This window comes from Pseudomonas resinovorans NBRC 106553 (genome assembly GCF_000412695.1).
GTDB lineage: Bacteria > Pseudomonadota > Gammaproteobacteria > Pseudomonadales > Pseudomonadaceae > Metapseudomonas > Metapseudomonas resinovorans_A.
The window spans coordinates 3,167,657-3,398,342 of record NC_021499.1 but is presented as its reverse complement, the minus strand read 5'-3'; the positions used below and the strand labels follow the sequence as shown (position 1 = coordinate 3,398,342).

Genomic DNA, 230,686 nt, shown 5'->3' with positions numbered 1-230,686 from the left:
ACAGCATCGCCCGACTCGACCGCCGCCAGCCCCTGGCCCAGTCCGCCGCGCAGAACCGCCTCTGGTTCCTCTGGCAGCTGGACCCGCAGAGCGCCGCCTACAACATCCCCGGCGCCCTGCGCCTGCGCGGTAACCTGGACGAGGCGGCGCTCACCCGTACCTTCGAGCAACTGGTGGCCCGCCACGAAGCCCTGCGCACCAGCTTCTTTGAGGTGGATGGCCAGGCGCTGCAGCGCATCCATCTGGCCGGTGCGTTCCAGCTCAGGCTGGTGGACCTGGAAGGCCAGCCGAACGCCGAGGCGCAAGCCCTGGCCCTGCGCGAAGCCGATGCCCTGGCCCCCTTCGACCTGGAACAGGGCCCGCCGCTGCGGGTCAGCCTGGTGCGTATCGCCGAGCGCGACCACCTGCTGCTGGTGACCCTGCACCACATCATCGCCGACGGCTGGTCGCTGAACCTGCTGCTGGACGAGTTCTCCCGCCTCTATGGCGCCCACGGCCTCGGCCAGCCAGCGGAGCTTCCGGCACTGCCGCTGCAATACGCCGACCTCGCCGCCTGGCAGAACCAGTGGCTGGCGGCGGGCGAGGGCGCCCGTCAGCTGGACTGGTGGAAGGCCCAGCTGGGCGACGAGCACCCGCTGCTCCTGCTGCCCACCGACCGACCGCGCACCCCGGACGCGCGCTATCGCGCCGGGCGCTACGGCATCCGCCTGGACAAGGCCCTGGCCGAACGCCTGCAGCAGTTGGCCCGCGACCACGACGCCAGTCTGTTCATGCTCCTGCTGGCCGGCTGGCAAGCCCTGCTGCACCGCTACAGCGGCCAGCGGGACATCCGCCTGGGCGTGCCCGGCGCCAACCGTGCGCGCCTGGAAAGCCACGGGCTGATCGGCTTCTTCATCAATACCCTGGTCCTGCGCGGCGAGCTGGACACGCGCATGCCCTTCGCGGCGCTTCTGGCCCAGGCACGCCAGGCCACCCTGGGCGCCCAGGCACACCAGCAGCTGCCCTTCGAGCAACTGCTCGAGGCCTGCCCCGAGGCCCGCGCCCAGGGCGGCCTGTTCCAGGTCATGTTCAACCACCAGCAACGGGACCAGCGCGCCCTGCAACGCCTGCCCGGGCTGTCGGCCGAGGCGTTGCCCTGGAACAGTCTGGACGCCAAGTTCGAGCTGCAACTGCAAAGCGAGGAAGACGAACGCGGGCGCATCAGCCTGTCCTTCGACTACGCCGTGGAGCTGTTCGACGAAGCCACCATCGCGCGCCTGGCCAGCCACTTCCAGCGCCTGCTCTGGCAAGTGGCCGAGCGGCCGGAACTGGCCATCGGCGATATCCAGCTGCTGGGCGACACCGAGCGCTCGCAGCTCGCCGTCTGGGGCAGCGCCCCCCGCGAGCGCGCCAGGTGCTGGCTGCCGGAGCTGATCGCCGAACAGGTGGCGCTGGGCGCCGAGCGCCCGCTGCTGCTGGGTGCCCAACCCCTGACCCTGGGTGAAGTGGATGCCCGCGCCAACCGCCTGGCCCATCGCCTGCGCGCCCTGGGCGTCGGCCCCGAGGTGCGCGTGGGGATCTGCGCCGAGCGTTCCAGCGAGATGTTGCTGGGCCTGCTGGCCATTCTCAAGGCCGGTGGCGCCTATGTGCCGCTGGACCCGGACTACCCCCGCGAGCGCCTGGCCTACATGGCCGAGGACAGCGGCATTCGCCTGCTGCTGACCCAGAGCTGGCTGGCCGCCCCGGCGCTGCCGGCCGGAGTGCAGCGGCTGGACCTGGACCAGGCGGACGTCGCCGATCTGCCGGCCACCGCGCCGGCACTGGAGCTGCACGGCGAAAGCCTCGCCTATGTCATCTACACCTCCGGCTCCACCGGCAAGCCCAAGGGCGTTGGCGTGACCCACGCGGCCCTGGCCGAGCGCCTGCTGTGGATGCGCGACACCTACGGCTTCGGCGCCGCCGATGTGTTCATGCAGAAGGCCCCGGTGAGCTTCGACGTTTCGGTCTGGGAATGCTTCCTGCCGCTGCTCTGCGGCAGCCGCCTGCTGCTGGCCGCCCCCGGCGAGCACCGGGACCCGGCGCGCCTGGTGGCGCGGGTGCGCGAGCACGGGGTGACCGTGCTGCACTTCGTGCCGGCGCTGCTGCAGCTGTTCGTCGAGGAGCCTGGCCTGGCCGACTGCTCCAGCCTGCGCCTGCTGTTCTCCGGCGGCGAGGCGCTGTCGGCGGAGCTGCGCGAGCGGGTCTTCGAGCGACTGCCGGCGGTGAGCCTGCACAACCGCTACGGCCCCAGCGAAACCACCATCAACGTCAGCCATTGGCATTGCCAGGCGGGCGAGGGCGCCTCGGTGCCCATCGGCCGCCCGCTGGGCAACGTGCAGTGCCAGGTGCTCGACGACAATCTCGAACCCGTGGTGCCCGGTGTGGCCGGGGAACTCTGCATCGGCGGCCTGGGCCTGGCCCGTGGCTACCTCGGGCGCCCCGGGCTGTCGGCCGAACGCTTCGTGCCCAACCCGGACGGCAGCGGCACGCGCCTCTACCGCACCGGCGACCTGGCGCGCTGGCGCGCTGACGGGGTACTGGAGTACCTCGGCCGTGTCGACCAGCAGGTGAAGCTGCGCGGTTTCCGCATCGAGCTGGAAGAAATCGAAGCCTGCCTGCTGGCCCAGGCCGGCGTGCGCCAGGCCGTGGTTGTTCTGCGCGATAGCCAGGCCGGTCCGCAGCTGGTTGGCTACCTGGTGGCCGACGGCGCCGACGAGGAAGCCCTCCTGGCTCGCCTGAAGGACGCCCTGCAGCAAGCCCTGCCGGACTATATGGTGCCGGCGCACCTGCTGCGCCTGGACGCCATGCCGCTGTCGCCGTCCGGCAAGCTGGAGCGCAAGGCCCTGCCCGAACCCCAGTGGCGCCAGCGCGCGCACCGGGCGCCGCAATCGGCAGTGGAACAACGCCTGGCGGCCATCTGGAGCGAGGTGCTGGGCGTGGCCCGGGTCGGTCTGGATGACGACTTCTTCGAACTGGGCGGCCACTCCCTGCTGGCCACCCAGATCGTTTCCCGCAGCCGCCAGGCCTTCGACATCGAACTGCCGTTGCGCGCCTTGTTCGACGCCAGCCGCCTTGCCGCCTTCGCCTCGCGTGTGGAGCAGGCCCTGGCCACGGGGCAGCGCGACAGCCAGGGCGCCATCGCCCGGGTCGACCGCAGCCTGCCGCAAGCCTTGTCCTATTCCCAGCAGCGCATGTGGTTCCTCTGGCAGATGGAGCCGGGCAGCCCGGCCTACAACGTGGGCGGTGTGGCTCGCATAGGCGGCGCGCTGGATGCCGACCGCTTCGAGGCCGCCCTGCAGGCGCTGATCGCTCGTCACGAAACCCTGCGCACCACTTTCCCCAGCGTGGCGGGCGTGCCGCAGCAGCGGGTGTCCGACGACGCCGGCCTGCCTATCCAGCACCATGACTTGTCGCACCTGCCGGCCGAGTCGTTCCAGGCGCGCCTGGAGGCCTTCGCCGATGCCGAGGCGCACCAGCCCTTCGACCTGGAGCGGGGGCCGCTGCTGCGGGCCCACCTGGTCAAGGCCGAGGCCCAGGTGCATTACCTGGTGGTGACCCTGCACCACATCGTCACCGAGGGCTGGGCGATGGACATCTTCGCCCGCGAACTGGCCGAGCTCTACGCCGCCCAGCTTGAAGGCCGTGACGCCGAGCTGGCGCCGCTGCCGGTGCAGTACCTGGACTACAGCCAGTGGCACCGCCAGTGGCTGGAAGGTGGCGAGATGCAACGCCAGCTGGACTACTGGCAGGCCCAGTTGGGCGGCGAGCAGCCGCTGCTGGAACTGCCCGCCGACCGCCCGCGGCCGCCGGTGCAGAGCCACCAGGGCGACCTGCTGCGCTTCGACCTGGACGACGCCCTGGCCGCTCGCGTGCGCGCCTTCAACGCCGAGCATGGCCTGACCATGTTCATGACCATGACCGCCGCCCTCGGCCTGCTGCTGTATCGCTACAGCGGCCAGGACGACCTGCGCATCGGCGCACCGGTGGCCAACCGCATCCGCCCGGAGAGCGAAGGGCTGATCGGTGCCTTCCTCAATACCCAGGTCCTGCGGGTACAACCCCGTGGCCTGATGAGCGTGCGCGAGCTGCTGGAACAGGTGCGCCAGGTGGCCATCGAGGCGCAGTCCCACCAGGACCTGCCCTTCGACCACCTGGTGGAAGCCCTGCAACCCCAGCGCAGCGCCGCCTACAACCCGCTGTTCCAGGTGATGTGCAACGTCCAGCGCTGGGAGTTCCAGCAGACCCGTGACGTCGCCGGCCTGAAGCTCGAGTACATCGCCAACGACGCCCGTGCCACCAAGTTCGATCTGAACCTGGAAGTCACCGACCTGGACGAGCGCCTGGGCTGCTGCCTGACCTACAGCTGCGACCTGTTCGACCGCCCGCGCATCGCGCGCATGGCCGAGCACTGGCAGAACCTGCTGCGGGCCATGCTCGATACGCCGGATGCACGCCTGGCCGAGCTACCGCTGTTCGCCGCCGAGGAAAGTGCCGCGTTGCTGGCCGCCCATCGCCAGGGCACCGATGCCTATCCGCTGGAGGGCACGGTGCAGCAACTGTTCGAGCGCCAGGCCCTGGCCACGCCGGACGCCCCGGCGCTGACCTTCGCCGGGCAGACCCTCGGCTACGCTGAACTCAACGCCCGCGCCAACCAGCTGGCTCGCCGCCTGGTGGAGCTGGGCGTGGGACCGGAAGTGCGGGTCGGCCTGGCCCTGGAGCGCTCCCTGGAAATGGTGGTGGGGCTGCTCGCCATCCTCAAGGCCGGTGGCGCCTATGTGCCCCTGGACCCGGAATACCCGCTGGACCGCTTGCGCTACATGGTGGAGGACAGCGGCATCGCCTTGCTGCTCGGCCATGCCGCGCTGCTGGACGCCCTGGGCGAACTGCCCCTCGGCGTGCAGGGCTGGTGCGTGGAGCGCGACAGCGCGGCCCTGGCCGGCTACGCCCGCGACAACCTGGCTCCGCGTAGCGGCGCCGAGCACCTGGCCTACGTCATCTACACCTCGGGTTCCACCGGCCAGCCCAAGGGCGTCGGCGTGGCCCAGGGCGCCATCGCCATGCACCTGCGGGCGGTGATCGCCGACTTCGGCATGCGCAGCGACGATTGCGAGCTGCACTTCTATTCCATCAACTTCGACGCCGCCAGCGAACGCCTGCTGGCACCCTTGCTGTGCGGTGCGCGGGTAGTGCTGCGGGCCCAGGGACAGTGGGGCGCCGAGGACATCTGCGGGCTGATCCGCGAGCAGGGCGTGACCATCCTCGGCTTCACCCCCAGCTATGGCTGCCAGCTGGCCCAGTGGCTGGGCGGGCGCGGCGAGCAATTGCCGGTGCGCCTGTGCATCACCGGTGGCGAGGCACTCACCCCCGAGTACCTGCAGGGCATCCGCGCGGCCTTCGCGCCGCAGCGTTTCTTCAACGCCTATGGCCCCACCGAAACCGTGGTCATGCCGTTGGCCAGCCTGGCACCGGAACAACTGGATGCGACCGCGAGCAGTGTTCCCATCGGCAAGGTGGTGGGCGCCCGCGCCCTCTACGTGCTGGACGCCGACCTCAACCTGCTGCCGCCGGGTGCCACCGGCGAGCTCTACGTGGGCGGCGAAGGCCTGGCCCGTGGTTACCACCAGCGTCCGAGCCTCACCGCCGAGCGCTTCGTCGCCGATCCCTTCGGCGGCCAGGGTGGTCGCCTGTACCGCACCGGCGACCTGGTGCGCCAGCGCAACGACGGGCTGATCGAGTACGTCGGGCGCATCGACCATCAGGTGAAGATTCGCGGCTTCCGTATCGAACTCGGCGAGATCGAGGCGCGCCTGCAAGCCTTGCCGGGCGTACGCGAGGCCGTGGTACTGGCCCTGGATAGCCCCTCCGGCAAGCAACTGGTGGGCTACCTGCTGGCCGAGGACGCGACCCTGGCCAGCGCCGATGGCGAACGCCAGGCGGCCTTCCGCGAACAACTGAAGACCCAGCTCAAGGCGCTGCTGCCGGATTACATGGTGCCGCCGCACCTGGTGCTGCTGGAGCGCATGCCCCTGACCGCCAACGGCAAGCTGGACCGCAAGGCCCTGCCGGCGCCGGACCTGGAGCAGGGCCGCCAGGCCTATGCCGCGCCGCGCAGCCCGCGTGAGGAACAACTGGCCGCCATCTGGCGCGAGGTGTTGAACCTCGAACAGGTGGGCATCCACGACAACTTCTTCGAACTGGGCGGTGACTCCATCCTCTCCATCCAGGTGGTGAGCCGAGCGCGGGAACTGGGTATCCACTTCACGCCCAAGGACCTGTTCCGCTTCCAGACCGTGCAGAGCCTCGCCGAGGCGGCCCAGGACGGCCCGCGCAAGGAGGCCGCCGCCATCGAGCAGGGCCCGCTGAGCGGCAATGCCGGGCTGACGCCCATCCAGCACTGGTTCTTCGACGGCCGCGTGGCCGGCCTGGACCACTGGAACCAGGCGCTGCTGTTGGAACCCACCCAACCCCTGGAGCCGCACCTGCTGGAGCGCGCCCTCGAACGGCTGCTGGAACAGCACGACGCCCTGCGCCTGGGCTTCAGCGCCAATGCCAGCGGCTGGAGCGCCGCCTACCGCGCGCCTGAAACCGCCCAGGGCCTGCTCTGGCAGCGCCAGGTGAAGGATGCCGACGAGCGCCTGGCGCTCTTCGAAAGCGCCCAGTGCAGCCTCGACATCGGCCAGGGCCCGCTGCTACGCGCCGTGCTGGCCGAAGGGCCGGGGGATCAACGCCGCCTGCTGCTGGCCATCCATCACCTGGTGGTGGATGGGGTGTCCTGGCGCGTACTGCTGGAAGACCTGCAGAGCCTCTACCGGCAACTGGCTGAAGGCCGCGAGCCGAAACTGCCGGCCAAGACCAGTGCCCTCGGCGACTGGAGCGCGCGCCTGGCGGCCTACGCCAGCAGCGAATCCCTGCGCGAGGAGCAGGCCTGGTGGCAAACCCAGCTCGCCGGCCCATCCGCCGAGCCGCCACGCCAGGACGCCAACGGCGACAACAGCGAAGGCCATGCTCGCAGCGTGACCCTGCGCCTGGACGCCAGCCATACCCGCGCATTGCTGCAACAGGCGCCGGCGGCCTACCGCACCCAGGTCAACGACTTGCTGCTGACCGCCCTGGCCCGCGTGCTGTGCCGCTGGATCGGCAGCGACTCGGTGCTGGTCCAGCTGGAGGGCCATGGCCGCGAGGCGCTGTTCGACGAGATCGACCTGACCCGCAGCGTCGGCTGGTTCACCAGTGCCTACCCGCTGCGCCTGACCCCGGCCGCCAGCCTTGGCGAGTCGATCAAGGCGATCAAGGAACAGCTGCGCGCGGTGCCCCACAAGGGCCTCGGCCACGGTGTGCTGCGCTACCTGGCCGACGCCGGGTTGCGCCAGGCCATGGCCGCGCTGCCCCAGGCGCGGATCACCTTCAACTACCTGGGCCAGTTCGACCAGAGCTTCGGCGCTGACGCGCTGTTCCGCCCGCTGGAAGAAGCGGCCGGCGCCCAGCACGACCCGGCCTCGCCGCTGCCCAACTGGCTCAGCGTCGATGGCCAGGTCTACGGCGGCGAGCTGCAACTGCGCTGGACCTTCAGCGAGCGGCTGTTCGCGCCGGCCGCCATCGAACGCCTGGCGGCGGACTACCAGGCCGAGCTGCAGGCGGTCCTGGCCCATTGCCTGGAGGATGCCGCCGGTGGCGTCACGCCGTCGGACTTCCCCCTGGCGCACCTGTCCCAGGCGCAACTGGACAGCGTCGCCCTGGCGCCCCAGGAAATCGCCGACATCTACCCGCTCACCTCCATGCAGGAGGGCCTGCTGCTGCACACCCTGCTGGAGCCGGGCTCGGGCATCTACTTCATGCAGGACCGCTACACCATCAACAGCGCCATCGACTTCCCGCGTTTCGCCGCCGCCTGGCACGCGGTGATCGATCGCCACGAAGCGCTGCGCGCCTCGTTCTGGTGGAACAGCGGCGAGAACATGCAGCAGGTCATCCATCGCCGCAGTACCACAGCCATCGAGTTGCTGGACTGGAGCGCCGAGCCCGAGGAAGGTCACGAGCAACGCCTGCGCGACCTGCTCAAGGCCGAGCGCGAGGCCGGCTTCAACCTGCTGGAGGAAGCGCCGTTCCGCCTGCGCCTGATCCGCCTGAACGATGCCTGCCACTGGTTCATCATGAGCAACCACCACATCCTCATCGATGCCTGGTGCCGTTCGCTGCTGATGGGCGACTTCCTGGAAATCTACGGCGCCCTGGGCGAAGGTCGCGAGGTACGGCTGCCAACGCCGCCGCGCTACCGCGACTACATCGCCTGGCTGCAACAGCAGGACGCCCGCGCCGCCGCCGATTTCTGGCGCGACAACCTGCGGGGCTTCGAGCGCGCCAGCTACATCCCCAGCGACCGGCCCTTCCTGCGGGACAACGGCGCCATGCTGGTGGGCGACCGCATCATCCGGCTCAAGGTGGAGGAGGGCGCACGCCTGCGGGAGCTGGCCCAGCGTCACCAGCTCACCATCAACACCTTCGCCCAGGCGGCCTGGGCCCTGGTGCTGCGCCGCTACGGCGGCGAGCGCGACGTGCTGTTCGGTGTGACCGTGGCCGGACGCCCGGTGGCCATGCCGGAAATGCAGCGCACGGTGGGGCTGTTCATCAACAGCATTCCGCTGCGGGTGCCGATGCCGGCCGTGGGTGAGCGCCGCAGCGTGCGCGACTGGTTGCAGTCGCTGCTGGAGCACAACCTGGCGCTGCGCGAGTACGAATACCTGCCGCTGGTGAAGGTGCAGGAGTGCAGCGAACTGCCCAAGGGCCAGCCGCTGTTCGACAGCCTCTTCGTGTTCGAGAACGCCCCCGTGGAAGTCTCGGTGCTGGACCGCGCCCAGAGCCTGTCGGCCAGTTCGGAGTCGGGCCGTACCCACACCAACTTCCCGCTCACCGTGGTCTGCTACCCGGGCGACGACCTCGGCCTGCACCTGTCCTACGACCGGCGCTTCTTCGAGGAAGCGACCATCGACACGCTGCTGGGCGAGTTCAAGCGCCTGCTGCTGGCCCTGGCCGAGCACATCGGCAGCGATTTCGCCGAATTGCCGTTGCTCGGCGATGAGGAACGCGGCTTCCTGCTGCAGGGCTGCAACAGCACCGAGCGCGCCTATCCCCTGGACCAGGGCTATGTGCGCCTGTTCGAAGCCAAGGTGGCCGAGCACCCGCACAAGCCGGTCGCCACCTGCCAGGGCCAGGCCTGGAACTACGACACGCTGAACCGCCGCGCCAACCGCCTGGGGCACGCCCTGGTGGCGGCCGGGGTGCGCGTCGACCAGCCGGTGGCGCTGCTGGGCGAACGTAGCCTGGACCTGCTGGGCATGATGGTCGGCGCCTTCAAGGCGGGCGGCGGCTACCTGCCGCTGGACCCGGGCCACCCGGCCCAGCGCCTGGTCGACATTCTCGAACGCAGCCGCGCGCCGGCCCTGGTCTGCAGCCGCGCCTGCGAGACTCAGGCCCGCGAGCTGCTGGAAGGCCTCAACTGTGCCAATCGCCCGCGCCTGCTGGTGTGGGAGACGGTGCAGGAGGGCGCGGCCAACGAGGGCGACCTGGGCATCCACAGCGGCCCGCAGAACCTCGCTTACATCATCTTCACCTCGGGCTCCACCGGGCAGCCCAAGGGGGTGATGGTGGAGCAGGCCGGCATGCTCAACAACCAGCTGAGCAAGGTGCCCTACCTCGCCCTCGGCGAAGACGACGTGATCGCCCAGACCGCTTCGCAGAGCTTCGATATCTCGGTCTGGCAGTTCCTCACCGCACCGCTTTGCGGCGGCCAGGTGGACATAGTGCCCAACGCCATCGCCCATGATCCCCTGGCGTTGCTGGCCCATGTGCGTTCCCGTGGCATCACGGTGCTGGAGAGCGTGCCGTCGCTGATCCAGGGCATGCTCGCCGAGGAGGCGCTGGACCTGTCCGGCCTGCGCTGGATGCTGCCCACCGGCGAAGCCATGCCGCCGGAACTGGCGCGCCAGTGGCTTCAGCGTTACCCGGCCATCGGCCTGGTGAACGCCTACGGCCCGGCGGAATGCTCGGACGACGTGGCGCTGTTCCGCGTCGACCTGGCGGCCACCGAAGGCACCTACCTGCCCATCGGCACGCCCACCGACAACAACCGTCTCTACCTGCTGGACGCGGAACTGCAACCGGTGCCCCTGGGCGCGGTGGGCGAACTCTGCGTGACCGGCACCGGGGTGGGCCGTGGCTATGCCGGCGACCCGCTGCGCAGTGCCCAGGTGTTCATGCCCGACCCCTTCGGGGCGCCGGGTGAGCGCCTGTACCGCACCGGCGACCTGGCGCGGCGCCGCCTGGACGGCGTGCTGGAGTACGTCGGGCGCATCGATCACCAGGTGAAGATCCGTGGCTACCGCATCGAGCTGGGCGAGATCGAGGCACGGCTGCACGCCCATCCCGAGGTGCGCGACGGCGCAGTGGCGGTGCAGGACGGCATCACCGGCAAGCAGCTGGTGGGCTATGTGGTGCCGGTGGACCCGCAGGTGGACGCGGCCGGGCTGCGCGAGCGGCTCAAGCAGGCGCTCAAGGCGGTGCTGCCGGACTACATGGTCCCGCTGCACTGGCTGCAACTGCCCGAACTGCCCCACAACGCCAACGGCAAGCTCGACCGCAAGCGCCTGCCGGCCCTGGACATCGGCCAGAGCCAGGGAGCCTTCCAGGCGCCGCGCAACGAGCTGGAAGACAGCCTCGCCGGCATCTGGCGCGAGGTTCTCAAGGTGGAGCGGGTAGGGGTGACCGACAACTTCTTCGAACTGGGCGGGCACTCGCTGCTGGCCACGCAGATCGCCTCGCGGGTGCAGAAGACCCTGCAACGCAACGTGCCGCTGCGGGCCATGTTCGAGTGCGCCACGGTGGAGGAGCTGGCGCGCTACATCGAATCGCTGGAAGACAGCGCCATCAGCGAACAGAAGGCCAGCCGGCTGGACGACCTGATGGCGAGCCTGGAAGCGCTCTGATCACAACCAGCGCCGTCGGGGCCACAAGCACTGGCGGCGCATCAGACAACACGAGTCAAGGGTAAGACCATGCAAGCCACCGCAGAGCAACTGAACATCGAAACCGAAGCCCTCTACAGCTTCGAGGAAAACCCGCTGCTGCAACGTCAGAAGCAGCAGGAGTCCAACGCCCGCAGCTACCCGCGGCGCATTCCCCTGGCGCTGAAACGCGCCCGCGGCATCCATGTCGAGGACGTCGAGGGGCGCACCTTCATCGACTGCCTGGCCGGTGCCGGTACCCTGGCGTTGGGGCACAACCACCCGGTGGTGGTGGAAGCCATCCACAAGGTGCTGGCCGATGAACTGCCGCTTCACACCCTGGACCTGACCACCCCGGTGAAGGACGCCTTCGTCCAGGACCTGTTCGCCGTGCTGCCGCCGGCCTTCGCGCAGAAAGCCAAGATCCAGTTCTGCGGCCCCACCGGCACCGACGCGGTGGAAGCCGCGCTCAAGCTGGTGCGCACCGCCACCGGCCGCAGCAACGTGCTGGCCTTCCAGGGCGGCTACCACGGCATGAGCCAGGGCGCCCTCAGCCTGATGGGCAGCCTGGGGCCGAAGAAGGCCCTCGGCGGCATCCTCGCCAACAACGTGCAGTTCCTGCCGTTCCCCTACGACTTCCGCTGCCCCTTCGGCCTGGGCGGCCAGCAGGGCGTGGAGGTGGGGCTGCGCTACATCGAGAACCTCCTGACCGACCCCGAGGGCGGCGTGCTGCCGCCGGCGGCGATCATAGTCGAGGCGGTGCAGGGGGAGGGCGGCGTGATCCCGGCCCAGGACGCCTGGCTGCGCGGCCTGCGGGAAATCACCGCGCGCCAGGGCATCGCCCTGATCATCGACGAGATCCAGAGCGGCTTCGCCCGCACCGGGCGGATGTTCGCCTTCGAGCACGCCAGCATCGTCCCGGACGTGGTGGTGCTGTCCAAGGCCATCGGCGGCAGCCTGCCGCTGTCGGTGATGGTCTACCAGGACTGGCTCGACCAGTGGCAGCCGGGTGCCCACGCCGGCACCTTCCGGGGCAACCAGATGGCCATGGCCGCCGGCTCGGCGGTGATCCGCTTCCTCGACCAGGAGAATATCCCGGCCCACGCCGCCGCCATGGGCCAGCGCCTGCGCAGCCACCTGCACAGCCTCCAGGCCGATTACCCGCACCTGGGCGACATTCGTGGCCGTGGCTTGATGCTCGGCGTGGAAGTGGTGGACCCCAGCGGCACCCGCGACGTGCTCGGCCATGCCCCGGCGTTCACCAAGCTGGCGTCCTTCATCCAGAACGAGTGCCTCAAGCGTGGCCTGATCCTCGAACTGGGCGGCCGCCATGGCTGCGTGGTGCGCTTCCTGCCGCCGCTGATCATCACCGCCGAGCAGGTGGACGAAGTGGCCGAGCGCTTCGCCGCCGCGCTGAAGGCGGCGGTGCAAAGGCTCTGATCGCAGGCGGGCAGTCCTTTGGTGGATGGAAAAGCGCCATCCACCCTACGGGGATGCTCTCGTAGGATGGGTTGAGGTACGAAACCCATCGGGCTTGGCTGAAGGGGGCGAATTTCCGCTGTGGGTAGCCCGGATGCAATCCGGGGAATGCTCGAAACCGCTCCCGGATTTCATCCGGGCTACGCGTAGCGACCTGAGGGTCCGTTGGTGGATGGAAAAGCGCCATCCACCCTACGGGGCTGCTCTTGTAGGATGGGTTGAGGTACGAAACCCATCGAGCTTGGCTGAAGGGGGCGAAATTCCGCTGTGGGTAGCCCGGATGCAATCCGGGGAGAGCCCTGTTGGTTCTCCCGGATTTCATCCGGGCTACGCGTTCCGGCTAGATGGTGCGCTTGAACTGGTGCCAGCGATGCTGCCAGGAAACTATCCAGTGCGGCGACGCCGAGCCGGTGCCGGCCAGGCGCAGTTGCGGGTGGTGGTTGATCACGCGATCAAGGAGCGGTTCCTGCTCCGGGTCCACGTCGACGAAGAACAGGTGTTCGCCTTCCCGGACCTTCTCCTTGAGGCTGCGGAAGTGGGCGTTGGGCACCTGGATGCCGAAGAAGCCGCCTTCCCAGATGCAGAAGCCCAGCACCACCACGGCAAGAAATATGAACGGTACCCAACCGGCCGGCGTTTCGGTCCAGCCGGCCAACCAGGCACCGAGCAGGACCAGGGCGGCCAGGGGCACGCCGATGGCCGCGCCGATCTCGCCGGAATGGACCACGTCCTGCTTCATGAATGAATTCACATCGTGGAGATGGTGCTGTTCGACATCGGCATCCCTGTCGCTCAACACATGGATCTGCTCGGTGTTGATGCCGCTGGCCTCGAGTTCGCTCTCGAGGTCTTCCAGTTCATCGAGGTTGTCGCTGATGTAGTAGTGCCGATTCATCACACACCTCCGGGCTGTTGTTCGAAGTTGTATGCCGTCTCCCGTAGTCGCTGGTTTTATTCCTGATGGTTGTAATCGAAAGAAGTGTGAAAATTCACGGTTCTTTCAGTGGAAAATTATAGCACCCGGAGTCATTGGTATTGGCTGAAGCCCTTGCCCGGCGCGGCTTTTGGCGATTACTGACGTATTCCTCGGCCAAGCCTTGTCTAAACTGGTGATTGAACATCAGGCGCGCTGACGCCCAAGTCCAGGAGACAGCCAGATGAACACCTTGACGATCAAAAGCTGGTGCAGGCCCGACGGTGCGGAACGTTCCATACCCATGGGCGACGTACATTTCCACGTTCAGGAAGCCGACCATTTGCGTCTCGAGCAGGCCGAGGAACGCCTGCAGCAAACCCACGAGCCGGAGGCCATTGTCGACACCACCACGGAAGGCCTGAGGCTGGTCACCCCCAGCGAGTGCGGCACCCTCTCCGATGTGCAGTTCCGCGTGTTCCTCAGCAAGGGTGACGAGCGCGGCCAGTTCCACCTGGTGGGGCACCGCGAGAGCGACGGCAGCCTGGTTTACACCAATGCGGTGATGATCGACCAACTGGGTTAGGGCCGGCCTCGGCCGGGCCGATCGACGCCTGCCCACTGGCGTCGATGCAAGGCGTGGGTGAAGCGCTTTCACCCACGCCTTTTTTCGTCGCCGAAGGAGATGGCTGGTACGCCGATGCTGATCCGCAGGGCGATGCGTGGCTCGCGCTCGGCGCGGCCTGGCAATGCCGCCCGGCAGGGCTGGAACTGCATCGTGCGGGTGAGGCCGAAGGACCGTCCTTTGGCCGGGCGGGAGCCGCGCGGCGCCAGCTCCAGGCTGATGGCCGTGGGGCGAAGGAAGGTCGGGAGCTGGGTCAGCACCAGGCCGATCAGCGACACATAGGTATCGAGGCCGTAGGCGATCAGCAGCCCGGTCACCAGCATGGCCACGGCGGCCTTGAGCAACTGGCGGGACAGCTTCAGTGCCCGCCCGGGTGAGTCGAAGAAGCTGAACATGATCAGTTCCTCCTCGGAAGTTGCAGCGAATCGATCAAGAACCTGTGCGTCGTTTCTTCAGCGTCGGCGGGACGAGCTTGCGGTGTTCACCACCTGGATTCGTCCGCTATGGGGTGATGGTATTCGTGGCTACTTTCGGGCGCACTTCTACATCGGGTCGATGAACTAGTGCATCAGTCGAGGGGGGCTATACGAAGGTATTTTTCGCGTGCCGGGGGAGCCAGCGGGATGGGCTCAGAGCGGTTGGCCGAGGGCCGTTTCGACGCAGCTCAGCAAGCGCTCGGCTTCGAAGGGTTTCGGCAGGCAGGCGATCAGCCCCTGGGTGTCCGGGGCGGCGCGCGGAAGCTCCCCGGGAAAGGCGGTGATGAAGATGGTGGGAATGTTGAAACCCATGGCGATGAGTCGCTCACGCAGGGTGATGCCGCACATGCCCGGCATCTGGATATCGGAAATCAGGCACTGGGTTTCGGCGGGGCCGGTGGAATTCAGGAACTCCAGGGCGTCGCAATAGGTACGGGCCTGGTAGCCGCTGGACCTCAGCAGGCTCTCCAATGCCATGCGAATGGACTCATCATCATCGACTACTGAAATGACAGCCTTATTGCGCATCTGAGTGTCCTGCATCATGGAGGGCGCGCGAACGGCGCCTGTCTTGATTTCACCATACCCGGTCTTTAAGCACGGAGAACTATACCTACGTATAGCTCCACCTAGACCTAGGTGTGCACGGCGGGCGCCGCAATCAATGGAAACAGCTTCGCGCCGGGGCGGCGGGCCCGAGGCGCAACCCGCGTCGCGCCGGGCTTCGATGGCCGGAAACCAGGGTTGCTTGGCATGGTCGCCGACGGCCGGAGCGCGCTAGCATGCCGGTTTTGGGGGCGTTGCGACGTCAGCGGCCTTTCCGCTAGCTTGGCCGGCCATCGACACCAAACGGGATGCCGGCCCGCGGCCGGAGGCATCGGTGCATTGTTGTGGGCGGTGTCGAGGAGTAGATTTTCTGACTTGCACCCCGTGCGTGGGCTATCGGTCATATCGGTCACCGGAAAGGAGGCGAGATGAGTTCCTGGTCGCATTCAACGTCGACGCAAAACCCGAGCAACCAGAAGGAACCGGTGGTCTATGTGGTCGACGACGACGAGTCGATGCGACTGGCCCTCGACGGCCTGCTGCGGTCCATCGGCCTGCGGGTGGAGACATTCGAATCGACCCAGGACTTCCTGAGCTTTTCCAAGCCCAACGTACCCAGCTGCCTGGTGCTCGATGTCCGGCTGCGCGGTGAAAGCGGCCTGGCCTTCCAGGAGCAGATCGACAAGAGCGGCGTGCACATGCCGATCATCTTCATGACCGGCCACGGCGACATCGCCATGACGGTCAAGGCCATGAAAGCCGGTGCGGTGGATTTCCTCGCCAAGCCGTTTCGCGACCAGGACATGCTCGACGCCGTGGCCAATGCCTTGAGCCGCGATGGCGAGCGCCTGGCGGCCGAGCAATCGATCACCGCGCTGCGCAGCGCCTATGATTCGCTGACCGCCCGCGAACGCGAAGTCATGGGCTTCGTGGTGGCGGGCCTGATGAACAAGCAGATCGCCTCCGAACTGCACCTCAGCGAAGTGACCGTGAAGGTTCACCGTGGCCAGGTCATGAAGAAGCTGGCGGTTCGCTCCGTCGCGGATCTCGTCCGGAAATCGGAATCCTTGGGCGTTCAGCCACAGCCAGGGAAACCGTCCCGATAGCGACGGCGTCACTTCACGTGCGTCCGCTTGCCTGATCGCCGCGTAGGTCCTTGGCCTGATCGCGGCGTGGAACGGCTAAACCACTACCCAGGGGCTCCGACACCGATGGATAACACTTTGCAGATCCTCTGGGACGATGGTGAGCGGGTCTTCAGTCGCGGACAGCGGCCGGAGGAGGGCGGTGGCAACGTCCTGCTGGCGCAGCCCGCCGCCAAGCAGCCGTTGCCGGCCAGCCTCGATCGCCTCGCCCATGAGTTCGGCCTGAAGGACGAACTGGATGGCGCCTGGGCGGTACTGCCCGTGGAGCTGCTGCGCGAGGGCGGCCGCACCCTGCTGGTACTCGAAGACCCGGGCGGCGAACCCCTGGCGGGGCTGCTCGGCGCGCCCATGGAGACGGAAGAGTTCCTGCGTCTGGCGGCGAGCATCGCGGCGGCCCTGGGCAAGCTCCACCAGCGCGGACTCCTGCACAAGGACCTCAAGCCCAGCCACATCCTGGTGAACTGCGCCGACGGCCAGGCGCGACTCACCGGCTTCGGCCTGGCTTCGCGCCTGCCACGGGAACGGCAAGCGCCGGAACCACCGGAAACCATCGCCGGCACGCTGGCCTACATGGCCCCCGAGCAGACCGGGCGGATGAACCGCTCGATCGATTCGCGCAGCGATCTCTACGCCTTCGGCGTCACCCTCTACCAGATGCTCACCGGCGCGCTGCCGTTCACCGCCTCCGAGGCCATGGAGTGGGTGCACTGCCATATCGCCAGGAAGGCGGTCGAGCCGCGCACGCGGGTGGAGACGGTGCCCGCCGTGATCTCACGCATCGTCATGAAGCTGCTGGCCAAGACGGCCGAGGAGCGCTACCAGACCGCCGCCGGTGTCGAGCATGACCTGCGCCGCTGCCTGGCGGACTGGCAGCGCCAGCAGCGCATCGATGACTTCCCCCTGAACGAACAGGACACCCCCGACCGCCTGCTGATACCCGAGAAGCTCTATGGCCGGGAGTACGAGGTGGGCACCCTGGTGGCGGCGTTCGCGCGGGTGGTCCGGAGCAGCTCGCCGGAACTGGTGCTGGTCTCCGGCTACTCCGGTATCGGCAAGTCCTCGGTGGTCAATGAGTTGCACAAGGTGCTGGTGCCGCCACGGGGGCTCTTCGTCTCCGGCAAGTTCGACCAGTACAAGCGCAACATTCCCTATTCGACCCTGGTGCAGGCCTTCCAGGGCCTGGTGCGCACGCTGCTCGGCAAGAGCGACCGGGAACTGACGACCTGGCGCGGTGAGTTGCTGGAGGCCCTGGAGCCCAATGCGCGGCTCATGACCGACCTGATTCCCGAGCTGAAGCTGATCATCGGCGAGCAGCCACCGGTACCGGAGCTGGAGCCGCAACAGGCGCAACGGCGGTTCCTGCTGGTGTTCCGGCGCTTCATCGAGGTATTCGCCCGGGAGGAGCATCCCCTCGCGCTGTTCCTCGACGACCTGCAGTGGCTCGACGCGGCGACCCTCGACCTGCTCGAGGACCTGCTGGTCCGCTCGGAGCTGCGCCACCTGATGCTGATCGGCGCCTACCGCGACAACGAGGTGGACACCACCCATGCGCTGACGGCCAAGCTCCAGGCCATCCGCAGTGCCGGCGTCCGGATCGATGAGATCAAGCTCAAGCCCCTGACCAGTGGGCACATCGAGGACTTGATCGCCGAGGCGCTGCACAGCGAACCGGCGCGCATCCAGCCCCTGGCGCAGCTGGTGCAGGACAAGACCGCCGGCAACCCGTTCTTCGTGATCCAGTTTCTCCAGGCCCTGGCCGAAGAGGACCTGCTGGCCTTCGACCATGACGCCCGGCATTGGCGCTGGGACCCGGATCGCATCCATGCCAAGGGTTACACCGACAACGTCGTGGACCTGATGGTGGGCAAGCTGGCGCGCCTCTCGGACGAAGCGCAGCAGGCGCTGCAGCAGCTGGCCTGCCTTGGCAACGTCGCCGGGATCAAGGTGCTCGCCACCGTGCTGGGGCTTCCCCAGGCCCAGGTCCACGGGGTGTTGTGGGAGGCCATCCGGCAGGAACTGGTGGAACGCAGGGAAGGCACCTACGCCTTCGTCCACGACCGCATCCATGAAGCGGCCTATTCGCTGATCCCCCAGGCTTCCCGCGCCGAGGCCCACCTGCGGATCGGCCGGCTGCTCGCCTCACAGACCCCGGCGCAACGGCACGAAGAGATCATTTTCGAGATAGTCGGGCATCTCAACCGCAGCGCCACGCTCATCACCGACCCGCAGGAACGGGAGCAACTGGCCCGGTTCAACCTGCTCGCCGGCCAGCGCGCCAAGGCGTCGACCGCCTACGCCTCGGCGCTCGCCTACCTGCGCACTGGCGTGGAGCTGCTGAACGAGGATTGCTGGGCGCGTTGCCATGAGCTGATGTTCGCGCTGAAGCTGAACCAGGCCGAATGCGAGTTCCTCACCGGCCGCCTGGCGGTGGCCGACGAGCGCCTGGCGGTCCTCGCCGAGCGCGCCGTGACCACCGTCGAGCGCGGCCAGGTGGCCTGCCTGCAGATGGATGTGTACCTGCTGCTCGACCGCAGCGACCGCGCCGTCGCGGTCTGTCTCGCCTACCTGGACCACGTGGGTATCCAGTGGTCGCCCCATCCGAACGACACGGATGTGCGCAGCGAGTACGACCACATTTGGTCACTGCTCGGGGACCGCAGCATCGAGGAACTCATCGATCTGCCGCTGATGGAGGACGCGGCTTCCCTGGTGACGGTCGCGGCCCTGAGCAAGCTCTTCGCCCCGGCCTTGCAGACCGACGCGAACCTGGCCTGCCTGACGATCTGCAAGGCGGTCAGCCTCAGCCTTGAGCGGGGCAACTGCGACGCATCCTGCGTGCTCTACGCCAACGTCGGCCGGGTCGCCGGGCGGCATTTCGGCGACTATCAGGCCGGCTACCGCTTCGGCAAGCTGGGCTGCGAACTGGTGGACCGACGCGGCCTGAAACGCTTCGAAGCCAGCACCTACCTGTGCTTCTCGATCTTCGTGGTGCGCTGGATGAAACCGGTGAGCGAGTGCCGCCCCTTGCTGCAGCGCGCATTCGCCGCGGCCAACCGCATCGGCGACCTCCCGTATGGCGCCTATGCCGGCAACAGCCAGAACTCGGACTCCCTGTTCGCCGGCGAGCCGCTGCCCGAGGTCCAGGTGGAGGCCGAACGTGGCCTGGCCTACGCCGAGAAGGTGCGCTTCGGGCTGGTCATCGACTTCATCGGCGCGCAGCTGGCGCTGATCCGCATGCTCCGCGGCCTGACCTCGACCTTCGGCTGCTTCGACGACGGCGAGTTCACCGAAGAGCGTGCCGAGGCCCATCTGGCCAGCAGCTCGGACCTGGCGCTCGCCGAGTGCTGGTACTGGATTCGCAAGATGCAGGCGCGCTATACCGCCGACGACTACGACGCGGCCATGGCGGCCAGGGCCAAGGCGCAAGTCCTGCTCTGGACCTCCTATTCGTTCTTCGAGGAAGCCGAGTACCACTTCTATGGCGCCCTGGCCCGCGCCGCCTGGTGCGCGAGCCGGCCGGCCGAGGAGCTGGACCAGCACCTGGAGGCCCTGGCCGAGCACCATCGCCAGCTCGAGGTCTGGGCGCAGCAGAGCCCGGCGACCTTCGCCAACCGGGTGGCGCTGGTGGGGGCGGAGATCGCTCGCCTGCAAGGCCGCGTGCTGGAGGCCCAGATGCTGTACGAGCAGGCCATTCAGGCTGCGCAGGACAGCGGTTTCGTACAGATCGAGGCGCTGGCCAACGAACTCGCGTCGCGCTTCTACGGGGCGCGCGGTTTCGCCCGGATCGCCCGCCTGTACCTGCAGGACGCCCGCTACGGCTACCTGCGCTGGGGCGCCGACGGCAAGGTGCGGCAACTGGAAGCCAAGTACCCGGACCTGCGCACGGAAGAGCCCGTCCCGGGCCCGACCACCACCATCGCCACGCCCGTCGAGCACCTCGACCTGGCGACCGTGCTCAAGGTGTCCCAGGCCGCGTCGGGGGACATCGTCCTGGAAAAACTCATCGACACGGTCATGCGCACGGCCATCGAACAGGCCGGCGCCGAACGCGGCCTGCTGATCCTCTCGGACGCCGGCGCTCAGCGCATCGCCGCCGAGGTGGCCACCGGCGACGACGCCACCCGGTTGCGCGATGTCCCCGCCAGTTCGGCGCTGTTGCCGGAGTCGGTGCTCTATCACGTGCTGCGCACCCGCGAGAGCGTGTTCCTCGACGATGCGGTGGTCGAGCCGGCGTTCGCCGCCGATCCCTACATCCGCCAGCACCGCGCCCGTTCGATCCTCTGCCTGCCGCTGATGAACCAGGCGAAACTCACCGGCGCGCTCTACCTCGAGAACAACCTGACCGCGCGGGCGTTCAGCCCGGCGCGGATCGCCGTATTGAAGCTGGTGACCTCCCAGGCCGCCATCTCCCTGGAGAACGCCCGCCTGTACCGCGACGTGGAGGAGCGCGAAGCGAAGATCCGCCGCCTGGTGGATGCCAACATCATCGGCATCATCGTCTGGAGTACCGACGGCGAGATAGTCGAGGCCAACGACGCCTTCCTGCGCATGGTGGGCTACGAGCGGGACGACCTGGTCTCCGGCCGCGTGCGCTGGGCGGACATGACCGCCCCCGACTCGGTTGAAAGCAGCCGGTTGGCCCTGGCCGAGGCCGTGCAGACCGGGCACACGCTGCCCTTCGAGAAGGAGTACATCCGCAAGGACGGCAGCCGCCTGCCGGTCATCGTCGGCCTGGCCACCTTCGAAGGGAGTCGCAAGGACGGCGTCGCCTTCGTGCTCGACCTGACCGAGCGCAAGCAGGCCGAGGGGAAATTCCGCGACAGCGAGCGACGTTACCGCGAGGTACAGAACGAACTGGCCCACGCCAACCGCGTGGCGACCATGGGCCAGTTGGCGGCCTCCATCGCCCATGAGGTCAACCAGCCGATTGCCGCGACCGTGACCAACGCCCATGCCGCGTTGCGCTGGCTGGGCGCCCAGCCGCCGGAGATCGGCGAGGTCGGGCAGGTGCTCGGGCGCATCATCAAGGATGCCAATCGCGCGGCGGACGTGCTCGGCCGGATCCGCGAGCTGATCCGCAAGGCACCGCCGCAGAAGGCGCCGGTGGACGTCAACGAGGCGATCCGCGAGATGATCGAGTTCACCCACGGCGAAGCCACCAAGAGCGCCGCCACGGTCCAGGCGCAACTGGCCGAAGGCCTGCCGCTGATCCAGGGCGACCGGGTGGAGCTGCAGCAGGTGCTGCTCAACCTGATCATCAATGCCTTCGAAGCCATGAACGGTGTGCGTGACGGCGTGCGGCAGCTGCATATCCGCACCGAGCAGGATGGCGACGGCTGCGTGCTGGTGACGGTGAGCGATACCGGGCCGGGATTCGCCTCCGAGAGCGTCGAGCAGGTGTTCGCGCCGTTCTACACCACCAAGCCCACCGGGCTGGGCATGGGTTTGTCGATCTGCCGTTCGATCATCGAGACCCACGGCGGCCGGCTGTGGGCGAGCGCCAACCGGCCCCGTGGGGCGATCGTCCAGTTCACCGTGCTCGCCCGTCCGGCGGATTGGCCGTAGCTTCGTAGGATGGGTTGAGCCTGCGATACCCATCGGCGGGGCCGCGCGCCATGCTTCCCGGCTAGACCGCGCATCGATGGGTTTCGCTTCGCTCAACCACATCCTACGGGTGCCTTCGGGACGTAGTTCGTAGGATGGGTAGAGCCTGCGAAACCCATCGGTCTGGCGACGCCATGCTTTCCGGCTAGACCGCGTATTGATGGGTTTGGCTATGTCTGCGTTAAGTGTTGTTAGCGAGTCTTGAGCCGAGCTGTTTATCGAGCGGGCTGTGGGTTTCTGTTTCGTCCCCCCGGACGAGTCCCTTTCTCAGTCGCCGAAAGGAACCAAAGGGCTTGCCCCTGCATCCGGCCCGACTTCGTCGGGTCCCCTCGCTCCATCGTTGCTCCGGGGGCACGGCGTGAGGGGCCATCCCTGGCCCCGCACGCCTCTCGCGGCATCCATGCCGCTCGTCCCCCTGCGCAACGATTCCGCTCGGCCTCCTGAAGGGGCGGTCTGCGCGGCGTCATCTCCTCTGCAGGCTTGCAAGCAACGAATGGGCATCAGGCGCGAGTCACCCCTCTCCCCCTGGGAGAGGGGCGGGGGAGAGGGAGGCATCAGGCCGGCGCGGAGGTCCGAAAGAGCCAGCTTCGTAGGATGGGTTGAGCCTGCGATACCCATCGGCGGGGCCTTGCGCCATGCTTCCCTGCTAGACCGCGCATCGATGGGTTTCGCTTCGCTCAACCACATCCTACGGGTGCCTTCAGGACGTAGGATGGGTAGAGCCTGCGAAACCCATCAGGGGACTGGCGTTAAGCTTTCCGGCTGGACCGTGCATTGATCGGTTTCGTTTCGGTCTAGCGGAACGCCGCCCGCCATCCTACAGGTGCCGTATCAGAGGTGGTCGGCATCGACGACCGCCTTGGCAAACGCCTGCGGGTCTTCCTGGGGCAGGTTGTGGCCGATGCCGCCGGTGATCAGCCGGTACTCGTACTTGCCGGTGAAACGCTTGGCATAGTCCTCCGCCTTGGGGTGGGGAGCGCCGTTGGCGTCGCCTTCGAGGGTGATGGTCGGTACGCCGATCGAGGGCGCTGTGGCGAGTTTCTGCTCCAGGGCCTGGTAGCGGCTTTCGCCCTGCACCAGGCCCAGGCGCCAGCGGTAGTTGAAGACGGTGATGGCCACGTGGTCCGGGTTGTCCAGGGCCGCCGCGCTGCGGTTGAAGGTGGCATCGTCGAAGGTCCATTTCGGCGATGCCAGTTTCCAGATCAGCTTGGCGAAGTCGTGGGTGTTCTTTTCGTAGCCGGCGCGGCCGCGCTCGGTGGCGAAGTAGAACTGGTACCACCATTGCAGTTCGGCCTCGGGGGGCAGGGGGTTCTGGCCCGCCGCCTGGTTGCCGATCAGGTAGCCGCTGACCGAGACCAGCGCCTTGACCCGCTCCGGCCAGAGCGCGGAGACGATGTCCGCCGAGCGCGCCCCCCAATCGTAACCACCGAGCACGGCACGCTCGATCTTGAGTGCATCCATGAAGTCGATGACATCGCTGGCCAGGGCGGCGGGTTGGCCGTTGCGCACGGACTGCTCGGAGAGGAAGCGGGTGTCGCCGTAGCCCCGTGCGTAGGGCAGCAGCACGCGATAGCCCTTGGCCGCCAGCATCGGGGCGACCTGGTCATAGCTGTGAATGTCGTAGGGCCAGCCGTGCAGCAGGATGACCACCGGCCCATCGGCCGGGCCGACTTCGGCGTAGGCCACATCGAGCAACCCGGCCCGCACATGCTTGAGCGCGCCGAACGGAGAGGCTTGCTGCGTGGCTGCAGGGGCGGCGGGCTCCGCGCCCGGGGCCGCTTGCGCCTGGTGCGCGCCGAATTGGATCAGCGCGGCGGCGAGGATCGACAGGCCGAGCAGGGGGCGGCGCTTCTTGTCGGTTGCTGAGTTCTGCAGTGCCACATTCATGGGACGTCTCCGTTGCAGGCAATTGGCCGGGGTGGCCGCGTGCCTACAGTTGAACGCCCGGACGTATCTGGCCCATGTCCGCTTTGCGCCTGGATTCAAGCCCATGTATCCGGCGACCACCCGGATACACTCCGATACACACGCGGGCCGGGCCTGCGCCTGGCCCGCGATTCGCTGCCGTCGCTCAGTCGACGGGAATCACCGGCGGCTTGTTCACGTCCTTCAGCAGGAACACCACGAACCTCGCGGGTTTGTCCTGGCTGGCGTTTCGGCCGACCGTGTGCAGGTCCTGCGGTCCTTCATGGAAGCTTTCCCCGACGTTCAGCGTGACCTCCTTGCTGCCGGCCACGCCCATGACCACGGAGCCTTCCAGTACATAGACGAAGCCGTGGGCGTCGTGCCGATGCACCGGGTCGGCGCCACCGGGCGGATACTCCACGGTGAGTATCAGCACTTCCTTGCCCGGGTAATCCGGCAGCTGCTTGACCATCACGCTGTTGACGATCGGCGGCGGCGGGGTGGCGGGCTGTTCCTGGGCCATGACGAATCCGCTGCACAAGAGGGCCAGCAGGGCGGCGCGATAGGGGTTCTGCATGAGTCTTTCCTCCTCTGGCCGCGCTCAACGCGCGGTGGCGCTGGTCCTGAGCCAGGCGTCGAAGTGGGTCGGGCCGAGGATCGGGTCGGCACCCGGGGTCAGCGACTGATCGTCGATGGGCGCACCGAAGTAGGTGGCCTCGGCATCGGCGACCACCTCCCGCTGGTCCCCGTTGTGCTGCAGGTAGGTCTTGACGAAGTAGGCGATTGGCCGCCGCTCGGGCCCGGCCACCTCGCGGGTCTGGTTGCCGGGCGCCTGCAGGGCGACGTCCGCCAGTGCCGCCGCGACGTCGGCACTGGCGATCGGCTGCAGGGCGGCGTCGGGCAGGCGAACGCTGTCGCCCTGGGTGCCGGAGTAGGCGATGGCGCCGATGAACTCGAAGAACTGCGTGGCCCGCAGGATGGAGTAGGGCACGCCCGAGGATTTGATCAGCTTCTCCTGGGCCATCTTGGCCCGGAAGTAACCGCTGCCGAGCATGCGTTCGGTGCCCACCACCGAGAGGGCGACATGGTGCTTCACCCCGGCGGCCTTTTCCGCGACGGCCAGGTTGCGCCCGGATTGTTCGAAGAACTCCAGGACGGCGGCGTCCTCGAACGACGGGGAGTTGGCCACGTCGACCACCACCTGGGCGCCTTGCAGCGCCGCCTGCAGGCCCTCGCCGGTTACGGCGTTGACCCCGGATTTCGGCGAGGCGGCGAGGACCTCATGGCCCTTTTGCCGCAGGTTGTTACACAACTGGCTGCCGATCAGGCCCGTACCGCCAATGACGACGATCTTCATGAGTGTGCCCTCCAGGTGAGCGTGCATCTGCCGATGTGTCACGAGCGCACGACGGCGCAAGACAGCGCTCGCGGAAGAGGGGCTGGAGGAACCACGACGGCCGCATGCGACAGGACGGGCAACGACGCATTGCGAGTGATCCGTATTGAGTTTAAATCTAGGTCCGCAGACCGATTCGTCCACGTGCACTGATCGGCGGAGCGGCACCCGCCTACTGGTTCGGCCGGGGTGCCTGAATCAAGACATACAACGGACTGGGGGAAGAACGTCGATGAACCGGAACGATCTACGCCGTGTGGACATCAACTTGCTGGTGGTCTTCGAGACCCTGATGTTCGAGAAGAACCTGACCCGCGCTTCGGAAAAGCTGTTTCTCGGCCAGCCTGCCGTCAGCGCGGCGCTGGCACGCCTGCGCGACCTGTTCGACGATCCCTTGCTGATCCGCAACGGGCGCAGCTACGAGCCCACCAAGCGCGCCCTGGATATCCTCAGGGAGCTGCAGCCGGCCCTGGACACCATCTCCAGCGCCGTGAGCCGGGCGAAGGATTTCGACCCGGCGACCTTCCGCGACACCTTCCGCATCGGGCTGTCGGACGATGTCGAGTTCGGCCTGTTCCCGCCGCTGCTCAACCAGATCCGCCGGGAGGCGCCCGAGGCCATAGTCGTGGTGCGGCGGGTCAACTACCTGCTGATTTCCTCCATGCTCGGCTCCGGGGAGATATCGGTGGGGGTCAGCTACACCACGGACCTGCCGGCCAACGCCAAGCGCAAGCGGCTGCGTGACCTGCATTGCAAGATCCTGCGGGGCGACGACCGGCCCGGCGCGCTGACCCTGGATGACTACTGCGAGCGTCCCCATGCGCTGGTGTCGTTCTCGGGCGATCTGTGCGGGAACATCGACAACGACCTCGCCCGGCTCGGCCGGTCCCGCCGGGTGGTGCTGGCGGTGCCGCAGTTCAGCGGCCTGCGCTCGATCCTGGCCGGTACGGAAATGCTCGCCACGGTGCCCGACTTCGCCGCCCAGGCGTTGATCGACGGCTGCGGCCTGCGCGCCGATGAGCCGCCGTTCCCCATCGTCGCGTCCGAACTGTCCATGGCCTGGAGCGCCGGGACCGACAACGATCCCGCCGAGCGCTGGCTGCGCGAACGCATCGCCGAGCACATGGCCGCCCCTTCAGCCTGACCTCAGGCGCTGGTGTACAGCGGAAAGGCCTCCCGCAGAAATACCGGGAGGTCGGTTATCGGCGGCCTGGCGGGAATCTCGAAATACATCTGGATCACGCTCCCACGGTGATAGGACGCGTGGTTGACCACATGCATCAGCATTGCGCCGGCGGTCATGACGCCGGGGTCCCCCGAGCAGAAGACGAACTCCACCGGCTGGTTCAGGGATTCGTCGGTCTGCCTGTCGCTCCAGTCCACGAACCATTCATTCATGGCCCGTTGCGCCGGCCAGAGGTCGGCCAGTTCGGGGTAGGGCACTTCCAGTCGCGTCTTGTAGCCATGCTCCCGGTGTTCCAGGTGGGCGCGCCAGATGCAATCGACAACGTGGATGTGATTGAGGGTACCTATGATGCTCTTGCACAGGGACACGCGCTCCTTGCTCACCTCCTCCGGGGGCAGTGCGGCCAGGTCCGCGAAAAGCCGCTGGTCGACCCACTGCTTGTAGTGGGCAAGCATGCTGGCGGTGCGAAGGTTGATCATCAGGGACCTCCTGCAGCGTGGGAGGGCTGCTGGGTGGGGCGGGCGCGCTGACGGCCGCGACCCAATCGATTGTAGGTCAGGGCGAGATGGCCATAGGCAAGGTGCTTCGCGGATTGCCAGGGGAGGTACAGGTTAATGCTGGATGGTTTTTTTGCTCAGCTGATTTTCGTGTGTGCTTTGGGTTTCTGTTTCGCCCTCCCGGGCGACTCCCTTTGGCAGTGACGTAGGATGGGTTGAGCGGAGCGATACCCATGCGGACAAAGCTGATGGGTATCGCAAGCTCAACCCATCCTACGAAACTGCCTGACACCTCCCTCTCCCCCAGCCCCTCTCCCGGGGGGAGAGGGGTGACTCGCGTGAGCGAGTGCTCGACAGTCCTGTTGCCCACACAGGCCTGAAACGAAGCAAGGAAGATGACGCCGCGCAAACCGCCCCTTCAGGAGGCCGAGCGGAATCCTTGTGAAACGGAGCGAAGCGAAGTAACAGCCGCAGGCTGGCCCGAAGGGCGAGCGCAGCGAGCCAGGAGGACGAGCGGCATGGATGCCGCGAGAGCCGCGCAGGGCCATGGATGGCCCTTCGCGGCGGGCCTCCGGAACGACGATGCAGGGAGGGAACCCGGCGCAGCCGGGCCGGATGTCGGGGCAAGCCTTTTGCTTCCTTTGGGTGGTGCGGCATTCCGACGGCTGCCAAAGGAAGTCGCCCGGGAAGGCGAAACAGAAACCCACCGCCAACGCGACAATGAACTGAGCAACGAACCCGCACACCGTATTGCCAATCCAGTGCAGTACGTAGGGTGTATGTCGCTCTTCACATCCACCATCGGCGCTCGGCCGAACCTCGCCTGGTGGACCGATGAAGCGTGGTCCACCCTACATGGCTCTTCCCATAACTCCGCGAATAACCATAAAAAAAGCCCGCCAACAAAACGCTTGGCGGGCCAGGTGGGGTCCGGAGCAGACTCCCTTCAGCAGCTATCGGGCACTCAGGCGCTTGAGCGCCAGCAAACGCAGGACATAGCCGAGCTTGATCGCGGTCGGGCCGAGCATGGTCATCAGGTGGGCCATCAGCAGGGCGAGCATCGACAGATAGTCGTCAACGACATAGGCCAGCAGGATTCCGAGCAACAGCATCACCACCCCACTGGCCAACACCTGGTTCGACAGTTTCAACGCCTGGCACGGGTTCTCGAGAAAATCGAACATCGCCACTTCCCTTGTAGTTTTTCACGAGCGGCCTGTGGCCACGCATCGCCGGATCAGGCCACCGGGATCATCGGGTCGGCCGCTGCCAGGGCGGTGGCGCGGTCGGCCGCCGGCGGATAGATCCAGATGGTGTTGATCTGGGTCTTGAGGTCCTTGGCTTCCTGCTTCACCAGCTTGAGTTGGCGATCCCAGCCTTCGGTGAACACCGCGCCCCAGGCGCCGAGGTCCAGGCAGGTCACGTACTTGGGCTGGCGGTAGGGGGTGGGCTCGACGCCCAGCAGGTCGGCGGCCACGTTGTTGCCGGCGTGGCGACCCAGGGAGATCGCGTGCTGGCAGGACATGGCGGCGAAGTTGCCGAGATCGTCGGTGGCGGCGTAGGCCACATCGCCGGCGGCGAATACGTCGCTCTGGCCGAATACCTTCAGGTTGTTGTCGACGTGCAGTCGGCCCTGGGCGTCGCGTACGCCGGTGAGTTGCTCGGTGAGCGGGTTGGCGCGGAAGCCGACGGTCCAGATCACCGTCTTGGCGTCGATGCGCTTGCCATCGGCCAGGGTTACGCCGTCGGCGTCGACCGAGGCCACGGTGGCGCCCAGCACCCATTCGATGCCCAGGTACTCGGAGGCCTCGGTGATGGCGGGGCGGATGCCATCGCCCAGGGCCGCGGCGATCTTCGGACCCCGGTCCACGACAATCACCCGAACCTCGCTGTCGTCACCCAGGGCGGCGCGCAGGCGGGCCGGCATCTCGGTGGCGGTTTCGATGCCGGTGAAGCCGCCACCGGCCACCACCACGGTATTGCGCGCGGCGCTGTAGGGCTGGTCCTTGAGGGACTTGATATGCCGTTCCAGCTGGGTCGCCTGTTCGATCTGGTCCACATCGAAGGCGTATTGCTGCATGCCCTCGACATTCGGGCGGATCACATTGCTGCCCGCCGCCAGCACCAGTCGGTCGTACTGCAGCTTGGCGGGTTGGCCGGACTCGTCGAGGTAGCCGACGGTCTTTGCCTGTTCGTCGATGCTGTTGGCCGCGCCTTTGACGAAGTGCACGCCAACCGACGCGAACAGGTCGCCCAAGGGCGCGGACATCTTGTGCACGTCGGCTTCGTAGAAGCGCGGGCGAATTCGCAGTTCGGCCTGGGGAGCGAGCACGGTGATGTCCACGTCGTTGCGATCATGCTTGTCCAGAAGGCGGGCAGCACTCAAGGCGCTCCATACTCCACCGAATCCTGCGCCGATAACCAGAATATGCCGTTTCATGGGGTGCTCCTGAAGCTAAGAAAGAATCAAGGGAAGTTGGTAGTAGAACCGCGCGCGACGAACGCCGACTGCTGTGGGGGAAGTTCAGTAAGTTACTTCGTCCGCTGTGGGGAGATGTTATTGGCGGGGCGAGAAGTACGCACTTCTCCATTGGTTCACGGGAAGTACGCTTAGGTCTGATGAATATATACTTTGGTATCGCCCGGGTTCGGTAGTTGCCGGCGGGGAGGTGAGCGGGCTTCGCTGCAGGCCCGCAACGGGGCTGGAGCAGCCAGACCAGGGAGACGGAGGATAGCCAGGGTCGCGACATGGATGTGAACTTCATGACTATTCGAGCGCAATGAGGTTTTTATCGTCGTACAGGTGGTCCCTTCATTAATAGTGGCTGAATTAATAGTGGTGTAACTTGCCGGGGTATCTTGCGTCATGGGTGCTCGTAATAGCGCCTGCCGACGCCGCACAATAACCGGTCTTATTGTGTGAAGTGCCAGGGAAACTCCGAACAAGCCAGGGCCAACCCGGCCATAGCCTATTTGAGGGATAAGGTCGGCTCGTAGAGCGAAATGACCTACGGCACCCGGGCGTGTCGCCCTGGCGCGGGGACTATACTGCCCTGACCCCTCAGGGGGGCCTCCGTCTACGGATCCCAGCTTGCAGCCTGCATAGTTCGCCGTCGCCTCCGCTGCATCCAGTCCGCTTCTCCGGAGGCAGCAATGGCAGCTATGCAAGGAGGAAAAGACGTGATGCCCACCAACCAGCAACAGTTCGCGCATACGACGGCCGACATGGATGCGGTCGAGATCAAGGTCACGATCCGTCCCGATCAGGAACTGCTCGCGCAGCGGGCGATGGCACTCGACGAAGACACTGCGGAAGTTCGAGAACTGTACTTCTACGATACCCCCCAGCTCGATCTGTTCAACGCCGGGGTTGTGTTGCGCACCCGCCTCGTCAAGGGGGACGCCGATGATTCCACCGTCAAGTTCCGGGGGGTGGAGGCCTCGAACATCACCGATTACTGGCGGCAACAGCCGGACTTCAAACTGGAGGCCGATTGTGTCGGCGAGCGGGTGGTCTGCTCGGCATCGCTTACGGTTCAGCAGAAACGTGACGAAATAGATGAAGTCGCGAAGGGCAAGCGGTCGATCGAGAAGCTCTTCTCCAAGGAGCAGGAACGGCTCCTGGGCGAACTCTATGAAGGCACTGTCGACTTCGGTGCGCTGCGCGTTCTCGGTCCGATTCGCGTGTTGCGTTGGAAGCTCAAGCAAAAGGGCTTTGCCTACGAACTGACACTCGAGGAATGGCGGCTCCCGAATGGCGAGGATCTTGTCGAGGTGTCGATCAAGACGCCGCCGGGAGAGGCACTCCAGGCCAGGACGGCCTTCGAGCAGCACTTGCGTGAACTCGGCCTCGATCCGATGGGGGCGCAGGAGACCAAGACGCGCACTGCCCTGAACTACTTTGCCAAGGCGCAGGGCTAGGCGAACCCTCGTGACGAGCCACGCCCGTAGCGACAGGGCCAGGACTTGAGAGCAGGATTTAACAATGACCACGATCGTTCCACGCTGGGAGTGGCGAACCTTCGGTCGCCGGTTCGGCATTGCTGAGAGCCGGTTCGCCGCCCTGCAACCGACGGCTGTCCAGGACAGCGACGAGCTTTATCTGCTCGCCGGCAGCGCCGACAACCTCAAGATCCGGGACGCCTTGATGGACATCAAGGTGCTGCGCGAGGTCTCCCCGGATGGCCTGGAGCGCTGGGAACCGGTGATGAAGCAGGGCTTCCCGCTGGCGGCGGCCGACATGCAAAAGGTGTTCGCCGCACTCAATCTGCCAGCGCCCGCGCTCGCGCGGGATGCCTATACGCTGGAGCAGTTCCTCGCCGAGCTGGTCGTGCCAAGCGGTGCGCTGCGCCCGGTGAACGTCCACAAGCGCCGGGTGCGCTACAAGGTCGGCGGCTGCACTGCGGAAGTCACCGATATCACGGCGGAGGGCAAGGCCACGCGGTCGATTGCAATCGAGTCGGAGGATGCCGCCGCGGTCATCGCGGCGGTCGCATCGGTCGGTCTGGCCGACTACTGCAACATGAGCTATCCCCGTGGCTTGCGGGCCTTGCTGGATGGAGCGCCGGAGCGCTATGCGGTGATCGACGCAGGCACGAATTCGATCAAGTTCCACATCGCCGAGCGTGCTGCCGACGGCAGCCTGCGCGCGGTGGTCGATCGGGCCGAAATGACGCGCCTCGGTGAGGGGCTCGAGGAATCTGGCGAGATAGGGCACGAGGCAATCGAGCGAGCCGTGGCAGCGATTGCGAAGATGGTCGAGGAGGCGAAGCAGAACGGCGTCCTGGCCATCGCAGCAGTGGGCACGGCCGGTTTGCGTATGGCGCGCAACGGGGCCGCTGTGATCGCGACGATCCGCGCGCGCACCGGAGTAGCGATCGAAGTCATCTCCGGTGAGGAGGAAGGTCGCCTGGCCTATCTGGCCGTAAAGGCCGGGCTGGGGCTCCCCGAGGGCTCGCTGGTGGTGTTCGACACCGGCGGTGGCAGTTCGCAGTTCACTTTCGGCCGTGGGGCGCACGTCGACGAGCGCTTCAGCGTCGACGTGGGAGCGGTTCGTTACACCGAACGCTTCGGGCTCGACAACGTCGTCTCCCCCGAGGTGCTCGAAGATGCACTTGCCGCCATCGCCGCGGACCTGACGCGCATCGAGGGGCGGCCGGCGCCCGACCTGCTCGTGGCGATGGGGGGCGCGATCACCAACCTCGCCGCCGTGAAGCACGCGCTGAAGACCTACGATCCTGACATTGTGCAGGGCACCGTCCTCGACCGCGCCGAGATCGATCGCCAGATCGAACTGTACCGCTCCCGCAGTGCGGAGGAGCGTCGTACGATCGTCGGCCTTCAGCCGAAACGCGCGGATGTCATCCTGGCGGGTGCCTGCATCGTCAGGACCGTGATGGAAAAACTCCGCCAGGACGCACTGCGGGTCAGCGATCGCGGCCTGCGGCACGGCCTGGTCGTCGAGCGTTTCGGCGGTTGACCTGTCCCGACTCGGCGTGAATGGCTGGCGGGTTCCGCGAGTCGCGGGCGTGGATCTCGGTGTACGAAAACCCCCGGAGCCGCTGAGGCTTTCGGGGGTTCCCTATAGTGGCCGGCTTACGCCAAGCGCTTGCGCCATGCGCACCAGATCAGCAAAGGAGCGCGCGTTCATTTTTCGCATGGCCTGGCCCCGATGGGTCTTCACGGTGATTTCGCTCAGGCCGATTTCCCCGGCGATCTGCTTGTTCAACAGGCCCGACACGGCCAGTGCCATCACGCTCTGTTCGCGGGCCGTGAGGGTGGCATAGCGGCTGCGCACCGCTGCGAGCCCCCGTTCGGCCTCGCGGCGCGTCCTGTCCCGGTCGAGGGCAACCGTGATGGCATCCAGCAGGTCCTGCTCGCGGAAGGGTTTGGTCAGGAAGTCCACGGCGCCGGCCTTCATGGCGCGCACGGTCATGGCGATGTCGCCGTAGCCGGTGATGAAGACGATCGGCAGGTCGATCCCGGCCGCCGCCAGTTGATTCTGCAAGTCCAGGCCATTGGTGCCCTTGAGCCTCACGTCCAGCACCATGCAGCTGGGCACCTCGGGACGTTTGAACGCCATGAAGTCGGCGGCCGAGCCGAACAGGCCGACCCTGAAGCCGACCGAGCGCAGCAGGCTGCCCAGGGCTTCCCGAAGCGGGGCGTCGTCGTCCACGACGAATACGAAGGGTTCGGTGCTGCCTTCGTGGCTCGAAGGAAATCGTTCAGTCATGCAGGTGGTTCTCGAGCAGGGTTCGATGAGTCCGCTGTAAGGCCGTAGCCCCAGGCGGCGTCATCGTAAAAGCTGTCCGGGCAGACAGGTAGGCCAAAAAACCCCGGATTTACGCCGTCAGGGTCGACGAGACATACCTCAGTACAACCCGACGCACCCAATGCATCTATGGGCCAACCCCAGGTACAACAGACACGCCCATGCCCCGGACCTTAATCTGGCCACACCTCGAAAGCGTCCGTGGTCCAGACGACCAGGCTTTCGACTCCACTTACCTGAGCGGGCGAGCATGATGACCAGAAACGACCTGCGGCGTGCCGACATCAATCTGCTGGTGGTGTTCGAAAGCATGATGCGTGAACGCAACGTCACCCGTGTCAGCGAGAAGCTGTTCCTCGGCCAACCCACCATCAGCAGCGCCCTTGGGCGCTTGCGCGCGATGTTCAACGACCCGCTGTTCATACGCAGCGGCCGGGTGATGGAGCCGACGGCCCGCGCCATGGAGATCTACGCGCGACTGACGCCGGCCCTCGACAGCATCGCTGCCGCCCTGAGCTGCAGCCAGGTCTTCGACCCGTTGACCTGCAACTCGGCGTTCCACATCGGCCTTTCCGACGACGTCGAGTACGCCTTGCTACCGCGCCTGATGCAGCACCTGCGCAAGGAGGCGCCGAACATGACCCTGGTGGTGCGTCGGGCGGATCAATGGCAGCTCCCGCAATTGCTGCTGTCGGGGGATATTTCCCTCGGCATCAGCCACACCCATGACCTGCCGGCCAACTCCCGGCGCAGGGCGCTGCGACTCATGCGGCCCATGCTGCTGCGGGCGGACACGGCGGACGAGAGCCTGGACCTGGATGGGTTCTGCCGGCGCCCCCATGTGGTGGTGTCGTCCATGGGCAATGTGATCGACGATGCCGACCACGCGCTGAGCCTGCTGGGCCGCCAACGCAAGGTGGTGCTGGCGGTGCCGCAGTTCAGCGCCTTGCCTGCGCTGTTGGCCGGCAGCGACATGGTCGCCCTGGTGCCGGACTACGTCGCCCTGGCCATGGCGCAGCGGGAGGGCCTGCGTGCCGAGTTCGCGCCGCTCGACCTGCCGGCGCCGGACCTGTCCATGGTCTGGCGTGGCGCCAGCCATGACGATCCGCGCGAGCGCTGGCTGCGTTCGCGGTTCTGCTTCTACCTCGGCCAGGAGCAGGAGTGGGAGCGGACCCAGGCGGTGGCCTGAGCTGCGGCGATGACGCGGGCCCTCACTGGGTCCGCGAGAAACGATTGCGATAGTCCCGGGGTGACACCGAGAGATTGCGCTGGAAGGTGCAGCGCATCCGTTCTTCGTCGCCGAAGCCGCAGAGCCGGGCAATCTGGTCGATGTTGCGCGGGGAGTTTTCCAGCATCCGCCGCGCCGCCTCCAGGCGGAACATCTCGATGGCCTTGGCCGGGGTGCGGCCGGTCTTCTGCTTGTAGACCCTGGCGAAGTTGCGTTGGCTCATGCGCACCTGCTGGGCCAGGCGTTCCACCGTGAGTCGTTCGTCGCCGAGGTTCTCGGCAATCCACAGGTGCAGGTCGTCGAACACCGCGCCGTCCTGGGACTGCAACTGCAATAGCTCGCTGTACTGCGCCTGGCCACCGGGGCGCTTGAGGTACACCACCAGCTCCCGCGCCACCTGCATGGCGATGTCGCGGCCACAGTCGTCCTCCACCAGCGCCAGCGCCAGGTCGATGCCGGCGCTCACTCCCGCCGAGGTCCAGACCGAGCCCTGCTGGATGAAGATCGCGTCGGCGTCCACCTCGATCGACGGGAAGACTTGCTGGAGTGTGTCGCACATCGCCCAGTGCGTCGCCGCGCGGCGGCCTTCGAGCAGGCCGGCCTTGGCCAGCAGGAAGGCACCGCTGCAGACCGAGGCGACACGCCGGGCCCTGTTCAGGTGGCCGCGTAGCCAGGCGACGAGTTCGTCGTAGTGGTCGAGGGTCTCGCAGATGGCCGGGGCGCCGGGGACGATGAAGGTGTCGATCGGCAGCTCGGCGAGCGGGGCCAGCCGTTCGGTGTTCACCGCCAGGCCTTCGGCGGTCTGGACCAGGCCGCCCTCCAGGCTGGCGTTGTGCAGGTGGTAGCCGGGCAGGCCGCGTTCCTGCAGGCGCTTGGACGCGGCCCAGAACACGGTCTGGGCGCCGGTGAGGTCGAGCAGGCCCATTTGCTGGTAGGCCACGAACACCAGGTGGCGGGCCTTGTCTGCGGGAAGCGGCGGATTTCCAGGGTTGATCGTCATGGCGAAGGCACCTGCAGCACCTTGATTTCGTTCACGCTCACTCAAGCTTGCGGCCCGGAGCTGTCCATTCGCTCAGTCCCAAGCCTGCTAAAAATCACGCCGAACGAAGAGCGCGGTCAATGACTGCCTGTCGGTTTCGACCCGGGGATGTGCGGCTCTCGCTTCCAAGGCCCGAACCCCAGCGCGCCGGGGCGGTCAATGGCTGCGCAACCGGCGGCGCAGCAGGGCGTCGAGGCTGAAGCGACCGGCGCCGTTGAGCAGCAGGGGCAGGGCGGCGATGAGGTAGATCAGCGGCAGCTTGTAGTTGCCGTAGCCCTTGTTGCTGATGGAGTAGCCCTGGGCCAGCTCCGCCAGGCTCGACCAGTGCGCGGGCCAGTGCACGGCGGCGATGGCCACCAGGGTCAGCACCATCAGCACCAGGGTGGCGAAGCGGGTACCCAGCCCGAGCAGCAGGAGAAGCGGGGCGATCAGTTCGGCCCACATCGACAACTGCCAGCTGAAGCCGGCCGGGAGCAGGTCGAAGGGGAAGGGGAAGGCGGACTGGATATCCACGAACCAGTTCTGGCCGTTCCATTTCTCCAGGCCCGACTCGAAGAATTCCCAGGCGAGGAACAGCCGCAGGGGAATGTCGGCGCTCCAGGCGCCAAGGCGGTCGAGCTGGTTGAAGGCGAACGTGATCGGGGTGAGTGCGAGGCTGGGCATGGTCGGGTCCTCCGGCCCGAGTGCGCCGGCGGGATGCCGTCGCTGCTCGGGTGCCCATGGTGGCAAGGCGGATTGTCCCGGATGTGTCTGCCACGGCCTGTCGTGTATCGCTCTGTACGGCGGCGTCAGACACCGCCGCCGAGTTCCAGCCGGGCGCAGAGGCCGCCGCTGGCGCGGTTGCTCAAGGTCAGGCGGGCGCCCAGGGCCTGGCTCAGTTGCTGGGCGATGGCCAGTCCGAGGCCGGTGCCACCGGTGCTGCGGTTGCGCGAACTCTCCACCCGATAGAAGGGCTTGAAGACCTCGCCCAGCTCCTCTTCGGCAATGCCCGGCCCGTCGTCCAGTACGTTCAGACACACACAGCCGTTGGGGTCGCGCTCCACTTCCAGGTGCGCGCTGCCGGCGAACTTCAGGGCATTGTCGATCAGGTTGCTGAGCACCCGGCGCAGGGCGTGGGGGCGGGTTTCCAGCTGCGCGCCGCTACGGCCCTGCAGGTTCACCGCCTGGCCGCTGTCCTGGTAGTCGAACACCAGGCTGTCGAGGAAGGCGTCCAGGTCCACCCGGCATTGCGCTTCGCTCGCGCCATCCATGCTGCGCGCGTAGGCCACGCCCTCGCGCACCAGGTGCTGCATTTCATCGAGGTCGCTCCACAGGCGGTCGCGTTCCAGGGAGGCGTCCATCTGTTCGACCCGCAGCTTCATGCGGGTGATGGGGGTCTGCAGGTCGTGGGAGATGGCCGCGAGCAACTGCATGCGTTCTTTCAGGTAGTCGCCGATGCGGCCCTGCAGCGCATTGACCGCGCGGGCGGCATAGGCCACCTCGCGGGGGCCGTTTTCATCCAGGTGCGGCGTAGGGGCATCCGGGGTGAGCTGGTCGACGGCCCGGGCCAGGCGGGTCAACGGACCTATGGCCATGCGCACCGCCAGCCAGGTGCAGGCCAGCAGCACGGCCAGTTGCAGCAGCAACACCACCGGCAGCCAGCTCGCCACCGGGATGGGGGCGGGGGTCACATCCAGGGTCAGCGGGTTGCCGTCGGACAGGCGCAGGTGAGCCTGGAAATGCGGCCTGGGGCCGGGGAGGGTGACGAAGCTCAGGGGAAAGCGCTCGCCGATGGCGCGCTGGATGGACAGCGCGGCCATGTGCGGATGGGCCATGTCCATGGGCTCGCCCGGCTCGCCTGCATCCAACCGGTAGCGGTAGTTGCGGCGTTCCAGCAGGGGGAGCCAGCTGGCACGCTCGGCCGCCGGCAGCCGGTCGATCAGTGCCACGGCGGTGCCGACGTCGCTCTCCAGGTTGCCGAGCATCACGCTGCGCCCGGTCTGGTAGCGCTCGTAGAACTGTGAGGCGAAGGACAACCCGTAGGCCAGTACCAGGCCGGTGAAGAAGATCAGTGCGAGGCGGGCGGCCAGGGTGCGTGGCCAGAGGGAAAAGGCCATCAGGCGGTGGGCTCGATCAGTTGGATGGGCAGGGAGAAGACGTAGCCTTCGCTGCGTACCGTCTTGATGCAGGCGGGTTCGCGGGCGTCGTCCTGCAGGCGCTGGCGCAGGCGGCTGACCAGCAGGTCGATGGAGCGGTCGAACACATCCGCCTCGCGGCCCTGGGTCAGGTTGAGCAGCTGCTCGCGGCTGAGCACCCGTTGCGGATGATCGAGGAACACCCGCAGCAGGCGATATTCGGCACCGCTGAGGGCCACCAGTGTGTCGTCGCTGTCCAGCAGATGGCGCGCGGTGGTGTCCAGGCGCCATTTGCCGAAACCGATCAGCCGGCTGCTTTCGCTGACCTGCAGGTTCGGCGGCAGCATGCGCGTGCGGCGCAGCACGGCGTTGATCCGCGCCAGCAGTTCGCGTGCCGAGAAGGGCTTGGTCAGGTAGTCGTCGGCGCCCATTTCCAGGCCGATGATGCGGTCGGTCTCGTCGTTGCGGGCGGTGAGCATCAGCACCGGCGTGGCCTTGTGCTTGCCCACCCGCAGCTCGCGGCACAGGCGCAGCCCATCGTCGCCGGGCATCATGATGTCGAGGACGATGAGGTCCACCGAGTTGCCCTCGAGGAAGCTGCGCATCTGCCGGCCATCGGCCGCCAGGCTGACGCGCAGGCCGTTCTTCTTCAGGTAGTTACCCACCAGTTCACGGATTTCCCGGTCGTCGTCGACGACCAGGATGTGATCGACATGGTCCATGGACAGCCCTCCCTCGATTCGGTTTGCGCCCTAGTGTATAGAGCCGCGCGGCGCTTGCCCGCCGACCTTTGTATTGCAGTGTATCCCCGGCGCCCCGCGATACCTGGCGCGGCAATCGCCGTCGCTGCGGGACACACCGGCGATACCTCCCTGCCGTGCAATGCACCCATCGCAAACGACCAACGCTTGCGTCCCTGCACAGCAAAGGAGAACCCCATGAAACTGCTTGAACTCAGCGCCGCCTGCCTGTTCGCCACCCTCAGCCTGGGTGCGATGGCCGACGTCGACGTCCCGCTGGAGCACTACCGCTACGGCACGCAACTCGACGTGCACAAGGTGCTGTCCCACCGCGAAGCACCCGCGCAGCAGTGCCAGGTCGTCGAGGCGCGCATGGATTACCTGGACTCCCGGGGCCAGCGCCACAGCCTGGCCTATCTCAAGTATTCCGACAGCTGCCGCGACACCAACTGACCGCTCGCAGTCCTTGCCCAGCCACCATGCCCAACGAGGTGTCCCATGTTGCTCGTCGCCTTTCTCGGCGGGGTGCTGACCCTGCTCAGCCCCTGCATCCTTCCCGTCCTGCCGCTCTTGTTGTCCCGCGCTGGAGGGCCGGCCTGGTCACCCTGGCTGACCCTGGCGGGCCTGGCCTCCGGCTTCGCCGTGCTGGCCAGCCTGGCGGTGGTCTCCAGTGAATGGGTGATCCAGGCCAGCCAATGGGGGCGCTACCTGGCGCTGGGACTGCTGGCGGCCTCCGCCGCGGCGTTGCTGTCCCATCGTTTCGGCACCTGGGTATCGCGGCCCTGGCTGTGGCTGGGTGATCGCCTGCAGGGCGATGCCCGGCGCCTGCCGCCGGTGTTGTCCACCTGGCTGCTGGGCTTTGCCGCCGGCCTGCTCTGGGCGCCCTGTGCCGGGCCCATCCTCGGCCTGATCCTCTCCGGTGCCATGCTCAACGGGCCAAGCGCCTCCACCAGCCTGCTGCTGCTCAGCTACGGCCTCGGCAGCGCGGTGGCCATGGGCGCGCTGATCTTCCTCGGACGTGGTGTATTGCAACGGGCCAGGCTGTCGCTGCCGACGGTGGAATGGCTGCGTCGTGGCACCGGTGTCCTGGCCCTGCTGGCGGTGGTGGGCATCGCCAGCGGTGCGACTGCGCAGTTGGCCGGCGTGGGCTCCTCGCAGCTGGCATCCAGCCTGGAACGCAAGGTGCTGGACAGCGTGCCGGTGCTGCTGGAACAACTGGTGGGCAGCGCCCGCGCGGACAGCCCGCAAACCCTGCCGGACCTGGGGGCGATGCCCGAGCTGGAGGGCGCCACCCAGTGGCTGAACAGCCCGCCGCTGAGCACCCAGAATCTGCTGGGCAAGGTGGTACTGGTGGACTTCTGGACCTACGACTGCATCAACTGCCAGCACAGCCTGCCCTATGTGAACGAGTGGGCCCGGCGTTACGCCGACCAGGGTCTGGTGGTGATCGGCGTGCACACCCCCGAGTACCCCTACGAGCGGATTCTCGACAACGTGCGCGCGGCCATGGGGAAACTCGATATCCGCTACCCGGTGGCCATCGACAACCAGTACCGGATCTGGAACGCCTTCATCAACCAGTACTGGCCGGCGCACTACTTCATCGACGCCCATGGACGCATCCGACACCTGGCGGTGGGCGAGGGCGGTTACGAGGAGCAGGAAGCGGTGATCAAGCAACTGCTCAAGGAGCGCGCCGAGGAGGCCGCCGCAGGCTGAAAACCTTGGGTTGGGCGGGCAGGGGTGCTAGCTTCTCCGGCCCGTTCGATTTTCGAGGACCATCAGCATGCGCCTGACCGCCAAATTCCTGCTGCTCGCCCTGGCCTGCGGCCACGGCGGCGTCACCCTGGCCGACGACCAGGATGCCGCCGTGCAGCGCGCCGCGCGGGACCTGATGCAGGAATACCGCATCCCGGGCCTGGCCATCGCGATCACCGCCCATGGCGAGCAACGCTTCTACAACTTCGGTGTGGCCTCGAAGGAAAGTGGGCAGCAGGTTACCCAGGACACCCTGTTCGAGGTGGGCTCGGTCAGCAAGACGCTGACCGCGACCCTCGCCGGCTACGCACAGGCCAATGGCCGGCTCGACCTTGGCGCCAACCCCGTCCGGTACCTGCCGGAACTGGCGGGCACCGCGCTGGACAAGGTCTCCCTGATCAACCTGGCCACCCACACGGCCGGCGGCTTCCCGCTGCAATTGCCGGAAACGGTGCGCAACCAGCGGCAACTGATCGACTACTACCGGGCCTGGCGGCCCAGCTCCGCCCCCGGCACCCAGCGCACCTACGCCAACCCCAGCATCGGGCTGCTCGGCGTGGTGGCCGCCAAGAGTCTGGAACTGCCCTACGCCAAGGCGATGGAAACCCTGCTCCTGCCCAAGCTCGGCATGCCCAACACCTATATCGAGGTGCCCGCCAGCGCCATGCCGCGCTATGCCCAGGGCTACGACAAGGCGGATGCGCCGGTACGGGTCAACCCCGCGCCCCTGGCCGCCGAAGCCTACGGGGTCAAGACCAGCAGCAAGGACCTGCTGCGTTTCGTCGAAGCCCAGCTCGGCCAGGGCGGGCTCGACGGGAAAGTCGAGCAGGCCATCGCGGCGACGCGCACCGGCTATTTCAAGGTTGGCGACATGACCCAGGCGCTGATCTGGGAGCAGTACAGCTACCCGGTGGCCCTGGACACCCTGTTGCGGGGCAATGGCAGCCAGATGGTGCTGGAGAGCCATCCGGTCAGCGCCATCGTGCCGCCCTTGGCGCCACAGAAGGAGGTCTGGGTGAACAAGACCGGCTCCACCAACGGCTTCGGCGCCTATGTCGCCTTCGTGCCGTCCCGGGGCGTCGGCATCGTGCTGTTGGCCAACCGCAACTACCCCAACGAAGAACGGGTTCGCCTGGCCTATCGCATCCTTGCCGAGCTGGATTGAGCCAGGGACAGGGCGCAGGTCAGGGCTGGAAGAAATCCCCGGGCGTCACGCCGAAGTGCTGGCGGAACGCGGCAATGAAGGCCGAGGTGGAATCGTAGCCACAGGCGAGGGCGACCTCGGTGACCCGTCGGCCTTGCTCCAGGGCTTCCAGCGAGCCCAGCAGCCGCAGGCGCTGGCGCCAGGCGCGGAAGGTGAGCCCGGTTTCCTTCAGGAACAGGCGCCTCAGGGTCTTCTCCGAGGCGCCCAGGTCCAGGCTCCACTGCACCAGGGTGCGCTGGTCGTCCGGGGTTTCCTGTAGCTGCCGGCACAGGCGGCGCAGGCGCGTATCGCTGGGCAGGGGCAGCGACAGGCCAACACCCCGGGCCACGGCCAACTGGTCGAGCAGGACCTGGGCCAGGCGGCCGTCGGGTCCCTGCTCGTCGTATTCCACCGGCAGCTCGCAGAAGCGCCGGATCAACTCGCGGGTCAGCGCATCGATCTCGATGACCCGGCACTCCTGCGGGCCGCTACCGGTGCTCTCGCAGGACAGGTACAGGCTGCGCATCTCGGTATGGGGGGAGCTGAATACCTCGTGCTCCAGGTCGGCCGGAATCCACACCGCGCGCTGGGGCGGCGCCACGAAGCTGCCGGCCGCCGTGTGCACGTGCAGCACGCCGCGAATGGCGTAGGAGAGCTGGACCCAGGGATGGCTGTGGCGCCGCGTACCGGCGGCACTGGTGAGGGATTCGTTGCGGGCGAACAGCGGCCGGGGCAGGTGGGGCAGTTGGGGGACATGGCGCTCGCGGATCGGCATCTGTCCGTTTGTAGGCATTTTTTGCCCCTATTGCGTTAGTCGGCATCGATAGCCAAGGCTAGAGTAGGCCGGGCCTGTCTGACAACAATCGGATTCCTACAATGGCTCGCTCGCGTTTCCTACCGGACAATTTCACCCTTGCGCTGATCGCCGTCGTCGCGATCGCCAGCCTGCTGCCCGCCCAGGGCCAGGTGGCCACCGTCTTCGACTGGGTCACCAACCTCGCCATCGCCCTGCTGTTCTTCCTCCATGGCGCCAAGCTGTCCCGCGAAGCGGTCATCGCAGGTGCGGGGCACTGGCGCCTGCACCTGCTGGTGTTCCTCTGCACCTTCGGCCTGTTCCCCCTGCTGGGCCTGGCCCTGAAGCCGGTGCTCATGCCCCTGGTGGGCCAGCAGCTCTATGCCGGCTTCCTCTACCTCTGCGTGCTGCCGGCGACCGTGCAATCGGCCATCGCCTTCACCTCCCTGGCGCGCGGCAACATCCCGGCGGCGGTGTGCAGCGCGGCGGCGTCCAGCCTGCTGGGCATCTTCGTGACCCCGGCGCTGGTGGCCTTGCTGATGGGCGTGCACGGGGATGGCGGTTCCACCCTCGATGCCATCGGCAAGATCAGCGCCCAGCTGCTGCTGCCGTTCATCGCGGGGCAGATCGCCCGGCGCTGGATCGGTGGCTGGGTGGCCCGCAACAAGGGCTGGCTGAAGAACGTCGACCAGAGCTCGATCCTGCTGGTGGTGTACACCGCCTTCAGTTCGGCGGTGATTGGTGGCATCTGGACGCAGATCCCGCCCCTCAAACTGGCCGGTGTGGTCCTCGGCTGCTGCCTGTTGCTGGCGCTGGCGCTCATCGTCGTGAACCTGCTGGGCAAATGGCTGGGCTTCAACATCGAGGATCGCATCACGATTCTCTTCTGTGGCTCGAAGAAGAGCCTGGCCACCGGGGTACCCATGGCCCAGGTGCTGTTCGCCGGCGGCAGCATCGGCGTGCTGATCCTGCCGCTGATGCTGTTCCATCAGATACAGCTCATGGTCTGCGCGGTCCTGGCCCAGCGTTACGCCAAGCGCCCGGAACACCCCGTGGAGGCTCCCGCCGGCGAGGCCGCCCGGCCCTGAACCCGTGTATGCCTCTGTATCCCCGCGCCGCTGGGTACAGAGGCTTGCAATAACGCCAGCGGCTGACACACGGAGGGCACCCGGCTTTTGCAGACTGGCCTCGAACAGTCCACCCACCGGGATGCATCCGATGAAGAACCTCAAAAGCCTTCTGACCTCGCTGGCCTTTTCCCTGGCCGGTATCGCCGTTCACACCAACGCTGCCACTGAAAACCATCGGGGCAGCAGTGGCATCTGCTTCCAGTCGACGCCGCTGGGCAGCAGGAAAACCCTGCCGCAGGCCATCGAAAACGCGCCGGACAAGGGCTCGCTCGGCAACTGAACCGAGCGGCCTCAGGGCAGCGCGTAGGCGATCACGTAGTCGCCGCGATCCGGCGATTGGCGCGCGCCGCCGGCGGTGATCACCACGTACTGCTTGCCGGTTTTGGGCGATACATAGGTCATCGGCCCGCCCTGGCTGCCGACCGGCAGGCGGGCCTTCCAGATTTCCTCGCCTGTGGCGGAATCGAAGGCGCGCAGGTAGAAGTCGCCCTGGGCGCCGGCGAAGAACAGCAGGCCGGACTGGGTGGCCAGCGTTGGGCCTAGGGTCGGCATGCCGATGGGGATCGGCATGCGCATCTTGATGCCGAAGGGGCCGGTGTCCTGCACGGTGCCCACGGGCACCTGCCAGGCGATCTGGCGGGTTTTCAGGTCGATGGCGGTCAGGGTGCCGAAGGGTGGCTTCTGGCAGGGGATGCCCAGAGGGGAGAGGAAGCGCTGGCGCATGGCGCCGAATGGCGTGCCCTCCTGCGGCACCGCGCCCATCTCGATGCCGCTGGCGTTCTTCGGCATCTGCTCGCGGGGGATCATGTAGTTGGCCAGGCCCAGGCGCATGTCGTTGACGAACATGTAGTCGGTGGTCGGGTCCACCGACACGCTGCCCCAGTTCATCCCGCCCAATGAACCGGGCATCTGCAACGCGTGGTCGAGGCCCGGCGGCGTGTACACCCCCTCGTGGCGCATGCCGGCGAACTGGATGCGGCAGAGCAACTGGTCGAGCAGGGTGGCGCCCCACATGTCCGCTTCCTTGAGGGTCTCATTGCCGATCTGCGGCATACCCACCGAGTAGGGCTGGGTCGGTGAATAGCGCTCGCCGGGGACATTGCCCTGGGGCACCGGGCGCTCCTCGACTTGCGCCAGGGGCTCGCCGGTTTCGCGATCGAGCATGAAGATCATGCCCTGCTTGGTGACCTGGACCAGCGCGGGCCGGGTACCGCCCTTGCCGTCGGGCACATCGTAGAGCAGCGGCTGCGCCGGCAGGTCGAAGTCCCACAGGTCGTGGTGGGTCATCTGGAAGTGCCAGCGCGGGCGGCCGGTCGCTACCTCGACGGCGACGATGGAGGAGCTGTACTTCTCGCTTTCCTCGGCACGCTGGCCACCGAAGAAGTCCGGCGTCTGGTTGCCCATGGGCAGGTAGATGAGGCCGAGCTTCTCGTCGTAGGCCATGGCCGACCAGACGTTCGGCGAATTGCGGGTATAGGTCTCGCCCGCCGGTGGCAGCCCGGTGATCGCCGGGTTGCCGGCATCCCAGGCCCACACCAGCTCGCCGCTGTGGACGTCGAAGGCGCGCACCACGCCCGAGGGTTCGTCGACGGACCAGTTGTCCGCCACCCGGCCGCCGACCACCACCAGCCTGCCTGCCACCAGCGGTGCGGAGGTCTGCTGGTACCAGCCCGGCGGGATGTCACCCATGCCCATCTTGAGATCCACGGTGCCGTTATCGCCGAAGTCGGCGCAGGGCTCGCCGGTTTCGGCATTCAGCGCGATCAGGCGGGCGTCGATGGTCGGCAGGAAAATGCGCTTGGGGCAGGCCGAGGCGGTGCTGTACACCAGTGGGGTGTCCACGACCGTCGTGATCTTCACCCCAGCCGGGGTCGGGGCACCGGCTTGCGTCGGGGCGGCTTCAGTGGCCGGGGCCGGTTCTTCGATACGGTCCTCGTGGTAGGCCAGGCCCCGGCAGCGCTGCCAACTCGGCGTCTCGGCCTTCGGATCGAAGCGCCAGCGCTGCTCGCCGGTATCGACGTCCAGGGCGAACACCTTGCCGTAGGCGCTGCAGGTGAAGAGGGTGTCGCCGATCTGCAGTGGCGTGATCTGGTCCTCCGCGCCGGCGCCGGTGCTGACCGGGAAGTCGCCGTGGCGGAAGGTCCAGGCCACCTTGAGCTGCTGGATGTTGTCCTTGTTGATCTGCTCCAGCGCGGCGAAGCGCTCACCCCGTGGGGTGGCGCCGCTCCAGGTGGACCAGTCCTTCGGCGCCTGGCCTGGCGCCAGGGGCCTGACCTGGGGCGCCCCGGCCGCCTCGACCAGGGGCCTGTGGCTGAACATGCTGGAGAAGGCCGCCACCGAGCCGACCGCCAGCAGGGCGGCCAGCAGGTAGGCGATGCGACCGCCGCTGCCGCCGGAAGCGTGCACCAGCGTGGGGTAGGCCAGCATCACCACGAAACCGATCACCGCCAGCATGAGCAGCCGCGACAGCAGTGGCCAGAACTCGAAGCCGGCGTCCCACACCGCCCAGACGCAGGAGAGCAGCAGGACGATGGCGTACAACCAGGCGCCCGAGGGCCGTGATCTTGCGATCAGGCCGCCACTGATGACGATGGCGAGGCCCGCGATCAGGTAGTACCAGCTGCCCCCACGGGCCACCAACACGCCGCCGCCTATTACCAGCAGCAGGCCGACGATGGCGATTATCAGCCCCAGTCCCAGCAGGAATGTCCTGGCGGCGCCTTTGCTCCGGTCCATGCGGGTTACCTCCCATGATCGTGCCCCTGCTGGGGCGAATCCGGCCCTGACGGCACGGGGGCGCAACCCTGGTAACGCTAGACCAGTCGGTGGGTGGTCACCATTTCCCCGTTGCCAGCCCAAGGGGCCCGCTTTCGTAGGTTGGTGTAGAGCGAAGCGAAACCCAACGTCGTTGGGGCTTCGGGCTTTGATTACGGCTCATTGTCGAGTGGGCTTCGGGGTCTGTTTCGCCCTCCCGGGCGACTCCCTTTGGCAGTCGCCCCAAAGGAAGCAAAACGCTTGCCCCTGCATCCGGCCCCGGCTGCGCCGGGGTACCCTCGCTACATCGCTGTTCCAGGGGCACGGCGCGAGGGGCCATCCATGGCCCCACGCGCCTCTCGCGACATCCATGTCGCTCAACCCCTTCCACAGCGATTCCACTCGGCCTCCTGAAGGGGCGCTTTGCGCGGCGTCATCTTCCTGCTTCGTATCAGGCCGGTATGGGCAACAGGCTCGTGTGCACTCGCCGGTGCGCGATCGTAGGATGGGTCGGGCGGCGTTCCGCTGAGCGAAGCGATACCCATGCGGAAGGGCTGATGGGTACGTAGGGTGGATGTCGCTCTTCACATCCACCATCGGCGCTCGGCCGAACCTCGCCTGGTGGACCGATGAAGCGTGGTCCACCCTACGGGGCTAGGAGAGGGGTGGGCCGCGTTCGGAATATCTAGGGAGTCGCCATAAAAAAACCGCCCCGAAGGGCGGTTGGAAAGGGCAGGGCCCTAGGCCCTGCACGGTGGATTCACTTGGCTGCCCAGGCGTTGAAGCGCTGCTCCAGTTGTTCGCCGTGGTCAGCCCAGAAGCTGGCGTTCATGGCCACCTGCTGTTGCAGGTTGGCGGCGTCGGTCGGCATGTTCTTGCGGCGCGCAGGGCCCACCAGGTCCACCGCCTGGGTGTTCACCGGGCCGTAGGCGATCTGCTGGGCGTAGGCCTTCTGCTGTTCGGTCTGGAGGGCGAAGGAAATGAACTTCAGGCCTTCCTCCGGGTTCTTCGCGCCCTTGGGAATGGCATAGGCGTCCATGTCGAAGATGCCGCCGTTCCAGACGATCTTGAGGTTGCTCTCGTCCTGCACCGCCGCGATGCGGCCGTTGTAGACCGAGCTCATGACCACGTCGCCCGAGGCCAGGTACTGGGGCGGCTGGGCGCCGGCTTCCCACCACTGGATGTTCGGCTTGATCTGGTCGAGCTTCTTGAAGGCGCGGTCCTGGCCTTCCTTGGTGGCGAGCACGTCGTAGACGTCCTTGGGCGCTACGCCGTCGGCCATCAGGGCGAATTCCAGGGTGTACATCGCGCCCTTGCGCAGCCCGCGCTTGCCGGGGAATTTCTCCAGGTCCCAGAAGTCCGCCCAGCCGGTGGGGGCGGTTTTCAGCTTGTCGCCGTTGTACGCCAGCACCGTGGACCACACGAAGAAGCCTACCCCGCAAGGCTGTACCGCGCCCGGCAGCAGGTTGGCCGCAGCGGAGGCGATGGCCGGGGCGTCGGTGAACTCCTCCAGCATGCCTTCGTCGCAGGCCCGCGCCAGCTCGGGCATCTCCATTTCGACCACGTCCCAGGAGACGCTGTTGGTGTCCACCATCACCTTGACCTTGGCCATCTCGCCATTGAACTCACCGGCGATGATCTGCGTGCCGGTCTGCTGGGTGTAGGGCTCGTAGAAGGCCTTCACCTGGGCGGCCTTGTTGGCGCCGCCATGGGAAACCACGGTGATGTCGGCCAGCGCCGTACCGGCCAGGGTGGTGCCCAGGGCAAGGGCCAGGGAAATACTCAGGGATTTGTACATTGTTGTTTTCTCCATCGAGCGAGAGCGGTGGGGGATGCCAGTCTCTTTGCCGGGCGGCTGCTCGGGCAATCAGACGGAACCAAGAATCGCAGCGGGTCGTTCATACCCGCGTACTAAGGCTTGTATTACCCCACGACAGCGGGATTCGTTGGTGCCATCCTTGCCGTCCACGGGGGAATTTTCCCTGCCAGCCGGACCCACCCATGCCCCTCTGCATCCAGGACATCATCGACATCGCGCCCTTGCGCACCCGCTTGCTCAATGGGCCGGCAGGCCTATCGCGACCGGTCCGCTGGGCCCATGTGTGCGAGCTGGCCGACCCCACCGAGTGGCTGGGGGAGGGCGACCTGCTGATGACCACGGGCATCGGCATTCCCCTTGCCGCCGCCGACCAGCGCCTCTACCTGGAGCGGCTGGCCCAGGCCAAGGTGGCCGGGCTGATGATCGGCGAGAACATGCAGGCGCCAGAGGACATCGACGCCTTGCGCCAGGCGGCCGAGCAGATGGACTTCCCCCTGCTGATGACCCACTACTCAGTGCCATTCTCAGCGGTGACCCGGGCCATCCTGGAGGCCGGCAAGCAAGAAGAGTTCGAGCGCCGCAACGCCATCAGCCAGCTCTACGAAAGCGCCCGCATGGGGCTGCGGGGTATCGGCGTCGGGGCGCTCCTGGCGCGTCTGGCCAAGGACGTGCGAGCCAGCCTCTACCTGTTCGATGCCCGCAGCCTGGAACCCTGGCAGCCGGGGCTGGAGCCCCTGCCGGAGGCCTGGCGCCAGGCGTTGCTGGCACGCCGCCGGGAACTGCGCGGAGCGATGCCGGCGGTGGTGCGCTGCACCCGCGCCGACCTGGATGCCGAGGCCATGGTGATGGCCCTGCCGTCACAGCCCTCCTGCGAAATCCTCGCCTGCGGCGGTGAGCTGCTGGACTACGGCCTGCTGCACCATCTGGCCGGGATTCTCGGCATCGAACTGGAACGCCTGCAGGTGGAGCAGGAGCGGCAGCTGCGCCTGGGCTCGGAACTGCTCGACGACCTGTTCCAGCAACGCCTGGCCGAACGCGCGGCCCGCGAACGCCTGGCGCAGTTGCAGTGTCCGGTGGAGCAGGCGGTGGTGGCGCTGGCCTGTCCCGCCGGCGAGCTACCGGGCGACTGGCAAGCGCGCTTGCGCCGCCACGGCCTGGAGTTCCTGGTGCGCAACCTGGGGCAGGAGCTGATCCTGTTGCTGGCGGAGCCGGAAACGGCGACGCGGCTGCAAGCCGAGCTGGGCTGTCCCCTGGGCCTGAGCAGTGCGCTCGGGCATCCGGCGCGGGCGGCGGAGGCGTTGCGGGAAGCACGGTTGGCCTTGGCCCATGCCTCCGCGCAGCGGCCGCTGGTGGCCTATGGCAGCGCCCAGGCCGAGCAGCCCTGGCTGCCCGGCAGCCTCGACGAAGCGGCGCGGGTCCATCGCAGCGTGCTGGGCCTGCTGGCGGACTACGACCAGCAGCAGAGCGCGCAGTTGGAGCAGACGTTGCGGGTATTCCTGGAGCAGAACCGCTCCTGGCAGAAGGCCGCCCAGTGCCTGAACGTGCACAAGCAGACGCTGGTGTACCGGGTTCGCCGGATCGAGGAAATCACCGGCCGTTCCCTGGACAGCACCGAGGATGTCGCGGTGCTCTGGATCGCCCTGCGGGCCGGTGAAATCGCCGGCGTCAGGGCGTGAGTGAGATGACGTCGGGCCCGTGTCGGGCCCTGGGGATGCCGGGTGGACACCCGGCATCCCGACTGCGGGTTACCAACTGCTCGGCAGTAGCCCCAGCAAGGACGCGATCGCGTAGACGCCGCTGGCGGCGAACATCAGTACGATGGCGCCCTGTACCAGCGGATGGGCGTACCAGCCGCAGCTGAACTCCGGGGTGCGGTCACCACGGCGGCGCGCCGCGTTGAGCAGGAGTATCGGGATGATGCCCATCAGGACGCCGCCGAAGGTCCCGGCGAAGTACAGGGCGTCGACGAAGTTGGCCAGGCCCGAGTAGGCCAGCAGGAAGGGCGGCACGGAGACCACCGCCAGCACCGCCAGGCGCCGGCGGCGGTTGTCGTCGCTGCCCAGGCGGAAGTGGTCGAAGATGTTGCTGAACAGACTGCCACCCAGGCCCCAGTAAGAGGTCAGCATGGCCAGCAGGGCAAAGGTGTTGGCGACGTAGTAGGCCCACGAACCAAGGGACTTGCCCCAGCTCAGGGTGGCCACTTCGCTGAGGTTCTCGGTACCCACGAGGGCAATCACCGAGGCGGGAATCGCCGCCACCAGCACGAAGGTCAGCAGCATGCCGATCACGATCAGCCGCGGCAGTCGCCGGGGCGTGGTCAGGTTGCCACGCACCAGCTCCGGCACCAGGAACTGGGCGCCGAAGACGAATACCGCCAGGTTGAACACCGGCACCACGTATTGCCACTGGCTCTGCCAGAGGTTGGCGATGCGGGTGTCGTCGTGGATCAGGGTGGCGCCGATCAGCAGGCAGACGATGGCCACCATGCCCGCGCTGATGAACTTCTCACCCACGCCCAGGGCCTTGAGGCCGAGGTAGAGCACCAGCGCCGAGGGCACGAAGAAGATCAGGCTGCCCATCTCCCGGCTGAGGCCGTACTGGCCGAAGAAGTCCGACATGATGTTGCCGCTGCCGGTCATGTAGGCAACCAGGGCGCCGTAGCCGTTGGCCGCGATGGCGATGAAGATCAGCCATCCGCCCAGCGGGCCGAGATAGCGGCGGGACAATCCGCTCAGCTGCTTGTTGCCACGGGTCCGCAGGCAGGCTTCGGCCACGTAGAGCATCGTGATGATGCAGAAGAGGCAGGTCAGGGCCAGGCAGGCCAGAAGGGGGATGTAGCCGACTTTCCGTGCTGCGAACGCCATGCTCAGCACACCGGCGCCGATGTTGGTGCCGATGATGATGGCGAGCGACTCGAGGGAGCCCAATGCATGGGCCTTGAGCCCGGACTCTGCCTCGAATTTTTCCGTCATACCCACGTATTGTTTCCTCTCTTGTCTGGGCTTGGGTGAATGTCCTCGGGCTCAGCCGAGGATCAGGTAGGTCTTGCGTACGGCCTGGCGAATGGTCCAGGTGCCCTGGGTGTTGGCGGTGAAGTACAGGGCGTCGCCCGCGCGAAACTCGATGGTTTCCCCGTCATCGGGGGTGAAGCTGCCTTCGCCGCTGACGATGTAGCTGTACTCGGCTTCCATCACCTGCCGGCGGAACTGGCCGGGGCTGCATTCCCAGACACCGGTGCTGCCCTTGCCGTCTGGCACGTTACGGTGTCCGGCAGTGCAGGCATGGGCCACGGGCTGCCCGAGCGGGGCGCCCACCGGGGTCGGGGCGGTAAAGCTGGAGTCGTCGTCCAGGCGGATACGTTCGAGGGGCATGTCGGGTTCCTCAGGATTTGTCTTCGAGTCCGGCGGGCGCGAAGCGCGCGAGCATCCGGTCCAGTGCTGCCGGCGTGGCGCCGGCCAGTTCCGCGCGTTCCTTGCGGATCACCGCGTTGCGCACCATGGAGCCGCCGATGTAGCGCAGCGGTTCCGGGGGGAAGCGCCGGCACTGGCGTTCCACCAGGGGGCAGCGGCTCCACTGGTCGTCGCGGCCCAGGGCGAGGCTGGCGAGGATGCGTCCACCCAGGCGGCTCGGGCCCACGCCGTTGCCGCTCCAGCCGATGCCGTAGTGGATGTTGGCCTGGCCGCCCAGGCGGCCGAAGATAGGCAGGCTGTCGTAGGTCCGGTCGATGGGGCCGGACCAGCGATGGGTCAGGCCCACGTCGCCGAGCATGGGGTAGGTGCGGCGCAGGTCCGCTTCGGTGAGCAGCAGGCTGGCCGGGTCTTCGCTGAATACCTGGCCGATGCGCGAACCGTAGGCGATGGCGCCGGTGCCCTTGCCGAAGGCGATGCGCCCGTCACGGGTAGTGCGGTAGTAGTCCACCATCAGTTGCGAATCGGTGATGGCTTCGCCGCCGCTCCAGCCAGCCTCGGCCAGGCGCTCGGGCACGGCCTCGGTGACCACGATGGAGCTGTTCACCGGCACCATCAGCTGGGCCAGTTCCGGCAGCGCGGCGGCCCAGGCATTGGTGGTCAGTACCAGGTTGGTGGCCTCGACCTGGCCCTGGGCGGTGGTGACCCGGACCGGCTCGCCGGGGCTGATCCCGGTCACGCCGGAGTGCTCGTGGATTTCCACGCCACGGGCCAGCGCAACCCGACGCATGCCCCGCGCCAGCAGTGCCGGCTGTACCGTGGCGTTGCTGCGCTCGAACACACCGGCCAGGTGCACGGACGAGCCGGTGCGCCGTGCCACTTCCGCGGCGTCGAGGCGCTCGAAGGGTTGCACGCCCAGGCGCTCGCAGGCAGCCAGGGTGCCGTTCCAGGTGTCGACATGCTGGGGTGTGGTGGCCGTCCACAGCCAGCCGCTCTGGCGGAAGTGCGCGTCGATGCCGTGCTCGGCGCAGAACTCGCCGAGCTCGTAAATCGCACGCTCGGCGCTGTCGCCGAGGAAGCGTGCCTGGCGCTCGTCGCAGAAGCTGCGCAGGGTGCCGATCTTCGGCCACCAGGACATCACGAAGCCGCCGTTGCGCCCGGAGGCGCCGCCGCCGCAGACATCTTGTTCGAGGAGCATGACGCGGGCGTCCGGCTCCAGCTGTTTCAGGGTCATGGCCGTCCAGAGGCCGACGAAACCGCCGCCGACTATCAGCACATCGACCTGGTGCCTGCCCTTCAGCGGAGGCGAAACGGCGGCTTTGGACGCAGGCGAGTCCATCCAGTAACTGGGTTTCAGGGGAGGGGTGAGCGTTAGTTTCATTGTGAGGCCCCGGTTCATGGAATCTTGGAGCCACAGTGTCGAGGCCCGGGGCGGGTGCCACAATTCAGCGTGATTAGGAAAACAGATGACCTGTTCGTACTTTCGTATGAAGCGTCGCGAAGGCACTGGCGCGGCTAGAGCGCGCCGAGCCGCTGCCCATGGTCCAGCTTGCCGGTGATGCGCTGGATGATCTGCGCTTCGTCCATGCCCCTGCCAAAGTGGTCCAGGTAGCGGCCCTGGCTATCGAGCAGAAAGAGGAAGGTCGAGTGCTCCAGCATGTAGTCGCCGGCATCGCCGAAGGGCACTTTCTTGTAGTAGACGTGGTACAGGTCGGCGAGCTTGGCGATGTTCTCCTGGGGGCCGGTGAGGCCGACGAAATCCTTGCCGTAGTAGGCCATGTAGCCCTTCAGTCGGTCGGGTGTGTCGCGCTGCGGGTCGAGGGTGACGAAGATCGGCCGCAGCTCTATGGCCGTGGATTCGCGCACGGCCTTGGCCAGCTTGGCCATGCGTGCGAGGTCCGTGGGGCAGATGTCGGGGCAGCTGGTGAAGCCGAAGTAGAGCAGGGCGGGTTTGCCCAGGTAGGTCTGCTCGTTAACCGCCTGGCCATCCTGGTCGATCAGGCTGAATGGCCCGCCGATGTCATCGCGGGCCAGGGCCGCCTGGCTGCCGGCGACCGCCAGGCACAGGCTCAGCAATAGAGACCGAAGCATCAGTAACCTCCCGAGTAGGTGATGGCGAGGCCGAGGATGTTGTCGTTCTCTCCATCCTGCTTTTGCGTGCCGGCCGAAACGCCGATGCTGAGCTGGCCGGTCAGGGCGTAGGTGACGCTCAGCTCGTTGAGGTAGTCGTGGGTATCGCCACCGCCGGTGTCGTTGGGGCGGCGCTTGTCGGTGCGGGTCAGGCCGAAGGCCCAGAGCCCGTAGTCGAGGGTCAGCGAGGTGGTCAGGTAGCGCGTGTCGTTGCCCGGAATGGCGCCCTCGTTGTCGACGTCGGCGTACTCGATGAAGGGCACCACATCGAGGTATTGGCCGCTCAAGGTGGTGTCCAGGTCGGTGGAACGGGGCACGGCGTAGATGTAGCGCAGCGATGCCAGGTTGACGACCTCGTCGTCCGCGCTGCCATCCACCCCGTCGAAATCGCCACCCTGGTTGCGCATCTGTCCGGCCTGCAGCTCCAGGAAGGGCAGCGCCGGGATCGCCAGCCAGTTCACAGCCACCGCGTAGGAATTGATCTTGCCGTTGTTGGCCGGGCCGCCGTCGTTGCGGTCCACCTGCTGGCCGGATTGGAAATACGGACGGCTGAGCACGCTGGTGTCCTGGCGGTAGAGCGTGAGGTCGGTCTCGATGACTCCCAGCTGGTCGCCGAAGAAGCGGTAGGCGAAGGTGCCGCCGAGCATGCCGTCCAGGTCGTAGACGGCGACGAAATCACTGGTGTAGAGGCCCGGCGCCGCATCCTGGGCACGGCCGATGGGCACCTGCACCAGGCCCAGACTGAAGCTGTAGCGGCTGCTCTGGTAGTCGTAGGCGAGCTCGTTGACCTGCAAGCCGACATCTTCGAAAAAGCGGTCCTCGCCGTCGTTCGGCGGGTTGATCGGGTTGAGCTCGGTGGTCAGGTGGATCTGTGAATCGGTGCTGAAGCGCAGGTAGAAGGTGGCGTTGATGTCCGGGTAGCCGTCCGTGGTGGTGCGCGAGGTACCCGGTGTCGAATGGTCGGCGCGGGTGAAGTCGTACTGGAAGGTGGCGTCGTAATCCATCCCGACATTGGGGTACTGGCCGCTGTCGGCGCTGGCCGGGCCGGCGTTGAGCAAGGCACCAAGCAACGGCGCCCCCAGGAACAGGGGGGAAGAGCGAAAGAGAGTCATGTCGGTATCTCCGGCGCTAGCGGCTGATCTGATCGGTCGTCTTCGACGCCTCTCGACCCGTGTTGCGCAGGTAGGCGCAGGTTTCGTTGTTGCCGTAGAGCCCCCCAAGTGGGGCGAGCTTGACCGCCTGCTCGTAGTCTTCCGGCTTCACCACCTGGATCGCCTGCATCATGCCGCCGTCCTCGTGTTCGAGGATGTGGCAGTGGTAGACGAACTTGCCGAGCATCACCGGGTCGCGGAAGGGGATGCGGATGGTGATCGAGCCGGTGGCGGGGATGAACACGTTGTCGCGGTAGCCGGTGAAGGGCACCGGCACGCCATTGATCTTGGTGACCTGGAAGTCGGTCTGGTGGATGTGGAACTGATGCAGCTCCTGGGACGGGTTGTTCAGCGTCCACTCTTCCAGGTCACCGAGCTTCACCGTGGTATCGACCCGGTCCAGCTCGAAGCGCGCACCGTTGATGAGGAAGGTGTTGGGTTCGGTGGCCGAGTCCTGGAAGGCGAAGGAGCGCTGGTTGGCCACGGGTTCCTTGGAGAAGTCCTCGGACTGCGGGTAGGTGGCGATGGTCGGCGTCGCCACCGAGGCGCCGGCCGAACGCAGGATCGCCAGCTGCTCGCCCCGGTAGGAGTCGCCCGCTGGGCCAGTGTTGCCGGAGCCCAGCTCGATGGGATGGTCCCCCGGCGCGGGGCCGACCACCAGCACGCTGAAGCGCGCGGACGGGCCGATCAGCAATTCGTCGGTGACCACCTCCTGGTTCACCGTATTGCCGTCACGGGAGAGCACCTGCATGTTCTGGCCGTTGATGCGGATGCGGAAGTACTGGTTGGCGGCGATGTTGAGGAAGTGCCAGAGCTGCATCTCCCCCGGCTTGATGTCGATCACCGGCAGGGCCTGGCCGTTGATGGTGCGGATCGACGGCGCGCTGGTGATGATCTCGCTGGCGACCTTGCCGGTGAGGGTTTTCTGGAAGTTGCGCAGGACCAGCACGCGCTCCTGGATGCCCTTCAGCTCGGGAAAGGGGTCGAGCATGCCGTCCACCAGGATCGGCCCGGCGATGCCCGCCGTCACCTGGCGCTCGGCGCCGCCGTGGAAGTGGCTGTGGTACCAGTACGCGCCAGGATGGTGGGCGGCCGGGATGGCGAAGTGGTACTGGCCTTTCTGGTGGGGCTGGGTTTCGCGGAAGATGCTGTCGCCGCCGTCCAGGGGTGTCACCGTCATGCCGTGGAAGTGCAGGTTGGTGAGCTCGTCCATGCGGTTGTCGAGGGTCAGGTCCAGCGCGCCACCCGCTCGCAGGCGCAACAGGGGCGAGTTGTAGTTGCCGTTGAACACCAGGGAGATATAGCGATCGTTGCCGATCATGACCGACTGCTCGGTGGCGGTCAGGGTCGCCTTGGTCACGCCGCTGGCGTCGTAGCTGAACTCCGGCGGCGCGGCCAGCGTGGGGGAGGGCGTTTGCGCCGCCGCCTGGCCGGAGCAGACCGCAAGGCCTGCAAGGAGCAAAACCGCGAGTCCATGCCTGGAGTCCAGGCGGCCATTGAGCGAGCAGCGCGGGTTGACCATGGGCATAGCTCCTTCGCGAGCATTTGAGTGCGACCTGGGCAACTGCAAACTCGAATGGAGCTTATGCGTCGGTACCGGCTTCGGTAGTAGCGAGGATGTCGTCTGGCGGAGCAGGGCTCAAACACCAGGCGAAGATGAATCCAGCGTAGATGATAACTGTCGCAATGTTACGAATCTTTTCGGGGCGGGAAGCGCATGGACTCGAATGCCGAATGACCGCGACACGAGTGAGCAACGCCGCCACGGACGGCGTACCCAAGGTTTCGGACGTATCGCTCTGTATCCGGCCTTCCCCCTCCCGCCATTCGCTTACAAATGCCACTGCTCACGGATACGCCACGGATACACGCCTGGGGCGAAATAGCCACACCCGAACGAGGTCAGCCCCGGCGCCTCGTTCCAGGGTTCCAGCGCCCCCGTGGCCCACTCGTGCGGCTTGCCGCGCCCCGTATCCGGAGAAGACCCCATGTCCCGTTCCCCCATCCAGAACAAAACCCGTATCGGCCTGCTCGCTGTCGCCCTGGTGGGCGGCATCAACCTGGCCTCCAGCGCCTTCGCGGTAGAAGCCTTGCCCCAGGGCTACCAACTGGCCGCCGCCGACAAGGCCGGCGAGGGCAAGTGTGGCGAAGGCAAGTGCGGCGCCAGCGAAGCCAGCGGCAAGACCACCCAGACCGAAGGCAAGTGCGGTGAGGGCAAATGCGGCGATGCTTCGTTCGCCCGCACCGATACCGACGACGACGCCCGTGTCTCGCTGAAGGAACTGCTGGCCGTGGCACCCCAGGGCGGCGAGGAATTCAAGGCGATGGACAGCAACAGCGATGGCTACCTGTCCGAGGGCGAGGTCTACAGGTTCCGCACCAACCAGTACATCGAAAACGGCAAGAAAGTGCCCACCGAGCTGTTCACCAAGCTGAGCCAGGCGAAGAACTGATCGGACTCCCCCCTCCCTGAGCCAGGGAGGGGGTCATACCCGCTGGAGACTGCCCATGACCGCTGCTTCGTTCCCACAGGGCGCAGGCCTTGGCCTGCGTCGCGCGTTGCTGCCCGAATTGCTGGCGATGGAGGCCGGTGCCGTGGACTTCCTGGAATGCACCCCCGACAACTGGATCAAGGTGGGCGGGCGCCATGGCGAGGGCCTGGCGCAGTTGGCCGAGCGTCATCGGCTGAGCTGCCATGGCCTGTCGCTGTCACTGGGCGGGCCGGCGCCGCTCGACCTTGAGCTGCTGCGGAACACCCGCGAGTTCCTCGACCGGCACAAGGTCGCCTTCTTCAGCGAGCACCTGAGCTACTGCTCCGACGACGGGCAACTCTACGACCTGCTGCCGCTGCCCTTCACCGACGAAGCCGTACGCCATGTCGCCGCGCGCATCCGCCAGGCACAGGACGTCCTGGGGCGGCGCATCGCGGTGGAGAACATTTCCTACTACGCCGCGCCCTACCAGGCATTGCAGGAGATCGACTTTCTTCGTGCGGTGCTCGAAGAGGCCGACTGCGACCTGCTGCTGGACGTCAACAACCTCTTCGTCAACTCGATCAACCACGGCTATGACGCCGCCGCCTACCTCGCCGCGCTGCCGGTGGATCGCGTGGTGTACATGCACGTGGCCGGCCATTACGACGAAGCCCCGGACCTGAAGATCGATACCCACGGCGCCAGGGTGAAGGACGCTGTCTGGTCCTTGCTGGAGCAGGCCTACCAGCGCTTCGGTGCGCTGCCGACCCTGCTGGAGCGCGACTTCAATTTCCCGCCCCTGGCGGAACTGCTGGGTGAGGTCGAGCAGATCCGCGCGCGGCAACTGGCCGCCAGCCCGTGGCCGGAGGTTCGCCATGGATAAGGTCCTGCATGAACAATTGATGAGTCTGGCGCGCCATGTGCGTGATCCGGGCCATAACCCACCGCCGCCCGGCATCGAGGCGCGGCGCCTGGCGGTCTACCGGCAGCTGTTCTTCGGCAATGTGCAGTCGTTGCTGACGGGGGGCTTCCCGGTGATGAGCGCCAGCCTCGGGGCCCGGCAATGGCGGGCGCTGATCGAGGTCTTCTACGCCCGGTACCGTTGCCGGACGCCGCTGTTCACCGAAATCGCCCTGGAGTTCGTCGAGTTTCTCGAAACCGCTGACGCCGCGCCACCGGACCTGCCGCCCTGGGCCGTGGAACTGGCCCATTACGAGTGGGTGGAGACCGCGCTGCTACTCAGCGACCAACAGGAGCCAGCCCATGATCCGGAGGGCGACCTGCTGGGCGGGGTACCCGTGCTGTCCGGTCTGGCGTGGCCGCTGGGCTACCAGTGGCCGGTGAGCGACCTGGGCCCCGGCCACCTGCCAACGCAAGCGCCCACCGAGCCGACCCTGCTGCTGGCGCGCCGCGGCGCGGACAACCAGGTGCACTTCTCGCGCCTGGCACCCCTGGCCCACGGGCTGCTCGCGTCCCTGCAGGCCCACGACCGCACCGGGCGCCAGCACCTGGCGGCACTGGCCGAAGCCATTGGCGTAGACCACCAGGCCATCCTGCCCCAGGGCCTGGCCCTGCTGGAAAACCTGCGCGCCCAGGGCGTGGTGCTGGGCACCCGCCGCTGAGCCGCAAACCCTCGCCGGTACCCACCGGCGCAATCCCTGTTGTCCAAGGAAACCTCGCAATGACCGCAATGCTGGAAAAGACCCTGTACACCGGCAAGACCCGCACCACCGGCGGCCGCGACGGCCAAGGCACATCTTCCGACGGCGAACTGGCGGTGCGCCTGAGCCCACCCGGCTCGGGTCGTCCGGGCAGCAACCCCGAACAATTGCTGGGCGTCGGCTGGTCGGCCTGCTTCATCGGGGCCATGCGTCGCGCCGGCCAGCAACTGGCCATCGACCTGCCGGACGACGTGGCCGTGGCCGCCGAGATCGCCTTGGGCAGTACCGCCGACGGTGGTTTCGCCCTGGCGGCGAAGCTCACCGTGGAACTGCCGGGGCTGGCCGGCGATGACAAGGCCCGGCTGGTGGAGGCGGCGCATCAGCTGTGCCCGTACTCCAAGGCCACTCGCGGGAATATCGAGGTGACCTTCGTTATTCCCTGAGGCTTTGCGAACAGCGTTGAGTGCTGCGGACGAGTCTTCAGCCGAGCTGCTTTGCGCGTGGGCTGCGGGTTTTTGTTTCGCCTTCCCAGGCGAGTCCCTTTTGGCAGTCGCCCCAAAAGGAACCAAAAGGGCTTGCCCCACCATCCGGGTTTGGCTGCGCCAAACTCCCCTCCCTGCATCGTCGCTCCGGGGGCACGGCGCGAAGGGCCATCCATGGCCCTGCGCGCCTCTCGCGGCATCCATGCCGCTCGTCCCCCTCCACAACGATTCCGCTCGGCCTCCTGAAGGGACGGTTTGCGCGGCGTCATCTTCTCTGCCCTATTTCAGACCTGATCAGGCATCAGTAACGTAGGATGGGTTGAGCGAAGCGATACCCATGCGGTTCGTTGGAGCTGGTAGGTGTCACAGGTGCACGCCTGACTATCCAGGGTTGCTGAGCCGTCAGGATTGTCCTGATTCTTTTGTGGGGGCGAATTCATTCGCTAACCGGACCGCAGGTTCGGCCTTCGCTATCGATTGGGGCAACTGCGTTGCCCTTCGCGAATGAATTCGCCCCCACAGATGCAGAACACCGCGCTTCGGCGTCCCGCAATCCGTAGGATGGGTAGAGCCTGCGAAACCCATCGCACCACACCGCATGAGTTTCCCTTCGCTCGCGGCACACCGCTCGGCCGATCCCGCAAGCTGATGCCCAATCATTGCCTGACCCTGTGTAGAAGAAGTGGGGCAGCGACGTAGGATGGGTTGAGCGAAGCGATACCCATGCGGTTCGTTGGAGCTGGTGGGTATCAAAGGCGCACGGAACGCTACCCTGACCATCCGGGGTTGCCGGGGTCTTCAGGATTGTCCCGACTATTTATGGTGTCGTGCTCGCTCCAGCCATGAAAAAGGGAGGCCAGGCCTCCCTTTTTTTCCGCTCAAGCGCTTACCACTTACCGGTACTCATCCCGCCATCCACCGCCAGGACCATGCCCGTGGTGAAACCGGCCTTGGCCAGGTACAGCACCGCATCGGCGATTTCCTCGACTGTTCCGACCCGGCCGGACGGCGCCAGGTTGTTCAGGAACTCACGGGCGGCCGGGTCGTGCATGGGGGTGTCGATGATGCCGGGGGCCACGGCGTTCACCTGGATGTTGTCCCGGGACAGTTCCAGCGCCAGGGCGCGGGTCAGCTGGTTGATGCCGCCCTTGATCAGCACCGGCAGGGCCGCGGGCACATCGATGTTGGGCTGGAGCGCCACCGCCGCCGAGATGTTCACGATATGTCCGCCGCCTTGCTGCTTCATGTGGGCGACCGCCGCCTGGGAGGTGTAGACCACGCCCTTGAGGTTGGTGTCCAGCAGGGATTCCAGGTCCTCCGGGCTGTAGTCGACGAAGGGCTTGGGCAGGAAGAAACCGGCGTTGTTGACCAGCACCTCGACACTGCCGAAGGCTTCGACGGCGGCGGCCAGGAGCTTGCGCGCGCTGGCCGGGTCGGCCACGTCGCCGGCCACGCCGACGAAGTTGTGCGGATTGCCCAGGCTGGCGGCGGCTTCCTGCAACCGCTCGACGGAGCGGGCGCTGCCGACCACGTTGTAGCCGTTGTCGAGGAAGGCCTTGGCCAGGCCCAGGCCGATACCGCTGGATGCGCCGGTGATGATGACGGTTTGCTTGCTCATGATGGGTTCCTCACAGGAAGGGTTGGTGGCTTCTGTCAGCGGGTCGGGGGAGGTTTGCCGCTGGTGAGGAGGACTATATTTGTGCCTATCCTGAGGATAAATCCGAGCTCCGACACATCAATTGATACCCGGTGTAATGAATCATGAAGCGTCACTTTGACGATATCCAACTGGGCAGCATCGAACTCTTCTGCCTGGCCGCGGAAGAGGGCAGCTTCACCGCGGCGGCGCTGTCGGCGGGGGTCACCCCGGCGGCGGTGAGCCGGTCGATCTCACGGCTGGAGGAACGCCTGGGCACCCGCCTGTTCGTGCGCACCACCCGCAGCATCCGCCTCACCGAAGGCGGGCGCTCCTACTTCGAGCAATGCCGCCAGGCGCTGACCCAGTTGGTCGAAGCCGAGCGCGAAGTCATGGGCAAGCAACTCGAACCCAGCGGCGAGCTGCGCATCAGCATTCCGACTACCTATGGCCACTACCGCATCCTGCCGCTGCTGTCGCGCTTCAGGGCGCGTCATCCGGGGGTGCGGATCGATATCCACCTGAGCAACCGCAACATCGATTTCGTCGGTGAAGGCTACGACCTGGCGATCCGCGTGCGTGCCCAACCCGACTCGACCCTGATCGCGCGGCATCTCGAAGATGCGCGGCTGGTGGTGGTGGCCACGCAGGAGTACCTGGCCCGCGCGGGCACGCCGCAGACCCTGGACGATCTCGAACAGCACGACTGCATCCAGTACGAGCTGCCCAGCAGCGGGCGGCGGATTTCCTGGTTGTTCAATGAAGGCGGCAAGGAGCGGGAGATTCTCGCCGCCGGCAACTACTGCTGCTCCGACGACGTGCTGGGTGGGGTGACCCTGGCCAAGCATGGCGCGGGCCTGTTCCAGACCTACCGCTTCATTGTCGAGAAGGAACTGGAGGAGGGCAGCCTGGTGGAAGTGCTGCCGGCATTCGCCGGGCGCTCCCGCCCCTTTACCTTGCTGTACCCCCACGGCCGTCATGTGCCGTTGCGCCTGCGGGCCTTCATCGACTTCCTGATGGAGTGCAAGCGGGAGTGGCGTGTCTGAGCGGCCCTTCAGGCGCGCCGGTCGTTAGGGCGGGGGAGTTTTTTCACGGGTGTCGAATGGCTGCCGCATCGATGTTCGAAAAACCGCTGGTACTCATCGATCGCCGCCAGCTCAACGGCGCAAATACGCTGGAACTCCAGGACCTGATCCGCCGACCAGGGCACCATCGCTCGCTCCAGAAACGCCACCATGGCGATATGGGCCGCCGAGACGTTCAGCGAGAGGCGGCGCAGTTCCGCCCAGAGGAAAGGATTGTTCATTGAACACTCCGGATACGTCATTCGATGGGTCGACGTACATCCAACAGCACTAGCCCAGGCCGTCAGGTCATGCTCGGGAAATCAGCGCAATTACGACCAAAGTCTGATAGGTCGAGCTGTCTGACGCACGCAAAGGTCATGCCTGAATCCCGTGACGGACAGGGCGGAAATCGAGGGGCGCGCCAGGGATTGAAACTTCATGGGAAATAAGCAGATACAACTAAGGCCAGCGTCGGACTAACGGCCATGAACCCCCACTTCTGGTTTAAAAAATACCCAGTTTCGGGGCCACCATGGGGACGCCGAAATGTTCTTCCATTGCGGGTTGATACAGGGGAGTGGGGGAAGTTCGCCCCGTGTTCGGGGATTGCGTGAATTCAATATCGGTAAACTGGATAAGTTTGAATGTCCTTTGTTTTCAATGAGATAAGTTCTTCGTAGTTGTTCCGCTGGAATGTGACAGTCTCTTGACCGTTACAGGCGCCGGTATTTAATGAGCACGACGCCAGCTCCCGGCCACCCAGCAGTCCACCATCAGCCCGTTCGGGAAAGTCAAAGGCGTCAGGGAGGAGCCTTGAAACTGGTCCGTTCGAGCGGGGTGCAAAGGAAGTCGCCGTATGGTCGGCGCCTTTGCCCCCTCACCCATGGTCCACCCCAGTCATTGCCGAGTACTTCGGCGCGCCCGCCCGAGTCACTCACCTAACCACCGTAGACAACGCGCAGTCCGCTGCCTGTGCGAGGACGTCGTCTGCCTGAAAACCTTGATACCTGAGCAATAGGCCATGCGCCCTTGCCGGCGAATGGCCCATAGGGGCGCTTTGCCTCAAGGAAAGCAAAATGATCACCGTGATCAAGCAAGATCTGGCCTTCATCCTCGATCAGATAGTCATCGCCGAGCGCCATGCCGCCGGTGAATCCCTCTACGACCTGGTGGGCAATCCGCTGTTGCCCATGGGGCTGCGCACGGTCAATGGCACCTGGAACAACCTCGTCCCCGGCCAGGAGAACTACGGCTCGGCGGACCAGACCATGCCCCGCCTGCTGGCGCCGGAGTTTCGCGACGCCGAGTTCGGTATCGACGGTCCCGGCGCACCGCCCGGTTTTCCCGGCAGCGGTACGCAAACCTCCTATGAGCAGACCAGCGGCTACGTGGTGGACTCCACCCCGCGCACCATCAGCAACCTGATCTCCGACCAGACCACCGCCAACCCGGCCGCCGTGGCCGCCGCCAATGCCACCGAGGGCAGCTTCGCCTTCGACCACGACGGCAACCCGGACACACCGGACCTGCTGTTCATCCCCAACGTCGCGCCGGACGAGGGTATCTCCGCGCCCTACAACGCCTGGATGGCGATCTTCGGGCAGTTCTTCGACCACGGCCTGGACCTGGTCAACAAGGGCGGCAGCGGCACCGTGTACATCCCGCTGAAGCCGGACGACCCGCTCTACGATCCCACCTCCAACACCAACTTCATGCTGCTCACCCGCGCCACCAACCAGCCCGGTGCGGACGGCATACTGGGCACCGCGGACGACGTGCGCGAGCACGTCAACCAGACCACGCCCTTCATCGACCAGAACCAGACCTACACCTCCCACGCGTCCCACCAGGTGTTCCTGCGCGAATACGAAATGGTGGAAATGCTCGACGCCAACGGTCAGCCGGTGCTGGTCCCGGTGGCCACCGGGCGCATGCTCGACGGCGCCAACGGCGGCCTGGCCACCTGGGCCGACATCAAGCAGCAGGCCCGCGAAAAACTGGGCATCGATCTGACCGACGCCGATGTGACCAACCTGCCGCTGCTGGCCACCGACGAGTACGGCCGCTTCGAGCGCGGGCCGAACGGGTTCGTCCAGATCGTCACCGCCGCCGGCCTGGTGGAAGGCAATCCCGCCGCCCCCCTCAGCACCGCCGGGGCGATCCGCACGGGCCATGCATTCCTCGACGACATCGCCCACGCCGCCGCGCCGCGCAACACCGATGGCAGCATGAAGGTGGCCGACAGCGACGACGCCCTGGGGCTTGGCGGCGCGCCGGTACCCAACCCGAACTTCGACCCCACCCAGCCGATCGGCCCGGGCAACCTGCCGACCCTGGCCAGCTACGACAACGAACTGCTGGACGCCCACTACATCACCGGTGACGGGCGCGGCAACGAGAACATCGGCCTGACCGCCGTGCACCACGTCTTCCACTCCGAGCACAACCGCCTGATCGAGCAGATCAAGACCACCCTGCTGGAAGATGGCGACCTGGCTTTCCTCAACCAGTGGCTGCGCGTCGACGTGGCCACCTGGCCGGCTAGCCAGGCCGAGATGGACGCCCTGGCCTGGGACGGCGAGCGGCTGTTCCAGGCGGCGCGCTTCACCAACGAGATGCAGTACCAGCACCTGGTGTTCGAAGAGTTCGTCCGCAAGATCCAGCCCTTCACCGACGTGTTCCTGGTGCAGCCCAACGTCGAGCTGGACCCGGCCATCGTCGCCGAGTTCGCCCATGTGGTGTACCGCTTCGGCCACTCCATGCTGAACGAGACGGTGGACCGCCTCGACATCAACATGCAGAGCGGCGAGCTGGGCCTGATCCAGGCCTTCCTCAATCCGGTGGAGTTCGGCAGCGCCGGCGACGCCGACGCGGCGGCGGGCGCGCTCATCCGGGGCATGACCCGGCAGGTGGGCAACGAGATCGACGAGTTCATCACCGGCGCGCTGCGCAACAACCTGGTGGGCCTGCCCCTGGACCTGGCCGCCGTGAACATCGCGCGCGGTCGCGACACCGGCGTGCCCTCGCTGAACCACGCGCGGGAACAGTTCTATGAAATGACCAACGACGCCAACCTCAAGCCCTACGTGAGCTGGGTGGACTTCGCCCTGAACATGAAGAACCCGGCGTCGATCATCAACTTCATCGCCGCCTACGGCACCCACGGCAGCATCACCGCGGCGACCACGGCGGCCGACAAGCGCGCGGCGGCCGAAGCCCTGGTGCTGGGCGGCGCCAACGCACCCGCCGACCGGGTGGACTTCCTCAACAGCAGTGGCACCTGGGCCGCCCAGGAATCGGGCCTCAACCTGGTGGACTTCTGGATCGGCGGCCTGGCCGAACGCAAGATGCTCTTCGGCGGCATGCTCGGTTCCACCTTCAACTTCGTCTTCGAAACCCAGATGGAGACGCTGCAGAACGGCGACCGCTTCTACTACCTGTCGCGCCTGCAGGGCCAGCACCTGCTGGGCGAACTGGAGGCCAACTCCTTCGCGTCGCTGGTGATGGCCAACACCGACCTGGGCGCGGCGGGTTCCTCGCACCTGCCGGGGGACCTGTTCGCCGCGGTGGACTACATCCTGGAGATCAACCAGGCACTGCAGATCGGCGCCGATCCCACCTGGAGCAACCCGATACTCCAGGCCCTGACACCCATGGTCGAGCGGGCCCCGGGGGTGCTCAAGTACTTCGGCGACGACCACGTGGTGCTGGGCGGCAGCGAGGGCAACGAGTTGCTGCTGGCCGGGACGGGCGACGACACGCTGTGGGGCGATGGCGGCAACGACACCCTGGAGGGCGGCTATGGCAATGACATCCTCCATGGCGGCGCCGGCGACGATGTGATCACCGATATCGGCGGCGACGACAACATCAAGGGCGAAGACGGCAACGACGTCATCAGCGGCGGCAATGGCATCGACCTGCTGTTCGGCGGCGCCGGCAAGGACTTCATCATCGGTGGCACCGACGGCAAGCAGGTGCTGGCCGGCAGCGGTGACGACTTCGTCTACGGCGGCGACGGCATCGACGCGCTGTTCGGCAATGAAGGCAACGACTGGATCGAGGGCGGCGCCGGCTTCGACTACATCGCCGGCGACAACGGCGACATCTTCTTCGAGAGCCGGGTCATCGGCCATGACGTGATCAATGGCGGCGGCGGTGATACCGACTACGACGCCGAGTCCGGCGACGACATCATGTTCCAGAGCGCCGGCATCCAGAAGAACATCGGCATGTGGGGCTTCGACTGGGCCGTGCACCTGAACAGCCCGGTGGTGGCCGATTCCGACCTCAACCAGACGATCTTCCCGAACATGCCCATCGAGGTGCTGCGCGACCGCTTCAGCGAAGTGGAAGCCTTGTCGGGCTGGAACCTCAACGACACCCTGCGTGGTGACGACCGGGGCAACGATCCCACCGCCGAGCCGGAGTTCATCCTCGACAACAACAACTTCCTCTCCCAGGCGGGGGTGGACCGCATCCACGGCCTGCGCGACCTGCTGGGCGACCTGATTCCCGACTACACGCCGGTGCCCGGCGTCGACCCGGAAAGCCTGATCGCCTTCAACAGCGGCAACATCCTGCTCGGCGGTGGCGGCAGCGACCTGATCGAGGGGCGCGGCGGCGATGACTTCATCGACGGTGACGCCTGGCTCAACGTCCAGCTGCGCCTGCTGGACGCCAACGGTGTGCCCATGGTGGACGCCAGCGGTGGCGAACTGCGCTTCGACAGCCTGGTGCAGTTGCAGACCCGCATGTTCAACCGCGAACTGAATCCGGGCCAGCTGGAAATCGTCCGCGAGATCCGCGTCACCAACAACCTGGGCGACCGCGACGTGGCGCTGTTCTCCGATGCCGCGGCGAACTACGACTGGACCCGCAACGACGATGGCTCCTGGACCGTGGTCCACGCCCGAGGCACCCAGCTGGACGGTACCGATCGCCTGCGCAACATCGAGGTGCTGCGCTTCCTCGACCAGGAAGTGTTCATCGGCAACCAGGCGCCGACGGGCACGGTGACCATCAGCGACACCTCGCCCACCGAAGGCCAGGCGCTGACCGCCACCCGCACCTTCACCGACGTCAACGGCACCAGCAATGCCACCTTCAGCTACCAGTGGCAGGTGTTCAACGGCCTGGCCTTCATCAACATCCTCGGCGCCGTCGCCGCCAGCTTCACGCCCACCCAGGCTGAAGTCGGCAAGGAGCTGCGGGTGATGGTCAGCTACACCGATGACCAGGGCAGCGCCGAGGTGGTCTATTCGGCGCCGACCCAGGTGGTTGGCGACTTCTGGAACGGCGTGGGCGCCACCTCCGATGTGCTGAGCTTCACCGCCGGCGACGATATCGCCCATGGCAACAACGGCAACGACCAGTTGTTCGGCCTGGCCGGCAACGACCTGCTCACGGGCGGCAGCGGCAATGACACCCTTCACGGCGAACTGGGTGACGACACCCTGCAGGGCGGTATCGGCAACGACACCCTGTTGGGCGGCGAGGGCAACGACACGCTCCAGGGCGACGCCGGCAACGACACGCTGGACGGCGGCAGCGGCGCGGACCTGATGCAGGGTGGCGCCGGCAACGACATCTACCTGGTGGATGATGCCGGCGACCAGGTCGTGGAAGAGCTGGCCGGCACGGCGGGCGGCACCGACCGGGTCGATACCAGTCTGTCCAGCTACGCCCTGGGCGCCAACCTGGAGAACCTCAGCTACATCGGCAGCGGCAACTTCACCGGCACCGGCAACGAGCTGGCCAATGTCATCACCGGCGGCGCCGGCAATGACGTGCTCGACGGCGGCGCGGGGGCGGACCGGCTGATCGGGGGTGCCGGCAACGACACCTATTACCTCGATACCACCGGTGATGTGATCGTCGAAGCCCTGGCTGGCGGCCAGGACCTCGCCTACTCACAGCTGCTCAGCTACATGATGGCCGCCAACCTGGAGGACCTGGTCTACACCGGCTCCAGCGCCACCCAGGTGGTGGGCAACAACCTGTCCAACCAGATCACCGGCGGGGCCCAGGCCGACGTACTGCTGGGCAATGGCGGCGACGACATCCTGGTGGGCCTGGACGGCGACGACTCCATGGATGGCGGCACCGGCGACGACCTGTTGCTGGGCGGGCAGGGCAGTGACTCGCTGATCGGCGGTGTCGGCAACGACCAGCTCGAAGGCCACCAGGGTGACGATTCGCTGTCCGGTGGCAGCGGCGATGACCTGTTGCTGGGCGGCGAGGGCGCCGATGTGCTGCGGGGCGAAACCGGCAACGATGTGCTGGTGGGCGGCGCGGGCAACGACCTGATGGATGGAGGGACGGGGAACGATATCTTCCAGTTCGCCGCCGGCTTCGGTGCAGACCAGATCATCGGCTTCGACAGCAACCCGGCCGGAGGCCAGGACCTGCTGGATATCTCCGCCCTGGGCATCAACGCGGCGAACTTCGCCGCCCTGGTCGCCATCAGCGGCACCGTCGCCCAGGCCACCGTGACCATCGGCGCCGACAGCATCACGCTGGTCGGCGTCAACGTGGCCACGGTCAACCAGGCGGACTTCGTCCTGGGCGCCTGAGGCCCGCCGCGCACCCGCCCAGCCCGGCACTGGCTGGGCGGGTCGCATCGCATCAGCGCGCTGGAATGAACGCCACCGAGGTGTCGGCCATGAGCTGGCACAGGTACGCGGCCAGGGTTTCGCGTAGCCAGCGGTGGCTGGCCTGGCCGTCCAGCCGCGCGGGCCAGATCAGGCCGAAGTCGAGCGCGGGAACTTCGAAGGGCAGCGGCACCTGGACCATGTCCTGGTTGGCGCAGAGTTGCGCCGCAATATGGGTCGGCAGGGTCACCAGCAAATCGCTGTCACCGATCAGGCGCAGGGCGCCGTGATACATCGGCACTTCCAGGCGAATGGGCCGGTACAGCCCCTGGGACGCCAGGAGGTCATTGATCAGCTGGCCGCGCTCGGTGCTGCTGACCACATGGGGATAGCTGCAATAGTCCTCCAGGGTGAAGGCATCGCCGGCTTTCGGGTGACGCGCACTCATGACGCAGACCATCTGATCCCGGTAGAGCGGCTGGTGCCGCGAATGGGGCGGCAATTGCTCCAGGGTGGTCAGGCACAGGTCGATGCGGCCGGCAGCCATGCCTTCGGCCATGTGCTCATCCAGATGCAGCAGACGCAGGGAAAGCTTCGGCGCCAGCGCATGCAGGTGGAGGAAAATCTGCGGCAGCAGGTATTGCGACTCGTAGTCGCCGGCCACCAGGGTGAAGCCGTGCTCGCAGGCAGCCGGGTCGAAGGCCGAATGCTGCAGCAGTTGCTCGATGTCCTGCAGCACCGCATCCACCTGCGCGCGCAGGTCCATGGCCAACAGGGTCAGCTGGGTGCTGTTGTCGATCCGCACCAGCAAGGGGTCGTCGATCAACTCCCGCAGCTGCGCCAGGGATTTGCTCATGGCCGACTGGGTCACATGCAGGCGCTGGGCGGCGCGGGTGACGCTGCCTTCGGTGAGCAGGGCCTGCAGGCTGAGCAGCAGGTTCAGGTTGATCTTGGCGAGGTTCATGGGCATCGGTCCGGTATCGCGAGGCAGCCAGGGGGCCGCGCTGTCCGGCACGGCCCCCTTGGGTTTCAGAGCTGATAGTACAGGCCAACGGCCCAGGTATCGTCGTTGCCGGAGTAGCCGACGCCATCGAAGTGATTGCCGTAGTCGTACTGGTACTCCAGCCAGACCAGGGCCTTGTCCTTGATGAAATGGTAGGAAAGGCCGGGAATCACCGTCTTGCGCTCGTAGCCCTGGCTGCGATGCCCGAGGTAGGTCAGGTAGTTGGTGTTGAGGTGCACCCGCCAGCCACTGTCGAAGTGGTAGTGGCCATACACCTGGGTACCCAGGGAGTCGTAGAACTGGCCGTTCTCGGCGATTTCCCAGTTGTCGCCGTGGGCGAGGTTGGTGGCCAGGAACAGCTTGCCGTCCTCGTACTTGGCGCCCAGCAGGGACAGGTGGCCGGTGTCGCCTTCGGCGATGCCGTGTCCGGGCGTCACGTCGGTGTAGCGGTTCTGGTAGTAGGCCGCGCCCAGCTGCACGTTGGGCGCCGCGTCATACACCAGGGAGCCGCCCATGCTCTGGTCCAGCGAGGCGTTGACGCCGTAGCCCAGGTCCTTGTGGGTGCGTTTCGGCTGGGCCTGCAGGGCGTAGCCCAGGCGGTCGCCGTAGCCATTGCGGTAGACCACCGCGTCCTTGGCCCGCGCGGTGCCGCTGGTCACGCCGTAGTCGGCGAAGTTGTAGGCGCCGAACGCCGCGCTGCCGAAGCGCCAGCCCATGTCGGTCCACCAGGCGACGTCGAACAGGGCGCTCCATTGCTGGCCCACGGCGAGGCTGCCGAAGCGGCTGTGGCTGATGCCCGCGTAGCCCAGGCGACGGTCGATGTCGTCGCCTTCATGGCGATCGGCGCCCAGGTCCATGCGGTAGCCCCATTCGCTTTCGCCGAACAGGCTCCAGTCTTCATCCAGCTTGGCCCGGCCCTTGAGTCCGAACCGCGAGGTGCCGCTGTCCCACTGATTGGTGGCGTCGCCGTAGACGGCTTCCAGGCGCAGCTTCATCCGCAGGTCGAAGCGATCGTCCTGGTAGAGGTCGAGGGCGTGGCCAAGGCTCGGCAGCGAGCAGCACAGGCCCAGGGCAAGGCAGATGCGGTGGTGCAGTGTCATTGTTGTTGTTTTCCTGACGTTATCGTTGTGCTGGCGCACGGGCGCCTGCCAGTCCCGTGGGGGCGGCTGGCGACCGCGCGCAACCTGGCGGCCCGCCCAGGAAAGGGCGGGTCGCGAGGATTGGCGTGGGGAAGGGGAGACTCAGTAGCTGAGTCTGATGGTCTCGGTGCTGTTGGCTTCGACGTCGGCCTGCTGCAGCCAGGTGCGCTTCTTGTCGAGATCGCCGTAGAGCTTCAGCTGGTCGTCGAAATGCTTCGAGCGGGCACCGTCCGGGGCGATGAAGCCGGACTGTCCGGGCGCCACCACCTCGTAACCTTCGACACCCTTGGCGGTGAACACCGTCAGGTTGTTCTCGGTGCCACGGTTCATGGCCAGCTTGATGCGCATTTCTTCACTGTTCTCGGCCTGGGGCACGCCGAGGAAGTTCTTCGCTGCGTAGGTGATATGCGCCACGCCGCTACGCCAGGCCTGCATGTCGGCACCTTGCGTCTTGCCCAGGTCATCCAGCCCCTGGCGCAGCGCCTGCAGCATCAGGGCGTCGACATCCTTGCCGCGGAACAGGTCGAACGATCCCGTCTTGCCGGACTCGCGGGCCTGCATGGCCTGGTGCACCACCTTGGTCCCCACCTCGATGTTCTGGCTGCCCGGCGTGCTGGCGCCGGCGTCCAGGTAACCGGTTTCGAGGAACCAGGGCGCTTGCTGTGCAGGCAGGGCATCCCCCTGGGACAGCGCCAGCATCTGCTTCAGCCAGGCACGGAAGATAGGCGTGGCGGGGCTGTCGTAACGCTGGTCGGCGTCGTTGTCACGGTCCTGGTAGTTCCAGTGGGCGAGAATGTCCGCCGCTTCACGCAGGCGTGGGTCGTCGCTGGCCGAGGCGACCTTGACCAGGCGCGGCACGAAGAAGCGCGCGTTGGGGTCCTCGAAGGCGGCATCCATCATCAGGTCCCAGGCCTGCTGCGGGGTAAAGCGTTCGCGGGCCTCGAGGCGGCTGAACAGTGCCTTGACGCGGTCCGCGTCGTTCCACGAGTACCACCATTCATCCGGGCTGGGGAAACCTTCGGCCGGGCGATTGTTCCAGTTGGCGATATAGCCGGTGGACGGGTTGTAGACCTGCGGGTTGCTGGCGAAGGGCATGAAACCCTGCCATTCGTAGTCGCCGTTGCCGGGCACCGGCAAGCGGTGGTCATGGCCCTGCACGCGTACCGGGTAGCGCCCGCCGAGGGCGTAGCCGATGTTGCCGCGCTGGTCGGCGTAGTACCAGTTGACGTTGATCGCCGATTGGCTGACCTGGGCGGCCCATTGCTCATGGTCCCGGGCCTTGCCGACCTTGTTCCAGGCCATCAGCGTGGCCACCTCTTCGCCCTCCCAGCCACGGCGCTTGGCATAGGCGACACCCTGTTCCGGGCGATAGTCCACCACGGCGCCCTGGACGCTCCGGTACAGGGTGACTCGCTCGGGCTTGCCGGCCTTGACCGCGATGGTCTCGGTGCGGGTCTCGAACGGGCGGTAGCGGCCCTGGAACAGATACTCCCTCGGGTTCTGCGGGTTGAGCTGCAGGCGATAGAGGTCCACGTTGTCGCCGGCGCCCCAGGTGCTGCCCCAGCTGATGTCGCGGTTGTAGCCGAACTCCACCATGGGGTAGCCGAACGGGCTGTTGCCCACGGCGTCATAGCCGGCGCCATGCAGGCCGATGGAGTAGGTGTAGGCGGGCTGGTAGAAGCCGAACTGCGGTCCGTTGAGCAGGATGGCCCGGGCGTCGGCGGTCTTCTTCGCGCCGAGCACGATGATGTTGCTGAAGGCCCGCTCCTTCGGTGCGTCCTGCAACTGGAACGGCTCGCTGCTGGCGAGCGCCTGGGTCGAGGCGGCTGCCGGCCTGGCTGCCTGGGCCGCCTTCGCCGGCACATAGGCCCCCGCGCGCAATGCGGGGTTCCATTCGCCCTTGGGCACGGTGGTAGGTGCGTTGGGGTTGTCCACCGACAGCAGCAGGTTGAACAGGGCCTTGCCGTCATGCTCGCCGTTCTTGGCGATCAGGCCATCCTGCAACTGCTGGTTGTCGAGTTCGGTGTTGTAGTCGCCGAAGCGATTGATCATCGAACCGATGAACACCATGGCGACATCGAAGGCGGTCCACTTCTCCGGTTCGAAGCCATTGTCGATGAACTGTTTAGGCATCAGTTGAGCGGGATTGCGGTGTATCTCGTCAATCCAGCCGTTGATGCCTGCGGCGTAGCCATCGAGTATGTCGAGATCGGTCTTCGGCAACTTCGCCAGTTGCAGGCGAATACTTTTCGGCGAGTAGTTCTGGCGAATGCCGATATCGAACTTCAGGTACTCCTGTCCCAGTACTTCGGCCACGCTTCCTTGGGTGCTGCGCCGGGACATTTCCAATTGATAGAGACGGTCCTGGGCAATGGCGTAGCCATACCCATAGAACAGCCCATGGACCTCGTCGGCGTAGACATGGGCCGTGCCGAACGAGTCCCGGCGGATGGTGACCTCGCCGGCGCTGGCAAGGGTTGGAGCCAGCAGGGCGGCACACAGCGCAGTGGCCTGCCAGGCGGTGAGCTTGCGTTGGAAACTGGGGCGCATTGCATCCTCTCTTGTAGTTATGACACGCAATTGCAGATTTATGGCTGAAAAACGGTGTCACAACTAAAGTGCTCCCAACAAATGAATTTAAAGACTACCCGGTAGTAGTTTGAGGAATGCCCTTAGTTGTTCTATCGAGCCCGGTGAAGTTCTCGAGAAAAGCCATGAATCGGGCGTTTATCGAACAACTACTGTTGCCATCGGGCTGTTGACTGGAACAGCATGTTTCGACCCCGGCTTAGTGCTGGTGGCGCTTTGGTAGTACGCTGCAGAAGTCCGTTGTACAACATGAAAATATAGATATGCGACGTTCTCACATTATTTGCTGAGTGCTCGTGAATCATTTGCTTTGTCTTTGGTCGGCAAGGCGCTCTAACAAGAACAAACCCTCATCGGAAGACTTTTCATGAAAATGCATGTCCCACTTTCCCTTGCGCTCATGGGCGCCGTTTCCTCTGCCATGTGCCAGGCCGCCGACACCAGTTGGGTGGACGCGGCGGTGGCTTCGGTCAACCCGCAAGTGATCGACCTGCGTCACACCATCCACCAGAACCCCGAGCTCGGGAACATGGAGGTGAAGACCTCGGCGCTGGTCGCCAAGCACCTCAAGAGCCTGGGCCTGGACGTGCGTACGGGCGTCGGCAAGACCGGCGTAGTGGGTGTGCTCAAGGGCGGCAAGCCGGGCCCCGTGGTCGCGCTGCGAGCGGACATGGACGCTCTGCCCGTGAAGGAAATGACCGGCCTGCCGTTCGCCAGCAAGGCGCAGGGCGTGCGCATGGGCAAGACCGTACCGGTGATGCACGCCTGCGGCCATGACACCCACACCGCCATGCTGCTGGGTGCGGCCAGGGTCCTTTCCGAGCATCGCGATCAGGTCGCCGGCACCGTGGTCTTCCTCTTCCAGCCGGCGGAGGAAGGGGCCGCCGACGTGGACGACTTCGACACCCACAGCGTGATCGGCGCCAAGGCGATGATCCGCGACGGCGCCCTGGATTCGCCGAAGGTCGAGGCGGTGTTCGGTGTCCATGTCATGGCCGGCCAACCCACCGGGCACCTCTACTACAAACCGGGCGCCGCGCTGAACAGCGCCGACGACTTCCGCATCACCGTCACGGGCGTGCAGACCCATGGCTCGGCACCCTGGTCCGGGGCGGACCCCATCGTCGCCAGCGAGAAGATCATCGATGGCCTGCAGACCCTGGTCAGTCGGCGAATCGACCTCACCAAGGGCATGGGGGTGATCAGCGTCGGCACCATCAATGGCGGCACCGCCACCAACATCATCCCGGAGACCGTCAGCCTGTCCGGCACCATACGCACCAACAGCCCGGAGATCCGCGACACCATCCTGACGAAGATGCCGAACCTGGTGGAAGGCATTGCCAGCGCCTACGAGACCAAGGCCAAGCTCGAGCTGGTGCAGTTCGCGCCGGTAACGGTCAACAACGTGGCGCTGACCGAAGCCATGGTGCCCGCGCTGGAGTTGGCCGCCCCCGGCAAGGTCGAGCGCCTGACGTCCTCCCTGTCACCCAGCGAGGATTTCTCCCTGTATGCGGAAAAGGTGCCGGGCCTGTTCGTGTTCCTCGGTGCGACACCCGAGGGAGAAGACATGAGCAAGGTGGCGAACAACCACAGCCCCTACTTCCAGGTGGATGACGCTACCTTGGCCACCGGAGTCAAAGCCCACGTGCAGTTCGTACTCAACTACCCCGGCAAGGCCGCCGGCAAGTCCTGATTGTGCGCCGGGCCTGGCTCGGCAATGTCAGAGGCCCAGGCCTGGAGACGCATCCTTGAACCACAGGCGCGCACCTTGCGCGCCTGCCTGGGCATCGAGGGCCGTGCCGGCCGGCAGGCGCATCCAGCTCAGTGGCCCGAGCTGGAAATCCTTGCCGGCGAGGCCGCCTTCGAGCACCAGCAGTTCCAGGCCGCGCGGGTTGTCCCGCCATACCGGCGAGGCGGGTTGAATGTCTTCCACCCAGACCCGCTCATGTTCGCTCTCGAACAGCAGCTGATGGCCGTGGTCATGCAGGGGCGTCACGGACTGCAGGCGATCCTCGGGGTGAAACTGCCGCAGCCGAACGAAGATCACGCAGCCCGCGTTCGACGCGGGCGTGTGACTGCTGCCGGGCGGATTGCGCACGTAGCTGCCCACCGGGTAGCTGCCATGTTCGTCCTCGAAGACACCCTCCAGCACCAGGAACTCTTCGCCTGCCGAATGCATATGGGCGCTGAAGTGGCTGCCGGGGGCATAGCGCACCAGGGAGGTGGCCCGCGCCTGCTCGCCACCCAGGCGATACAGGGGGCGCCGGTCCACGCCGGCGAGCGGGCTGGCCAGCCAGGGCAGGGTGGAGGCGTGCATGATCGCCGGCTGCGAGAGGTCGGCGTTGAGGCGTTCGGGGATCATGGTTCGGCCCTGTGGTTGCCAGTGATCATGGGGGCTCCTGCAAAGGTACTGCGCAAGGGCTTCGGAGCAGGATTCTACGCCCCATGGGGCGCGTACGCAGCGGTAGGCACGACGCAAGCCACCGCCCATCGCCTGGGCCACTACGGCAGCCGTTGCGCAGGAGCCTTGCCGGGCCTGTGCCCAGGCGTCACAGCTGGTTTGATGGCCTGGCGATTCTCATCACGCAGGCGCTCCCATAGGCTTTCGAGCATCCGACGCCAGGGCGCAAACACCGCGTTCTGCATGTGTGAAAACCGAGAGGCCTGACGATGACTGCTCCCGCCAAACCCGATGAACTAGCGATCCCGTACCAGCTGCCGCAGGTGCCCTTCATGACCCCGGACCTGGTTCTTCCCGGTGTCATGAGCCAATGGCTGGAAGATGATGAACTCTGGGTTCCGGTCACCAAATCGGTGTCGTTCAAGCCGCTCCTGCTCAACACCAGCGGCGGCTACTACATCAACCTGTTGCGGGTACGGCAGTCCGGCGTGCTGTCCCGTCACCGGCACACCGGTGGCGTCCACGCGATCGTGCTCAAGGGGCGCTGGTACTACCTGGAGCACGACTGGGTGGCCGAGGAAGGCTCCTTCGCCTACGAGCCGCCGGGCGAGACCCACACCCTCTACGTGCCCGAGGATGTGGAAGAGATGGTCACCTGGTTCCACGTCCAGGGTGGCTACACTTACGTCGATCCGCAGGGGGTCGCCGTTGGCTACGAGGATGTTTTCACCAAGCTCGAAAATGCCCGTGCCCACTACAAGTCCCTGGGTTTGCCGGACGACTACATCGAGCAGTTCATCCGCTAGCCTGGAGGGTCAAAGAACGCGCTTCGGCGCGTTTTTTAATGGTTGTCAGTGCGCGAGGTTCGGCGATGGATAATTACTCACAAATGCTCGCGTTCATCTGGGCCAACGAGTGCGGCAGCTTCTCGGCCGCCGCACGGGTCCACAACCTCACCCCATCGGCGGTCAGCAAGCTGATTACGCGGCTGGAGAACCGGCTGCGGGTGCGACTCTTCCAGCGGGGCTCACGGGTCCTGACCCTGACCGAGGAAGGGGCCGCCTACCTGCTGAGCGCCAAGGCCGTGGTCGAGGCCATGAACGAGGCCGATTCGGTGGCCGAGGCATTGCCCGCGCGGGTCGGCGGCACGCTCCGCATCCATACCATGACCACCTTCGCCAAACACCAGATCGTGCCCTGGCTGCCGGAATTCCTGGATCTGTATCCGGCGCTGGATGTGGAAATCCAGTTGGGCGCGCAGTTCGTGGATCATTTCGAGCAGGGCCTGGATATCGCCATTCACAGCGGGGTGCTGCCCAGTTCATCACGGGTGGCCAAGCGAATAGGGGAGTGCGAGTGGCTGGTCTGCGCATCCCCGGCCTACCTCGCCGAGAAGGGTGTGCCGGCTGTGCCGGCCGATCTCCTGGAGCACCGTTGCTTCAACTTCAGCTTCGTCAGCCCGTGGAGCAAGTGGTCGTTCGTGCAGGACGGCGAGGGCGTTTCGGTGCCCGTGACGCCCAGCGCCTCCTTCACCCAGGGCGACCTGCTGCGGGACCTGGCCCTGGCGGGAGCCGGCATCGTCAAGCTGGCCGATTTCCATATCGGGCCGGATGTGAAGGCGGGCACCCTGGTGCCCGTGCTGGAGGCCTACAAGTCGGGAATCATCGAACCGATCTACTTGTTGTACTCCGATAGAAAACACCTCAGTCCGCGTATTCGGGTATTCATCGAATTCTTCCAGGAGAAGTGGCGGCAGCATCCCTGGAAAGTTGCCTGATGAATATTCTTCGAATATATCCGCTGATGTACTGAAGTTCGCGTTCGGCGAACTTGATAATTCCCTCCTGATAAAACCATCCCGCCTGTTGCGCACAGGCGGGATGCTTTCGTTCGCCCCTTTTATTTGAACTTGGCGATTCCATAAGCGGAGCCTGCAGGATGACGCCGATAGGTAGGGTGCGCCGCGCGCACCGCCGCGATGTGCCTTAACCATCGCGCACTCCAGATACGCGGAGACGGCCTTTCAGGCACGTTTTGGCGCGCTTTCCACCTGTGAAGAAAATTCAAAGCTGCTGTGATTTTGCAGCTATTTCAATTGAATCCAGCAGGGATTTAAATCCTTCAACGGTGGCATCCAACACGCTTGTTGATACGGAGTCACCTGCGAATCCGACAGGGTAAGTCTGCACTGTCGGGGAACAATAAAAATAAAACCTAGCGGGAGAATATCCATGGGACTCGCCCAAGATAATGCTGCTGTCATTCCGTCGCTCAGCGGAGTTTCCAAAGGAGCTGGAGCCGCATCGTGGGGAGCAATGATCCTGCTCTGGCTGATCTACGCCATGGATGCGAACTCACGGCAGATGTTCTTCATGGTCCTGCCCTCGATCACCAGCGAGTTCAAGACCAGTGCTGAAATGACCGGTTTCCTTGCCGCGCTCATCACCATCGCCACCTCGTTGATCGCCGTGCCCTGCATGATGTGGGCCGACAAGGGCGGGCAGGGCTGGATGCGCAAGTATCGGCACCTGCCGATCGTCATCGCCTACACCCTGTTCACCTTCCTGACCGGGTTGAACTTCCTCACCGCCTCGCTGGGTGTCCTCGTGGCCCTGCAGGTGATTTCCCACGCCTTTGGCGGTGCCGGCGAGGCCATCGAAGTCACGTCGTTGTCCGAGTGGTGGTCCCGCGAGCGGCGCGGCTTCGCCCTGGGCCTGCACCACACCGGCTACCCCTGGGGCACCCTGATCGGCGGCCTGGCCATCAGCGCGCTGCTCAATGCCTACGGCCCGGAGAACTGGCGCCTGGCCTTCCTGCTGTTCCCGGTGCCGATGATCATCATCTTCACGATCTACTGGTGGTACTGCACCCCGAAGCGCTACGAGTCGTTCATCGCCCACGTACGCGACACCGGTGAAACGCTGCCGGCCTCCGGTACCGCCGAAACGGTCGTGGTGGCGCCCCAAGGCGCGCTGCGGTCCGCGCTGCGCAATCCGAACATCAGCATCATCGCGCTCATCTCGATGCTCGCCATCGTCGGCTACTTCGGGATCAGTTTCTGGTTGCCCCAGTACCTGGCATTCGTGGCGAACTACAACTTCGCCGAAGCCGCGGCCTATTCCGTGCTGTTCACCATCACCGGTGGTATCGGGCAGATCGTCTGGGGCTGGGTTTCCGACCGCGTGGGCCGCAAGTTCTGCCTGGTCATCGTGTTCGCCTGGCTGGCGCTGGGCATGTACCTCTTCCAGTTCTCGTCGCTGAGCCTGGGCTGGCTGATCTTCGTGCAGCTGTTCGCAGGCTGCGCGATGAACGCGCCCTACACGCTGCTCTATGCCATGGCATTCGACTCGGCCAAGCCGGGCACCGCCGGAATCGCCGGCTCGATCGTCAACGTGGGGATCTACGCCGGCGGCTTCGGCCCCTTCGTGATCGGCATGTTCATTGGCGCCGGCGGTGGTTTCGAACAGGCCGCGGGTTACCACTACGCGCTGTACTTCATGTCCGGGCTGATGCTGGTCGCCGCGCTGGCCACCATCTTCTTCACCCGCGAAACCACCGGGTGGTTCCTCAAACACGACAAGGCTCTGGTGACCAGGGCCTCGTGCAACATGGCGAGCTGAAATCGCCAGTCAATCCAACGCTGTAAACCGGCAATCCATAAGAAATTCCCTCGTGGGGATGTCCAACGCCAGGAGATACATCATGCTGCAAGCTTCCACTGCACAAGGTAAGAACATTCAGGTCAACGGCACGACCCTTTGGGTCGAGGACACCGGTGAAACCGATCTGCCCGTCGTGCTCTGCCTTCATTCCTGCTTCCTCGACGGCTCCATGTTCGACGGCGTGGTCCAGGCCGCAGCCGGCAAGTTCCGGGTGGTGCGCCCCGACTTCCGGGGGCAGGGCAAGAGCGCCTTGGACAACGTCGACATCATCACCATGGACAAGTGCGCCGACGACATGGAAGCGCTGATCGACGCCCTGCAACTCGACGGGATCAACGTCATGGCCCAGTCCATGGGCGGCGACGTTGCGTTCAGACTCATCTCGCGGCGCCAGGAGCGCTTCCGCTCCCTGGTGGTCGCGGGCTCCTCGGCCTGCGGCGAGCCGCCGGAGCAGGGCGCGCGCTTCGCCCAGTGGGTCGTGGATGCCGGCGATCGAGGGTTCGTCGGCGACATCCTCGAGATGACCATGGAAGTCATGTTCGGCAAGACCACCCGCAACAACCCCGAGAAACAGGAGCTGGTGGCTTACTGGCGTGACCGGATCGAGGCACTGCCCAAAGCGCTGCGCCCGGCCATGAAGGGCGTCATGCATCGCGAAAGCTCCGTCGAGCTGCTGTCGTCGATCCATATCCCGGTGCTGATCATCAACGGCGAGGAAGACATGCCGCGGCCGCCGGCCTGGTCCGACGAGATGAAGCGGGAACTGCCGAACTCCCGACTGATCCGGCTCAGCAAGATCGGCCACAGCCCGACCCTGGAGGCGCCCGAGCAGGTGCTGCCCGCCATCGTCGAGTTCTTCCACGAACCACGGGTGTGACGCAGGGGGTTGCGGCCGCCCGGCCGCAACCCTCCCGGTTATTGCCGCGTTCGGCTCACGTGACCATCGGCTCGCACAACCACCCCACGGAACCCCCTCGGGCCAATCCGCTGATCAAGGGGCATCGATCACAGTGCCCTTGTCGGGGGCCAGCCAGGGGTCAACGTGGAAACAGGAAGGTGATGGCCGCACGGAAGCCCCAGCCCTGCGGACCATCTCTCGTGCTGTCGACCCAGTAACGGGGGCCGGCTTGCAAGGTGAGAGGCTGGCCCCCGAGCTTCAGCAACTGGGTAACGGTCAGGTTGACCGGCACAGACCACTCGCGGGACTGCCAGTTGTAGGTCGATTCGCTGTTCACGCCGAACGTGGTGAGCGTACCCGTGGTGTACGACCAGAAGGGCTGCAAGAAGGTCTGGTTGACCTTCTCCTTGTCGTCCGCCGGGCTGCCTTCCAGGCCCCAGATGTGGTTGGCCAACATGCCGTGCGTCCAGCCATTTTCTTGCTTCAGCGCAACGGCGGTGGGCCCGAGACCCCACTGCTCACCGCTGAGCAGCTCATCGCTGCCGGTAGGGATCAGCAGTACCGGACCTGCACCGAGTATCCAGCCGCTTTCCGTGGGATTCTTCGGTGAGAAGAAGAAACTCTGTGTGATATCGCCAACCCCGGATTTATCCGCCGCGCCATTCGGTGCCAGACCGTGCTGGTGGATGACGGGGAGAATGGTGCGTGAGATGAGGTTCCAGTCGTCGTTCAACGTGAAGGGCAGCACCGGTTGGATATTGGTGAGGCTGCGCATGCCATCACCGGTTGGGCCCATCTTCTGGTCCCAGTTGTACTGCACTGGCAGGCTGTACATCGCCGCAATCGGGTTCTGCGCTTTCTTGGCCAGCTCCGCGGCGTCGTCGGCGTGGGCTGCTGGTAGCAGGAGCGGCCCCACAAGTGGCGCCGAAACGGTGAGTGCCCATCGCCGGGAAGCAGAGATCGCCATTGGTTACCTCCAGGAAGCCGGGCGAGCCGTTACCTTCGCCGCCCAGTTGATCGTTCGCGGTGCAATGCGCGGTCCAATAGGCTGACGTAGCCCCGTGAAGTGCATTGATGGCGCGCCGCAACCGATGACGCTTGGAGTCTAGGTGGCGTCGGATATGTCGCAAGGCAGACTGGAGGCTATGGGCAGCCGGGCTCCATCCGCTCTGAAGCGGGGATTCGAGCCTTCACCTGATCCATTCCAAGCGCGCTTTCCTGACGGCGCCTACGTTGTTTGACGCTCTAGTACCGCCCACCTAGAGTCTTCGCAGGCCCTGGGCGAGCGCGCGGCGAGCTGGCTGCCGCCGCCCGCTGGCGGGTTCCGGGTCATCCCGCGTTTGCACCAGCCTTCGGAGGCGATGCTTTCCGGCAAGCAGAAACTGTCGCAGTTGAACGAAGTGAACCGACTTCTTCCTGATTCGGACCAAAGGCGGTCGCGACTCCGCGACCAGCCCGCAGCGCACAAGGCATGGGGGCTGAATATGAAACATTGCACGTCGCTGGTGTTTGGAATGGGGCTGCTGACGGCGGTGGCCTGTGCTTATGCCCAGACCGACCCGCAAGGTGGGCAGCCGGCTGCCGGCGCCAAGGCTTCGGTCAGTGATTTCGACTATCAGCTCAAGTACCAGCGAGCGTTCGAGGCGGTGCTCTGGGGTATTCCCGCGACGGCCATCTACAGCTTCCGGCGGGCCGGCGAGCAGGATCTCGGTCTCAAGGACAATGACATCATCGCCTACTCCTCGACCGCCACGCCGAAGCTGGAAGCCATCACGGCCAACAGCACTACGCCGTACATCTCTGCCTTTACCGATTTGCGCAAAGGCCCGGTTGTCCTGGAAGTTCCCGTTGCGAGCGCGGAGGGCAGCGTCTACGGCCAGGTGGTCGATGCCTGGCAACTGACCATTGCCGACGTCGGCCCCTCGGGCGTAGACAAGGGCAAGGGCGGCAAGCTGCTGTTCACGCCTCCCGGCTATGACGGCAAGATTCCCGAAGGGTACATCCACATTCCTTCGCCGAACTACCGCATCGCCCTGGCCTTCCGCTCGGTGCCCGCCCCGGGCAAGAGCGTGGCGGACGCTTACCAATACGCGCAGAAGCTGCACATGTACTACCTGGCCGATGCGGCCAATCCGCCGAAGCAGCGTTTCGTCGATCCGCTCAAGGAGCGTTATCCGACACTGCCGCTGTATGACGAACGCTACTTCGAAGACCTGCATGCCATCGTCAGCGTCGAGCCGGTGAAACCGCAGGACAAGGTGATGATGGGCATGCTGTCGTCATTGGGCATCGAGCACGGCAAACCCTTCGCACCGGACGCGACCAGCAAGCGGGCCATGCGCCAGGCCGCCATCGACGCCTGGTATTTCCTGCAGAACTGGTTCGACAACTTCCCCGCGGACAGGCTGTACTGGCCCGACCGCCACTACGCCTCGCTGCTGATGACGGACGCCGACAAGACCTTCACCTTCGTCGACGACAAGCGCATCGACCTCATCGACCGCGCCGCCGAGTACTTCTGGTGCACCTACATGCCCAAGGCCCTCAGCGCCACGCCGGCGACGCAGTACATGATGGCGATGGCCGACAAGGACGGAAAACTGCTGGAGGCCGGCAAGCTCTACAAGGTGGACATTCCCGCCAAGATGCCGGTGAAGCAGTTCTGGGCGCTGACCGTGTATGACCGCGCCACGATGTCCTTCATCTACAGCGATTCGAACCGAACCACGCTGTCGTCCTATGACCTGGACAAGATGAAGAAGAACGCCGACGGCGGCGTCACCCTCTACGTCGGGCCAAAGGCGCCAGAGGGCTTGGAGTCGAACTGGATTCCCACGTCGGGCAAGCGTCCCTTGCCCGCGATTCGTTTTTATGGGCCCACCCAGGAGATGAACGACAAGACGTTCAAGCTGCCTGACTTCGAGCTGGTGAACTGAGTCGGCGGATCGAGCTACTGCCCGGACATACGCTTGCCGAACGAAATCGCATAGGTAGCGGAGCGTGCCTTGAGCACCGGGTCGTCGGTGATCTGGATGCCGTCGGCCACCACAACCGGGTCGAAGTTGATGGGGCCGCAGATACCGTCCTTCTGGGCCATCGCCTGGGTGATCGACAGGGTGCCGACCTTGACCCGCTCGCGATCCGCCGGCCAGACCTGGGACGGATCGGTCTCGGCGTCGCCCGGCTGGCCGAGGGTGATGTACATGTCCCATTTTGCCGGGGACTTCTGGGTACGGGCGATCAAGGCCTGCTCCAGGAAGTCGCTCGGCGCCTTCTTGGCTTCCTCGTCCGTCAGGTTCTTCACCCCATCCACGGGCTCGAAGTGCCAGCGCACCAGGGTCTTCTTGTCGTTCTTGTCGACGAACCAGAAGGCGTGAAGGCTGTTGTAGAAGCTGGTGTCATAGCCGGCGAACGCATTGCGGCCCTGTATCGCCGCGCCGAACGGATTGAAGTCCGGATGCTTGGCCACGAAGGCCTTGAACGCTTCGGGGTTGGGCGCCTTGGTGGCCGGATCGGGTTTCGATGCCAGCAGCAGGTCGCGGAAGGCTTCGGGGGTGGCGAGGAAGACCGGCACATTGATCATGGTCATGTGCTGGAGGCCGCCGTCGGGCAACTTGAATTGCAGGGCCATGCCTTGCACGCCCTTGGCGGCGTCCGATTGGTTGGGGTTGCCACCGCCCAGGGAGAAGCGCGCAATCACCGGAACGGGTTGGCCGCTGAACAAGGCCGAACGGCTGTATCGGGCGCCGTCGGCCGTGCCGATGAACTCCCCGACCGCGCAGGTCCCCTTGATATGGTTGCGCCGTTGCCCCGGGTGGACCCCGTAGGTGCCCTCGAAGGCGCCGATCATCTCGACGGGGTTGAAGGCTTCCTCCGCAGCCAGGTAGGCCACCGATGAAAGAATGCTGAGCAGCATGCTGGCAACCAGGACCTTGGCCGGCTTCATGGCTGTTCCTCCGCGCTGGAATGGGTAGGCAATGAAGTCTAGTCGGCCTGGGGGAAGTCACGGGCAAGAGGAGGGGGCTCGATACGCGGTGCCCCATCGACTTCCGCAAGGCTATCTGGCGTCTTGCGGCTCGTAGATCATGCCGTCGTCCCGTGCCGCGCGGCGTTTCATGCCGGCGCTGGCTTTCCAGTCCCGCATCCAGGTCTTCATGTCCTGTTCCGTGATGGGCGCCATCATGATCGGGCTGTCCAGGCGCTCCCAGGTGCGGCTGCCTTTCAACTTGATCTCCGCCCACCAGATGGCCACTTCCGACGAATGCCCCTGGCGTTGCGCCAACTGCTCCTTGAGCTTGCGGTTGTCGGCCATCCACTCCGCCAGCTGGTCGCTGCGCAGCTGATACAGCGCCTGGAGTCCCGTGAGCTGACTTTCCAGTTCACGCAGGCGAATGCCGGCCTTCTCGTCACGCTCCCGTTCGGCCTTGGCGGCTCGCGGTTTGGCCTTTCCGTGGCGTTGCGCCTTTTGCCGCTCGCGGTAGGCCCGTTGTCGCTCGGCGTTGCTCATGGCCTTGCCGGTGACGGGGCGACCCCGGGGTTTCCTGGCACCAGGGGCCGGTGGCAGCTCAGTGTCGTGCTGCTCTACCGGAAGCTTTTCCGTTACGCGCGATGCGTTACGAATAATCGCGGCATCTGCATCCACTGGGCGGTCGTCCGGGGCGCGGACCATCTTGGGAACTCCATTGCGGGTGGCAAGGGCGCAATTATAGTTACGTAACGCTAAATAAGTGAGCGTTACGTAACGATAAATCCGCCGGCGCCCTCGTCATCCCCGCAAGCACAGGCCTCAGTGGCCGGTCAGCTCCGCCAGCAGTTCCTCCTTGAGCCTGTGCAGCAGGGGCGCGGCGCGGTCGCGCGGGTGGGGCAGGTCGACCTTGACCTCGTGCTTGATGCGACCCGGATGCGAGTCCATGACGATGACCCGGTCGCCCAGGTAGAGCGCTTCCTCGACATCATGGGTGACCATGATCATGGTGCTGCGCTGCTGCACCCAGATACGTTGCAGTTCGCGCTGCAGGTGCACGCGGGTGAGCGCATCGAGGGCGCCCAGGGGCTCGTCCAGCAACAGGATCTTCGGCTTGGTGATCAGCGCCCGGGCGATGGCGGCGCGTTGCGCCATGCCGCCGGAGAGCTGGTGCGGGTAGGCGTTCTCGAAACCGGTGAGGTTCACCAGGGCGATGTGTTCGGCCACCTGTCGAGCCTTTTCCGCCTTCGACAGCCGGTGGTTCTTCAACGCCAGGCCGATGTTCTGCTGCACCGTCATCCAGGGGAACAGGCGGTGGTCCTGGAACACGATGCCGCGCTCCAGGCTGGTGGCGACTATGCGTTCGCCGTCCAGCAGGATGTCGCCCTGGTACTCGGCTTCCAGGCCGACGATCAGGCGCAGCAGGGTGGATTTGCCGCAGCCGCTGGCGCCGACGATGCTGACGAACTCACCGGGGTTCACCCGCAAGTCGACGTTTTGCAGCACCGGGAGTTGCCGGCCTTCGATCTGGTAGGACTTGGACAGGCCGCGAATCTCCAGGGAACCGGGCAGGGTTTGCTCGGCGATGGCCGGGGCGAGCTTGGGAATGGCAGTCATGGTAGGCCTCAACGGAGGTTGCGCCAGCGCAGCACGTGGCCGGCCAGTCGGGTGAAAAGCAGGTTCATCAGGTAGCCGAGCAGGCCGATGCAAAGCACGCTGAGGACGATCACATCCATGCGCGAGCCGGCTTCGGCATTCATCATCAGGTTGCCCAGGCCCGCCCCCGAGGACAGGAACAGCTCGCTGCCCACCGCCGTGACCCAGGCGAACGCCAGGGCGTGCAGCACGCCGGTGGCGATGCTCGGCAGGGCGGCCGGGAGCAGCACGTGGAAGAACTGCTGCCAGGGCTTGAGCTCCAGCACCCGGCCCACCTCACGCAGGCGCCGGTCGATGTGGCTGAAGCCTTCGTAGGTGTTCAGCACCATGGGGTAGAAGGCCGCCAGGGACACGATGAACACCTTGGAGAACTCGCCATTGCCGAACCACATGGCGATCAGCGGTATCCAGCCGAGCATGGGCACCTGGCGGATGGAATGGAGCAGCGGGCCGATCAGCCGGTCGGCCACCCGCGACAGCGCCATCAGTACCCCCAGGGCGACGCCGAAGACGATACCGAAGAACAGGCCGCTGCTGGTCCGTGCCAGGCTGGCGAACATGTTTATGAACAGTTCGCCACCCAGCACCAGCGCCACCAGGCTCTTGCCGATGTCCGCCAGCGGTACGAAGGCATAGGCGCCGGAGGCGTCCTGGCGCGACATGAACTCCCAGCCGCCCAACAGCAGCAGGGGCAGGACCAGGCCGCGCAGCCGGCCCAGGGAAGAGAGAGACAGGGACATGGCGCCTCCTAGCGGGCTTTCCAGCGGAACAGGTGTCGTTCGAGCAGGCGGAACAGAAAATCGAGGGAGAAGCCCACCAGGCCGGCCATCACCACGCCGACCATCACCACATCGATGCGCAGCATCTGCCGACTCATCTCGATCATCTGTCCCAGGCCGCTGTCGGCGGCGAGCAGTTCGGCAGCCACCAGCACCACCCAGGCGCGGGTCAGGCTGATGCGCAGGCCGGTGAGAATCGGCGGCGCCGCGGCGGGCAGGGCCACTTCGCGGAGCAGGGTGGGCCAGCGCAGGCGGTAGACGTCCGCCACCTCGAAGTAGCTGCGCGGGATCGCCTTGACGCCTTCACTGGCGGCCAGGGCCACCGGGAAAAACGCGGCCTTGGCGACTATCACCACCTTGAAGGTCTCCTCGATGCCGAAGAACAGCACGAACATCGGGATCAGCGCGATGCTGGGAATCTGCCGCAGGGTATGGAAGAGCGGCCCGCAATAGGCCGTCACCGTCTTCGACAGTGCCATCAGCACACCGAACAGCAGGCCGCCCACGGCGCCCAGGGAAAACCCCAGGCCCAGGCGCGACAGGCTGTTTTGCAGGTGCTCCTGCAACTCGCCGCTGGCCAGCAGCTCCTCGAAGGCCTGCAACACATGCAGCGGCGGCACCAGCAACTGCTGGGGGAACAGGCCGGCGTTGGCCATCAGGGCCCAGAGCAGCAGCACCGCGAGGGGGGACAGCAGCCAACTGGCCCGACTGGAGAATCTCTTCAATCCTGGATGCATCTTCAATTCTCGTTCAGCAGGGAAAGGGAGGCGCGGCTGCGGCGCTGGGCCAGCAGCCAACAGGCGAGGGCGGCGAGCAGCACCAGCGGAATCCAGCAGAGGAACAGACGGTCCAGGCCGAGGGCCTGGCCGAGCAGGCCGCCGAGCATGGCGCCGCCGAAGCCGCCGAGCATGCCGGCCAGGTTGAACAGGCCGGAGATCTTGCTCTTGTCCATGCGGTGCTCGCTGAGTCGGCCCATGTTCACCAGATGCACCAGGGAGCCGGCGATGCTCAGCAACACCGCGCCCAGGGCCAGCAAACCGTACTGGTGCGAGCGCCCCAGCAGCGCCAGGGCGGCCACGGCGGCGACCAGCGCCACCAGGTAGGCCAGGCCCCGGCCGCTGCGCTGTACCAGGTAGCCCAGGCCGAACAGGGCGATGACCGAGGACAGGCCCTGGACCATCAGCAGGCTCACCGCCTGGCTCTGGGTCAGCTTGGCCACGTCCATCGCCAGCAGCAGGATGAAGGTGCCGAACAGCGCGCCGGTGGAGCTGCCGAGCATTTCCAGCAGGCAGCTCTCGGCGATATCCGGGTTGGCCAGCATGGTCTTCACCTGCTCCAGGAAACTGCCGTTGCCCAGCGTGGTTTCGGCTTCCGGGCTAGGGCCGCTTTCCGCTTCCCAGAAGCCCAGGCTGTACACCGCCATCAGGCCGAAGCACAGGCCGATCAGGGCGAAGGCGAGGGCGTGGCTGGTGGTGCCGCTCAGCCAGTTGCCCAGCACTGGCCCGAGGATGCCCATGCCAACGGTCAGCGCCATCCGGTACCAGCCCGCCTTGGCGAGGCCGATGTGCCGCAGCTGCTGGAGGAAGGCACTGTTCATCGCGACGATGCGGAAGGGGATGCAGAAGCCGATCAGCAACCGTGCCGCGGCCAGCCACAGCCAGTTGGCGAACAAGGGGATGGCCAGGTTCAGCAGCATGGGGCCGAGGCTCGCCAGGAAGTACACCCGACGGGTGCCGTAGCGGGCGATGACGAAACCGGCGGGCAGGGTGAGGAACACCATGCCAAGGGATTCCATGGCCGAGATGATGCCGATCTGCATGGTGTTGGCACCGATCTCCATCGCGTAGAGCGTGGTGACGATCTTGGCCATGCCGATGGTGGCGCCACTGAAGGCCGCGAGGAACATGAAGTTGAGGAGAAAGCGCGGGTTCACGGCAATGGTTTTCCCGTCGCAGAAGGTGGAGTGGAAGGCATACGCAAGGTCCTGATCCTGAAGTCGAGGTGGACTTTGCAGCTTGTGTGCCAGTGCTTCGGGAGCAGCAATGACGGGGCCTGGAGGGGTGTTGGCGGGTGGTTCGGACGGGGTGTTGCTGATGGCGCAGCAGCGCCGTGCTGTCGGGGTGCTGATGGAGCAGCACTCGTAGGTTGGTGCAGAGCGAAGCGAAGCCCAACATGGCGGTGGTGGTCGGGATCGTTGGGCTTCGCGTAGCTCAGCGGAACGCCGCCCGACCCAACCTACATGGCTCATGCGTAGGGTGCGCCGTGCGCACCGGGAAGATTTCCGGTGCGCGCAGCGCACCCTACGGGACAGCCGTTAGCCCGTATGCAATCCGGGGCAGCCCCAACCATGGCTCCCGGATTTCATCCGGGCTACGGCACAACGCTCTACGGGTAGGGTGCGCCGTGCGCACCGGGAAGATTTCCGGTGCGCGCAGCGCACCCTACGGGACAGGCTGGGTCAACGCGCGGTGATCACCGCCAGCTTGGTGATCCCCGCCCGCTCGATGGAGGCCATGGCGCGTGCCACCACGCCGTAGTCCACCTGGTCGTCGGCTTGCAGCTGCACGCGCAGTTCCGGGTCCTTGGCCTTGGCGGCCGCCAGGTTGCCTTGCAGCAGGTCGGGCTGGATCTCGTCCTTGCCGATGAACAGCTTGCCAGCGCCGTCGATGCTCACCACCAGCGGGTCCTTCTGCTCGGGCGGGGCCACGGCTTCGGTCTTCGGCAGGTTGATGGGAATGGCGTTGGTCAGCAGCGGGGCGGTGACGATGAACACCACCAGCAGCACCAGCATCACGTCCACCAGCGGGGTCACGTTGATTTCGGAGAGGACTTCGTCGTTGTCCTGGTTGGAGAAGGCCATGTCAGGAGGCCTCCTTCACGGCGCCCGAGGCGCGTGCTGGGGCGGGGGCGACCACCAGCTTGAAGGCGCTCTTCTGCGCCAGCAGGTAGAAGTCGTGGGCGAAGTCGTCGAGGTCGGCGGCGGTCAGCTTGAGGCTACGCAGGAAGTAGTTGTAGACCAGCACGGCCGGCACCGCGACGGCGATGCCCACCCCGGTGGCGACCAGCGCCGCGCCGATGGGGCCGGCCACGGTTTCCAGGCTGGCCGAGCCGGCCGCACTGATGCCCTTGAGCGCTTCCATGATGCCCCAGACGGTGCCGAACAGGCCGATGAAGGGCGAGGTGGAACCGATGGAGGCGAGCACCGCCAGGCCCGATTCCAGGGAGCGGCGCTCACGCTGGATCTGTTGGCGCAGGGCACGTTCCAGGCGGTCCTGGTGATTGATCGCCTGGCTCAGGTCGCCGGGTTGGCCACCGGCGACCTGGATGGCGGCGAAGCCGGCCTGGGCCACGTGGGCGGCAGCGCCGGCGTGCTGCTGCAGTTGTTCGGCGGCGCTATCCAGGCTGGTGGCGCTCCAGAAACGCTTCTGGAACTGGCGGTCGCGGTGACGCAGGCGGGCGAACTGGATGCCTTTGATCAGGGCCAGGCCCCAGGTGACCACGGAGAAGCCGATGAGCAGCCAGATCACCAGGTGCTCGATGGAGGCGAAGGGGTTGGTAAGCAGGTCCATGTGAATTCCTCTCTAAGCGCAAAGGCGATGAATCAGTTCAATTTGAAATCGATGGGTACGCTGACCCAGCCGTCGCGGGCGACCTCGCCCTGCTTGGCCGGCACGAAGGTCCAGCGCTTGACCGCGCGGATCGCGGCTTCGTCGAGCGACTCGCGGCGGCTGGATTTCTGCACCTGGATCTCGCTCGGCAAGCCGCTGGCCAGTACGTGTACCCGCAGCAGCACGGTGCCTTCCCAACCACGCCGCTGGGCGAAGCTGGGGTAGTCCGGTGCCGGGTTCTTCAGGTAGCCGGCGTTGGCCGAGGGCGGTGTCACCGGGGCCGGCGCGGGTGGTGCCGGGGGCGCCGGAGGCGTAGCCGCCTGCGGCGGTGCCGGTGTGGGCTGCACGGCCTCGGGCGCGGGTTTCGGGACCGGCTTGGGTGGCTGTGGCTTGGGTTTGGGCTTGGGTATCGGCTTCGGTGGCGGCTTCACCGCCAGTTCCTCCACCACGGGCGGGGGCGGCTCCACCACCGGCGGCACGGGTTGGGGCGGTGGTGGTTCCACCACCGGCGGTGCGGGGGCGGTGAACTCGATGGTCATGGGTGGAATCTGCGGCGGCACTTCCGGCAGCGGCGGGGTGGGCTTCTGGCTCAGCCAGTGCAACACCGCGCCGTGCAGGACCAGGGCGAAGGCCCCCAGCAGCAGGGCCTCGCGGCGGCCGAGCACGCGAGGGGCGCCGGGGCTGCGGAAGACCACACGGTCCAGCGCCTGGCGCAGCGGGACGCCGAGGTCGCGGACTTCGGCCTGCCGCTGTCCGCCGGACCAGGGCGCTTCAGCACGGGATGGGGCTTGGAGGGCGTTGCTCATGGCCTGACAACTCCTGTCGACGGCATGGGATCAGGCGATCCTGCGGGCCGGGGCAGGAGCGGCGCCGAAGATCGGTGCGGCACGCTCGGCGGCCAGGGCGATGCGGGCCTTCAGGGTCTCGCTGCTGATCTGGTAGTTGTCGAAATCGGCCTCGGCGGCATAGACGCCAATGGGCAGGGTCAGCGCCTGGAAGAAACTGAACAGCGGACGCAGCTGGTGATCGAGGACCAGCGCATGGCGCTCGCTGCCACCGGTAGCGGCCAGCAGCACGGGGGTGTCGACCAGGGCGTTGAGATCGATCAGGTCGAACAGGTGCTTGAACTGGCCGGGGTAGGTGCCGCGATACACCGGGGTGGCCACCACCAGCAGGTCGGCGGTTTCGATGGCGCGCAGCTCGTGTTCGACCGTCTCCGGCAATTCCTTGCGCGACAGCGCGCCGCCCACGGAGCGGGCGATGTCGCCCAGTTCGATGAGGTGGCTGCGGATGGGCAGGTGCTTGCCCAGCTCGGCGACGATGGCCTGGGTCAGCACCAGGGTGCGGGAGGGACGGAAGGTGCTGCCGGTCACGGCGACCACATTGATGGGAGTGCTCATGGCGAATTCCTGATGGTGTTGCACTAGGTAGGTAGTCAGGAGCAAGAGCCGTACCAAGGCCGCCGGCCCAGTAAATACGCGGGTTTCAGCAGGGGGTTCTGAGTCGCGTGCAGCAGGGCTGCTGGAGTGCTGCTGCTCTGGCAGCAGTCCGGGTTTGGCGTTGACCCAACTCCGTAGGGTGCGCTGTGCGCACCGGAGATCTTCCCGGTGCGCACGGCGCACCCTACGCATGAGCCATGGGTAGGGTGGGTCGGGCGGCGTTCCGCTGAGCTACGCGAAGCCCAACAGCTCCGACCACCACCGCCATGTTGGGCTTCGCTTCGCTCTGCACCAACCTACAAGTGCTGTAGCCCGGATGAAATCCGGGAGCAGTGCCGGAATGAAAAAGGGGCCGCGATGCGGCCCCTTCCTGTGGACATGCCTGCCGGTCAGAAGCGGCTTGTCAGGCTCACGCCAACGGTGCGCGGGTCGCCGTAGGTGATCACGTACTGGCCGCTGCCGACTGGGCCGTTCGGGCGGCCGTGGACCTGGTAGCGACGATCGGTGAGGTTGTTGACGAAGCCGGTGACGCTGAGCTTCTCGTCCGGGGAGAACCAGCTCAGGCGTGCGTTGGCCAGGGTGTAGTGGGGCTGGCTGAGGGTGTCCTCGCTCTGGCGGTCGGCGAGGAAGTATTCCTTGCCGCGGTAGCTGACATCGCCACCGGCCACCAGCTTGCCGCGACCATCCAGGGGGATGGTGTAGTCGGCGCCGAGGGCCACCACTTGCTCCGGGGAGCGGACGAAGCGGTTGCCGCTGAAGTCCCCGGTGACCGCACCGGTGGTCGGGTTGATGTTCTTGAAGTCGGTGTATTCGGTGTCCAGGTGCGACAGCGCGGCACGCAGGTGTAGGAAGTCGGTGGGCTGGGCTTCCAGTTCCAGCTCGGCACCCTTGACCTCGCCGGCCGCGCCGTTGGTGAGGGCGGTGGTGAGGATCCCGTTGTTCACCGTCAGCAGGTTCACCTGGATGTCGGTGTAGTCGTAGTAGAAGACGTTGGCGTTGGCGGTCAGGCGGCCGTCGTACCACTCCGAGCGCAGGCCCAGCTCGTAGGCGTCCAGTTCTTCCGGGTCCACCGTGGTGAGGCCGGAGAGGCCGCCGGATAGACCGGTGTTGAAGCCGCCGGAGCGGAAACCGTGGGCGTAGCGGAAGAACACCCGCACGTTGTCGTTGATGCGGTACTCGGGCGTCAGGTCATAGGTCCAGGCGTCCCAGGTCTTGTCCTTCTGGCTGTTGCCGTTGTTGTCGTCGCCCGGCACCGGCACCAGGACACCCCCCACGTTGCGCAGCTGCACCAGGTCCAGGTCGATGTCCTTTTCTTCCTGGGTCCAGCGCAGGCCGCCGGTCACGCTGAAGCGTTCGGTGAAGTCGTAGGTGACATTGCCGAACAGCGCGTAGCTGTCGGTCTTGTGGTCATAGCTGAGGTCGCGGAAGACGGTGCCCACCTGGTTGGTGCCGGTGCCGTTGGGGCTGGTGCCGGGCAACACCTGGCGCACCTGAGAGCTGTCCAGGTCTTCGTGGAAGTAATGGGCGCCCAGCAGCCAGCGCAGCGCGTCTTCCTGGGGCGAGGCCAGGCGGAATTCCTGGGAGTACTGGTTGTACTCGTTGTCGGTGTCGGTGCGGCCGTTGACCTCGAAGGGGGTGAAGTCGGCATCCGCCAGCGACTGGTTGCGGATGTAGTCGTAGGCCGTGATGGAGGTGAACTTGTAGCCGTCCAGGTTCCAGTTGAGGGTCAGCGAGGTGCCATCGTGGTCGAGCTTGGCGTCTTCGTTGACGTTCAACTCGATCTTCCGGCCATGGGGGCGCACGTAGTTGACGTTGTAGTAGGTGCCGACCGGGAGCGAGCCGCTGCTGCCGTCGCCCTTGAATTCGCGGCCGTGGATCTTCCACAGGGCTTCCAGGTCGGGCGTCAGTTGGGCGAGGAACTGCGCGCGGAAGGCCTTCTTGTTGACGTCGCCGTAGGTCTGGTCGGCGGTGAGGTTACGGGTGAAGCCGTCACGCTCCTCGGAATAGAGGGCGAGACGACCGGCCAGGCGCTCGTCCACCAGGCTGCCGCCGAGGGCGCCGGTGAGGATGCGCTCGTTCTTGCTGCCGAAGCCGATGGTGCCGTAGCCGTCGGTGTCGAAGTCGGGCTTGCGGGAGATGACGTTCACGGCGCCGGCGGTGGTGTTCTTGCCGTACAGCGTGCCCTGGGGGCCGCGCAGGATTTCGATGCGCTCCAGGTCGTACAGCGGGCCGCCGCCAGCGATGGGGGCGTTCAGGTAGACGTCGTCGGCATAGATGCCCACCGGGTAGACGGTGGCCGCGCCGGTGTCGCCGGTGCCCAGGCCGCGGATATACCAGCGCGGGCGACCGTCGCCATCGGGGTTCTTCGCCGAGGTGTTGGGCACGAAGGTGGTGATGTCGCCCATGGCGCGAACGCCGTCGGCGGTGATGCTGGTGCCCTTGACCACCGAGACCGCCGCCGGCACTTCCTGCAGGGTCTGCTCGCGACGCTGGGCGGTGACGGTCACCGTCCTCAGTGCCGTGGTGGGCGTCTCGTCGAATTGCTCGGCCGGGTCCCCCTTGGCCGGCTCCGCGGCGAATGCCTGGCTGCCGCTGGCCGCTCCGGTGAGTAACAGGGCAACCCATATGCCCCGGGTAATCGGATTGAGTTTATGCATGGTCCCTCCCAATGGAATTAAAAGTGTCTGGCGTGGTACCCGGAAGTGGTCTTCCTGGGCCTGTTGCCAACTACCTGAAAAGTTATTGAGCAGGGACTGTGCCAAGTTTATTTCTGATGCTGAATAATTCTTTATAAAGTTCTGCAAGTCACTGAAATAGCGGCATTAATGGCTTATCTGAGGCGAGTTGAGGGCTGTTGGAGAGGAGATTTAAATGCTTTTGGAAGGAGGGGCTGAAACTTCCAGAAGAAAGATGCAGGGAAGTTGCGGAAGTTTCAGCAGGCTTGCTGGGTGAGTGCTGGATTTGCAGCAGTGGAATAAGTTGTCGCTGCTGCTGGCGCAGCAGCAACCGGGTTCAGACAGCCAGGCGGGAAGTGGCGCCTACGGCCTGTTCGTATACACGCAGGTCGATCCAGTCGCGCACGTCGAAACGCCGGGGGATGAAGTTCCAGCGGCGGAGGAAGTCGGTGAAGTCCTGCAGCGCCTCGATCGAGCGTTCGTCCAGGGTGGTACGCAGCCGGCGATGGGCGTCCTCGCCGTAGGCGGTGGCCACCCAGTACTCGCTGGTGTTCAGTTCGCGGGCGAGGAAGCGCCGGGTCTCGTCGGGATTGGCCCAGGCCCATTGCTCGGTCCGCAGCACCGTGTCGACGATGCGCACCGCCGCATCGAAGTGGTGTTCCAGCAGGTGCTGGTCGACGGTCAGGGTGCGCGGCGTGCCATTGTTGGAGCGGATCAGCGGGTCCGGGTGGGAGCCGGTGTCGACCACCACCCGCAGGCCGAACTCGTGGGCCAGGTGAGCGGCGTGGGCGCCCTTGAGGAAGATCGCGTCGATGTCGCCACGCAGCAGGCCGATCAGTTCGTTGTTGCGCCGGCTGACGCGGCTCACTTCCAGGCTCACTTCGGCGCCGTAGAGGTGCTGTTTCTGGTCGTCGCTGTAGGTGCCGCCGTAGGGGTAGTCCACCAGTTCCACATCGGCCACCGTCAGGCCTTCCAGGCGCAGGGCGTTCTCCAGCCCGCGCAGGGCTTGGGCGCGGGTGAAGTCGATCTGCACGTTGGCCCACTTCGGCAGGCCGAATCGCCGGTTCTTCAGGTCGCGGATGCTGCGTACGCCGCTCTCTTCGGTGGTGAGGATGAGCTGCACCTCGTCGCTCCAGGACAGGCCCAGCACGCGGGTCTGCACGCCGCTGGAATGAGCCCAGATGGCGGGGATGTTGCCGCCATGCCGGACGGAGTTGGCCAGGTGATGGTCGTAGTGGGCCTCGCGCACTTCCCGCTCGCTGGATTCGCGCAAGGACTGGATGTTGGTGCCGTAGGGGCGGAACGCCTCGGCCAGGCGCCCGGACTGCACGGCGATGCCCAGCCCGGTGGGGACCGGGCTGTGGGTGTACCAGAGAGTATCGAGTTGATTGCTCATAGGAGGATCCGGATCTCGGGTTGCGGGGGAGGTCAGCTCGCCAGTGCCGAGCTGGCGTTGCGCAGGGCTTCCAGCGGACGCGGGTCGATCCACTCGCGCACATCGAAGCGTTGCGGGATGAACTGCCAGCGCAGAAGGAAATCGGTGAAGTCCTGCAGGGCCGCGATGGCCGATTCATCCAGGGCGGTGCGCAGGCGCAGGTGGGCGTCGTCGCCGTAGGCCCGGGTCACCCAGTACTCGCTGCTGTTGGTTTCCCGCGCCAGGTAGCGGCGGGTGTCCTCGGGGTGGGTGCCGGCCCAGGCTTCGGCGCGCAGCACCGAGTCGAGGATGCCTACCGCCACCGGGAGATGCTGGTCCAGCAGGTTGGCGTCCACGCTGAGGGTACGCGGGGTGCCGTTGTTGGAGCGGATCAGGGGTTCGGGATGGGAGCCGGTGTCGATCACCGTGCGCAGCCCGAATTCGTGGGCCAGCTGCGCGGCATGGGCGCCCTTGAGGAAGATCGCATCCACCTCGCCGCGCAACAGGCCCACCAGTTCCGCGTTGCGGCCTTCGGCGCGGTGGGCGCTGACCGGCGTACCGTCGACGTCCTGTACCGGCTGGTCGCTGAAGGTGCCGCCGTAGCGGTAGTCCACGCGTTCCACATCCTTCACCTCCAGGCCTTCCAGCTTGAGGGCGTTCTCCAGGCCGCGAAGGGCCTGGGCGCGGGTGAAGTCGATCTGCGCGCCGGCCCAGTCGGGCAGGCCGAAGCGTCGGCCCTTGAGGTCTTTCACGCCATGGATGCCGCTGTCCGGACGGGTGAGGATCAGTTGCACCTCGTCGGCCCAGGACAGGCCGATGACGCGGGTATCGCGGCCGGCCGCGCGGGCCCAGATGGCGGGGATGTTGCCGCCATGGCGCACGGAGTTGGCCAGGCTGTGATCGAAATGGGATTCGCGCACCGCCTGGCTGTCGGACTCGCGCAGGGACTGGATGCGCGTGCCGAGGGCGCCGACGCTGGCTTCCAGCCAGCCTTTCTGCACGGCGATGCCAAGCCCGGTGGGCACCGGGCAACGGGTGTACCAGAGGGTATCGAGTGGTTGGCTCATGGGGTCTTCCTTGGCCTCAGGCGGTGGCTTTGAGTGGCGAGCTGGAGTGCCGGGTGGCCGGCGTGCGCAGCAGCGGCAGGACTTCCTGACCGATGCGCAGCGCCTCTTCCAGGTGGGGGTTGCCCGCCAGGATGAAGGTGGAGAAGCCGGCGTCGCGGTACTCGGCCAGACGCTCGGCGATGTTCTGGTGGCTGCCCACCAGGCCCACGGTGGGGCCGGGCTTGGCCTTGGCGAAACCGGCCCAGAGGTTGGGGGCGAGGATCAGGTCGTTGAAGTCGCTGATGTTCTGGTGATACGCGGTCTGGCGCGCCGCACCCACCGAGTCGGAGCCACTGGTGAACTGCTTCTGCAGCGAGCTGCTCTTGCCTTCCAGGCGCTCGAACTGGTTGCGCAGGTCGCGCCAGGCGGCTTCCTCGGTTTCACGGGCGAAGAGGTCCACACGCAGGCCGAAGCGCACGCTGCGGCCCTGCTTGTCGGCCAGTTCGCGCACGCGCTCGATGTGCGGCTTGAGCTTGTCGACCGGTTCGGCCCAGTTCAGGTAGACGTCGGCATGGCGCGCGGCCACATCGAGCGCGGCGTCGGAGAAACCGGAGAAGTAGACGCCGGGCTTGCGCTCGTTGCGCAGGCCCGGCGGCAGGGCGCCGTTGTCCAGGCGATAGATGTCGCCGTCGTAGGAGAAGCGCTCGTTCTCCCAGAGCCCCTGGATGATGTCGAGAAACTCGCCGGTGCGCTTGTAGCGCAGGTCGTGCTCGAGGTAGTCGCCATTGGCGCGCTGGCTGGCGGGGTTGCCGCCGGTGATGATGTTCCACTCCAGGCGGCCACGGCTGAGGTTCTGCAATATGGCCGCCTGCTGCGCCGCGTAGGCGGGCAGGGTCCAGGTAGCCTGGAAGGCGATCAGGAACTTGATGCGCCGGGTCTCGCGGGCCAGCGCGGCGGCGGCGATCCACGGCTCGGGCCCGGTGGGCAGCAGGGCGCCCTCGAAGCCGGCCAGTTCGGCCGCCTTGGCCACCTGGGCGATGTAGTCGATGTAGGTGAAGTCATCGGGGCTGCCGTCGGGCAGCAGGCCCGGGGCTATGTCCCCCGGGCGACGCAGGTGATTGCCGCGATTGTGCTTGTCGGTACTCAGTTGGGGGCCGTCGGTGCCCAGCGGCAGACGCCAGAAGAATTCGGTGCTCATCAAAGCTCCTGAGGGTTGGAATGGCTGAGTTGTATCCAGGGATAGCAACCCCCATGCCACGCCTTCGGGATGCCCTGTAACGCTTGTGCGACGGGGCTTGCGCGGCTGTCGCCAATGACCGCCGCGCAGCGATTGCGTCTCCAGCAGCAGTGCCCCAGCAATGGCTGCCCCGCAGGCAGCAGGCGGTGCCGGCCGCAAGCGTCGACCCCGCGCCCGGCGCGGCCCGGGGCCGCTGGCACAAGTCCTGCTCTGGGGTTGCTACACGGTGCGAACGGCCCCGTTGCAACCTTTCCCGGACAGAAACAGGACGCTTTCCATGACCCAGACATCCCGCCCCCTCGATAGCGCGATTCTCGACCAGGTGGAGCAGGCCAGGCGCGATTTCGCCAAAGCCTTCCGCGTACTCAAGGAGACCCGCACCATCACCGCCACCAACACGCTCCAGGCCTACCTGCGGGTGCCCGCCAGCGACCTGGTGATCGCCCTGCGCGCGCCCAGCCCCTGGGCGGATGACCAGGGCATCCGCGCAGCGGTGGTCAGCCATGACGGCACCGTGCACCTGGACGAGACCCTGGCGCCCGGCGCTTCGCTGGACACCAGCAAGGAAGCCGGCAGCGGCAAGCGCTACGCCCTGGTGTTCCAGGAACGGCCGGAGGTCAACCTGGTGGTCCATGTGCACACGCCTTACCTCGGCGGCTGGGCCGGCGCCCACCGCGTGCTGCCGCTGCGCTACGCCGCGTCGCAACGGGTGACCCTGGCGCGCGAACTGCCCATCTACATCGATCGCCGGCAGTCCGAGCCGTCCTTCATCGTCGAGGCGATCAAGGCCAATCCCCACACCCCGGGCCTGCTGGAGGCCAATGGCGGCGCCACCTTCTGGGGCGAAGGCATCCTGCCGGTGGCCCGGCTGATCCTGCTGGTGGAGGAGGGCGCCTACTTCCAGGCCCTGGCGGAAAACCTCGGCGGCTCCCAGGAGTTCGGCCCCGGCGTGCTGGAGCAGCAGTGGAAGATGACCGGCCTCTGGGACGAGGGGCGCAAGCTGCTGGAAGCGGTGGCCTGAAAGCCGAATGAAAAAGCCCGGCGAGGATGCCGGGCTTTTTTGTGTGTGCCTTTCTGGGGGGGCGCGGTTGAACCTGTGGGGTAGCCCGGATGAAATCCGGGAGGGTGGTTGGATTCTTTCCCGGATTGCATCCGGGCTACGACCCGAACCTGAGATTACGGAGTGAACCTGTGGGGGCGAATTCATTCGCTGACCGGACCGAAGGTTCGGCCGGACATCCCCCCCAGGGGGCAGCTGCGCTGCCCTTAGCGAATGAATTCGCCCCCACAATGGAGCTCGAGGAGGCTCAGCTGCGAGTAGCGCCTTCCTTCTGCTTCGCGTCAAGGATGGCGGTGTACTCGCCCGGGTCCACGCCGTTGAGGTAGTAGTTGCCGACGTGGTGCAGGCGCCAGCGGATGGGGTCGTGGGTGGTGTGTACCCGCGCGTTGCGCCAGAAGCGGTCGAGGTTCCACTTGGTCAGCGAGGCGCTGGCGCCGAGCAGGGAGAAGATATCGCTGGAGATCTTCAGCGAGGCGCTGTCGGAATGGGCCCGCGCGCTGGCCACCGAGAGGATCAGCTCATCCTGCAGCGCCTTGTTCTCCGGGTCGCGGTCGTGCTGGTCGAACACCCGCGCGGCGTCGCGCAGCAGGGCTTCGGCGGCGCGCAGGGCCACGGCGTATTCGCCTATCTGGCGAATGATGTGCGGCTCTTCGCTGGCGTTCTCCACGCCGCTTTCCACCCAGGGGCGGGACTGGTTGCGCAGGTACTGCACGCCGGCATCAAGGGCGCCGGCGGCGATGCCGGTGTCAATGGCGGCGTGAAGGATCTGCGGGAAGCTCAGCCAGGTGCGCTTCAGCGGGCCTTCGCGGCGGGACACGAAGCGCTCGTCCAGTTCGATGTTGTCGAAGATCACCGTACCGCTCACCGAGTTGTTCTGGCCGAAGGCTTCCCAGTCGTCCACCAGGGTCAGGCCGGGGGTGTCGCGGTGCAGCAGTATGCCGGCGCCGCCGTCATCGGAGGCGGCGGTCAGGGAGATCCATTCGGCCAGGTAGGAGCCGGTGGAGTAGAACTTGCTGCCATTGAGCACCAGCTTGCCGTCGGCGCGGCGCTCCACGCGGGTCTTCAGGGCGAACTTGTTCTTGCCGCCCACTTCCGCCAGGGCGTTGCCGAATCGCTTGCCGGCGAGCACATCCGCGATCACCCGCGCACGCACGTCCTCCGGGTAGCTGGAAGTCAGCAGGCCGCGCAGCATCACGTTGTGGATCTGCAGCAGCTGGCCGACGCCGCCGTCCGCCACGGAAATGATCCGCACCGTCTCCACGATGGTTTCCACCGAGGCGCCCAGGCCGCCCAGGGCCTTGGGCACACCGATGGCGGTGATGCCGCTCTGGGACAGCAGCTCGGCCTGGCGGCGCGGCAGCTCGCCATTGCGCGACGGGTCCGCGGCGATCTCGGCGATTTCCCGCGCCACTTCCCTGGCCGCCTCCAGGGCTTGCGCTTCGCTGTGCAGGACGCGCACCGCGCTGGGCGATCCGGCGTTAGCCAGGCTGCGTTCGGCCGTACTCATGATTTCACCTCTGTCGATTCATCCAACTGCATGCCCGAGCTCCGTCGGGCGGTCCCCCTGGCTTGAGCAGCTTCTGTGCCAGGGGCTCGGGACAGCGGCGCAGGCCAGGCGCCTCGCGGCCTTCGGCCAGGATCGGGGCATCCGGCCCAGGGCCGGTTGCTGCCTGGGCAGCAGCGTGGCAAGGCGGGCTGCTGCGGAGCCAGCAGCGGCCACGCAGCATTGTTGGAAGAACAGCATGGGGCGGACCGCGTACCAGCGCGCAAGCCCCATGGGGCGGCCGATCCCGCCCTTGGCACAGGCATTGCGATGGACCTGCAACGGCCAGAGAAGGCCGCCTTCATCATCCAGCCCGGAGCGCACCATGAGCATCGCCGTAGCACCGCCCGCGTCACCTGCCACCTCCCTCCAGCAGATCTGGTTCACCCGTTGTCCGGTGCCCACGGCGTCCGGCATCGCCTACAAGCTCGGTTGGCTGGAGGAGGAATTCGCCGCCGACGGCCTGCCGGTTTCCACCCTGCAGGAGGCCCGCCAGCTCGGCCGCCATCACTACGACCACGAACTGCCGGGGCTCTTCCGCGAAGGTGGCAACGTACCGGCGCTGGTGGCCCGCGCGGCGGGTGCGCCGAGCCGGCTGATCGGGCTGACCTGGATCGAGGAATGGCAGACCATCCTGGTCCGCCCCGACTCGGGCATCCGCACGCCGGCGGACCTCGCGGGCAAGCGCCTGGCCCTGCCGGCCTGGGCCGCCAGCCGGGGTGGCAGCATCGCTCGCGCCATGAGCCTGCAGGGCTACCGGGGTGCCCTGGCATTGGCCGGGCTGGGCTTCGACGACGTGCGCCTGGTGGAGGTGGCACTGCTGGACCAGGAGGCCGCGAGGACGCCCCAAGAGGGCCTGCAGCGTCTTTGGTCCGGCCTGGATCACCTGGTGCGTGGCGAGGTAGATGCGGTCTATGTGAAGGGCGCGGCGGCGGCCGACGCGGCCCGGCGCTTGGGGCTGGTGGTGGGGATCGACCTGGATCGCGTGGCCGGCCCGCGCTACCGCATCAACAACGGCACGCCCCGGCCCATCACTGTCCACCAGAGCCTGCTGGACGACCACTTCGACCTGGTGGTGCGCTTCCTCGCCCAGACCCTGCGAGCGGCCGAGTGGGCCGCCGAGAACCGCGACGCCCTGCACGACATCCTCCAGGTGGAAACCCGCGCCGGGCGCGAGGGCGTGGCCGAGGCCTACCGCGACGACTTCCACACCACCCTGGCGCCGGACCTCTCCGCGCAGCGCCTGGACTACCTGGGCATCCAGAAGGATTTCCTCAACTTGCACGGCTTCCTGGAACGGGATTTCGAGCTGGCCGGGTGGGTGGACCCGCGACCCTTGCAGGCCGCGCGCGAGTTGTTGGCGAGCCGGCGGTAGTCCAGCCCCCACAAATCTCACGGTGCCGTGGTCGAGGTGCGCACAGCGCACCCTACGCAGTACCTCCATAGGATGGGTTGAGCTTGCGATACCCATCGCTCCTACGCATAACCACCAACGCACGTAGCACGCGAGAGGCATGGGTAGGGTGCGCCGTGCGCACCGGGGTTTTCGGCGCCGTGGTCGCGGTGCGCGCAGCGCACCCTACGCTTAACCACCAACGCAGGTAGCACGCGAAAGGCATGGGTAGGGTGCGCCGTGCGCACCGGGGCTTTCGGTGCCGTGGTCGCGGTGCGCACAGCGCACCCTACGCATAACCACCAACGCACGTAGCACGCGAGAGGCATGGGTAGGGTGCGCTGTGCGCACCGGGGTTTTCGGTGCTGTGGTCGCGGTGCGCACAGCGCACCCTAAGCAGTATCTCCGTAGAATGAATTCGCCCCCACAGATCAGCCTGCCACCCTGGCCCTTCGCTGCAACTCCCGGCGGCGGGCTTCGGCGCGTACCGCCGGGATGATCCAGCGGCCGTAGTCCACGGCGTCGTAGTAGGGGTCGTAGCCACGGTTGAGGAAGGTGCTGACGCCCAGTTCCACGTAGTCGAGCAAGGCCTCCGCCACCGTTTCCGGAGTGCCCACCAGCGCCGTCGTGTCGCCGTAGGCGCCCACTGCCGTGGCCGTGGGCATCCACAGTGCGCGGTCGTGGCGATCGCCGGCGGCGGCCGCCGCCAGCAGGCGTTCGGAGCCGGTGCCCTTGATGCGTTTGCGCCACGGGCTGCCTTCGGCGAACTGGGGGTTGGCCTGGATCTGCGCGAGGATATCCCTGGCGCGCTGCCACGCCTGTTCCTCGGTTCGGCCCAGGATCAGCCGTACCGACAGGCTCACGCGCGGCGCCTCCACCCCGGCATCGCGGGCCGCCGCCTTGAGCTTGCCGATCTGCTCGGCCACACCGGCCAGCGGCTCGCCCCAGAGCGCGTACAGCTCGGCATGTTTCACCGCGATCCGGTAGGCGATGTCGGACGAACCGCCGAAGGAAATCGGGATGTGCGGTTTGTGCAGCGGCTTCACCGGCGAGAACGCGCCCTTGATCTGGAAATAGCGGCCCTCGAAGTCGAAGGGCTCTTCCGCCGTCCAGGTGCGGCGGACGATCTCCAGGTATTCGTCCGTGCGCTTGTAGCGCTCGGTCTTGTCCAGCAGCGGGTCGCCTTCCTGGGGTTCGGCGGTGATGCCGGTGATGGCGTGCAGGCGCAGGCGCCCGCCGCCGCTGATGTGGTCGAGGGTGGCGAAGGCACGGGCGGCGACCGTGGGCGCGGTCAGGGCCGGACGGTGGGCGATCATCAGGCCCAGGCGCTCGGTGTGGGCGGCCACGTAGGCGGCCAGTTGCAGGCTGTCGGCGCTGCCCGGCCCGCTGGCGATCAGCACGCGGTCGAAACCGGCGTGCTCATGGGCGCGGGCGTGCTGGCGGAGAAACTCCAGGTCGAAGTCTCCCGTGCGCGGGCCATGGGTCTCGGACCATTGCCGCGGGAAAACCATACCGACGAACTCGATGGACATCGTTCGCTCCTTGAAATGGGCAAAGGGCAGGGGGATCGCGAGTGGCCCGGTCGAGGCGCCGCTCGCGTGGCTTCAGGCGCCAGCGGGGCCGTTGACGGCGCGCAGCTCGGGCAGGCTGTCCTGGCTGCGGGCCAGCTCGGCGCGCTCGCTACGGAAGTGCGGCAGGATGTGCTCGCCCAGGCGATAAGCCTCTTCCAGGTGCGGGTAGCCGGCCAGGAAGAACAGGTCGATGCCCGCCGCGTTGTACTCGCGGATGCGCGCCACTACGTTCTCGTAGCTGCCCACCAGGGCGCAGCCCGGCGGAATCCCGATGTAGCCGAAGCCGGCCCAGACGTTGGGGTAGATGAAGAATTCCTCGAAGCCCTGGGTCTCGTTCTTCTGTGCGTAGCCCTGCTCGTAGCTCAGCTTGCGTGCGGTGCGCAGCCCGGCGTGGGCGGCCACGGCCTTGACCGCGCCCTTGGCGATGCCTTCATCGAAGAATCGCTTGGCCTCGGCGCGTGCCGCCTCCTCGGTTTCACGGGTGATGACGTCGATGGACATGCCGAAGCGGATGTCGGTGCGGCCGTATTTGAGCGCGCGCTCGCGGACATCGCTGATCAGGGCGCGGACTTCGTCCGGGTGCTCGGCGCGCATCAGGTAGTAGTCGGCGTGCTTGGCGGCGAATTCACGGGCCGGGATCGACGAGCCGGCGGTGCAGATCAGCGGCAGCTCGGCCTTCTTCAGCGGGCCGCGCAGGCCGCCGCCCTCGGCGCGGTAGTACTTGCCCTCGTAGTGGAAGTTCTCGTTGTGCCAGTAGCCCTTGACCACGTCGAGGAACTCGATGGCGCGCTCGTAGCGCTCGTCGTGGCCGCTGAAGTCGCCGACCTGGCGCTGGATGGCGTCGGACCCGCCGTTGATGATGTTCCACACCAGGCGATTGCCGCTGGCGCGCTGGTAGGTGGCGGCCTGCTGCACGGCTACCCAGGGGGTGTAGTGGTAGGGCTGGAAGGCGGTGACGAACTTGAGGGTGCGGGTTTCCCGCGCCAGCAATGAGCAGACCGTCCAGGGCTCCTCGCCGCTGGGCGCGTTGACCATCAGGGCGCCGCCGAAGCCGTTGATTTCGGCCGCGCGGGCGATCTGGCCCAGGTAGTCGATGTAGGTGAAGTGGTCGCCCACGCGGAAGTTGGAAACGGCTCCGGTGCTGTGCTCGCCTCGGTTCCAGTCGCCACGGTTGCGCGGGTCGCCCGGCAGGTACTGGGTTTCGCCGTGCAACGGCAGGCGGGTGAAGAATTCAATGCTCATGGGGGCCTCGTCGGGAAGCGATCGTCTGGGTCGGTATGGGTTTGCGCCAGCAGGGGCGGCCCCTCAGTGGCTCGCGGTGACCTGGTTGTTCAGTGAAGGCCAGTAGTTCTCGAGCTTGAGGTCGAGGATCGCCTGGTTGGTGAACCCCGTGGCGAAGGACTGGGTGATGTCGAAGTCCTTGCGGATCAGCTTGTTGTCCAGGGCGTAGCGGGTCAGCGCGCGGTAGTGGGCGTTGAGCTGCGCGTCGCTCTTGGGCGCCCAGCGATCCTTCCAGGACACCGGGTCGTCCTGGTCGTCGCGGCGCAGCACGCTTTCCGGCGTGCCGGCGCGGGAGGAGAGCTGGTAGTAGGCGTCGCGGTTCTCGTCCTGGGAAATCCACCAGGCCGCCTTGACCCAGGCGGTGGCCAGCAGCTGGGTGATGTCTGGATGCTTCTGGATGAAGTCGTCGGTACCCCAGAGATCGGAGATCAGGCGCCAGCTGTTGTCGCCCTGCTTGGTGGACCAGATGATCCGGCCCACGCCCTTGTCTTCCAGCAGGTAGGACTCGCTGAGCAGCACGGCCGCATCCACCTTGCCGGCGGAAACCGCCGCGGCGCCGACCTGCGGGTTGAGGTTGGCGACCTTGAAGTCGCCGAGCTTGAGGCCCTCGCTCGCCAGGTAGTTGCTGAAGGCGAATTCCCAGGGGCGTCCGCGATGCAGCGCCAGGCGCTTGCCCTTGAGTTCCTCGATGCTCTGCACCTTGGAGGTGGCCGGCACCACCAGGTAGACGTTGTTGCCGCTGCCGCCGGGAACCACCAGCTTGCCCGGCACGCCACCGGCGCCACCGATGACCGAGGGCAGGTCGCCGCGCACGGCGAAGTCGATGCTGTTGTTGGTGAAGCCCTCGTTGATCTGCGGGCCGGCGCCGGCGTGGGGCAGGGCGATCCAGTCGAGCTTCACGCCACGGGTGGCGAGTTCCCGCTCCAGCCAGCCTTCCTCGATCACCCGTCCCGGGATGCCGCCGAACACCGGCTTGCCACCCTGGGTGTAGGCAACGATGGCGATCTTCACCGAGGCCGGTGCCTCGGCTGCGAGGGCCTGGCCGACGGCGAAGAGTGCGGCGAGCGCCGCCAAGCCTGTGCGCCATGGATTTTTCATGGGAGTTCTCCTTTCCAGTTCCTGCCAGTTGGTCCGGCATTTGCGGAGGAAAGGAGCGAAATGCATGCCAGGGAATCCCCAGGCACCCTGCAGCCCAGGAACGCCGGCCTCTCCAGGCCGACGCGAGGTGTCAGGAAGGGTGCTTGGTCTGTGCTGGGTTTCCAGCAGCGGTGCTGCAGGGCTGCTGCCGGTTCAGCAATCCTTGATGATGCAGGTGTTTATATTTCTTATAGGAATTAATAAATTAATATTGATTCCTTAATTATCTAAAAGGCTTGATGCAAGATGCCCGGGCGCATCAGGACGCAAGGAATTCGAGATGTCACTGCTCACTCACCCCAATGCCCGCGAGCTGACCAAGTCGGTCCGCGCGACCGTGCTGGTTTTCAAGGACCCGCGCTCCCAGGAGCTGCTCAGCCGGATCGAGCGAGTAGCGCCCAGTGAGGCCAATGCGCTGATCATCGGCGAGACCGGCACCGGCAAGGAGCTGGTCGCCCGGCATATCCACCACCTCAGCCGCCGCAGCAAGGAACCCTTCGTGGCGGTCAACTGCGGCGCCTTCGCCGAGACCCTGGTGGAAAGCGAACTGTTCGGCCACGAGAAGGGCGCGTTCACCGGCGCCACCAGCAGCAAGGCCGGTTGGTTCGAGGCCGCCAATGGCGGCACGCTGTTCCTCGATGAAATCGGCGACCTGCCGCTGTCCATGCAGGTGAAACTGCTGCGCGTGCTGCAGGAGCGCGAAGTGGTGCGCCTGGGCTCGCGTACGCCGATCCCCATCAATGTGCGGCTGGTGGCGGCCACCAACGTCAACCTGGCCGATGCCGTGGTGGCCGGGCACTTCCGCGAGGACCTGTTCTACCGCCTGCACGTGGCGACCCTGCGCCTGCCGCCGCTGCGCGAACGGCCGGGGGACATCCTGCCGCTTGCCGAATTCTTCATCCAGGAGCACTGCCAGCGCCTGGGCTACAACCGCGCCAGCCTGACCTCGGACGCCGAGCGTGCGCTGCTGGCCCACAGTTGGCCGGGCAACATCCGCGAGCTGGAGAACGCCATCCACCACGCACTGCTGGTGTGCCGCAACGAGCAGGTACAGCCCGGCGACCTGCACCTGCTGGACATGCGCCCCCAGGTCCCGCGCCACGAGGAACGCCTTGCAGGACCGACAGCCAGCGTGACGGGGCCCGCAGCCCTCGATGCGGTGCTCAACGAGCTGTTCGAGAAGAACCTGCCGGACCTCTACGAGTACATCGAGGAAACCATCTTCCGTTCCGCCTACCGGTTCTGCCACGGCAACCAGCTGCAGACAGGCCGGCTGCTGGGCATCAGCCGCAACATCGTGAGGGCGAGGCTGGAGAAGATCGGCGAGTTGGGTTGAGCGACCCAACTGCTGAGCCGGGCCAGTTCGGCCGGGCGTTCGTCCGTGGGGGAATGGGGAGTTGCCGGGTGGCTCAGGGGTCCAGCGCCACCGGCAGGTTCAGTTCCACCTTCAGGGTCCTGGCGTCGCCGGTGCCTTCGATCCGGCTTTGCGCCTCGAAGCCGGCCAGCAACTGCTGGACGTGGGCATGGGCCCAGGCCGCTTCCGGTGCGGCGCTGCCGTCCTCGGCCACGGGCCATGGGGTGAGCTCGATGGACAGGCGCAGCAAACCCCGCAGATGGGGCCGGCAGGTGAAGCCCAGCAGCACCCGCGCAGGCGCCTGGGCGAGCATCACGTACTCCAGCAACCCCTCCAGCAGGCGCCGGTAACGCGTGGCGTCGATCCAGGCGCGAGGCAGCGCCTGCAACGCCGAGCCCAGCTCCAGCTCGAAGCCTTTGGCCACAAGCGTCGTGCGCAGCGAGGCGAGTATTCCGCCGGTCAGGGGGCCCAGGTCATGGGCCTCGCCATGGGCGGCAAGGGCCTGGCCATCCAGCGCAAGCATTTCGTCGATGCGGGCCAGCGTGCGGGCCAGTTCATCGAGCAACGTCTGCCCCTGACTCGATTGCTGCGTGGCCAGGAGACAGTGGCGCAACTCCTCCAGTTGTTCGCGCAACCTGTGGTTCACCGTTGCCAGCAACTGGCTTTTCAACTGGCTGCGGTGACGCGCCTCCAGGCTCTCGTGGCGCAGTTCCGCCAGCATGTTGTCCCGTTCGACGAGGCTGCGCAGGCCTCCCACCATCGCCACCACCTCGCCCGCCTGGTTGTGGTACGGCACGCACCAGGCATAGAGCGCACCGGGCGCATCGAGTCGTTCGGCGGACAGTTCGCGCATGAAGGGCTCGCCTCGGCGGACCGCCTCCCGGTAGCGCTCCACCACCGTCTGTCGACGATCGGCTGACAACCAGTGTGCGTCCTCTATGCGAGTGCCGCGCACGTCCTCGAAGCGCAGTCCCGTGCGCTCCAGGTAGGCGCGGTTGCACAGCAGCAGGCGGCTTTCGGTGTCGCGCACGAACATCGGATTGGATGAGGTGTCCAGCAGGGCATGCAGCAGCTCCAGCTCCTTCATCGTCTCGGGGTTCGCCGAGGTCGGAAGGTCGCCGGGCGCCTCGCCTATCACCAGCCCCGAGGTCCGCGCCACGGCGATCAGCTGGAAGTCGCTGCTGACGCCGAGCTTCTGGTGCAAGCGGAACTTGTAGGTGCTGACGGTCTTGTAGCTGAGGTTCAACTGCAGGGAGATGTCCTTGTTCGACAGGCCCTGGCAGAGCATCTGCAGCACCGTCAGCTCGCGGGCTGAAAGGCGCTCCAGTTCGCTTTCCGCGCCGGTGCCGGCGCCTGCCTCGGTGTGCACGGCTTGCTGCGGGAAGTAGGTGCGCCCCCGGACAACCGCCGCCAGCGCCTTCTCCAGCTCGCTGGCTGGCTCCTGCTTGCCGACGAAGGCGTCGGCGCCGGCTTGCAGGGCGCGGCCGGCGTAGACCTCGCTTTCCTGGGCGCTGAACACCAGCAGGCGGATCTGCGGTGCGCTGCCGCGCAGCCTGCGCAGGACATCCAGCCCACCGAGGCGGGGAATCACCAGTTCGAGGATGACGATATCCGGGTGCAGTTCGCGGCATAGCGAGAGGGCGTCCTGGCCGTTGTCGGTTTCCCCGGCCACCTCATGGCCACAGCGCGCCACCAGCGCGCGCAGGCCGTCGCGAACGATCGGCAGGCTGTCCACCAAGAGCACCCTGGCCATGCCCCTCTCCCGTCTGTCCCTATCGGCATCCAGCGTAGACCAGGGGCGGTTTTGCGAGTGACTCCTACAAGCGGATCAAAGCAGCTCCGACAGTCGACAGGCACGCCCTTGCGGAGACTTGGCTCATCACTTTCAGAGCCTTTCCGGAGGCCGCCATCATGAAAACCGAGCAATGCGTGCTGTCGCAGTTCCGCCGTAACCGCCTGGCGCGGGCCACGAGCCTGATCCTGGCGGGCATCTTCAGCCTTCGCGGCGTGGAGGTGGAGGCGGACAGCGCTGTCGCCGAATCAACGGTCGTCCCCCTTAACCAGCCCTCCGAAGCCGGCGTGACCCTGGAGCGCGACTACCTGGAAATCGCCCTCGCGGCGGCCCATGAGGCCCCCGTGGTGTTCGCCAGCCGCACGCTGCTTGGCGCGCCGCCCCCCATCAACGTGCTGGTCAATGGCGCCGCCGGCCTCTCGGCGGCCGGTAGCTACGCCGGCACCACGATCAGGCTGGGTGCCGCCAACACCACCGGCGTACGGGCCGACGCGGGCATCAGCGTCGACCTCGACGGTGGACGGGTGGAAAGCAGTGCGGTGAATGCCACCCAGGCCAAGGGCCAGATCGGCCTGCACGCCCGCGATGGCGGCCAGATCAACACCACCGGTACTGCACTGGTGCTGGACCCGCGCACCGCAGCCGGTGCGGTGTTCACCGCCAGCGACATGACTGGGGTAAGGGTGGAGTCAGGTGGCAAGGTGGTCCTCGACGAGAGCAGCGTACTGCTGGGCGGTGGTGCCAAGGGCAACAACAACCGCGGCGCGGTGGTCGGCGGCGAAGGTTCTTCGTTGCAGATGCGTGGCGGCTCGGTGAGCACCAGTTCCCTGGGCTCGACCGGGATCACCCTGACCGACGGCGCCAGCGCGCAATTGAGCGATGGCACGGCCGTCAGCACCACTGGTGCGCGCAGCACCACCACGGGCGCCAGCCATGGCATCAGCGTTAGCGGCAATGGCAGCCGGCTGGCTGCCGACGGTATCCAGGTCAGCACCGCCGGCGCGTCGGCCTATGGCGTGCGGGTGGATCAGGGCGGCAGCGCGCAGGTGTCCACCAGCAACCTGGACACCGCCGGCACCTACGGCCACGGCGTAATGGCCGACGGGGCCCAGGTGGACCTGAAAGGCGTGGACATCAGCACCGCCGGCAAGGGCGCGGTGGGCGCATGGGCGCGCAACGGCGCCACGGTCACGCTGGAAGGTGGTGCGGTACAGACCAGTGGTGCGGGGGTTTCCTCTGCCGCCCCCCTGGATGACGAGAAATCCCTGAGCCTGAGTCATGGCCTGCTGGCCACCGGGCAAGGCAGCGCCATCGATGCCAAGGGGGCCGATGTCCTGGTGGGCGGTGCGAGCGCCAGTGCTGCGCGGGCCGAGGAGGGTGGCCGGATCGACCTGGCCGCCAGCCGGCTCGAAGTCACCAGCGGCGCCAGCAGCACCGCCACCACCGCCGCACTGCACGCCCTGGACGGCGGCAAGATCGTCGCCAGCGACTCCAGCATCAGCAGCACCGGCACCAATGTCGGCGGCTTGCGCGCCGAGGGCGCCGGCAGCCAGGTCCAGTTGAGCGGTAGCGAGGTGCAGGTGACCGGCAGCGGCAATGTGCTCAACCCGGCCTCGGCGGCCCGCGCCATGGGCGGCGGCGAACTGCTGATCGAGAACTCCAGCCTCTCGGGCAAGGGCACTTACAGCCATGGCGTAGCCGTAGAAGGCGCCGGCTCCCACGCCAGCGTCAGTGGCAGCGATATCCGGGTGGAAGGGCCGCGCTCGATGGGCGTTCACGTCAAGGACGGCGCTGCGGCCGAGGTCGAGAACAGCAATATCCTCGCCACCACGGCGGGCCCGGTGGGCCCCTGGGCACCGGGCGTGCAGGTGGAAGGCGCGGGTTCCAGCCTGGCCCTGCGTGACAGCGCCGTGCACACCACCCAGGGCAGCAGCCTGGGCGTGCGGGTGATGGATGGCGCCGAGGCAACGGTAGACCGGGGTTCGGTCACCACCGAGGGCAACTACTCCACCGGCATCGCCGCGGCCAATGCCAACCTGACCGTCAACCAGGTGGAGGTGACCACCCACGGCAACGACAACGCCATGGGCATCATCGCCGAGATCGGCGCCACCGTGACCGTCAACGGCGGCTCCGTGCTCACCACCGGCGACGGCTCGCCGGTCAGCAGCAACCTGACCTTCCCCCACGGCCTGGCCGCACGTAACCCCGGCGCGCTGCTGATCGCCAACGGCACCAGCGTGGTGACCCAGGGCTCCCAGGCCTACGGTGCCGCCGTGGACGACGGCGGCAGAATGATCCTCGACAACCTCTCGGTACGCACCGAGGGCCAGTATTCCAATGGCCTGTACGCCGGCATCGGCTCCGCCAAGCCGGGCAATGTGAGCCTGCAGGCGAGCAATGTCACGGTGCAGACCCTGGGCGATCACGCCACCGGCGCCCTGGTGAGCCGCCAGTACAAGGACGAGACCGCGACCCTGCAGCTGGACAACGTCAGCCTGAGCACCCAGGGCGTGCAATCCCACGGCCTGCGGGCCGAGTCCGGCGCCGAGCTGACGGCCCGCGATGCCACCGTCTCCACCGCCGGGTTGGGTGCCTTGGGTGCGCTGGCCAATAACACCGCCAGCGTCGACCTGGAGCGGGTGGTGGTCAGCACCAGCGGTGACGCCGGCCACGGGGCGGTGGCCAAGAACGGCGGCGTGCTCAAAGGTACCGACGCGATCTTCCACGCCACCGGCGACCAGGCCGCGGCGCTCTATGTACAGGGCACCGATGACCGGCCGGGCAAGGTGGATCTGTCCCGCGCCAACCTGGGTAACCGTGACGGCGCCACCATCGCCACCGCCGGCGTTGCCGATATCAGCCTCATCCAGAGCGTGGTAGGCGGCAGCGGCCAGTGGTTGAACGTGGACAGCTCGGTAGCCAGCGACGGTACCCAGCTGCCGGACCTGGGCACTGGCCAGTGGCAGGGCGTGGGGCAGACCTTCGATAGCGAAGGCCGGGCCACCCTCTCCCTGGGCGGCTCCGTGGTCACCGGCTCGGCGAAGACCGCTGCCGGCAGCACTTCCGCCGTGACCCTGCACGACACCAGCATCTGGCGGCTCACCGGCGACTCCAACCTCACCAGCCTGGTGAACGACGCCAGCCTGATCGACTTCAGCGCCCCCATCGCCGGCCAGCACAAGACCCTGACGGTGCATGACTACAACGGCGTCAACGGCACCGTGGCGCTCAACACCTACCTGTACACCGACGATTCGCCCTCGGACCGCATCCTGGTGGACGGCGGTCGCGCCACGGGCGAAACCAACCTGCAAATTCGCAATGCCGGTGGCCCCGGCGCCCTGACCACCGGCAACGGCATCATGGTGGTGGACGCGCAGAACGGCGGCACCACCGATGCGCAGGCCTTCCGTCTGCTCAGCCGGGTGGTCGCGGGCCCCTACGAGTACCACCTGTATCGGGCGAGCCTGGATGACAGCAATGGCGAGGCCTGGTACCTGCGCTCCACTCAGGACCCGGTCGATCCAGTTGATCCAGTCGATCCAGTTGATCCAGTCGATCCAGTTGATCCGGTCGATCCAGTTGATCCAGTTGATCCAGTTGATCCAGTCGATCCGGTTGACCCGGTCAAGCCAGTCGATCCGGTCGATCCCGTCAAGCCGGTGGACCCAGTCAAACCGGTCGACCCGGTGAAACCAGTGGACCCCGTCAAACCAGTCGATCCTGTGAAACCGGTCGATCCAGTGAAACCAGTCGATCCGGTGAAACCGGTTGATCCAGTCAAACCGGTCGATCCAGTCAAACCAGTTGACCCGGTCAAACCAGTTGACCCGGTCAAGCCGGTAGACCCAGTCAAACCAGTTGACCCGGTCAAACCGGTTGACCCCGACAAACCGACTGACCCGGACAAGCCGGTACAGCCCAGCAAGCCGACGCAACCCAGCAAGGCACCCCAGGTGCCCGTGTACCGCCCGGAAACCTCCCTCTACAGCGCCATCCCCAGCATGGCCCTGCACTACAGCCGTGCCCTGCTGGACACCCTGCACGAGCGGGTAGGGGAGGAACGCCGCCTGGCCACCGACCCGCTGCCCGCCGAAGAGGTGGATACCTACGGCCCGTCCCTGGGCTGGGGCCGGCTGATCTACCGCAAGGGCAGCGACTCCCTGGCCAGCGGCGCGGACTACGACTACCGCATCCAGGCCTTCCAGGTGGGCACCGACCTCTACCGCAACGACGATATCGACGGCAGCACCGACCAGGCTGGCCTGTCCCTGCAGATTGGTCGCATTGGCGGCAACGTCGAGCACACCAACGGCGTTACCGCCGGCGACGACCAACTGCGCTCCTACGGCATTGGCGGCTACTGGACCCACTTCGGGCCCGAGGGCTGGTACCTGGACGGCGTACTGCAGTTCAACCGCTTCGACATCAAGGCCCGGCCCAACGGCATGGATGCCATGAAGACCCGTGGCCATGGCGTGACCGCCTCCCTGGAAGCCGGCTATCCGTTCAAGGTGAACAAGGACAAGACCCTGCAGATCGAGCCCCAGGCCCAGCTGATCGCCACCCGCCTGAGCATCAAGGACGCCCATGACGACGCCGCCGAGGTGCGCTTCGAGGATGTCGACTCCCTGACCGGGCGCCTGGGCGTGCGCATCGACAAGGACTGGTTCCGCGAGGACGACAACGGCAAGGTCCACCGCACCAATGGCTGGCTCCGCCCCAGCGTCTGGCACGAGTTCAAGGGCAAGGCGAAAACCGAGTTCTCCTCGGCCGACGGCTACATCCCCTTCGGCACCGACATGAGCGGCACCTGGGGCGAGATGAACCTGGGCGTGGACTACCAGATGAACGACCGCACCACCGTCACCGGCTCGCTGGGCTACCAGAAGGCCTTCGACGGCGATGGCCGCAGCTATGAGGGGATCATCGGGATCAAGGTCAAGTTCTAGGCGGCAAGAAAAACCGGCGGCCCGGGCACGCAAGCCCGGGCCGCCGTTTTCGTCTCAGGCCGCTTGGCCCATGCCGCGCAGGTCGGCCACCACCTCGTGGGTGAGCCACTGCCTGAGGTTGCGGTTTTCCGGGTGGTAGAACTGCACGCTCAGCAGGTGGTAGACGCCGGACTCGCTCAGCAGCAGCTCCTCGGCGAACTGGCCATTGGCGTCGCGCAGCTGTTCCCGCCGGCTCTGGTCCGCATCGAGCATGGAGGGGAGGCGGGCGCTGAAGTGGCAGCTGAGCAGGCGCGACAGGTCCTGGGCGCTGAACCAGGCTTCATGGCCGATCAGCAGGGCGCGCAACTGGCGGTGGTGACGCAGGTAGGTGCGGGGGATGTAGCAGGTGTTGTTCATCGCGGGTCCATCCATTTCGAGAGTGGGGAACCCGCCACCGGTAACTTCCAGATCTTGGGTGGCGGACCGTGCGAGGGTGGAAAACCGGCAACATCGACCCGGCCGGGCATAAGCCCGCCTCGCACGATCCGCCATAGACAGCCAAGGCAGGGCCTTGCTATGGCGAGGTGCACGTTCGACGTTGTCCGGGTTTCCACACCCAGGTCATGACCGAAGCCACGACGGAGCGGATGCTGCCCAACCCCCTTGTAGGACGGCAATGCGGTTACCGGGTAGGCAAGGTCCGATGCTGGCACACCGAAACGAGCTCGCCGCCCCATGTGGCACGGCCGGCTTGATGTAGGAGCGAATTCATTCGCGAAGGGCCGCAGGCCCGTTGCCCCAACCCGCGCCGGCCCCCCAAACCACAACCGCCCCCCAGCCCGCGCCGACCCCCCCAAACCACAACCGAATTCCGGCCCCATCGATCTCGGTCAGGTGACAGGCGGTTGAGGCTGCGTTGTTGGGTTTCGCTGCGCTCTGCGGAGCGCCGCCCGACCCAACCTACCGTCGCCACCCACCCCTCGTGGGTGGGTGAGAACGTACGGCGTCTGAATACGCTACCCCTGCCCATTGGGCTCCGTCGCACCGCATGCGACGGGGTAAGTTCAGAGAGGTGAATGTCGTGAACCGCAGTATTTCCACATTGGCAGGCAGAACTCGCAAGATCGACGGTGGCACGCTGTTCGGCAGCACACCCCGACGGGCCTGGATCGAGTGGATGCGCCCCAACCACGACAACCAGGTGGAAACGGCCAGCCGTGTGCTGCTGGTCCAGCAGGACGGCATGAACATCCTGGTCATGGCCGGCACCGACGCGCTCCTGGCGCCGCCACCGCGCACCTGTCGCTGCCAGCGCCATGCGGCGGGGCTGCTGGACAGCCTGGCCGAGCACGGCCTGGGGGAAGGGCAGATCCACGCCGTGGTGCTGACCCATCTGCATGCGGTGCTGCCCCAGGACGTGCAGGACGCGATCCACGAAGGCAACACCCCCCGACTGCTGTTCCCGACCGCACGCTACCTGACCGGTCGCCGCCATTGGCTGCGCGCCCGGCATCCCCATCCAAGGGACCGGGGGCTGTTCGTGCCGCAGATCATCCGCCAACTGGAAGGCAGCGGCCGGCTCAAGCTGCTCGACGAGCAGGGCAGCGAGCTGCTGGGTGCCGGCTGGCGCTTCCACGTCAGCGATGGCTACACCCCGGGCCAGTTGCTGCCGGAAATCGACATGCCCGGCGGCCCCATCGTCTTCGCCGGCGACCTGGTACCCGCCGTGCACTGGCTCAGGCTGGACCTGACCACGGCGCTCGATCGCAATCCGGAGAGCCTGATCGACGAAAAGGAACGGCTGCTGGATCACCTGGTGGCCAACGGCGGGCGGATGTTCCTGGCCCGCGACCCCGAGTTCGCCATGATCAAGGTCCTGCGCGACCGGCAGTCCCGCTACCAGGCCTTCGACCAGCACACCCAACTGCATCGGCAGGACAGTTGATGCGACGCCCGCTCACAGAGCGGGCGTTTTCATTTCCGGTAGGGTGCACTTTGGAGCCTTTGTAGGATGGGTTGAGCGTAGCGATACCCATGCGGACAGAGGTGATGGGTATGCCCGACCCATCCTACTTGGCTACTCAGGACGCGACCTGAATGCCTTCCAGCGCGGAGCGCAGATCTTCCGGCAGCGGCAGCGGGCGGCGCGTCTGGCGGTCCACGTAGACGTGCACGAAATGTCCCTGGGCCGAGGCGATGGCGTTGTCGTTGGCAAACAGGCCGACTTCGTAGCGCACGCTGGAAGTGCCCAGCCGCGACACCCGCAGGCCGGCACGCACCAGGTCGGGGAAGGCGATGGGGGAGAAGTAGCTGCAGCTGGTTTCCACCACCAGCCCCACGGTGGGGCTCCCGGCGAAGTCCAGCAGCTTGTTCTCCAGCAGCCAGGCGTTCACCACGGTATCGAACCAGCTGTAGTACACGACGTTGTTGACGTGGGCGTAGACGTCGTTGTCCATCCAGCGGGTGGTGATGTCGCGGAAGTAGCGGTAGCCCTCGCGGGTGTCGGCAACGGGTTTGCTCATGGTTCAGGCCTCCGCCTGGTTGTTGGCCCTGATCCGGGCGGATTGGCTTTTCTTCAGTGCGGATGCTGCCGCGTTCTTGGTCGGCAAGGCCCTCTCAAAAAGAGGGGGAAGGCAGGGGCAGGGTGGTTTCAATCGCCAAGCGGGTCGTAGACCCGCCGCAGAGCAACGAAGCCCAACGGGATGTCATCCCCCGTTGGGCTTGGCTAACCCTCAGCGCATCCCGTCGGTACGCAGGGCGGCCGGGGTGAAGGCGAAGTATTTCGCCTGCTCGCCGTAGCGGGTGGTGCTGGGCTCCTGGTTGCGCATGCCGAGCGCCAGGTAGCGGCCGGACACCAGGTCGTACAGGGTTTCCACCGCCAGGTAGGACGCCTGCTGCTTGTAGTTGTACAGCGCATGACCCTCTGCCACACGCCACAGCTGCCCGCGACCGTCATAGTGGTCGACTTCGGCGATCTGCCAGGTGTCTTCGTCGATGAACATGTGGCGCTTGGAATAGACATGGCGGCTGCCGGGCTTGAGCGTGCCGACCACCTCCCAGACCCGGTGCAGTTCGTAGCGGGTGTGGTCGGGGTTGATATGGCCGGCCTGGACGATGTCGTCGTACTTCAGCGTCGGCGATTCCAGCGCGTAGCTGTTGTAGGGGATGTACAGCTCCTTCTTGCCCACCAGCTGCCAGTCGTAGCGGTCCGGCGCGCCGTTGAACATGTCCAGGTTGTCGGCGGTGCGCAGGCCGTCGGCGGCGGTGCCCGGGCCGTCGTAGGCGACCTGGGGCGCTCGCCGCACACGGCGTTGGCCGGCGTTGTAGATCCAGGCCATGCGCGGATCGGTGACCTGGTTGAGGGTCTCGTGGGCGAGCACCACGGTACCGGCCAGGCGCGCCGGCGCGGTCACCCGCTGCTTGACCATGTAGAGCATGCTGCCCTGCTTGTCCGCCGGGAAATCGGCAACCTGCTCCGGGTATACCTGCTCTTCCTCGAAGCGTACCGGGGTGTAGGCGCCATTCACCTGCGGGGTGACCTGGATGTAGCTACGCCAGTAGTTGCCACCCACGTAGCGGGTAATGTGATTCCACAGCACTTCGACGCCATTCTTCGGGATCGGGAAGGCGTAGTAGCCGCTCTTGTCGAAGTTGGCCAGGCCGTTGCCGTCGTTGACCGGTTGAACTTGCAGTGCGCTCTTGCGGGCCGCCTCCTGGATGGCGGCGGGGACCGAGGCGGAGCGGTGGGTCAGGTAGACGGGGATGCGGTAGCTCTGCGGGTAGCGCTTGAACATGGCCATCTGGCCATCGGTCAGCTTGTCGCGGTACTGCTCGGCGTTGGCCGCGGTGATGACGAACAGCGGCTTTTCATTGGCGAACGGATTGCTCAGAAAACCGCTGGCCGCGGCCGTACCGGCGTCCTGGGGGAGACCGCCGGTCCAGGCGGGGATGCTGCCGTCGGCGTTGCCTTCCTGTTGCGCACCCAGGGGGGTGAGGGTGCTGCCCAACCGGGCCGCTTCGTCCGCCGAAACCGCCGCCATCACCTGGCCGGCCAGCAGGCCGAGGGCCAGGATGCAGCCTTTGTGAAGGGTTTTATTCATGCTTTTGCTCCCGGAAGTAGTCAGAAGTTCACGCCGAAACTCAGCGAGATGAAGTCGCGGTCGACATCGGTGTTGAAGTCGCCGCCGAAGTTGTTGGTGTACGCAAGGCTGGCGGTGTAGGTGTTGCGGTAGTCGGCGTCGAGCCCCAGCCCCACGGACTTGGCGCCCTCGTTGAACACCGGGCCGTAGCCGTCGACGTCGTGGGACCAGAACAGGTTCGGGACCAGGTTCACCCCGGCGAACACGTCGCTGTACCGCAAGTTGGTGAAGGCGCGATAACCCCAGGAGTTGGCGGTGTAGTAGCCGTGGCGGCCGCCCTGGGTGATGTCGCCGAACACCGAGTCGCGGCCGTAGCGCTGGGTCTCCAGAGACTCCAGGCCGCCGACGTGGGTAAGGCCCACCTCCACCGCCAGGCTCAGGGAGGTGGCGCCCAGCACCGGGTCGAACAGGTGCAGGAAGCTGGTCTGGGCCTGGGTGACCTCCTTGCGCTTCCAGCCCTGCAATACCTGGCCTTCCTCGGCGGCCACGGTGGGCTCGATGTCGGAGCCGGTCAGGGCGCGGAAGGTCGGGTTCAGCGCACCACCGAACAGGTCGGCGGTGTTGATGCTGATGGGCGCATTCGGCCGGTAGCTGATCTCGCCGCTCCAGGCGGTGCCGGTGGGCAGTTCGGTGGCGAAGCTGGCGCCGAACAGGTGGATGTCCTCGGGGTAGTCGAGGAAGTAGCTGGTATTGCCGGCGCCGGTGGCCAGGCCAAGGGCGAACTGCAGGTCCGGGTCGAGGGCGGCGAAGCCCGGGTCGTTGTTGATGAAATCGGTCACGCCGCTGGCGGTGCGCAGGCTGAAGCGCGGCGAGCGCGAGTGGTAGTTGAGGTAGTAGGCGCCGTACTCCACGCCGTCGCCCAGCCAGCGCAGGGCCATGCCGTACTGGCCGCTGTCGCGCGGGTCGTTGTTCTGTTCGCGGCGGATGATCACGCCTTCCGGGTCGCTGATGCCGAAGCCGAGGCCTGCGGCGGCGGCAATCGGCTCCAGTGGGGCCACGCCCGCCAGGCCGCCGTTAAGGTTGTCGTTGCAGCCCTTGGCTACCGGGTCCGCGCCGAAGAAGGTGCCGCAGTTGTCCAGGGCGTAGGGCTTCCATTCCAGTTGGTAGAACGCCTCGACGCTGAGGTTCTCGCCCAGGCCCTGGGCGACGTAGAACATGTTGACCGGGATCAGGCCTTCCTTGAGTTCCGAACCCGGGCGGCGCAGGGCGGCGACGTCCAGCGGGTTGATGGAGTTGATCGAGTTGCCGATGAACAGGCTTTCGCCCCAGCTCACCACCTGTTGGCCCAGGCGCGCGTCGCCGGGATTTCCGGCGATTTCGTAGCGCTGGGAAACGAAGGCGTCGAGGATTTGCGTGCCGGCGGAACGCGCCGACATTTCGCGGCCGTCGTCGCTGATCTGCTTGAACGGACGGTTCTCGTCCTTGAGCTCGAAGTCGTACCAGTACTTGCCACGCAGGAAGGCGCGGGTGTCGCCATAGCTCAGCTCCAGGTCATGCACGCCCTTGAAGATCTTCGAGAAGGTTTCGCCCTTCTTGAAGTTCAGGCGTCCGTCGTCGCCTGAGGACGAGAAGCCCGTGCCGCCGTTGGTGACGTCGATCAGGTGGGAGGCCGCATCGGAGGTTGCCCAACTGGCGCCGATGGACAGCGCCGAGTCGAACTGGCCCTGGATTTCTCCGACGTTGAAGGCGACGGCGAATGCCGGTTGCTGGATGGTTGCCGAAACGGCGGCTGCCAGAAGGCAGCGCTGAAGGTTGCGGATACGCACTGGATTGTCCTTGTTCTGATGGAGTCACGTATCGGGCGGAGTGGCCTCCGCCCCAATGGGCTGGCCGCGCGGTCAGCCCTGGCTCTGCAGGAAGCAGAGCACCGCCTTGCGCTCCTCGGCCTTGCGCAGGCCACCGAAGGCCATGGCGGTATCGGGGAACATCCGTGCCGGGGAGGTGAGCCAGGCGTCCAGAAGCTCCGGCGTCCAGTTGTCCTTGGCGGCGGCCAGGGCCGGCGAATAGGTGAAGCCCTTCACCGCGCCCATCGGTCGACCTACGACGCCGGCCAGGTGGGGACCTACGTGGTCGGCGTCGAGGGCGTGACAGGCGCTGCATTTGGTCTGGAAGACCTGTTGCCCCGCGCCCGGGTCGCAGTCGAGGGCAAAAGCGGAACGGCCGAGCAGGAGCGCAAGCACGCCGGTGGCGATGCGCAGAGGAGGGTTCATCTTGTTATTCCCCGGTTGGCTAAGGAGGGCCTACGGTGACAGCCGGGGGGCGACTGCGAATCGCTGGCCTACGCCATTGATTTGCCATTCGGTGCCAATCGGCGGGACGGGGATGACGGCCAGCGCGAAGGCACTGGCCGGCAGGGCAATCAGCGTGAGGCGGGGGTGTAGGGGTCCGGTGTGCCGGCCTCGATGGGTGGGTACTTCTCCAGGCTGGCCTTGAAACCCCCGACCACCTCCATGGTGGGTTTCAGTATCCAGGTGTTCCCGATCATCAGGTCGTGCTCTTCCCTCAGGTCGGTCAGCAGGTTGTAGAGGCGCGGGAAGGCCAGGGTCTGGGGTATGTCGTACATCTCATCCTGCTGGATGAAATGCAGCTTCCAGTTGCGCCATTTGACCGCGGTGAGACGGTCCGCAACGTAGGCGGGGAAGCCTTCGCGGTTCGAGTTGGCCTGCTGGCCGCTGAACAGCGCCATCTGGTCGACGCCATCCACGGCGCGGTCCTTGGGTACCTCGGCTCCGGCGGCGTGGGCCAGGGTGGTGTAGAGATCGACGATATGGACGATTTCGTTGCTCACCTTGCCCGCCGGGACATGGCCGGGCCAGCGCAGGATGAAGGGCGCGCGCAGGCCGGCTTCCATCGCCGTGAAGTAGGTGCCGCGCCAGGGGCCATTGGCGCCACGCCAGGGGTAGGTGGCTTCGCCGCCGTTGTCGCTGGCCAGGATCACCAGGGTGTTCTGCTCGACGCCGGCCGCTTTCAGGGCATCCAGCACCTGGCCCGCGCGATGGTCCATTTCCGCCAGGGAGTCCGCCCAGGAGCCGTTGCCGGTCTTGCCGGCGAACTCCGGGTTTGGCTGGGTCGGCATGTGCGGCAGGGAGAAGGGGATGTAGGCGAAGAACGGCTTGCCGGCGGCGGCGTTGCGCTTGATGAAGGCCGTGGCGCGTTCCGTCAGCTCCGCGTCCAGGGTGCGCTTGCTGGCCAGGTCGAGCTTCTTCACCTGGCTCGGCGCCTCGTCCTTCCTGGCTTCGTAGATGTATTGCGCCGGCACCAGGTTCTCGTTCCAGCCCTGCTTGCTGCCCATGGCCGGCGTGAGGTCGCTCGCCTGGTCACTGCCGGACCACATCACTTCGTCGTAGGTGCGGGGCACGCCGTACCACTCGTCGAACCCCTGGTGGGTGGGGAAGCGTGCCTCGCTGCTGCCCAGGTGCCACTTGCCCCATATTCCCGTGGCGTAGCCGCGGGCGGAAAGCAGTTCGGCGAGTGTCTGCTCCCAGAGCGTGAGGCCGTCCGGGGCGCCGGCACGGGGAACCCGGTAGGTGCCGGAGCGAATGGAGAAACGCCCGGTCAACAACGCCGAGCGCGAGGGGGTGCATTGGGCCTCGACGTTGAAGTTGGTCAGGCGGATGCCTTCCTCGGCGAGCCGGTCGATGCGTGGCGTCTCGGCGCCCCGGATAACGCCGCCGCCATAGCTGCCCAGCTCCCCGTAGGCGAGGTTGTCGTAGAGCATGATGACGATGTTCGGCGGAGCCGCCTGGCCGTAGGCCAGCGGCGCCGACAGGGTCGCCAGCAGCGCCAGCCGCGACAGGTGGATGTTCATGGATGTTCCTCCGATGCTGCCGGGTGGCTGAAGGGTCTGATGGCAGCGTGGTCTCGACCTTGGCAGAGGAGGGCACGCAAGGAATCGCCACGGGGCGCCAGCGACTTGTCATCCGACGCCAATCCGCGACCTCGCGCGGGGTGGTCGGCGCGTGGCCGGATGCGCTTGTTGTCGGCATATTCGCTGTCTGTTAGGGTCTCCTGCCTGCCGTGGCGGCAAGCCCCGCACGCTGCGCAATCCCTGCCCATCCGGCTGCGCCGATCAACAAGAAGAATCCGGGCCCAGGAGCCCTAGCCGTCATGTCCCGCCTGAAGCACACCGTCTACGCCGAGGCCCTGTTGCAGCATTACGCGGAGCTGTTCCGCCCTCACCTGGCTACGGTTGGCTTGAGCGAAGAGGTGCTGGTACGTCCCGACGCGAAAATCCCCCTGAGCCAGTACAACGCGTTGCTCGAGGCCGCCGCCGAAGGGGGGGATTCCTTCCTCGGCCTGCGCCTGGGGCTCGGCCTGCTGGGTGATCCGTTCAAGGGCAGCCTGATGGGCGGAATCGGTCATCTGACGCGCAGCGCCGCCGACGTGCGCACCATGCTCGAATGCGCCAGCCGCTACATAGTCGTGCACGCCCAGGCCAACGAAGTCTCCTGGCGATTGCATGGCGGCGCCCTGGAAATCACTTACCGGCTGACCGACCCCAGCGTGCTGCACCGCCGGCAGGATGCCGAGTTCGCCATCGGCATACTCTTCAAGCGCCTGCGTGAATACACCGGCGGGAAATACGCGCCGCTACGGGTTGAGTTCGAGCATCCGCAACCGGCGGACACCAGCCTGCACACCGACGTATTCCAGTGCCCGCTGAAGTTCGGCCAGCCGGCCAACCTCATCGCCTGGCCCGGCGCGATGCTCGACGAGCCGCTGGTCACGGCCGATCTCCGGCTGTTCCAGGCGCTGCTGCCCGGCCTGGAGGAAGAGCGCCGTCGACGGCTCGCCGATACCGACCTGACCACGCGCATAGGCCTGGTGATCGAGGCGAACCTGGCCGGCGGGCGAGTGGGCCTGGAGCAGGTGGCGAGCGAATTGCTCATGAGCAAGCGCACGCTACAGCGCCGCCTGCAGGAGCTGGACCTGGAATTCGCCGAGGTGGTGGAGGAGATTCGTCAGACCCTGGCCCTCGAGCTGGTGGGCCAGTCAACCCGCAGCCTCACCGAGATCGCCCAGCAGCTGGGCTACAACGAGGCCAGTTCGTTCACCCGTGCCTTCCGCCGCTGGACCGGCCTCAGCCCCCGCGAGTACCGCCAGCAAAAGGTGTAGGAGCGGGCGGGTCAGTTTGGTAGCCCGGATGAAATCCGGGGAAACCCAGCCTCCGCTCCCGGATTTCATCCGGGCTACGAAAGCGGCCCGGTGCTCGTGAAGGATCGTGCGCAGAGCCTTCGCGAGCAGAGCTTGCTCCTATGGCCTATACGGCGTGTCAGCCGAGCAGTTCGCGGGTTCTCATTGCCGCCTTGCCGCCCGCGCCGATGGCGCCATCGATGAAGCCGCGCCAGCCTTCGCCGTGGTCGCCCTGGCCGAACACCACGCGGCCACGGTCCTTCTGGAAGTGGTCGTAGTACTTGCCCAGCCAATTGGGCTTGTAGCTGCAATAGGTGCCCTGGGAGTACGGGTCCAGGGTCCATTCGTAGCCGTAGCATTCCTCCACTTCCAGGTCCGGGTAGAAGGTGCTGACCACCGCTTGCACGGCGTCGCGGTCCTGGATGTCGAGCTTGGCCGGGTCGGCGCCGAAGCCGACGAAAATGCTGTGGTCCTCGGCCTTGGCGTAGGTGACCAGCAGGTTCAGTGGATGGTCCGAGCCGGCAACGCCCAACCGCTTGCCATCGCCCGGCAGCTTGCCTTTGGTCCGCATGAACACCTTGATTCCGCTGCCGGAGTGTTTTTCCTTCGCCGCTTCCACCAGGGCCGGGTCGAGGGCGGGGCTGAAGGCGATGCGCGGGAGTACGTTCATCGGTACCGCGACTATCACCGCAGCGGCCTTGATGGTGTCTCCCTGCTGGGTGGTCACCAGCACCCGCTCGCCCTGTTCCACCACTTTGGTCACCGGGGTGGACAGGCGAATTTCCGGTTTGCCCTCGTCGACCATGGCGTTGATCAGGCTGATGGTGCCGTCCTTGAAGCTGTAGCGGCCCAGGGCATCGACGAAGGCCGTCATGTTCCACCCCGGCAGCGACCACCAGCGCGCCACGTCGGCATAGGACGCGCGATCACTGGTGGTGTGCGCGATGCCGGCCACATAGGCATCGAGGAAGTTGCGCTGCAGCGGCGTGAGCTTCAGCTGGTTGAGGCGATCGGCGCCGCTCATGGCGTCGACCGCGAGCAGGTCGGCCCAGGTGTACTTGGCGTCGTAGGGGCGTTCCCAGAGCTTCGGGGCTTCGCCAAAGTATTCCTTCACCGCCTTGGCAATGGCGATGAAGTCGTCGAGGGTGGGCTCGATGGCCTTGCCTTCGTGAATGATGCGCACGGTCTGCGCTTGCTCGGCGAAGGGCTCGGGGGTTTCCTTGAGCTTGAGGCCGTAGCGCTGCACCTCGGCCCAGACGAAGGGCTGGGTCCAGTGGATCCAGGTGCCGCCCAGCTCGATCTTGTGGCCTGCGAATTCGCTGCTGAAGGTGCGTCCGCCGAGACGGTTGCGCGCTTCGAGGATCAGCGTCCGGTAGCCGTTCTTCATGCTGTCGCGGGCGGCGGTCACACCGGCGAAGCCGCCGCCGATGACCACCACGTCGTAGTCGCAGTCGTCGAACTTGCCGGTGGCCGCGCGCTTGTCGGCCGTCGCTGCGGCCAGGGCGGCGTTGCCGGCCATCGCCACGGCACCCGTCGCGCCGACGACACCGGCATTGCGCAGGAATTTACGGCGGCTGACGCCGTCACTCTGCATTTCAACCATTTCCACACCTCTGAGCTTGTTGTAATGCCATGGGGGCAATTGCCGGCCAACATGCCAGAGGCTGGCGTGGCTCCGATTGCCAGGTCACGCCAGGGTTTTGCCATTGGGTGCCAATGTCGTAATGGTGGAGGCATGGACGAGGGGCCGTAGGATGGGTTGAGCCTGCGATACCCATCAATCCGAACCGCATGGGTATCGCTTCGCTCAACCCATCCTACGGTCGATCCTCCTGGGATTACGTGCCTTCGGCCGGACGCGCTGCGGCAAGCCTCCTGGCCGGGATGCCGATCAGCAGCAACAAGCTGCCGATCACCAGCAGCAGGGCGATCAGGTCTAAAGCCAGGTAGAGGCTGCCGGTGGCGGTCTTCACCGCGCCTACCGCCGACTGGCTGAGCACGCCGGCCAGGTTGCCGATGCTGCTGATGATGGCGATGCCGCCGGCCGCGCCGGATCGGCTCAGCAGCGCGGGCGGCACGGTCCAGAACAGCGGCATGGCGGAGAGCGCGGCCGCGGCGCCGAGAGTGGTCACCAGCACGGAGGCCACCAGCTGGCCCTGGACGAGGTCCAGCAGGAAGAAACAGCTGGCGGCCACCAGCATGGTCAGGCCCAGGTGCCAGCGGCGTTCCATGTGGCGGTCGGAACTGCGGCCCAGCAGGTACATGGCGCACAGGCCGCCGAGGAAGGGCAGGGCGGTCACCAGGCCGATCTGCTTCAGGTCCTCCATGCCGAAGCCGCGCACCAGGGTCGGCAGCCAGTAGGACACGGTGTTGGCGGCGCTGTAGATGCAGAAACACACCAGCCCGGCGACGTAGAGCAACGGGTCGCGCAGCGCGCCACGCAGGCCCTGGTGAGCCTGGGTGGCGACGGTTTCCTGGGCCAATACCTGCTGGATCTGCTGCTTCTCGTCGTCATCCAGCCAGGTGGCCTGTTCGGGGCGGTCGGTCAGCCAGTAGCGGCCGATGATGCCCAGCACAACCGCCGGCAGGCCGGTGAGGACGAACAGCACCTGCCAGTCGCGCAGCCCCATCCAGCCGTGCAGGTGGGACATGATGGCGCCGGACAGCGGGCCGCAGATCATCCCGGCGACCATGGCCGCCATGAAGAACGAGGCGGTGATGCGGCCACGCATTGCCGCCGGGAACCAGTAGGTGAGGTAGAGAATGAGGCCGGGGAAGAAGCCGGCCTCGGCCACCCCGAGCAGGAAGCGCGCGACGATCAACTGGCTGGGGGTGGTGACGAAGGCCGTGGCCACGGTGATCAGGCCCCAGAGGATCATGATCCGCGTCAGCGTCGCCCGTGCTCCCACCCGCTGCATATAGAGGTTGCTCGGCACTTCGAAGAGGATGTAGCCCAGGTAGAAGATGCCGGCGCCGATGCCGTAGGCGGCGTCGCTCAAGGCGATGTCTTCGGCCATGCGCAGCTTGGCGAAGGAGAGGTTCAGCCGATCGATGGCATTGATGATGAACGCCAGCATGAGGAACGGCATGAGCCGCCAGACCAGCTTGCCGTACAGGCGCTTCATCGTGAGAGGGGATGCGGCCGTGGCCGCCGGGAAGGGTTGGATGGCATCGCTCATGGAAGCGCTCCTGGGTCGCCTGATTGTTCTTGTTGTTGGGGCCTCGGCGGGCCGCTGGGCGAGTATAGGGAGGGGCGGACGGTGCAATGTTCCGTATTCAGATGGGTATCCAACTGTTTGATTTAAAATGGGAAACCCTGAATCTACAGGGCGCCCGAAGCCGCGATTCCGGCTTTCGCTCCGTAGGGTGGATGACGCTCTTCTCATCCACCAGCGGTGCTGCCGGCCCCCTCCAAGGGAGGGGGGGGCTTTCGGCACCGCTGGGGCATAACCGCAACAGAACAATTACTGGCCGTGCCTATCAGGACTCCTCATGCGTTTCTCAATTGCCGCTCTCGCCATTGCCGTTTCCCTGTTCAGCGCCATGACCTGGGCCGCCGACGGCACGCCGTCCGCGCCTGCCAAGGCCGCCAGCGCCACGACCGCCGACGCCAACCGCGAGATGCTGCACAAGCTCCCGTTCGCCGACCGCGCCGACTATGCAGCCGCCCGCCGTGGACTGGTGGCCGCCTTCGAAGGCGAAGTGCGCAACGCCGAGGGCAAGGTGGTGTGGAATACCCATGCCTACGACTTCCTCAAGCGCGAGGACGCCCCGGATACGGTAAACCCGAGCCTGTGGCGCCAGGCCCAGCTCAACGCCAGTGCCGGTCTGTTCCAGGTGGCCGAAGGGTTGTACCAGGTACGCGGCATCGACCTGGCGAACATGACCATCATCGAGGGCGAGGACGGGCTGATCCTCATCGACCCGCTTTATGCCACGGAGACGGCGAAGGCCGCCCTGGAACTCTACTACCAGCACCGTCCGCGCAAGCCGGTGGTGGCGATCATCTATTCCCATAGCCACGTCGACCATTTCGGCGGCGTGCGTGGCGTGGTCGACGAGGCCGACGTCAAGGCCGGCAAGGTGCGCATCTACGCCCCGGACGGCTTCATGGAGCACGCCATCCAGGAGAACGTGCTGGCCGGTACCGCCATGTTCCGCCGCGGGATGTTCCAGAGCGGCGGCACCGTGCCGAACAACGAGCGTGGCCAGGTGGATGCCGGGATCGGCAAGGGCGCTCCCATGGGCGGCACCATCAGTCTGATCGCGCCCACCGACCTGATCGTGAAACCGCTGGAAACCCATGAGATCGCCGGGGTTCAGGTGGAATTCCAGCTCACCCCCGGTACCGAGGCGCCGGCGGAAATGAACCTCTATCTGCCGCAGCTGAATGCGCTGTGCATGGCGGAGAACGCCGTGATGACCATGCACAACGTCCTCACCCCGCGTGGTGCCGAAGTGCGCGACGCCAAGGCCTGGTCGCGATTCATCGATGACAGCCTGGTGCGCTACGGCGACAAGGCGCAGGTGATGTTCGCCTCGCACAACTGGCCGACCTGGGGCGGTGAAGGCATCCGCACGCTGCTGGCCGACCAGCGCGACATGTACGCCTACGTCAACAACCAGACCCTGCACCTGCTCAACCAGGGGCTGACGCCGCTGGAGGTCGCCGAAGCCGTCAAGAAGCTGCCCGGCGAGCTGGATCGCACCTGGTACGCCCGTGGCTACTACGGCACCCTGAGTTTCAACACCCGCGCCGTGTACCAGCGCTACATGGGCTTCTACGACGGCAACCCGGCCAACCTGAACCCGCTGCCGCCAGTGGAGTCCGGCAAGCACTACGTCGAAGCCCTGGGTGGGGCCGACAAGGTCCTGGAGCTGATGCGTACCGCGATGGACAAGGGCGACTACCGCTGGGCCGCCCAGCTCGGCAACCACCTGGTCTTCGCCGATCCGGAGAACAAGGCCGCCCGCGACGCCCAGGCCGACGCCCTGGAGCAGCTGGGCTACCGCAGCGAGTCCGCCATCTGGCGCAATATCTACCTGACCGGCGCCAAGGAACTGCGTGTTGGCGCGCCGCAACAGGGCGGCAGGGCCATCGAGGACCTGGTGCGAGCGGCGACCCCGGCCATGTTCATGGACGTGCTGACGGTGCGCCTGGATTCGGACAAGGCCGTGGGCCATGACATGACCCTCAACTGGAACTTCGACGATCTCGGCCAGGACTTCGCCCTGACTCTACGCAACGGCGTGCTGACCTATCGCGAGAATGCCAGCCATGCCAAACCGGATGCCACGGTGACGATGAGCAAGGCCGTGCTCGATAGCATCAGCCTGCGCCAGCTTGATTTCCCCACCGCGCTGAAACAGGGCGACATCAAGCTCGAAGGGGATGCCGCGCGCTTTAAGGCGCTGCTCGGCATGCTCAGCAGCTTCCAGCCTACCTTCAACATCGTGACCCCCTGACCCATGACGCGCAGGGCTGGCATTTCCCCCCGAGGCACGCTCGCCAGTGACGACGCCCTGCGTGTGGAGGTGCCGGCCCGGCCGCGCAAGCTGCCGAAGCAGGCGCGCTCGGTCGCGCTGGTCGACGCCCTCAAGGCGGCCGGGCGCGAGATTGTCGAGCGGGAAGGGCGGGAGGCGCTGTCCATCTATCGCCTGTCCGACTACTCGGGGGTGGCGATCAGCTCGATCTACGAATACTTCCCCACCATCGAATCGCTGATCGGCGCCATTTTCGACGACTACCGCGCCGCTGCCCGCCTCGAGGCGATTGCCGGCATCCACGCGCTGCCGCCCTCGGCTCGGCTGTACGACGGCATCGAGGTGGTGTTGCGCACCGGGCTCGGCGCCCTGCATCGCTGGATGCAGATCGACTCGCAGCTCAGCATCAAGACGGCCTACTACGGTGAGCTGGTGCGCCTGGAGATCGTCAAGCCGGAGCGCTTCTGGATCAGCGTGGTGATTCCCGCCCTGGTGGAGCGCTTTTCCGACGAGGTCCTGGTGCGTGATCGGGAGAAGGCCGGCTTCCTCGCCTACCAGGCGGTGACCGCCTTGCCTCGTGCGTTGCTGATCGAAAAACCCGAGTACCTCGTGCAGGACGACACGGTTCGCCTGCTGGCGCGGATGCTCCACGCGCTGCTGACCACCACGGATGCGGAATAGCCGTTTCAGATGCTCCGCTATCTGGATAAAAGGGTTTTTATATCAGTGGTTTAGAGTTGGTCTGATGGTCGCGGAATCCGGAAATGATTTCGTCCTTTCGCCCCCTAAACTGGCCCTGCCATGTAGGCCTTCCCCAGCGAGAAGGCCAGGTGCGATTGGGTGAATCCGAGGAGAGCGTCCCGTGACAAGAACAAGAGAAGAACAGGTCGAACTGCTGTTGACCGATCCGGTCGGGCTGGCCGACCACTCGCTGCAGTGCTGGGTACAGATGCCGCGCGCCGAGGTCGATGAACTCCAGCTGGCGGGCCTGAAACGTCGCTTCGCCGAGATGCGTGAGCGCATTCCGGTACTGAAGAAACTGGCCGATGCCGAGGGCGTGGAGTGCGTCGAGCGACTGGACGATGTGGTGCCGCTGCTGTTCGAGCACACCATGTTCAAGTCCTATCCGCCGTCGCTGCTGGAGAAGAACAACTTCGCCGCCATCAACAAGTGGCTCGGCAAGCTGGTGACGCCAGAGCTGGCAGAACAGATCGCGGCCGTCGACGTCAGCGCCTGCAAGGGCCTGGACGACTGGTTCGAGACCATGGACCGGGAAATCCCCGAGCTCTGCCTCTGCCACACCTCGGGCACCTCCGGCACGTTGTCGTTCCTGCCCTGCGGCGTGCGCGAATTCGAGAAGGCCGCCCAGGTGCGCAGGCTCCATGCCTGGAACATGACCGGGCCGGACACCCCGGACCCGCAAATGCACACCGCCTACCCGTACTACGCCAAGGGCTACCTGAGCCACCTGCGGGGTACCGCGGCGCTGGCCCGGACCCTGCTGCCGGACCCGTCGCATTTCCACGCGGCCTATCCGACCACCCTGTCCAGCGACGTGCTGCACCTGGGCGCCAAGCTGCGCGCGGCCCAGGCCAAGGGCACCCTGGATCGCCTGGTGATCGCGCCCGAACTGCTGGCCAAGAAGAAGGCCTTCGACCGGCAGCAGGCGGACATGCCGCAGCACCTGGCAGCGTTCTTCGACGAGATCGCCAACCGCCTCAAGGGCAAGCGTGTGTACGCCAGCGGCACCTGGAACCTCCTGCACAACATGGCCAAGGCCGGTCTGGAACTGGGTCTGGAAGGTGTGTTCCACCCGGACTCCTTCATCTCCACAACAGGCGGCGCCAAGGGGGTGGTGCAACCGGAAGGCTGGCGCGAGGAGGTCATGCGCTTTACCGGCGTGCAGGAACTGCACGAGTCCTACGCCATGTCGGAGGTGGTCAGCGGTTCGCACATGCGTTGCGCCGAAGGCAACTACCACTTCGCCCACACCGTGATTCCCTTCGTGCTCGACCCGGAAACCAGCCGGCCGCTGCCCCGCCAGGGCCGACAGACCGGCCGCGCGGCGTTCTACGACCTGGGCGCCGAATTCCACTGGGGCGGGTTCATCACCGGCGACGAGATCACCGTCGAGTGGGAGCAACCCTGCACCTGCGGCAATCCCAGCCACTATGTGGTGGGCGCGATCCAGCGCTACAGCGAGAAGAACGGCGGCGACGACAAGATCACCTGCGCCGCGACCGAACAATCCCATCGCGAGGCGATGGACTTCCTCAACACCCTGGAGGGCTGAAGCCATGACCCATCCCATCGCGCCCTTGGTGATCCGCGGCGAAGTCATCACCGACAACCTGATCGAAGTGGGTGGCCGTGGCGGCGACCTGGCCTTCCTCACCCCGGACGCGCACCAGTACATCGACCGCCTGCCCCTGGGTAACCCGGCGAAGCTGGCCGACCTCTACGCACTGAGCTTCGAGGACATACTCGATTACTGCGTCGCCCTCGGCGAACGCCTGGAGTTCAGCAAGAACGCCTATCTGCAGGAAGCCTGCGAGCTGTCCTACCGGACGGCGCCCACCACCCCGACCATCGTTCGGGCCTCCTACATGGGCCTGCAGCACCTGCTGTCCCGCGAGCTCATCACCGAGATGGTGGAGAGCACCGTGGGCGTGAAGTACCTGGAAGGCTGGGTGCCGCAGACCCTGCTCGACGGCACCGAGCTGGAAGTGCGCTGCTTCGGCGCGCGCACCTTGCATATCGTCGCCGGCAACGCCGTGGCCCTGTCGCTGTGGACCATCGTGCGCAACATGGTTCTGCGCAGCGACGCCATCATCAAGGCGCCCTCCAACGATCCCTTCACCGCCCTGGCCATTGCCCGCACCATGATCGACATGGCGCCGGACCACCCGCTCACCCGGCATCTGACGGTGGCCTACTGGAAGGGTGGCGACCAGGCGCTGGAGCAGCGCCTGTACCAGCCGCAGAACCTGGAGAAGATCGTCGCCTGGGGCGGCTTCGCCTCGATCAAGCACGTGACCCGCTACATCCAGCCGGGCCTGGAACTGATTTCCCTGGACCCGAAACGCAGCGCCAGCATCATCGGCAAGGACGCCTTCGCCAACGAGGCGAGCATGCGCGATGCGGCGGTGCGCCTGGCCTCCGACATTGGCGCCATCAACCAGAAAGGCTGCGTCTGCGCCCGCACCGTCTATGTGCAGTCCGGCACCGACGAGGAGGGCCTGGAGCGCCTGAACGCCTTCGGCCGCTACGTCTACGACGCCATGCTCGGCCTGCCCAACAGCCTCAGCACCGCGCCCCGGTCCTACGACCGTAACCTCAAGGCCCACGTCGACGCGCTGCGCCTGGATGACGAGTGGTACCGGGTGATCGGCGGCCAGGACGGGGAGGGCGCCATCATCTGCTCGCAGATTCCCGAGCCGGTGCCCTTCGCCACCCTCCTGGACGACCGCACCGCCAACCTGGTGCCGGTGGACGAGCTCAGCGAGATGCTCGACGCCGTGGATGCCTACACCCAGACCGTGGGCGTGTACCCGGAAAGCATCAAGGACCAGCTCAAGGATGTGCTGCCGCTCTATGGCGCCCAGCGCATCGTTTCCCTCGGCTATGCGGCGGCGATGAAGTTCGCCGCGCCCCAGGACGCCATCGAGCCGCTGCGGCGCATGGGCAAGTGGATCTCCAACCAGATCGCCTCCCCGGAAACCACGCCGGCGCCCTGGCTGCGCCCTTCACTCTGAAACGCCGCGCCCCGCTGCGGCGGGGCGCTTCATCACCCTTGGAGGAATCCGCCATGACTATCTGTATCGGCTACGGGGCCCAGGAAGCCCACGCGGCACTGGAACCGCTGAGCTTCGAGCGCCGCGCCCTGCGCGACGATGACGTCGCCATCGACATCGCCTACTGCGGCGTCTGTCACTCGGACATGCACTACGTCCACAACGACTGGAACAGCACCCGCTTCCCCTGTGTGCCCGGCCACGAAATCGTCGGCCAGGTCACCGCTGTCGGCCCGGCCGTGACCCGCCACCGGGTGGGCGACCGGGTCGCGGTCGGCTGCATGGTCGACAGCTGCCAGCACTGCGACGCCTGCGAAGCGCACCAGGAGCCTCATTGCAGCCACGGCATGACGCCCACCTACAACGGCCTGGATCGCATCAGCGGCACGGTGAACTACGGCGGCTACGCCCAGCACATCGTGGTGCGCGAGCAGTTCGTGCTGCGCATGCCCGAGGCGTTGGACCCGCGCTTCGCCGGGCCGCTGCTGTGCGCCGGCATCACCGTGTGGACGCCGCTGCGCGAACATGGCGTGAAGGCCGGTACCCGCCTGGCCGTGGTCGGCCTCGGCGGGTTGGGTCACATGGCGGTCAAGCTGGGGGGCGCCCTGGGCGCCGAGGTCACCGTCATCACCACCTCGCCGGGCAAGGCCGACGACGCCAGGGCGCTCGGCGCGCACCATGTGCTGCTGTCCACCGACCCGCAGGCGATGAAGGATGCGGCGAGCTCGTTCGAGCTGATCCTCGACACCATTCCGCGCAAGCACAACGTCAATCCCTACCTGATGCTGCTGGGCCGCCACGGCAAGCTGGTGCTGGTGGGCGCGCTGGAGCCGCTGGAGCCGATCCACGGTGCGCTGCTGGCCATCAATAACCGCTCCATCGCCGGCTCGCTGATCGGCGGCCTGGCCCAGACCCAGGAACTGCTGGACTTCTGCGCCGAACACCAGGTGCTGCCGGACTGCGAGATGATCCGCATCCAGGACATCAACACCGCATTCGAGCGCATGGAGAAGAACGACGTGAAATACCGCTTCGTGATCGACATGGCGTCGTTGAAGGAGGAGGGCGGCGCCTGATCGGTGCGTGATTGCGGGATCGCGCGCAAACGCCGGTGCGCACGGCGCACCCTACGTAGGGTGTGCCACACCCATCGATCGCGCCGTGGCGTTGGATCGTAGGGTGCGCCATGCGCACCGATTGCAGTTCGTAGGGTGGACCACGCTTCACCGGTCCACCAATCGAGGCCCGGTATGGCGCCGTTGGTGGATGGAAAAAGCGCCATCCACCCTACGGTAGCTACAGGCTACCCACCAACTGCCCGCCATCCACCGCCAGCACCGCGCCGGACATGTAGGCGCCGGCTTCGCTGGCCAGCAGCAGGAAGGGGCCGTTCAGCTCCTCCAGCCGGCCGAGGCGGCGCATGGGCACCGCTTCGCGGATGTAGGCCTGGCCCTTTGCGCTGTCGAAGTAGGCGTCGTTCATCTCGGTCTTGAAGTAGCCGGGGGCGATGGCGTTGACGCGGATGTGGTAGCGGGCCAGTTCCAGGGCCAGGGACTTGGTCAGCTGGACCACGCCGGCCTTGGCCGCGCAGTAGTGGCTGTAGCCGGTGCCCACCCGCAGGCCGAGCATGGAGGCGATGTTGACGATGCTCCCCGGCCGCTCGGCATGGGCGAGGCGCTGGGCGGCGACCTGGGCCACGCGCCAGACGCCGTCGAGGTTGGTGGCGAGCATGGCGCGCCAGTCCTCTTCGCTGACTTCCAGCACGCGCTGGCCGCTGCCGATGCCGGCATTGTTGAGCACCACGTCCACCGTGCCGAAGGCCGCCTCGGCGGCATCGAAGGCGGCGGCCACGCTGGCGCGGTCGGTGACGTCCATGGCCACCGGCAGGGCTTCGGTGCCGGAACGGCGCAGTTCCTCGGCCAGTTGCTGCAGGCGCTCGACGCGGCGCGCGGCGAGGACAACGCGGGCGCCGGCCTTAGCCGCGACCCGCGCCAGGTGCGCGCCGATACCACTGGAGGCGCCGGTCACCAACACGATGCGGCCGGCGAGGGAGAAGGGGGCGAATACGCTCATCAGAACACCTCGAACAGGCCGGCTGCGCCCATGCCGCCGCCCACGCACATGGTCACCACCACGTACTTCACGCCACGGCGCTTGCCCTCCAGCAGGGCGTGGCCAACCATACGCGCGCCGCTCATGCCGTAGGGGTGGCCGATGGCGATGGCGCCGCCGTTGACGTTGTAGCGCTCGTTGTCGATACCCAGCTGGTCGCGGCAGTAGATCGCCTGGCAGGCGAAGGCTTCGTTCAGTTCCCACAGGCCGATATCGTCGACCTTCAGGCCGTGCTGCTTGAGCAGCTTCGGCACGGCCAGCACCGGGCCGATGCCCATTTCTTCCGGCGCGAGGCCCGCCACGGCCATGCCACGGTAGGCGCCCAGGGGTTCCAGGTTGCGCTGCTCGGCCAGGCGGCCGTCCATCAGCACGCAGGCACTGGCGCCGTCGGACAGCTGGCTGGCGTTGCCGGCGGTGACGCAGCCACCTTCGATCACCGGTTTGAGGGCGCTGAGGTCTTCCAGGCGGGTCTGCGGGCGGTTGCCTTCGTCCTGGGTCAGGGTGACCTGTTCGAAACTGATGGCGCCACTGGCCTTGTCGACCAGTTGCTTGCTCACCGACACCGGCACGATCTCGCACTCGAACAGCCCTGCGCGCTGGGCCGCCGCGATGCGCTGCTGGGATTGCAGGGCGTAGGCGTCCTGGGCCTCGCGGCTGATGCCGTAGCGCTCGGCCACCAGCTCGGCGGTCTGCAGCATCGGCATGTAGGCATGGGGCACGTGGTGCAGGACCTGTTCGTCGTGGTAGCCGCCGACCCATTCCATATGGCGGTTCTGCACCAGGCTGATGTGCTCCTGGCCGGCGCCGATGGTCACGGCCATGCCGTCGACGGTGATCTGCTTGGCGGCGGTGGCGATGGCCATCAGGCCGGAGGCGCACTGGCGGTCGAGGGTCTGGCCGCTGACCGAGATCGGCAGGCCGGCGGCCAGCACGCTCATGCGGCCGAGGTTCCAGCCAGCGGTGCCGGCGGGCATGCCGGTGCCCATGACCAGGTCCTCGATCTCGCTGGCCTCGATGCCAGCGCGCTCCACGGCGGCGCGGATGGCGAAGGCGGCCATGGTGGGCGCGGTGGTGGCGTTGAAGGCACCGCGAAACGCCTTGGCGATGGGCGTGCGGGCGGTGGAGAGGATAACGGCTTCTTTCATGCTCGGATTCCTTGTAAACGCGGGGTCAGAACGGTTCTATGCGGGTCTTGCCGGCGGCCACCAGGCGCTCCAGCAGGGGCGCCGGGGTGAACCACATCTGGCCGTAGTCGCCGAGGGCCTTCTGGTAATGGCGGATACCGGCCAGCACCTTGTCGAGGCCCAGGGTTTCGGCGTAATGCATCGGGCCGCCCAGGTGGCTCGGGAAGCCATAGCCGTTGAGCCACACCAGGTCGATGTCGCCGGCGCGCAGGGCGATGCCCTCATCAAGCAGCTGGATGCCTTCGTTGATCAGCATGAACAGGCAGCGGTCATGGATTTCCTGGTCGCCGATGGGGCGGCGGGGTACGTGCAGTTCGCCGGCCAGGCGTTCGGCCAGGGCCACCACCTCGTAGTCGTCCTGGCGATTACGGCCCTCGTAGGCATAGAAGCCGCGACCGGTCTTCTGGCCGAAGCGGCCCAGGGCGTAGAGCTCGTCGCCCAGGCGGCAGTAGCTTTCGTCGTGGGCGATGGCGGCGCGGTTGGCGTCACGTACCAGGAAGTTCACGTCCACGCCGGCCAGATCCAGCATGCTGAACACGCCCATGTTCAGGTCCAGGCCGGTGAGCACGCCGTCCACCTGGGCCGGGGTGGCGCCTTCCAGCACCAGGCGGTGGGCCTCGCGGGCGTAGGGTTCGAGCATGCGGTTGCCGATGAAGCCGAAGCAGACCCCGGACACCACCGGCATCTTGCCGATGGTCCGGCCCATCTTCAGGGTGGTGGCCAGCACGTCGGGGGCGGTGGCCTTGCCGCGTACCACTTCCAGCAGGCGCATGACGTTGGCCGGGCTGAAGAAGTGCAGGCCGATCACATCCTGCGGGCGGGAGGTCACGGCGGCGATCTGGTCGACATCAAGGGAGGAGGTGTTGCTGGCGAGGATGGCGCCCGGTTTGCACGCGCGGTCCAGCTCGCGGAACACGGCCTGCTTGATCTCCATTTTCTCGAAGACCGCTTCGATCACCAGGTCGACGTCGGCGAGATCCGCGTAGTCGAGGGTGCCGGTGAGCAGGGCCATGCGCTGTTCCAACTGGGCCTCGCTGAGCTTGCCGCGCTTCACGCTGATGCCGTAGTTGTGGCGGATCTGCGCGAGGCCACGGTCCAGGGCATCGCCCTGGCGTTCCAGCAGGGTCACCGGAATGCCGGCATTGGCGAAGTTCATGGCGATGCCGCCGCCCATGGTGCCCGCGCCGATCACCGCGACCTTGGCGATGGTCCGCAATTGGGTGCTGGCGTCGATACCCGGCACCTTGCCGGCTTCGCGCTCGGCGAAGAATACGTGGCGCAGGGCAGCGGACTGGCGCGAGGCTTCAGCCTCCTTGAACAGCGCCACCTCCCGTGCCAGGCCTTCTTCCAGGGGCAGCAGGCAGGCGGCTTCCACCGCCGAGAGCAGCAGGCGTGGTGCCAGACGGCTCTTCCAGCGCGGTTCGTTGTCCTGCCGGAAGCGCGCGAGGAAGTCCTCGGGCAGCCCCTTGGCGGGCTCGGGGAAGGGCACCGCCGGGCGTGCCTGGGCCTGGCCGGCGACCAGTTCGCGGGCGTAGGCGCGGGCTTCGTCCAGCAGCGATTCGGCACTCGGCGCCAGACGATCGAGAATGCCGATGTCCAGGGCTTTCTGCGCGTTGACCGGGGCACCGGAGAGCATCATGTCGAGGGCCGCCTGGGCGCCGATCAGGCGTGGCAGGCGCTGGGTGCCACCGGCGCCGGGGAGCAGGCCGAGGTTGATTTCCGGCAGGCCGACGCGGGTGCCGGGCTCGCCGATGCGGTAGCCGCAGGCCAGGGCCAGTTCCAGGCCGCCGCCCAGTGCCAGTTTGCCGATCGCGGCCACCAGGGGCTTGTCCAGGCGCGTCAGGCGCAACAGCAGGCCGGGGAGGTCGGGGGCGGCGAAGGAGGCCTCGCTGCCGAACTCGCTGATGTCGGCACCGGCGCTGAACAGGCCGCTGCTGCCATGCAGGACGATGGCCTTGACCGCCGGGTCGGCGGCGGCACGCTCGGCGGCTTCCAGGATGGCGGCGCGCAGGGGTTGCCCGAGGGCGTTGACCGGGGGACGGGCGAGGCCGATCAGGGCCAGGTCGCCATCCATCTCAAAAGTGACCAGGGAATTCATGCTGACTCCATTGGGAAAGGCTGAAAGTAGGGGGCTCAGAACCACGAGTCCCGCATGTCGAAGCTGGTGCGGTTGCCGGCCCCCAGCAGGCGCGCCTGGGCATCGACCGAGGCGAGTTCCCAGTCGATGAAGTACCGCGCCGCCTGCAACTTGCCCTGGTAGAAGTCGGCCTCGCTGCCGGTGGCGCCGGCGGCCAGGGCGCGGCTGGCCACCAGGGCCATGCGCAGCCACAGCCAGCCCACCAGTACGCGGCCGAACAGGTCGAGGTAGACGGTGGCGTTGGAAAGGCCGAGGTTGGGGTCGGCGGCGACCTGGCCCAGCAGGTTCTCGGTAACCTCCTGCAGCCGGTCCAGGGCCCCCGCCAGAACGTAGCCCAGGGCGGCGCAATGATCATCGCGAGCGGCTTCCCGCAAGGCCCCGCGCACTTGTTGCAGGAACAGGCGGTAGCCCGCGCCACCGTTCTGTTGCAGCTTGCGGCCCAGCAGATCGAGGCCGTGGATGCCCTCCGTGCCTTCGTGAATGGGGTTGAGGCGGTTGTCGCGGTAGTACTGCTCCAGGGGGTACTCACGGATGTAGCCGGAGCCGCCGAGGACCTGGATTCCGATATCGGAAGCGATGACGCAGTACTTCGAGGGGTAGGACTTGACCATGGGGATCAGCAGGTCGAGCAGCTCGCCGGCCTCGCGCCGCGCCGTTTCCTCCGGCGCGGTGTGGGCGTCCTCGAACAGGCTGCTGGCGTACAGGCACAGCGCCAGGCTGCCTTCGGCGTAGGCCTTCTGCTGCAAGAGCATGCGCCGCACGTCGGCGTGCTCGATGATCCGTACCTGGGGCGCCAGCGGGTCCTTGGCGCCGGGCAGGCGGCCCTGGGGGCGTTCGCGGGCGTAGTCGAGGGCGTGGATGAAGCTCTGGTAGGCCAGGGAGGAGGCGCCCAGGGCCACGCCGATGCGCGCCTCGTTCATCATCTGGAACATGTAGGACAGGCCCTTGCCGGCCTCGCCCACCAGGTAGCCGACCGCCCCTTCGTGTTCACCGAAGCTGAGCACGGTGGAGGTGGTGTTGCGGTAGCCGTGCTTGTGCAACAGGCCGGCCAGGGCCACGTCGTTGCGCGCGCCGAGGCTGCCGTCCGGGTTGACCAGGAACTTCGGCACCAGGAACAGCGAGATGCCACGGGTGCCGGCCGGCGCGCCGTCGAGGCGGGCCAGCACCATGTGCACGATGTTCTCGGTCAGCTCGTGGTCGCCGCCGGAAATGAACATCTTCTGCCCGCTGATGCGGTAGCTGCCGTCGCCGGCGGGGCGGGCGCTGGTGCGCAGGTCGCCGAGGGCGGAACCCTGGCCGGGCTCGGTCAGGGCCATGGTGCCGCTGAAGCGGCCGTCCAGCATCGGCGGCAGGAAGCGCTGGCGGAGCTCTTCGCCGGCGAAGCTCTTCACCAGGTTGGCCGCGCCGATGGTCAGGAAGGAGTAGGCCACCGTGGCGATGTTGGCCGCGTTGAAGTAGGCCATGCTGGCCCGCAGGATGACTTCCGGCAGCTGCAGGCCGCCGTCGGCGGCGTCGTGGTGGGCGGCGAGGAAGCCGGCTTCGGCGAAGGCATCCCAGGCGACCTTGGTTTCCGGGATCAGGCTGATCGTCCGGCCATCGAAGGTCGGCTCATTGGCGTCGCCCTTCTGGTTGTGCGGGGCGAAGTACTCGGCGGCGATTCCGCGCGCGGTCTCCAGGGTGGCGTCGAACACGGCGCGATCGTGTTCGGCGTAGCGCGGACGCTGGAGCAGGGCCTCGGTGTCCTGCAGCTCGTAGAGCTGGAAGCTCAGTTCGCGTTCGTTCAGCAGCGAATCGGTCATTTCGTTCTCTTGTGCTACCAGGGGAAATGGGCCATGCCAGTAGAACGAAATGCGTGAGGCCGTTCCCCACCCCATTGGAGTGGGAGTGGTCGCCGCCTACCCGCTTCGAGGGGGCAGCGGAGGGCGCCGGCGACCTAAGGTGGCGTCAAGGGCGCCCGAGTCGAGGACGCCAGCAATCGCCAACCGCATCCAGGGGTATCCGCATGATTCCGCGCACGCTGTTCGACCACGAACACGAAGAATTCCGCAACACCGTCCGCCGTTTCCTGGCCGAGGAGTGCACGCCGTTCCACGAGCAGTGGGAAGAAGACCACCTCGTACCCCGTGAAATCTGGCAGCGCGCCGGCGAGCTGGGCATGCTCAATGCCACCACCCCCGAGGCCTACGGCGGCCTGGGCCTGGACCGGCGTTTCTCGGTGATCGCGGTAGAGGAGGTGGCCCGTGCCGGGCTCTCCGGTCTGAACGGCTTCAACGTGCACGATATCTGCGCCGGCTACTTCATCAACTTCGGCACCGAGGAGCAGAAGCTCCAGTGGCTGCCGAAAATGGCCAGTGGCGAGGCCATCGCCGCCGTGGCCATGACCGAGCCCGATACCGGCTCCGACCTGCAGGCGGTGAAGACCCGCGCGGTGCTGGAGGGTGACGAGTACGTCATCAATGGCGCCAAGACCTTCATCTCCAACGGCACCAACAGCGACATAATCGTGGTGGTGGCCAAGACCGGGAACAGCGGCAAGGGCTCCCGGGACATTTCCCTGATCCTGGTGGAAGCCGACCGGGCTGGCGTGAGCAAGTCCAAACCGCTGCGCAAGGTCGGCCTGCATGCCCAGGACACCACCATGGTGTTCTTCGAGGACGTGCGCGTGCCCAAGGCCAACATCCTTGGCGGCGAGGCCGGCCAGGGCTTCTACCAGCTCATGAAGGAGCTGGCCTGGGAACGCCTGAGCATCGGCATCCTTGCCGTCGCCGCGAGCCAGGCGGTGCTGGAGCAGACCATCGACTACACCCGTGAGCGCAAGGCGTTCGGCAAACCGATCATCGAGTTCCAGAACTCGCGCTTCAAACTGGCGGACATGAAGACCGAGATCGCCCTGGGGCAGACCTATGTCGACCGCTGCATGGAGCTGTTGCTGGAGCACGGACTGACCCCGGAAGCGGCCGCCGCGGCCAAGCTCTGGTGCACCGAGCTGTACTCGAAGGTGGTGGACCAGTGCGTGCAGTTGCATGGCGGCAACGGCTACATGCTGGAGTACCCGGTGGCCCGTCATTACCTCGACAGCCGGGTCAACCGCATCTACGGCGGCGCCAACGACATCATGCGCGAGCTGGTGGCGCGGACCCTCTGAGGCCCGCCCTGGCATAGGCTTCCCCCTCGGTTGGAGGGGGGAAGCCCCCCCGTTTACCCTCCACCATGCATGCTCGCGATCGGAAGCCAGCCCGCCTGGCACCGACCTGTACTGACCTTCGGCTATTTTTGGGGGAAAATCCGCCGATCGCCGGGGGAGCTCAGCCACACTGATTCCGCCCGTGCAGCGCTGGCTCGCTGCGTTGGACAGGCGACCTGTGAATCGGAGACCGGTCTGGACATGCATACCGACAAATTGCTCGTATCGACGAAATTCGCTCCACCGCGCATTGGCACCCAGACCATCCTGCGCCAGCGCCTGCTGGAGGAGCTGCAGCGCATGGCGCAATGCCGCGTGGGCCTGGTCACCGGCAGTCCCGGCTTCGGCAAGACCACGCTGCTGGCCCAGTGGCGCCAGGAGATGATGCGTTCCGGCGCGGATGTCGCCTGGCTGTCGCTGAGCGCCGACGACAAGCACCTGGCGATTTTCTTCGCCTATATGCGCGGCGCGCTGCAGCGCCTGGGCATCCCCCTGGACAGCGGCATTCCGCCGGAAGGGGCGCGCCCCGAGTTCATCGATGAGGTGGTGGCGGCCATCGTCGACGGTGCCGCCGGCATCAACAAGGAACTGTTCCTGGTCATCGACGACTACCAGCATGTGGTCGACCCGCGTTCCCACCAGCTGATGCAGAAGCTGCTGGACCACAGTCCGGACAACCTGCACTACGTGATTTCCTCCCGCGTGGGGCCGCCGCTGAGCTTCAGCCGATTGCGCCTGAGCGGCCAGCTGGTGGAACTCGATTGCGCGGAATTGCCCTTCGACCTGGCGGAAACCCGCGCCTTCCTCGAACACAACCTGGCGGCCATGAAGCTCAGCCCCGAGGAGTTGCACCAGATCCACCAGCTCACCAGCGGCTGGCCGGCCACCCTGCAACTGGTGGTGATTCTGTTGCGCAGCGATCCCGAGGCCCGCAGCACCTTGCGGGAAATGGGCTGGCGCTCCGACGACCTGCAGAGCTACCTGGCCGAGAACGTCATGGCGCATCTGCCACCGGACCTGGTGGCGTTCATGGAGGACATCAGCATCTGCCGGCGCTTCAACGCCTCCCTGGCGGAGGCCGTCACGGGGTGTGCGCCGGCCCAGGCCATGCTGAAACGGCTGGACGAGGAGAATCTGCTGATCTTCCGCGTGGAGGCCGACGACCGCCAACCCTGGTACCGCTTCCACGCGCTGTTCGCCGACTTCCTCGCCACGCGGCTCGCCCGCCGTGACAACGCGGCCCAGAACGAACTGCACCGCCGCGCCGCGCGCTGGTTCGCCGAGCGCAAGCTGCTGGCCGAAGCCGTGCGGCATGCGACCCTTGCGGGTGACCTGGGCTATGCCGTGGAGGTGATCGAACAGGCCGCTCCGGCGACCTGGAGCCTGGACCAGTTGAGCCCGCTCCTGCGCCTGCTCGACCGCCTGCCCCAGGACATCCTGTTCTCCAGGCCACGCCTGTTCTTCCTCGGTTGCCTTGCCTACGCACTGACCGCCCGGCCGGCCAAGGCCGAGGCCTGGCTGGAGCAGTTCCAGCGCAGCGGCGCGGCGCAACAGGCCGATGTGGCCTATCGCCTGCCGCTGGTGCAGGCGGCCATCGAGGTCCAGCACGACCGCACCGAGCCGATCATCGACCTGCTGAAAGACTTCCAGGCGCTGCCGGATGACTACTCGGTAACGCGGCTCGGCGCGCCGGCGTTGCTGGCCATCGCCTATCTGGCGGCCGGCCGTATGGAAGAGGCGTTGCAGTGCCTCGACGCCAGTGTCATTCCCGACGCCGAACGGGATGCGGAAATGGCCCTGGTGGCAGAAGGGGCGCGTACGCTCTGTTACCTGCAGGAGGGGCGGATGCTGGAAGCGGAACGCATCGGCTCGGCGCAACTGGCCCGCGCCGTGGCGGTACATGGGCACCGCTCCGCCAGCGCCTACCTCGGCGCGGCCACCCTGGCCGACGTCTATCGCGAGCTGGACCGCTCCGACGAGGCGCGGGAGGTGCTGGCCAATCGCAGCGGCCTGCTGCAATGGGCCATGCCCGACACCATGCTGCGGGCGACCATCTGCCGGGCGCGGCTCGACCTGCTGCAGGATTCCACCGCCGTCGCCATGGGCTTCCTGGAGCGCCAGGAGCGGCACTTCCGCAATATCGGCCAGGACCGCGCGCTGGCGCATTGCCTGGTGGAGCAGGCGCGCATCGCGCTGCTGGAGAGCGATCGCGCCGGGGCCGCCGAGCGCGTTGGCCGGCTGGAAACCCTGGCGCTCAAGCACCGGGATTCCCTTGGTTTCCAGGCGGACATTCCGGCCATGGCCGCGCTGGCTCGGGCGCGCCTGCTGCTGGCCACCAACTACCCGGACAAGGCACTCAACGACCTGGAGGTCCTGCGCGACTACGCCACGGGCTATCGACGCGGTCAGTTGCTGGTCAAAAGCCAGCTGCTGATGGCCATCGCCCAGGCCGACCTGCTGCAACCGGAACGGGCGGACGCGCACCTGCTGGCGGCCCTGGCCCAGGGCAGGCAGCTGGGGCTGGTCCGCACCTTCCTCGATGAAGGCGAGGTGCTGCGCAGGATGCTGGCGGCCCTGGCCGGCAAACCCGTACCCGAGGAGGAGGGCGCCTACCTGGCCCAGCTGCTCGAACGCTTCGGCTCCGGCCCCACCGAGCGCGCCGGGCAGTCTTCTGCCGAGGGCGCGCCCTCCATGCTCACCCCGCGCGAGCTGGCCATCCTCCAGCTGATCAGCCAGGCGATGTCCAACAAGCGCGTGGCCCTGACCCTGAACATTTCCCTGGAAACGGTGAAATGGAACCTGAAGAACATCTACGTCAAGCTCGGCGTGTCCAGCCGCTACGACGCGGTGTCCTGGGCGCGCAAGCACGGCCTGATCGAGTGACACGCCCCCGCCGTAGGGTGGAAGACGCTCTTTTCATCCACCAGCGGTGCGCACCTGTAGGAGCGAATTCATTCGCGAAGGACGGCGCAGCCGTCCCGTAGGATGGTGCGGGCGGCATTCCGCTAGAGCGCAGCGAAACCCATCGGCGCCAACCAACAGCATGGGTATCGCAGGCTCAACCCATCCTACAACTGCGCCGTGCCGCAGCCGCCCCGTAGGATGGTGCGGGCGGCGTTCCGCTAGAGCGAAGCGAAACCCATCGGCTCCAACCATCAGCATGGGTATCGCAGGCTCAACCCATCCTACAACCGCGCCGTGCCGCAGCCTGCGCGTAGAGCGGGTTCTCCGAAGGCGAAATCACCAGCGAAACGAAGGCCAGGCGCGTTGCGTGGACGCGCCTTGCGCTCCGTCCGCTGGCATTTCGCAAGCCCAGTCTAGGGGCGCCGCCCACCCGCGCCACCACCCCCGGCGAGGGGTCTGGCGCAGTGGCCGATGGCATTTCCCATCCCCCCCTCCCTGAGGGGGCTGCCCCCCTGATAGCTCCTCCTATGATCGAGCCAGAACCGCCGCAACGACGGTGGAAGGATTGACCCGAGGAGAACCCCGAATGATTCCGCGTACCCTTTTCGATCATGAGCACGAGGAGTTTCGCAGTACCGTGCGACGCTTCCTGGCCGAGGAGTGCGCTCCCCAGCTGGAACAGTGGGAAGAGGATCATCGGGTACCCCGTGCCATCTGGCAGCGCGCCGGTGAGCTGGGCATGCTCAACGCCACCACTCCGGAAGCCTATGGCGGCTTGGGGTTGGATCGCCGCTTCAGCATGGTCGCCACCGAAGAGATCTACCGGGCCGGGCTCGCCTCCGGGCTGATCGGCTTCGGCGTCCACGACATAGTCGCCGGCTACCTGGTGAACTTCGGCAACGAAGAGCAGAAACAGACCTGGCTGCCGAAGATGGCGGCAGGGGAAGCCATCGGCGCGGTGGCCATGACCGAGCCGGATACCGGCTCCGACCTGCAGGCGGTCAAGACCCGCGCGGTGCTGGACGGTGACGAGTACGTCATCAACGGCGCCAAGACCTTCATCTCCAACGGCACCAACTGCGATCTGGTCGTGGTGGTCGCCAAGACCGGCAACACCGGCAAGGGCGCCCAGGACATCTCGCTGATCCTGGTGGAGGCCGACCGCGCCGGCTTCAGCAAATCCAAACCGTTGCGCAAGGTCGGCCTGCACGCCCAGGACACCACCATGCTGTTCTTCGAGGACGTGCGCGTACCAAAGGAGAACGTCCTGGGCGGCGTGCCGGGCCAGGGCTTCATCCAGCTGATGAGGGAATTGGCCTGGGAGCGCCTGTCCATCGCCATCAGCAGCGTCGCCGGCGCCCAGGCGGTACTGGAAAGTACCCTGGACTACACCAAGGGCCGCACGGTGTTCGGCAAGCCGATCTTCGCCTTCCAGAACACCCGCTTCAAATTGGCCGACCTGAAGATGCAGCTGGCGGTTTCCCAGAACTATGTCGACCGCTGCATGGAGCAATGCCTGGCGCACAGCCTCACGCCCGAGGCGGCGGCCTCCGCCAAGCTCTGGTGTTCCGACCTCTACACCAAGGTGGTGGACGAGTGCGTCCAGCTCCATGGTGGCAACGGCTACATGCTCGAGTACCCGGTTGCCCGCCACTACCTCGATCACCGCGTGCTGCGCATCGCCGGCGGCGCCAACGACATCATGAAAGATCTGGTCGGGCGCACGCTCTGAGCCGGGCCCTTGAGGAAATCGCAATGGAATACCTGATCCCCCGTACCCTGTTCAGCCCCGAGCACGAAGAGTTCCGCCGCGCCGCCCGCCGCTTCGTGGAAGAAGAAGTGGCGCCGTTCCACGCCCAGTGGGAGAAGGACAAGTGCGTCCCCCGCGAGGTCTGGCGCAAGGCCGGCGAGATGGGCATGTTGCTGCCCTCCATGCCGGAGGAATACGGCGGTCCGGGTGCCGACCAGCTGTTCGACGTGGTGTTCGCCGAGGAATTCATGCGCGTCGGCGCCACCGGCCTGATCGGCTTCGGCGTGCACGGCCTGGTGGCCAACTACATCCTCAACTACGGCACCGAGGCGCAGAAGCACGCCTGGCTGCCGAAGATGATCGCGGGCGAAGCGGTGGGCTCCATCGCCATGACCGAGCCCAACACCGGCTCCGACCTCCAGGCGGTGCGCACCCGCGCCGTGCGCGAGGGTGACGAGTACGTCCTCAACGGCTCCAAGACCTTCATCTCCAACGGCGCGTCCTGCGACCTGGCCCTGGTGGTGTGCAAGACCGGCAGCAGCGGCGGCGCCAAGGACATCTCCATCGTCATCGTCGAGAAGGAACGCGCCGGCTTCGGCCGCTCGCAGCCCCTGGAGAAGATCGGCCTGCACGCCCAGGACACCAGCATGCTGTTCTTCGACGACTGCCGCGTGCCGGTGGAGAACGTGCTGGGTGGGGAGGAGGGCAGGGGCTTCTACCAGCTCATGCACGACCTGGCCTGGGAACGCATCATCGGCGCCGTGGGCTTCCAGGCCCAGGCCGAGGCGGCCCTGGAACAGACCATCGAATACACCCGCACCCGCATGGTCTTCGGCCAGCCGGTGCTGGATTTCCAGAACTCCCGCTTCACCCTGGCGCAGCTCAAGACCGAAGTGCAGATCGGCCGTTCCTGGATCGACAGCTGCCTGGAGCTGCTGCTGCGTGGCGAGCTGACCTCGGAAACCGCCGCCGTGGCCAAGTACTGGACCGCCGAGCTGAGCAGCCGGGTGGTGGACGCCTGCCTGCAGCTGCATGGCGGCAACGGCTACATGACCGAATACCCCATCGCCCGCCTGTACCTGGATACCCGGGGCAACCGCATCTGGGGCGGCACCAACGAAATCATGAAGGAAATCATCGCCCGCACCCTGTGAGGGCGACCTGCAAAACAGCTGCGGCCACAGCGCGCCGCGATAACAACCATCTCTTCAGGAGAGGAGCACCAACGTGTCTCAAGAAATTCGCTTCGACGGCAAAGTCGCCATCGTCACCGGCGCCGGCAACGGCCTGGGCCGCGCCCATGCCCTGCTGCTGGGTTCCCGTGGTGCCAAGGTGGTGGTCAACGACCTGGGGGTCACCACCGAAGGCCTGGGCAGTTCTTCCGCCGCGGCCGACGCCGTGGTCGCCGAGATCCGCGCCCTGGGCGGCGAGGCGGTGGCCGACTACCACTCGGTGACCGAGGGCGAGAAGATCGTCGCCACCGCGCTGGAGAACTTCGGCACCGTCGACATCCTGATCAACAACGCCGGCGTCCTGCGTGACACCTCCTTCCACAAGATGACCGAGGAGCAGTGGGACCTGATCCAGGACGTCCACGTGAAGGGCGCCTTCCGCCTGACCCACGCCGTCTGGCCGATCATGCGCGACAAGGGCTACGGCCGTATCGTGATGACCGCCTCCGGCGCCGGCATCTTCGGCAACTTCGGCCAGTGCAACTACGCCACCGCCAAGTCCGGCCTGATCGGCTTCACCAACGCCCTGGCCATCGAGGGCGCGAGCAAGAACATCCGCGTCAACACCATCGCCCCGATCGCCGCCTCGCGCATGGTGATCGCCAGCGGCATCTTCCCGGAAGAGCTGCACGCCAAGCTGAAGGTGGAGGACGTCGCACCGCTGGTAGGCTGGCTGTGCAGCGAGGAATGCCAGGACACCGGCGGCCTGTTCGAGGTCGGCGGCGGCTTCCACGCCAAGTACCGCTGGGAGCGTTCCCATGGCCGCTTCCTGCACACCGACTCCCTGAGCCCGGAACTGGTGCGCGAGAACTGGGAGCGCATCACCCGCTTCGACGAGCACAGCGTGCACCACGCCAATGGCGGTGAAGGCTTCAAGGAACTGTTCGAGCGCATGGAATCCCGTGCCATTGGCGGCAACCAGTACGTGGACATGGAAGTCGCGGCCAACGCCGTGGCGACCCTGGAAACCGAGTACACCCAGACCGACGCCGCGCTCTACGCCCTGGCCGTGGGCGCCGCCAAGGACCCGCTGGATCGCACCGAGCTGCTCTACATCAACGAGTTCAAGGGCGAGGAGTTCCGCGTGCTGCCGACCATGGCGGTGCTGCCGGCGACCCAGGTGTTCCTCAAGGCGATCCTCGCCGGCAAGCCGACCCTGGAAGGCCTGGAGCTGCCGTTCGCCAAGGGCCTGCACGGCGAGCAGTACACCGAGATGTACCGCCCGCTGCCGCCCAAGGCCAAGCTGAAACACACCATGCGTCTCAAGGAAGCACTGGACAAGGGCAAGAGCTCCGTGAGCGTGCTGGAAATCCACACCACCGACGAGCAGGGCACGCCGCTCTACTACAACGAGTTCACCAGCTTCTACACCGGCACCCCGGGCGCTGGCCTGAAGCGTGTGGCGAGCGTACCGGCCACTCCGCTGCCGGAACGTGAACCCGATGCGGTGATCGCCGAGCAGACCGATGTGAACCAGGCGCTGCTGTATCGCCTGTGCGGTGACTGGAACCCGATGCACGTGGACCCGGACTACGCCGCCAAGGCTGGCTACGACAAGCCGTTCCTGCATGGCCTGTGCACCTTCGGCTATGCCGGGCGCCATGTGATCAAGGCGTTCTGCAACAACGATTCGCGCCTGTTCAAGAGCATCCGCGTGCGCTTCGCCGCCATCGTGATGCCAGGCGACACCCTGGAGACCCGCATGTGGCGTGAATCGCCGACCCGCGTGATCTTCGAGACCCGCGCCGTCGAGCGTGACGTGGTGGTGCTCAAGGGCGGCTCGGTGGAGATCTTCGAGCAAGTGCCGGCCTGACCCCTTGGCCACCTGCCGCTCCCGAGCCCCGGGAGCGGCAGCTTTCTATTCCAGGAGAGCACGATGCAACGTTGCGTCAATGTGATTGGCGTCGGCATGTCCCCCTTCAGCCCGGCCTCGCTGCGCCGCGAGCCGACCGCCCTGGTCGGCGAGACGGTACGGCGGGCACTGGCGGACGCCGGATTGTCCGCCGGAGAGATCGGAACTGTCTTCGCCGCTACGGGCCTGATGGACGGTGGGACCCTGCAGCGTGCTCTCGAGCCCATCGGGCTCGGACCGGTACCGCTGTTGCGCCTACCGACGAGCGCGGCGGACAGTCGCGCACTGATGTTCCAGGCCTGCCGGGCCATCGAACTGGGGCAGGCCGAGTGTGCGCTGGTACTGGGCGTACAAGATGCGCCGGCGTCGCTGCCGGGCGCGAACGGCGTCCTTGGGCAGCTCGGGGCCACGGCACGGGAATACATGGCGCGCTACCGGACCCGACGGGAAACCTTCGCCATGGTCGCGGTCAAGGCGCGCCAGCATGCCCAGTTCAATCCCGAGGCGGTCCTCAACCAGGCGTTGTCCCTCGACCAGGTGTTGGAGGCCCCGCTGATCGCCGAACCCCTGACCCATCCGCAGTTCGCCTGGCCGTCCTGCGGGGTGGCCGCGGTCGTGCTCTGCTCCGACGAGTTCGCCCGGCGCCGGGCCAGCGGGCCCAAGGTGCGAATCATCGCCCAGGCGCAGGTGACCCCCGCCCAGGTGAATCTCGTGCCGGGCTCGACCTTCGCCGCCGTCGGCTACGAGAACAACGTCGCGGCCGCCCGCGACCTCTACGAGCAGGCGGGCTGGGGGCCGCAGGATGTGGGCGTGTGTGAGCTGCACGACAGCAGCACCCTGGCCGAACTGCTGCTCTATGAAGCCCTGGGCTTGTGCGGCGAAGGCAGTGCCGAGAAGCTGGTGGAGGATGGCGACAACACCTACGGCGGCAACCTGGTGGTCAACCCGTCCGGCGGCTTGCTGTCCCTTGGGCAAGCGCCGACGGTGAGCGGCCTGGCACAATGCATCGAACTGGTCAGCCACTTGCGCGGCAGCGCCGGCCCGCGCCAGGTCACCGATGCACGCATTGCCCTGCAGCACCAGGTGGGCACGGATGGTACGGTGCTGGCCACTCTCTATCAGCGCGAATGAACCATGGGCGCTAGCAGCGCCGAACGAGAACAATGCAAAGGGTGGAACACCGCCCCTCCAGACGCAGGACCGGCTATGAACAAGAACAACGAGCACCCTACGCTGTTGCACCGCTTCCTCCATTGGGAGGAGAGCACGCCTGACTCGATCTACCTGACCCAACCCCTGGCCGATGGCAGCTTGGTCGACTACCGCTGGCGCGAAGTGGGCGACCAGGCCCGGCGCATGGCGGCCTACCTGCAGGCCCTCGACCTGCCGCCGAAGTCCTCCATCGGCATCTTCGGCAAGAACACCGCCCACTGGATCATCGCCGACCTGGCGATCTGGTTGGCCGGGCACATCAGCGTGCCGCTGTACTCCACCGCCAACGCCGACACCGTACGCTACGTGCTGGAGCATGCCGAAGTGCGCCTGCTGTTCGTCGGCCGCCTGGATGGCGACGCCGCCGGCTGGAACGCCGTCAGCGCCGCGATCCCCGGCGACCTGCCGCTGGTGGACCTGCCCATGTCCGCTTGCGGCAAGGGCGAGTCCTGGGAGCGCATCGTCGCCGCGGTCGCCCCGCTGCAGGATGTGACCCGCCCGGCACCGGGCGACCTGGCCACCATCATCTACACCTCCGGCAGCACCGGTAACCCCAAGGGGGTGATGCACAGCTTCGGCGCCATGTTCAACGCACCGGCGGTGACCGGCTGCATGTACGCCGGCGGCCAGGGCACCTGCTCCAGCGACCGCCTGTTGTCCTACCTGCCGCTCGCCCACACCGCCGAACGGGCGGTGGTGGAAGCGGTGTCGCTGTACAGCGGCTGCCGGGTGTTCTTCAACCTGGGCCTGGAAACCTTCAGCGAGGACCTGCGCCGCGCGCGGCCGACCATCTTCCTGTCCATGCCGCGCCTGTGGGGCAAGTTCTACCAGAGCATCAACGAGCGCATCCCGCCGGCCGCCCAGCAAGCCGCCTTCGCCGACCCGGTGGAAGGCGAGCTGATGAAGGCGCAGATCCTCTCCGCCCTGGGCCTCGACCAGGTGCATACCGGCCTGTCCGGCTCGGCGCCGCTGCCGGTCAAGGTGATGGAGTGGTATCGCCAGCTGGGCCTGGAGCTGCTGGAAGGCTATGGCATGTCGGAGAACTTCGGCACGTCCCACTTCAGCCTGCCGGGACAGGTGCGGGTGGGTTATGTCGGCGCCGCCATCCCGGGCGTGGAAAGTCGCATAGGCGAAGACAACGAAATCCTGGTGAAGAGCCCGGCGCAGATGCTCGGCTACTACAAGCAGCCCGAGCTGACCGCCGAGAGCTACACCGCCGACGGGCTGTTCCGTACCGGCGACCGTGGCGAGCTGGACGAGCAGGGCCGCCTGCGCATCACCGGGCGGGTCAAGGAGCTGTTCAAGACCGCCAAGGGCAAGTACGTGGCACCCGTGCCCATCGAGGCCAAGCTGGGCAACCACCCCCGCGTGGAGGCCTCCTGCGTCACCGGTGTCGGCCTGGCGCAGCCACTGGCGCTGGTCAACCTGTTCCCGGATACCCGCGCCATGCTCGGCACGGCCGAGGGGCGGGACGCCGTGGCCACTGAGCTGGAAGTGTTCCTCGCGGAGCTCAACGCCCAGTTCGAGTCCCATGAGCAACTGGGCTGCCTGGTGGTGGTCGCGGAGCCCTGGAGCATCGCCAACGGCCTGCTCACGCCGACCCTGAAGATCCGCCGCAACCTCATCGAGGAGCGCTTCCACGACAAGCTCGAGGATTGGGCCGAGAACGGCCGCAAGGTGATTTTCGAGTAAGGGCAGCAGACGTAAAAAAGGCCGATCCGGGTTCCGGATCGGCCTTTTGTTTGCTCACGAAAATGTGCCGCTCACCTCGGGTAGGGTGCGCCGTGCGCACCGCAATCCTGGCACAAGGGCCCCGGTGCGCGCGGCGCACCCTACGGTCAGCGGTTCTGCCGCATTGTCGATGGGTTTCGCTGCGCTCTAAAGGTTTGGCCGGGCATCGCCGGTGGATGAGAAGAGCGTCATCCACCCTACGCAGGTGAACCCGTAGGAGCGAGCTCTGCTCGCGAACGGCCGATGGGTTTCGCGGGCTCTACCCATCCTACGGTTGTCACCCTCGTAGGATGGGTAGAGCGAAGCGAAACCCATCATTTACGGCCGGCGGCGCGCTTCTTCGTCGCGGGCTTTTCCGCGGCCTCGCGGGCGGCGGCTTCGACTGCGATGGCCTGCATTTCCTCGTAGGAGTCCTTCAGGCACTGGGCGAGGAAGTCCGGGTCGGGCACCACGTTGGGCGAGCTGGTCAGCGAGACGAACATCTTTCCGCAATAGCTGGTGGGGTTCCAGATCAGCGACAGGCCATCCACCAGCGGGCCCACGCCGCACCAGTACACCAGCTTGGCGCCAAGCATGTAGAGCGGCACGTTGGGGCCGGGCACATTGGTCACCATGCAGTTGTGCAGGATCATCGGCCCCTTGCCGCCCACACCCATCAGGGTCGCCAGGCGCCCGGCGAGACCCAGGGTGGCGGGTGGCGCGAACTTCTGCAGGTTGGTCAGGTCCTGGGCGCCGATGGCGCTCTGCAGGGCCTTCGACTCGGAGGTGGCGGCATAGACCGCTTCCAGGCGTTGCAGCGGGTCCGCGATCTCGGTGCACAGGGGGAAGGTCAGCATCGACACCGTGTTGCCGGCGGCGGCGGTTTCCCCGCCCTGGCGAGTGTTCACCGGCGCCAGGGTCACCAGGGACTTGTCCGGCAGTTCGTCCTTGTCCTCCAGGTAGCGGCGCATCGCCCCGCCAATCAGGGCCAGCACGGCGTCGTTGACGGTAGCGCCCGGCACCAGGTTCTTGATCGCCTTGACCACGGCGAGGTCGAGGGTGACCGAGTTCCACACCCGCGCCGCGGTCACGTTGCTGTTGAAGCGCGTACGTGGCGCACCGCTGTTGGCGGTCAGTACCGTACGGGCCACCGAGCGCAGGCCGGCCACCGCCAGCTTGGGCAACACCCGCGCCAGGGGCAGCGCCATGCGCGCCGACGCGGAGATATTGTCGGTAAGCATGCGGCTGATGGTGTCCAGCGGCCCCCAGAGCGGCCGTTGCGGCGGGGCTGGCGACCGCTCGGGCACCACCGCCACCGGTTTGCCCTGGGCGCCGGCGATGTCGTGCAGGGCCCAGGTCAGCTCCGCCGCGGCGGTGCCGTCCATGGCGGCGTGGTGGGACTTGGTGAGGATGGCGAAGCTGCCCTTGGGGATGCCCTCGATATTGTCCAGGCCCTCGATGACGTACATCTCCCAGGGCGCGCGGGCGAGATCCACCGAGCGGGCGTGGATGCGCGACACCAGGATGCAGAACTGCCGCCAGTCGCCAGGCTTGGGCAGGGCGAAGTGGCGGACGTGGAAGTCGATGTCGAAGAGGTCGTCCTCCACCCAGTAGGGATAGCCCAGCCCATAGGGCACCTGGACGATCTTGCGGCGGAACACCGGTGAAACATCGAGGCGATCGGAGATGTGGCGGACGATCTCGCGAAAGCCGAGACGCTGTCCTTCCACGGTGGACTGGTCGTAGATGTAGATCATGGTGCAGTGCGATGCGGCGTGGGGACGATCGACGTTCAGGAACATCGCATCTTGCCCGCTGAGTTTGCTCATCGGTGAGGGCCTCGCAAGGGAGTGGCTGGTGTTGGACCTGCGCTGGATCAGGACACCTGGCGAGCGGAGGCTCCCGCCCCTTCAGCCAGGCCCCACATGTTCAGCGGGGGAGGGTGCAACCCGTCCCCCTGCGTTCGGGGGGAGGGGCCTGGGGGCCTTGCCCCTAAGCTGTCGGTCATGGGCCCCGGCGCCGACCGGCGGGGCGAAGGGCAGGGCGTTTTCGGGGGATTGGATGCGATGAACGATGAGCTGATGGCTGGCCGGGAGATGCCGGGGGATTCCCGCGCGCCCTGGTGGGAACGCTTGCCGGAGGATTTCTGGCTGCACGCGGACGGCACCTGGCTGGATGCCGTGCATCCCCTGAAGGTCCATGGCACCGGAGCCCTGGAGCGGGTGATGCGCACGTCGCTGTCGACCACGGTGGCGACGGCCATGCTGGCGTCGCTGAAGGGCAAGGGCCGCATGCAGGAGGAGTTCGATGCGCTGCGTTTCTATGAGCCCTTGGCACGGGCCGGTGATGCCTCCAAGGTGTTCCTGCCGCCAGCCAAGGACATCAAGGTCAAGATGGAGGCACTATCAGATGATCGCATCCGCCGCCTGCAGCTGAGCTTCGATAGTCCCTTCCAGCCGCTGAACCCCTACGCCCGCCCGCAGTTCGACGCCATGCAGCGCAACCGGGTCGCCCATGCCCAGCACTGGTGCCACGGCGACCGGCCGAGGCCGACACTGATCGTGATCCACGGTTTCGCCGCCGATCCCTACTGGCTGAACGCCCATGCGCTGTCGCTGGCGGGCTTCTACCAGCGTGGTTACGACATCCTGCTGTTCACCTATCCCTTTCACGGCCGGCGCGCCGAACCCGGCTCGTGGTTCAGCGGCCAGGGCCTGTTCGGTCGCGGCCTGGTGTCGTTCAACGAGTCGCCGATGCACGCGATCCACGACCTGCGCGTATTCATCGATTACCTGCAGGGGCGAGGGGTCGAGCAGATCGGTGTGGCGGGTATTTCCCTCGGCGGTTACACGGCGGCGTTGCTGGCGGCGGTCGACGATCGCCTGTCCTACTGCATCCCCATCGTGCCGGCGGTGAGCCCGATCGATGTGTTCCTCGAATGGCAGCCCACCGGCGCGCTGCTGTCGCTGCTGATGCGCCAGCAGGGCGTGGGCGTCGCCCACATGCGCGGGCTGCTGGCGGTGCACAACCCGCTGACCTACGCCTCGCCACTGGAAGGCCAACGGATGCTGATCATCGGCGGCGCCGGCGACCGGGTGACCATGCCGCGTCACCTGCGCCTACTGCAACGGCACTGGCCGGGCAGCGCGCTGCACTGGTTCCCCGGCAACCACATCCTGCACCTGGGGCGCGCGGAGTACCTGGCGCGCATGGGCGACCTGATGGAGCGCTATTCGGCGCCCTAGCGCGGCCCACTCGTTACTGGGGGGGGAGGGTGGGGCGTGATCGCTCCTATCGTGCCGGCTGCGGTGCCTGCCGGCAGCGCCTCACCCCCGAAGCAGATAACGAGGCCGTCCCATGCGAACCCTGGCGTTCAACACGACCAAATCCATCCATATCGAGTGCGGCGCCGCCCGCCGCCTCGCCACCCAGGTACGCGGGCTGGGTTGCCAGTCCGTGCTGCTGGTCACCGACCCCGGCGTCCTCGCCGCGCGCTTGCTCGATCCGGTGCTGGCCGAGCTTGCCCGCGACGGCATCGAGGTGACGCTGTTTGCCGACGTGCAGGCCGATCCGCCGGAGCCGGTGATCCTTGCCGCGGTGGAGGCCGCCAGGGACAGTTCGGCGGATTGCGTGATCGGCTTTGGCGGTGGCAGTTCCCTGGATGCCGCCAAGCTGACGGCCTTGCTCGCCCGCAGTGGCGAATCCCTGGCCGAGGTCTATGGCATCAACCTGGCCAAGGGGCCGCGCCTGCCGCTGATCCTGGTACCGACCACCGCGGGTACCGGCTCGGAGGTCACCGCCGTTTCCGTGGTGACCACTGGCGAGGGGCAGAAGAACGTGGTCATCTCGCCACTGCTGCTGCCTGACCTGGCCATTCTGGACGCCGAGCTGACCCGGGGCCTGCCGGCCCAGGTCACCGCCGCCACCGGTATCGACGCGATGGTGCATGCCATCGAGTCCTACACCAGCAAATACCTCAAGAACCCCATCTCCGACTGCCTGGCCCGCGAGGCCCTGCGCCTGCTCTCGGCCAACCTGCACCAGGTCTGCCGCGACGGCACGGACCTGGAAGCCCGGGAGAACATGCTGCTGGGCGCCTGCCTGGCGGGGATGGCCTTCGCCAACTCGCCGGTGGCGGCGGTGCATGCCCTGGCCTATCCCCTGGGCGCGCGGTTCCATATTCCCCACGGCCTGTCCAACTCCCTGGTGCTGGAGCCGGTGGTGCGTTTCAACCTGGAAGCGGCGGCACCGCTGTACGCGGAGCTGGCGGAGATCGTCCTGCCGGGCCTGGCTGGCGACGTGCCGGCCAGGGCCAATGCCCTGGCCGAGTACCTGGGCGGCCTGGCGGGGGACCTGGGGTTGCCCACGCGCCTGGGGCAACTGGGTATCGGCGAAGCCGACCTCGACGAGCTGGCGGTCGATGCCATGAAGCAGAGCCGATTGCTGGCCAACAACCCCCGGGAAATGAGCTTCGACGACGCCCGGGCGATCTACCGTCAGGTGCTGTAGAGCGGCGTTGACCATGGCTCCGCTGGTGGATCGCGGCATCCACCCTACGGCTGATGGGTTTCGCAGGCTCTACCCATCCTACGAGTTCCTCCGAGCACCGAAGCACATCCGTAGGATGGGTAGAGCGGAGCGAAACCCATCGGCGTTGCAGGGCGCCATACCTCCCGGACTTAATCGTGCCGTGAGTTGATGGGTTTCGCAGGCTCTACCCATCCTACGGGTTCCTCCGAGCACCGAGGCACATTCGTAGGATGGGTAGAGCGGAGCGAAACCCATCGGCGTTGCAGGGCGCCATACCTCCCGGACTTCATCGTGCCGTGAGTTGATGGGTTTCGCAGGCTCTACCCATCCTACGAGTTTCTCCGAGCACCGAAGCACATCCGTAGGATGGGTAGAGCGGAGCGAAACCCATCGGCGTTGCAGGGCGCCATACCTCCGGGACTTCATCGTGCCGTGAGTTGATGGGTTTCGCAGGCTCTACCCATCCTGCGAGTTCCTCCGAGCACCGAAGCACATCCGTAGGATGGGTAGAGCGGAGCGAAACCCATCTTCATCCGGCTGCAATGAAAAACGCCCCGCAGTGCGGGGCGTTTTTCTTGCTGCGGTCAACAGGTCAGCGGATGCCGGCGTTGCGCAGGGCGGCGGGGGTGAACTCGGACATCTTGGTACGCACACCGTATTGCGGCGCGAGCTTCGATTCGTTGCTCATGGCCGCGACGATGTAGCGCCCGGCGATGAGGTCGTAGAAACCCTGCGCCGCCGGGGCGTTCAGGCCCTTGTCGTAGTGGTTGTAGGTGTAGTTCTCACCCACGCGCCAGATCTGCCCACGGCCGTCGTAGTGGTCCACCTCGGCCATGACCCAGGTGTCCTCGTCGAAGTACATGTCGCGCTTGGCGTAGATATGCCGTTCGCCCGGTTTCAGGGTGGCCTGCACGTGCCACACGCGGTGCAGTTCGTAGCGGGTCAGGTCCTGGTTGATATGGCCGGGTTTGACGATATCGGCGTACTTCAGGCTCGGCGACTGCAGCTTGTAGTTGTTGTAGGGGATGTAGATCTCCTTCTTGCCGATCAGCTTCCAGTCGTAGCGGTCGGGCGAGCCGTTCATCATGTCGGCGTTGTCCGAGGTACGCATGCCGTCGGAGGCCAGGCCGGGGGCGTCGTAGGCCAGCTGCGGGGCACGGCGCACGCGGCGCTGGCCGGCGTTGTAGGTCCAGGCCTTGCGCGGGTCCTTCACCTGGTCGATGGTCTCGTGGGCCATGGACACGGTGCCGGCCAGGCGCGCGGGGGCGTTGACGGCGAAGATGTAGTAGTAGAGGACGTTCTTGGCTTCCTCGGCGTTAACACCGTCGGTGAACTGCGGGAAGCTGTTCCGGTCCTCGGTCTCCACCACTGTGTAGGCGCCGTCCACCTGGGGCACGGCCTGCACCGCCCAGCGATGGATGTTCTCGCCACGGTAGCGGGTCACGTGGTTCCAGTACACCTCGACGCCGTTCTTGGGAATCGGGAAGGCGTAGTAGCGCGAAGCGGAGAAATTGCCGAGGCCATTACCGTCGCTCACCAGTTCCACGCCGGTGGCGCTTTGCTTCGCGGCGTCGTAGATGTTCGAAGGCGACCAGGCCGTACGGTGGGTCGGGTACACCGGGATCTTGTAGGTCTCCGGGTAGCGCTTGAACATCGCCAGCTGGCCGGGGGTCAGCTTGTCCTTGTATTGCTCGGCGTTCGCCGCGGTGATGGTGAACAGCGGCTTTTCGTCCTTGAACGGATCGCCGAGGAAGCCCTTGGCGTCCACCGGGGCTGCGCCGGGCTTGAGGCCGCCATCCCAGGCCGGGATGCTGCCGTCGGCGTTGCCGGCCTTTTCCGCGCCCACGGGCGTCAGGGTGCTGCCCAGCTGGGCAGCTTCCTGCTCGGTCACGGCGGCCATGACGCTGGTGGCCAGCAGCGACAGCGCCAGGGCGCCGGTTTTGATGATCATGCTTGCTTTCATGGAATTACCCTCTGCCGGTTTCGGCTCAGAAGTTCACGCCGAAGCTGAGCGAGACGAAGTCGCGGTCAGTGCTGGTGTTGAAGTTGCCGCCGAAGAAGTCGGTGTAGGAGAGGCTGGCGGTGTAGGTGTTCAGGTAGTCGGCATCCAGCCCGACGCTGACGGCCTTGGCGCCTTCCTCGAAGTTCGGTCCCCAGCCGTCCACGTCGTGGGACCAGGCCAGGTTGGGCGCGAAGTTGATCCCGGCGATCACGTTCGGGTAGTCCAACCTGGCGCGGGCGCGATAGCCCCAGGAGTCGGAGGTGTAGAAGCCGTGGCTGTTGCACTCCTTCTGCGGGTTGGTGGCGGTGGCGCAGACGGTGGCGTTCTGGGTGCCGGGGAACTCGCCCGCGCCATAGACCGGGCTGCGGCCGAAGCGGATATCGGTGCCGTCGGCCCTGCCCAGGCCGTTGATGCGGTTGTAGCCCACCTCGCCAACCAGGGTCAGGCGGCTGGCGCCCAGGACCTGGTCGAAGAACTGGGTAGCCGTCAGCTGTGCCTGCATGACCGGCATGCGCTTGTAGCCCGGCAGGTCGCCGCCCAGGACCTGTGCGGTTTCTCCGGTGGTGAAGACCGGCGAGGTCTGGGTGCGGAAGTCGGTATCGGTGGACTGGATCGCCGCCAGGTTCAGGTCGGCGGTATTGATCTGCAGCGGCATGTTCGGCCGGTAGCTCAGTTCGCCGCCAACGGCGGTAGCGCCCACGGTGGTCTGGAAGCTGATGCCGTAGAGGCGGATATCCTCCGGATAGTCCACGAAGTAGCGTGCGGCGCGGACCCGGTCGAACTGGTTCTGCGCCACGCCCAGCGGGCGGGCGGGGGCGGGGAGGGCGCCGACCTGGGCAGCGGTGATCGGCGCCACGGTGGTCTGCTTGAAGCTCAGGTAGGGGTTGCGGCTGTGGTAGTTCATGGCATAGAAGCCGAACTCGGTGTCGTTCAGCTCCGGCACGAACCAGCGCAGGGCGACGCCGAACTGGCCGCTGTCACGGGGATCGTTGTCCTGCAGGCGCGGCATGTAGACGTTGTCCACCACGGTGCCACGGAGGATCTGCAGGGCGGAGGCGGTGTTGTTGGCGACGCCGGGTGCGAGGTCGGGGCCGGCGAACACCAGGCGATCGTTGCAGCCCTGGGGCAGGGGGTCGGAGCCGAAGAAGGTGCCGCAGTTGTCCACCACCGAGTTGTCCCACTCCAGTTGGTAGAAGGCCTCGGCGGTGAGGTTCTCGGTCAGGCCCTGGGAGACGTAGAGCATGTTCACCGGGATCAGGCCTTCCTTCACCTCGGCGCCCGGACGGCGCAGGGCGGCGACGTCGATGGGGTTGATCGAGTTGATGGAGTTGCCGATGAAGGTGCTTTCGCCCCAGCTCACCACCTGCTTGCCCAGGCGCACGTTGCCGGCCAGGTCGCCCAGGTTGTAGTTGTGGTAGACGAAGGCATCGAGGAACTCGGCGCCGGAGGACTTGGCCAGGTCGTCGCGGCCGCTGTCGTCGATGTCGTAGAACAGCCGGTGCTCGTCCTTCAACTCGAAGTCGTACCAGTACTTGCCACGGACGAAGACGCCGCTGTCGCCGTATTTCAGCTCCAGGTCGTGCACACCCTTGAAGATCTTCGAGAAGGTTTCGCCCTTCTTGAAGTTCTTGCGGTTGTCGTCCGCCGTCCGGGTGGCGGACTTGCCGCGCATGCCCAGGGTGTTGGCGGAGTTGATGAACATGGGGTCCGGGCCACGGACGGCCCAGCTGGCGCCGACGGACAGGGACGAGTCGAACGTGCCTTCGATCTCGCCCAGCTGGAAGCTCACGGCGCCCGCGTTGCTGCAGGTACCCAGGGCGATCGCCACGGCCAGCAGGCGCGGGCTGAAGGATGTGAGGTGTTGGGCGGCGCCGTTGCCGGACAGCGCTTGCCGCTTCGGTGAGGTTGCATGTCTTGCTTGTGTCACGTGTTGGTTCCTCTCTGAAGACTTTCTTGTTGTTTTTCAGGACCGCGAGCACACGCTATCCCCGGCATCCCCCACCCATCCCCCTCCAGTAGGGGGGGATCGTTCCCGCCCGTCGCACCTCCCTCGACCCCCTCCGAATCCGCCCCCTCCACGAGGGGGGGTGTGAGGGGCGGCCGCTGCGCAACCATCGATCCAAGGGTCGCCGCGCTCTCCATCGAGCACAGCGGTGCGGCCCGGAAAGCTCGTCAACTGACCTTGGAGAAAGTGATGTCGCAGAAAGTCTATGTAGCCGGTGTCGGCATGATTCCGTTTGCCAAGCCTGGCCAGAGCGGTACGTACATTGAAATGGGCGCGCAGGCCATTCGCCTGGCACTGCAGGACGCCGGCCTGGACTACGACAAGGTCCAGCAGGCCTATGCCGGGTACGTCTACGGCGACTCCACCAGCGGCCAGTCGGCGCTCTACGAAGTGGGCCTGAGCGGGATTCCGGTGATCAACGTCAACAACAACTGCGGCACCGGCTCCACCGCGCTTTACCTGGCGCGCCAGGCCGTTGAAAGCGGCGCTGTCGACTGCGCCCTGGCCTACGGCTTCGAGCAGATGCAGCCGGGCGCCCTGAAGGACCACTGGACCGACCGTCCCACCACCTATGGCATGGGTATGGACGTTTCCCGCCGTATCTTCCCCGAGGGCGAGAACATGCCCAATGCCCTGCGCCTGTTCGGTGGCGCGGGCAAGGAGCACATGGACAAGTACGGCACCAAGGTGGAAACCTTCGCCGCCATCCGCGCCAAGGCCAGCCGCCACGCGGCCAACAACCCCCTGGCGCTGTTCCGCAAGGTGGTGACCACCGAGGACGTGATGAACGACCAGGTGATCTGGCCCGGCGTGATGACCCGCCTGATGGCCTGCCCGCCCACCTGCGGCGGCGCCGCGGCGATCATCGTTTCCGAGCGTTTCGCCAAGAAGCACGGCCTGCGTACCGATGTTTCCATCCTGGCCCAGGCCCTGGTGACCGATAAGGTGGAAGCCTTCGACCCGCCGTCGCTGATCAGCATTGTCGGTGTCGGCATGACCCGCCAGGCCGCAACCGAGGTCTATGAAAAGGCCGGCGTCGGCCCCGAGGACATCCGTGTCTGCGAGCTGCACGACTGCTTCGCCCACAATGAACTGCTGACCTACGAAGGCCTGGGCTTCTGCCCGGAGGGCGGCGCCGAGAAGTTCGTGCTGGATGGCGACAACACCTACGGCGGCCACGTGGTGATCAACCCGTCCGGCGGCCTGCTGTCCAAGGGTCACCCCCTGGGCGCCACCGGCCTCGCCCAGTGCTACGAGCTGACCCACCAGCTGCGCGGCACCGCCGACAAGCGCCAGGTGGAAGGCCTCCAGCACGCCCTGCAGCACAACCTGGGCCTGGGCGGCGCCGGCATCGTGACCCTGTTCGGTCGCGGCTGACGACGATGCGCGCCCGAAACGGGCGCGCGTTTCCCCACCAACAGGATTCCAAGACATGGCAGACAAGAGTCTGATCGGCTGCAGCCTGGGCGTGACCACCGCCCTGGTGGAGACGGGCCGCCTGCGCTTCTTCGCCAAGGCCATCGGCGAGACCGACCCGGTGTACACCGACGAAGCCGCCGCCGAGGCCGCCGGTTACCCGTCGTTGCCGGTGCCGCCGAGCTTCCTGATGTGCCTGGAAGCCGAAGGGCGCGACAGCGACCACATAGTGGAAGGCATCTTCGGCTTCGACCTCGGTCGCATCCTGCATGCCGAGCAGGGCTTCACCTATCACGGCATGGCCTTCGCCGGCGACGTGCTGACCTTCGATACCCGCGTGGTCGACGTCTACGAGAAGAAGGGCGGGGCGCTGACCTTCGTGGTCCAGGAAACCCGGGTCAGCAACCAGGACGGCCGGCACATCGCCGATATCCGTTCATCCCTCGTGCAGCGCTGAGGAGCCCGGAATGAGCCTTCCCCGATTCAACGACCTGCAGGTCGGCTTCGAACTGCCGCCGCTGGTGCTGCCCGCCGTCAACCGCACCACCCTGGCCCTGTACGCGGGCGCCTCGGGTGACCACAACCAGGTGCACATCGACCTCGATTTCGCCCGCAAGGCACGCCAGCCCGACGTGTTCGCCCACGGCATGCTCTCGGTGGCCTACCTCGGTCGCCTGCTCACCGCCTGGGTGCCGCAGACCTCCGTGCGCAGCTTGTCGGTGCGCTTCACCGGCATCACCCAGCTGGGGCACATCCCCACCTGTAGTGGCCGGGTCATCGAGAAATTCGAAGCCGACGGCGAGACCCGCGTACGCCTGGCGATTCGCTGCGGCAACCAGTACGGCGACGAAAAACTGATCGGCGAAGCCGTCGTGGCCATCGCCTGAACCCCACAAGAACAAGGAACATTCCCATGAAGAAACTCGAAGGCAAAGTCGCCCTGGTCACCGGCTCGGGCCGTGGCATCGGTCGCAGCGTCGCCCTGAAACTGGCCGCCGACGGCGCCCGCGTGGTGGTCAATGACCTGGATGCCGGCCCGGCAGAAGAAGTGGTGGCCGAGATCCGCGCCGCCGGCGGCGAAGCCGTGGCGTGCGTGGGCAGCGTCACCGCCGTCGATTTCGCCGACCGTTTCGTCAAGACGGCCGTCGACAACTACGGCGCCATCGACATCATCGTCAACAACGCCGGCTACACCTGGGACAACGTGATCCAGAAGATGAGCGACGAGCAGTGGTACGCCATCCTCGACTGCCACATCACCGCGCCGTTCCGCATCCTGCGCGCCGCCCAGCCGATCATCAGCGCCATGGCCAAGAAGGAGGCCGCCGAAGGCCGCGTGGTCAACCGCAAGGTGGTCAACATCGCCTCCACCTCCGCCGGCGGCAACCCGGGCCAGGTCAACTACTCCACCGCCAAGGCGGGCGTGCTGGGCATGACCAAGTGCCTGGCCAAGGAGTGGGGCCGCATGAAGGTCAACGTCAACGCCGTCGCCTTCGGCCATATCGAGACCCGCCAGACCCAGCCGGTGGAAGGCGACCCGAACTACATCAACATCGAAGGCCGCGAGATCAAGGTGGGCATCAGCCCGGCCATCGTCGAGCAGTCGAAGACCATGATCCCCCTGGGCCGTCCGGGCAATACCGAGGAGGCGGCGGGTGCGGTCTACCTGTTCTGCATCCCCGAGTCCGACTATGTCTCCGGCCAGGTCCTGGTCTGCGGTGGCGGCATCGGCAACGTCTGATGTGAATGCGGGGGCGCTCCGGCGCCCCTTCTTCTTCCAGGAGGCTGTCGCATGGAAGAGAAAGCGCTAGAGCGTCGCCTGCTGCACACGCGCCAGGTGGTCTGCACCGGCTACGAGCGGGACGACGGGCTGTTCGACATCGAGGGGAGGCTGCTGGACACCAAGGGCGTCGACACCGACTTCCCCTACGGCACCATTCCCGCCAACGGCGTGCTGCACCAGATGCGCATCCTCATCACCCTGGACCGCACGCTGGTGATCCGGCATATCGAGGCCATCTCCGAGCAGGCGCCGACGCCGGTGTGCAGCCATATCAACCAGGCCTACGCGGCCCTGGTGGGCGTCAGCATGGGGCCCGGCTTCAAGAAGCGGGTGGCCGAGCGGGTCGGTGGCATCAAGGGCTGCACCCACCTCACCGAGTTGCTGGGCCCGATGGCCACCACCGCGATCCGGACCCTGGCGCCGGTGATCCAGAAACGCCTGCGCCAGCGCGCCGCCCACGACCCCGAGTTCCAGATGCCCCGGCACTGGGTGATCGGCAGTTGCCACGCCTATCACCCGGAGGGTGACGCCGCCCGCCGTGCCACCGAGTGGTATCCGCAGGACGATCCCGAGAAAACCTGAGGCCTCATGCCTCATCGCTACAGGGAGCTACACGTGAACAAGAACAATTTAAAGCGCAGCCTCGCGGTTGCACTCCTTGCCCTGCTGACCCATGCCTACGTGTCCAGCGCCGAGGCGCTGACCCCGGCCGAGGCGCGGGAAATCGCCAAGGAGGCCTATACCTATGGGTTCCCCCTGGTGGACCACTACCGGGTCCAGTACACCTATTTCCAGGACCGCGCGCATCCCGAGTTCAAGGCGCCGTGGAACACCCTGCACAACACCGCGCGCATCTACACCCCGGACGACAAGGCCTACCCCACGCCCAACGCGGACACGCCGTACTCGCAACTGGGCGCGGACCTGCGCAGCGAGCCGCTGGTACTGACCCTGCCGGTGGTGGAGGAGGGACGCTACTACTCGGCGCAGCTCGTCGACGCCTACACCCACAACTTCGGCTATGTGGGCAGCCGCACCACCGGCAACGGTGGCGGCACCTTCCTGCTGGTCGGGCCCGATTGGAAGGGCACCGTGCCGCCGGGCATCGACCGGGTGTTCCGTTCCGAAACCCAGTTCGCCTTCGTCTTCTATCGCACGCAGCTCAAGGGCCCGAACGACCTGGAGAACGTGAAGAAGGTGCAGGCCGGCTACAAGGTCCAGCCGCTTTCGGCCTTCCTCGGCCAGCCGGCCCCGACCGCCGCGCCCGCCGTCGACTTCCCGGTACCGCTCAGCGCCGAGGCGGAACGCACGAGCCTGGCGTTCTTCAATCAGTTGAATTTCGTGCTGGGCTTCTGCCCCATCCACCCGTCCGAACGTGCACTGATGGAGCGCTTCGCCAAGCTGGGCATCGGCCCGGGGCGTAGCTTCGACGAAAAGGCGCTGCCAGCGGACATCCGCGAGGCGATGACCGCCGGCATCAAGGATGCCTGGAAGGACTTCGACGCGCTGGGCCAGCAGGTGGCGCGGGGCGAGGTTTCCACCACCCGTTTCCTCGGTAGCCGCGAATTCCTCGCCAACAACTACCTGTACCGGATGCGCGCGACGGTCACCGGGCTGTATGGCAACGACAAGGAAGAGACCATCTACCCACCGTTCTACCTCGACAGCGACGGGCAGAAACTGGACGCCTCGCGCCATCGCTACATCCTGCGCTTCGCCCCCGGCCAGCTGCCGCCGGTCAACGCCTTCTGGTCGCTGACCCTGTACGACGCCTCGCGTTTCCTGGTGGCCAATCCGCTGAACCGCTACCTGATCAACTCGCCGATGCTGCCGAAGCTGAACCGCGACGCCGACGGTGGGGTGACCCTGTACATCCAGCATGAACGCCCGGCCAAGGAGCGGGAAGCCAACTGGCTGCCGGCACCGGATGGCCCGTTCTACATCGCCGGCCGTCTCTACTGGCCCAAATCCGAAGCCCTCGACGGCAGCTGGAAGGCCCCCAGGGTCCAGCGCGTCGATTGATCGTGTCCATTCCAACAAGAAGGAGCCCCAAGGTGAACGCTCTCAAGGTCCCGCTGCTGGCTTTCGTCCTGCTTTTGCCGCTCTTCCTCGGTAATCGTGCCCACGCGACCGAGGTGCCGGTGACGGCAGACAGTTTCGTCCGCGCCGAATCCCACAAGTTCTTCAAGCGCGTCGTGGATCGCGGCGGTTTCGGCAAGTTCGTGCATAACCGGGAACTGGTGCCGGTGGAAAGCCAGGTGGTCATCCGCCCCAACCGGGACACCCTGTACTCGTCGGCGGTGTTCGACCTGGAGGCCGGGCCGGTCAGCGTCACGCTGCCTGATGCGGGCTCACGCTACCTCTCGCTGATCGCCATCAGCGAAGACCAGTACACCCCTGACCTGTCCTACGCCCCCGGGCGTTATCGTTTCACCCGCGAAGCGGTGGGTACGCGCTATGTGCTGTTGGGCGTGCGCACGCTGGCCGACTCGACCTCGGCCAGCGACCTGCAAGCGGCCCACGCGCTGCAGGACCGCGTCCAGGTGGAGCAGGCCAAGGGGCCAGGGCGTTTCGAGATTCCCCAGTGGGACCAGGCCAGCCTCACGGAGCTGCGCAGCTCGGTGCTGAAACTCGCCGCGACCGTTCCGGACTCCCGGGGCATGTTCGGCCAGCCGGGGAAGGTCGATCCCGTTCGGCATTTCATCGGCAGCGCGTCGGCCTGGGGCGGCAACCCGGAGAAGGATGCCTACTACCTGAACGTCACGCCCACGAGAAACGACGGCGCCACCCCGTACCAGCTGGAGGTGAAAGACGTGCCGGTGGACGCGTTCTGGTCCATCAGCGTCTACAACGGTGCCGGCTACTTCGAGCGCAACCCGCAGAACGCCTACGCGCTCAACAATCTCACCGCCAAACGCGGGAGCGATGGCCGCATTGTGGTGCGTTTCGGCGGCTGCGATGGGCAGGTTGCCAACTGCCTGCCGATCACCGCTGGCTGGAACTACATGGTGCGGCTGTACAAGCCTCGTGCGGAGATACTCGATGGCAGCTGGCGCTTTCCCGAGGCCAGGGTGGTTGATTGACGGTCACGATCGATCGGTTCGGTTGTCCAGTTCATTGCCGAGCGGGGTTCGGGTTTCTGTTTCGCCTTCCCGGGCGAGTCACTTCTTTCAAACGCCAAAGAAGTAACCAAGAACGCTCGCCCCTGCATCCGGAACTCGGCGTCCCCGTTTGCCTTCGCCAAACTGCCCTCCCTCCATCGTCGCGCCGGGGGCACGGCGAGAGGGGCCATCCCTGGCCCCGCACGCCTCTCGCGGCATCCATGCCGCTCGTCCCCCTATGCAACGATTCCGCTCGGCCTCCTGAAGGGGCGCTTTGCGCGGCGTCATCTTCATTGCTTCATGTCAGGGCCGATTAGGCATCAGGACTGTTTGGCCATCTCCGGCGCGCGTCACCCCTCTCCCTCTGGGAGAGGGGCGGGGGAGAGGGATGCGTCAGGCTGCACAAAGCCAAGCTTTGTAGGATGGGTTGAGCGGAGCGATACCCATGCGGGCAAGCCATGTAGGGTGGACCACGCTTCATCGGTCCACCAAGCGAGGTTAGGCCGAGCGCCGATGGTGGATGTGAAGAGCGACATCCACCCTACGTATTGAAACCCAGATTTCCCTACCGCATGGGTATCGCTTCGCTCAACGGAACGCCGCCCGACCCATCCTACGGGCTGATGCCCGAACCGGTCTGACATAGAGCAGAGAAGTTGAGGCCGCGCAAAGCGCCCCTTCAGAAGGCCGAGTGGAATCGTTGTGCAGGAGGATGAGCGGCATGGATGCCGCGAGAGCCGCGCAGGGCCATGGATGGCCCTGCGCGGCGGGCCTCCGGAACGACGATGTAGCGAGGGGAGTTTGGCGAAGGCAAACGGGGACGCCGAGTTCCGGATGTCGGGGCAAGCGTTTTGCTTCCTTTTAGGCGACTGCAAAAGGAAGTCGCCCGGGAAGGCGAAACAGAAACCCGCCGCCCACTCGGCAATGAACTGGGCAACACAACCTCACACCAGACTATCCGCAAAGCCCAAAAAAAGCCGCCACAAGGGCGGCCAAAGCTCCGTTCCGGTGGTCGACTTCCACCGGCCCCCGACCGCCGCCCGCCAGAAGCGGGCGGCGGAAGTTCAGAACAGGCGGTCCTCCATCTCCAGCACCGCATCGCCACCCTGGATCACGATCCGCGACAGGCCTTCGGCACGGGGCAGCAGGTGCTCGGCGTAAAAGCGAGCGGTCAGCAGCTTGCCGCGATAGAAGTCCTGTTCGGTGGTGCCTGCCTGCAGGCGCTCGTGGGCGGCGAGGGCCGAGCGGGCCAGCTGCCAGCCACCGGCAACGGTGCCGAACAGTTCCAGGAAGGGCACGGCACCGGCCAGGACACGGGGCGTCTGGCCCTTGAAGTTGGCCACGATGAACTCCACCGCTGCGTTGAGCGCCACCACGGCGCTGGCCAGGGCACTGGCGATGTCCTGCAGTACGGGGTCATCCGCCCAGACCAGGCGCTCCATGGTGTAGCGCATGCGCTTGCTCACCAGCCCGATGGCCTGGCCGCCGTCGCGGGCGATCTTGCGGCCCACCAGGTCGGCGGCCTGGATACCGGTGGTGCCTTCGTAGATGGGGGTGATGCGCGCATCGCGCAGGTGCTGGGCAGCGCCGGTTTCCTCGATGAAGCCCATGCCGCCGTGAACCTGTACACCGAGGGAGGCGATGTCCACCGCGTTCTCGGTGCCGCAACCCTTGATCACCGGGATCATCAGGTCGACGAACGCCTGGCTTTCCTGGCGCTGTTGCAGATCCGGATGACGCTCGGCGCAATCCATGGCCACGGCGACCTCGCAGGCCAGGGCGCGCATGGCCTCGGTGCGGGACTTCATCGACAGCAGCATGCGGCGCACATCGGGGTGCTGGATGATCGCCACCTTGTCGCGGCTCTGGGCGCCGGCCTCGGTGCCCTGGATTCGCTCACGGGCGTAGGCGAGGGCGCGCTGGTAGGCACGCTCGGACAGGCCGATTCCTTCGATGCCGACGGAGAAGCGTGCCGCGTTCATCATGATGAACATGTATTCCAGGCCGCGGTTCTCTTCACCCACCAGCCAGCCCTGGGCGCCGTCGTTGTCACCGAAGGCCAGGACGGCGGTGGGGCTGCCGTGGATGCCCAGCTTGTGTTCGAGGGACGCGCAGCGCACATCGTTGCGCGCGCCGAGGCTGCCATCGGCGTTCACCAGGAACTTCGGCACCACGAACAGCGAGATACCCTTGACGCCTTCCGGCGCGCCCGGCAGGCGGGCCAGCACCAGGTGCACGATGTTGTCGGTGAGGTCGTGTTCGCCGTAGGTGATGAAGATCTTCTGGCCGAACAGGCGGTAGGTGCCGTCGCCCTGGGGCTCGACACGGCTGCGCACAGCGGCCAGGTCCGAACCGGCCTGGGGTTCGGTGAGGTTCATGGTGCCGGTCCACTCGCCGCTGATCATCTTCGGCAGGTAGGTTTCCTTCAGGTAGGGCGAGCCGCAGAGTTCGATGGCCTCGATGGCGCCTCGGGTGAGCATGGGGCACAGGCCGAAGGAGACGTTGGCGCCGTTCCACATTTCTTCCACCAGCGCCGAGACCAGTCGAGGCAGGCCCTGGCCACCGAACTCCGGGTGGCAGGAGAGGGCGTTCCAGCCGCCCTCGACGAACTGTCCATAGGCCGCTTGCCAGCCTTTGGCCGTGCTCACCTCGCCGTCATGCCAGCGGGCGCCCTCACGGTCGCCGACCTGGTTCAGCGGCGAGAGCACGCCTTCGGCGAACTTGCCGGCCTCGCCCAGGATGGCATCGATCAGGTCGGCGCCCAGGTCTTCGCAGCCGGGCAGTGCTTGCACCTGGTCCAGGTATCCCAGCTCGTTCAGGACAAACTGCATGTCGCGCAGCGGCGCGCTGTATTCACTCATTTGCGAAACCTCGATGGGCGGGTCAGTAGCTGTGGAAACCACGGCCGCTCTTGCGGCCGAGGTGGCCGGCGGCAACCAGGTCCTTGAGCAGCCGGGCCGGACGGTACTTGGGATCGCCGAAGCCTTCGTGCAGCACTTGCATGATGGCCAGCAGGGTGTCGAGGCCGATCAGGTCGGCCAGGGCCAGCGGCCCTATGGGGTGGTTGCAGCCCAGTTGCATGCCGGTGTCGATGTCCTGGGCACTTGCCAGGCCTTCCTGGAGCACGAAGACGGCTTCGTTGATCATCGGGATGAGGATGCGGTTGACCACGAATCCGGGGGCGTTCTCGACCGTGATGGGGGTCTTGCCGATCACGTTCGCGAAGGTCTCCACCCTTGCGTGGGTCTGGCTGGACGTCTGCAGGCCGCGAATCAGCTCCAGCAGTTGCATGGCCGGCACGGGATTGAAGAAGTGCAGGCCGATGAACCGCTCGGGGCGCCGTAGCACGGCGGCCAGCTGGGTGATGGAGAGGGACGAGGTGTTGGTGGCGATCAGCGTTTCGGCCGACACCACTTCTTCGATCTGGCGCAGGATGCGCAGCTTGAGTTCGAGGTTTTCGGTGGCGGCTTCGATCACCAGGTCGGTCTCGGCCAGGCAGCCGTAGTCGGTGGTGGTGTGGACCCGGGCCAGTGCCTCTTGGTGCCTGGCCTCGCTGATCCGCCCTTTGCGGACCAGGCGCTGCAGGCCCTCGTCCATGGCCTGCATGCCACGGGCCAGGGCCGATTCGCTGACATCGATCAGGGTGACGCGCAAGCCGGCCGAGGCGCAGACCTGGGCAATACCACTGCCCATGGTGCCGGCACCTATCACGCCGATTCTGTTGAGGCTCATGTGGATCTCCGGACGCTTTCGAAATCGATCGCGTAGAGTTCAACAGAAAGCGGTGGGCAATGGCCCACCCAGGAGGGGGGGAGGTGGCGTTGTGTCAGGCCGCGGTCACGACGGGTCGCCGGCGTGTTCAACAGATGGAAGGCCATGGAACCGAGTACCATCCGCTGAACCAACTTTTCGACATGGCCGATGACTTCGCCTGCGGGCTCCTCATCGCGACGCCGGCCAACACAGGAGTGCAATGACCATGGAAACAAGGGCTGATGCCGAACGCCAGGCGCTGGAGTACCCCTTCGACTCGGTTCCCGAGACAGGTGAGGTGCTCGAAGTCGCTACCGGCGTCTATTGGCTGCGCATGCCGTTGCCGCTCAGCCTCGACCATATCAACCTCTGGGCGGTCGATGACGGTGCAGGCTGGGCGCTGTTCGATACCGGTATTCATAGCGAGGCGACCCTGGCGGCCTGGCGCCGGTTGCTGGGGCCGGGAGGCGCGCTGGGCGGAAGGCCGGTGACTCGGGTGTTCGTCACCCACATGCACCCGGATCACGTGGGCCTGGCCGGCTGGTTGACCCGGGAGCACGGCTGCGAGCTGTGGATGACCTTCGGCGAATACATGAACTGCCGCGTGCTGGCGGCCGACAGTGGCCGCGAAGCCCCCGCCGAGGCCATCCGCTTCTATACCCGTGCGGGTTGGGACGCCCAGGCCATCAGCCAGTACCGCGCCCGCTTCGGCGGCTTTGGGCGCCATATCGCGCCCTTGCCGCAGAGTTTTCGGCGATTGGAGCACGGCCAGCGCCTGCGCATTGGCGAGCACGAGTGGCGGGTGGTGGTGGGGGCAGGGCATTCCCCGGAACACGCGAGCTTCCACTGCCCCGCGTTGCGCTTGCTGATCTCCGGCGACCAGGTGTTGCCGCGCATTTCCCCGAACGTGTCGGTGTTCCCCACCGAGCCCATGGCCGACCCGATGCGGCACTGGCTCGATTCGTTGGCGGGTCTGCGTCGGGAGGTGCCCGACGACGTGCTGGTACTGCCGTCGCACAACGAGCCGTTCCGCGCGCTGCATGCCCGGCTCGAACGCCTGGATGAAGGCCACCGTAGAGCCCTGGAGCGTCTGCTGGTGGCATTGGCGGAAGGGCCCAAGCGGGTGGTCGATCTCTTCGGTGTGCTCTTCCGCCGGCCCATCGACGGCGAGTTGCTGCCGTTGGCGACGGGAGAATGCCTCGCCAACCTGAACCACCTGTTGCACCAGGGGCGTGTGCTGGTCAGCGAGGACGAGCAGGGCGTGGCCTGGTACCGGGCGGGCTGATCTTCAGCCCATCACGCCGATGTGCAGCTCAGAGGCAGGCCCTGAGCAGGAGCGACGGGCCCAGGGCGATGACCGTGGACGCCAGCGCTGCGATCAAGGTCCAGATCACCACGGTGTGCAGGAACGCACCGCTGCGGTCATGCTCGGCCTTGGGGCCGGTCTTCGCGAAATGCCGCCACAACCAGCCGATCGCGGCCAGGTGCGCCAGGAAAATCAGCACCAGGTAAAGACGTAGCGCACCGGTCTGCCAGCCGAAGGTGCAACCGATGGCGTGTAGGGCATAGAGCGCGACGAGCGCGGTGCACCACAGCGCGAAGCCCGCCCCGAGCCACCAGAGGAGCCGTGGTGGGATAGGCCGCCCGTTCATGCCTGGCTCCCCATGATGGCGACCAGCTTCGGCAGGGCCAGCACCAGGCCCAGGGCGATGGCGCCGGTGAACGCGGTGTAGTCCAACCACAAACGGCTCAGGCGCAAGTCCACCACCCGCTGCGGCGAGACGAAACCGGCACCGATGCGCAGCGCGTTACTGAGCAGGAAGAGCAGCCCGACGCCGGCATGGAACACCACATAACCGAGCAATGCGGCGGCGGTGGAACCGAGTGCATGTTCACGGGGATCCGGCAGGATACCGGCGATCAACGCCACGGCGGCGCTGATGGCGACCACGAGCGCGACCATGGCCAGGCCGATCCAGCCCCAGGGCTTGCCACCGGCTACCGTCGCGCGCAGCGATCCGCGCGCAGCCAGCGTGGCCATGACAAGGGCGCCGATCACGCCCAGGGTCAGCGCGAGGTCCGGCCCCGGTGTCGTCGCCGCTTCCCAGTTGGGCGCGGCGATCCAGAGATAGAAGGTGCCGAACAACAGGGAGGTGAACAGCGTGCCATCTGCGATCAGGGTGCAGATGAGTGCCAGGTAGGGTGGTGCGCTCTCCACTTCGGTATGCGGCGGCACGCTGACGCCTCGGCCGACCGGCAGCGGGCCATAGTCACGGGAGTGACCGGCGCGTTGCGCGGCGATCACGAACAGGCCGGCCACCACCAGCGCTGCGACCATCGACAGCAGGTAGGTCTTGAACAGGAACCCCAGGACCGCCGTCGCCGTGGCCAGCGCGGTGAACAGCGGCAGGTAGGTTGGCTGTGGCAGCACGATCAGTTGTTCGGGCGCGCCGGAGACGATATGCACCCCCAGCGCCTCCTGCCATCCGTTGCGCGTCGAGCCCAGGTAGCCTTCGCCACGGGCGAGCGAGTCGGCGAGCCCGTCGACGGGAGCGTCTTCCTTGCCCATATGGGGGATCGAAGCGAAGGCATAGGCCGGCGGCGGTAGCGGCATGGCCCATTCCAGCGTCGTCGCGCCCCAGGGGTTGCGGCGCACGCGGCGTCCGAAGCGCAGCTGTACGATCAGGTCGATCACCAGCAGCGCGAAGCCGATGGTCATGACGAACCCGCCTACCGAGGACAGCAGGTTGAGCCAGTTCCAGCCTTCGTGACCCCCGTAGGTGTAGATGCGCCGTGGCATGCCCATCAGCCCGGTCAGGTGCATCATGAAGAAGGTCATGTTGAAACCGATGAAGATCAACCAGAACGCGGGCACGGCCAGTCGGTGCACGGCGGCGCGCCCGGTGAGCAGCGGCAGCCAGTAGTAGAGTCCGGCGAGCATCGGGAAGGCGAGTGCGCCGGCCACCACGTAATGCATGTGGGCCACGACGAAGTAGGTGTCGTGGGCCTGCCAGTCGAACGGCACCATGGCGAGCATGACGCCGGTCAGGCCGCCCATGGTGAACACGAAGAAGAAACCGAACACATAGAGCATCGGCACGTCCCAGCGCGGCTTGCCGTGGGACAGCGTTGCCAGCCAGGCGAAGAACTGAATCGCCGTCGGCACGGCCACGATTGCCGATCCGGCGGAGAAGAATGCCAGCGCCAGGTGCGGGATGCCCACGGTGAACATGTGGTGGACCCAGATGCCGAAGCTCAGGAAGGCCAGCGCGATGATCGCGACGACTATGGCGCGGTAGCCGACCAGCGCCCGGTTGGCGAACACCGGGATGATCGTCGACAGCACGGCCGCCATCGGCAGGAAGATGATGTAGACGTCCGGATGGCCGAACAGCCAGAACAGGTGTTGCCACAGCAGCGCGTCGCCGCCGCGGGTGGGGTCGAAGAAGGGCAGGCCGAAGGCGCGCTCCACTTCCAGCAGTATCGAGCCGAGGATCAGGGGCGGGAAGGCCACGATCATCATCATCGCGGTCACCAGGATGTACCAGCCGAAGATCGGCATGCGGTCCAGCGACATGCCGGGCGCGCGCATCTTCAGGATCGAGACGACGATCTCCATGGCCAGCGACAGCGCCGAGATCTCCACGAAGGTGATTCCCAGCAACCAGACGTCGGCGTTGATCCCCGGTGTGTAAACGCTCGAGCTCAGCGGCGTGTACATGAACCAGCCGCTGTCCGGCGCCACCCCGAGGAGCAGCGAGAAGGTGACGATGCTGCCGCCGAACAGGTAGCACCAGTAGCCGTAGGCGGTCAGGCGCGGGAAGGCGAAATCGCGGGTTCCGAGGATCTTGGGTGTCAGGTAGACCGCCACGCTCTCCACCATCGGGATGGCGAACAGGAACAGCATCATCGACCCGTGCATGGTGAAGACCTGGTTGTACATCTCCGGGGTCATGAACGTGGAGTTGGGCGTGGCCAGCTGCACGCGGGTCAACATGCCCAGCACGCCGGCGATGGCGAAGAACACGAACGAGGTGATCATCATGCGCCGGCCGATCACCGAGTGGTTGACGGCGGCCAGGCGCTGCAGGCCCGGGCCGGTGGCCCAGATCTCGGCGAGTTGCCGGTGCAGTCGCCGCGCCGGGTTGTCCTGCGCGGGCGGGTCGAGGGGTGTGCTCATTGTTCCGCCTTGGTGGTTGCGGCCGCCCGCGCGAGCGCGGCCGGGAAGTCTTCCGGACTATGGACGACAACGGAGAAACGCATGTGCGTGTGGTTGGTGCCGCAGAACTCGTTGCACAACCCGTCGTACCGGCCCGGGTGGTCGGCCTGGATGCGCAGGCGGTTCACATGCCCGGGCACCGCATCGATCTTGCCGGCCAGACGCGGTACCCAGAATGCGTGGATGACGTCTTCGCTGCTCACGTCGATATCGACCGGCGTGCCGGCGGGCAGGTGCAGCACGTCGCGGGTTTCCAGGGCGCCCTGGTCCGGGTAGCGGAAGGTCCAGCTCCATTGCTTGGCCACCGCTTCGATCCGGGGCGGAGTCGTGCCCGGCAACGGCAGCAGCCGCTCTCCGGCGATCAAGGCGTAGGCGATCATCGGCAGCAGGACGATGGCCGGCAATGCCAGCCCCCCCAGCACGACCCAGCGCGCCGGCGATACGCGCGAACCCCAGCCAGGGCGGAAAACCACCAGCAGGAACAGCGCCATCACCAGTGCGAACAGCAGCCCGGCGCCCGCCAGCATCACCCACCACATCGTGGCGATCGAACCGGCGGCGGGCCCGGACGGGGAGAGCGTCGACAGCGATCCGCTGCAACCGGTCAGCGCGATGAGCGATCCGGCTTGGGCCAATGCGAGCAAGGGGCTACGCTGCTTTTCTATGGGGTGATGATCCCGACCCAAAGGAAGACTGTCATGGCAAAGCAAGGTACCGGTAAGGCCCCGCAGTGCGAAGTCGCGCTGGAACTTCGCCAGCTCGATGTCGGCTCCGCGGTCGCCCTGGTCGGGCATCCCATCCACGTGATGATGGTGCATTTTCCCATTGCCTTTGTGTTCGCGACCTTGGGCATCGATCTCGTCTACTGGTGGGACGGTGACCCCTTCTGGGCGAGGGTAGGGCTCTGGTCGGCCGGAACGGCCTTCTGGACCGGCGTGGCCGCGAGCGTCGTGGGCATCGCCGAGTTGTTGCTGGTGCGCGGCATCCGCATGCACGAGGCCAGTTGGTCCCATGCCGTGGCGGCGATGACGCTGGTCGCTATCGCGGGCGCCAACTGGGGGCTGCGTGTGCTCGATCCTGCCTCGATCCTGTCCCACGGCCTTGCGCTCTCCGTGCTCGGGTCGGTGATGGTCGGATTCGCCGGTTGGCATGGCGGCAAGCTCGTGTTCGATCATGGCGTCGGCATTCTTGTTTCATCCCGGGACTGATCCAGCCAGCGCGCGAGGCCGCCGGGTTCGAACAGGTGTGGGGCGAATTCGTTCGAGTCGATCTGAGGCTTGGCCAGCACCACCCACAGGGTCGCGGCGATGAGCACCACATAGGCAGTCGACAAGGCGGCGTAGGAGAGTCCGCCGAAGCGGCCCTTGGGGGAAAACAGGCGGGCCAGGATCAGGCCGGCGACGACATGCAACATGGCCATGAGCGCGACCAGCAGCATCTTCAGCGAAAACCACTCCTCGAACGTGGCCTGCAGGAAGATCAGCGCCGTTCCGCTGCCGATGGCGATGACGGCCGAGGGCGACACGAGCTCCACATAGACCAGCCGGGTGATGCGGTGCAGTCGGTCCAGATCCCGCCCGGCTTCCAATGCGCGTCTTTGCCAGAACAGAAAGGGCAGGGCGAGCAGGCCGGCCGACCAGATCGCGATCGCGGCCAGATGCAGGAACTTCAGGAAGATCGTCACAGGAAGGGCTCGCGGGCCCGCAGGCTGGACCATGCGGTCCAGAGGCCCACGGCGAGGTAGGGCAGCATCGCGGGCACCCACATCAGCAGCCCGGCCAGTTGCTGGTCGGTGAAGGGGTCGAGCCCCCAGGCGACGGTGCTGTCGATATGCACTTCATAGAGCGGGCTGCGGGCGAACACGATGATCGCGCCGAGCAGGCCCATCTGCCCGATGGTGACGGCGAGCGCGATCAGCGCCGGTCCCACCTGCCTCAACGGCGCAAGGATGCTGCACCACATGAGCCAGGCGCTGCCCAGCAGCGTGACTTGCATCAGCCAGTAGGCCGGCACGCTGGCCAGGCCCCAGGTATAGGCGCCGGGCGTATGCCAGGTCCAGAGGATGAGCGCGTGGGCCGCGACCAGCAGCGGAAGCGGGAACGGATCGACGCGTCGCCACGGGAACGCTTGCGCCAACAGGGGCGCCACCGCGCTGATCAGCAGGACATGGTGCAGGACCCGGGCCGAGAACAGGGCCGATGACAGTGCGCAGAGCGGCGAGACGAAAACCACCAACATCAGCGCGATCGCGGCCCAGCCGGCGCGGGGATTGGAAGAATCACCACGGGCAACCAACAGGGCCAGTGCAGCCAGTACCGCTAGCAAAAGCGGATCGAAGTTCCAGCGTGTCCAGAAGTCGTCGGGAGTCGCGGCGGGGCCGCAATACGCGATGATGAAATTCGGCATGGCACCGTGCCTTTATTCAGAATCCATACTGGGTGGTACGGAAAAGCCGGTCTGTATTTCATCGGGCGGCCACGACTGAAAGGCCGCCATTGCTCGAATTTCCGGTATCCCCATCGCTCCTGAACGCGAAACGCCAAGTCAGCTTTCGATGGGGCAATCGAGAGCGGAAAGCCAGCAAAAGTGAGTGTATTCACAGTTTTCTGGTTTGTCGAAAGACGTCCATGGCAGGCCGAGGCGGTGGGCTGAGTGCATGCTGGAGCGCGATATCTCGCACTGGGACGGCCCCTCGGGGCGCCACCCCCGAGGTCATCAGCCAGCCTGGTGAGGCCCTTGCAAGGCTGGTGTCGGTCAGATCAATCCCGCGGCCTTGGCTGCGACGGCCGCCTGGGCACGGCTGTCGACCTGAAGTTTGCTGAAGATGTTCTTCATGTGGCTCTTGATGGTTTCCGGGGCGATGCCCAGCAACTTGGCCATTTCCTTGTTCGACTTGCCCTGGGCAACCAGTTCAAGGACGTGACGCTCCTTGCTGGTCAGGGCGATGGCGGGTTGGCCGAGAGTCGGTTGCTGGGTGCGGCTGTCGCCATCGGGCAGGAGACGCTGTAGCCGCGCCTGCTGTTGCTGGTTCAGGCCGGGGGTTTGCAGGGCATGGGCGGCGATGTCCGCCAGGGTCTGGTAAGCCGGCAGGTCGGTCAGCAGCTGCCGCGCGCCGCTGCTTTCCACCAGTTGGGTGGCGTCCAGCAGACGGGCGACCGCATCGCCGTGCAGGTTGCGTCGCCACTGGACCAGCGCAAGCCCGGTGGCCAGGTGAATCTCCACCAGCCGGCGGTTGTCCCGCTGGGCCTGTCCGCGCAGCAGCTCGGCCTGCTCCAGGTCGGCATGGCGAGGTAACCCGGCCGCCTCGCACCAGAGCGCGCCCTGGCAAGCCAGCAGGCGGAATGGGTCGGCTTCTTCGGGCGAGGTGCGCAGTTGGACTTCCAGCAGGTTGTCCAGTTGCTGGGCGCAGGCCAGCGCCTCGGCGGCCTTGTGTTCCAGCAGGCTGGCGCGTATGCGCTCCAGCAGCAGGTGGGCGTGCAGGCGCGGCCAGCGGCGCGATTGCGCCAAGCGCTCGCCCTCTTCGAGGAAGTGCCGAACGCTGTGTGGCCCCGCGTTGCGACTGCTCAGGCGATTGCTGGTGACCAGGAGACCGGCCACGCAATCGAGGAAGCCTCCCAGTTTCACGATCTCGATATTCTCGAAACTGAGCTTCGCCGCGTCATCCAGCTTGCCCTGCTGGTAACGCACGGCTGCGAGGAACCCGGACGGAAGCGCTTTCAGTACCGGATGCCCCAGGCCTTGCTCGCCGGCCAGGCGCAGGCCTTCCTCGAAGATGGCCGTGGCCTGGGAGAACCGCCCCTGGAGCATTTCGCCCAGCCCCATCAGGCACAGCCGATACACCTGGTTGAACAGGTAGCGACCATGCTCCAGCGGACCCTTGAGGTTGGGCTGCATGGCGTAGAAGGCTTCCCAGCGGCTGGCGCACAGGTGGCTGTAGCAGATGACGTTGAGCAGGGTGTTGTAGATCCACGGACGGTCGATCAGGTGAGGCAGGCAGTTGGTCGCCATGCGCCCACCCGCTTCACCGTGGTCTTCGATCGCCAGGACCATGGATTCAATCGCCTGGCACTCCCAGTGGAGCGGGTCCTGCTCGCCGTCGCGGCCCAGCTGCGCCAGCTCGGTCCTGGCTTCGGTGATCAGCTGTCGCGCGCTCTCGCCACTCATGGCCAGTGCGGCGGCCCAGGCCAGGGCCAGCTTGAGTTCCAACGGGCACTGCAACAGGCGGTCCTGCAACTGGCGCTGCCAGTCCAGCAGGATCATGAAGTCGCCGCGTTCCACCATGCCCATGGCGCAGTGGGCGATCCATTCCCGGGCGCTGTCGGTGTCGCCGGCCGCCAGGGCGCTGCGCACGGCATCCATCCAGTTGCGCTGCAGGGCGAACCAGCCCGCAGCCATCCGCCGCAAACGGTCCAGCTCGTCCGGTTGCAGGCGGCGGCGCAGGTGTTCGCGGAACAGCGGGTGCAGGCTGAACCATTCGGCGCTCTGGTCCAGGCCGGTGATGAACAACTGCAGGCGTTCCAGTTCGGCGATCAGGCCCTGGCCATCGGTGCAACCGGCGAGGTGTTCGGCCAGGGGCGCGTTGAACTTGTCCACGGCCGCGAGGCTGGGCAACTGCCTGGCCAACTCGCCGGGCAGCCGATTGAGCAGTTCGTCCAGCAGGCCGGTGATGCTTTTCGCCAGGCGCGGGCTGCCCGCCGGCCGTTGGCGCAGGTTCAGCAAGCTGGCGCGCAGGGCGGCGATCCAGCCTTCGGTGGCATGGTGCAGGTCCAGCAGTTCGGCGGGTTCGATACCTTCCAGGCCGGCGCGCAGGATGAGGTCGCGGGTTTCGTCGAGGTCGAAGCGCAGTTCACCGGCGTCCACCTCCAACAGCGCGTCGCTGTAAGTGTGGGCGAACAGGCTGGAGGGCAGGTCGCTGCGGCCGCAGAACACCAGGTGCAGGTTGTCCGGCGCAAAGCGGATCAGGCTGTCGAAGGCGGCGATCAGGGTCTCGGCAGGGACGCAGTGATAGTCGTCGAGAAACAGGTAGCAATGCTCCTGGCGCCGATCCAGGTCGTTGAGCAACAGGGTGGCCAGGTGCTGTGCAGGGATCAGCGCAAGGTCATTGAGCAGGCTGGCTTCCTCGCCACCATCGAAACCACGCTGGATGGCCGCCGCGGCGTAGAGCAGCAGGCGTTCCGGGGAGGCGTCGGCTTCGTCCAGCGTCAGCCAGGCGACCCGCGCGCCTCGGGCCAGTGCAGCCTCGGCCCAGGTGCTGGCCAGTGTGCTCTTGCCAAAACCGGGAGGCGCCTTGAGGACGGTGAGGCTGCATTCGGCGATGCGTTCGATCAGCTGTTCCAGGCGGGGGCGGGGGAGGGTGCCGCGCCCCCGGCGGGGTGGCATGAGTTTGGTTGCCAGCAAGGGCGAAAAGCTTGTTGTAGTTATGTCTGCGCTGATCATGGGCTCATCCCCCATTAAGGGGGTCAATACCTGTTTTTCCGGCGAATAGTATCGAAGACGTCCCCACCGCGACAGCAGCAATGCGGCGGTCGGTAGTCACTCATACTCCGGGAGAACAAGAATGTCCGGCTTCGCCAAGCGCGTCGAACTAGAGCCCACGGGGCTCGATGCCGATCTCAACGAACTGGAAGCGGCCATGCAGGCCAGCGTCCGTCGTTTCGCCACCAGGGTCATGCGTCCCGTTGGCCAGCAACTCGACCACATGACACCAGGCCAGGTGATCGCCGCCGACTCGCCGCTGTGGCAGGTGTTCGAGGAGTTCGCCAAGCTCGGCCTGAACCTGGCCGACCTGCTGGCGTTGCCGCCCGCCGACCGCGCCCGCCTGATCTGCCTGGTGTTCGAGGAGCTGGGTTATGGCGATGGCGGCCTTGCCGTGGTGATCGGTGCGTCCATGGTGCCCAGCATCGTCCTGCACCAGATGGATCGCGCCGACCTGCTGGAACGTTACGCCGACAAGCCCATCGGTTGCTGGGGCATCACCGAGCCGGACCATGGCTCCGACATGCTCGATAGCAGCGGCCATAGCCGCCATCCGGGCGTTGGCCACGGCAGGCTGAACTGCCATGCCAGCATCGTGGGGGATCGCATCGTCATCAACGGGCAGAAATCCGCCTGGGTCTCCAACGGCCCCATCGCGCAGCTCTGCATCCTGTTCTGCGGCTTCGATGACGGCAGCGGCCAGGACAAGCGTTGCGTGGTGCTGGTGCCGCTGGACGCCGAGGGCGTCACCCGTGGCCTGCCGTTGGACAAGATGGGCCAGCGCGCGCTGCCCCAGGGCGAGCTGTACTTCGACAACGTCAGCCTGACGCTGGACCACCTGGTGGCCGGCCCCGAGAACTACGTCCAGGCGGAGCAGGGCGTTCTCACCGAGGCCAACGGCCTGATGGGGGTGATGTGGACCGGCGCCGCCCGGGCCGCCTACGAACACGCCTATGAGTACGCGCACCAGCGCAAGCAGGGTGGCGTGCCGATCATCCAGCACCAGAACGTGCGCCATCGCCTGTTCCATATGTTTGCGCGCATCGAAGCGGCCCGCGCCCTGGCCCGTCGCGCCATCTATTTCAATGAAATGGCCCCGGCCCCGGCCCTGCAGGGCTCCATCGCCTCGAAGATCACCGCCACCCAGACCGCCTTCGACGTGGCCTCCCAGGCCATCCAGATGTTCGGCGGCAACGGCGTCACCCGCGAATACCCGGTGGAGAAGCTGCTCCGCGATGCCCGCGCCTCGATGATCGAGGACGGCTGCAACGAAATGCTCGCCATCAAGGGCGGCACCCTGATTTCGCGGATCTGAGGCCGGCCCATGAAAATGAATGCATATGTAGCCGGTGTGGGCATGGTGCCCTTCGGCAAGCACCTGGATAAAACCCTGAAAGGCCTCGCCGGCCAGGCGATCCAGCTGGCGCTGAACGATGCCGGCCTGGAGAAGGGCCAGCTGCAGGCGGCCTGGATGGGCAATGCCGCCGCCGGCGTGGTCACCGGCCAGGAAATGATTCGCGGCGAAGTGGTACTGCGGAACATGGGCATCGGCCGCATCCCGGTAGTGAACGTGGAGAACGCCTGCGCCTCTTCCTCCACGGCGTTCCAGCAGGCAGCGGCCATGGTCAGCGCCGGCTACTACGACATCGTGCTGGTCTGCGGTTACGAAAAACTCTTCCACGAAGACAAGGCCCGCAGCCTGGGTGCCTTCTCCAGTGCGGTGGACGTGGAAGACCCGGACGGCGCGGTGAACGTGGTGAAGAAACTTGCCGAAGCGGCGGGTGAACCCTTCGATGCCGAAGGCGCCGGCACCACCCGCTCGGTGTTCATGGACATCTACGCCATGATGGCCAGGAAGCACATGAAGCGGTACGGCTCCACGGCCCGTCATTTCGCCATGGTCGCAGCGAAGAACTCCCGCCACGGGGCCCTCAATTCCCGCGCGCAGTTCCGCGAGGAAATGACCGTGGAACAGGTGCTCGCCGCACGTTCCATCATCGATCCGCTGACCCTGCCCATGTGTTCGCCCATTGGCGACGGCGCGGCGGCGGTGATCCTGGTGAGCGAGCGCAAGGCGCGCCAGCTCGGCTTGCGCAATCCGGTGCGGGTCGCCGCGTCGGCGCTGGTATCCGGCTGGGACTTCGAACATGCCGACGACAGCGTGGGTGCCCTGGCTGCTGGCCAGGCATACGAGGCGGCCGGCATCGGCCCGCAGGACCTGTCCTGCGTCGAACTGCACGATGCGTCCGCACCGTCGGAACTGATGGCCTACGAATACCTCGGCCTGTGCCTGCCTGGTGCGGGTGCCGAGCTGCTGGAATCCGGTGCGACGGCCCTGGGCGGGCGCATTCCCGTGAACACCTCCGGCGGACTGCTGCGCAAGGGCCACCCGGTGGGGGCCAGCGGCTGCGCGCAGATCGTCGAACTGACCGAACAACTCCAGGACCGCGCCGGTGCCCGCCAGGTGCAAGGCGCCCGTGTTGGCCTGGCCCACAACGGCGGCGGTGCCATCGGCCTGGACGCGGCGGCCACGGTGGTCACCCTGCTGGTGCGGGAGGACCTGAGATGACCGGCTACGGCAACCTCGACTTTGCCGGCCTGATCGGCAATCGCGCGCTGAGCGATCCCGACCTGGATGTGCTGACCGTCGAGAATGGCGGCAAGAGCCCGTTGCAGGTGCGCACCTACCGGAGCCTGTGGCAGAACGGCCATCGCCTGGCCTGGGGCCTGACCCAGCTGGGCCTGAAGCCGGGCGACACCTTTGCGTTGCTGATGGCCAACCACGCCGAGTTCGTCGATGCGATGCTTGCGGCGGCCATCACCGGCACCATCTTCGTGCCGATCGATCCGCGCGCCAAAGGCGAAAAGCTGGCCTTCTTCCTGAACAACGCCCGCTGCCAGGGCGTGATCGCGGCCGACTATGCGCTGGCGAACCTGCTGGAGGTGCGCGAGCAGCTGGAGTTCAACCGCTGGATGGTCGCCTTGCCCACCGGGGAAACCGGTGTCGGCCTGGCACAGGCCCAAGGCGTGAGCCTGTACGAGGCGGTACTGGACAGGAGCGGCCGGGAGCATCCCCTGGCGGCGCTTGCCGCCGACGCACCCATGCAGCTGATCTTCACCTCCGGCACCACCGGCGATCCCAAGGGCATCGTCATGACCCACCGGCGTTATTGCGAAACGGCGCTGATCACCGACCGCGTCTTCGGCTACCGCAGCGACGACCGTCCGTACTCCGGCCTGTCGCTGACCCACGCCAACGCGCAACTGGTGACGCTGGGCGCATCGCTGGCGCTTGGCCTGCGTTGCGTGTTGTCGCGGCGTTTCAGCAAGTCGCGCCTGTGGGATATCTGCCGTGAGTTCGGTTGCACCAGCTTCACCCTGCTGGGCGGCATGACCACGGCGGTCTACGCCGAACCGGGCAAGCCGGACGATGCCGACAACCCGGTACGTTTCGTGGTGTCGGCCGGCATGCCGAAGGCCATCTGGAGCGAGTTCGAGCAGCGCTTCGGTGTGCAGATCCTGGAGTTCTACGGTGCCGCTGAGGGTGGCCTGACCATCAATCCGGTCGGCGTGGGGCCCAAGGGCAGCATCGGCAAGCCCGTCCCCAACTTGCGCCACCGCATCGTCGACGAAGCCGGTAACGACTGCGCACCGGGGGAACCGGGCGAGCTGCTGTTCCAGGCGGTGGATGGCAGCCCCTTCAAGGTGGAGTACTTCGGCAACCCCGCCGCGTCAGCCAGAAAGTGCGCAGAGGGCTGGCTGCACATGGGGGATGTGGTCGTGGCCGACGCGGACGGCTGGCTGTACTTCCAGTACCGCAAGGGCAGCGGCATCCGCCGCAACGGCGACTTCATCAACGGCGCGTTCATCGAGAAGGCCATCGCCGAATGCCCGGACGTGGACGACGTGTACGTCTACGGCATCCCCGCCAGCAGCGGCGTACCCGGCGAGAAGGACGTGGTCGCCGCCCTGGTGCCCAAAGACCCCGCTGCCTTCGATGCCCAGCGCATTTTCCGCATCTGCCGCGAAAAGCTCGAAGCCAACTTCGTGCCCAGCTACCTGCAGGTGCTGCAACAGATACCCAAGACCGCTTCCGAGAAACCGCAGGACCGCTTCCTGCTGGAGGCCCTGGAACAAGACCCCGCCAGCGTTCACCGCGAAGCGCGTTGAACCGGCCAACCGAACAACAACAAGGAGACTCCCATGACCCAAACTCGCAACGTTCTCGTCTACGGCGCCAGTGGCTACACCGGCAAGCTGGTGGCCGAATCCCTCGCCCAGCGTGACATTCCCTTCTACATGGCCGGCCGTACCCTGTCGCGCCTGGAGACCGCGCTGGGTGTGGTCGAGGAACGCCATGGCAAGAAGGTCGATGCCGCGCTGGTGAGCGTCGGCCACGATTTCCGCGAACTGGTGGACCTGATCCAGCGCCTGGAGATCAAGGTGCTGATCAACAACGTCGGCCCCTTCATGCAACTGGCCTGGCCCGTTGTCGAGGCCTGCCTGGAAGCTGGTTGCCACTACCTGGATACCACCGGCGAGCAGGACTGGACCGCCGCCATTGGCGAGAAGTACGGCGCCGCCTTCGCCGCTAAGGGCCTGCTGCTGTGCCCGGCCAACTCCTTCATGTGGGCCGCCGGCGCCATGGCCGCCGAGGTGGTGCTGGAAACCCCCGGTATCGACAGCCTGGATATCTGCTACCAGATCGACAACGGCCTGCCGTCCGAGGCGTCCACCAAGTCCTTCCTGCGCATGGTCTGCAACGACGTGTCCCAGTACTACCTGGAGCAGAACCAGCTCAAGGCCTGGCCCAACGATGTGGCCCACCTGGTGTCCCTGCCGTACCGCAACGCCATCCTCCGCGCCCATCCCTGGGGCGGCGCCTGCGAGCCGATCTGGTTCAAGGACGACCCTCGCGTGCGCAACTGCAAGGTGCTGACCGCCATCGGCGAGCACATGATCGACGGCGTGATCGCCGCCATCAAAGCCTTCAACGCCGCCGCACCGGGCATGAGCCAGGACGAGCGCGAGGAGTGGACCAACCGCATGGGCGACCAGATGGATTCCGGTGAACCGCCGAAGGACTCCCTCGACGTCCAGCGTGGCGTGATCGTGGTGCACGGCCAGGGTCGCCAGATCACCACCAGCTACGTGATGAACCTCTCCGCGGCCTACACCTGGACCGGCGACATCTGCGCCGAAGGCGCCGAGCGCCTGCTCAACGGCCAGCTCAAGGCGGTCGGCTTCCAGTCGCCGGCGAAGGCCTTCGGTCACCGCGAACTGATCCAGCGCTTCCACGAACGCGGCTTCTGCAGCGCACTGCCGGCCTGAACCAGGAGGAGAACGGAATGACTCACTATCTCGAACAGATTCGCCTGGACGGCAAGGTCGCCCTGGTGAGCGGCGCGGCGCGCGGCCTCGGCGCGGAAATCGCCGAGGCGCTGCTGCAGGCCGGCGCCAGTGTGATGCTGACCGACGTGCTCGACACCCTCGGCGCCGAGACGGCGCAGCGCCTGGCCGGCACCTACGGTGACCGCGCCGCTTTCCAGCGTCACGACGTCACCCGCGAGGAGGACTGGGTGGCCGCCATCGCGGCCACCGTCGAATGCTTCGGTGGCCTCGACATCCTGGTCAACAACGCCGGCATCGAAACCGCAGCCCTGGTGGCCGAGTGCGAGCTGGCGGAATTCCAGCGGACCATGGCGATCAACGTCGACGGCGTGTTCCTCGGCATCAAGCATGCACTGCGCGTGATGCGTCCGGGCGGTGCCAGCGGGCGCGGCGGCTCGATCATCAACCTGTCTTCCGTGGCGGGCCTGATCGGCATGCCGAGCCTGACGGCCTATTGCACCGCCAAGGGTGCCGTGCGCCTGATGACCAAGGCCACCGCCGTCGAGTCGGCCAAGCTCGGCTACGGCGTACGGATCAACTCCGTGCACCCGGCGATCATCAAGACCGACATGGGCGCCAACGTGGTGAACAACCTCGTCCGCGTAGGCCTTGCGCCGGACGCAGCCAGCGCCGACGCCTTTGTCGAGTCCTTGCACCCGTTGGGCTATGGCCAGCCGCGCGATGTGGCCTCGGCGGTGCTCTACCTGGCCAGCCCGGCTTCGGGCTGGATGACCGGCGCCGAGCTGGTCCTCGACGGTGGCGCTTCGGCCTGCTGAGGAGGGGAGATGGCGTATCGACGGCAAATCTTCATCACCGCGGCCCTGTTCAACTGGGTCATTGGCGGCGCGCTGATCGTCGCCATGCCCCTGGTCGAAGGGCTGCTCGGGCTGGCGCCGGTCACGGCGAGCGACAAGGTCTTCGTCGACCTGTTCGCCGTGCTGGTGATCGCCTTCGGCGTCGGCTACTGGAAGGCGGCGATGGACTTCCAGCAGTACCGCCTGTTCGCCCTGTGGGGCGCCTGGGCCAAGCTGGGTGTGGTGGCGGTGGTGTGCTGGCACTTCATCAATGGCCATATCGGCTGGCCGCTGCTGGCCCTGTCCGGCGGTGATCTTTTCTATGCATGGGTGTTCCTGGCGTTGCTGCGCAACGCCGGGCAACCCAGCGCTCAAGGAACTCTGCAATGAAAAAGACCGTAACTGTGTACGGCGCCACGGGTGTCGCCGGCAGTGCCTGTGTCGACGAGATGCTGGATCAGGGACTGTTCAATGTGCAGGTGCTCCTGCGCCAGGGGCAGGACCGTGACCGCTCGACACTGGGAGCCCGTGGCGATTCGGACAAGCAGGCGCTCTATGCACGCTGGCGTGAACGGGGGGTGAAGCTGATAGAGGCGGATGTGGCCTCCCACGCCTCGCTGATTCCGGCGCTCCGGGGCACCGACTATCTGGTGTCCTGCGCGCCCTATGCAGCCACCGAGAGCCAGTACGCGCTGATCTACGCGGCCCGCGAGGCCGGGGTGGAGCGTTTCGTACCGTCCGAGTACGGCTTCATCTACGAGTGGGAGCAGTTCTGGCCGAACGATACCGAACACCGTGCGATGGCGCGCCAGAAGGCCTTCATCCGCCGTGTCATCGAGCTGGCCGGGCTGGATTACACCATCATCCCGGCCGGTCTCTGGATCGAGTACTACATGCTCGAACCGGTGGCGGTGATGGGGGACGGCAACACCAGGATGGCCTGGTCCAGCGGCCATGACGTGGGACGCATCATTCCCCACGTGTTGGCCCATCCGGCATCGCGCAATGCGGTCTGCCCGGTGGCGGCTACCACCTACTGCACCTGGAACGAGCTGCTGGAGGCACGCGAACGCATTCTCGGGCGGACGGTCGAGCGCCACTACCTGGGCGCCGAGCAGTGGCTGGCCGCCTATGCCGCGCAACCGCCGGGCCCGATCAAGACCGTGATGGCCATCGGCGTTGCGGCGACCCAATGCCCCGAGGGCATGCCGCTGTGGGCCAACTGGAATGGCCTGCACCTGCCCGAGTTCAAGGGCACGCCACTGGATGAGCTGTTCCCCGGCTACATCGAACCCTTCGTGGCGGCCATGGGTGCCAGCCTGAAAATCTGATTCGGAGTGAAAAGATGAAACGCCTGCAAGACAAGATCTGCCTGGTCACCGGCGCCGCCAGCGGTATCGGCCTGGCCATTGCCCAAGCCTACCTGCGTGAGGGGGCCACGGTGCTCATGACCGACCTCGACGCGGACAAGGGCGAAGTCGAAGCCGAACGTCTGCGTGGCGCGGGGCTGAATGCGCTGTTTCAGCAGCACGACGTCACCGACGAAATGCGCTGGACCCAGGTGATGGAAACCGTGAAAGAGCGCTGGGGACGCCTCGATGTGCTGGTGAACAACGCCGGCATCGCCATCCTCGCTGATGTGGAAACCCTCACCCTGGCCCAATGGCGCAAGACCAACGCGGTGAACCTGGACGCCGTGTTCATCGGCACCCAGCAGGCCATCGCGGCCATGAAGGGGCAGGGCGGTTCGATCATCAACGTGGCGTCCATCGAAGGCTTCATCGGCGAACCCATGGTGCCGTCCTACAACGCCAGCAAGGGCGGCGTGCGCATCTTCACCCGGTCGGCGGCCGCGCATTGCGCGCGCAAGGGCTACCCGGTGCGCATCAACAACCTCTGCCCGGGCTACGCCGCCACCGCGATGATTTCCGGCGGCCTGGAAGAAATGGGCGGCGATGTGGCCGCGCAGTTCTCCGGCTACCTGCAACAGCGCATCCCCATGGGCCGCCTGGCGACCCCGGACGAGATCGCCAAGGCGGCGCTGTTCCTCGCCTCCGACGACTCCAGCTACATGACCGGCAGCGACCTGGTGGTGGATGGGGGCTACCTGGCGCAGTGACCCCACTGCAGACCGTTGGCCTCGTAGGAGCGAATTCATTCGCGAAGGGCCGCGCAGCGGCCCCGTAGGTTGGTGCAGAGCGCAGCGAAGCCCAACACTCTGCCTGCGGAAATCCCCCTCTCCCCCAGCCCCTCTCCCAGAGGGCGAGGGGTGACTCGCGCCGGCAGGCGCAAAGCGGTCCTGATGCTCAAAGTGGCCTGAAACTAAGCAACGAAGATGACGCCGCGCAAAGCGCCCCTTCAGGAGGCCGAGCGGAATCGTTGTGGAGGGGGACGAGCGGCATGGATGCCGCGAGAGGCGCGCGGGGCCATGGATGGCCCCTCGCGCCGTGCCCCCGGAGCAGCGATGTAGCGAGGGGACCCGACGCAGTCGGGCCGGATGCAGGGGCAAGCCCTTTGGTTCCTTTCGGCGACTGAGAAAGGGACTCGTCCGGGGGGACGAAACAGAACCCCACAGCCCACTCGACAATGAGCTTGGCAACAAGACATGGCTGATGGGTATCGCTGCGCTCAAGCGGAACGCCGCCCGCCACATCCTACGTTGCTGCGCTGCTTGGGATGGAGCATCGATGCTCCGCTTTCTCGAAGTCGGCCTTCCCCCATGAGGGGGATAAAAATCCCCCGACCCGCTCGGCATATTCCAAGGCGAGCGCCCCCAACACCGGGGCAATAACAACAAGAAAACCCGAGGACACATCCATGGGATTCCGACTTTCGGCCCTGGCCCTGCTGTGTGCGGCCAACCTGGCCAATGCCGCCGAACAACCCCATCCGATCCAGCCCCCGCCGGTGGAACTCATCCGCGCCGATCGCGTGGAGCCGGGCGAGCGGCCCGCGCAGAAGGTGCTCTACCGCGCCCGCCAGCTGGACGCCTATTCCATCGGCGTGCAGGCCTATGTCTACGGCTGGCCGGCCGTTGAGAACTATCGCGTGTGTTCGCGCCTGCTGGACCCGGCGTTCCGCCACCACGCGCCGCTGAACAGCTTCCGCCACGAAACCGGCCCCGCCGATGACCAGTACAAGCTCTTCGTCACCCCCAATGGCGACCTGCTGTACTCCCAGGCTTGCCTGGATCTCAGCCAGGAGCCGCTGGTCCTCCATGTGCCCGACACGGGCGACATGCGCTACTGGACCGCGCAAGTCACCGACGCCTACACCGAGACGGTCGCCAATATCTCCAAGCGTTCGGTGGGCAACCGTGCCGGCGACTATGCCCTGGTAGGGCCGGGCTGGAAGGGTGAGTTGCCCAAGGGCGTGACCGCCGTGCCGGTGGCTACCCACACCGGCTTCATCCTACTGCGCACCTTCTTCGAGGACCGCCAGGACCTGGAGAAACGCACCCGCGTCGTGCAGCGGCAGTTCACCCTCGAACCGCTGTCCGCCTATGTGTCCGGCAAGGACTGGAAAGCCCCCGAACTGCCGGCGGATGACCGGCGCCGCGCGGTCCCCGCCGACGAACAGGCACTGTCCACTTCGCTGGAGTTCTTCCGTATCCTCAACCGCGCCATGGCCGATGCCGGTCCGCGTCCCGGCGAGGAAGCCCTGTGGGCGATGTTCCGTCGCATCGGTGTCGGCCCGGGCCTGCCGTTCGATCCCGAGAAGCTCGACAGCGCCACCCGGGAAGCCCTGCAGAAAGCGGTGGCCGATGGTTGGCAACTGGTCCAGGACCGCTCGGCCACGGCCCGAACCAAAGTGGTGAACGGCTGGGGCGTTCCGCAGCCCGACCAACCCGTGGGGGCGTTCGGCTACGACTACCTGCAGCGCGCTGGGCTTGCCCATCGCGGCATCTACTCCAACACCGCCGACGAATACGCGGCCATGGCGGGCATCGCCGATACCGAGGCGCGCCCGCTGGATGGCAACCAGCGCTACGTGCTGCATTTCGCCAAGGGCGACTTCCCGAAGGTGGAAGCCTACTGGGGCCTGACCATCTACCGCTTGCCCGAGCGGCTGTTCTATCCCAACCCGGCCAGCCGCTGGACCCTCAACAGCGTGGACAAGGGCCTGCAGTACAACCCCGATGGCTCGCTGGACGTGCTCATCCAGCGGGAGGCGCCGGCAGGACGCGAGGCCAACTGGCTACCCAGCCCGGACGGCCCGTTCCAGCTGATCGTCCGTGCCTACCGTGCCGAGGACCCGGCGATCTTCGTGGGTGACTGGGCGCCACCGGCCATTCGACGCATCGACTGACATCCGTTCCACCTTCACCGGGCGCCGTCCTCCGCTGCTGCTTTCGGCACGCACGGAGCGAGGCGGGCCCGGTTCGACTTCGAGGAGCCGAATCATGGGTTTCCTGCTGCTTTGCCGACTGCTGCGCCTGCTCATTCCGTCCCTGCTGCTGGCCGCCGCCCTGGGCACGATCGCCACCAGGCTCATGGCCCCGCTGGATGGCATGGACCGTCATTACCTCGATCAGGCGCAGGTGATCCGCCAGGTCGCCATCGGCTATGACCCGCGACTGGTACACGCCATGGCCAGCAACTGGTGCTGGCGGTTCTGACAATGGTGCCGGGCGTCCTGCCTGGCTGACTCTTCAAACAACCCGGAAGTTCTCATGAAGCTCTCGCTACCGATTTCACGCCTCGCCCTGGCCGTTGCCCTGGGCATGCCGCTGGGCGCCGGCTCGCTACTGGCGGCCCAGACCGTCGAACGCACACCTGCCAGCGCAACGGCGTCGGCCAGCGTGGCCGAGAAGGCGCAGGAAGAGCAGGCCTACCAGGTGGGCATGCAGGCCTATACCTGGGGCTGGCCTGCCGTGAGCCTGCACAATCGGCGCCTGGCCATGCGCCAGGTCCCCAAGCCGGGCCTGCTGGGCGGCATCCTGCCGGTGGCGCCGATCAACCGGCTCAGCATGCTCACCGACTACCTGGATGCCGGGCAGCGCTACGTCCTGACTCCCAACCAGGATGTGGTCTACGGCCAGACCTTCCTCGATCTCAGCAAGGAGCCGGTGATCGTGCAGGTGCCGGATTTCGGCTCGCGCTACTGGGTCCTGCATTGCATGGACGCCTACACGGAGGTGTTCGCCGCACCGAGTTCGCGCATTCACTCCAAGGCGGGCTTCTACATGGTGGTCGGCCCCGACTGGCAGGGTGAAAAGCCGGCCAACGTGGTGGACGTGCTGCGTGCCCCCACCAACCTGGCCTGGCTGGTGCCGCGCATCTTCATGGACGACACGGCCGCCGATCGCGAGGCGATCCAGCCGCTGGTGAACCAGATGAACGCCTATCCCCTCAGCGCGTTCGACGGCAAGGCCAAGCCGGTGAACTGGCGCGAGCTGCCGAAGTTCCCGGCGCCCGCCCAGGGCAAGGGCGAAGTGCGCTGGGTAAAGGATGAGAACTTCTGGGCCGACCTGGCCGCCGTACTGGCCGAGAACAAGCCGCGACCGGGGGAGGTGGGGCTGACCGAGAGCTTCAGGCGCGTGCTGGAGCAGGCCGGGAACAATCCCGCCGTGCAACGCGGCCTGGACCGCGCCCTGGCGGACGGCTCCCGCCTGCTGGACGCGGGCTTCTCCTACAGCATCCAGCCCAACAAGTTCGGCAACCACTGGGCCGCCGACCTCACCGCCGGCGCCTTTGGCACCGACTACCTGCGCCGGGCCTGGGTGGCCAAGGCCTATATCGCCACCAACAAGCCGGACGACGCGCTCTACATCGGCACCGACTACGACGGCCAGGGCATGCGCCTGCAGGGGCAGCAGCGCTACAGCCTAACCTTCCCGGCCGGGCAACTGCCGCCTGCGAATGCGTTCTGGTCGCTGTCTTCCTACGACGGCGAGCACTTCTTCGAGCCGAATCCGATCAACCGCTTCTCCATTGGCACCAAGAACAAGGACCTGAAGAAGAACCCGGATGGCTCCCTGACCCTCTACGTCCAGCAGCAGTCCCCCGGCGCCGACAAGGAAGCCAACTGGCTGCCGAGTCCCAAGGGTGATTTCAGCCTGTTGCTGCGCCTCTACGGGCCGGGTGAACAGGTGGTGTGCCTCGGCTACAGCGATGACTTCCATGAAGAGGTTGCGGCCATCAGCGATACCGGCGCCTACAGGGCGCTGTTCCAGTTAGGCAGGCCTGAGCACGAGGCCGTCGGCCGATGGATCGGCGCAGTGCTGGTGCCGACGCTGCATGACTATCACCGGGTGCCGGATGCGGCGCCGCACCGGGACGCGCTGAGCTATGCAGGTCGGCGAATTGGCGTGGTGCGCTGGCAGGGTGAAGTCTGGGTGGCCTGGCGGGATTTGCCGGCCTTCATGGCCAGTGGCAAGGAGGTGTCGGCATGAACGAAGACCTTGATGAGCGGCGGCTGTGGGAGCTGGTGAATCGGCTGGATTCGCGGCTGAACACGGTGCGGGTGCTGGCTGAAGTCCTCCTGGACAATGCGGCGATGCGAGAGGGGATTCCCGGGCCCTATCTGGACAACATCAAGGAGGAGGCGCTGATGGAGGCGGTGATCTATTTGTCCCGGAGCAACGAGAAGGATTTCTTGCGGTTGGCGAAGATGGCGAAGTTGCCGTTGGTGTGAGGTGAGGCCCCTCTCCGGTGTGGGGAGGGGCCTTTGCTTGTTGGGGCAACTGCGTTGCCCTTTCGCGAATGAATTCGCTCCTACAGGCTTGGGGGGAGTTCGGGGCGAGGGGATCGCGAGCAGAGCTCGCTCCTACGGGGAGCTGCGATTGAAATCGCCCCCACAGCGCGGGCCCGCCGGCGACGGACGGATAGCGGTTGGCACGATATGCAAAGTTCCTGGCGCGGAATGAAAAGTCCGTGGCGGCACTCGGTTGCACACTGGGGCACCTACAACAAGAACCAGCCAATCCGGCCGCACCGGATGGAGGTCCCCATGCGCGACCCTTTCGCTTTCCTGCTCGCTCCCGCCCTGTTGGGCGTCCTGCTGTTGATCATCCTCCTGGCTGAGCCATCACCACCCCAGTCCAGCCACGGCAACGGAATTCCCCTGGTCAGCATCAGCCAGCTATTCCAGTGAACCCTGCACGCCGGCGTTCTTCGCCAGGGTGATGGCGCTGGCGGGCTTGATTTCCAGGGATTCGGCGGCCAGCGGCGAATGTACCGACGGCCATCGCCGCCCAATGCGCTCTGCGGTGGCGAGTTGCTGCCTTTGGCAACGAGGGAATGCATCGCCAACCTTGTTGCCTGGCATCAGGCGCCAAAGCTCCGGCAATCAATAGGCTGAACCGTTGTGTCATTGAATCACTCGAACGAGGAAGGACGTTCGGCACCTGCCGATGCGTATTACCGATGAGCGGAGAATCGCCATGGCGCACTGGATCATCACCTACAAGAAGGACAACGGGACGAGCACCCTGGATATGCAGGCCGACAGGAAGCCGAGCATGGAAACCACCGTGGAGTACGTGTTGGATTGGGCTAGCCACAACCTGGAAAAAGGAGAATACGGGGACCACGAGGACAAGCTCAGCGATGAGCCGGCAGCAAAGCTTCTGCGGAAATACGGAATCACCATCGCGGGTATTTCAAAGGCATGAAGCCGTCGCCTCGGCAAACAGTGTCCATGTGATGCATCTCGTAAACGGGGTGCGTTCATGTGTGACTCTCCGAAGCTTCAAAACGCTCCATGTCATCCAGCGCCGCATCTGGAACCGTCGTGGAAAATTACGTCACAGGAGCAGTGCCTGGCATTGAGGTTCTGGCTGTGGTTCTCGTGACCGTTGATATCGTGGTTGGCAGCGCTGATTCTGACGCACATCGGTGCGGACCTTTAGATCCGTAACTTCGCATAATGGACGGCGTTACGTTGAGCGGGGTCCGGACACTGGCGTAGCCTTCCGGGCCTCGCGTAACGTAATGGCGATTATGCGCAAGCCCATACCCCTCTCCATCCCCTCTAATCTCGTCCAGGATGCGCGTTTGTATGCTCCTGGGCGTGATGACCTGGACTCGGTCTGTTACGTGCTCCAGGACTATCCCAGGCTCGTTTCTGAGGTGCGCCAGTTGCGCCGTCGTGTTCAGGGCCTGGACCGGGAATCTTCCGACTTCGATGCTCGCCTGGAGGCGCTCCAGGAAGCGTGCCGGGCAATCCTGGACCTCTGACTGGTACCATTTTTGTCCTCGAGCAACTGCACCAGGTTGAGATTTTGGTACCAGAGCGCTTGATCCTATCGATAGGAATTGGTACCTTTTTGTCGAGCCAGGGTTCGTCCTGGGACTCGCAATTGGTACCAAATGGAGAGTTGAAAAATGCTGATTAAGATCCCGGACGCCGATGACGCCTTCGTTGAAAAGCTGAAGCGTCAGACCGGTACGTCCACTGGTTCCAAGGCATACGCCAAGGCTGCGGCTGAGTTCGACTACCTGGTGAAAACCGTTGAGTGGCAGAAGCGGGAGATTGCTCGCCTGGAAGAGCTGGTCGCCGTTCGTGATCAGACGATCAAGGGCGCCCGATCTGCAGCCATCCTGCTGCTGGAAGCGACAGGGCAGGGCGACCTCCTCGGAGATTTGGTACCAGAATCATCACCAGCTCGGCGTCGGCCAGCGCCTGCAGGTGATGAAGTTGGTACCGAAAGCAGGCTCACGCCCCAGGCCGGGGAGACGATGGATCACTTTCTGGCGCGTCTGAATCGCCAGGGTAGGGGGTGATATGGGCTGGTTTCAGTTGCTTGGATTGCTCGTGCTTCTCGGCTTCGGGAGCTTCATCGCCTTCATCGGTCTGTGCGTAGGTGTGCACCACATCCGCAAGATCAAATAGGTACCAAAACTCTCGCCGGCGCCGCGGTCCTGGAAGAGATTCTGGGACCATTTTTCGCACCCTCGGTGCACGTCCGCGACCACTTCGGCCGCCGCCGCTCCGAACCCACCTCGCGCCATGATTACCCTCAGCTGCCCACGGCGGCGTCACACATAGCACGCTGTGTAGGCCCATTGCGGGCCTGCAACCCTCCGAGGAAAGACTCGCCCATTGAGCCCAGCGAGCGAGACTTCACTGTTCAGGCCCGCACTACTTTCGCCTTTCGGAACTCCGTCAGCGTGCTGTCGCGCAGTATCTGCGCCAGGGCTTCGGCGTGTTCCCGGGGTAGGTTGATAGGGGGCTCATGGCCGCCCTCTGGCTTCGTCATAAAGCCTGATGGTGGGCCGGTACGGATGGTGATCCGGTCCTCTTCCATGCTGCATTGCAGCAGTTCCTGGCCGCCTTCCCCGACGATTTTCCAACGTTCGTAGCTCATGCTTCGTTCCGTGCTCAGGGGTGGGAAAGTCGGGTACTGGTAATACCCGACTTTTGTCTCATTTTTTTACCTCAACCCCATCCCCTGGCAGGTCCAGCTTGATTTCGCCCGAGCTGGTCACGTAAGCGCAAGTTATTGATATCTCGAGAATTTTGTGTGCGAGCTCGCTGTCCTTCATGGGCTGCATGCCCTGGCGCACTAGTATCTTGTTGATTTCTATAGCTTTTTTCCTCAGGTCTTCCTGTTCCTGATTGGTCAAACGAAGGTTCGTTGGCATGCCATGACGTTCCATTGGTCGATTCCTGTGCAAGTTTACGTGTGTGCATGTGATTTGCGTTGACGTGTGCGTGTTCCCCAGTCTACATTCCGCCGCAATGTAACTTGTGTGCATGCACTCATGATCGACTGGACGTCACTTTTCATCGAGCTAAACCACGCCCCTCTCCGTAGTGGCGCGGTGATATGTGTCGAGGCTGATGGGACCATCGCCTGGGAAACCCCTCGCAAGATGCAGGTGAGGGGTTCTCACGAGTCGTCGATGCATGTTCGAAGCGTAGGCGGGGACGGCAAAGGCAATGCAACTCACCTCTATATCGATGGAAACCCTTCCAAGTGGCTTCAAGGCCACAACCTTGTTGGTTCGGATGACTTGCTCGCTCTCGTTTGGGATGTTTTCGCCAGGGTCTGCGGGATATTTCGACTTGAATCTACTGACTTTGAACGTCAGAAAGTTAGGGCAGGGCAGTACCGTGTTACCCGCATCGACTATAACCGCATGTTTGAACTTCCCAGCCGGGCGGATGTTCGCTCCTGGTTGCGAGCTGGTGAGTTCAAGTGCAAGTCTCGACATGGACGGCCCGTTCATGATCGCGGAACTCTGACGTTCGGAAAAGGAAGTACTCACTGGCGCATTACCTGCTATTGCAAAGCCGATGAGATTTCCGGTAAGGGTTCTCATAAGTTGGCGGAAGAGTTCCATTCCATTCCTGAGATTCACGAATTCATTGATAACAAGCTTCGCGTTGAACTTCGGTTGCTGTCCAAGAAGCTTAAAGCTTTAGACCTGGAATATGGTCACAAACTCACCCCGGCGGCTCTATGGGCTCAGTACCGCCATTTCATAGGGGAACTTGATATGTCTGAGCAAATTGAGTTGAACAGTCAGCAGCTTCTTGAGCTGCCGAATAAGCTTCGCGCAACGTATGTTCTTTGGAAGCAAGGGCATGATTTGTTCACCATGCTTTCGAAGCCAACCTATTATCGCCATCGCAAAGAACTTCTTACCCTGGGTATTGATATCAATATCCGTTGTGATCGTCGCGACGATACTAACGTCATCCCGATGATTCGCGTTCTGGAAGCTAAGCCAGCGGCTATTCCTTCCTTCTTCTTTGAAAAGAACCTTGTTCACTTCTCCACCAGAAGGGCTCAAGCATGAAAACCAAGTTTCGCGAACTGACCATTTTGGCCTTTTGGGCGTGCGCATATGTAGCGTTCGCTTGTTTGTTCTCTCACTTGGCCACTTTGTTTTATGGGTTGTTCATGTCAAATACGGCTGAAAGCTTGTTCGGCTTGGTCGCCGCACTGGTCATGACTATCTACATAACTGCTGTTGCCTTTAAGTGGCCGAATGTATGAAGAGCATGTTTGACAACTATTTTGGCGGAAAGATCGACTCCCGGTCTGTGATGCAAGACAAGATTCGCAATATGGAAGTTACCGGTAGCGTAATTGCCGAAGCTCTCCAGGTCGTCGAGTCCAGGACTCCGGCTGAAATCCTTTCTGACCGCGTTCAACTCGCGAAAGAAAAGAAGTGGCAAGTTGTCGCTTCGTGCAGTAGTGGCGCCCCCTTCCTGGGCGACGCCTTCGTTATCCCCAACTCTTAATTTCTGGAGCAATCTATGTCCAATGTAACGATCAAAGTCTCCATCACTGCATCTTGCACTTATCGCAGCGGTACTTCCGGCGCTGGTAAGCCCTACACCATGGCCGAAGCCTACGCCCATCTTCCGGGCTGCGATTTCCCGCAGAAGTTCTCCTACTACTGCCGTAGCGAACAAGAAGTACTGCCGACCGGGGACTATGAAGTTCCCCTCAAGGGCGAAGTTAAAGACGGCCGCGTTGTGTTCGACCTCGATCCGCGCCAGGGCCGTCGTGTTTCCTCTGAAATCCGTCAGGCGCCCGCTGCCGCTCCGAAAGCGGCTGGGGCCTGATCCATGAGCCTGGAATGCGATGACTGCGGGGAAGAGTTCGAAGAGGATGATCCCGGCATCCTGGTGGAAGACGGCGAGCAACTTTGCCCCTTTTGTAACTCCGAGGAATCGGATTAATCAACTTAGGGAGGCTCTATGCCGGAGTCTCTAACAACTTTGACGGTAGACGGGGTTATTACTGTGTATACCGCAGGGTTCTTGCTTACAGCCACTTGCTGGTTGTTGGGCATGAAAATCGGCGTCGCAATTGGCGTCATCAAAAAACTGTAAGGAGAAACAACATGGAAACCATTTTTGCTGCGGTAGACCTGGCTGAAGTTGCCACTTGGGTTGGCGGTACTGGTGTTCTGATCATCGGTATCGCCATGGCCTTCAAAGCGATCGGCCTGGGCAAGCGCGGCGTCAAAATGGCCTAAGGCCAGGGGAGGGGATAGCAATATCCCCTCTATACCTTATGGACCAATTAGCGATTTCTCCGGCGGATATAGCCATGCTCGCTTACTCGCTGGTGTTTATCGGTGGAGTAATAGGCGGATGGGCATTTGTTCTCGGTATTCAGCAGCGCTTCTAGCGCTGTTTGTTTTCTCCCTCCCTGCGCTTGCAACTGAGCGCGTTAGAGTTGATCCCTATATCAAGGCCGGCCCAGGTTACACAGCGGCCACCGGCTCTGTTACCGGTTACGTGCCTACTAAGTCTAATCAAGACTTACTCCTTGAGGCTGAGCGCAAGGGTTGGCTCGGTAATGGCTCAACTAAAACGCCTGTTACGGTAAAGCCTAAGATCAAGGTTCCTGTTTCCGGCGTTGCTGGCAAGTTTAAGAACTTGGTCAAACTTAACCCAACACGGGTCATGCTATATGGCGCCACGGCTGCTGCTGTGGGCGCTGTTGGATGGGTCATGGATGAGGGTTCTAAGACCATCAAGAAGGAGGTCAAGAACTACGAAAATGCTCCTACTGCCACTTTCCGCTGGAACGTTGGCCCAGCGGCCGGCGTGACTCTCACTGGTAACAGTCCGCAAGCAGCATGCCAGCAACTTGTGGGATACCATCCGTCTTATTTGTCTATCAAGTCCGTTATTAAGCTGAATGACACCCAGTACAACTGTCAGGTTCAGCGGGCAAGCGATACTTTCCTGTTTACGACGTCTCGGCAAGGTACCTGTCCTGCGCCGTATGCGTTGACGTCGGATGGTCAGTGCCGTCGTGAGGTCGATCCGACGCTGACCGATCTCCAGGAATCCGACTATGCGTCCCTGGACCCGGTGATCACGGCCGCGACAGCGGGCTTCATTCGGGACATCCTCCAGCACTCCTGCGAAGGGTCGTTGAACCCGCAGGGCTGCTATGACGATCTTCAGAAGCAAGCGCCTCCGGCTGTTAGTGGGCCGGCAACTGTTGCTGGTCCAACTTCCTCAACCACCGGAACTTACACAAAGCCTGACGGCACTCCTGGAACGACTTCCAGTACAACTACTACTAATTACAATATTCGTTACGGTGACAATTACTTTGACTATGACACCGTAACCAATACCACCAAGTATAAAGATGGTTTGAAAGATTCCGAAGAATCGACTACGGACGCTGGTACTCCAGAAGAAAACCCTGAGGAGGAATCTCCAGAAGAGGAGCAGTATAGTTTTCAGGATTCCGCTCTTCCGGAGATAACGCCATTCTACGAACAGAAGTATCCGGACGGATTCCAGGGCGTTTGGGCTGACGCAAGTGCCGAATTTGAAAATAGTGAATTTGTCTCCTTCCTGCGCTCGTTTGTTCCTAGCTTCTCTGGTACCTGCCCGACCTGGTCTATGAACTTCGCTATTGGCGCCATGGCCAACTTCGGGACAATTCCGTTTCAAAACATATGTTACGTGTTCGATTTCGTTAAAAGCGTTCTCCTGGTAACAGCGGCGTTTGCCTGCCGCTACATCATGTTTGGAGGCTGATATGGGCGCCATATTCCAGTTTTTTAGTGCATTGCTGGCCAAGATATCGGCGGTTGCCAGTTGGTTGCTTCTAGTGGTTAAACGGGTTTTTGATGATCTATGGAATATCGTTACCGATCTTGCCTGCTGGGTCCTGGAGAGCGTTCTTGGTCTGGCGTCTACGGCGTTGTCCACTATCGATGCGCCGTTTGATCCTCAAACGTATTACGGAATGCTCCCGCCTGATGTTGTGAACATGCTGGGCGTTATTGGTATTACTCAGGCGCTGACTATGATTGTCGGCGCCTTGGTAGTCCGCTTCCTGCTGCAAACGATTCCGTTTGTTCGCTGGGGGTCCTGATCATGATTAACTTGATGCTGGGTCAACCTGGTGGTGGCAAGTCCTATGAGTCCGTGGCGTTTCATGTGGTTCCGGCCGTGGTGGAGCAGGGGAGGCGAGTCATCACGAACTTGCCGCTCGCCCTGGAGGTTTGGGAGAGTTATTGGCCCGGTTGCACCAAGCTAATTGAAATTCGTCAACCTCAACTTGTGGACGGCGAGCTTGTTCGTCCTTTCAGTCGCCTGGAGCACTATGGCGATACGTGGCGGCATCCTTTGACTGGCGTCGGCCCGCTGTATGTTGTTGATGAGTGCCATCTAGCAATCCCGCTTCGTGGACCTGATCCGAAAGAACAGGTTCGTATTGAGGAGTGGTTTTCTCTGCATCGTCACGAATTGGCCGATGTGCTGTTGATTACGCAGAGTTACGGCAAGATCAATAAAGCCATTCGTGATCTGGTCCAGGTTGTTTACCGCTGCAAAAAGGCTACGGCGTTCGGTTTCTCTAACCGCTATATCCGCAAGGTCCAGGACGGGCTGCGCGGCGATGTGGTTAACACTACGGATCGAAAGTATGAAAAGAAGTACTTCGCGCTTTACAAGTCGCATACGCGTTCGAGTGCTGCCGCCCAGGAACTGGACGCCAATGACATTATTCCTATCTGGAAACGTTGGCCGTTTAAGGGGGCTGCACTTTGTTTTCTGTTCTTCTTTTTCTTCGTTATTTATCAAATTACTAAGGATGACGAAAAGAAAGTTGCTCCGGCACCTAAGGCAAAAACCGTCCAGGTCGCGCACCAGGAGCCGGTACCGGTAGTTGCTACTCCAGTTGCGCCTGTGGAAGTTGCACAGCCTCGCGGACCTGAGCAGAAGCTGCATCCGTACCAGGGCTTGTCGATGCACTTGCAGGCGCTGCTCAAGGGCAAGCGCTTCCGTAACGGTGTTGAGGAAGAGTTCTTGGGTGGCTATGTGACCATCGCTCAGAACGGCCAGTCGATTCGTCGTGTGTCGTTCGATGATCTCCGTACCGCCGGCTATGAAGTGGCCTATGAGTCCGATACGGTCGTTAGCCTGACCTATAAGGGCTTTGACGTAGGGTTCGTCGTTGCCGATCTGCCGACCACTGGCCTGGCCTCGAAAGTGACAACGGCCGGTGTCACGGACTAACGTGATTGGGAGGGCTCCCGCTTGCGGGAGGGACCCGATCACGGTAGGCAGGGGCGACGGTCTGGATCGTTTCTTCCGAACAGCCCGCAGCGTCTCCAGCTCGCCAGCGCCGGTGTCCACCTTCAAAAACCACGGGGAACGGCGCAGCCGACAACCCCTAGGGCTTCGCATAATGGACGGCGTTACGTTGAGCGGGGTCCGGACACTGGCGTAGCCTTCCGGGCCTCGCGTAACGTAATGGCGATTATGCGCAAGCCCATACCCCTCTCCATCCCCTCTAATCTCGTCCAGGATGCGCGTTTGTATGCTCCTGGGCGTGATGACCTGGACTCGGTCTGTTACGTGCTCCAGGACTATCCCAGGCTCGTTTCTGAGGTGCGCCAGTTGCGCCGTCGTGTTCAGGGCCTGGACCGGGAATCTTCCGACTTCGATGCTCGCCTGGAGGCGCTCCAGGAAGCGTGCCGGGCAATCCTGGACCTCTGACTGGTACCATTTTTGTCCTCGAGCAACTGCACCAGGTTGAGATTTTGGTACCAGAGCGCTTGATCCTATCGATAGGAATTGGTACCTTTTTGTCGAGCCAGGGTTCGTCCTGGGACTCGCAATTGGTACCAAATGGAGAGTTGAAAAATGCTGATTAAGATCCCGGACGCCGATGACGCCTTCGTTGAAAAGCTGAAGCGTCAGACCGGTACGTCCACTGGTTCCAAGGCATACGCCAAGGCTGCGGCTGAGTTCGACTACCTGGTGAAAACCGTTGAGTGGCAGAAGCGGGAGATTGCTCGCCTGGAAGAGCTGGTCGCCGTTCGTGATCAGACGATCAAGGGCGCCCGATCTGCAGCCATCCTGCTGCTGGAAGCGACAGGGCAGGGCGACCTCCTCGGAGATTTGGTACCAGAATCATCACCAGCTCGGCGTCGGCCAGCGCCTGCAGGTGATGAAGTTGGTACCGAAAGCAGGCTCACGCCCCAGGCCGGGGAGACGATGGATCACTTTCTGGCGCGTCTGAATCGCCAGGGTAGGGGGTGATATGGGCTGGTTTCAGTTGCTTGGATTGCTCGTGCTTCTCGGCTTCGGGAGCTTCATCGCCTTCATCGGTCTGTGCGTAGGTGTGCACCACATCCGCAAGATCAAATAGGTACCAAAACTCTCGCCGGCGCCGCGGTCCTGGAAGAGATTCTGGGACCATTTTTCGCACCCTCGGTGCACGTCCGCGACCACTTCGGCCGCCGCCGCTCCGAACCCACCTCGCGCCATGATTACCCTCAGCTGCCCACGGCGGCGTCACACATAGCACGCTGTGTAGGCCCATTGCGGGCCTGCAACCCTCCGAGGAAAGACTCGCCCATTGAGCCCAGCGAGCGAGACTTCACTGTTCAGGCCCGCACTACTTTCGCCTTTCGGAACTCCGTCAGCGTGCTGTCGCGCAGTATCTGCGCCAGGGCTTCGGCGTGTTCCCGGGGTAGGTTGATAGGGGGCTCATGGCCGCCCTCTGGCTTCGTCATAAAGCCTGATGGTGGGCCGGTACGGATGGTGATCCGGTCCTCTTCCATGCTGCATTGCAGCAGTTCCTGGCCGCCTTCCCCGACGATTTTCCAACGTTCGTAGCTCATGCTTCGTTCCGTGCTCAGGGGTGGGAAAGTCGGGTACTGGTAATACCCGACTTTTGTCTCATTTTTTTACCTCAACCCCATCCCCTGGCAGGTCCAGCTTGATTTCGCCCGAGCTGGTCACGTAAGCGCAAGTTATTGATATCTCGAGAATTTTGTGTGCGAGCTCGCTGTCCTTCATGGGCTGCATGCCCTGGCGCACTAGTATCTTGTTGATTTCTATAGCTTTTTTCCTCAGGTCTTCCTGTTCCTGATTGGTCAAACGAAGGTTCGTTGGCATGCCATGACGTTCCATTGGTCGATTCCTGTGCAAGTTTACGTGTGTGCATGTGATTTGCGTTGACGTGTGCGTGTTCCCCAGTCTACATTCCGCCGCAATGTAACTTGTGTGCATGCACTCATGATCGACTGGACGTCACTTTTCATCGAGCTAAACCACGCCCCTCTCCGTAGTGGCGCGGTGATATGTGTCGAGGCTGATGGGACCATCGCCTGGGAAACCCCTCGCAAGATGCAGGTGAGGGGTTCTCACGAGTCGTCGATGCATGTTCGAAGCGTAGGCGGGGACGGCAAAGGCAATGCAACTCACCTCTATATCGATGGAAACCCTTCCAAGTGGCTTCAAGGCCACAACCTTGTTGGTTCGGATGACTTGCTCGCTCTCGTTTGGGATGTTTTCGCCAGGGTCTGCGGGATATTTCGACTTGAATCTACTGACTTTGAACGTCAGAAAGTTAGGGCAGGGCAGTACCGTGTTACCCGCATCGACTATAACCGCATGTTTGAACTTCCCAGCCGGGCGGATGTTCGCTCCTGGTTGCGAGCTGGTGAGTTCAAGTGCAAGTCTCGACATGGACGGCCCGTTCATGATCGCGGAACTCTGACGTTCGGAAAAGGAAGTACTCACTGGCGCATTACCTGCTATTGCAAAGCCGATGAGATTTCCGGTAAGGGTTCTCATAAGTTGGCGGAAGAGTTCCATTCCATTCCTGAGATTCACGAATTCATTGATAACAAGCTTCGCGTTGAACTTCGGTTGCTGTCCAAGAAGCTTAAAGCTTTAGACCTGGAATATGGTCACAAACTCACCCCGGCGGCTCTATGGGCTCAGTACCGCCATTTCATAGGGGAACTTGATATGTCTGAGCAAATTGAGTTGAACAGTCAGCAGCTTCTTGAGCTGCCGAATAAGCTTCGCGCAACGTATGTTCTTTGGAAGCAAGGGCATGATTTGTTCACCATGCTTTCGAAGCCAACCTATTATCGCCATCGCAAAGAACTTCTTACCCTGGGTATTGATATCAATATCCGTTGTGATCGTCGCGACGATACTAACGTCATCCCGATGATTCGCGTTCTGGAAGCTAAGCCAGCGGCTATTCCTTCCTTCTTCTTTGAAAAGAACCTTGTTCACTTCTCCACCAGAAGGGCTCAAGCATGAAAACCAAGTTTCGCGAACTGACCATTTTGGCCTTTTGGGCGTGCGCATATGTAGCGTTCGCTTGTTTGTTCTCTCACTTGGCCACTTTGTTTTATGGGTTGTTCATGTCAAATACGGCTGAAAGCTTGTTCGGCTTGGTCGCCGCACTGGTCATGACTATCTACATAACTGCTGTTGCCTTTAAGTGGCCGAATGTATGAAGAGCATGTTTGACAACTATTTTGGCGGAAAGATCGACTCCCGGTCTGTGATGCAAGACAAGATTCGCAATATGGAAGTTACCGGTAGCGTAATTGCCGAAGCTCTCCAGGTCGTCGAGTCCAGGACTCCGGCTGAAATCCTTTCTGACCGCGTTCAACTCGCGAAAGAAAAGAAGTGGCAAGTTGTCGCTTCGTGCAGTAGTGGCGCCCCCTTCCTGGGCGACGCCTTCGTTATCCCCAACTCTTAATTTCTGGAGCAATCTATGTCCAATGTAACGATCAAAGTCTCCATCACTGCATCTTGCACTTATCGCAGCGGTACTTCCGGCGCTGGTAAGCCCTACACCATGGCCGAAGCCTACGCCCATCTTCCGGGCTGCGATTTCCCGCAGAAGTTCTCCTACTACTGCCGTAGCGAACAAGAAGTACTGCCGACCGGGGACTATGAAGTTCCCCTCAAGGGCGAAGTTAAAGACGGCCGCGTTGTGTTCGACCTCGATCCGCGCCAGGGCCGTCGTGTTTCCTCTGAAATCCGTCAGGCGCCCGCTGCCGCTCCGAAAGCGGCTGGGGCCTGATCCATGAGCCTGGAATGCGATGACTGCGGGGAAGAGTTCGAAGAGGATGATCCCGGCATCCTGGTGGAAGACGGCGAGCAACTTTGCCCCTTTTGTAACTCCGAGGAATCGGATTAATCAACTTAGGGAGGCTCTATGCCGGAGTCTCTAACAACTTTGACGGTAGACGGGGTTATTACTGTGTATACCGCAGGGTTCTTGCTTACAGCCACTTGCTGGTTGTTGGGCATGAAAATCGGCGTCGCAATTGGCGTCATCAAAAAACTGTAAGGAGAAACAACATGGAAACCATTTTTGCTGCGGTAGACCTGGCTGAAGTTGCCACTTGGGTTGGCGGTACTGGTGTTCTGATCATCGGTATCGCCATGGCCTTCAAAGCGATCGGCCTGGGCAAGCGCGGCGTCAAAATGGCCTAAGGCCAGGGGAGGGGATAGCAATATCCCCTCTATACCTTATGGACCAATTAGCGATTTCTCCGGCGGATATAGCCATGCTCGCTTACTCGCTGGTGTTTATCGGTGGAGTAATAGGCGGATGGGCATTTGTTCTCGGTATTCAGCAGCGCTTCTAGCGCTGTTTGTTTTCTCCCTCCCTGCGCTTGCAACTGAGCGCGTTAGAGTTGATCCCTATATCAAGGCCGGCCCAGGTTACACAGCGGCCACCGGCTCTGTTACCGGTTACGTGCCTACTAAGTCTAATCAAGACTTACTCCTTGAGGCTGAGCGCAAGGGTTGGCTCGGTAATGGCTCAACTAAAACGCCTGTTACGGTAAAGCCTAAGATCAAGGTTCCTGTTTCCGGCGTTGCTGGCAAGTTTAAGAACTTGGTCAAACTTAACCCAACACGGGTCATGCTATATGGCGCCACGGCTGCTGCTGTGGGCGCTGTTGGATGGGTCATGGATGAGGGTTCTAAGACCATCAAGAAGGAGGTCAAGAACTACGAAAATGCTCCTACTGCCACTTTCCGCTGGAACGTTGGCCCAGCGGCCGGCGTGACTCTCACTGGTAACAGTCCGCAAGCAGCATGCCAGCAACTTGTGGGATACCATCCGTCTTATTTGTCTATCAAGTCCGTTATTAAGCTGAATGACACCCAGTACAACTGTCAGGTTCAGCGGGCAAGCGATACTTTCCTGTTTACGACGTCTCGGCAAGGTACCTGTCCTGCGCCGTATGCGTTGACGTCGGATGGTCAGTGCCGTCGTGAGGTCGATCCGACGCTGACCGATCTCCAGGAATCCGACTATGCGTCCCTGGACCCGGTGATCACGGCCGCGACAGCGGGCTTCATTCGGGACATCCTCCAGCACTCCTGCGAAGGGTCGTTGAACCCGCAGGGCTGCTATGACGATCTTCAGAAGCAAGCGCCTCCGGCTGTTAGTGGGCCGGCAACTGTTGCTGGTCCAACTTCCTCAACCACCGGAACTTACACAAAGCCTGACGGCACTCCTGGAACGACTTCCAGTACAACTACTACTAATTACAATATTCGTTACGGTGACAATTACTTTGACTATGACACCGTAACCAATACCACCAAGTATAAAGATGGTTTGAAAGATTCCGAAGAATCGACTACGGACGCTGGTACTCCAGAAGAAAACCCTGAGGAGGAATCTCCAGAAGAGGAGCAGTATAGTTTTCAGGATTCCGCTCTTCCGGAGATAACGCCATTCTACGAACAGAAGTATCCGGACGGATTCCAGGGCGTTTGGGCTGACGCAAGTGCCGAATTTGAAAATAGTGAATTTGTCTCCTTCCTGCGCTCGTTTGTTCCTAGCTTCTCTGGTACCTGCCCGACCTGGTCTATGAACTTCGCTATTGGCGCCATGGCCAACTTCGGGACAATTCCGTTTCAAAACATATGTTACGTGTTCGATTTCGTTAAAAGCGTTCTCCTGGTAACAGCGGCGTTTGCCTGCCGCTACATCATGTTTGGAGGCTGATATGGGCGCCATATTCCAGTTTTTTAGTGCATTGCTGGCCAAGATATCGGCGGTTGCCAGTTGGTTGCTTCTAGTGGTTAAACGGGTTTTTGATGATCTATGGAATATCGTTACCGATCTTGCCTGCTGGGTCCTGGAGAGCGTTCTTGGTCTGGCGTCTACGGCGTTGTCCACTATCGATGCGCCGTTTGATCCTCAAACGTATTACGGAATGCTCCCGCCTGATGTTGTGAACATGCTGGGCGTTATTGGTATTACTCAGGCGCTGACTATGATTGTCGGCGCCTTGGTAGTCCGCTTCCTGCTGCAAACGATTCCGTTTGTTCGCTGGGGGTCCTGATCATGATTAACTTGATGCTGGGTCAACCTGGTGGTGGCAAGTCCTATGAGTCCGTGGCGTTTCATGTGGTTCCGGCCGTGGTGGAGCAGGGGAGGCGAGTCATCACGAACTTGCCGCTCGCCCTGGAGGTTTGGGAGAGTTATTGGCCCGGTTGCACCAAGCTAATTGAAATTCGTCAACCTCAACTTGTGGACGGCGAGCTTGTTCGTCCTTTCAGTCGCCTGGAGCACTATGGCGATACGTGGCGGCATCCTTTGACTGGCGTCGGCCCGCTGTATGTTGTTGATGAGTGCCATCTAGCAATCCCGCTTCGTGGACCTGATCCGAAAGAACAGGTTCGTATTGAGGAGTGGTTTTCTCTGCATCGTCACGAATTGGCCGATGTGCTGTTGATTACGCAGAGTTACGGCAAGATCAATAAAGCCATTCGTGATCTGGTCCAGGTTGTTTACCGCTGCAAAAAGGCTACGGCGTTCGGTTTCTCTAACCGCTATATCCGCAAGGTCCAGGACGGGCTGCGCGGCGATGTGGTTAACACTACGGATCGAAAGTATGAAAAGAAGTACTTCGCGCTTTACAAGTCGCATACGCGTTCGAGTGCTGCCGCCCAGGAACTGGACGCCAATGACATTATTCCTATCTGGAAACGTTGGCCGTTTAAGGGGGCTGCACTTTGTTTTCTGTTCTTCTTTTTCTTCGTTATTTATCAAATTACTAAGGATGACGAAAAGAAAGTTGCTCCGGCACCTAAGGCAAAAACCGTCCAGGTCGCGCACCAGGAGCCGGTACCGGTAGTTGCTACTCCAGTTGCGCCTGTGGAAGTTGCACAGCCTCGCGGACCTGAGCAGAAGCTGCATCCGTACCAGGGCTTGTCGATGCACTTGCAGGCGCTGCTCAAGGGCAAGCGCTTCCGTAACGGTGTTGAGGAAGAGTTCTTGGGTGGCTATGTGACCATCGCTCAGAACGGCCAGTCGATTCGTCGTGTGTCGTTCGATGATCTCCGTACCGCCGGCTATGAAGTGGCCTATGAGTCCGATACGGTCGTTAGCCTGACCTATAAGGGCTTTGACGTAGGGTTCGTCGTTGCCGATCTGCCGACCACTGGCCTGGCCTCGAAAGTGACAACGGCCGGTGTCACGGACTAACGTGATTGGGAGGGCTCCCGCTTGCGGGAGGGACCCGATCACGGTAGGCAGGGGCGACGGTCTGGATCGTTTCTTCCGAACAGCCCGCAGCGTCTCCAGCTCGCCAGCGCCGGTGTCCACCTTCAAAAACCACGGGGAACGGCGCAGCCGACAACCCCTAGGGCTTCGCATAATGGACGGCGTTACGTTGAGCGGGGTCCGGACACTGGCGTAGCCTTCCGGGCCTCGCGTAACGTAATGGCGATTATGCGCAAGCCCATACCCCTCTCCATCCCCTCTAATCTCGTCCAGGATGCGCGTTTGTATGCTCCTGGGCGTGATGACCTGGACTCGGTCTGTTACGTGCTCCAGGACTATCCCAGGCTCGTTTCTGAGGTGCGCCAGTTGCGCCGTCGTGTTCAGGGCCTGGACCGGGAATCTTCCGACTTCGATGCTCGCCTGGAGGCGCTCCAGGAAGCGTGCCGGGCAATCCTGGACCTCTGACTGGTACCATTTTTGTCCTCGAGCAACTGCACCAGGTTGAGATTTTGGTACCAGAGCGCTTGATCCTATCGATAGGAATTGGTACCTTTTTGTCGAGCCAGGGTTCGTCCTGGGACTCGCAATTGGTACCAAATGGAGAGTTGAAAAATGCTGATTAAGATCCCGGACGCCGATGACGCCTTCGTTGAAAAGCTGAAGCGTCAGACCGGTACGTCCACTGGTTCCAAGGCATACGCCAAGGCTGCGGCTGAGTTCGACTACCTGGTGAAAACCGTTGAGTGGCAGAAGCGGGAGATTGCTCGCCTGGAAGAGCTGGTCGCCGTTCGTGATCAGACGATCAAGGGCGCCCGATCTGCAGCCATCCTGCTGCTGGAAGCGACAGGGCAGGGCGACCTCCTCGGAGATTTGGTACCAGAATCATCACCAGCTCGGCGTCGGCCAGCGCCTGCAGGTGATGAAGTTGGTACCGAAAGCAGGCTCACGCCCCAGGCCGGGGAGACGATGGATCACTTTCTGGCGCGTCTGAATCGCCAGGGTAGGGGGTGATATGGGCTGGTTTCAGTTGCTTGGATTGCTCGTGCTTCTCGGCTTCGGGAGCTTCATCGCCTTCATCGGTCTGTGCGTAGGTGTGCACCACATCCGCAAGATCAAATAGGTACCAAAACTCTCGCCGGCGCCGCGGTCCTGGAAGAGATTCTGGGACCATTTTTCGCACCCTCGGTGCACGTCCGCGACCACTTCGGCCGCCGCCGCTCCGAACCCACCTCGCGCCATGATTACCCTCAGCTGCCCACGGCGGCGTCACACATAGCACGCTGTGTAGGCCCATTGCGGGCCTGCAACCCTCCGAGGAAAGACTCGCCCATTGAGCCCAGCGAGCGAGACTTCACTGTTCAGGCCCGCACTACTTTCGCCTTTCGGAACTCCGTCAGCGTGCTGTCGCGCAGTATCTGCGCCAGGGCTTCGGCGTGTTCCCGGGGTAGGTTGATAGGGGGCTCATGGCCGCCCTCTGGCTTCGTCATAAAGCCTGATGGTGGGCCGGTACGGATGGTGATCCGGTCCTCTTCCATGCTGCATTGCAGCAGTTCCTGGCCGCCTTCCCCGACGATTTTCCAACGTTCGTAGCTCATGCTTCGTTCCGTGCTCAGGGGTGGGAAAGTCGGGTACTGGTAATACCCGACTTTTGTCTCATTTTTTTACCTCAACCCCATCCCCTGGCAGGTCCAGCTTGATTTCGCCCGAGCTGGTCACGTAAGCGCAAGTTATTGATATCTCGAGAATTTTGTGTGCGAGCTCGCTGTCCTTCATGGGCTGCATGCCCTGGCGCACTAGTATCTTGTTGATTTCTATAGCTTTTTTCCTCAGGTCTTCCTGTTCCTGATTGGTCAAACGAAGGTTCGTTGGCATGCCATGACGTTCCATTGGTCGATTCCTGTGCAAGTTTACGTGTGTGCATGTGATTTGCGTTGACGTGTGCGTGTTCCCCAGTCTACATTCCGCCGCAATGTAACTTGTGTGCATGCACTCATGATCGACTGGACGTCACTTTTCATCGAGCTAAACCACGCCCCTCTCCGTAGTGGCGCGGTGATATGTGTCGAGGCTGATGGGACCATCGCCTGGGAAACCCCTCGCAAGATGCAGGTGAGGGGTTCTCACGAGTCGTCGATGCATGTTCGAAGCGTAGGCGGGGACGGCAAAGGCAATGCAACTCACCTCTATATCGATGGAAACCCTTCCAAGTGGCTTCAAGGCCACAACCTTGTTGGTTCGGATGACTTGCTCGCTCTCGTTTGGGATGTTTTCGCCAGGGTCTGCGGGATATTTCGACTTGAATCTACTGACTTTGAACGTCAGAAAGTTAGGGCAGGGCAGTACCGTGTTACCCGCATCGACTATAACCGCATGTTTGAACTTCCCAGCCGGGCGGATGTTCGCTCCTGGTTGCGAGCTGGTGAGTTCAAGTGCAAGTCTCGACATGGACGGCCCGTTCATGATCGCGGAACTCTGACGTTCGGAAAAGGAAGTACTCACTGGCGCATTACCTGCTATTGCAAAGCCGATGAGATTTCCGGTAAGGGTTCTCATAAGTTGGCGGAAGAGTTCCATTCCATTCCTGAGATTCACGAATTCATTGATAACAAGCTTCGCGTTGAACTTCGGTTGCTGTCCAAGAAGCTTAAAGCTTTAGACCTGGAATATGGTCACAAACTCACCCCGGCGGCTCTATGGGCTCAGTACCGCCATTTCATAGGGGAACTTGATATGTCTGAGCAAATTGAGTTGAACAGTCAGCAGCTTCTTGAGCTGCCGAATAAGCTTCGCGCAACGTATGTTCTTTGGAAGCAAGGGCATGATTTGTTCACCATGCTTTCGAAGCCAACCTATTATCGCCATCGCAAAGAACTTCTTACCCTGGGTATTGATATCAATATCCGTTGTGATCGTCGCGACGATACTAACGTCATCCCGATGATTCGCGTTCTGGAAGCTAAGCCAGCGGCTATTCCTTCCTTCTTCTTTGAAAAGAACCTTGTTCACTTCTCCACCAGAAGGGCTCAAGCATGAAAACCAAGTTTCGCGAACTGACCATTTTGGCCTTTTGGGCGTGCGCATATGTAGCGTTCGCTTGTTTGTTCTCTCACTTGGCCACTTTGTTTTATGGGTTGTTCATGTCAAATACGGCTGAAAGCTTGTTCGGCTTGGTCGCCGCACTGGTCATGACTATCTACATAACTGCTGTTGCCTTTAAGTGGCCGAATGTATGAAGAGCATGTTTGACAACTATTTTGGCGGAAAGATCGACTCCCGGTCTGTGATGCAAGACAAGATTCGCAATATGGAAGTTACCGGTAGCGTAATTGCCGAAGCTCTCCAGGTCGTCGAGTCCAGGACTCCGGCTGAAATCCTTTCTGACCGCGTTCAACTCGCGAAAGAAAAGAAGTGGCAAGTTGTCGCTTCGTGCAGTAGTGGCGCCCCCTTCCTGGGCGACGCCTTCGTTATCCCCAACTCTTAATTTCTGGAGCAATCTATGTCCAATGTAACGATCAAAGTCTCCATCACTGCATCTTGCACTTATCGCAGCGGTACTTCCGGCGCTGGTAAGCCCTACACCATGGCCGAAGCCTACGCCCATCTTCCGGGCTGCGATTTCCCGCAGAAGTTCTCCTACTACTGCCGTAGCGAACAAGAAGTACTGCCGACCGGGGACTATGAAGTTCCCCTCAAGGGCGAAGTTAAAGACGGCCGCGTTGTGTTCGACCTCGATCCGCGCCAGGGCCGTCGTGTTTCCTCTGAAATCCGTCAGGCGCCCGCTGCCGCTCCGAAAGCGGCTGGGGCCTGATCCATGAGCCTGGAATGCGATGACTGCGGGGAAGAGTTCGAAGAGGATGATCCCGGCATCCTGGTGGAAGACGGCGAGCAACTTTGCCCCTTTTGTAACTCCGAGGAATCGGATTAATCAACTTAGGGAGGCTCTATGCCGGAGTCTCTAACAACTTTGACGGTAGACGGGGTTATTACTGTGTATACCGCAGGGTTCTTGCTTACAGCCACTTGCTGGTTGTTGGGCATGAAAATCGGCGTCGCAATTGGCGTCATCAAAAAACTGTAAGGAGAAACAACATGGAAACCATTTTTGCTGCGGTAGACCTGGCTGAAGTTGCCACTTGGGTTGGCGGTACTGGTGTTCTGATCATCGGTATCGCCATGGCCTTCAAAGCGATCGGCCTGGGCAAGCGCGGCGTCAAAATGGCCTAAGGCCAGGGGAGGGGATAGCAATATCCCCTCTATACCTTATGGACCAATTAGCGATTTCTCCGGCGGATATAGCCATGCTCGCTTACTCGCTGGTGTTTATCGGTGGAGTAATAGGCGGATGGGCATTTGTTCTCGGTATTCAGCAGCGCTTCTAGCGCTGTTTGTTTTCTCCCTCCCTGCGCTTGCAACTGAGCGCGTTAGAGTTGATCCCTATATCAAGGCCGGCCCAGGTTACACAGCGGCCACCGGCTCTGTTACCGGTTACGTGCCTACTAAGTCTAATCAAGACTTACTCCTTGAGGCTGAGCGCAAGGGTTGGCTCGGTAATGGCTCAACTAAAACGCCTGTTACGGTAAAGCCTAAGATCAAGGTTCCTGTTTCCGGCGTTGCTGGCAAGTTTAAGAACTTGGTCAAACTTAACCCAACACGGGTCATGCTATATGGCGCCACGGCTGCTGCTGTGGGCGCTGTTGGATGGGTCATGGATGAGGGTTCTAAGACCATCAAGAAGGAGGTCAAGAACTACGAAAATGCTCCTACTGCCACTTTCCGCTGGAACGTTGGCCCAGCGGCCGGCGTGACTCTCACTGGTAACAGTCCGCAAGCAGCATGCCAGCAACTTGTGGGATACCATCCGTCTTATTTGTCTATCAAGTCCGTTATTAAGCTGAATGACACCCAGTACAACTGTCAGGTTCAGCGGGCAAGCGATACTTTCCTGTTTACGACGTCTCGGCAAGGTACCTGTCCTGCGCCGTATGCGTTGACGTCGGATGGTCAGTGCCGTCGTGAGGTCGATCCGACGCTGACCGATCTCCAGGAATCCGACTATGCGTCCCTGGACCCGGTGATCACGGCCGCGACAGCGGGCTTCATTCGGGACATCCTCCAGCACTCCTGCGAAGGGTCGTTGAACCCGCAGGGCTGCTATGACGATCTTCAGAAGCAAGCGCCTCCGGCTGTTAGTGGGCCGGCAACTGTTGCTGGTCCAACTTCCTCAACCACCGGAACTTACACAAAGCCTGACGGCACTCCTGGAACGACTTCCAGTACAACTACTACTAATTACAATATTCGTTACGGTGACAATTACTTTGACTATGACACCGTAACCAATACCACCAAGTATAAAGATGGTTTGAAAGATTCCGAAGAATCGACTACGGACGCTGGTACTCCAGAAGAAAACCCTGAGGAGGAATCTCCAGAAGAGGAGCAGTATAGTTTTCAGGATTCCGCTCTTCCGGAGATAACGCCATTCTACGAACAGAAGTATCCGGACGGATTCCAGGGCGTTTGGGCTGACGCAAGTGCCGAATTTGAAAATAGTGAATTTGTCTCCTTCCTGCGCTCGTTTGTTCCTAGCTTCTCTGGTACCTGCCCGACCTGGTCTATGAACTTCGCTATTGGCGCCATGGCCAACTTCGGGACAATTCCGTTTCAAAACATATGTTACGTGTTCGATTTCGTTAAAAGCGTTCTCCTGGTAACAGCGGCGTTTGCCTGCCGCTACATCATGTTTGGAGGCTGATATGGGCGCCATATTCCAGTTTTTTAGTGCATTGCTGGCCAAGATATCGGCGGTTGCCAGTTGGTTGCTTCTAGTGGTTAAACGGGTTTTTGATGATCTATGGAATATCGTTACCGATCTTGCCTGCTGGGTCCTGGAGAGCGTTCTTGGTCTGGCGTCTACGGCGTTGTCCACTATCGATGCGCCGTTTGATCCTCAAACGTATTACGGAATGCTCCCGCCTGATGTTGTGAACATGCTGGGCGTTATTGGTATTACTCAGGCGCTGACTATGATTGTCGGCGCCTTGGTAGTCCGCTTCCTGCTGCAAACGATTCCGTTTGTTCGCTGGGGGTCCTGATCATGATTAACTTGATGCTGGGTCAACCTGGTGGTGGCAAGTCCTATGAGTCCGTGGCGTTTCATGTGGTTCCGGCCGTGGTGGAGCAGGGGAGGCGAGTCATCACGAACTTGCCGCTCGCCCTGGAGGTTTGGGAGAGTTATTGGCCCGGTTGCACCAAGCTAATTGAAATTCGTCAACCTCAACTTGTGGACGGCGAGCTTGTTCGTCCTTTCAGTCGCCTGGAGCACTATGGCGATACGTGGCGGCATCCTTTGACTGGCGTCGGCCCGCTGTATGTTGTTGATGAGTGCCATCTAGCAATCCCGCTTCGTGGACCTGATCCGAAAGAACAGGTTCGTATTGAGGAGTGGTTTTCTCTGCATCGTCACGAATTGGCCGATGTGCTGTTGATTACGCAGAGTTACGGCAAGATCAATAAAGCCATTCGTGATCTGGTCCAGGTTGTTTACCGCTGCAAAAAGGCTACGGCGTTCGGTTTCTCTAACCGCTATATCCGCAAGGTCCAGGACGGGCTGCGCGGCGATGTGGTTAACACTACGGATCGAAAGTATGAAAAGAAGTACTTCGCGCTTTACAAGTCGCATACGCGTTCGAGTGCTGCCGCCCAGGAACTGGACGCCAATGACATTATTCCTATCTGGAAACGTTGGCCGTTTAAGGGGGCTGCACTTTGTTTTCTGTTCTTCTTTTTCTTCGTTATTTATCAAATTACTAAGGATGACGAAAAGAAAGTTGCTCCGGCACCTAAGGCAAAAACCGTCCAGGTCGCGCACCAGGAGCCGGTACCGGTAGTTGCTACTCCAGTTGCGCCTGTGGAAGTTGCACAGCCTCGCGGACCTGAGCAGAAGCTGCATCCGTACCAGGGCTTGTCGATGCACTTGCAGGCGCTGCTCAAGGGCAAGCGCTTCCGTAACGGTGTTGAGGAAGAGTTCTTGGGTGGCTATGTGACCATCGCTCAGAACGGCCAGTCGATTCGTCGTGTGTCGTTCGATGATCTCCGTACCGCCGGCTATGAAGTGGCCTATGAGTCCGATACGGTCGTTAGCCTGACCTATAAGGGCTTTGACGTAGGGTTCGTCGTTGCCGATCTGCCGACCACTGGCCTGGCCTCGAAAGTGACAACGGCCGGTGTCACGGACTAACGTGATTGGGAGGGCTCCCGCTTGCGGGAGGGACCCGATCACGGTAGGCAGGGGCGACGGTCTGGATCGTTTCTTCCGAACAGCCCGCAGCGTCTCCAGCTCGCCAGCGCCGGTGTCCACCTTCAAAAACCACGGGGAACGGCGCAGCCGACAACCCCTAGGGCTTCGCATAATGGATGGCCTTATGTTGAGCTTCGTCTGGAAGATGCCTCCGGCTCCAGGCGGCGCGTAACATAGGGCCGATTATGCGCAAGCCCGACCCCCTCGAAATTCCGCAACACCTCATCAATCAAGCGCGGCTGTACGCTCCAGGGCGTACCGACCTCGATGCCGTCTGCCATCTGCTCGCCGAATACCCGAATCTCGCCTCTGAGGTGCGAAAGCTGCGTTCTCGCGTGGCTGAGCTGGATCGGGAGGGTGCTGACTTCGATTCGCGCCTGGAAGCATTGCAGGCGGCCTGTAGGGCGATTCTGGACCTGTGACGTAACGCCCCTCAGGAGCACGTCCGCGAGCATTGCGCCCGCCGCCGCTGAAAACTCCCTTCGCGCCATGATTACCCCTCGGGTGCCCACTGCGGCGCTACACAAAGCACGCCGTGGAGGCCATCTTCGGGCCTTCAACGCTCCGAGGAAAAAACTCGCCCATCTAGCCCGGCCGTCGTGGCGCATATGGTCGGGCCCGCTCTAATTCGGGCATTTCAAACCCCAGCAAACCCCTTCATGGGAGGTTCGGGGGATGTTTCTAAGCCCCTGTTTAGCGACAGTTGGGCCGTCATCAACAAGGAGTCACCTACATGAATGTTCTCAGCCTGAGCCACTTCCAGCAGCAAGCCGAATCCATCGCCAAACTGATCGCTGTAGGTGATCCCTACGGCCCCCTTGGCGAGGAACGCGAAACGAATCGGATGCTTGCTGAGGCAGGTATGGAAGGCGGCTGGACCGTCGATTGCTACCGCAATTGGTTCGCTGGTTTTCTGCGCTGTGCGCGTCGAATGCAGGTGATTTCGCCTGCTCAGGAATCCGATCTCTACGAGATCGTTCAATCGGCTGCCGAGCTGTACTGGTATCAGCACGGAAAGGGCGCCTGAGACGCCCGGTCGGGGTGGGGGTGCTGTTACACCCCCACTTTACCGCACGATCGCGCGGTGATTGTCCCAGCGACTAGTCCCTTCCAAGGACGGCTTCTTTGTACGCCTTGATGTCCTGAGCGCTTAGGTTGCTCAGGTGTTTCCACAGCAGCGCCCCGAGCAGGTCGGACTCTTTAACGTCCTCCTTGGTCTCCACGATCATCTTGATCCGCTTGCTCTGTAGCGCTTCTACAGCCTCATCCCGCAGACGATATGTTTTGGCCATGTGCCACCATCACGTGTGATTTCCGACGAGTATCATTTTTGCACGTGTTGCATTGTGATTTGTGATTCATGTATAAAGCACCGAAAGATCATTTGTGATTTTGCAACACGGTCACAAGTGACGTCTCTTTCGAGGTGCACGGATGTTCATCGACTGGCTTAGCGTTACTCAGGAGCACAACCACGACCTTCCGGTCGTGTGTGACGTGTTCACGCTGACCATCGATGCCAACACTCATGAGGTGCTCAGCACCCGCCAGCCCTGGTTCAAGCATGAGGGAAGCTACTCAACCTCGATCAGTATTAGCGTCCAGGGACGAAAGGTTCGCGTTGAAGGCAACCCCAGCAAGATCGACCGCCTCGACAACCTGTTCGGTTACGAAACGATTGAGCAGTGCATCGCGGTCTACAACCGCCTGCTTGCTGAATACGGACTGCCGCCATTCACCCGCTGCACTCAGGTTTCTCTGCGCGATGGCGCTTCCGGTGCCCGTGCTGGTGATTGGGTTTCGGATGGTTGCACCGTCGAGCGTATCGACCTGACCACAAACGTCGCTGTAGGGGAGGGCAACGTACTCGCTTACTTGCGCGGCCTCTCAACTCAACGAATCGGCCACTCGGTTGGCTATCTGTTCCCCAACGGCCGTACGGTCGATTGGACAGCTGGCGGCAAGAGAAAAGGGGGCGTGCGCCTCCAGTACCGCAAGGCCTACGACAAGGGCTTTGAAATGGCGGAACACGCCCGCCCGCGCATCCTGCGCATGTTTGGCGAGCAATCGCCGGAGCTGGCCTACATCGACCAGCTGATTTCCTACTGCAACCAGCATGGCGTTGTGCGGCAAGAACAGGAGCTCAAGCAAGAGTTCCTGGCTCGCGAAGGTCTTCGCTACTGGGGCCTGTTCAACGAATCCCGTCTCCGCACCATTCACGACGAATTCCTCGCGGTGGACAACAAGCTGAAGGTAACGGCCATGGACCTCGTAACCATCTCTGGGCAATTGCTCGCTGAGGGCATTGTCACTAGCACTTATGCCGCCAACATGACCGCGATGGTTGCGATCAATTGGAGCAACGGTCAGCCCTTCGACAAGGACAACCGCTCGCTCCAGAAGCATCGTGCACGCCTCCGCCAGATCGGTATCGATATCGCCAACCCCTGCGATACCAGCCGCTTCACGCCGGTCATCGTCCGCCAGGCTCGCGAAGTCACGAAGGTCTACGACCTGCCGATCCCCGCTTGGTATCGCCGTCCTGCTGGTCACCTGCAACTGGTGGCGGCATGAGAACCGTCAGCTTCCAGGGCACCGGCCTGAGCCATTCCCAGCGCCTGCGTATGGACCAGCAACAGGCGATTGCCCGTAGCTTCATCAATCCGATTCTCCAGGCCCAGGTCGACCAGACCATTCGCACCCTGGACGAGCGGAAAGAGCAGGGCGCCAAGTCCGAAAAAGTCTGGTTCCTGGACTACGAGGAAAAGGGCACTCCGTGTGTCGCTGAAATGGCGGGGTACACCCTGTGATTGCCGCCATCGTAGACCTGATCGTCGTCCTGATCCTGGGCGTCCTGGCCATCCACGCGCTGGGCGTGTGGGCCCGTTCTCCAGCTGCTCCGCGCAGCCCCAAATACCCCGCTGCTGGGAACCTCCCTCGACAGCACATTCCAGGGCAATTCCGCCCGATCACTAGCAAGAGGATTTAACCCATGCCGTTCGTATTCCTGGGCATCACCCGCGACGCTGGCACTTCGAAGAACACTCAGAAGCCTTACGACATCTGTCAGCTGCACTACGCCGACGACGCCAGCAACACCAGTCGTCCCGATCGCAAAGCCGCTGTCGGTCTGGAGGGCAAAACCATCGCTTGCAGCCCTGACGTGATCCTGAAATTCCAGCAGCTGCCGCCGCTGTCGGTGGTCAATTTCGAGTTCGAGCCGGACCCCCGAAGCATGGAGCGCAACCGTGTTTGCGGCTTCAAGTTGGTCAAGCAGTCCGAACAGGCCGCCTGATCATGGCCACCTGTCCCGAGTGCGGAGAAGAGTCCGCCCTGGACGACTGGGATCTGAGCTTCATTGACGGCGAACTTGAATGTCCGGCGTGCAATGAGTCGGTTCCAGAAGATGAACTTGGGGACGATTAAATGCCCGAGTCTCTAACAACTTTGACGGTTGACGGAGTTATTACCGTGTATACCGCAGGTTTCATGCTCACAGTCGCTGGTTGGGCTTTGGGCTGGAAAATAGGCGTCATTATCGGCGTCATTCGCAAACTCTGAGGAGAAACAAAATGGATGCAATCTTCGCTGCTGTAGACCTCGCTGAAGTCGCTACCTGGGTAGCTGCCACTGGCGTTCTGGTGATCGGTATTACCATGGCGTTCAAGGGCATCGACCTGGGCAAGCGCGGCGTCAAAAAGGCCTAAGTTGGCCAGGGGAGGGGATAGCAATATCCCCTCTAAACCTTATGGAACAATTAGCGATTACCCCGGCGGATATAGCCATGCTCGCTTACTCGCTGGTGTTTATCGGCGGAGTGATTGGCGGATGGGCATTTGTTATCGGTATGCAGCAGCGCTAATCGCGCTGTTTGTTTTCTCCCCCGCTGCGCTCGCAACGCAGCGCGTCAAAGTTGACCCCTATATCAAGGCCGGCCCTGGTTACACAGCGGCAACTGGCTCTGTTACCGGTTATGTGCCGACCAAATCCAATCAGGACTTGTTACTTGAAGCTGAGCGAAAAGGCTGGCTTGGCAATGGTTCTGCAAAAACTCCTGTGACGGTAAAGCCGAAGGTCAAAGTCCCTATTTCTGGTGTTGCTGGAAAGTTGAAGAACCTCGTCAAACTCAATCCGGCCCAGGTGATGCTTCACGCTGCGACTACTGCTGCTGTTAATTCTGTCGGCTGGGTGATGGATGAGGGTTCTAAGACAATTAAGAAAGAGGTCAAGAACTACGAAAACGCGCCGATCGCGACGTTTTACTGGCGGGGTGCTCCGGAGACTGGGGTTTATGTCTATGGCGTATCGGCTACGGCGGCTTGCCAGCAATTCGTGGGTTACAAGCCTCAGTGGTTGTCCCTTATTGGCGTCGAGTCGGTTAGTGCCACCGTAAAGAACTGCCGTCTTCAGAGTACGGGTGGTCCTTTCCTTATGAGCATCAATCGTTTTGGCACCTGTACTGCGCCGTACGTGTTAGACGGTGATCAGTGCCGTCGTGAATCTGGTACTACGAAGGTGGACCTGCAGGAATCTGACTATGCCTCCCTGGACCCGGTGATCACGGCCGCGACAGCCGGTTTCATCCGCGACATCCTCCAGCAGTCCTGTGAAGGGTCGTTGAACCCGCAGGGCTGCTATGACGATCTTCAGAAGCAAGCGCCTCCAGCTGTTAGTGGCCCGGCATCTGTTGCTGGTCCGGCTTCCTCAACTACTGGTACGTATACAAAGCCTGACGGCACTCCCGGAACGACTTCCAGCACAACCACCACGAATTACAATATTCGTTACGGTGATAATTATTTTGACTACGACACCGTAACTAATACCGCTAATTATAAGGACGGCGTGAAAGACTCCGAGGAATCGACTACGGATTCCGGCACTCCAGAAGAGAACCCAGAAGAGGATAATCCGGAAGAAGAGCAATATAGTTTCCAAGATTCGGACCTTCCGGAAATCGAGCCGTTCTATGAACAGAAGTATCCGGATGGCATGCAAGGTGTCTGGAGTGATGCTAAGGCTGATTTCGAGAACAGCGAATTTGTGTCGTTCATGCAGTCGTTTGTCCCGAGCTTCTCTGGTAGCTGTCCGAGTTGGTCAATGAACTTTGCGATTGGCGCTCTGGCTAACTTCGGCACTATTCCTTTTCAGAGTCTCTGTTACATATTTGATTTCATCAAAGTCATCATGCTTGTGACGGCAGTATTCACTTGCCGCGCAATTATCTTTGGAGGCTGATATGGGCGGAATCTTCCAATTCTTTACTTCGCTACTGGCCAAGATATCGGCTGTTGCTAGCTGGTTGCTCGCCCTGGTCAAGCGGGTTTTCGATGACCTTTGGAACATCGTTACAGATGCGGCCTGCTGGGTGTTTGAGGGGCTTCTTGGTGTTGCTTCGTCTGCGTTGTCGGGGATTGATGCGCCGTTCAATCCGCAGACCTACTACGGACTGATTCCGGCTGAGGTCGGCAACATGCTCGGCGTGATCGGTGTTAGCCAGGCCCTGGCCATGATCGTTGCGGCCCTGCTGATTCGCTTCCTGCTGCAAACCATCCCGTTCGTTCGCTGGGGTTCCTGATCATGATTAACCTGTTGCTTGGCCAGCCTGGTGGCGGCAAATCCTATGAATCGGTGGCGTTCCATGTGATCCCGGCCGTGGTGCAGCAGGGGAGGAAAGTCATCACGAACCTGCCCCTTCGCCTGGATATGTGGGAACACTTCTTCCCCGGCTCGACGAAGCTGATCGAGATCCGCGGGAACTACCAGTTCGACGGCAAGCTACATCGGCCATTCAGCCGCGTTGAGGATTTCGGCGACACCTGGCGCAAGGACCTCGGCGACGGCAACGAACTCGGTCCGCTGTACATCATCGACGAATGCCACAAGTCGTTTCCCTTCAAGGGCACGCCGGTAGCAGTCGAGGAGTGGTTTGCCGAGCATCGTCACGAGGGTGCTGACGTGCTGCTGATTACCCAGTCGTACGGCAAAATCAGCTCGGCCATTCGTGACCTGGTGCAAGTGGTTTACCGCTGCAAAAAGGCTACGGCGTTCGGCAGTAATGAGAAATACATCCGCAAGGTTCAGGACGGTCTACGCGGCGAGGTGGTCAACACCTCGGTTCGTGAATACGAGTCCAAGTATTTCCCGCTCTACAAGTCGCACACGAAGAGCAACGGTGCGGTGCTGGAAGCGATGGCGAATGACATTGTGCCGCTGTGGAAACGCTGGCCGTTCAAGGGTGCGGCTATCTGCGTCGTGCTGTTCCTGTCGATCGTGGCCTACCAGCTGCTCAAGGATGACAAGAAAAAGCTGCCTCCGGCGCCGGCGAAGCCGGTTCAGGTTCAGCACCAGGAACAACCTGCGTCTCAGCCGCTGATGCCTGTGGCGCCAGCTGCCGATACGGCCCAGCCTCGCGGCCCTGAGCAGAAGATGCACCCGTACCAGGGCCTGTCTATGCACCTCCAGGCGCTGCTTAAGGGCAAACGCACTAGGGAAGGTGTCGAGGAGGATTTCCTGGGCGGCTACGTCACCATTGCGCAGAACGGCCAGGCCATCCGTCGCGTATCGTTCGATGACCTGCGTACCGCTGGCTACGAGATCGTCTACGAGTCCGCTACAGTCATCAGCCTGACGTACAAGGGCGTTGATGTCGGATTCGTCGTTGCCGACCTGCCGACTACTGGACTTGCTTCGAAAGTGGCTACAGCCGGCGTGACGAACTGATCGGATCGGGAGGGCTCCCGCTTGCGGGAGGGACCCGATCCGGGAAGGCATCCCGCCACCTGCAACACCTCAACGAACAACCCAATTGGTTGCCAGCTCGCCAAGGCCGGTGGCCGGCAGACTTGCCCTCGTAGTTGTTGCTGATAACCTTCGGCGACGATCAAACGAGGGTTTTTTATGGGCATGCAGGACAGGGATTGGTATCGGCAGGAGCTTAGGGAAAAGCGATATGAGGAGTATCAGCGCCAGGTTATCCCGATACCGACTGAGGACAAGCCTGTGCGACGCCAAATCGGTTCCGGCGTTTGGCTGCTTTTGGTCATGGTGATCGCCATCGTTCTTACCTTAGGCTTCGCATAATGGATGGCCTTATGTTGAGCTTCGTCTGGAAGATGCCTCCGGCTCCAGGCGGCGCGTAACATAGGGCCGATTATGCGCAAGCCCGACCCCCTCGAAATTCCGCAACACCTCATCAATCAAGCGCGGCTGTACGCTCCAGGGCGTACCGACCTCGATGCCGTCTGCCATCTGCTCGCCGAATACCCGAATCTCGCCTCTGAGGTGCGAAAGCTGCGTTCTCGCGTGGCTGAGCTGGATCGGGAGGGTGCTGACTTCGATTCGCGCCTGGAAGCATTGCAGGCGGCCTGTAGGGCGATTCTGGACCTGTGACGTAACGCCCCTCAGGAGCACGTCCGCGAGCATTGCGCCCGCCGCCGCTGAAAACTCCCTTCGCGCCATGATTACCCCTCGGGTGCCCACTGCGGCGCTACACAAAGCACGCCGTGGAGGCCATCTTCGGGCCTTCAACGCTCCGAGGAAAAAACTCGCCCATCTAGCCCGGCCGTCGTGGCGCATATGGTCGGGCCCGCTCTAATTCGGGCATTTCAAACCCCAGCAAACCCCTTCATGGGAGGTTCGGGGGATGTTTCTAAGCCCCTGTTTAGCGACAGTTGGGCCGTCATCAACAAGGAGTCACCTACATGAATGTTCTCAGCCTGAGCCACTTCCAGCAGCAAGCCGAATCCATCGCCAAACTGATCGCTGTAGGTGATCCCTACGGCCCCCTTGGCGAGGAACGCGAAACGAATCGGATGCTTGCTGAGGCAGGTATGGAAGGCGGCTGGACCGTCGATTGCTACCGCAATTGGTTCGCTGGTTTTCTGCGCTGTGCGCGTCGAATGCAGGTGATTTCGCCTGCTCAGGAATCCGATCTCTACGAGATCGTTCAATCGGCTGCCGAGCTGTACTGGTATCAGCACGGAAAGGGCGCCTGAGACGCCCGGTCGGGGTGGGGGTGCTGTTACACCCCCACTTTACCGCACGATCGCGCGGTGATTGTCCCAGCGACTAGTCCCTTCCAAGGACGGCTTCTTTGTACGCCTTGATGTCCTGAGCGCTTAGGTTGCTCAGGTGTTTCCACAGCAGCGCCCCGAGCAGGTCGGACTCTTTAACGTCCTCCTTGGTCTCCACGATCATCTTGATCCGCTTGCTCTGTAGCGCTTCTACAGCCTCATCCCGCAGACGATATGTTTTGGCCATGTGCCACCATCACGTGTGATTTCCGACGAGTATCATTTTTGCACGTGTTGCATTGTGATTTGTGATTCATGTATAAAGCACCGAAAGATCATTTGTGATTTTGCAACACGGTCACAAGTGACGTCTCTTTCGAGGTGCACGGATGTTCATCGACTGGCTTAGCGTTACTCAGGAGCACAACCACGACCTTCCGGTCGTGTGTGACGTGTTCACGCTGACCATCGATGCCAACACTCATGAGGTGCTCAGCACCCGCCAGCCCTGGTTCAAGCATGAGGGAAGCTACTCAACCTCGATCAGTATTAGCGTCCAGGGACGAAAGGTTCGCGTTGAAGGCAACCCCAGCAAGATCGACCGCCTCGACAACCTGTTCGGTTACGAAACGATTGAGCAGTGCATCGCGGTCTACAACCGCCTGCTTGCTGAATACGGACTGCCGCCATTCACCCGCTGCACTCAGGTTTCTCTGCGCGATGGCGCTTCCGGTGCCCGTGCTGGTGATTGGGTTTCGGATGGTTGCACCGTCGAGCGTATCGACCTGACCACAAACGTCGCTGTAGGGGAGGGCAACGTACTCGCTTACTTGCGCGGCCTCTCAACTCAACGAATCGGCCACTCGGTTGGCTATCTGTTCCCCAACGGCCGTACGGTCGATTGGACAGCTGGCGGCAAGAGAAAAGGGGGCGTGCGCCTCCAGTACCGCAAGGCCTACGACAAGGGCTTTGAAATGGCGGAACACGCCCGCCCGCGCATCCTGCGCATGTTTGGCGAGCAATCGCCGGAGCTGGCCTACATCGACCAGCTGATTTCCTACTGCAACCAGCATGGCGTTGTGCGGCAAGAACAGGAGCTCAAGCAAGAGTTCCTGGCTCGCGAAGGTCTTCGCTACTGGGGCCTGTTCAACGAATCCCGTCTCCGCACCATTCACGACGAATTCCTCGCGGTGGACAACAAGCTGAAGGTAACGGCCATGGACCTCGTAACCATCTCTGGGCAATTGCTCGCTGAGGGCATTGTCACTAGCACTTATGCCGCCAACATGACCGCGATGGTTGCGATCAATTGGAGCAACGGTCAGCCCTTCGACAAGGACAACCGCTCGCTCCAGAAGCATCGTGCACGCCTCCGCCAGATCGGTATCGATATCGCCAACCCCTGCGATACCAGCCGCTTCACGCCGGTCATCGTCCGCCAGGCTCGCGAAGTCACGAAGGTCTACGACCTGCCGATCCCCGCTTGGTATCGCCGTCCTGCTGGTCACCTGCAACTGGTGGCGGCATGAGAACCGTCAGCTTCCAGGGCACCGGCCTGAGCCATTCCCAGCGCCTGCGTATGGACCAGCAACAGGCGATTGCCCGTAGCTTCATCAATCCGATTCTCCAGGCCCAGGTCGACCAGACCATTCGCACCCTGGACGAGCGGAAAGAGCAGGGCGCCAAGTCCGAAAAAGTCTGGTTCCTGGACTACGAGGAAAAGGGCACTCCGTGTGTCGCTGAAATGGCGGGGTACACCCTGTGATTGCCGCCATCGTAGACCTGATCGTCGTCCTGATCCTGGGCGTCCTGGCCATCCACGCGCTGGGCGTGTGGGCCCGTTCTCCAGCTGCTCCGCGCAGCCCCAAATACCCCGCTGCTGGGAACCTCCCTCGACAGCACATTCCAGGGCAATTCCGCCCGATCACTAGCAAGAGGATTTAACCCATGCCGTTCGTATTCCTGGGCATCACCCGCGACGCTGGCACTTCGAAGAACACTCAGAAGCCTTACGACATCTGTCAGCTGCACTACGCCGACGACGCCAGCAACACCAGTCGTCCCGATCGCAAAGCCGCTGTCGGTCTGGAGGGCAAAACCATCGCTTGCAGCCCTGACGTGATCCTGAAATTCCAGCAGCTGCCGCCGCTGTCGGTGGTCAATTTCGAGTTCGAGCCGGACCCCCGAAGCATGGAGCGCAACCGTGTTTGCGGCTTCAAGTTGGTCAAGCAGTCCGAACAGGCCGCCTGATCATGGCCACCTGTCCCGAGTGCGGAGAAGAGTCCGCCCTGGACGACTGGGATCTGAGCTTCATTGACGGCGAACTTGAATGTCCGGCGTGCAATGAGTCGGTTCCAGAAGATGAACTTGGGGACGATTAAATGCCCGAGTCTCTAACAACTTTGACGGTTGACGGAGTTATTACCGTGTATACCGCAGGTTTCATGCTCACAGTCGCTGGTTGGGCTTTGGGCTGGAAAATAGGCGTCATTATCGGCGTCATTCGCAAACTCTGAGGAGAAACAAAATGGATGCAATCTTCGCTGCTGTAGACCTCGCTGAAGTCGCTACCTGGGTAGCTGCCACTGGCGTTCTGGTGATCGGTATTACCATGGCGTTCAAGGGCATCGACCTGGGCAAGCGCGGCGTCAAAAAGGCCTAAGTTGGCCAGGGGAGGGGATAGCAATATCCCCTCTAAACCTTATGGAACAATTAGCGATTACCCCGGCGGATATAGCCATGCTCGCTTACTCGCTGGTGTTTATCGGCGGAGTGATTGGCGGATGGGCATTTGTTATCGGTATGCAGCAGCGCTAATCGCGCTGTTTGTTTTCTCCCCCGCTGCGCTCGCAACGCAGCGCGTCAAAGTTGACCCCTATATCAAGGCCGGCCCTGGTTACACAGCGGCAACTGGCTCTGTTACCGGTTATGTGCCGACCAAATCCAATCAGGACTTGTTACTTGAAGCTGAGCGAAAAGGCTGGCTTGGCAATGGTTCTGCAAAAACTCCTGTGACGGTAAAGCCGAAGGTCAAAGTCCCTATTTCTGGTGTTGCTGGAAAGTTGAAGAACCTCGTCAAACTCAATCCGGCCCAGGTGATGCTTCACGCTGCGACTACTGCTGCTGTTAATTCTGTCGGCTGGGTGATGGATGAGGGTTCTAAGACAATTAAGAAAGAGGTCAAGAACTACGAAAACGCGCCGATCGCGACGTTTTACTGGCGGGGTGCTCCGGAGACTGGGGTTTATGTCTATGGCGTATCGGCTACGGCGGCTTGCCAGCAATTCGTGGGTTACAAGCCTCAGTGGTTGTCCCTTATTGGCGTCGAGTCGGTTAGTGCCACCGTAAAGAACTGCCGTCTTCAGAGTACGGGTGGTCCTTTCCTTATGAGCATCAATCGTTTTGGCACCTGTACTGCGCCGTACGTGTTAGACGGTGATCAGTGCCGTCGTGAATCTGGTACTACGAAGGTGGACCTGCAGGAATCTGACTATGCCTCCCTGGACCCGGTGATCACGGCCGCGACAGCCGGTTTCATCCGCGACATCCTCCAGCAGTCCTGTGAAGGGTCGTTGAACCCGCAGGGCTGCTATGACGATCTTCAGAAGCAAGCGCCTCCAGCTGTTAGTGGCCCGGCATCTGTTGCTGGTCCGGCTTCCTCAACTACTGGTACGTATACAAAGCCTGACGGCACTCCCGGAACGACTTCCAGCACAACCACCACGAATTACAATATTCGTTACGGTGATAATTATTTTGACTACGACACCGTAACTAATACCGCTAATTATAAGGACGGCGTGAAAGACTCCGAGGAATCGACTACGGATTCCGGCACTCCAGAAGAGAACCCAGAAGAGGATAATCCGGAAGAAGAGCAATATAGTTTCCAAGATTCGGACCTTCCGGAAATCGAGCCGTTCTATGAACAGAAGTATCCGGATGGCATGCAAGGTGTCTGGAGTGATGCTAAGGCTGATTTCGAGAACAGCGAATTTGTGTCGTTCATGCAGTCGTTTGTCCCGAGCTTCTCTGGTAGCTGTCCGAGTTGGTCAATGAACTTTGCGATTGGCGCTCTGGCTAACTTCGGCACTATTCCTTTTCAGAGTCTCTGTTACATATTTGATTTCATCAAAGTCATCATGCTTGTGACGGCAGTATTCACTTGCCGCGCAATTATCTTTGGAGGCTGATATGGGCGGAATCTTCCAATTCTTTACTTCGCTACTGGCCAAGATATCGGCTGTTGCTAGCTGGTTGCTCGCCCTGGTCAAGCGGGTTTTCGATGACCTTTGGAACATCGTTACAGATGCGGCCTGCTGGGTGTTTGAGGGGCTTCTTGGTGTTGCTTCGTCTGCGTTGTCGGGGATTGATGCGCCGTTCAATCCGCAGACCTACTACGGACTGATTCCGGCTGAGGTCGGCAACATGCTCGGCGTGATCGGTGTTAGCCAGGCCCTGGCCATGATCGTTGCGGCCCTGCTGATTCGCTTCCTGCTGCAAACCATCCCGTTCGTTCGCTGGGGTTCCTGATCATGATTAACCTGTTGCTTGGCCAGCCTGGTGGCGGCAAATCCTATGAATCGGTGGCGTTCCATGTGATCCCGGCCGTGGTGCAGCAGGGGAGGAAAGTCATCACGAACCTGCCCCTTCGCCTGGATATGTGGGAACACTTCTTCCCCGGCTCGACGAAGCTGATCGAGATCCGCGGGAACTACCAGTTCGACGGCAAGCTACATCGGCCATTCAGCCGCGTTGAGGATTTCGGCGACACCTGGCGCAAGGACCTCGGCGACGGCAACGAACTCGGTCCGCTGTACATCATCGACGAATGCCACAAGTCGTTTCCCTTCAAGGGCACGCCGGTAGCAGTCGAGGAGTGGTTTGCCGAGCATCGTCACGAGGGTGCTGACGTGCTGCTGATTACCCAGTCGTACGGCAAAATCAGCTCGGCCATTCGTGACCTGGTGCAAGTGGTTTACCGCTGCAAAAAGGCTACGGCGTTCGGCAGTAATGAGAAATACATCCGCAAGGTTCAGGACGGTCTACGCGGCGAGGTGGTCAACACCTCGGTTCGTGAATACGAGTCCAAGTATTTCCCGCTCTACAAGTCGCACACGAAGAGCAACGGTGCGGTGCTGGAAGCGATGGCGAATGACATTGTGCCGCTGTGGAAACGCTGGCCGTTCAAGGGTGCGGCTATCTGCGTCGTGCTGTTCCTGTCGATCGTGGCCTACCAGCTGCTCAAGGATGACAAGAAAAAGCTGCCTCCGGCGCCGGCGAAGCCGGTTCAGGTTCAGCACCAGGAACAACCTGCGTCTCAGCCGCTGATGCCTGTGGCGCCAGCTGCCGATACGGCCCAGCCTCGCGGCCCTGAGCAGAAGATGCACCCGTACCAGGGCCTGTCTATGCACCTCCAGGCGCTGCTTAAGGGCAAACGCACTAGGGAAGGTGTCGAGGAGGATTTCCTGGGCGGCTACGTCACCATTGCGCAGAACGGCCAGGCCATCCGTCGCGTATCGTTCGATGACCTGCGTACCGCTGGCTACGAGATCGTCTACGAGTCCGCTACAGTCATCAGCCTGACGTACAAGGGCGTTGATGTCGGATTCGTCGTTGCCGACCTGCCGACTACTGGACTTGCTTCGAAAGTGGCTACAGCCGGCGTGACGAACTGATCGGATCGGGAGGGCTCCCGCTTGCGGGAGGGACCCGATCCGGGAAGGCATCCCGCCACCTGCAACACCTCAACGAACAACCCAATTGGTTGCCAGCTCGCCAAGGCCGGTGGCCGGCAGACTTGCCCTCGTAGTTGTTGCTGATAACCTTCGGCGACGATCAAACGAGGGTTTTTTATGGGCATGCAGGACAGGGATTGGTATCGGCAGGAGCTTAGGGAAAAGCGATATGAGGAGTATCAGCGCCAGGTTATCCCGATACCGACTGAGGACAAGCCTGTGCGACGCCAAATCGGTTCCGGCGTTTGGCTGCTTTTGGTCATGGTGATCGCCATCGTTCTTACCTTAGGCTTCGCATAATGGATGGCCTTATGTTGAGCTTCGTCTGGAAGATGCCTCCGGCTCCAGGCGGCGCGTAACATAGGGCCGATTATGCGCAAGCCCGACCCCCTCGAAATTCCGCAACACCTCATCAATCAAGCGCGGCTGTACGCTCCAGGGCGTACCGACCTCGATGCCGTCTGCCATCTGCTCGCCGAATACCCGAATCTCGCCTCTGAGGTGCGAAAGCTGCGTTCTCGCGTGGCTGAGCTGGATCGGGAGGGTGCTGACTTCGATTCGCGCCTGGAAGCATTGCAGGCGGCCTGTAGGGCGATTCTGGACCTGTGACGTAACGCCCCTCAGGAGCACGTCCGCGAGCATTGCGCCCGCCGCCGCTGAAAACTCCCTTCGCGCCATGATTACCCCTCGGGTGCCCACTGCGGCGCTACACAAAGCACGCCGTGGAGGCCATCTTCGGGCCTTCAACGCTCCGAGGAAAAAACTCGCCCATCTAGCCCGGCCGTCGTGGCGCATATGGTCGGGCCCGCTCTAATTCGGGCATTTCAAACCCCAGCAAACCCCTTCATGGGAGGTTCGGGGGATGTTTCTAAGCCCCTGTTTAGCGACAGTTGGGCCGTCATCAACAAGGAGTCACCTACATGAATGTTCTCAGCCTGAGCCACTTCCAGCAGCAAGCCGAATCCATCGCCAAACTGATCGCTGTAGGTGATCCCTACGGCCCCCTTGGCGAGGAACGCGAAACGAATCGGATGCTTGCTGAGGCAGGTATGGAAGGCGGCTGGACCGTCGATTGCTACCGCAATTGGTTCGCTGGTTTTCTGCGCTGTGCGCGTCGAATGCAGGTGATTTCGCCTGCTCAGGAATCCGATCTCTACGAGATCGTTCAATCGGCTGCCGAGCTGTACTGGTATCAGCACGGAAAGGGCGCCTGAGACGCCCGGTCGGGGTGGGGGTGCTGTTACACCCCCACTTTACCGCACGATCGCGCGGTGATTGTCCCAGCGACTAGTCCCTTCCAAGGACGGCTTC

Annotated in this window: 196 protein-coding genes (2 of these 196 cut by a window edge); 114 read left to right on the top strand and 82 right to left on the bottom strand. The window is 64.6% G+C overall.

Translation table 11 applies throughout. The annotated features are described in order from the left end of the window. On the top strand, positions 1–10,997 hold the 3' portion of the coding sequence (locus PCA10_RS15245; RefSeq protein ID WP_016492958.1) for a non-ribosomal peptide synthase/polyketide synthase. 1,975 nt of this gene lie to the left of the window's left edge; 10,997 of the gene's 12,972 nt are visible here — the last part of the coding sequence; its start codon lies off the left edge, out of view; its stop codon occupies positions 10,995–10,997. Between the two features lie 69 nt (positions 10,998–11,066). Continuing rightward, positions 11,067–12,455, top strand: coding sequence for an aspartate aminotransferase family protein (locus PCA10_RS15240; protein ID WP_016492957.1), 1,389 nt, complete (start codon positions 11,067–11,069; stop codon positions 12,453–12,455). A 379-nt stretch (positions 12,456–12,834) separates the two neighbouring features. Here PCA10_RS15240 and PCA10_RS15235 read toward each other — a convergent pair whose 3' ends face one another. Continuing rightward, entirely contained in the window at positions 12,835–13,389 is a 555-nt protein-coding gene (locus PCA10_RS15235) for a hypothetical protein (protein WP_016492956.1), read from the bottom strand. A 262-nt stretch (positions 13,390–13,651) separates the two neighbouring features. Here PCA10_RS15235 and PCA10_RS15230 point away from each other — a divergent pair, with 262 nt between their 5' ends. Further along, the gene (locus PCA10_RS15230; protein WP_041770296.1) at positions 13,652–13,993 is read left to right on the top strand and encodes a hypothetical protein; all 342 of its coding nucleotides are present in this window, start codon (positions 13,652–13,654) and stop codon (positions 13,991–13,993) included. Between the two features lie 68 nt (positions 13,994–14,061). On the opposite strand, the gene PCA10_RS29275 is transcribed toward PCA10_RS15230, so the two are convergent. Further along, positions 14,062–14,427 (bottom strand): hypothetical protein, encoded by a 366-nt coding sequence (locus PCA10_RS29275; RefSeq protein WP_016492954.1) that lies wholly within the window; start codon positions 14,425–14,427, stop codon positions 14,062–14,064. 234 nt (positions 14,428–14,661) lie between these two features. After that, on the bottom strand, positions 14,662–15,054 hold the full coding sequence (locus PCA10_RS15220) for a response regulator transcription factor (RefSeq protein ID WP_041770295.1): 393 nt from the start codon (positions 15,052–15,054) through the stop codon (positions 14,662–14,664). A 428-nt stretch (positions 15,055–15,482) separates the two neighbouring features. Here PCA10_RS15220 and PCA10_RS15215 point away from each other — a divergent pair, with 428 nt between their 5' ends. Continuing rightward, the gene (locus tag PCA10_RS15215; RefSeq protein ID WP_016492952.1) at positions 15,483–16,160 is read left to right on the top strand and encodes a response regulator transcription factor; all 678 of its coding nucleotides are present in this window, start codon (positions 15,483–15,485) and stop codon (positions 16,158–16,160) included. A gap of 117 nt (positions 16,161–16,277) precedes the next feature. Further along, positions 16,278–21,764: a trifunctional serine/threonine-protein kinase/ATP-binding protein/sensor histidine kinase gene (locus PCA10_RS15210; protein ID WP_041770294.1), complete on the top strand. Its 5,487-nt coding sequence runs from the start codon at positions 16,278–16,280 to the stop codon at positions 21,762–21,764. An 870-nt stretch (positions 21,765–22,634) separates the two neighbouring features. Here PCA10_RS15210 and PCA10_RS15205 read toward each other — a convergent pair. The 3 genes from PCA10_RS15205 to PCA10_RS15195 form a co-directional block, all read right to left on the bottom strand. Further along, positions 22,635–23,690 (bottom strand): alpha/beta fold hydrolase, encoded by a 1,056-nt coding sequence (locus tag PCA10_RS15205; RefSeq protein WP_016492949.1) that lies wholly within the window; start codon positions 23,688–23,690, stop codon positions 22,635–22,637. A gap of 184 nt (positions 23,691–23,874) precedes the next feature. Continuing rightward, the gene (locus tag PCA10_RS15200) at positions 23,875–24,285 is read right to left on the bottom strand and encodes a cupin domain-containing protein (RefSeq protein ID WP_016492948.1); all 411 of its coding nucleotides are present in this window, start codon (positions 24,283–24,285) and stop codon (positions 23,875–23,877) included. A gap of 24 nt (positions 24,286–24,309) precedes the next feature. Continuing rightward, positions 24,310–25,065, bottom strand: a complete 756-nt coding sequence (locus PCA10_RS15195; RefSeq protein ID WP_016492947.1) for an SDR family oxidoreductase — start codon at positions 25,063–25,065, stop codon at positions 24,310–24,312. Positions 25,066–25,336: 271 nt separating this feature from the next. On the opposite strand from PCA10_RS15195, the gene PCA10_RS15190 reads away from it, so the two are divergent. Continuing rightward, positions 25,337–26,248, top strand: coding sequence for a LysR family transcriptional regulator (locus PCA10_RS15190; protein ID WP_016492946.1), 912 nt, complete (start codon positions 25,337–25,339; stop codon positions 26,246–26,248). A gap of 2 nt (positions 26,249–26,250) precedes the next feature. Here PCA10_RS15190 and PCA10_RS15185 read toward each other — a convergent pair whose 3' ends face one another. From PCA10_RS15185 to PCA10_RS15175, 3 genes are all read right to left on the bottom strand, one after another. Further along, the gene (locus PCA10_RS15185) at positions 26,251–26,769 is read right to left on the bottom strand and encodes a DinB family protein (RefSeq protein ID WP_016492945.1); all 519 of its coding nucleotides are present in this window, start codon (positions 26,767–26,769) and stop codon (positions 26,251–26,253) included. 971 nt (positions 26,770–27,740) lie between these two features. Continuing rightward, positions 27,741–27,971 (bottom strand): hypothetical protein, encoded by a 231-nt coding sequence (locus PCA10_RS15180; protein ID WP_016492944.1) that lies wholly within the window; start codon positions 27,969–27,971, stop codon positions 27,741–27,743. Positions 27,972–28,024: 53 nt separating this feature from the next. Continuing rightward, positions 28,025–29,227: an NAD(P)/FAD-dependent oxidoreductase gene (locus PCA10_RS15175; protein WP_016492943.1), complete on the bottom strand. Its 1,203-nt coding sequence runs from the start codon at positions 29,225–29,227 to the stop codon at positions 28,025–28,027. A gap of 743 nt (positions 29,228–29,970) precedes the next feature. Between PCA10_RS15175 and PCA10_RS15170 the strand changes: the two genes are divergently transcribed. Together PCA10_RS15170 and PCA10_RS29645 are read left to right on the top strand one after the other, a co-directional pair. Beyond that, a complete protein-coding gene (locus PCA10_RS15170; RefSeq protein WP_016492942.1) occupies positions 29,971–30,708 on the top strand; it encodes a CYTH domain-containing protein in 738 nt (245 codons plus the stop codon). Positions 30,709–30,772: 64 nt separating this feature from the next. Further along, a complete protein-coding gene (locus PCA10_RS29645) occupies positions 30,773–32,266 on the top strand; it encodes a Ppx/GppA phosphatase family protein (RefSeq protein ID WP_016492941.1) in 1,494 nt (497 codons plus the stop codon). Between the two features lie 102 nt (positions 32,267–32,368). Here PCA10_RS29645 and PCA10_RS15160 read toward each other — a convergent pair whose 3' ends face one another. Beyond that, on the bottom strand, positions 32,369–33,019 hold the full coding sequence (locus PCA10_RS15160) for a response regulator transcription factor (RefSeq protein WP_016492940.1): 651 nt from the start codon (positions 33,017–33,019) through the stop codon (positions 32,369–32,371). A 292-nt stretch (positions 33,020–33,311) separates the two neighbouring features. Here PCA10_RS15160 and PCA10_RS15155 point away from each other — a divergent pair, with 292 nt between their 5' ends. Further along, entirely contained in the window at positions 33,312–34,247 is a 936-nt protein-coding gene (locus PCA10_RS15155) for a LysR family transcriptional regulator (protein WP_041770773.1), read from the top strand. Between the two features lie 22 nt (positions 34,248–34,269). On the opposite strand, the gene PCA10_RS15150 is transcribed toward PCA10_RS15155, so the two are convergent. The 4 genes from PCA10_RS15150 to PCA10_RS15135 all read right to left on the bottom strand — a co-directional run bounded on the left by PCA10_RS15150 (position 34,270) and on the right by PCA10_RS15135 (position 38,161). Beyond that, complete coding sequence (locus PCA10_RS15150; protein WP_016492938.1) at positions 34,270–35,286, bottom strand: GlxA family transcriptional regulator; 1,017 nt, start codon at positions 35,284–35,286, stop codon at positions 34,270–34,272. A gap of 195 nt (positions 35,287–35,481) precedes the next feature. Next, complete coding sequence (locus PCA10_RS15145; RefSeq protein WP_041770293.1) at positions 35,482–35,988, bottom strand: HvfX family Cu-binding RiPP maturation protein; 507 nt, start codon at positions 35,986–35,988, stop codon at positions 35,482–35,484. 125 nt (positions 35,989–36,113) lie between these two features. Then, on the bottom strand, positions 36,114–37,421 hold the full coding sequence (locus PCA10_RS15140; protein ID WP_016492936.1) for a sensor histidine kinase: 1,308 nt from the start codon (positions 37,419–37,421) through the stop codon (positions 36,114–36,116). Then, entirely contained in the window at positions 37,421–38,161 is a 741-nt protein-coding gene (locus PCA10_RS15135) for a response regulator (RefSeq protein WP_016492935.1), read from the bottom strand. Before PCA10_RS15135 ends, PCA10_RS15140 begins: the two co-directional genes overlap by 1 nt. Positions 38,162–38,377: 216 nt before the next feature. Between PCA10_RS15135 and PCA10_RS15130 the strand changes: the two genes are divergently transcribed. The 3 genes from PCA10_RS15130 (at position 38,378) to ampC (ending at position 41,102) form a co-directional block, all read left to right on the top strand. Then, positions 38,378–38,632 (top strand): DUF2790 domain-containing protein, encoded by a 255-nt coding sequence (locus PCA10_RS15130; protein ID WP_016492934.1) that lies wholly within the window; start codon positions 38,378–38,380, stop codon positions 38,630–38,632. A gap of 45 nt (positions 38,633–38,677) precedes the next feature. Further along, the gene (locus tag PCA10_RS15125) at positions 38,678–39,898 is read left to right on the top strand and encodes a cytochrome c biogenesis protein DipZ (RefSeq protein WP_016492933.1); all 1,221 of its coding nucleotides are present in this window, start codon (positions 38,678–38,680) and stop codon (positions 39,896–39,898) included. 67 nt (positions 39,899–39,965) lie between these two features. Further along, on the top strand, positions 39,966–41,102 hold the full coding sequence (ampC, locus tag PCA10_RS15120; protein ID WP_016492932.1) for a class C beta-lactamase: 1,137 nt from the start codon (positions 39,966–39,968) through the stop codon (positions 41,100–41,102). 19 nt (positions 41,103–41,121) lie between these two features. Here ampC and PCA10_RS15115 read toward each other — a convergent pair whose 3' ends face one another. Then, on the bottom strand, positions 41,122–41,913 hold the full coding sequence (locus tag PCA10_RS15115) for an AraC family transcriptional regulator (RefSeq protein ID WP_041770292.1): 792 nt from the start codon (positions 41,911–41,913) through the stop codon (positions 41,122–41,124). 83 nt (positions 41,914–41,996) lie between these two features. Between PCA10_RS15115 and PCA10_RS15110 the strand changes: the two genes are divergently transcribed. Both PCA10_RS15110 and PCA10_RS15105 read left to right on the top strand, forming a co-directional pair. After that, entirely contained in the window at positions 41,997–43,001 is a 1,005-nt protein-coding gene (locus PCA10_RS15110) for a bile acid:sodium symporter family protein (RefSeq protein WP_016492930.1), read from the top strand. A gap of 130 nt (positions 43,002–43,131) precedes the next feature. Beyond that, positions 43,132–43,323 (top strand): hypothetical protein, encoded by a 192-nt coding sequence (locus PCA10_RS15105; protein ID WP_016492929.1) that lies wholly within the window; start codon positions 43,132–43,134, stop codon positions 43,321–43,323. Positions 43,324–43,334: 11 nt separating this feature from the next. On the opposite strand, the gene PCA10_RS15100 is transcribed toward PCA10_RS15105, so the two are convergent. After that, positions 43,335–45,779, bottom strand: a complete 2,445-nt coding sequence (locus PCA10_RS15100) for a glucose/quinate/shikimate family membrane-bound PQQ-dependent dehydrogenase (protein ID WP_016492928.1) — start codon at positions 45,777–45,779, stop codon at positions 43,335–43,337. A gap of 778 nt (positions 45,780–46,557) precedes the next feature. Further along, complete coding sequence (locus tag PCA10_RS15095; RefSeq protein WP_016492927.1) at positions 46,558–47,595, bottom strand: ABC transporter substrate-binding protein; 1,038 nt, start codon at positions 47,593–47,595, stop codon at positions 46,558–46,560. A 203-nt stretch (positions 47,596–47,798) separates the two neighbouring features. Here PCA10_RS15095 and PCA10_RS31165 point away from each other — a divergent pair, with 203 nt between their 5' ends. Then, positions 47,799–49,292 carry a PucR family transcriptional regulator gene (locus tag PCA10_RS31165; RefSeq protein WP_016492926.1) on the top strand — a complete coding sequence of 498 codons (1,494 nt, stop codon included), beginning with the start codon at positions 47,799–47,801 and terminating at the stop codon, positions 49,290–49,292. A 69-nt stretch (positions 49,293–49,361) separates the two neighbouring features. On the opposite strand, the gene PCA10_RS15085 is transcribed toward PCA10_RS31165, so the two are convergent. The 6 genes from PCA10_RS15085 to PCA10_RS15060 form a co-directional block, all read right to left on the bottom strand. Then, a complete protein-coding gene (locus PCA10_RS15085; protein WP_051148039.1) occupies positions 49,362–50,588 on the bottom strand; it encodes an aromatic amino acid transport family protein in 1,227 nt (408 codons plus the stop codon). Positions 50,589–50,639: 51 nt separating this feature from the next. Then, positions 50,640–50,987 (bottom strand): cupin domain-containing protein, encoded by a 348-nt coding sequence (locus PCA10_RS15080; protein ID WP_016492924.1) that lies wholly within the window; start codon positions 50,985–50,987, stop codon positions 50,640–50,642. Positions 50,988–50,997: 10 nt separating this feature from the next. After that, positions 50,998–52,404, bottom strand: coding sequence for an NAD(P)/FAD-dependent oxidoreductase (locus tag PCA10_RS15075; RefSeq protein WP_041770290.1), 1,407 nt, complete (start codon positions 52,402–52,404; stop codon positions 50,998–51,000). Between the two features lie 134 nt (positions 52,405–52,538). After that, positions 52,539–53,114, bottom strand: coding sequence for an SCO family protein (locus tag PCA10_RS15070; protein ID WP_016492922.1), 576 nt, complete (start codon positions 53,112–53,114; stop codon positions 52,539–52,541). Further along, on the bottom strand, positions 53,114–54,265 hold the full coding sequence (locus tag PCA10_RS15065; RefSeq protein ID WP_016492921.1) for a hypothetical protein: 1,152 nt from the start codon (positions 54,263–54,265) through the stop codon (positions 53,114–53,116). The genes PCA10_RS15070 and PCA10_RS15065 overlap by 1 nt, the downstream gene beginning before the upstream one ends. Positions 54,266–54,281: 16 nt before the next feature. Further along, positions 54,282–55,826, bottom strand: a complete 1,545-nt coding sequence (locus PCA10_RS15060; protein ID WP_016492920.1) for a multicopper oxidase family protein — start codon at positions 55,824–55,826, stop codon at positions 54,282–54,284. A gap of 466 nt (positions 55,827–56,292) precedes the next feature. On the opposite strand from PCA10_RS15060, the gene PCA10_RS15055 reads away from it, so the two are divergent. The 4 genes from PCA10_RS15055 to PCA10_RS15040 are packed head-to-tail and all read left to right on the top strand — an operon-like array spanning position 56,293 to position 58,882. Continuing rightward, complete coding sequence (locus PCA10_RS15055; protein ID WP_016492918.1) at positions 56,293–56,757, top strand: HvfA family oxazolone/thioamide-modified RiPP metallophore; 465 nt, start codon at positions 56,293–56,295, stop codon at positions 56,755–56,757. 55 nt (positions 56,758–56,812) lie between these two features. Then, complete coding sequence (locus PCA10_RS15050) at positions 56,813–57,661, top strand: HvfB family MNIO-type RiPP peptide maturase (protein WP_016492917.1); 849 nt, start codon at positions 56,813–56,815, stop codon at positions 57,659–57,661. Continuing rightward, positions 57,654–58,400 carry an HvfC family RiPP maturation protein gene (locus PCA10_RS15045; protein ID WP_016492916.1) on the top strand — a complete coding sequence of 249 codons (747 nt, stop codon included), beginning with the start codon at positions 57,654–57,656 and terminating at the stop codon, positions 58,398–58,400. Before PCA10_RS15050 ends, PCA10_RS15045 begins: the two co-directional genes overlap by 8 nt. A gap of 59 nt (positions 58,401–58,459) precedes the next feature. Then, positions 58,460–58,882 (top strand): organic hydroperoxide resistance protein, encoded by a 423-nt coding sequence (locus tag PCA10_RS15040; protein WP_016492915.1) that lies wholly within the window; start codon positions 58,460–58,462, stop codon positions 58,880–58,882. Between the two features lie 925 nt (positions 58,883–59,807). On the opposite strand, the gene PCA10_RS15035 is transcribed toward PCA10_RS15040, so the two are convergent. Beyond that, entirely contained in the window at positions 59,808–60,539 is a 732-nt protein-coding gene (locus PCA10_RS15035) for an SDR family NAD(P)-dependent oxidoreductase (RefSeq protein WP_016492914.1), read from the bottom strand. A 143-nt stretch (positions 60,540–60,682) separates the two neighbouring features. Between PCA10_RS15035 and PCA10_RS15030 the strand changes: the two genes are divergently transcribed. Beyond that, a complete protein-coding gene (locus tag PCA10_RS15030; protein WP_016492913.1) occupies positions 60,683–61,603 on the top strand; it encodes a LysR family transcriptional regulator in 921 nt (306 codons plus the stop codon). Positions 61,604–61,611: 8 nt separating this feature from the next. Here PCA10_RS15030 and PCA10_RS15025 read toward each other — a convergent pair whose 3' ends face one another. Further along, complete coding sequence (locus PCA10_RS15025) at positions 61,612–61,863, bottom strand: hypothetical protein (protein ID WP_016492912.1); 252 nt, start codon at positions 61,861–61,863, stop codon at positions 61,612–61,614. Positions 61,864–62,700: 837 nt separating this feature from the next. Here PCA10_RS15025 and PCA10_RS15020 point away from each other — a divergent pair. After that, positions 62,701–68,199 carry a peroxidase family protein gene (locus PCA10_RS15020; RefSeq protein ID WP_016492911.1) on the top strand — a complete coding sequence of 1,833 codons (5,499 nt, stop codon included), beginning with the start codon at positions 62,701–62,703 and terminating at the stop codon, positions 68,197–68,199. A gap of 52 nt (positions 68,200–68,251) precedes the next feature. On the opposite strand, the gene PCA10_RS15015 is transcribed toward PCA10_RS15020, so the two are convergent. The 3 genes from PCA10_RS15015 to PCA10_RS15005 all read right to left on the bottom strand — a co-directional run bounded on the left by PCA10_RS15015 (position 68,252) and on the right by PCA10_RS15005 (position 72,909). Beyond that, positions 68,252–69,181, bottom strand: coding sequence for a LysR family transcriptional regulator (locus PCA10_RS15015; RefSeq protein ID WP_041770289.1), 930 nt, complete (start codon positions 69,179–69,181; stop codon positions 68,252–68,254). A gap of 65 nt (positions 69,182–69,246) precedes the next feature. Further along, positions 69,247–70,320, bottom strand: a complete 1,074-nt coding sequence (locus PCA10_RS15010) for a porin (RefSeq protein ID WP_016492909.1) — start codon at positions 70,318–70,320, stop codon at positions 69,247–69,249. Positions 70,321–70,461: 141 nt separating this feature from the next. Further along, positions 70,462–72,909, bottom strand: coding sequence for a penicillin acylase family protein (locus PCA10_RS15005; RefSeq protein ID WP_016492908.1), 2,448 nt, complete (start codon positions 72,907–72,909; stop codon positions 70,462–70,464). Between the two features lie 406 nt (positions 72,910–73,315). Between PCA10_RS15005 and PCA10_RS15000 the strand changes: the two genes are divergently transcribed. After that, positions 73,316–74,644, top strand: coding sequence for an amidohydrolase (locus tag PCA10_RS15000; protein WP_016492907.1), 1,329 nt, complete (start codon positions 73,316–73,318; stop codon positions 74,642–74,644). Positions 74,645–74,671: 27 nt separating this feature from the next. Here the strand turns inward: PCA10_RS15000 and PCA10_RS14995 are convergent, their stop codons facing one another. Beyond that, a complete protein-coding gene (locus PCA10_RS14995; protein WP_016492906.1) occupies positions 74,672–75,313 on the bottom strand; it encodes a cupin domain-containing protein in 642 nt (213 codons plus the stop codon). Positions 75,314–75,621: 308 nt separating this feature from the next. Here PCA10_RS14995 and PCA10_RS14990 point away from each other — a divergent pair, with 308 nt between their 5' ends. The 4 genes from PCA10_RS14990 to PCA10_RS14975 all read left to right on the top strand — a co-directional run bounded on the left by PCA10_RS14990 (position 75,622) and on the right by PCA10_RS14975 (position 79,891). Next, positions 75,622–76,158: a 2,4'-dihydroxyacetophenone dioxygenase family protein gene (locus PCA10_RS14990; RefSeq protein ID WP_016492905.1), complete on the top strand. Its 537-nt coding sequence runs from the start codon at positions 75,622–75,624 to the stop codon at positions 76,156–76,158. Positions 76,159–76,223: 65 nt separating this feature from the next. Further along, positions 76,224–77,129, top strand: coding sequence for a LysR family transcriptional regulator (locus PCA10_RS14985; RefSeq protein ID WP_016492904.1), 906 nt, complete (start codon positions 76,224–76,226; stop codon positions 77,127–77,129). A 538-nt stretch (positions 77,130–77,667) separates the two neighbouring features. Next, entirely contained in the window at positions 77,668–78,972 is a 1,305-nt protein-coding gene (locus tag PCA10_RS14980; RefSeq protein WP_016492903.1) for an MFS transporter, read from the top strand. Between the two features lie 82 nt (positions 78,973–79,054). Continuing rightward, complete coding sequence (locus PCA10_RS14975; protein WP_016492902.1) at positions 79,055–79,891, top strand: alpha/beta fold hydrolase; 837 nt, start codon at positions 79,055–79,057, stop codon at positions 79,889–79,891. A gap of 160 nt (positions 79,892–80,051) precedes the next feature. Here PCA10_RS14975 and PCA10_RS14970 read toward each other — a convergent pair whose 3' ends face one another. Beyond that, entirely contained in the window at positions 80,052–80,879 is an 828-nt protein-coding gene (locus PCA10_RS14970; protein ID WP_016492901.1) for a hypothetical protein, read from the bottom strand. A 394-nt stretch (positions 80,880–81,273) separates the two neighbouring features. Here PCA10_RS14970 and PCA10_RS14965 point away from each other — a divergent pair, with 394 nt between their 5' ends. Beyond that, a complete protein-coding gene (locus PCA10_RS14965) occupies positions 81,274–82,848 on the top strand; it encodes a DUF1254 domain-containing protein (protein ID WP_231866590.1) in 1,575 nt (524 codons plus the stop codon). A gap of 14 nt (positions 82,849–82,862) precedes the next feature. Here PCA10_RS14965 and PCA10_RS14960 read toward each other — a convergent pair whose 3' ends face one another. The 14 genes from PCA10_RS14960 to PCA10_RS14895 form a co-directional block, all read right to left on the bottom strand. Then, the gene (locus tag PCA10_RS14960) at positions 82,863–83,858 is read right to left on the bottom strand and encodes a catalase family peroxidase (RefSeq protein ID WP_016492899.1); all 996 of its coding nucleotides are present in this window, start codon (positions 83,856–83,858) and stop codon (positions 82,863–82,865) included. A gap of 111 nt (positions 83,859–83,969) precedes the next feature. Beyond that, complete coding sequence (locus PCA10_RS14955; protein ID WP_041770284.1) at positions 83,970–84,419, bottom strand: hypothetical protein; 450 nt, start codon at positions 84,417–84,419, stop codon at positions 83,970–83,972. Positions 84,420–84,698: 279 nt separating this feature from the next. Next, positions 84,699–85,493, bottom strand: coding sequence for an ABC transporter ATP-binding protein (locus PCA10_RS14950; RefSeq protein WP_016492897.1), 795 nt, complete (start codon positions 85,491–85,493; stop codon positions 84,699–84,701). A gap of 8 nt (positions 85,494–85,501) precedes the next feature. Next, complete coding sequence (locus PCA10_RS14945) at positions 85,502–86,272, bottom strand: ABC transporter permease (RefSeq protein ID WP_016492896.1); 771 nt, start codon at positions 86,270–86,272, stop codon at positions 85,502–85,504. Between the two features lie 8 nt (positions 86,273–86,280). Continuing rightward, positions 86,281–87,048, bottom strand: coding sequence for an ABC transporter permease (locus PCA10_RS14940; protein ID WP_016492895.1), 768 nt, complete (start codon positions 87,046–87,048; stop codon positions 86,281–86,283). 2 nt (positions 87,049–87,050) lie between these two features. After that, complete coding sequence (locus PCA10_RS14935; protein WP_016492894.1) at positions 87,051–88,244, bottom strand: MFS transporter; 1,194 nt, start codon at positions 88,242–88,244, stop codon at positions 87,051–87,053. 525 nt (positions 88,245–88,769) lie between these two features. Then, positions 88,770–89,171, bottom strand: coding sequence for an ExbD/TolR family protein (locus PCA10_RS14930; RefSeq protein WP_016492892.1), 402 nt, complete (start codon positions 89,169–89,171; stop codon positions 88,770–88,772). 1 nt (position 89,172) lies between these two features. Continuing rightward, positions 89,173–89,880, bottom strand: coding sequence for a MotA/TolQ/ExbB proton channel family protein (locus PCA10_RS14925; RefSeq protein ID WP_016492891.1), 708 nt, complete (start codon positions 89,878–89,880; stop codon positions 89,173–89,175). Positions 89,881–89,912: 32 nt separating this feature from the next. Continuing rightward, complete coding sequence (locus PCA10_RS14920; RefSeq protein WP_016492890.1) at positions 89,913–90,725, bottom strand: energy transducer TonB; 813 nt, start codon at positions 90,723–90,725, stop codon at positions 89,913–89,915. Between the two features lie 30 nt (positions 90,726–90,755). Then, positions 90,756–91,319 (bottom strand): FMN reductase, encoded by a 564-nt coding sequence (msuE, locus tag PCA10_RS14915; RefSeq protein WP_016492889.1) that lies wholly within the window; start codon positions 91,317–91,319, stop codon positions 90,756–90,758. Between the two features lie 428 nt (positions 91,320–91,747). Then, positions 91,748–94,015, bottom strand: a complete 2,268-nt coding sequence (locus PCA10_RS14910) for a TonB-dependent receptor (RefSeq protein WP_016492888.1) — start codon at positions 94,013–94,015, stop codon at positions 91,748–91,750. 355 nt (positions 94,016–94,370) lie between these two features. Beyond that, positions 94,371–95,429: an ABC transporter substrate-binding protein gene (locus PCA10_RS14905; RefSeq protein WP_016492887.1), complete on the bottom strand. Its 1,059-nt coding sequence runs from the start codon at positions 95,427–95,429 to the stop codon at positions 94,371–94,373. A 32-nt stretch (positions 95,430–95,461) separates the two neighbouring features. Beyond that, the gene (locus PCA10_RS14900) at positions 95,462–96,514 is read right to left on the bottom strand and encodes an ABC transporter substrate-binding protein (protein ID WP_016492886.1); all 1,053 of its coding nucleotides are present in this window, start codon (positions 96,512–96,514) and stop codon (positions 95,462–95,464) included. A 16-nt stretch (positions 96,515–96,530) separates the two neighbouring features. Next, positions 96,531–97,691: an LLM class flavin-dependent oxidoreductase gene (locus PCA10_RS14895; RefSeq protein ID WP_016492885.1), complete on the bottom strand. Its 1,161-nt coding sequence runs from the start codon at positions 97,689–97,691 to the stop codon at positions 96,531–96,533. 316 nt (positions 97,692–98,007) lie between these two features. On the opposite strand from PCA10_RS14895, the gene PCA10_RS14890 reads away from it, so the two are divergent. Then, complete coding sequence (locus PCA10_RS14890; protein ID WP_016492884.1) at positions 98,008–98,751, top strand: class II aldolase/adducin family protein; 744 nt, start codon at positions 98,008–98,010, stop codon at positions 98,749–98,751. Positions 98,752–99,037: 286 nt separating this feature from the next. Here PCA10_RS14890 and PCA10_RS14885 read toward each other — a convergent pair whose 3' ends face one another. Beyond that, positions 99,038–100,297: an acyl-CoA dehydrogenase family protein gene (locus PCA10_RS14885; protein WP_016492883.1), complete on the bottom strand. Its 1,260-nt coding sequence runs from the start codon at positions 100,295–100,297 to the stop codon at positions 99,038–99,040. A gap of 361 nt (positions 100,298–100,658) precedes the next feature. On the opposite strand from PCA10_RS14885, the gene PCA10_RS14875 reads away from it, so the two are divergent. After that, entirely contained in the window at positions 100,659–101,708 is a 1,050-nt protein-coding gene (locus PCA10_RS14875; protein ID WP_016492882.1) for an ABC transporter substrate-binding protein, read from the top strand. Positions 101,709–102,157: 449 nt separating this feature from the next. Here the strand turns inward: PCA10_RS14875 and PCA10_RS14870 are convergent, their stop codons facing one another. From PCA10_RS14870 to PCA10_RS14860, 3 genes are all read right to left on the bottom strand, one after another. Continuing rightward, entirely contained in the window at positions 102,158–103,258 is a 1,101-nt protein-coding gene (locus PCA10_RS14870; RefSeq protein ID WP_016492881.1) for an LLM class flavin-dependent oxidoreductase, read from the bottom strand. A gap of 72 nt (positions 103,259–103,330) precedes the next feature. Then, complete coding sequence (locus PCA10_RS14865) at positions 103,331–104,539, bottom strand: LLM class flavin-dependent oxidoreductase (RefSeq protein WP_016492880.1); 1,209 nt, start codon at positions 104,537–104,539, stop codon at positions 103,331–103,333. A 63-nt stretch (positions 104,540–104,602) separates the two neighbouring features. Beyond that, positions 104,603–105,676: an ABC transporter substrate-binding protein gene (locus PCA10_RS14860; protein WP_016492879.1), complete on the bottom strand. Its 1,074-nt coding sequence runs from the start codon at positions 105,674–105,676 to the stop codon at positions 104,603–104,605. A 319-nt stretch (positions 105,677–105,995) separates the two neighbouring features. On the opposite strand from PCA10_RS14860, the gene PCA10_RS14855 reads away from it, so the two are divergent. After that, positions 105,996–107,051, top strand: coding sequence for a sigma-54 interaction domain-containing protein (locus PCA10_RS14855; RefSeq protein WP_016492878.1), 1,056 nt, complete (start codon positions 105,996–105,998; stop codon positions 107,049–107,051). A 73-nt stretch (positions 107,052–107,124) separates the two neighbouring features. On the opposite strand, the gene PCA10_RS14850 is transcribed toward PCA10_RS14855, so the two are convergent. After that, a complete protein-coding gene (locus PCA10_RS14850) occupies positions 107,125–108,822 on the bottom strand; it encodes a response regulator (protein ID WP_016492877.1) in 1,698 nt (565 codons plus the stop codon). A gap of 158 nt (positions 108,823–108,980) precedes the next feature. Here PCA10_RS14850 and PCA10_RS30810 point away from each other — a divergent pair, with 158 nt between their 5' ends. Then, positions 108,981–113,816, top strand: coding sequence for an outer membrane autotransporter barrel domain-containing protein (locus tag PCA10_RS30810; RefSeq protein WP_016492876.1), 4,836 nt, complete (start codon positions 108,981–108,983; stop codon positions 113,814–113,816). 54 nt (positions 113,817–113,870) lie between these two features. Here PCA10_RS30810 and PCA10_RS14840 read toward each other — a convergent pair whose 3' ends face one another. Further along, positions 113,871–114,212, bottom strand: a complete 342-nt coding sequence (locus PCA10_RS14840; protein WP_016492875.1) for a BRO-N domain-containing protein — start codon at positions 114,210–114,212, stop codon at positions 113,871–113,873. A gap of 664 nt (positions 114,213–114,876) precedes the next feature. On the opposite strand from PCA10_RS14840, the gene PCA10_RS14835 reads away from it, so the two are divergent. After that, positions 114,877–115,740 carry an MBL fold metallo-hydrolase gene (locus PCA10_RS14835; protein WP_041770280.1) on the top strand — a complete coding sequence of 288 codons (864 nt, stop codon included), beginning with the start codon at positions 114,877–114,879 and terminating at the stop codon, positions 115,738–115,740. Positions 115,741–115,876: 136 nt separating this feature from the next. Here the strand turns inward: PCA10_RS14835 and PCA10_RS14830 are convergent, their stop codons facing one another. The 5 genes from PCA10_RS14830 to PCA10_RS14810 all read right to left on the bottom strand — a co-directional run bounded on the left by PCA10_RS14830 (position 115,877) and on the right by PCA10_RS14810 (position 121,742). After that, complete coding sequence (locus PCA10_RS14830; protein ID WP_016492873.1) at positions 115,877–116,317, bottom strand: acyl-CoA thioesterase; 441 nt, start codon at positions 116,315–116,317, stop codon at positions 115,877–115,879. A gap of 210 nt (positions 116,318–116,527) precedes the next feature. Continuing rightward, positions 116,528–117,895 carry a DUF1329 domain-containing protein gene (locus tag PCA10_RS14825; protein WP_016492872.1) on the bottom strand — a complete coding sequence of 456 codons (1,368 nt, stop codon included), beginning with the start codon at positions 117,893–117,895 and terminating at the stop codon, positions 116,528–116,530. Between the two features lie 20 nt (positions 117,896–117,915). Continuing rightward, complete coding sequence (locus tag PCA10_RS14820) at positions 117,916–119,700, bottom strand: DUF1302 domain-containing protein (protein ID WP_016492871.1); 1,785 nt, start codon at positions 119,698–119,700, stop codon at positions 117,916–117,918. 72 nt (positions 119,701–119,772) lie between these two features. After that, positions 119,773–120,144 carry a c-type cytochrome gene (locus PCA10_RS14815; protein ID WP_016492870.1) on the bottom strand — a complete coding sequence of 124 codons (372 nt, stop codon included), beginning with the start codon at positions 120,142–120,144 and terminating at the stop codon, positions 119,773–119,775. Between the two features lie 149 nt (positions 120,145–120,293). Beyond that, on the bottom strand, positions 120,294–121,742 hold the full coding sequence (locus PCA10_RS14810; protein WP_016492869.1) for an arylsulfatase: 1,449 nt from the start codon (positions 121,740–121,742) through the stop codon (positions 120,294–120,296). A 299-nt stretch (positions 121,743–122,041) separates the two neighbouring features. On the opposite strand from PCA10_RS14810, the gene qhpR reads away from it, so the two are divergent. Continuing rightward, a complete protein-coding gene (gene qhpR / locus PCA10_RS14805) occupies positions 122,042–123,049 on the top strand; it encodes an AraC-like transcriptional regulator QhpR (protein ID WP_016492868.1) in 1,008 nt (335 codons plus the stop codon). Between the two features lie 157 nt (positions 123,050–123,206). On the opposite strand, the gene PCA10_RS14800 is transcribed toward qhpR, so the two are convergent. Continuing rightward, entirely contained in the window at positions 123,207–124,670 is a 1,464-nt protein-coding gene (locus PCA10_RS14800; RefSeq protein WP_016492867.1) for a flavin monoamine oxidase family protein, read from the bottom strand. Positions 124,671–124,905: 235 nt separating this feature from the next. Further along, positions 124,906–126,246 carry an MFS transporter gene (locus PCA10_RS14795; RefSeq protein ID WP_016492866.1) on the bottom strand — a complete coding sequence of 447 codons (1,341 nt, stop codon included), beginning with the start codon at positions 126,244–126,246 and terminating at the stop codon, positions 124,906–124,908. Between the two features lie 313 nt (positions 126,247–126,559). Between PCA10_RS14795 and PCA10_RS14790 the strand changes: the two genes are divergently transcribed. The 5 genes from PCA10_RS14790 to PCA10_RS14770 all read left to right on the top strand — a co-directional run bounded on the left by PCA10_RS14790 (position 126,560) and on the right by PCA10_RS14770 (position 133,421). Then, entirely contained in the window at positions 126,560–128,533 is a 1,974-nt protein-coding gene (locus PCA10_RS14790; protein WP_016492865.1) for an alkyl/aryl-sulfatase, read from the top strand. Between the two features lie 3 nt (positions 128,534–128,536). Beyond that, positions 128,537–129,232: a TetR/AcrR family transcriptional regulator gene (locus tag PCA10_RS14785; protein ID WP_016492864.1), complete on the top strand. Its 696-nt coding sequence runs from the start codon at positions 128,537–128,539 to the stop codon at positions 129,230–129,232. 181 nt (positions 129,233–129,413) lie between these two features. Further along, complete coding sequence (locus tag PCA10_RS14780; protein ID WP_016492863.1) at positions 129,414–130,844, top strand: phenylacetate--CoA ligase family protein; 1,431 nt, start codon at positions 129,414–129,416, stop codon at positions 130,842–130,844. A gap of 4 nt (positions 130,845–130,848) precedes the next feature. Beyond that, the gene (locus tag PCA10_RS14775; protein WP_016492862.1) at positions 130,849–132,306 is read left to right on the top strand and encodes an acyl-CoA reductase; all 1,458 of its coding nucleotides are present in this window, start codon (positions 130,849–130,851) and stop codon (positions 132,304–132,306) included. A gap of 53 nt (positions 132,307–132,359) precedes the next feature. Continuing rightward, positions 132,360–133,421, top strand: coding sequence for an NAD(P)-dependent alcohol dehydrogenase (locus tag PCA10_RS14770; RefSeq protein WP_016492861.1), 1,062 nt, complete (start codon positions 132,360–132,362; stop codon positions 133,419–133,421). A gap of 220 nt (positions 133,422–133,641) precedes the next feature. Here the strand turns inward: PCA10_RS14770 and PCA10_RS14765 are convergent, their stop codons facing one another. Genes PCA10_RS14765 through PCA10_RS14750 form a run of 4 tightly spaced genes read right to left on the bottom strand, consistent with a single transcriptional unit; the run spans position 133,642 to position 139,577 of the window. Further along, positions 133,642–134,418: an SDR family NAD(P)-dependent oxidoreductase gene (locus tag PCA10_RS14765; protein ID WP_016492860.1), complete on the bottom strand. Its 777-nt coding sequence runs from the start codon at positions 134,416–134,418 to the stop codon at positions 133,642–133,644. Then, positions 134,418–135,602: an acetyl-CoA C-acyltransferase gene (locus tag PCA10_RS14760; protein WP_016492859.1), complete on the bottom strand. Its 1,185-nt coding sequence runs from the start codon at positions 135,600–135,602 to the stop codon at positions 134,418–134,420. The genes PCA10_RS14765 and PCA10_RS14760 overlap by 1 nt, the downstream gene beginning before the upstream one ends. Before the next feature lie 25 nt (positions 135,603–135,627). Then, on the bottom strand, positions 135,628–137,739 hold the full coding sequence (locus PCA10_RS14755) for a 3-hydroxyacyl-CoA dehydrogenase NAD-binding domain-containing protein (RefSeq protein WP_016492858.1): 2,112 nt from the start codon (positions 137,737–137,739) through the stop codon (positions 135,628–135,630). A gap of 35 nt (positions 137,740–137,774) precedes the next feature. After that, positions 137,775–139,577, bottom strand: a complete 1,803-nt coding sequence (locus tag PCA10_RS14750) for an acyl-CoA dehydrogenase (protein WP_016492857.1) — start codon at positions 139,575–139,577, stop codon at positions 137,775–137,777. 203 nt (positions 139,578–139,780) lie between these two features. On the opposite strand from PCA10_RS14750, the gene PCA10_RS14745 reads away from it, so the two are divergent. From PCA10_RS14745 to PCA10_RS14715, 7 genes are all read left to right on the top strand, one after another. Then, a complete protein-coding gene (locus PCA10_RS14745) occupies positions 139,781–140,923 on the top strand; it encodes an acyl-CoA dehydrogenase family protein (RefSeq protein WP_016492856.1) in 1,143 nt (380 codons plus the stop codon). A 240-nt stretch (positions 140,924–141,163) separates the two neighbouring features. Further along, on the top strand, positions 141,164–143,845 hold the full coding sequence (locus PCA10_RS14740) for a LuxR C-terminal-related transcriptional regulator (protein WP_016492855.1): 2,682 nt from the start codon (positions 141,164–141,166) through the stop codon (positions 143,843–143,845). Between the two features lie 607 nt (positions 143,846–144,452). Continuing rightward, entirely contained in the window at positions 144,453–145,598 is a 1,146-nt protein-coding gene (locus PCA10_RS14735; protein ID WP_016492854.1) for an acyl-CoA dehydrogenase family protein, read from the top strand. A gap of 32 nt (positions 145,599–145,630) precedes the next feature. Continuing rightward, positions 145,631–146,770 (top strand): acyl-CoA dehydrogenase family protein, encoded by a 1,140-nt coding sequence (locus PCA10_RS14730; RefSeq protein WP_041770763.1) that lies wholly within the window; start codon positions 145,631–145,633, stop codon positions 146,768–146,770. A 73-nt stretch (positions 146,771–146,843) separates the two neighbouring features. Beyond that, the gene (locus PCA10_RS14725; RefSeq protein WP_016492852.1) at positions 146,844–148,661 is read left to right on the top strand and encodes an SDR family oxidoreductase; all 1,818 of its coding nucleotides are present in this window, start codon (positions 146,844–146,846) and stop codon (positions 148,659–148,661) included. Between the two features lie 63 nt (positions 148,662–148,724). After that, positions 148,725–149,831 (top strand): thiolase C-terminal domain-containing protein, encoded by a 1,107-nt coding sequence (locus tag PCA10_RS14720; RefSeq protein WP_016492851.1) that lies wholly within the window; start codon positions 148,725–148,727, stop codon positions 149,829–149,831. Positions 149,832–149,906: 75 nt separating this feature from the next. Beyond that, positions 149,907–151,604, top strand: a complete 1,698-nt coding sequence (locus tag PCA10_RS14715; RefSeq protein WP_016492850.1) for an AMP-binding protein — start codon at positions 149,907–149,909, stop codon at positions 151,602–151,604. A 353-nt stretch (positions 151,605–151,957) separates the two neighbouring features. Here the strand turns inward: PCA10_RS14715 and PCA10_RS14710 are convergent, their stop codons facing one another. Further along, positions 151,958–153,451, bottom strand: a complete 1,494-nt coding sequence (locus PCA10_RS14710) for a wax ester/triacylglycerol synthase family O-acyltransferase (RefSeq protein ID WP_016492849.1) — start codon at positions 153,449–153,451, stop codon at positions 151,958–151,960. Between the two features lie 237 nt (positions 153,452–153,688). Between PCA10_RS14710 and PCA10_RS14705 the strand changes: the two genes are divergently transcribed. Continuing rightward, positions 153,689–154,867 carry an alpha/beta hydrolase family protein gene (locus PCA10_RS14705; protein WP_016492848.1) on the top strand — a complete coding sequence of 393 codons (1,179 nt, stop codon included), beginning with the start codon at positions 153,689–153,691 and terminating at the stop codon, positions 154,865–154,867. Between the two features lie 112 nt (positions 154,868–154,979). After that, positions 154,980–156,131: an iron-containing alcohol dehydrogenase gene (locus PCA10_RS14700; protein ID WP_016492847.1), complete on the top strand. Its 1,152-nt coding sequence runs from the start codon at positions 154,980–154,982 to the stop codon at positions 156,129–156,131. Between the two features lie 613 nt (positions 156,132–156,744). Here PCA10_RS14700 and PCA10_RS14695 read toward each other — a convergent pair. Next, positions 156,745–158,115 carry a DUF1329 domain-containing protein gene (locus PCA10_RS14695; protein WP_041770279.1) on the bottom strand — a complete coding sequence of 457 codons (1,371 nt, stop codon included), beginning with the start codon at positions 158,113–158,115 and terminating at the stop codon, positions 156,745–156,747. A 25-nt stretch (positions 158,116–158,140) separates the two neighbouring features. Next, positions 158,141–160,039, bottom strand: a complete 1,899-nt coding sequence (locus tag PCA10_RS14690) for a DUF1302 domain-containing protein (protein ID WP_051148077.1) — start codon at positions 160,037–160,039, stop codon at positions 158,141–158,143. A 309-nt stretch (positions 160,040–160,348) separates the two neighbouring features. On the opposite strand from PCA10_RS14690, the gene PCA10_RS14685 reads away from it, so the two are divergent. The 7 genes from PCA10_RS14685 to PCA10_RS14655 are packed head-to-tail and all read left to right on the top strand — an operon-like array spanning position 160,349 to position 166,441. Further along, a complete protein-coding gene (locus PCA10_RS14685) occupies positions 160,349–161,536 on the top strand; it encodes a lipid-transfer protein (protein ID WP_016492844.1) in 1,188 nt (395 codons plus the stop codon). Between the two features lie 55 nt (positions 161,537–161,591). Then, entirely contained in the window at positions 161,592–162,032 is a 441-nt protein-coding gene (locus PCA10_RS14680; RefSeq protein WP_016492843.1) for a MaoC family dehydratase N-terminal domain-containing protein, read from the top strand. A 10-nt stretch (positions 162,033–162,042) separates the two neighbouring features. Then, positions 162,043–162,462: a MaoC family dehydratase gene (locus PCA10_RS14675; RefSeq protein ID WP_016492842.1), complete on the top strand. Its 420-nt coding sequence runs from the start codon at positions 162,043–162,045 to the stop codon at positions 162,460–162,462. A gap of 26 nt (positions 162,463–162,488) precedes the next feature. After that, positions 162,489–163,316 (top strand): SDR family NAD(P)-dependent oxidoreductase, encoded by an 828-nt coding sequence (locus PCA10_RS14670; protein ID WP_016492841.1) that lies wholly within the window; start codon positions 162,489–162,491, stop codon positions 163,314–163,316. 51 nt (positions 163,317–163,367) lie between these two features. After that, on the top strand, positions 163,368–163,940 hold the full coding sequence (locus PCA10_RS14665; RefSeq protein ID WP_016492840.1) for a DUF2889 domain-containing protein: 573 nt from the start codon (positions 163,368–163,370) through the stop codon (positions 163,938–163,940). A 33-nt stretch (positions 163,941–163,973) separates the two neighbouring features. Next, complete coding sequence (locus PCA10_RS14660; protein WP_016492839.1) at positions 163,974–165,380, top strand: DUF1254 domain-containing protein; 1,407 nt, start codon at positions 163,974–163,976, stop codon at positions 165,378–165,380. A 32-nt stretch (positions 165,381–165,412) separates the two neighbouring features. Further along, complete coding sequence (locus PCA10_RS14655) at positions 165,413–166,441, top strand: DUF1254 domain-containing protein (RefSeq protein ID WP_016492838.1); 1,029 nt, start codon at positions 165,413–165,415, stop codon at positions 166,439–166,441. A gap of 1,082 nt (positions 166,442–167,523) precedes the next feature. Here the strand turns inward: PCA10_RS14655 and PCA10_RS14650 are convergent. Both PCA10_RS14650 and PCA10_RS14645 read right to left on the bottom strand, forming a co-directional pair. Further along, positions 167,524–169,320, bottom strand: coding sequence for an acyl-CoA dehydrogenase C-terminal domain-containing protein (locus tag PCA10_RS14650; RefSeq protein ID WP_016492837.1), 1,797 nt, complete (start codon positions 169,318–169,320; stop codon positions 167,524–167,526). 22 nt (positions 169,321–169,342) lie between these two features. Then, complete coding sequence (locus PCA10_RS14645) at positions 169,343–170,191, bottom strand: 3-hydroxybutyryl-CoA dehydrogenase (RefSeq protein ID WP_016492836.1); 849 nt, start codon at positions 170,189–170,191, stop codon at positions 169,343–169,345. A 247-nt stretch (positions 170,192–170,438) separates the two neighbouring features. Between PCA10_RS14645 and PCA10_RS14640 the strand changes: the two genes are divergently transcribed. Next, positions 170,439–171,497 (top strand): MBL fold metallo-hydrolase, encoded by a 1,059-nt coding sequence (locus PCA10_RS14640; protein ID WP_231866583.1) that lies wholly within the window; start codon positions 170,439–170,441, stop codon positions 171,495–171,497. A 28-nt stretch (positions 171,498–171,525) separates the two neighbouring features. Here the strand turns inward: PCA10_RS14640 and PCA10_RS14635 are convergent, their stop codons facing one another. From PCA10_RS14635 to coxB, 3 genes are read right to left on the bottom strand one after another with little or no spacing between them, the layout of a single operon-like run. After that, positions 171,526–171,864, bottom strand: a complete 339-nt coding sequence (locus PCA10_RS14635) for a hypothetical protein (protein WP_016492833.1) — start codon at positions 171,862–171,864, stop codon at positions 171,526–171,528. Then, positions 171,861–174,392, bottom strand: a complete 2,532-nt coding sequence (gene ctaD, locus PCA10_RS14630; RefSeq protein WP_016492832.1) for a cytochrome c oxidase subunit I — start codon at positions 174,390–174,392, stop codon at positions 171,861–171,863. Before ctaD ends, PCA10_RS14635 begins: the two co-directional genes overlap by 4 nt. Beyond that, positions 174,389–175,075 (bottom strand): cytochrome c oxidase subunit II, encoded by a 687-nt coding sequence (gene coxB, locus PCA10_RS14625; RefSeq protein WP_041770278.1) that lies wholly within the window; start codon positions 175,073–175,075, stop codon positions 174,389–174,391. Before coxB ends, ctaD begins: the two co-directional genes overlap by 4 nt. Before the next feature lie 54 nt (positions 175,076–175,129). On the opposite strand from coxB, the gene PCA10_RS14620 reads away from it, so the two are divergent. Continuing rightward, on the top strand, positions 175,130–175,639 hold the full coding sequence (locus PCA10_RS14620; protein WP_016492830.1) for a DUF2231 domain-containing protein: 510 nt from the start codon (positions 175,130–175,132) through the stop codon (positions 175,637–175,639). Here the strand turns inward: PCA10_RS14620 and PCA10_RS14615 are convergent. From PCA10_RS14615 to PCA10_RS14605, 3 genes are all read right to left on the bottom strand, one after another. After that, a complete protein-coding gene (locus PCA10_RS14615; RefSeq protein ID WP_016492829.1) occupies positions 175,603–176,115 on the bottom strand; it encodes a CopD family protein in 513 nt (170 codons plus the stop codon). The two genes, PCA10_RS14620 and PCA10_RS14615, sit on opposite strands and share 37 nt — an antisense overlap. After that, positions 176,112–176,837, bottom strand: a complete 726-nt coding sequence (locus tag PCA10_RS14610; RefSeq protein ID WP_016492828.1) for a cytochrome c oxidase assembly protein — start codon at positions 176,835–176,837, stop codon at positions 176,112–176,114. The genes PCA10_RS14615 and PCA10_RS14610 overlap by 4 nt, the downstream gene beginning before the upstream one ends. A 348-nt stretch (positions 176,838–177,185) precedes the next feature. After that, positions 177,186–179,810, bottom strand: a complete 2,625-nt coding sequence (locus PCA10_RS14605; protein ID WP_016492827.1) for a LuxR C-terminal-related transcriptional regulator — start codon at positions 179,808–179,810, stop codon at positions 177,186–177,188. Between the two features lie 178 nt (positions 179,811–179,988). On the opposite strand from PCA10_RS14605, the gene PCA10_RS14600 reads away from it, so the two are divergent. The 13 genes from PCA10_RS14600 to PCA10_RS30640 all read left to right on the top strand — a co-directional run bounded on the left by PCA10_RS14600 (position 179,989) and on the right by PCA10_RS30640 (position 193,186). Further along, positions 179,989–181,221 (top strand): acyl-CoA dehydrogenase family protein, encoded by a 1,233-nt coding sequence (locus PCA10_RS14600; RefSeq protein ID WP_016492826.1) that lies wholly within the window; start codon positions 179,989–179,991, stop codon positions 181,219–181,221. A 9-nt stretch (positions 181,222–181,230) separates the two neighbouring features. Continuing rightward, entirely contained in the window at positions 181,231–182,475 is a 1,245-nt protein-coding gene (locus PCA10_RS14595) for a thiolase family protein (RefSeq protein WP_016492825.1), read from the top strand. After that, positions 182,472–184,076 (top strand): AMP-binding protein, encoded by a 1,605-nt coding sequence (locus PCA10_RS14590; protein ID WP_016492824.1) that lies wholly within the window; start codon positions 182,472–182,474, stop codon positions 184,074–184,076. The genes PCA10_RS14595 and PCA10_RS14590 overlap by 4 nt, the downstream gene beginning before the upstream one ends. A gap of 33 nt (positions 184,077–184,109) precedes the next feature. Then, the gene (locus tag PCA10_RS14585) at positions 184,110–185,237 is read left to right on the top strand and encodes a saccharopine dehydrogenase family protein (protein WP_016492823.1); all 1,128 of its coding nucleotides are present in this window, start codon (positions 184,110–184,112) and stop codon (positions 185,235–185,237) included. 17 nt (positions 185,238–185,254) lie between these two features. Continuing rightward, positions 185,255–186,073, top strand: a complete 819-nt coding sequence (locus tag PCA10_RS14580; RefSeq protein ID WP_016492822.1) for a glucose 1-dehydrogenase — start codon at positions 185,255–185,257, stop codon at positions 186,071–186,073. 9 nt (positions 186,074–186,082) lie between these two features. Further along, positions 186,083–186,481 (top strand): hypothetical protein, encoded by a 399-nt coding sequence (locus PCA10_RS14575; protein ID WP_016492821.1) that lies wholly within the window; start codon positions 186,083–186,085, stop codon positions 186,479–186,481. Then, positions 186,478–187,422: an NmrA family NAD(P)-binding protein gene (locus tag PCA10_RS14570; RefSeq protein ID WP_016492820.1), complete on the top strand. Its 945-nt coding sequence runs from the start codon at positions 186,478–186,480 to the stop codon at positions 187,420–187,422. Before PCA10_RS14575 ends, PCA10_RS14570 begins: the two co-directional genes overlap by 4 nt. 14 nt (positions 187,423–187,436) lie before the next feature. Continuing rightward, positions 187,437–188,210 (top strand): glucose 1-dehydrogenase, encoded by a 774-nt coding sequence (locus PCA10_RS14565; protein WP_016492819.1) that lies wholly within the window; start codon positions 187,437–187,439, stop codon positions 188,208–188,210. Between the two features lie 698 nt (positions 188,211–188,908). Further along, positions 188,909–190,399 carry a DUF1254 domain-containing protein gene (locus tag PCA10_RS14560; protein ID WP_016492818.1) on the top strand — a complete coding sequence of 497 codons (1,491 nt, stop codon included), beginning with the start codon at positions 188,909–188,911 and terminating at the stop codon, positions 190,397–190,399. A gap of 94 nt (positions 190,400–190,493) precedes the next feature. Then, on the top strand, positions 190,494–190,709 hold the full coding sequence (locus tag PCA10_RS14555; protein ID WP_016492817.1) for a hypothetical protein: 216 nt from the start codon (positions 190,494–190,496) through the stop codon (positions 190,707–190,709). Between the two features lie 54 nt (positions 190,710–190,763). Next, positions 190,764–192,485 (top strand): DUF1254 domain-containing protein, encoded by a 1,722-nt coding sequence (locus PCA10_RS14550; protein WP_016492816.1) that lies wholly within the window; start codon positions 190,764–190,766, stop codon positions 192,483–192,485. Further along, positions 192,482–192,727: a hypothetical protein gene (locus PCA10_RS14545; protein ID WP_016492815.1), complete on the top strand. Its 246-nt coding sequence runs from the start codon at positions 192,482–192,484 to the stop codon at positions 192,725–192,727. The genes PCA10_RS14550 and PCA10_RS14545 overlap by 4 nt, the downstream gene beginning before the upstream one ends. A 315-nt stretch (positions 192,728–193,042) precedes the next feature. Next, a complete protein-coding gene (locus PCA10_RS30640) occupies positions 193,043–193,186 on the top strand; it encodes a hypothetical protein (RefSeq protein WP_158491046.1) in 144 nt (47 codons plus the stop codon). Here the strand turns inward: PCA10_RS30640 and PCA10_RS14540 are convergent. Further along, positions 193,175–193,360 carry a hypothetical protein gene (locus tag PCA10_RS14540; protein WP_041770277.1) on the bottom strand — a complete coding sequence of 62 codons (186 nt, stop codon included), beginning with the start codon at positions 193,358–193,360 and terminating at the stop codon, positions 193,175–193,177. The two genes, PCA10_RS30640 and PCA10_RS14540, sit on opposite strands and share 12 nt — an antisense overlap. A gap of 115 nt (positions 193,361–193,475) precedes the next feature. On the opposite strand from PCA10_RS14540, the gene PCA10_RS14535 reads away from it, so the two are divergent. Together PCA10_RS14535 and PCA10_RS14525 are read left to right on the top strand one after the other, a co-directional pair. Next, positions 193,476–193,706 carry a hypothetical protein gene (locus PCA10_RS14535; protein WP_016492813.1) on the top strand — a complete coding sequence of 77 codons (231 nt, stop codon included), beginning with the start codon at positions 193,476–193,478 and terminating at the stop codon, positions 193,704–193,706. Between the two features lie 712 nt (positions 193,707–194,418). Then, positions 194,419–194,817, top strand: a complete 399-nt coding sequence (locus PCA10_RS14525) for a hypothetical protein (RefSeq protein ID WP_016492811.1) — start codon at positions 194,419–194,421, stop codon at positions 194,815–194,817. Positions 194,818–195,164: 347 nt separating this feature from the next. On the opposite strand, the gene PCA10_RS14520 is transcribed toward PCA10_RS14525, so the two are convergent. Both PCA10_RS14520 and PCA10_RS14515 read right to left on the bottom strand, forming a co-directional pair. Beyond that, the gene (locus tag PCA10_RS14520) at positions 195,165–195,401 is read right to left on the bottom strand and encodes a hypothetical protein (protein WP_016492810.1); all 237 of its coding nucleotides are present in this window, start codon (positions 195,399–195,401) and stop codon (positions 195,165–195,167) included. 58 nt (positions 195,402–195,459) lie between these two features. Continuing rightward, positions 195,460–195,693 carry a hypothetical protein gene (locus PCA10_RS14515; RefSeq protein ID WP_016492809.1) on the bottom strand — a complete coding sequence of 78 codons (234 nt, stop codon included), beginning with the start codon at positions 195,691–195,693 and terminating at the stop codon, positions 195,460–195,462. Positions 195,694–195,798: 105 nt separating this feature from the next. On the opposite strand from PCA10_RS14515, the gene PCA10_RS14510 reads away from it, so the two are divergent. The 8 genes from PCA10_RS14510 to PCA10_RS14465 all read left to right on the top strand — a co-directional run bounded on the left by PCA10_RS14510 (position 195,799) and on the right by PCA10_RS14465 (position 202,075). Further along, positions 195,799–196,839, top strand: a complete 1,041-nt coding sequence (locus PCA10_RS14510; protein ID WP_041770276.1) for a phage/plasmid replication protein, II/X family — start codon at positions 195,799–195,801, stop codon at positions 196,837–196,839. 205 nt (positions 196,840–197,044) lie between these two features. Next, positions 197,045–197,287 carry a cupin domain-containing protein gene (locus PCA10_RS14500; RefSeq protein WP_016492807.1) on the top strand — a complete coding sequence of 81 codons (243 nt, stop codon included), beginning with the start codon at positions 197,045–197,047 and terminating at the stop codon, positions 197,285–197,287. 15 nt (positions 197,288–197,302) lie between these two features. Then, entirely contained in the window at positions 197,303–197,614 is a 312-nt protein-coding gene (locus PCA10_RS14495) for a hypothetical protein (RefSeq protein WP_016492806.1), read from the top strand. Between the two features lie 281 nt (positions 197,615–197,895). Continuing rightward, entirely contained in the window at positions 197,896–198,030 is a 135-nt protein-coding gene (locus PCA10_RS31160; RefSeq protein ID WP_016492805.1) for a hypothetical protein, read from the top strand. A gap of 118 nt (positions 198,031–198,148) precedes the next feature. After that, entirely contained in the window at positions 198,149–199,561 is a 1,413-nt protein-coding gene (locus PCA10_RS14485; RefSeq protein ID WP_016492804.1) for a hypothetical protein, read from the top strand. A gap of 1 nt (position 199,562) precedes the next feature. Continuing rightward, entirely contained in the window at positions 199,563–199,901 is a 339-nt protein-coding gene (locus PCA10_RS14480) for a DUF2523 family protein (RefSeq protein ID WP_016492803.1), read from the top strand. Between the two features lie 2 nt (positions 199,902–199,903). Then, positions 199,904–201,046, top strand: a complete 1,143-nt coding sequence (locus tag PCA10_RS29265; protein ID WP_016492802.1) for a zonular occludens toxin domain-containing protein — start codon at positions 199,904–199,906, stop codon at positions 201,044–201,046. A gap of 630 nt (positions 201,047–201,676) precedes the next feature. After that, positions 201,677–202,075: a hypothetical protein gene (locus PCA10_RS14465; protein ID WP_016492811.1), complete on the top strand. Its 399-nt coding sequence runs from the start codon at positions 201,677–201,679 to the stop codon at positions 202,073–202,075. Positions 202,076–202,422: 347 nt separating this feature from the next. Here PCA10_RS14465 and PCA10_RS14460 read toward each other — a convergent pair whose 3' ends face one another. Both PCA10_RS14460 and PCA10_RS14455 read right to left on the bottom strand, forming a co-directional pair. Next, positions 202,423–202,659, bottom strand: a complete 237-nt coding sequence (locus PCA10_RS14460) for a hypothetical protein (RefSeq protein WP_016492810.1) — start codon at positions 202,657–202,659, stop codon at positions 202,423–202,425. Between the two features lie 58 nt (positions 202,660–202,717). After that, positions 202,718–202,951, bottom strand: a complete 234-nt coding sequence (locus tag PCA10_RS14455; protein ID WP_016492809.1) for a hypothetical protein — start codon at positions 202,949–202,951, stop codon at positions 202,718–202,720. A gap of 105 nt (positions 202,952–203,056) precedes the next feature. Here PCA10_RS14455 and PCA10_RS14450 point away from each other — a divergent pair, with 105 nt between their 5' ends. The 8 genes from PCA10_RS14450 (at position 203,057) to PCA10_RS14405 (ending at position 209,333) form a co-directional block, all read left to right on the top strand. Then, positions 203,057–204,097: a phage/plasmid replication protein, II/X family gene (locus PCA10_RS14450; RefSeq protein WP_041770276.1), complete on the top strand. Its 1,041-nt coding sequence runs from the start codon at positions 203,057–203,059 to the stop codon at positions 204,095–204,097. 205 nt (positions 204,098–204,302) lie between these two features. After that, on the top strand, positions 204,303–204,545 hold the full coding sequence (locus tag PCA10_RS14440; protein ID WP_016492807.1) for a cupin domain-containing protein: 243 nt from the start codon (positions 204,303–204,305) through the stop codon (positions 204,543–204,545). Positions 204,546–204,560: 15 nt separating this feature from the next. Then, positions 204,561–204,872, top strand: a complete 312-nt coding sequence (locus PCA10_RS14435; RefSeq protein WP_016492806.1) for a hypothetical protein — start codon at positions 204,561–204,563, stop codon at positions 204,870–204,872. 281 nt (positions 204,873–205,153) lie between these two features. Further along, positions 205,154–205,288, top strand: a complete 135-nt coding sequence (locus PCA10_RS31155; RefSeq protein ID WP_016492805.1) for a hypothetical protein — start codon at positions 205,154–205,156, stop codon at positions 205,286–205,288. A 118-nt stretch (positions 205,289–205,406) separates the two neighbouring features. Further along, entirely contained in the window at positions 205,407–206,819 is a 1,413-nt protein-coding gene (locus PCA10_RS14425; protein WP_016492804.1) for a hypothetical protein, read from the top strand. 1 nt (position 206,820) lies between these two features. After that, positions 206,821–207,159, top strand: a complete 339-nt coding sequence (locus PCA10_RS14420; RefSeq protein WP_016492803.1) for a DUF2523 family protein — start codon at positions 206,821–206,823, stop codon at positions 207,157–207,159. 2 nt (positions 207,160–207,161) lie between these two features. Continuing rightward, on the top strand, positions 207,162–208,304 hold the full coding sequence (locus PCA10_RS29260) for a zonular occludens toxin domain-containing protein (RefSeq protein WP_016492802.1): 1,143 nt from the start codon (positions 207,162–207,164) through the stop codon (positions 208,302–208,304). A 630-nt stretch (positions 208,305–208,934) separates the two neighbouring features. Beyond that, on the top strand, positions 208,935–209,333 hold the full coding sequence (locus PCA10_RS14405) for a hypothetical protein (RefSeq protein ID WP_016492811.1): 399 nt from the start codon (positions 208,935–208,937) through the stop codon (positions 209,331–209,333). A 347-nt stretch (positions 209,334–209,680) separates the two neighbouring features. Here PCA10_RS14405 and PCA10_RS14400 read toward each other — a convergent pair whose 3' ends face one another. Next, positions 209,681–209,917, bottom strand: a complete 237-nt coding sequence (locus PCA10_RS14400; protein ID WP_016492810.1) for a hypothetical protein — start codon at positions 209,915–209,917, stop codon at positions 209,681–209,683. Positions 209,918–209,975: 58 nt separating this feature from the next. Then, positions 209,976–210,209, bottom strand: coding sequence for a hypothetical protein (locus tag PCA10_RS14395; protein WP_016492809.1), 234 nt, complete (start codon positions 210,207–210,209; stop codon positions 209,976–209,978). A 105-nt stretch (positions 210,210–210,314) separates the two neighbouring features. Between PCA10_RS14395 and PCA10_RS14390 the strand changes: the two genes are divergently transcribed. The 9 genes from PCA10_RS14390 to PCA10_RS14345 all read left to right on the top strand — a co-directional run bounded on the left by PCA10_RS14390 (position 210,315) and on the right by PCA10_RS14345 (position 216,649). Continuing rightward, entirely contained in the window at positions 210,315–211,355 is a 1,041-nt protein-coding gene (locus PCA10_RS14390) for a phage/plasmid replication protein, II/X family (RefSeq protein WP_041770276.1), read from the top strand. 205 nt (positions 211,356–211,560) lie between these two features. After that, positions 211,561–211,803 carry a cupin domain-containing protein gene (locus PCA10_RS14380; protein ID WP_016492807.1) on the top strand — a complete coding sequence of 81 codons (243 nt, stop codon included), beginning with the start codon at positions 211,561–211,563 and terminating at the stop codon, positions 211,801–211,803. 15 nt (positions 211,804–211,818) lie between these two features. Beyond that, positions 211,819–212,130 (top strand): hypothetical protein, encoded by a 312-nt coding sequence (locus PCA10_RS14375; RefSeq protein WP_016492806.1) that lies wholly within the window; start codon positions 211,819–211,821, stop codon positions 212,128–212,130. 281 nt (positions 212,131–212,411) lie between these two features. Beyond that, positions 212,412–212,546, top strand: coding sequence for a hypothetical protein (locus PCA10_RS31150; RefSeq protein WP_016492805.1), 135 nt, complete (start codon positions 212,412–212,414; stop codon positions 212,544–212,546). Positions 212,547–212,664: 118 nt separating this feature from the next. Next, positions 212,665–214,077 (top strand): hypothetical protein, encoded by a 1,413-nt coding sequence (locus tag PCA10_RS14365; protein WP_016492804.1) that lies wholly within the window; start codon positions 212,665–212,667, stop codon positions 214,075–214,077. Position 214,078: 1 nt separating this feature from the next. After that, positions 214,079–214,417: a DUF2523 family protein gene (locus PCA10_RS14360; protein ID WP_016492803.1), complete on the top strand. Its 339-nt coding sequence runs from the start codon at positions 214,079–214,081 to the stop codon at positions 214,415–214,417. Between the two features lie 2 nt (positions 214,418–214,419). Then, entirely contained in the window at positions 214,420–215,562 is a 1,143-nt protein-coding gene (locus PCA10_RS29255) for a zonular occludens toxin domain-containing protein (protein ID WP_016492802.1), read from the top strand. 245 nt (positions 215,563–215,807) lie between these two features. Further along, positions 215,808–216,044, top strand: a complete 237-nt coding sequence (locus PCA10_RS29640; protein ID WP_016492801.1) for a hypothetical protein — start codon at positions 215,808–215,810, stop codon at positions 216,042–216,044. Positions 216,045–216,355: 311 nt separating this feature from the next. Further along, on the top strand, positions 216,356–216,649 hold the full coding sequence (locus PCA10_RS14345; protein ID WP_016492800.1) for a hypothetical protein: 294 nt from the start codon (positions 216,356–216,358) through the stop codon (positions 216,647–216,649). 73 nt (positions 216,650–216,722) lie between these two features. Here the strand turns inward: PCA10_RS14345 and PCA10_RS14340 are convergent, their stop codons facing one another. Further along, the gene (locus PCA10_RS14340) at positions 216,723–216,914 is read right to left on the bottom strand and encodes a hypothetical protein (RefSeq protein WP_016492799.1); all 192 of its coding nucleotides are present in this window, start codon (positions 216,912–216,914) and stop codon (positions 216,723–216,725) included. Positions 216,915–217,056: 142 nt separating this feature from the next. Between PCA10_RS14340 and PCA10_RS14335 the strand changes: the two genes are divergently transcribed. From PCA10_RS14335 to PCA10_RS14290, 9 genes are all read left to right on the top strand, one after another. After that, the gene (locus tag PCA10_RS14335) at positions 217,057–218,196 is read left to right on the top strand and encodes a phage/plasmid replication domain-containing protein (protein WP_016492798.1); all 1,140 of its coding nucleotides are present in this window, start codon (positions 217,057–217,059) and stop codon (positions 218,194–218,196) included. Then, on the top strand, positions 218,193–218,432 hold the full coding sequence (locus tag PCA10_RS14330) for a hypothetical protein (RefSeq protein WP_016492797.1): 240 nt from the start codon (positions 218,193–218,195) through the stop codon (positions 218,430–218,432). Before PCA10_RS14335 ends, PCA10_RS14330 begins: the two co-directional genes overlap by 4 nt. 182 nt (positions 218,433–218,614) lie before the next feature. Beyond that, entirely contained in the window at positions 218,615–218,917 is a 303-nt protein-coding gene (locus PCA10_RS14325) for a hypothetical protein (protein ID WP_016492795.1), read from the top strand. Positions 218,918–219,194: 277 nt separating this feature from the next. Continuing rightward, positions 219,195–219,329 carry a hypothetical protein gene (locus PCA10_RS31145; protein WP_016492794.1) on the top strand — a complete coding sequence of 45 codons (135 nt, stop codon included), beginning with the start codon at positions 219,195–219,197 and terminating at the stop codon, positions 219,327–219,329. Between the two features lie 121 nt (positions 219,330–219,450). Then, the gene (locus tag PCA10_RS14315; RefSeq protein ID WP_016492793.1) at positions 219,451–220,860 is read left to right on the top strand and encodes a hypothetical protein; all 1,410 of its coding nucleotides are present in this window, start codon (positions 219,451–219,453) and stop codon (positions 220,858–220,860) included. Position 220,861: 1 nt separating this feature from the next. After that, positions 220,862–221,200, top strand: a complete 339-nt coding sequence (locus tag PCA10_RS14310) for a DUF2523 family protein (RefSeq protein ID WP_016492792.1) — start codon at positions 220,862–220,864, stop codon at positions 221,198–221,200. Positions 221,201–221,202: 2 nt separating this feature from the next. Then, the gene (locus PCA10_RS29250) at positions 221,203–222,345 is read left to right on the top strand and encodes a zonular occludens toxin domain-containing protein (RefSeq protein WP_016492791.1); all 1,143 of its coding nucleotides are present in this window, start codon (positions 221,203–221,205) and stop codon (positions 222,343–222,345) included. Positions 222,346–222,777: 432 nt separating this feature from the next. After that, on the top strand, positions 222,778–223,014 hold the full coding sequence (locus PCA10_RS29630; RefSeq protein WP_016492801.1) for a hypothetical protein: 237 nt from the start codon (positions 222,778–222,780) through the stop codon (positions 223,012–223,014). A gap of 311 nt (positions 223,015–223,325) precedes the next feature. After that, positions 223,326–223,619: a hypothetical protein gene (locus PCA10_RS14290; protein WP_016492800.1), complete on the top strand. Its 294-nt coding sequence runs from the start codon at positions 223,326–223,328 to the stop codon at positions 223,617–223,619. A gap of 73 nt (positions 223,620–223,692) precedes the next feature. Here the strand turns inward: PCA10_RS14290 and PCA10_RS14285 are convergent, their stop codons facing one another. After that, a complete protein-coding gene (locus PCA10_RS14285) occupies positions 223,693–223,884 on the bottom strand; it encodes a hypothetical protein (protein WP_016492799.1) in 192 nt (63 codons plus the stop codon). Positions 223,885–224,026: 142 nt separating this feature from the next. Between PCA10_RS14285 and PCA10_RS14280 the strand changes: the two genes are divergently transcribed. The 9 genes from PCA10_RS14280 to PCA10_RS14235 all read left to right on the top strand — a co-directional run bounded on the left by PCA10_RS14280 (position 224,027) and on the right by PCA10_RS14235 (position 230,589). After that, positions 224,027–225,166 carry a phage/plasmid replication domain-containing protein gene (locus PCA10_RS14280; RefSeq protein ID WP_016492798.1) on the top strand — a complete coding sequence of 380 codons (1,140 nt, stop codon included), beginning with the start codon at positions 224,027–224,029 and terminating at the stop codon, positions 225,164–225,166. Continuing rightward, positions 225,163–225,402: a hypothetical protein gene (locus PCA10_RS14275; protein WP_016492797.1), complete on the top strand. Its 240-nt coding sequence runs from the start codon at positions 225,163–225,165 to the stop codon at positions 225,400–225,402. The genes PCA10_RS14280 and PCA10_RS14275 overlap by 4 nt, the downstream gene beginning before the upstream one ends. A gap of 182 nt (positions 225,403–225,584) precedes the next feature. Further along, positions 225,585–225,887 carry a hypothetical protein gene (locus PCA10_RS14270; RefSeq protein WP_016492795.1) on the top strand — a complete coding sequence of 101 codons (303 nt, stop codon included), beginning with the start codon at positions 225,585–225,587 and terminating at the stop codon, positions 225,885–225,887. 277 nt (positions 225,888–226,164) lie between these two features. Next, a complete protein-coding gene (locus PCA10_RS31140) occupies positions 226,165–226,299 on the top strand; it encodes a hypothetical protein (protein ID WP_016492794.1) in 135 nt (44 codons plus the stop codon). Positions 226,300–226,420: 121 nt separating this feature from the next. Further along, entirely contained in the window at positions 226,421–227,830 is a 1,410-nt protein-coding gene (locus tag PCA10_RS14260; RefSeq protein ID WP_016492793.1) for a hypothetical protein, read from the top strand. Between the two features lies 1 nt (position 227,831). Further along, positions 227,832–228,170: a DUF2523 family protein gene (locus PCA10_RS14255; protein ID WP_016492792.1), complete on the top strand. Its 339-nt coding sequence runs from the start codon at positions 227,832–227,834 to the stop codon at positions 228,168–228,170. A 2-nt stretch (positions 228,171–228,172) separates the two neighbouring features. Continuing rightward, the gene (locus PCA10_RS29245; RefSeq protein WP_016492791.1) at positions 228,173–229,315 is read left to right on the top strand and encodes a zonular occludens toxin domain-containing protein; all 1,143 of its coding nucleotides are present in this window, start codon (positions 228,173–228,175) and stop codon (positions 229,313–229,315) included. Positions 229,316–229,747: 432 nt separating this feature from the next. Then, positions 229,748–229,984 (top strand): hypothetical protein, encoded by a 237-nt coding sequence (locus tag PCA10_RS29620; RefSeq protein WP_016492801.1) that lies wholly within the window; start codon positions 229,748–229,750, stop codon positions 229,982–229,984. Between the two features lie 311 nt (positions 229,985–230,295). Next, on the top strand, positions 230,296–230,589 hold the full coding sequence (locus PCA10_RS14235; RefSeq protein ID WP_016492800.1) for a hypothetical protein: 294 nt from the start codon (positions 230,296–230,298) through the stop codon (positions 230,587–230,589). Positions 230,590–230,662: 73 nt separating this feature from the next. Here PCA10_RS14235 and PCA10_RS14230 read toward each other — a convergent pair whose 3' ends face one another. After that, positions 230,663–230,686: the final stretch of a hypothetical protein gene (locus tag PCA10_RS14230; RefSeq protein WP_016492799.1), read on the bottom strand. Its footprint extends 168 nt past the window's final position; 24 of the gene's 192 nt are visible here — the last part of the coding sequence; its start codon lies off the right edge, out of view; it ends in the stop codon at positions 230,663–230,665.

Bases quoted from the DNA above. Each gene is read 5' to 3' on its own strand.
- PCA10_RS15240 (WP_016492957.1), top strand. From the start codon at position 11,067: ATGCAAGCCACCGCAGAGCAACTGAACATCGAAACCGAAGCCCTCTAC.
- PCA10_RS15235 (WP_016492956.1), bottom strand. From the start codon at position 13,389: ATGAATCGGCACTACTACATCAGCGACAACCTCGATGAACTGGAAGAC.
- PCA10_RS15230 (WP_041770296.1), top strand. From the start codon at position 13,652: ATGAACACCTTGACGATCAAAAGCTGGTGCAGGCCCGACGGTGCGGAA.
- PCA10_RS29275 (WP_016492954.1), bottom strand. From the start codon at position 14,427: ATGTTCAGCTTCTTCGACTCACCCGGGCGGGCACTGAAGCTGTCCCGC.
- PCA10_RS15220 (WP_041770295.1), bottom strand. From the start codon at position 15,054: ATGATGCAGGACACTCAGATGCGCAATAAGGCTGTCATTTCAGTAGTC.
- PCA10_RS15215 (WP_016492952.1), top strand. From the start codon at position 15,483: ATGAGTTCCTGGTCGCATTCAACGTCGACGCAAAACCCGAGCAACCAG.
- PCA10_RS15205 (WP_016492949.1), bottom strand. From the start codon at position 23,690: ATGAATGTGGCACTGCAGAACTCAGCAACCGACAAGAAGCGCCGCCCC.
- PCA10_RS15200 (WP_016492948.1), bottom strand. From the start codon at position 24,285: ATGCAGAACCCCTATCGCGCCGCCCTGCTGGCCCTCTTGTGCAGCGGA.
- PCA10_RS15195 (WP_016492947.1), bottom strand. From the start codon at position 25,065: ATGAAGATCGTCGTCATTGGCGGTACGGGCCTGATCGGCAGCCAGTTG.
- PCA10_RS15190 (WP_016492946.1), top strand. From the start codon at position 25,337: ATGAACCGGAACGATCTACGCCGTGTGGACATCAACTTGCTGGTGGTC.
- PCA10_RS15185 (WP_016492945.1), bottom strand. From the start codon at position 26,769: ATGATCAACCTTCGCACCGCCAGCATGCTTGCCCACTACAAGCAGTGG.
- PCA10_RS15180 (WP_016492944.1), bottom strand. From the start codon at position 27,971: ATGTTCGATTTTCTCGAGAACCCGTGCCAGGCGTTGAAACTGTCGAAC.
- PCA10_RS15175 (WP_016492943.1), bottom strand. From the start codon at position 29,227: ATGAAACGGCATATTCTGGTTATCGGCGCAGGATTCGGTGGAGTATGG.
- PCA10_RS15170 (WP_016492942.1), top strand. From the start codon at position 29,971: ATGCCCACCAACCAGCAACAGTTCGCGCATACGACGGCCGACATGGAT.
- PCA10_RS29645 (WP_016492941.1), top strand. From the start codon at position 30,773: ATGACCACGATCGTTCCACGCTGGGAGTGGCGAACCTTCGGTCGCCGG.
- PCA10_RS15160 (WP_016492940.1), bottom strand. From the start codon at position 33,019: ATGACTGAACGATTTCCTTCGAGCCACGAAGGCAGCACCGAACCCTTC.
- PCA10_RS15155 (WP_041770773.1), top strand. From the start codon at position 33,312: ATGACCAGAAACGACCTGCGGCGTGCCGACATCAATCTGCTGGTGGTG.
- PCA10_RS15150 (WP_016492938.1), bottom strand. From the start codon at position 35,286: ATGACGATCAACCCTGGAAATCCGCCGCTTCCCGCAGACAAGGCCCGC.
- PCA10_RS15145 (WP_041770293.1), bottom strand. From the start codon at position 35,988: ATGCCCAGCCTCGCACTCACCCCGATCACGTTCGCCTTCAACCAGCTC.
- PCA10_RS15140 (WP_016492936.1), bottom strand. From the start codon at position 37,421: ATGGCCTTTTCCCTCTGGCCACGCACCCTGGCCGCCCGCCTCGCACTG.
- PCA10_RS15135 (WP_016492935.1), bottom strand. From the start codon at position 38,161: ATGGACCATGTCGATCACATCCTGGTCGTCGACGACGACCGGGAAATC.
- PCA10_RS15130 (WP_016492934.1), top strand. From the start codon at position 38,378: ATGAAACTGCTTGAACTCAGCGCCGCCTGCCTGTTCGCCACCCTCAGC.
- PCA10_RS15125 (WP_016492933.1), top strand. From the start codon at position 38,678: ATGTTGCTCGTCGCCTTTCTCGGCGGGGTGCTGACCCTGCTCAGCCCC.
- ampC (WP_016492932.1), top strand. From the start codon at position 39,966: ATGCGCCTGACCGCCAAATTCCTGCTGCTCGCCCTGGCCTGCGGCCAC.
- PCA10_RS15115 (WP_041770292.1), bottom strand. From the start codon at position 41,913: ATGCCTACAAACGGACAGATGCCGATCCGCGAGCGCCATGTCCCCCAA.
- PCA10_RS15110 (WP_016492930.1), top strand. From the start codon at position 41,997: ATGGCTCGCTCGCGTTTCCTACCGGACAATTTCACCCTTGCGCTGATC.
- PCA10_RS15105 (WP_016492929.1), top strand. From the start codon at position 43,132: ATGAAGAACCTCAAAAGCCTTCTGACCTCGCTGGCCTTTTCCCTGGCC.
- PCA10_RS15100 (WP_016492928.1), bottom strand. From the start codon at position 45,779: ATGGACCGGAGCAAAGGCGCCGCCAGGACATTCCTGCTGGGACTGGGG.
- PCA10_RS15095 (WP_016492927.1), bottom strand. From the start codon at position 47,595: ATGTACAAATCCCTGAGTATTTCCCTGGCCCTTGCCCTGGGCACCACC.
- PCA10_RS31165 (WP_016492926.1), top strand. From the start codon at position 47,799: ATGCCCCTCTGCATCCAGGACATCATCGACATCGCGCCCTTGCGCACC.
- PCA10_RS15085 (WP_051148039.1), bottom strand. From the start codon at position 50,588: ATGACGGAAAAATTCGAGGCAGAGTCCGGGCTCAAGGCCCATGCATTG.
- PCA10_RS15080 (WP_016492924.1), bottom strand. From the start codon at position 50,987: ATGCCCCTCGAACGTATCCGCCTGGACGACGACTCCAGCTTTACCGCC.
- PCA10_RS15075 (WP_041770290.1), bottom strand. From the start codon at position 52,404: ATGAAACTAACGCTCACCCCTCCCCTGAAACCCAGTTACTGGATGGAC.
- PCA10_RS15070 (WP_016492922.1), bottom strand. From the start codon at position 53,114: ATGCTTCGGTCTCTATTGCTGAGCCTGTGCCTGGCGGTCGCCGGCAGC.
- PCA10_RS15065 (WP_016492921.1), bottom strand. From the start codon at position 54,265: ATGACTCTCTTTCGCTCTTCCCCCCTGTTCCTGGGGGCGCCGTTGCTT.
- PCA10_RS15060 (WP_016492920.1), bottom strand. From the start codon at position 55,826: ATGGTCAACCCGCGCTGCTCGCTCAATGGCCGCCTGGACTCCAGGCAT.
- PCA10_RS15055 (WP_016492918.1), top strand. From the start codon at position 56,293: ATGTCCCGTTCCCCCATCCAGAACAAAACCCGTATCGGCCTGCTCGCT.
- PCA10_RS15050 (WP_016492917.1), top strand. From the start codon at position 56,813: ATGACCGCTGCTTCGTTCCCACAGGGCGCAGGCCTTGGCCTGCGTCGC.
- PCA10_RS15045 (WP_016492916.1), top strand. From the start codon at position 57,654: ATGGATAAGGTCCTGCATGAACAATTGATGAGTCTGGCGCGCCATGTG.
- PCA10_RS15040 (WP_016492915.1), top strand. From the start codon at position 58,460: ATGACCGCAATGCTGGAAAAGACCCTGTACACCGGCAAGACCCGCACC.
- PCA10_RS15035 (WP_016492914.1), bottom strand. From the start codon at position 60,539: ATGAGCAAGCAAACCGTCATCATCACCGGCGCATCCAGCGGTATCGGC.
- PCA10_RS15030 (WP_016492913.1), top strand. From the start codon at position 60,683: ATGAAGCGTCACTTTGACGATATCCAACTGGGCAGCATCGAACTCTTC.
- PCA10_RS15025 (WP_016492912.1), bottom strand. From the start codon at position 61,863: ATGAACAATCCTTTCCTCTGGGCGGAACTGCGCCGCCTCTCGCTGAAC.
- PCA10_RS15020 (WP_016492911.1), top strand. From the start codon at position 62,701: ATGATCACCGTGATCAAGCAAGATCTGGCCTTCATCCTCGATCAGATA.
- PCA10_RS15015 (WP_041770289.1), bottom strand. From the start codon at position 69,181: ATGAACCTCGCCAAGATCAACCTGAACCTGCTGCTCAGCCTGCAGGCC.
- PCA10_RS15010 (WP_016492909.1), bottom strand. From the start codon at position 70,320: ATGACACTGCACCACCGCATCTGCCTTGCCCTGGGCCTGTGCTGCTCG.
- PCA10_RS15005 (WP_016492908.1), bottom strand. From the start codon at position 72,909: ATGCGCCCCAGTTTCCAACGCAAGCTCACCGCCTGGCAGGCCACTGCG.
- PCA10_RS15000 (WP_016492907.1), top strand. From the start codon at position 73,316: ATGAAAATGCATGTCCCACTTTCCCTTGCGCTCATGGGCGCCGTTTCC.
- PCA10_RS14995 (WP_016492906.1), bottom strand. From the start codon at position 75,313: ATGATCCCCGAACGCCTCAACGCCGACCTCTCGCAGCCGGCGATCATG.
- PCA10_RS14990 (WP_016492905.1), top strand. From the start codon at position 75,622: ATGACTGCTCCCGCCAAACCCGATGAACTAGCGATCCCGTACCAGCTG.
- PCA10_RS14985 (WP_016492904.1), top strand. From the start codon at position 76,224: ATGGATAATTACTCACAAATGCTCGCGTTCATCTGGGCCAACGAGTGC.
- PCA10_RS14980 (WP_016492903.1), top strand. From the start codon at position 77,668: ATGATCCTGCTCTGGCTGATCTACGCCATGGATGCGAACTCACGGCAG.
- PCA10_RS14975 (WP_016492902.1), top strand. From the start codon at position 79,055: ATGCTGCAAGCTTCCACTGCACAAGGTAAGAACATTCAGGTCAACGGC.
- PCA10_RS14970 (WP_016492901.1), bottom strand. From the start codon at position 80,879: ATGGCGATCTCTGCTTCCCGGCGATGGGCACTCACCGTTTCGGCGCCA.
- PCA10_RS14965 (WP_231866590.1), top strand. From the start codon at position 81,274: ATGCTTTCCGGCAAGCAGAAACTGTCGCAGTTGAACGAAGTGAACCGA.
- PCA10_RS14960 (WP_016492899.1), bottom strand. From the start codon at position 83,858: ATGAAGCCGGCCAAGGTCCTGGTTGCCAGCATGCTGCTCAGCATTCTT.
- PCA10_RS14955 (WP_041770284.1), bottom strand. From the start codon at position 84,419: ATGAGCAACGCCGAGCGACAACGGGCCTACCGCGAGCGGCAAAAGGCG.
- PCA10_RS14950 (WP_016492897.1), bottom strand. From the start codon at position 85,493: ATGACTGCCATTCCCAAGCTCGCCCCGGCCATCGCCGAGCAAACCCTG.
- PCA10_RS14945 (WP_016492896.1), bottom strand. From the start codon at position 86,272: ATGTCCCTGTCTCTCTCTTCCCTGGGCCGGCTGCGCGGCCTGGTCCTG.
- PCA10_RS14940 (WP_016492895.1), bottom strand. From the start codon at position 87,048: ATGCATCCAGGATTGAAGAGATTCTCCAGTCGGGCCAGTTGGCTGCTG.
- PCA10_RS14930 (WP_016492892.1), bottom strand. From the start codon at position 89,171: ATGGCCTTCTCCAACCAGGACAACGACGAAGTCCTCTCCGAAATCAAC.
- PCA10_RS14925 (WP_016492891.1), bottom strand. From the start codon at position 89,880: ATGGACCTGCTTACCAACCCCTTCGCCTCCATCGAGCACCTGGTGATC.
- PCA10_RS14920 (WP_016492890.1), bottom strand. From the start codon at position 90,725: ATGAGCAACGCCCTCCAAGCCCCATCCCGTGCTGAAGCGCCCTGGTCC.
- msuE (WP_016492889.1), bottom strand. From the start codon at position 91,319: ATGAGCACTCCCATCAATGTGGTCGCCGTGACCGGCAGCACCTTCCGT.
- PCA10_RS14910 (WP_016492888.1), bottom strand. From the start codon at position 94,015: ATGCATAAACTCAATCCGATTACCCGGGGCATATGGGTTGCCCTGTTA.
- PCA10_RS14905 (WP_016492887.1), bottom strand. From the start codon at position 95,429: ATGAGCAATCAACTCGATACTCTCTGGTACACCCACAGCCCGGTCCCC.
- PCA10_RS14900 (WP_016492886.1), bottom strand. From the start codon at position 96,514: ATGAGCCAACCACTCGATACCCTCTGGTACACCCGTTGCCCGGTGCCC.
- PCA10_RS14895 (WP_016492885.1), bottom strand. From the start codon at position 97,691: ATGAGCACCGAATTCTTCTGGCGTCTGCCGCTGGGCACCGACGGCCCC.
- PCA10_RS14890 (WP_016492884.1), top strand. From the start codon at position 98,008: ATGACCCAGACATCCCGCCCCCTCGATAGCGCGATTCTCGACCAGGTG.
- PCA10_RS14885 (WP_016492883.1), bottom strand. From the start codon at position 100,297: ATGAGTACGGCCGAACGCAGCCTGGCTAACGCCGGATCGCCCAGCGCG.
- PCA10_RS14875 (WP_016492882.1), top strand. From the start codon at position 100,659: ATGAGCATCGCCGTAGCACCGCCCGCGTCACCTGCCACCTCCCTCCAG.
- PCA10_RS14870 (WP_016492881.1), bottom strand. From the start codon at position 103,258: ATGTCCATCGAGTTCGTCGGTATGGTTTTCCCGCGGCAATGGTCCGAG.
- PCA10_RS14865 (WP_016492880.1), bottom strand. From the start codon at position 104,539: ATGAGCATTGAATTCTTCACCCGCCTGCCGTTGCACGGCGAAACCCAG.
- PCA10_RS14860 (WP_016492879.1), bottom strand. From the start codon at position 105,676: ATGAAAAATCCATGGCGCACAGGCTTGGCGGCGCTCGCCGCACTCTTC.
- PCA10_RS14855 (WP_016492878.1), top strand. From the start codon at position 105,996: ATGTCACTGCTCACTCACCCCAATGCCCGCGAGCTGACCAAGTCGGTC.
- PCA10_RS14850 (WP_016492877.1), bottom strand. From the start codon at position 108,822: ATGGCCAGGGTGCTCTTGGTGGACAGCCTGCCGATCGTTCGCGACGGC.
- PCA10_RS30810 (WP_016492876.1), top strand. From the start codon at position 108,981: ATGAAAACCGAGCAATGCGTGCTGTCGCAGTTCCGCCGTAACCGCCTG.
- PCA10_RS14840 (WP_016492875.1), bottom strand. From the start codon at position 114,212: ATGAACAACACCTGCTACATCCCCCGCACCTACCTGCGTCACCACCGC.
- PCA10_RS14830 (WP_016492873.1), bottom strand. From the start codon at position 116,317: ATGAGCAAACCCGTTGCCGACACCCGCGAGGGCTACCGCTACTTCCGC.
- PCA10_RS14825 (WP_016492872.1), bottom strand. From the start codon at position 117,895: ATGAATAAAACCCTTCACAAAGGCTGCATCCTGGCCCTCGGCCTGCTG.
- PCA10_RS14815 (WP_016492870.1), bottom strand. From the start codon at position 120,144: ATGAACCCTCCTCTGCGCATCGCCACCGGCGTGCTTGCGCTCCTGCTC.
- PCA10_RS14810 (WP_016492869.1), bottom strand. From the start codon at position 121,742: ATGAACATCCACCTGTCGCGGCTGGCGCTGCTGGCGACCCTGTCGGCG.
- qhpR (WP_016492868.1), top strand. From the start codon at position 122,042: ATGTCCCGCCTGAAGCACACCGTCTACGCCGAGGCCCTGTTGCAGCAT.
- PCA10_RS14800 (WP_016492867.1), bottom strand. From the start codon at position 124,670: ATGGTTGAAATGCAGAGTGACGGCGTCAGCCGCCGTAAATTCCTGCGC.
- PCA10_RS14795 (WP_016492866.1), bottom strand. From the start codon at position 126,246: ATGAGCGATGCCATCCAACCCTTCCCGGCGGCCACGGCCGCATCCCCT.
- PCA10_RS14790 (WP_016492865.1), top strand. From the start codon at position 126,560: ATGCGTTTCTCAATTGCCGCTCTCGCCATTGCCGTTTCCCTGTTCAGC.
- PCA10_RS14785 (WP_016492864.1), top strand. From the start codon at position 128,537: ATGACGCGCAGGGCTGGCATTTCCCCCCGAGGCACGCTCGCCAGTGAC.
- PCA10_RS14775 (WP_016492862.1), top strand. From the start codon at position 130,849: ATGACCCATCCCATCGCGCCCTTGGTGATCCGCGGCGAAGTCATCACC.
- PCA10_RS14770 (WP_016492861.1), top strand. From the start codon at position 132,360: ATGACTATCTGTATCGGCTACGGGGCCCAGGAAGCCCACGCGGCACTG.
- PCA10_RS14765 (WP_016492860.1), bottom strand. From the start codon at position 134,418: ATGAGCGTATTCGCCCCCTTCTCCCTCGCCGGCCGCATCGTGTTGGTG.
- PCA10_RS14760 (WP_016492859.1), bottom strand. From the start codon at position 135,602: ATGAAAGAAGCCGTTATCCTCTCCACCGCCCGCACGCCCATCGCCAAG.
- PCA10_RS14755 (WP_016492858.1), bottom strand. From the start codon at position 137,739: ATGAATTCCCTGGTCACTTTTGAGATGGATGGCGACCTGGCCCTGATC.
- PCA10_RS14750 (WP_016492857.1), bottom strand. From the start codon at position 139,577: ATGACCGATTCGCTGCTGAACGAACGCGAACTGAGCTTCCAGCTCTAC.
- PCA10_RS14745 (WP_016492856.1), top strand. From the start codon at position 139,781: ATGATTCCGCGCACGCTGTTCGACCACGAACACGAAGAATTCCGCAAC.
- PCA10_RS14740 (WP_016492855.1), top strand. From the start codon at position 141,164: ATGCATACCGACAAATTGCTCGTATCGACGAAATTCGCTCCACCGCGC.
- PCA10_RS14735 (WP_016492854.1), top strand. From the start codon at position 144,453: ATGATTCCGCGTACCCTTTTCGATCATGAGCACGAGGAGTTTCGCAGT.
- PCA10_RS14720 (WP_016492851.1), top strand. From the start codon at position 148,725: ATGCAACGTTGCGTCAATGTGATTGGCGTCGGCATGTCCCCCTTCAGC.
- PCA10_RS14715 (WP_016492850.1), top strand. From the start codon at position 149,907: ATGAACAAGAACAACGAGCACCCTACGCTGTTGCACCGCTTCCTCCAT.
- PCA10_RS14710 (WP_016492849.1), bottom strand. From the start codon at position 153,451: ATGAGCAAACTCAGCGGGCAAGATGCGATGTTCCTGAACGTCGATCGT.
- PCA10_RS14705 (WP_016492848.1), top strand. From the start codon at position 153,689: ATGAACGATGAGCTGATGGCTGGCCGGGAGATGCCGGGGGATTCCCGC.
- PCA10_RS14700 (WP_016492847.1), top strand. From the start codon at position 154,980: ATGCGAACCCTGGCGTTCAACACGACCAAATCCATCCATATCGAGTGC.
- PCA10_RS14695 (WP_041770279.1), bottom strand. From the start codon at position 158,115: ATGAAAGCAAGCATGATCATCAAAACCGGCGCCCTGGCGCTGTCGCTG.
- PCA10_RS14685 (WP_016492844.1), top strand. From the start codon at position 160,349: ATGTCGCAGAAAGTCTATGTAGCCGGTGTCGGCATGATTCCGTTTGCC.
- PCA10_RS14680 (WP_016492843.1), top strand. From the start codon at position 161,592: ATGGCAGACAAGAGTCTGATCGGCTGCAGCCTGGGCGTGACCACCGCC.
- PCA10_RS14675 (WP_016492842.1), top strand. From the start codon at position 162,043: ATGAGCCTTCCCCGATTCAACGACCTGCAGGTCGGCTTCGAACTGCCG.
- PCA10_RS14670 (WP_016492841.1), top strand. From the start codon at position 162,489: ATGAAGAAACTCGAAGGCAAAGTCGCCCTGGTCACCGGCTCGGGCCGT.
- PCA10_RS14665 (WP_016492840.1), top strand. From the start codon at position 163,368: ATGGAAGAGAAAGCGCTAGAGCGTCGCCTGCTGCACACGCGCCAGGTG.
- PCA10_RS14650 (WP_016492837.1), bottom strand. From the start codon at position 169,320: ATGAGTGAATACAGCGCGCCGCTGCGCGACATGCAGTTTGTCCTGAAC.
- PCA10_RS14645 (WP_016492836.1), bottom strand. From the start codon at position 170,191: ATGAGCCTCAACAGAATCGGCGTGATAGGTGCCGGCACCATGGGCAGT.
- PCA10_RS14640 (WP_231866583.1), top strand. From the start codon at position 170,439: ATGGAAACAAGGGCTGATGCCGAACGCCAGGCGCTGGAGTACCCCTTC.
- PCA10_RS14635 (WP_016492833.1), bottom strand. From the start codon at position 171,864: ATGAACGGGCGGCCTATCCCACCACGGCTCCTCTGGTGGCTCGGGGCG.
- ctaD (WP_016492832.1), bottom strand. From the start codon at position 174,392: ATGAGCACACCCCTCGACCCGCCCGCGCAGGACAACCCGGCGCGGCGA.
- PCA10_RS14620 (WP_016492830.1), top strand. From the start codon at position 175,130: ATGGCAAAGCAAGGTACCGGTAAGGCCCCGCAGTGCGAAGTCGCGCTG.
- PCA10_RS14610 (WP_016492828.1), bottom strand. From the start codon at position 176,837: ATGCCGAATTTCATCATCGCGTATTGCGGCCCCGCCGCGACTCCCGAC.
- PCA10_RS14605 (WP_016492827.1), bottom strand. From the start codon at position 179,810: ATGCCACCCCGCCGGGGGCGCGGCACCCTCCCCCGCCCCCGCCTGGAA.
- PCA10_RS14600 (WP_016492826.1), top strand. From the start codon at position 179,989: ATGTCCGGCTTCGCCAAGCGCGTCGAACTAGAGCCCACGGGGCTCGAT.
- PCA10_RS14595 (WP_016492825.1), top strand. From the start codon at position 181,231: ATGAAAATGAATGCATATGTAGCCGGTGTGGGCATGGTGCCCTTCGGC.
- PCA10_RS14590 (WP_016492824.1), top strand. From the start codon at position 182,472: ATGACCGGCTACGGCAACCTCGACTTTGCCGGCCTGATCGGCAATCGC.
- PCA10_RS14585 (WP_016492823.1), top strand. From the start codon at position 184,110: ATGACCCAAACTCGCAACGTTCTCGTCTACGGCGCCAGTGGCTACACC.
- PCA10_RS14580 (WP_016492822.1), top strand. From the start codon at position 185,255: ATGACTCACTATCTCGAACAGATTCGCCTGGACGGCAAGGTCGCCCTG.
- PCA10_RS14575 (WP_016492821.1), top strand. From the start codon at position 186,083: ATGGCGTATCGACGGCAAATCTTCATCACCGCGGCCCTGTTCAACTGG.
- PCA10_RS14570 (WP_016492820.1), top strand. From the start codon at position 186,478: ATGAAAAAGACCGTAACTGTGTACGGCGCCACGGGTGTCGCCGGCAGT.
- PCA10_RS14565 (WP_016492819.1), top strand. From the start codon at position 187,437: ATGAAACGCCTGCAAGACAAGATCTGCCTGGTCACCGGCGCCGCCAGC.
- PCA10_RS14560 (WP_016492818.1), top strand. From the start codon at position 188,909: ATGGGATTCCGACTTTCGGCCCTGGCCCTGCTGTGTGCGGCCAACCTG.
- PCA10_RS14555 (WP_016492817.1), top strand. From the start codon at position 190,494: ATGGGTTTCCTGCTGCTTTGCCGACTGCTGCGCCTGCTCATTCCGTCC.
- PCA10_RS14550 (WP_016492816.1), top strand. From the start codon at position 190,764: ATGAAGCTCTCGCTACCGATTTCACGCCTCGCCCTGGCCGTTGCCCTG.
- PCA10_RS14545 (WP_016492815.1), top strand. From the start codon at position 192,482: ATGAACGAAGACCTTGATGAGCGGCGGCTGTGGGAGCTGGTGAATCGG.
- PCA10_RS30640 (WP_158491046.1), top strand. From the start codon at position 193,043: ATGCGCGACCCTTTCGCTTTCCTGCTCGCTCCCGCCCTGTTGGGCGTC.
- PCA10_RS14540 (WP_041770277.1), bottom strand. From the start codon at position 193,360: ATGCCAGGCAACAAGGTTGGCGATGCATTCCCTCGTTGCCAAAGGCAG.
- PCA10_RS14535 (WP_016492813.1), top strand. From the start codon at position 193,476: ATGGCGCACTGGATCATCACCTACAAGAAGGACAACGGGACGAGCACC.
- PCA10_RS14525 (WP_016492811.1), top strand. From the start codon at position 194,419: ATGCTGATTAAGATCCCGGACGCCGATGACGCCTTCGTTGAAAAGCTG.
- PCA10_RS14520 (WP_016492810.1), bottom strand. From the start codon at position 195,401: ATGAGCTACGAACGTTGGAAAATCGTCGGGGAAGGCGGCCAGGAACTG.
- PCA10_RS14515 (WP_016492809.1), bottom strand. From the start codon at position 195,693: ATGGAACGTCATGGCATGCCAACGAACCTTCGTTTGACCAATCAGGAA.
- PCA10_RS14510 (WP_041770276.1), top strand. From the start codon at position 195,799: ATGATCGACTGGACGTCACTTTTCATCGAGCTAAACCACGCCCCTCTC.
- PCA10_RS14500 (WP_016492807.1), top strand. From the start codon at position 197,045: ATGTTTGACAACTATTTTGGCGGAAAGATCGACTCCCGGTCTGTGATG.
- PCA10_RS14495 (WP_016492806.1), top strand. From the start codon at position 197,303: ATGTCCAATGTAACGATCAAAGTCTCCATCACTGCATCTTGCACTTAT.
- PCA10_RS31160 (WP_016492805.1), top strand. From the start codon at position 197,896: ATGGAAACCATTTTTGCTGCGGTAGACCTGGCTGAAGTTGCCACTTGG.
- PCA10_RS14485 (WP_016492804.1), top strand. From the start codon at position 198,149: ATGGGCATTTGTTCTCGGTATTCAGCAGCGCTTCTAGCGCTGTTTGTT.
- PCA10_RS14480 (WP_016492803.1), top strand. From the start codon at position 199,563: ATGGGCGCCATATTCCAGTTTTTTAGTGCATTGCTGGCCAAGATATCG.
- PCA10_RS29265 (WP_016492802.1), top strand. From the start codon at position 199,904: ATGATTAACTTGATGCTGGGTCAACCTGGTGGTGGCAAGTCCTATGAG.
- PCA10_RS14465 (WP_016492811.1), top strand. From the start codon at position 201,677: ATGCTGATTAAGATCCCGGACGCCGATGACGCCTTCGTTGAAAAGCTG.
- PCA10_RS14460 (WP_016492810.1), bottom strand. From the start codon at position 202,659: ATGAGCTACGAACGTTGGAAAATCGTCGGGGAAGGCGGCCAGGAACTG.
- PCA10_RS14455 (WP_016492809.1), bottom strand. From the start codon at position 202,951: ATGGAACGTCATGGCATGCCAACGAACCTTCGTTTGACCAATCAGGAA.
- PCA10_RS14450 (WP_041770276.1), top strand. From the start codon at position 203,057: ATGATCGACTGGACGTCACTTTTCATCGAGCTAAACCACGCCCCTCTC.
- PCA10_RS14440 (WP_016492807.1), top strand. From the start codon at position 204,303: ATGTTTGACAACTATTTTGGCGGAAAGATCGACTCCCGGTCTGTGATG.
- PCA10_RS14435 (WP_016492806.1), top strand. From the start codon at position 204,561: ATGTCCAATGTAACGATCAAAGTCTCCATCACTGCATCTTGCACTTAT.
- PCA10_RS31155 (WP_016492805.1), top strand. From the start codon at position 205,154: ATGGAAACCATTTTTGCTGCGGTAGACCTGGCTGAAGTTGCCACTTGG.
- PCA10_RS14425 (WP_016492804.1), top strand. From the start codon at position 205,407: ATGGGCATTTGTTCTCGGTATTCAGCAGCGCTTCTAGCGCTGTTTGTT.
- PCA10_RS14420 (WP_016492803.1), top strand. From the start codon at position 206,821: ATGGGCGCCATATTCCAGTTTTTTAGTGCATTGCTGGCCAAGATATCG.
- PCA10_RS29260 (WP_016492802.1), top strand. From the start codon at position 207,162: ATGATTAACTTGATGCTGGGTCAACCTGGTGGTGGCAAGTCCTATGAG.
- PCA10_RS14405 (WP_016492811.1), top strand. From the start codon at position 208,935: ATGCTGATTAAGATCCCGGACGCCGATGACGCCTTCGTTGAAAAGCTG.
- PCA10_RS14400 (WP_016492810.1), bottom strand. From the start codon at position 209,917: ATGAGCTACGAACGTTGGAAAATCGTCGGGGAAGGCGGCCAGGAACTG.
- PCA10_RS14395 (WP_016492809.1), bottom strand. From the start codon at position 210,209: ATGGAACGTCATGGCATGCCAACGAACCTTCGTTTGACCAATCAGGAA.
- PCA10_RS14390 (WP_041770276.1), top strand. From the start codon at position 210,315: ATGATCGACTGGACGTCACTTTTCATCGAGCTAAACCACGCCCCTCTC.
- PCA10_RS14380 (WP_016492807.1), top strand. From the start codon at position 211,561: ATGTTTGACAACTATTTTGGCGGAAAGATCGACTCCCGGTCTGTGATG.
- PCA10_RS14375 (WP_016492806.1), top strand. From the start codon at position 211,819: ATGTCCAATGTAACGATCAAAGTCTCCATCACTGCATCTTGCACTTAT.
- PCA10_RS31150 (WP_016492805.1), top strand. From the start codon at position 212,412: ATGGAAACCATTTTTGCTGCGGTAGACCTGGCTGAAGTTGCCACTTGG.
- PCA10_RS14365 (WP_016492804.1), top strand. From the start codon at position 212,665: ATGGGCATTTGTTCTCGGTATTCAGCAGCGCTTCTAGCGCTGTTTGTT.
- PCA10_RS14360 (WP_016492803.1), top strand. From the start codon at position 214,079: ATGGGCGCCATATTCCAGTTTTTTAGTGCATTGCTGGCCAAGATATCG.
- PCA10_RS29255 (WP_016492802.1), top strand. From the start codon at position 214,420: ATGATTAACTTGATGCTGGGTCAACCTGGTGGTGGCAAGTCCTATGAG.
- PCA10_RS29640 (WP_016492801.1), top strand. From the start codon at position 215,808: ATGCGCAAGCCCGACCCCCTCGAAATTCCGCAACACCTCATCAATCAA.
- PCA10_RS14345 (WP_016492800.1), top strand. From the start codon at position 216,356: ATGAATGTTCTCAGCCTGAGCCACTTCCAGCAGCAAGCCGAATCCATC.
- PCA10_RS14340 (WP_016492799.1), bottom strand. From the start codon at position 216,914: ATGGCCAAAACATATCGTCTGCGGGATGAGGCTGTAGAAGCGCTACAG.
- PCA10_RS14335 (WP_016492798.1), top strand. From the start codon at position 217,057: ATGTTCATCGACTGGCTTAGCGTTACTCAGGAGCACAACCACGACCTT.
- PCA10_RS14330 (WP_016492797.1), top strand. From the start codon at position 218,193: ATGAGAACCGTCAGCTTCCAGGGCACCGGCCTGAGCCATTCCCAGCGC.
- PCA10_RS14325 (WP_016492795.1), top strand. From the start codon at position 218,615: ATGCCGTTCGTATTCCTGGGCATCACCCGCGACGCTGGCACTTCGAAG.
- PCA10_RS31145 (WP_016492794.1), top strand. From the start codon at position 219,195: ATGGATGCAATCTTCGCTGCTGTAGACCTCGCTGAAGTCGCTACCTGG.
- PCA10_RS14315 (WP_016492793.1), top strand. From the start codon at position 219,451: ATGGGCATTTGTTATCGGTATGCAGCAGCGCTAATCGCGCTGTTTGTT.
- PCA10_RS14310 (WP_016492792.1), top strand. From the start codon at position 220,862: ATGGGCGGAATCTTCCAATTCTTTACTTCGCTACTGGCCAAGATATCG.
- PCA10_RS29250 (WP_016492791.1), top strand. From the start codon at position 221,203: ATGATTAACCTGTTGCTTGGCCAGCCTGGTGGCGGCAAATCCTATGAA.
- PCA10_RS29630 (WP_016492801.1), top strand. From the start codon at position 222,778: ATGCGCAAGCCCGACCCCCTCGAAATTCCGCAACACCTCATCAATCAA.
- PCA10_RS14290 (WP_016492800.1), top strand. From the start codon at position 223,326: ATGAATGTTCTCAGCCTGAGCCACTTCCAGCAGCAAGCCGAATCCATC.
- PCA10_RS14285 (WP_016492799.1), bottom strand. From the start codon at position 223,884: ATGGCCAAAACATATCGTCTGCGGGATGAGGCTGTAGAAGCGCTACAG.
- PCA10_RS14280 (WP_016492798.1), top strand. From the start codon at position 224,027: ATGTTCATCGACTGGCTTAGCGTTACTCAGGAGCACAACCACGACCTT.
- PCA10_RS14275 (WP_016492797.1), top strand. From the start codon at position 225,163: ATGAGAACCGTCAGCTTCCAGGGCACCGGCCTGAGCCATTCCCAGCGC.
- PCA10_RS14270 (WP_016492795.1), top strand. From the start codon at position 225,585: ATGCCGTTCGTATTCCTGGGCATCACCCGCGACGCTGGCACTTCGAAG.
- PCA10_RS31140 (WP_016492794.1), top strand. From the start codon at position 226,165: ATGGATGCAATCTTCGCTGCTGTAGACCTCGCTGAAGTCGCTACCTGG.
- PCA10_RS14260 (WP_016492793.1), top strand. From the start codon at position 226,421: ATGGGCATTTGTTATCGGTATGCAGCAGCGCTAATCGCGCTGTTTGTT.
- PCA10_RS14255 (WP_016492792.1), top strand. From the start codon at position 227,832: ATGGGCGGAATCTTCCAATTCTTTACTTCGCTACTGGCCAAGATATCG.
- PCA10_RS29245 (WP_016492791.1), top strand. From the start codon at position 228,173: ATGATTAACCTGTTGCTTGGCCAGCCTGGTGGCGGCAAATCCTATGAA.
- PCA10_RS29620 (WP_016492801.1), top strand. From the start codon at position 229,748: ATGCGCAAGCCCGACCCCCTCGAAATTCCGCAACACCTCATCAATCAA.
- PCA10_RS14235 (WP_016492800.1), top strand. From the start codon at position 230,296: ATGAATGTTCTCAGCCTGAGCCACTTCCAGCAGCAAGCCGAATCCATC.